Below are 228,574 nucleotides of genomic sequence, written 5' to 3' on the forward strand. Positions count from 1 at the left end.
CTGCGGCGTGTGCCGAGCGCCCCCACTGCTGACGCACCGCGAGGTTTGCGCTGCTGTCGGCATGGCAGTTCGAGCAGTTGGAACGCGAGGTCACGTAGGAGGCCGGGTAGCCGGCGGCCGTCATGTTGTTGAAGTGCGCTGAGGTAGCCCCTGCCGCACTCCCTGCGGTACTGTGCGGGTTATGGCAGGCGATGCAGGGATTGGCGCCTATGGCAAACGGGTGGTTGGCGACGTTGCCGCTGGCATCACGATGGCAGCCGTTGCAGACGTTGTCGATCACATCGGGATTGTGAACTCCCTGGGTATGGCACGAGGAACAGGTCAGGCTGTTGGCACTATGCGGCGAAGCGGCAAAGTCGCTTCCGATGCTAGCGCTGTGGCAGCTCAGGCAGAAATTGCCACCGCCGCGCGTATAGAGAAAGGTCGATTCGTTCACGGTCCCGTTGGTCAGCATGCCGGGATGGCCGCCAGAATCGGCTCCCACATGACACTTGCCGCACATCACCAACTGGGCCCGGTGGGTGGAACTGGACCACTTGGCGAACACGTTGGTGCTGGTGCCGATCCCGATGCCCTGGTGACAGTTCTGGCACTGGTTGCGCGCCGCGGCAGCCGGATCATTGGTGACGATGACGGTGGTGGTGGCAACCGACCCTCCGGTCACGGTCAACCGGAAATTGTAGGTACCGACCAGGGTGGGAGTGAAACTGACGCTGGTGCCGGAGGTGTTGTCCGCCAGCACCTTGGTACCCGGATACCCGGGGCCCGTAGTCTGGGTCCAGGTCCAGGACGTGATCGCACCTGTGCTGGCGGAGCCGTTCAAGGTCACCAGGGTACCGGGAAGCACGGTCTGCGGGGCCCCGGTGACGGCCACAGGGGGGCCGGCAAAGGTCCCGGAAAGAGCCACATTCGAGGTAAAGGCATAGGTGGTCGGGAAGGTCACGGTGACCGCCACGTTTGGCGGTGCCGGCAAAGACGTGCTGACGGTCGTGCCGGCCGGCACACCGCCGATGCTGGCGACGTTCCACCCGGAGATTGGCGTGAAGGTGAACTTGATGGCCGAAGAAGGCTTCTGCCCATAGTAGATATTGCTGAGGCTGGTGGGAGTTACCGATCCTCCGTAACCCGCACTTGCCGTAATGCTCATCAGGTTCGCCACGAAAGTGGCATACACGGTTTGCTGGGCCATCCCTTGTACGTACGCCGTGGCTGGACTGGGAGGGTAACTGGTGCTCACGCCGTTCACCGTGAGGTCTCTGATGCTATACCCGGTGTTGGCGCTCACCGTGACCGGCAACACGGCGTGCGTGGTGTAGGACTTGAAGAGCGACCCGGCCGTTGAGGTCTGGTTCACCATGTTCCGCGAGTTGATGGTTCCGCCGGCGCTCTTGGCCCAGGTGTTCAGGAACCAGGATGCAGCACTTGCCGTCGCAGGAAAGATGATGATCATCAGCAAGACAATAATTTTTTTCGTCATACCAGCTCCTCCGCCCTCGATAACCCAACAGTAGGTAAAGTAATCGTTCTCGACGTAAGTGGCTCTGCCCCGATCTCAAACCTCTTAAGCTACTGGCACCCATCGCACGTCGGCTCGCAGCCCCCCCGCGCACTCAGAGTGCATCAACTGATACTGCTACAAAAAACTATCATTACAAGATTTAACCCAATTTTATACAATTAACCTGAATTTATTTTTTCCATGCAAAGACATTGAGTTACCCGAATAGGCAGATGTGTGACACAACATGACGGGGCACCAAGTCGCCGCTATTCCGCGGACAACAACGCGAATTGGCAGACAGAGTTCTTTCCCAGCGGGGTGATCCAGGAATCAGGATCATACTGATACATTATTATTTTTTTCTAAAGAGGGAGCAGCTGACACTGGAAGAAAAATTCTGTGAACTGTTGGATGTGTGTTTTATAATAAGTTTACTAGAAATATTGGGTGGGTAAAGACTGCGTCAACGACCATCGATTACGCAGTGCGTGCTGAGGGGGAGAGGCAACCAAAATCAGGGAATTGGCAAAGTGGGGCGAGACACCTGGATCGGAAGGCGGACATGCAGTACAGCGCTCAGCAGTTGCAGGCTCAACAACGCAAAAAAGCCCCGGATTACTCCGGGGCTTTTTTAGCGCATCTGCGAAAAATGTCGTTTAGGCAGTTTTTACGTTCGCAGCCTGAAGACCTTTGGGTCCCTTGACAACGTCGAACGTCACTTTATCACCTTCAACGAGAGATTTGAACCCATCACCGAGGATCGCGGAGAAATGGCAGAAAACGTCCTCGCCACTTTCCTGCTCCAAAAAGCCAAATCCCTTGCTGTCGTTAAACCATTTAACCGTACCGTTTACCATGCTTTCTTTCTCCAATGGGTGCTGCTTGATATTATCCGATAATTCAGATTCCCCACCGTAACAGCTTCACTCTGGCAATACAAGCTAATTATTTAAAGCTGGTACTTTATTTTCACCAGGGAGAGTATATTTTTAAGCATTACCCCGTGGCAAACATGGCCTAAAAACTGGATATACCAAGTCTAGTTAGTCACTTATGAGCTCAAAGCAAGTATCGGATGGCATCCTGAATTCAGCAGGCTTGCTTTTAATTACAGGAAGGCGCATTGTGCGGCAAATTATTTTCAGAAGATTTCCTAGGTCCACCAGCTCATGTGCTTAACGGATCAGTAGGCGTACCTCGAGGGGGCGAATCATGGCAAAGGTTAACTATAAATTTCAGAAGCGCCAAAAGGAACTGGATCGCCAGAAAAAGAAAGAGGAGAAGCTCTTGCGGAAACAGGAAGGCAAGGACCAGCCGGAGGCTGAAGCTGCGGAAACTGCCATGGCCGGAGCTGACGGGGAGTAACACTCCAATGATGGCGAGGACGCATCCAGGGAAACTGACACCAATTGGAGCCAGCCCCCCGCACCGCAAAGAAAACGCCCGAAGGGAAGCCAGTTATTTAAACAGGAACCCCCTGAGAAAATCCATGGTGAAGTTCACCCCGGCAAAGGCCCCCAGGGCGCCGAAGAGATTGAGGGCGATGGTGAGGGGAGTCCGGCGTACTTTCCAGGCCAACGGCAGCAGGGTGAACGACATCAACGCGTAGAGAACCAGGGTAAGCGCGATCGCACGCAGGTCCAGGTTACTGGCAACACTCACCTTGTCCACTAGCGTGAGAAAGAGGGCGATACCCAGCGCATGCAGCAACATCCCCTTGAGACCGCTACGGGTGCCGGTAATGAAGGCAACGACCCACACTGCGGCCTTCACGATCATCAGAAAAAATATCATCATGGCTGGACTCCTGCGGCCTTCCCTGCAGGCCGTTGCCGGCTGCTAGGCCTTCTTCACGAATTCCGATTTGAGCTGCATCGCGCCGATGCCGTCGATCTTGCAGTCGATGTTGTGATCGCCGTCGATGAGCCGGATGTTTCTCACCTTGGTCCCCACCTTCACCACCAAAGACGACCCTTTTATCTTCAGATCCTTCACCACGGTTACCGCATCCCCATCGTTTAACAGCACACCATAGGCGTCACGCACGACGAGGCCGGCCTCTTCGGTTTCGGCCACGGCATGGATCGGCCATTCGTGGGCGCACTCGGGGCAAACGTACATGCTGCCGTCTTCATAGGTGTACTCGGAACTACAGGCGGGGCATTTGGGCATGGTACTGTTTCTCCTGGAAATGATATGGCTGGTGCTGAAAAGCAAAAAGCCACTCAGCCTTGAGGCCAAGCGGCGCGGGAACGAAGGACCGTGTACCCGAAATCACTCCCACAGCAAAAGCGTGGTGGTTGGTCTACCACGGTCCTGCATACCGTGTCAACCTTCTCACCGTATAGTCTTGAGTAGGATCCCTCGCGTGGTGGGGGTTACAGGGCTAAGCTAACCAGGTGCTCGTAATCCTGCAGTACGGGGAGCCAGAAAAAAGGCGAGATTGCCGTTATCTTCACAATGTCGACGATTGTCCCCAGAAGTGACCTGATTTTTTCATCACTGCTCTTCTCCTGCTTGATGGCTACCGTCATTTTTCGAAAATGGTTGAATCCCTCGATGCAGTGCCCATGCAGAAGCCCCTTATCCAGATACTCCTTGACCAGTGCCTTAGAAACAAAGGCAACCCCCTGCCCTGCCAGCACCGACTCTATCGTGAACTTCAGATCATCGCAGACAATGGCCCCCTTGAAATCGCTCAACTGCAGGGAGCACTTGCGCAGGTTTTCGGAAAGCATGTCGCGGCAACTGCACCCTTCAACGCGAGTGATGATCCTATTGTCCAATAACCAGGATAGAGGGGAGTTATATTGTGCAAGGTCCGGGTTTGCCTTGCTGATAAAAATCATCTCGTCATCAGGAAGTTCAAAGGTTTTCAAACCGGCAAAGTCAAGATTGCCATTGTGCTCGATCACCGTGATATCGAACAGTCCCCCTTTCAATCCATCAAGCAACGCTTTGGGATGCTGAACCAGGATTTTGAAATTGGCTCCGTCCGAATGGGAAAGCAGAAAGGTATTCATGATTTTCGACATGTGACTCACGGCAAATGCCACTGTCGAGCCAATGGACAGCTTGCGCACCGTTCCCGGATTGGCAACATCCTGGATCAGATCGTCTTCAAGTTGAACGATCCGCTCCGCTTTTTTCAGGAAGCGCAGCCCCATATCGGTTGGAATGAGTTCTGTCCCCGAGCGGTCGATCAGGCGGCAGCCGAAATTGTCTTCCAGGAACTTGACCCGATGAGAAACCGCCGACTGCGTGACGTTAAGGGAGGTTGCTGCTTTCGAAAAGCTCTTCTCCCGCAACACGGCAATGATGGTCCTTAGATACTCGATGTCCATAGTTACACTCTCTCCTACCGTATTTCCTAAGATTCTCCCGCCCTAACTTCTGGAAGCTGAAAAGAAATCCCCAGAACTTCTCGAAGCTATGAACAACTTTAATAGGTCTATGAAGGTATTCGATAAAGAAAATGCCGTTTCAGGCCTTTTCGCGCCAAGGGTTCCGCCAATCCGCGCGCTGCTGAAAACAGTAGTGTTAACAGCCCGGTTCAGACGGGGCAACAAGGACATTGGCACTGGAAGTGTAATGTTAGCATCGACGATCGCGCTTAGAAAGCAATTAATAGTGACATGAGCAAAATTCATACCCCCCGGGTCCGCTTTTCCAGACCGACGGCGCATACCAGATACAAACACGGTTACCAGTGCCCACCGGGCGCTGGATTGCAGGTAAAACCCAAAAAGGAGGAAGGACAGATGAAGAGTTCGCAGAAGACCATGCTGACGGCTCTGTCGGTAGGCGCCTTCGCTCTTGTCGCGGCCGCAGGAGCGGACCTGGCAAAAGCGTCGACCTACCACAAGACCAATTCAGCAGGGGCGGTGACCCTGAAGGACCGGACCGGGAACCCCATTCCCGTCGGCAGCGTCACGCCGTACAGTCCGGAAAAGACCTGTGGCACCTGCCACGACACCAACCTGATCACCCAGGGGTACCATTTCCAGCAGGGGAAAGGTTTATCCAACAGTGACATCAGGGTCTCGGACACCTACAATGCCGCGAAGCCTTGGCTTCTTTCAGACGGCATGTATGGCAAGTGGTGACCGCCGTCTTCGGACTCGAGCCAGTTGGCTCGAAAGAGCAATACCAGCAGCACCCAGATGGACAAGACTTCCTATTTCTTTACCGCCAACTGCGGCGCCTGCCACCCCGGTGGTGCAGCAACGCAATTCGACCGCAACGGCAACCTGTATTTCAATAGAAGCACCAACCTCTTCGGGTATCTCAACGGTGTTGCAGCACTGACTGATCCGGCCGCCAAACTGGACGGCGACTACGGCTTCATCAACCCGACCAGCGGCGTGCCTGGAACAGCAAATTGGAGCAAGACCGGCGTCATGGAGCCGGACTGCCTGCTGTGCCACATGAACAAGTACGACACGACCACCAAGTCCGTCGTCGATGCGGCCAAGAACTATGTCATCTTTAACAACAACGACATGGGTGCGAGCTGGCACAAGCGTGCCGCCACGGCACGGGGAATCGCGGTGGCAGGGGTTGCCAACTTCGAGGTCGCCCCGACTCTCGGCGCGGGGTGGGGACAGGTAACCTACGCCACCAACGTGGCTGACGGCACCCCTCCGCAGGCAACGGCAGTCTCGATCAACTACGGTCTCGGCACCACCGCTGGCACCCTGGTCACTGACAGCAGCAATAACTATGTGATCCCGAACGGTATCATAGGGGCAGCCGGCAACAACAACTGCCGCGGCTGCCACACCTCGCCGGACGGCAAGAAGTCGGGACGCACCACGCTTGCCTCCACCGACGTTCACAATGCCCTGACCTGCACCCGCTGCCACGTCACTCCGAACACCGGAGCGACTGACTCGCTGGGACAGGCGATGGGGAACACCCACCAGATCGGCAAGGGTAACATCACCATCGGTGCGGTCCGCAATGACCTGGATAACACCGTGAAGAGCTGCGAAAACTGCCATATCCAGGGTGGTGACGCAGTAGCACCGAACCCGGCAGCGGCACACCTCAACAAGGTGCCAGGCTCTCACCTGAACTTCATGAACTGCCAGGTCTGCCATATCCGCTTCATCAGCGCCGGAAGCACGACCGCCCCCACTATTCCGGAGCAGGTGATCGAGATGACGTCCAACGGGACCCAGAACATCTCGAAACTGAACGCCTACCTCGGGACCGACCCCCTTGACCCAACTCAGAACCTGCAGGAGCTGGTCGGCCAGCCCTTCCGCTGGTACCCCGGTCTCAGGTGGTGGGATAACAAGGTGACCACGGTGAAGCCGCTCTACACCGCCTGGTTTGGCGAGTGGATCAGTGGCGAGGGTAATGCTGCCGTGATCAAGCCGATCGCCCTTCGTCTGGCTCGCAAGGGGATGACGGATCAGTACGCTCAGAACGTCGCCCGGTTGGCTTCGCTCCCGCTGACCCCCGGCACCAAAGTCACCAGCGGCGCTCCGATCCTCTACAAAAAGGACGAGATCAAGGCCGCCCTGGTGCGCATGAGTACCGTTACCGACTCGGCGAATCCCTCCAATGACAAGATCGCCACACGTCCGGTCCTGGTACGTGCAGACAAGGTCTACTTCCTGAACGCAGCGAACGAGGTGGAGTATTTCGAGAGCACGGTTGCCGAAAGCCACGACTTCGCGGTCAACCACAACGTGGTTGCCAAGCGCGATCCGGTTAATCCGGCAATCAAACCCGGTCCCTACGGTGCCGGTGGCTGCACCGACTGCCACGGAAACAATTCTGCCTTCTTCCATGGCGTCCAACTTTCCGAACCCGCCCAGTATGATTACCTGGACGAGGCAGGGACGGTTCCCAATCCGAACGCTGGCAAACCCGAGTACAAACCGCACTACAAAACCATGGGCTACAGCGAGTTCAGGGCGAAACAGCTCACCGCTGACATCGTCCCGGCAATGGCGCGCACCCTGGGACAAGGGAGCGTCTTGGTCAGCCAGGGTACCAGCAGCTGCAGCACTACAGGCAGCAACGAGTGTGTGGTCGCTGCGGTTCCCGCCTCCGAGGTAACCTTCACCGCAACTCCGGCAACGGGTCAGTCCTTTATCAAATGGACCGGATGCACCCCCTCGGACACCGATCCGCTGTCCTGCGTAGCGAATGTCGGCACCCCGGCATCGGGAGCAGAAAATCCTGGTATCGTGGTCACGGCAGCCTTCACCGAGCCAGCAGCGCCCACTCCGCCGCCGGCTGTCACTACCTACCAGTTGAGTGCCTCGTCGGTCACCGTCGGTGGCACCAATGGTGGCACTCTCGGTGTCACCTCGCTGGAAGTTGCATCGGGAAGCGACTATTTCATCAGTGTGCGTCCTGCCGCCGGTTACACCGTAACGGCTGCTACCGTGGACGGCTCGGATGTCCTGGGCGTGGTCCGGGCAAACGGCGGGTACCCGTTTACCAACATAAGCGCAGCCCACAGCTTTGTGGTGACCTTCACCGCAGACCAGGCGTACACCCTCACCGTGGGGGCTACCACGAACGGTACGGTTACCCCCGGCACGCAGTCGATTGTAAAAGGCAAAAGCACCACCTTCTACTTCACCCCGGCAGCCGGATATGCCATCCAGGATGTCAAAGTCGACGGCAGCTCTGTGGGAACTCCGAGCTTCTTCACCTTCGCTGACGTTGCGACCAACCACAGCCTCGACGTTACCTTCGGCAATGCGGTCACCTTGACCGGCTCCGTTACCAACGGCAGCCTCAAGGTTAATACGGTGCCGGTATCTGGTACGGCCTCGATTGCCGCTGGTACCAAACCCCAGATCGATGTGGTGCCCAACGCCCACTACAAGCTGTACCGTCTGACAGTTGGCGGTATAAACGTTACCGCCAGTGCGATCAAGAACGCCGACGGTTCCTACACCTATACGCCGGCAACTGCCATCAATGCCAATACCACCGTAAGCGCCAACTGCACCATGATGTACTGGGCCCTTACGGGAACTGCAGGAGCCAACGGCAAGGTGGGTGTCAGTTCCACCCAGGTTGCCGACGGCGGGAGCTACTTCGTCAACGTAACTCCGAACAGCGGGTACAAGATTGCTTCGGTGACCGACAACGGGGTCGATGTGACCAGCCTTGTTGCCAATGGCGGGTACAAGGTACTCGACATGACCTCCAACCGTGAAATTGCGGCGACGTTTGTAGCAAAATAGCAACAAAGGCCTCCGGGAAATTCCCCAGGAGGCCTTTGTTCGTCCCGTTGCGTTACATTTCGGTTTGAATCAAGCGCATGGTACTACTTACGGGAAAAGTTCAGCAAGATCTGCAAAACGCAAAAAAGGCACCCGCGAAATCGGGTGCCTTTATATTTGTTTGGTTGCGGGGATAGGATTTGAACCTATGACCTTCGGGTTATGAGCCCGACGAGCTACCAGACTGCTCCACCCCGCGTCATCAAGTGGTCCACAACATATACAGGAAGCATCCCATTACGTCAACTTAAAAGTTGTCGAGGCTATCCTTTTTTTCGAGAGCACCGAAAATTCAGCTGGCCATCAGAAGACCTTACTATTCAAGCGCACAACCTATCCCGGGAGGTGGACTTTCGGCCCAGGTTATTTTCAGGTCCAACCGCATGCCGGAATATCGAACCCGTTTACCTTTTACCTAAACCATACACGGTCTGGCCAAAACTGTCCCTGCTTTCTCCAAACCGCAGGCGGTTTTGCCGCGGCGCACACGGTTCTCGGAAAACCATCACTGCAGTGACAAAAGCAGCAACGGTTTCACATAAACGCAACCGGCTTGCCCCAAAAAAGCGCTGCTTTTCCAAAACTGCATGCGATTTCCCCGCCGCGTATGCGGTTTGGGGAAAACCATCGCTGGAGTTGCAAATGCAGCAGCAGTTTCACCAAAACAACACTCGGTTTGCCCAAAACCGTCGCTGCGTTTCCAAAACCGCATGCCGCATCAGCTAAGTTGCTGCTGGTGCCGGGAATTCGCGTGCGGGTCTGGGTGAGCACTACGGCGTGGAAAGATGGCTTCAAATGAGTCGATGGGGGAGATTGCGGACCTTGAAAAACGGAATGGCTGAGGCTCTTGTAAAACGAAAGCAGGCGGTCGGGTGCTCGCCCTCCGCCTGCAGTGATGCAGTTGATATGGCGGTGCAGGAATCAGAGCAGGATGATATTGACGGGAGTACACCAGCGACCGGCCCGGCCGTCCTCGTGGTACCGTCCCCGTACATAGATCCTCTTGGTCGGTTCCCCTCCCCTGATCTCAGCGCGTGACTTGTTGAAGGTTCCGTCGCCGATACCCTTCCAAGAATCCTCGACGTCGGGGGTTTCCGTACACTGGAGCTCTACCACGGCTCCGTTTTTCGCCTTTTTTACCACGATCGTATAGCCACCGGAGACATTCTCGAGGTGTTTGAGTGACAACTCGGGGACCAGGTCCAAGAGGTTCACCTTCACCTTGATACTGTGCTGGGTTTTGAAGTCGTAGCCGGCGTTGTGAAGGATGCTGGCGTCGTTTCGGTACTCCGAAACCCTGACGACGTGGTCGGCGTTAAAATCGAGTGCCTGCACCACCTGGGGCACCAACCGGTCCAGCTCAGCGTTGTTACCGCTGTTTCGTGCGTTTTCCAGATTTACGGCATACTCCCTGAGCCGCGTCGACGGCGACACGTACTCCGATAACGGACCTTGAAACGCTACATGTCCTTCTGCCTTCTCGGCAAAGTGGTTGACGCTGAAAATGAGATCGTTCACCCCTTGGTCGTGATAGCTACGCTCGAATGGATCTTTGTTATGTGGCATCCTCCCCTCCCTGAACCCTGTCGTTTAATGCATTGGCAAATCTTAACAATACTGCAGCAGCTGTCAAATACACGAAGAGTGAACGGTGCAGGACGTTACGACAGTGGAAGGACGGATGAGAAAGGAGAAGGGGACCGGCGCTCTGCGCGCTGGTCCCCTTCGTTTGGAACGTGAATCTGAGAGCTTCGCTTACCGCTTGGAGCCGTAGAGCCGCTGACGCACAACTTCGAAGAGCAGGATACCGCCGGCGACGGAGGCGTTGAGAGAATTGACGCCTCCCTGCATCGGGATGGAAACAACCTCGTCGCACCCCTTGCGCACCAGGGGCCGGATGCCGCCCCCCTCCCCTCCTATGACAAGGGCAACGGGGCCGGTCAGGTTCTGCTGGTAGAGGTTGTGACGCGCGGAACCGTCGGCTCCGTAGATCCAGAAGCCGGCTCCCTTCAGATCTTCCAGTGCCTTGGCAATGTTGACGACCTGTGCCACGGCAACGGTCTCGGTGGCGCCGGCGGAGGCTTTTTCGGCTGAGGGAGTAACGCCGGCTGCTCGGTCCTTTGGGATCACCACGGCGTGTGCGCCGGCGCAGGCGGCGCTGCGGATCAGGGCACCCAGGTTGTGGGGATCCTGCACGCTGTCGAGGACCAGGATGAGCCCCTCGTTGTTCCCCTTGAGCGAATCCAGCACGTCGTCGAAGTCGGCGTAGGGGAACGGCTCGGCCTTTACGGCGATCCCCTGGTGGTGCTCGGTGCCACAGAGACGGTTCAAGTCGCCCTTCTCCCGCTGGCGCACCGGTACCTGGCGCTCGGCGGCGAGCTTCAGGACCTTCTCGAGACGCTTGTCGGCACTGGAGCCGGCGAGGAAGAGTTCGAAGATCTGCCGTGAGCCGCGCAGGGCCTCCATAACCGGATTGAGACCGTAGATGATTTCTTCTTTATGGTTCATAAAAATCCTAACGTAAAACCGGCACGCGTATCATACGGAAACCATTACAAAACAGCCGAATTGAACGCTCTTATCTGCTGTTTTGCCCTGGTTTCCGTCACATCCGCGTGCCGGTTTTGATTGTGGGTTACCCCGCGACGATCTCGTCGACGATGAGCTTGGCGGCTTCGGCCGGGTTTTCGGCGTCGCCGATGGGGCGGCCGATCACCAGGTAACTGGCTCCTGCCTTGACGGCATCGGCCGGGGTCATGATGCGCTTTTGATCGTTGGCCGCCGCAAAGCTCGGGCGTACACCGGGAGTGACGATGAGGAAGTCGTCACCGCAGGCCTCGCGGATCAGGCCGACTTCCTGCGGCGAGGCAACGACGCCGTCCACGCCGGCCTGCTTGGCGAGTTTTGCCAAACGCACCACCATATCCGGCACGCTGTGGTTAATGCCGATGGCGCGCAGGGTCTCCTCGTTGGAGGAGGTGAGCACGGTGATGGCGAGAACCTTGGGACGCGGGGTGCAGCCGCCGCTGAACTGCTTGTCCAGTGCTTCCATGGTGGTGGACATCATTTCGAGTCCGCCGAGGGCATGCAGGTCGACGAGCTGTACGCCGAGGTTCGCGGCTTCCAGCACCGCCTTCGACACGGTGTTCGGGATGTCGTGGTACTTGAGGTCGAGGAAGACCTCGCCGCCAAACTTCTGGATCATGCGCACCGCAGCAGGGCCGCAGGCGGTGTAGAGCTGCTTGCCGATCTTGAACATCCCGACGTGCTCGGAAAGGGTCTCGGCCCAGAACTGGACGTCGGTGAACTCGCTGACGTCCATGGCGAAAATGATCTTCTTGATAGCTTCTTCTCTGGTCATGGTGAATCCTTTATTTTTGCCACGGAGGTACTGAGATAACGGAGAAAACTAAAGGCTTTTGGAGTTATCCCTCAAGTCTTTTGCCGTCTCGTGTGCTCCAGGTTTCCGTGGCTATTTCAGTTTTATACCGTAAGCGCAGCCTTCACGGTTGCCTTCACCTTTTCGAGGGCCTCGGCGATGGGGATGATCTCCACCTCGCCGGTCTTGCGGTCTTTCAGCTCGACCTTCCCGTCGACCAGGTTCTTGGCACCCACCACGATGCGCAGCGGGATACCGATCAGGTCGGCGTCCTTGAACTTGAAGCCCGGCCGCTCGTCACGGTCGTCGATCAAGACCTCGATGCCGGCCTGGAGCAGGTCCTGGTAGATCTTCTCGGCGGCCTCTTTCACCTCGTCTTCCTTGGCGGAGAGCGCCGAGACGATGACCTGGAACGGCGCAATGGGGATCGGGAAGATGATGCCGTTCTCGTCGTGGTTCTGCTCGATGCAGGCGGCCACGGTGCGGCCGATGCCGATGCCGTAGCACCCCATGAAGATGATCTGCTCCTTGCCGTCAGCATCGAGGAAGCTCGCGTTCAAGGCCTTGGAGTACTTGGTCCCCAGCTTGAAGACGTGGCCGACCTCGATGCCGCGCCAGATCTCCAGCTTGCCCGAGTCGCAGCGCGGGCAGGGATCGCCAGCAATGACGTTGCGGATGTCGACGAAGCCCTCGACCTTCACGTCGCGCTCCAGGTTCACGTTCTTGAGGTGCGCGTCCTTCTCGTTGGCGCCCACCACGAAGTTGTGCATCCCCTTGAGCGAGAGGTCGGCCACCACCTTCACCTTGCCCGGCAGATTCACCGGACCGGCGTAACCGGTGGGGGCGCCGGTCACCTTGAAGACCACCTCGTCGGTGGCCATTTCCAGCTCGGTGCACCCCAGGTGGTTCTTCAGCTTGATCTCGTTCAAGTCGTAGTCGCCACGCAGGAGCGCCACGACCGGCTCGGTGTCGGCCATGAGCACCAGGGTCTTCACCACTTGGGTGGTCGCAACGCTCAGGAAGTTGGCGATCTCCTCCACGCTCTTCTGCCCCGGGGTGACCACCTTCTCCAGGGGACGCGGGTCGGCGTGGTCGGCGCTTGCCGCCAGGCGGGTCTGGGCCTTCTCCATGTTGGCCGCGTACTCGCAGGCCGAGCAGGAAACGATGGCGTCCTCGCCGGAGTCGGCAAGCACCATGAACTCGTGGGAGTAGTTGCCGCCAATGGTGCCGGTATCGGCCTCGACCGCGCGGAACCTAAGGCCGCAACGTTCGAAAATGCGGCGGTAGGCCTGGTACATCTTCTGGTAGGAGACGTCGGCCCCGGCCTCGTTGACATCGAAGGAGTAGGCGTCCTTCATGATGAACTCGCGGCCGCGCATAAGTCCGAAGCGCGGGCGGATCTCGTCGCGGAACTTGCCTTGGATCTGGTACAGGTTGAGCGGCATCTGGCGGTAGCTGCGGATCTCCTTGCGAACCAGGTCGGTGATCACCTCTTCGTGGGTGGGGCCCATGCAGAACTCGGCGTCCTTACGGTCCTTGAACCGGAGAAGTTCCTTGCCATAGAACTCCCAGCGGCCGGACTCCTTCCAGAGTTCTGCCGGCTGTACCGCGGGCATCAGCATCTCGATGGCGCCCGCCCTGTTCATCTCCTCCCGGACGATCTGTTCCACCTTGCGGATGGAACGCAGCCCCAGCGGCAGGTAGTTGTAGATGCCGGCGGCGAGCTTACGGATCATGCCGGCACGCAGCATGAGCTTGTGGGAGATGACCTCGGCGTCGGAGGGTGTCTCCTTGACGGTCGGGATGAAGTACTGGGAGTAGCGCATGGTGATTAAACCTCTCGAAGTTAAAGTCAAAAGCGGGGACGCGGATGACACGGAAACCAGAGCAAAAAAGCAGGTACGTCAACACCAGGAATTCAGCTTTTGGTTTTTCGTATTATCCGTCTGCTTTGCCTTGGTTTCCGTAAAATCCGTGTACCAAGGGTTAGTTTTTTTCGGTAGCAGCCTTTTGCACTTCCTCGACCAGGGCGTCGGCGAGCTCCGCCGCCGGGACCTTGCGCACGATCTCGCCGTGCTTGAAGAGGAGCCCCTCCCCCTTGCCGCCGGCGATGCCGAAGTCGGCTTCGCGGGCCTCGCCCGGACCGTTCACGGCACACCCCATGACGGCAACGGTAAACTTGGCGTCGAGGTCGGCCAGACGCCGTTCGACTTCCTCGGCTACCGGAATGAGATCGATCTGGCAACGGCCACAGGTAGGACAGGAGACGAAGTTGATGCCGCGGCTCCTCAGCCCCAAGGCTTTGAGGATGTCATAGGCGACCCGCACCTCGTCGACCGGATCGCCGGTCAGGGAGACGCGCATGGTATCGCCGATCCCCTGGTGCAGCAGGATGCCCAGGCCGACGGAGGACTTGACGGCCCCGGTGAGGGTGGTGCCTGCTTCGGTCACGCCGATGTGCAGGGGGTAGTCGATGGCTTCGGAAAGCAGGCGGTAGGCTTCGAGGGTGCGCACCACGTCGGACACCTTGATGGATACCTTGATTTCCTGGTAACCCAGGTCCTCGAGGATGCGCACGTGACCGAGCGCCGACTCGACCATGGCTTCCGGCGTCGGGTGGCCGTACTTGACCAGGAGCTCCTTCTCGAGCGAGCCACCGTTCACACCGATGCGGATCGGGATGCTCCGCTCGCTGGCCGCCTTGACAACCTCGGCGACTTTCCAGCGCTCCCCGATGTTGCCGGGGTTGAGCCTGAGACCGTCCACCCCCGACTCGAGAGCCTTAAGAGCGAGCTTGTAGTCGAAGTGGATGTCCGCGATGAGCGGCAGGGCGGTCTGAGCCTTGATGGCAGCCAGTGCCTCGGCGGCCTCGGCATCGGGAACCGCGCAGCGTACGATCTCGCAACCGGCAATGGCCAGACGGCTGATCTGATCGACGGTCGCAGCGACGTCGCGAGTATCGGTGGAACACATGGACTGGACGACGACAGGAGCACCGCCGCCGATCAGCACGTTGCCTACTTTTATCTGCCTGGTTAATTTTCTCATAGCGGGACATAGTAGCTAAATCAGTCCCGAAAAGCAAGAATCATCACCCTTTTGCCCGGGCTGACAGAAACGGTCCAACCGGCAATTCGTCTATTGACAGGAGTCGGGTTTCCATCTAAGTAAGAAGGATGAAAAATAAAAGCATTTCCTCAAAAGTAGATCCTGCACAACGCCCCAGAAAGAGAAAGGACGCCGAGTTCAAACCTTTCTGGCAATCGGACGAGCCTAAACAATCCCCTGTAAAAGCCAAGTCGGAGAAGGCGCGCCCCAGTGCGCCGCAGGCTCCGGCCAAGGGTAAACCTGCCGTGCCCGCTTCGGATGCCGCACCGGCAGCACGTTCGGCAGCGTCTACCGAGAGAGTCCCCAAGCGGGATGCGTCCCAGCGCCCGGCGAAAAACGGGCCGAAGCCCACACGGCCGGAAAGAACGGCACGGCCGGCAGCCCCGGCTGACGCCGGCCGGGAGACAACCTTCAAGAAGGCCGCGACACCACATACAGCGACACCTCAGGGTGAAGCACGGCAGCAAGGTTCGAAAGCACCTGCGAGAAGCTCGGCACCGGAGCAGAAGCAGGGTCGCCCGAAACGCAACGACAGCCCCAGCCACTTCATCGAGCCGGCTCCCCAGCACGGCCTGCACAAGCCTCGCCATCCGCACGGGGCCGAGCAGCTCGGCAAGCTGCACTCCGGGAAGATCATCGAGGTTTCCATCGCCTCGACCAGCAACGACGGCTTCGGCGTGGCGCAGTACGAGGGGAGCCGCGTACTGGTGGCGGGTGGGATCCCGGGAGAGCAGTTGCTGGTGAAGATCACCTATGTCGGGCGCCGGGAATCCTTCGGCAACATCATGAGGTGCGTCAAAAGCTCTCCCGAGCGGGAGACCGCGCCGGCCTGCCAGATGGGGAAGTGCTGCGACAGCTGCGGGCTGATGCAGTTGCGCTACCCGGCACAACTTTCCTGGAAGAAGGACCTGGTGACCCGCGAACTGCGCGCCTACCAGTCGCTTGCCGAGGTGAAGATCCACGACACCATCGGATCGCCCAAAGAACTCAACTATCGCAATTCCGCGAAGCTCGTGGTGGCCGGCAAGCACTCGGATCCGGTGATCGGCATCTACCGGCGCAACACGCACGACGTCCTTGAGATCGCCGACTGCCCGCTGCACCACCCGCTGATCAACAAGGTGGTTAAAGTGGTGAAGGCCGGGATCAAGAAGGGGAAGGTTCCCATCTACAACCCGAAGAGCGAGATGGGGCTCTTGCGCTACCTGGTGGTGCGCGTCGCCGAACCCAGCGACAAGGTGATGGTAGTTTTCGTCACCAGCGAGCAAGGGTACAACGAAATGCACCACCTGGCGAAGCACGTTCAGCAGGCGATCCCCGAGGTCGTGGTGGTGGCGCAAAATATCAACAACTCGACCGGCAACGTGATCTTCGGCCAGAAGGAGCGCTTCATCACCAAGGCACAGACGCTCTACGCCAAGCTGGGAAACAAGACCTTCTCGCTGTCGCCGCACTCCTTCTTCCAGGTGAACAGTGGGGCCGCGCAGATCATCTACGAGAAGGTGCGCGAATTCGCGAAGCTCACCGGCACTGAGCGGGTGCTCGATGTCTACTGCGGTATCGGCGGGATCTCCTTGTTCCTTGCCGACAAGGCCGACGAGGTGGTCGGGATCGAGTTTGTGGATAGTGCCGTCGCGGACGCCATGCAGAATGCAGCCCTCAACGGCATCGATAACTGCGACTTCGAGGCGGGGGATGCGGCGAAGATCATCGAAGAGATCGGCCACGAGGGTGGCGCACACCTCATCGTGCTGAATCCGCCGCGCAAGGGGTGTGAGGAGAAGGTGCTCAAAAGCGTGGCGGGGATCAAGCCGCAGCGCATCATCTACGTCTCCTGCTCTCCGGAAACCCTGGCGCGCGACCTGGACATCCTGTCGCGCCTGGGATACCGGACCCTCGAGGTACAGCCGGTAGACATGTTCCCGCAAACCGTGCATGTGGAGGACGTCGCACTACTGGAAAGGATCTAACCAGGGTTTTGAGGTTGCCATGGACGCCATAATCCACCAGCTCAAAACCCTCTTCCCCCCTCACCTGCACTCCCACCTTTTCCTGGTGGGGGGCATGGTGCGGGACATCCTGCTTGGCATCCCCTGCCAGGACGTGGATCTCACCGCCGCCGTCCCCGCCGAAGAACTTACCGCACTGGGCTTTCGCCTGGTGGAATCGAAAAGCACCCCGAACATCTACTTCCGTTATTTTCACGATCTGGGCAAGGTGGAGATCACCTGGCTCCCTTCTCTTACCGCCCAGGACGATGACTTGGTGAAGCGCGACTTTACGGTAAACGCCCTGGCCATGCCCCTGGACGGTTCTCTGTACGACCCTCTGGGGGGACGTGCCGACCTGGAACACCGGGTGCTGCGCACCTGTTCCCCGACAAGCCTCGCTGACGACCCGCTGCGCATCTTCCGCGCCCTGCGCTTTGAGTGCGAGGGGTGGCGCCTCGACGCAGCGGCGGAAGAGACCATTCGGGGCCGGGACTGGGGGGGCGACCTGGAGTTCATTCCGATCGAACGTTTCAGCCAGGAGATGTTGAAGGCACTGGCGAAGCCGGATCCCAGCCGCTTCTTCCGCAGGATGGTAGAGCTCAAGGTCGGCAGGAACCTGCTTCCCGAGATCTTCGACATGACGAGCGTCCCAGCCGGTCCGCTGGAGCACCATCCGGAGGGGGACCTCTTCACGCACTCCTTGCAGACCCTCGAGCGGATGGCCGCACTGACCGGCGATCCCACGTCGCGCTTCTGTGCCCTCTTTCACGACCTGGGCAAGCTCGCCACGCCGCCTGAGTTTTACCCGAAACACCACGGGCACGACCGCACCGGCGCCGAGCGCGCCCTCCCCTTTTGCCGCAGGCTCAGGCTGCCGGTCGCCCTGCAGCGGGCGTTGCAGTCCGTGTGCAAACTGCACAATACTGCCAACCGCTGGCAGGAACTTCGGGACTCGACCAAGATCCAGCTGGCGCTCGACGCTCTGAAGGGGGGGACTAAGGAGATGCTTCCTCTGGTGGTGCGGGCGGATTTTGCTGAAGAGCTTTCGGGGTGGGATCAGGTGTTACAGGTGGCGGCGATGAATTCGGCGCAGTTGGGGATCGATCCACAGGAGTTCGCGGGTGAGCCGGAGAAGCTGCAACAGGTGATCATGCAGCACAGGGTGGAAAGGCTGCGGAAAGGTTAGTTGTACAGGATCAGTCGGCTATCGCAGATATGGCGCCCCCTCTCCCAGAGGCCAAGAGGTCGAACCCGAAGTACCAGTCCCCCCCAGTCCCTGCCTTCCCGCTAGCCCCTAATTCCTAATTCCTAATTCCTAATTCCAAATCCCTAATCCCTAGTCCCTAGCCCCTTGCCCCTTGCCTCTCCCCCCTTGCCTCTCCCCCCTGCCTCTTCCGCTTCAACCCGATCTTGGGTACCGAGCTGTCGTAGATCATCTCGAACATGTGCTCTATTTTGAAAAAGGTCGCCAGCACCTCGGGATCGAAGTGGGCCTGGGGGTTGATGCGCTCATCCCCTTTCCGGAAAACTTCGAGCGCCTGTTCGTGGGTCATCGGCTTCTTGTAGCTGCGTTTGCTGCGCAGGGCGTCGTAGACGTCCGCTACCTTCACGATCCTTCCTGCAACCGGTATCCGCTGCCCCCTGAGCCTTTTGGGATACCCGGTGCCGTCCCAGTTTTCGTGATGTGACCAGGCTATCTCGCGAGCTACCTTGAGCCGGGGAGAATTCCCCAGGATTTCGGCACCGTAGGCCGGGTGCTGCCGCATGAGCTGCGCCTCGCGGGGCGAAAGGGGCCCCTGCTTGAGGAGGATCGCATTGGGGATCTTGATCTTGCCGACATCGTGCATCTGGGCCGAAAGAGACATGTCCTCGACGAAGGCGGCGTTGAATCCCATGTTGGCGGCGAGCGCACCGGCATACCGGTTTACCCGCACGATATGCCGGCCGGTATCCTCTTCGGCGGCCTCGCAGGCGCGGGCCAGGGCCTCAATCGTGTAGCCGAAGGCAGATTCAGTCTCACGCATCTGGTCGGAGACGGTGACCAGGGAGCCGATGACGACCGAGGCAGAGCGGAGCACGTCGGCGTCGTACTCGGTGGCGTTGCCGGGATAGTTGAAAGCGACGATGATGGCGGGAGCGTCACCGCTGATGCGGCAGGTGACGAAGTTGAGAATGGGGCCCTCCATGGCGTGCACCACCTCGGGGTGGAAAAAGCCCTGGAACTCTTCGATAGATCCGGAGATCTTGCGCCAGTTCACGGCAACTGCCTCGTGGGCCCTTTCGGAGTTGGTGAGCGAGATGGCGTAACTGCTCCCCGGGTCGACCGTGATCTGGTCGGATCCCTCGATGAGCTGTCCGTAGCGCAGGTGGTAGACCCGGCCACGGTAGCAGGCGCAGTCGGCATACTCGGTTGCGAGAAAGATACCGGAAGGCCCCCGCCGCCCGTTCCCGCCCAGGAGTTTCCCGAGTACCTCCTGGTACAGTTCGTCGCTGGTGAAGATGCGCCGGGAAAAGCCGCGCAAGGTCTCATCGGTCAACTGGATCAGGTCGAGGGTCTGGCTGAGGGCCATGTTGCAGCGTTCCAGGAGCATTGGGCAGGTTCCTCAGTGATACGTGGAAGTTAGGCAGGAAGTAGTTACCCCCTTTATAGCCGATCGACGAGAAAAGCACAACACCGCCCTGCCCTTTACACCGCAGTATGCCCTTAGGCCCCAGCACCTGACCCGAATCTGCGTGAGCGCAGTCGAGATTGCAGCAAACCGCAAAAGCCCGGGCGAATGATTATTCGTCCCTACAACTGATGCGGCGGGAAGAGCCGGGTGCCGGACGAGTCAACATGACGAATACCGCGTTGTCCAGGAACGCAAAACGGCCCGACGCAGGGCGCCGGGCCGTTTCTGTTTGTGCTGGTACCGCCAGGCTTACGCCTGTGCTGCAGTGGCCTTGTCGAAGCCCATGTTGAAGGCTTTCTTGTTCAGCTCCAGGAAAGCCTCCGGCACGCGGGCCAGAACTGCCTTCTCGGCGCTCTCCTTGGTAACTACGCCGGTAAGGGCCACCATGGCGCCCAGCGCAACGATGTTTGCCACGATTTCGCGGCCGACTTCGTTTTTGGCAGTGTTGATGATCGGGAACGCGACGGTCTTGAAGTTCCCCGGGGGAACGTTCTTGACGAGGTCGGAGTCGATCAGCAGTACCCCGCCTTCCTTCAGGTCATGGGAGTACTTGTCGGCCGCTTCCTGAGTCAGCGCCAGGAGCGCATCCACTACGGTCGCCTTCGGGTAGTCGATGAAGTCGTCGGAGACGATGACTTCCGACTTGGAAGCGCCACCGCGCGCCTCAGGGCCGTAGCTCTGGGACTGCACGGCCTGCTTGCCGTCGTAGATCGAGGCGGCTTCGGCCATGATGACGCCCGCAAGGATGAGACCCTGCCCGCCAGCCCCGGAAAATCTGATTTCATATCTTTGAGACATATCTGATCTTCTCCTTTATGGTTACTTTTGGGCCCGCTCGATGACTTTGGCGTACTCTGCGGTGTAGTGCGGACGCTCTTCCTTGTACAGAACGCCGGTGATGACCTTGCCTTCGAGCTGCTCGGCGCTCATCTTCTCGGCGGCCTTGATGGGAACGGCGATCTCCTTCAGGCGGTTCATCATCTCGATGACGGACTTGAACTTGTTGCGGCGACCGTAGGTGGTCGGGCAGTCGTCCAGGATCTCGACGACCGAGAAGCCTTTGTGCTGGATGGCTTCCACGATCAGCTTGTCGATCTGGGTCGCGTGGTAGGCGGTGCCGCGGGCCACGAAGGTGGCGCCGGCGCCGATGGCGAGCTTGGCCACGTCGAAAGCCGGATCAGGGTTGCCGTACGGGGTGGTGGAGGCCTTGGCACCGGTCGGGGTGCAGGGGGAGAACTGGCCGCCGGTCATCCCGTAGATGTTGTTGTTCATGATGATGTAGGTCATGTCGATGTTGCGGCGGCAGGCGTGGATGAAGTGGTTGCCGCCGATCGCGGTACCGTCGCCGTCGCCACCCACCAGGATGACGTTCATTTCGGGTTTGGCCATCTTGACGCCGGTCGCGAAGGCGGCCGCGCGGCCGTGGGCCGTGTGCAGGGTGCAGCAGTCCATGTAGCCGGGCAGACGCGAGGCGCAGCCGATGCCGGACACGATGGCGGTCTCTTCTTTCTTGAGACCCAGGGTGTCGATGGCGCGGATCATACCCTTCATGACGATGCCGTGGCCGCAGCCCGGGCACCAGATGTGCGGCAGCTTCCCGGGACGGATGTACTTATCGTAATCAAAAGACATGTTACTTGACCTCCTTGATCTTTTCGAGGATCTGCCCCGGATTGATCGGCTCACCATCGACGCGGAAGATACCGACGACCTCGGTCTTGCCTTCGGCGCAACGCTTCACTTCGCCGGTGCACATGCCAAGGTTCATCTCCGGGGTGATGATGCGCTTCACCTTGCCGGCCAGGGCCGCAATCTGCTTGTCGGGGAAGGGCCAGAAGGTCTTGATGCGGAACAGGCCTGCCTTGATCCCCTGCTTGCGCGCCTCGTTGACGGCAAAGCGGGCGGAACGGGAGGTGGAGCCGAAGGCGACGACGGCTACCTCGGCGTCGGCCAGCTCGTACTCTTCGAACTGGACGATGTCATCCACGTTGGCGTCGACCTTACGGATCTGGCGCTCTTCTTCGGCCTGCACCCAGGCTGCCTTGGTGGTCGGGAAGCCGTCCTGCCCCTTGTTGAGGCCGGTGACGTGGAACTTGTAGCCGGAGCCGAAGGCGGCCAAGGGCGGCACGTCGCCGAAGCTGGTGTCGTACGGCTTGTACTCGGCCGGACCCACGCTCGGTGCGGTGCGGTTCACGACTTCCAGCTCGCCCGGCTCGGGGAACACGATGCGCTCGCGCATGTGGGCCACGATCTCGTCGGGCATCACCATAACCGGCATGCGGTACTTCTCGGCCAGGTTGAAGGCGCGTACGGTCTCTTCGAAGAGTTCCTGCACGGAAGCCGGGGTGAGGCAGATGGCAGCGTGGTCACCGTGGGTGCCCCACTTGGCGCACATCACGTCGGACTGCGACGGGCCGGTCGGCATGCCGGTGGACGGGCCGCCCCTCATCACGTTGACGATGACGCAGGGGGTCTCGGCGATGCAGGCGTAACCGATCAGCTCCTGCTTAAGCGAAAGGCCGGGGCCGGAGGTCGCGGTCAGTACCTTGGCACCGGTCAGCGACGCGCCGATAACGGACGCCATGGCGCCGATCTCGTCTTCCATCTGGATAAATTTTCCGCCTATTTTCGGCAGCTCGTTGGACATCACCTCGGCTACCTCGGTAGACGGGGTGATGGGATAACCGCCGAAGAAGGTGCAGCCGGCGTACAGTGCACCTTGCGCGGCAGCTTCGTTCCCCTGAAGGAATGCAACTTTTTTAGCCACTTTCGTACCTCCTAAAGATGATTAAGCTGAAACTTTGATTGCGAAGTCAGGGCATCTCAGTTCGCACTGCATGCACTTGATGCAAGCTTCCAGGTTCTTGACGCTGGCTACGAAGCCCTTCATCTCCAGAACCTTGGTCGGGCAGAATTCCACACAGATGTGGCACCCTTTGCAGTACTTCTCGATGATCTCGATTGTAGGCAGTTTTTTCTCCATCCACGTAGCTCCTTTGGCGTAAATGCCCTTTCAGGCTGGCAAATGCTGTGTTTGTAGCACATCCTGTATACAAAATGCAAGTAAATGTGCCTTAACATGCGACTTTTGCTGCATTTTGTCGTAAAAAAAGGGGTAAGGAGGGGAGCCTCCTTACCCCGGTAAAGCACGGTCAAACCGTTATTTCATGGAGCCGACCAGTTCCTTTACGGCTGCCACGGACTTGTCCATCATGGCCTGCTCTTCTGCGTCGAGTTTGAACTCGAGGATCTTCTCTACGCCGCCGGCACCCAGAACGCAGGGAACGCCAACGTAGTAGCCGGAAACGCCGAACTCGCCCTGCAGGAAGGCGCAGGTCGGAAGCACGCGCTTGGAGTCCTTCAGGATCGACTCGGCCATCGCGATGGCGGAGGAAGCCGGGGAGTAGAAGGCAGAGCCGGTCTTCAGCAGGGCAACCACTTCGCCGCCTGCACCGCGGGTGCGCTTGACCATGGCAGCCATAACTTCCTGTGCCTTCTCTTTGCTCTTGTACTTGTTCTCGAGGAGTTCCATGACCGGGATGCCGTTAACCGAGGCGTAACGCACCAGCGGCACCATGTCGTCGCCGTGGCCGCCCAGGGTCATGGCGTTGACGTCCTTGACGGAGACGCCCAGTTCCCAGGCGATGAAGGCCTGGAAGCGAGCGGAGTCGAGTACGCCTGCCTGGCCGATGACGCGGTTGTAGGGGAAGCCGGTGACCTTCTGGCACAGGGTGACCATGGCGTCCAGCGGGTTGGAGATGACGATAACGAAGGCGTTGGGGGCGTTGGCCTTGATCCCTTCGGCGACGCTGGTCATGATCTTGGAGTTAACCTCGATCAGGTCGTCGCGGCTCATGCCCGGTTTGCGCGGCAGACCGGCGGTTACGATGACCACGTCGGAGCCGGCGATGTCTTCGTAGCTGTTGGTGCCTTTCAGGCAGACGTCGTAACCGTCGACCGGGGCGGCCTCGGCGATGTCGAGCATCTTCCCCTGCGGCAGGCCTTCCACGATGTCGAACAATACCACGTCACCCAGTTCACGCAGAGCGCAGAGCTGAGCCAAAACGCCGCCAATCTGTCCACCACCGATAAGTGCGATCTTCTTACGTGCCATGTTTTCATCCTCCGTTTAAGAATTGGGTTTTGTCTTCCAGTGCATCAAAAAGCGTGAACTTTCGGGTCTGACCGGGTTATGCAGTAAACCCCGCAGGAACCTTGGCTCCTGCGGGGATCGAGTACTAGTTGATGGAGTTGATGATGGCGTTTAGGGTCGCGCTGGGACGCATGGCCGCTTCGGTCTTGGCATCGTCCGGGTGGTAGTAACCGCCCATGTCGACCGGTTTGCCCTGGGCGCCGATCAGCTCGGCGTTGATCTTCTCCTCGTTTTTCTGCAGCTCGGCAGCGACCTTGGCGAACTTGGCAGCCAGCTCCTTGTCCTTGGTCTGGGCGGCAACCGCCTCGGCCCAGTACATGGCGAGGTAGAAGTGGGAACCGCGGTTGTCGATCTGGCCCACCTTACGTGCCGGGTTCTTGTTCTGGTCCAGGAACTTGGTGTTGGCCTGGTCCAGGGTGTCGGCAAGAAGCTGCGCCTTCTCGTTTTTGAAGGTGGCGGCCAGGTGCTCGAGCGAGACGGCCAGGGCCAGGAACTCGCCCAGGGAGTCCCAGCGCAGGTAGCCTTCCTGCTGGAACTGCTGCACGTGCTTGGGAGCGGAGCCGCCCGCGCCGGTCTCGAAGAGGCCGCCGCCGGCCAAAAGCGGCACGATGGAGAGCATCTTCGCCGAGGTGCCCAGCTCGAGGATGGGGAACAGGTCGGTCAGGTAATCCCTCAGCGCGTTGCCGGTGCAGGTGATGGTGTCCTGGCCGGCCTTGGCGCGCTTGCAGGCGAAGAGCATCGCGTCGACCGGTTTCATAATCTGGATGTCGAGGCCGGTGGTGTCGTGGTTCTTCAGGTACTTCTCGACCTTCTTGATCATCTCGGCGTCGTGGGCGCGGTTCTTGTCCAGCCAGAAGATGGCCGGTGCGCCGGTGGCGCGGGCGCGGCTTACTGCCAGCTTGACCCAGTCCTGGATCGGCAGATCTTTGGCCTGGCAGCCGCGGTAGATGTCGCCTTCTTCAACCTGGTGCTCGAACAGGGTCTTGCCGGAGGCGTCAACCACGCGCACCGTGCCGTCGGCCGGCACCTTGAAGGTCTTGTCGTGGGAGCCGTACTCTTCAGCCTTCTGCGCCATGAGGCCCACGTTGGAGGTAGCACCCATGGTGGTGGGGTCGAACTGGCCGTTTGCCTTGCAGAAGTCGATGGCCACCTGGTACCACTCGGAGTAGCTGGTGTCGGGGATGACGCACTTCACGTCGTGCAGCTTGCCGTCCGGGCCCCACATCCCGCCGGAGTCGCGCACCACGACCGGCATGGAGGCGTCGATGATGATGTCGTTACTGGCGTGCAGGTTGGTGATCCCTTTGTCGGAGTCGACCATGGCCAGCTTCGGGCGCTTGGCGTAGACCGCCTGGATGTCGGCTTCGATCTCGGCCTTCTTCTCAGCAGGGAGCTTGTCCAGCTTCTTGTAGAGATCGCCCAGGCCGAGGTCCGCGTTGACGCCCAGCTCCTTGAAGGTGGCAGCGTGCTTGGTGAAGACGTCCTCGAAGAACACGGTGACGAAGTGGCCGAACATGATGGGGTCGGAGATCTTCATCATGGTCGCCTTGAGGTGCACGGAGAACAGCACGTCCTGCTTCTTGGCGTCCTCGATCTGCTCGGCGATGAATTTACGCAGCGCCTTGGCGCTCATGAACGTGCCGTCGAACACCTCGCCTGCCTGCAGGGCGAGCTTTTCCTTGAGTACCTGCACCTTGCCGTCCTTACCGACGAACTCGATGTTCACGGTGGTGGCGTTCTCGATGGTGGTGGACTTCTCGTGGTGGAAGAAGTCGCCGGCGGTCATGTGCGAGACGTGGGTCTTGCAATCCGATTTCCAGGCGCCCATCTTGTGCGGGTGCTTCTTGGCGTATTCCTTGACCGCCTTGGCGACGCGGCGGTCGGAGTTCCCTTCGCGCAGCACCGGGTTGACGGCGGAACCGAGCACCTTGGCGAAGCGGGCGGCCAGGGCCTTCTCTTCGTCGGTCTTGGGGTCTTCCGGGTACTCGGGGATGTCGTAACCCTGGCTTTTGAGTTCGGCGATGGCGGCTTTGAGCTGCGGGATCGAGGCGGAGACGTTCGGAAGCTTGATGATGTTGGCTTCCAGTTTCTGGGTCAGCTCACCCAGGTAGGAGAGCTCGTCGGCAATCTTCTGCTCCGGAGTCAGTTTCTCGGGGAAGTTTGCGATGATACGACCAGCGAGGGAGATGTCCCTGGTTTCCACTTCGACACCGGCTGCCTTGGTGAAGGCGTTAACGATGGGGAGCAGCGAGTAAGTAGCCAGCGCGGGCGCTTCATCAATCTTGGTCCAGACGATCTTTGACGTAGTCATTCTTCTCTCCTTGGCTTTTTTTGTTCCGAATCCTACGATCCTTCATGAGAGGACATCCGAGCTCAGCTGTCAGCGCCGTCGATGAGGCCTGCGCACCGGGGATCTTCCCTTCACGTAAACACAAAACGTCGCTCCAATTTGGGCCCCCGCGCCTTTCGGCGGGGCCGGAACCGGTGCAACTCATTAACGCAAGGATTATAGCAAGTTAGCAGAAAAATCCGAGCCTGCAAATTTTGTATACAGTATACAAATCAGTTTTCAGTGTCAAGCTAAAATCTTGGCGTTAACTTATGCGGGGAACAAAATGAGGGGGGTGTGATGGGCAGGCCTGGTGAAGCGGGGATAATGACCTGTTTTTGAAAGACTTTGATGAGAGCAAGCGGCGCGTAACGGGTCCCTGGGAGACGGGGCTGCCGCGGAGCCATCGGGACGCCTTTTTCAGCCGGTAGCGCGCCCTCCCCTGCCCCCTCACCCGAGGGGCTGCAGGGCTCTACGAAGCGGCGGGGTGGAAGGGCCGAAACCAGAAAGCCGAGGTGCAGAGTGCGATTTTATCCCGACCTCAACCTCGACCTTTCTTTAGTGCAGCGGCTTTTCCTGGGCAAAGCGACGCGCCTCGTAGATGTCGTCGCGGCTCAAGTTACGCGGGATGCGCAGCACCTGCCCCGGCCAGATGTGTTTCGGGTCGCTGATCTGGTCCCGGTTGGCGCGGTACAGTAGCGGCCAGAGGTTACGGTCGCCGTACACCTCGGCCTGAGCCGCGATAAGCGGCAGCGATTCGCCGCGGCGCACCGTGTAGGTGGAGACCAGAACCCGCTCGCGCTGCGACTTCACCTTGCGGCGCTCCGCCTCGGCGGCTTCCTTTCTGGCCAGCGCCTCGGCCTCCGCCTTGGCCTCGGCCTCGGCACGGGCCTTGGCGAGGCGTTCCTCTTCTTCCCGGGCCCGCCTGGCGAGCTCGGCCTTCTTCTCTTCGTCGATGCGGCGCTGCTCCGCCTCGCGGCGGGCCAGTTCGGCTCCCACCTCGCGCTCCAGGACGATCCCCTTCTGGATGGTCAAGAGGAAGTAGCGGTCCGCCTCCTGGTACTCCTCTTCAAGGATCAGGGCCTCGCCGCGATCGAAAGCCTCGGCGGTGCTCTTCATCTCGGCAGGATAGAGCCCGGCCGCCCCTTCCCGCTTGATGCGGTCCAGGACGACCAGGGCTTCGCTGTGATAGCGCGGCGGCTGGGTGGCGCAGGCACACAGGGATGCCAGCAATACCGGCAGTATGAGGTAGTACCGGGCCCTCACAAGGCGCATCCGCTACTTCTGTGCCAGACGGATGCCGAGCTCGCGCAACTGCAGGGTGTCGACCGACGAGGGGGCCTCGGACATCAGGCAGGCGCCCTTCTGGGTCTTGGGGAAAGCGATGACGTCGCGGATCGAATCGGAACCGGTCAGGAGCATCATGAGGCGGTCCATACCGAAGGCGATGCCGCCGTGCGGCGGGGTGCCGAACTCCAGGGCGTCCAGGAGGAAGCCGAACTTGGAGCGTGCGCTCTCCTCGGAAAGCCCGAGCATCTTGAACATGAGCGACTGCACCTCTTCCTGGTGGATCCTGATGGAACCGCCGCCGATCTCGTTGCCGTTCAGGACCAGGTCGTAGGCCTTGGCGCGGCAGCGGCCCGGATCGCTCTCCACGAACGGGAGGTCCTCATCCATGGGGGCGGTGAAGGGGTGGTGCACGGCGCACCAGCGGTTGCTCTCCTCGTCCCACTCAAGAAGCGGGAAGTCGGTGATCCAGACGAAGCGGTACTCGTCGCGGTTGTAGAGCTCCATCTTGGCGCCCAGGAGGTTTCTCAGCTTGCCGAGCGCATCGTTGACCACCTTCGGCTTGTCGGCCACGAAGAGGAGCAGGTCCCCCTCTTCCGCGCCGAAGGCCTTGTCCATGGTGGCAATCTCTTCCGGGGTGAAGAACTTGGCGATCGGGGACTGCCAGCCGTCCGCGGTGACCTTCACGTAGGCAAGGCCCTTGGCGCCGTAGATCTTGGTGAACTCGGTGAAGTCGTCGATGTCCTTGCGGGAGAAGGAACCGCCGCCTTTCACGTTCATCCCCTTGACGATGCCGCCGGAGGCAGCCACGTCGGCGAAGACCTTGAAGCCGGAGTTTTTCACGATGTCGGTGAGCTTCACCAGCTCGAGACCGAAACGGAGGTCCGGGTTGTCAACGCCGAAGCGGTCCATCGCCTCCTGGTAGGTCATGCGCTGGATCGGGAGCTGCACCTGGGCGCCCTTCGCCTCGGAGAAGATCTTCGCCATGAGCCCTTCCATGACGGTGATGATGTCTTCGCGGTCGATGAAGGACATCTCGCAGTCGATCTGGGTGAACTCGGGCTGGCGGTCGGCGCGCAGGTCCTCGTCGCGGAAGCAGCGCACGATCTGGAAGTAACGATCGAAGCCGGAGACCATGAGAATCTGCTTGAAGATCTGCGGGGACTGCGGCAGCGCGTAAAACTCACCCTTGGAGATGCGCGAGGGGACCAGGAAGTCGCGGGCACCTTCCGGGGTGCTTTTGGTCAGAAAGGGGGTCTCCAGCTCGAGGAAACCGTTATCGGTCAGGTAGGAGCGGGTAAGCTGGGCCACTTTCGAGCGCAGGATCAGGTTGTGCTGCAGGGTACCGGTCCTCAGATCCAGGTAGCGGTACTTGAGGCGGATGTTCTCGTTCACGTCGACGAAGCCGTCCAGGGTGAAGGGGAGAGCCTTGGAGGGGTTCAAAAGTTTGCACTCGCTGACCAGGATTTCCACCTCGCCGGTCTTCATCTTCGGGTTGATGGTCCCCTCGGGGCGGGCGGCCACGGTCCCCTTGATGGCGAGCACGTACTCGCTGCGGGCGCTTTCCGCCTTGGCGTGGGCCTCGGGGGAGCGCTCCGGGTCGAAGACGATCTGGGCGACGCCGTCCCTGTCACGCAGGTCGACGAAGATGAGACCACCGTGGTCGCGCCGTTTGGATACCCAGCCCATGAGGACAACTTCCTGTCCAATCTGACTGCTCCTCAGTTCGCCACAGTAACTGGTGCGCTTCCAATCTCCCAGAAAATCTATCATTACAAAACCCTCCTTGGTTTTATCTGCAGGAAATCGGGTAACTATACCCAAAAAGCCCCCCCGCATCAACCAAAACCTTGCTGACTGGATGGGAGGGTGCTTTGTGTCAATGAGAAAGGCCCGACACGGTAGCGTCGGGCCTTTCTGGGAGTAGGAAAGAAATTACTGAAAGCGTGTAGTGCTGGCGCCAGAGAGAGCCACGGCCGCCATACAGAGTTGCGGGTAACCACGAGGGGCACGGCCCGTGACTACCGGCTGCAGCGCTGCGGGCCAGATTCAGGACTCGTTGCCGCGCATGGAGACGTAGGCACTGCAGCGCTTCTGGGCGAAGGTGAGGTGTTCCATCATCGCGGTGCGGGCACCTTCGGGGTTGCGCACCAGGATCATCTCGTAGATGCGCCGGTGGTGTTCGTAGAGCAGGCGCTGGTCCTCTTCGGTGAGGTAGACCGCACGCCAGACGTCGCGCTGGAATTCCTGCATGGCGTCGAAGATGCTCTGCATCATGTGGGACCAGACCACGTTGTGGGTGGCGCGGGCGACCACCATGTGAAAGTGGGCGTCCAGGTCCTCGGATTGCTTGAGTCCCTCGAGGTTTGCTGCCATCCCTTCCACGATGGCCTTCAGGCGCCGGATATCCTCGGGGAGGGCCCGGGTGGCCGCGTACCAAGCGGTCCAGGATTCCATCCCCTGGCGCACCTCGATGACGTCGAGGGCCCGGTCGCCGTCGATGCGGATCAGCTTGGAAAGCGGTATCCCGGCGGAGGTCTCCACCAGGGAGCGCACCACGGTGCCGCCCCCCTGGTAGCTCTCCACCAACCCCGACGAGGCCAGGGAGTTGATCGCCTCGCGCACCGACGGGCGGGACACCCCGAACATCTCGGCGAGTTCCCGCTCGGGGGGGAGTTTCTCGCCCGGGTTGAACTCGCCGGCCAGGATCGAGGTACGGATCTGCTCGGCGATCTGGGTGGAAACCTTCTTCGGTTTTATCGGTTTGAATATCATAAGCGCCACGGATACTACATTAATGGAAGCAAAGCAACGCTTTTTTGCTCCCCCGTTTACGTTATCCAGAACAGCCTTGGGCGCCGTGACTGAACCGGTTTCACCCTTTAGCGTTCATGCTCATCTGCAGCAGCTCGGTTACGTGGATCACCTTCACCTGCGGCAGTTGCTCGGCCATGGCTTTTTTGAGCTGCAGGAGGCAGCCGGGGTTACCGGTGACCAGGTAATCGGCGCCGGTTTTCTCGACATTGGCGAGCTTGCGCGCCAGGACGCGGTCCGACATCTCGGGCTTCTCGATGTTGTAGGTACCGGCCGAACCGCAGCAGGCATCAGCCTCGGGGAGCTCCCGGAAGTCGATCCCCGGGATCAGGTTGATGAGCGCACGCGGCTGGCTGCGGATCCCCTGGCAGTGCGCGATGTGGCAGGGGTCGTGGTAGGTCACCTTGAGGTTAAGCGGCTTGAGCTTCTCCTTGAGGGCGGCGCTCTCGCTGGCCAGGATCTCGGAGATGTCGCGCACCTTCGAGCTGAAGGCGGTCGCCTTCTCCTCGCCGTCCAGGTGATGGCCGTACTTCTTGAGCTCCGCACCGCAGCCGCCGCAGTCAGTCACGATGAAGTCGTAGGCTGCGCTCTCGAAGAGGTCGGTGTTGAAGCGGGCCGCCTGTTTCACCCCCTCGAAGTCGTGTCCCAGCATGTTGGGGGCGCCGCAGCACTTCTGGTCCTTGGGGGTCACCACCTTGTAGCCCAGGCTGGAGAGGAGCTCTACCGTGGCGAGGCTCGCCTCGGAGAAGATGAGGCTCATGACGCACCCGAGGAAGAAACCCACCGTCCCCTTCTCGGTCCCCTGGGCCGGGGTCACCTCGTCGATGGTCTTGCGCAGCGGCGCATCGGGGAGCGTGGGCAGCAGGCTCTCCATGCGCCCCAGGGCGGCCGGGAACATCTTCATGAGCCCCAGCGAGCGCACCAGCTTCTGCAGGCCGGAGAGCTGGTAGAGACGCAGCGGCGCGGTGGCGGCCTCCAGGCGGTCAGGGTGCGGCACCAGCTGGCGCAGGATGGCGTTTTCGATGATGGAGAGCCCCTGCCCCGACTTCTTCTCACAGCGGAACTCGGCCACCAGCTCGCCGGCGTTCACCCCGCAGGGGCAGGCCGAGGCGCAGGCCTGGCAGTCCAGGCAGAGCGAGACGTACTCGAGGAACTGCTCGGTGTCGACGAGTTCCCCCTCCTGGAACTTGCGCACCAGGGCCACGCGGCCGCGCGGCGAAGCGGTTTCCAGGAAGGTCTCCTTGTAGGTCGGGCAGTGCGGCAGGCACATGCCGCAGCGCATGCAGTTGATCAGTTTTACGTAGTCCATAAAAACCTCGAATTGGCCGCTGAGGCACGGAGATCGCGGAGTACCCCCTAAAGGTCAACCACTAGGCCTTTGCCGTTCCCACAGGTCCCAGCCGTTGCCTTTCTCCGTGTACTCCGTGTCTCGGTGGCAAAAATAGCCTGGTTAGAAGATCTTCCCCGGATTCAGGATGCCCTTGGGGTCGAAGGCCCCCTTGATACCGCGCATGACCTTGATGCCGGACTCGCCTACCAGTTTGGGGAGGTACTTCTTCTTGGCCACCCCGACCCCGTGCTCGCCGGTGATGGTGCCCCCCATGGCGATGGTGGCGTCGAAGATCTCGCCGAAGGCGGCATGGGCGCGCTTGATCTCGTCCTGGTCGCGTTCGTCGGTGAGGCAGGTCGGGTGCAGGTTGCCGTCGCCGGCGTGCCCGAAGGTGCCGATGGTCAGGTTGTACTTCTTGGCGGTCTCCTGGATCAGCTTCACCATGGGGGCAATGCAGCTCCTCGGCACGGTGGCATCCTCGAGGATGGTGGTCGGCTTCACCCGGGCCAGCGCGGAGAGCGCCACGCGGCGCGCGGTGGCGAGCTTCAGGGCCTCGTCGGCGCTCGCGGCGGTCTGGAAGAAGGAGCAGTTGTGCCGCTCGCAGATCTGGCGGATCCCTTCGGCATCCTCCTCGACCTGGGCCGGATGACCGTCCACCTCGATGAGCAAGACGGCGTCCACGTCGAGCGGCAGCCCCACGTGGGCGTAGTCCTCGACGCACTTGATGGTGACCCGGTCCAGGAACTCGAGCGTCGCCGGGATGATGCGCGCCGCGATGATGTGCGACACGGTGAGTGCCGCCATCTCGAGCTGCGGGAAGTGCACCAGCATGGTCTTCTTGGTCTTGGGCTTGGGGATCAGCTTCACGGTGATCTCGCCGAAGATCCCGAGGGTCCCTTCGCTCGAGACCAGGAGCTGGTTCAGGTTGTAGCCGGCCACGTCCTTCACCACCTTGCCGCCGGTCTTCAGGAGCTCGCCGTTGGCAAGGACCGTCTTAAGCCCCATCACGTAGTCGTCGGTCACCCCGTACTTGAGCCCACGCAGACCGCCGGAGTTCTCGGCGACGTTCCCCCCCATGGTGGAGATGTTCATCGAGCCGGGGTCGGGCGGGTAGAAGAGCCCCTTGGCCTCCACCTCGCGGTGCAACGCGCTGGTCACCACCCCGGTCTCCACCGTGGCGGTCAGGTTCTCCTCGTCGATCTCCAGGATCCGGTTCATCCGGCTGGTCTGCAGGATGACCCCGGCGTCGAAGGAGATGGAACCACCGGAAAGGTTGGTCCCCGAACCGCGCGGGGTGACCCGGACGCCGGCGTCGTGGGCGAGCGCCATGATGCGCGAGATCTCTTCCAGGTTTCCCGGGAGCACCACTACCCCGGGTTTGCTCTCCAGCTCGGGAGTCGAATCGTAGCCGTAGCAGGCGAGTGATTCCTTGTCGGTCAAGGTATAGCTTTCGCCAACGATGTCGCTCAGCGCCTTGATGAAGGTCTTTTCCATGGTCGGTATCCTTTTGTCGTGCAGTCGTTAGTAATCACAACAAGAAAGCTTCGTTTTTTTACCTCGGCCAGGCGGTCTGCAGCCAGTGCAGCGGTCACCAGAACCGGGGAAACAGGGGTCACGGGAGCAGCAGCGGCAGATAGTAGGGGGCGATGAGCGCGGTGAAGACGGCCGCGAGTGCCATGGCTACCCCACCCATGGCCCCGGCAGTCTCCCCCTCGATGAGCGCGACCGCTGTCCCCTGCCCGTGCGACACGGTCCCCAGGGCAAGCCCGCGCGCCACCGGGTCCTTGACCCGCACGGCGGTGAGCAGCACGGGGCCCAGGATGGAGCCGATCATCCCGGTGGCCACCACGAAGGCCGCGGTGAGTGCCGGCTCGCCACCGGAGAGCCGCGAGATCTCCACCGCAATGGGGACTGTCACCGATTTGGGGCCCAGCGAAATCAGGATGCTGCGGGCGAAACCGGCCAACCGCCCCGCCCAGAGCACCGCCGCGATGGTGGCGAGCGAACCGCAGAGGACCCCGGCCAAAACGGGAAGTGCCTGGTTCTTCAGCACCCGGCGGTTGTTGTAGAGCGGCAATGCCAGTGCCACGGTCGCCGGTCCCAGGAGGAAGGTCATCGTCTCCTTGGCCGGTTGGTAATCGGCCAGGGTGCCGCCGGTCGCCTGGAGCACCGCGATGATCATGAGGGTGCTCAGGAAAACGGGGTTCAAAAGCGGCTGGCGAAAGCGCAGGAAGAGCGCCCGGGTCGCCAGATAGCACCCGAGGGTGAGGACCAGGCAGGCGGCGAAGACGACGAGTTTCATCGTGGCGACCTCCCGTTCAGCGCCTGCACCGCCAGACCGGTCACCAGGACGCCGACCGCGGCGGCCACCACCAGGATGGTGAGAAGCGCCGCCCCGCTCTGGCGCACCAGGGGGCCAAAGGCCATGAGCCCCACGGAGATCGGGATGAAGAAAAAGGCGAAGTGCTTGAGCAGGAAACCGCCGGCAACCTCGATGTGGGCGGGTTTGACGATGCCGGTTAAAAGCAGCAGGAACATGAGGAGCATCCCCGCGACGTTACCCGGCAAGGCGACGTGCAGCGCCTGGACCAGGAAGGTCCCCAGCCTGAATACCAGCCAAAGCAGTGCGCTTTGCCAGACTATGGCGAACAGGGTCTTGAGCATGTCGGGTCCTGGCGCGGGGCGGGGCGCGGGAAATTACGGAAAAAGCCTCCCCGGCTGGTCACCGGGGAGGCAGCGCGTACTCATACTACGGAGATCAGGGGACCATCCAGGGGAAGACGTAGGCCTGCAGGGCTACGATGATCCCCATGAGGGTGGTCAGGAAGAGCGCGTGCTTCAAGGTGAAACGGAACAGGTTCCCTTCCTCGCCGACCAGGCCGGTGGCGGCGCAGGCGACGGCGATGGACTGCGGCGAGAGCATCTTGCCCATGACACCACCGGAGGTGTTGGCCGCACCGGTCAGAAGCGGGTTCAGGCCCAACTGCTCGGCGGTTACCTTCTGCAGGCCGCCGAAGAGCACGTTCGAGGAGGTGTCGGAGCCGGTCAGGAAGACGCCGAGCATCCCCAGGAAGGGAGAGAGGAACGGGAAAAGCGCGCCGGTCTTGGTGAATGCCATGCCCATCGAGGTGGTCATCCCCGAGGCGTTCATCACGAAGGCGAGGCCGACGACCGATGCCACGGTGATCGCCGGGAAGCGCATGTCGTAGAGGGTTTTGCCGAGTACCTGGAAGAAGGCGCCCACACCGACGCCGCAGATAAGGGCCGAGATGATGGCGGCGATCAGGATGGCAGTACCGGCGGCGGACATGAAGTTAAAGGTGAACTTGGCGGCAACCTTGGCCGGGATCTGCCCGCCGACCGCCTTGTCGAGCGCCTTGAAGCGGGTCTTTTCCACCGCGTTGGAGGCAACCAGTTCCTTCTCCAGCTTCTGCAGTTCCTTGTTCTTCTTGTCGACCGAGTCAAAGGCGGCTATGCGCTCGGGGGTCAAGACCGGTGCGCCTGCCGGCAGGGCCTGCTCGACCGCCAGGAGCTTGTCCTCGAGGACCACCAGGTCGTTGAGTCCCGTGGCAAGCGCTGCCTGCTTGGGATCGGCCGCGGAAAGCTGTCCCGCCTGCTTGAGGATTTCGGCCTTGGCCGCGGCGATCTTCTTGATGCCGTCCTCGGGCTTGGAGACGCTCTTCGCGATGGCGCTATCGAGGCCGGAGACCGGGATCACGATCTTGCTCTTGTCCAACTCGGTTTTAAGCGACGGAATGCCCCAGATGAGCACCATGATGGTGAGCACCAGGTAGGGAGCCCAGGCGCGGAACACCTCGCCACCCGAGTAGTTGTGGGTCTCTTTCCCCTTGGCTTCCGGCTCGTGGTCGAAGGTCCAGATGGTGGGGGGCTGCCAGAACTTGAGCAGGATGACCAGGGCGGCCAGGGTCAAAAGCGATGCGGTGACGTCGGGGAGGTAGGGGCCCAGGTAGCTCGCGGTCCCCCACTGGGCGAAGGCGAAGGTGACGCCGCAGACGATGATGGCCGGCAGCACCTCGAGGGTCTTTTTCAGGCCGACCATGATGAAGATGACGTAGAACGGGATGATGACCGAGACGAAGGGGAGCTGGCGTCCCACCATGGTGGAAAGCTTCATGAGTCCCGCGTCGTCGTACCCCATGACCCCCGCCAGTGCCACGACCGGGATCCCGATGGCGCCAAAGGCGACCGGGGCGGTGTTGGCGATGAGGCAGATGGCCGCGGCGTAGAAGGGACGGAACCCGAGGCCTACCAGGGTGGCACCCGCGATGGCTACCGGGGTACCGAAACCCGCAGCCCCTTCGATGAACGCGCCGAAGCAGAAGGCGATGAGGAGCGCCTGCAGGCGGCGGTCACTGGTAAGACCGGCAAGCGAGGCCCTGATGATCTCGAACTGCCCGCCCTTCACGGTGATGTTGTAGAGGAGGATCGTGGTGACCACGATGTAGAAGACCGGGAAGAGGCCGAAGGCTGCGCCGTGCAGGGTGGCGAGGCCCGCCAGTTTCACCGGCATCTGCCAGACGAACACGGCGATGGCGATGGCGGAGGCAACTGCGAGAGGGCCCGCCTTGTGCGCCTTCATCTTGAAGACGGCAAGACAGACAAAGATGACAACCAGAGGGATGGCGGCGATGAGCGCCGAGATCCCAAGACTTCCCGCTACCGGGGTGTAGCTCTGAATCCATGGCATGACAGTTCTCTCCTTTGTTTGTGCTGCGGTTTATATAATAGCGGTTGAGGCAGTATGCGCGTCGTTGCTATCTACGAGGGAAAACGCCGGGCTTTCTAGGTGTTTCCCGGGTATCATCGATGCCTCCAAACCGCTTGGGCCAGCAGGAGAGCCAGTCAATCAAACCAGGTTATGCGGGACTGGTAAGACCAATTGCCATAATTTTAAAACACTGTCAAGTTTTTTTGTCAACAATCCGAAAACGTCTTTACTTATGGGATATTATCCCTTAGGATGCAGTTGTCATTTGGTCATATCATTTTCGTGCCCCCGTCGGCACCTGCCGTTCCGGAATCCCCGGGAACCCTGCAGCACCGCCAATCTCTAAAACGGTTTTTCCGGCAGACCAAACCAAGAACAGGAGGCGTCAGATCATGTTCGAAGCTTTCAAGACCCGTGCTGAGGGGGTCGGTGCCGAAGTGCACCGGGTGGCGACCCGCGAGGAGGCGCTGCTTTTTATCCGGTGGTTCCTGGAAACGGAGCGGATAAACGAGTCCCCCGGCAGTGGTGCGCTCTGGGCGAAATCGGCGTTGCTCGACGGGGTTCCGGAGTCGGAGATCCCCCGTCACCCGGGCCTCAGTCATGACGTGAGCCGCGATCGTGCCGCCCAGGCGAAGCTGGGGATCAGCGAGGCGCAGTGGGGGGTGGCGGACACCGGTTCCCTGGTGCTCGACCAGGGTGCACCCGAGCAGCGCCTGGTCTCCTCATTGCCCACCATCCACCTCGCCCTGCTCCCCACCGGCAACATCCTGGCCGGCAAGACCCAGGTGTTCGCGAAGATGAACCCCGCCACCAGCAAGTACATCGCCTTCATCACCGGCCCCAGCCGCACCGCCGACATCGAGCGGGTGCTGACCATCGGGGTGCACGGTCCGGAGCGGCTGGTGATCGTCTGCATCGACGACGTGGAGGGGGGAACCCGATGAATAAAGAGTTCAAGGCGAAGATAGACCGGGCCGTCAACAACGCGAACCTTACCGGGGCGCTCGGCAAGTTCTCCGAGGCGTACAAGGTGAACCGGGCCAAGGCTTACGAGGGGATCGACTTCGAGGAACTGCGTGGCCGGGTGGCCTGCATCAAGTCTGAGGCGGCAGCCGACCTCGACGGGCTTGCCGAGGAGTTCCGGAAAAATGCCGAGGCCCTGGGCGCCAAGGTGTTCCGGACCAGCGACCCGCACCAGGTGAAGGAGTACATCCTGAAGGTCGCCCAGGAAGCGGGGGTCAAGACGGTGGTGAAGTCGAAGTCGATGGCCACCGAGGAGATCCACCTGAACCCCTACCTGGTCAAAAACGGCATCTCGGTTGCCGAGACCGACCTCGGGGAGTGGATCATCCAGCTCGCCGGCCAGACCCCGTCGCACATGGTGATGCCGGCCATCCACCTGACCAAGGAGGAGGTCGCCGAACTCTTCTCCAAGGAGGTCGAGGAGCGGCTCGCCGCCGACATCCCGCGCCTGGTCAAGGTGGCGCGCAACGAGCTGCGCCCCAAGTTCCTGGCAGCCGACATGGGGATCTCGGGGGGGAACATCGCCGTCGCCGAGACCGGCAGCATCGTCCTGGTCACCAACGAGGGGAACGCCCGTCTGGTGACCACCCTCCCCCGCATCCACGTCGCGGTGATCGGGGTGGAAAAGCTGATAAAGGAGTTCGCCGGCGTGGCGCCGATCCTGGAAGCACTCCCCCGAAGCGCCACCGCGCAGCTCTTGACCAGCTACGTCTCGATCATCTCCGGCCCGACCCAGAACGACGACGGCTCCCCGAAGGAGCTGCACATCGTCCTCATGGACAACCGGCGCTCCGAGATGGCACGCGACCCCAAGTTCAAGCAGGCCCTGCAGTGCATCCGCTGCGGCTCCTGCCTCAACGTCTGCCCAATCTTCCGGTTGGTGGGGGGCCACGTCTTCGGCGACATCTACACCGGCGGCATCGGCACCATCCTGACCGCCTGGTTCGACGAGCTTAAAAAGTCCGAGGATATCCAGGGGCTCTGCATCCAGTGCGGCAACTGCACCCAGGTCTGCCCGGGGAAGATCGACATCCCGGAGCTTATCCTGGAGATCCGGCGCCGGCTGGTCCTGGAAAAGGGGCAGCCTTTGCTGCAGAAGGCGATCTTCTCGGTGGTGAACAACCGCCGCATGTTCCACGGCATGCTGCGCGCGGCGTCACTCGCCGGGAAGCCCTTCAGCTCGGGGAAGTTCATCAGGCACCTGCCGCTGTTCCTCGCCGAACTCACCGACGGGCGCAGCCTGCCGGCCATCGCCGACAAGCCGTTCAGGGACCAGTTCCGGGATTTGAAACAACCGGTCTGTGCCGAGAAGGCGGTCTTTTACGCCGGCTGCCTCATGGACTTCGCCTATCCGGAGATGGGGGTGGCACTTATCAAGCTGCTCAACAAGGCGGGAATCGAGGTCATCTTCCCCGATGAGCAGACCTGCTGCGGCGCGCCGGCGCTCTACAACGGGGCCTACGAGGTCGCCGCGCAAAACGCCGCGGACAACATCACGGCGCTTCTGGCCGCCGAGGCGAGCTACGTCGTCTCAGCCTGCCCCACCTGCACCGTGGCGCTGGCCCATGATTTCCAGAAGACCCTGGAGAGCGTCGGGCGGACCGAGTGGCTCCCCAAGGCAAAGGAACTGGCGGCGAAGACGGTGGATCTTTCCACCCTGGTGAAGCGGCTGGTGGATGCGGGGCGGCTGAGCTTCAAGGAAGGGGAACAGCTGGGGGCGGTGACCTACCACGACTCCTGCCACCTCAAGCGTACGCTCAAGGTCTTCGACGAGCCGCGCGAGCTGCTCGAGAAGGCGGGGTACCAGGTGACCGAGATGTTCGAGTGCGACATGTGCTGCGGCATGGGGGGATCCTACTCCATCAAGCTGCCGGAGATCTCGGCGCCCATCCTGCAGCGCAAGCTCCAGAACATCAAGGATACTGGGGCGCCGGTGGTGGCCATGGACTGCCCGGGGTGCGTCATGCAGATCAGGGGGGGGATGGACCAGGACGGCGCCCAGGTACGGGTGCAGCACTCGGTCGAGCTGCTGGTGGACCGGATCAAGGGGTAGCCGGGGCAGCGACGCTGGCTCCATTTGGCGTGACAACCAGGACCAGAAACATGAAAAGCCGCTCGAATGAGCGGCTTTTTCATTGCAATCGCGGCGCTTCCGGTTTCCTTTCCGCGACTCCTTGGGCTCCGGTAGGAGGGCACCCGGTTGCCGGTGTGCTCACGGCTGCCTTGCCGCTCCTACCTGGTGGATCCCTACCTGATCCCTAGTTGTGGTGTACCTCTTTCGGTGCGGCGACCAGGGCTTTGAGCGCCCCGACTACCAGCAGAGCTGCCGGAACCATCTGCCCTACCAGGATGACTGCCCCGAATCCGAGGAAAGCCCACATGAGGATTCCGGGTTCGTCTGCTGCGCCGTTGGCCGCGAAGGCCGGGGTCGTTGCCAGTGCTGCGATGATGGTGGTGATAGCTGTTCTCATGACGTCCTCCTCGTTATCCTTCGTTCCCCTTGGTGGCTCTGGGTTCATACTCTGTGGCCAGGATCTTCCGGCCGGTTTGCGCGTCGCTAGTTTTCTTTTACATCCTTGGGTGCGCGTACCACCCCTTTGAACATCCCGATCAGGAGCATTACCGCCGGAACTGCCTGTCCTACCAGGATGACTGCCCCGAATCCGAGGAAGGCCCACATGAGGATTCCGGGTTCGTCTGCTGCGCCGTTGGCCGCGAAGGCCGGGGTCGTTGCCAGTGCTGCGATGATGGTGGTGATAGCTGTTCTCATGACGTCCTCCTCGTTATCCTTCGTTCCCCTTGGTGGCTCAGGGTTCATCCTCTGTGGCCAGGATCTTCCGGCCGGTTGCGGCTGCTAGTTCTCTTTGACTTCCTTGGTTGCGTGTACCAGCCCCTTGACCATCCCGACCAGGAGCATTGCCGCCGGAACTGCCTGTCCTACCAGGATCACTGCCCCGAATCCGAGGAAGGCCCACATGAGGAGTCCGGGTTCTTCTGCTGCGCCGTTAGCTGCGAATGCGGGGGCCGCCGTTGCCAATGTTGCGATGATGGTGTTGATAGCGGTTCTCATGACATCCTCCTTTTTGAGCTTTTTTCTTCCCTCTTGCCCTTCTATTAGCAGCGAACGTGCCAAACCTCAAAAAAAAGTTACAATCTGCACTATCTACCTAAATTAACTGGTTTTTTATTTTTACTACGATTGGCAGGCGAACACCGGTTTTCCCTGCTCCAGTATCGGCGCACCATACACTTCGGGCAGGCAGAAACCCGCGATAGTGTGGGCTTGAGGCATAAGCCACTAATATTATTGAGATATACCCCTCGAAAGCACCTGTATAGCGGTGGTATACGCCCGGGCGCCAGCTGTTTTTTTCAGAAAACAAGTCCTGCGGGAGAGGATCAGACCAGGGTGAGGCCGAAGAGGGCAAGCCCTTCACGGGCCAGCAGGAGCGCGAAGACCAGCAGCAGGAGCGCGAGACCGCGCATGAGGTAGTGGTACACCTGGCCGGCCAGGAACCGGCGCGACTTACCGACCAGGAGCGCCAGGGTCATCTTTGCACCGATCAGGCACCCGAAGAAACCCAGGACAAAGGCGACGGCGGCCCAGGGTCGCCCGGCATTGAACCCCTTGAGGATGGTGGGGGCACCGACACTGAACCAGAAGAGGTAGGGATGGGGACTCAGCACGTTGACCAGCATGCCACGGCCGAGCGACTTGGGCGCCGCCCCTTCCAGGCTGGGCTCTTTGAGGCCGCAGCGAAAGGTCTCCAGCGCCATGAACAGCAGGTAGAGTGCCCCCAGTATCGATACAACACCAAGCAGCTGCTGGTAGCCGGCCAACTGTTGCACGAGCAAGGTGGCGACGACGATGAGCGGCAGATCGGTCAGCAGCGGTGCCAGGGCGACCTTGCACCCTTCCTTGATGCCGTGCTGCAGGGTCTGGGTCAATACCAGGGCGAAGAGCGGGCCGGGTGAAAAGCCTGCAGAGAGGCCAAGCAGGGCGCCTGCGCTGAGAAAGGTGATCACCTTGGATACCATCCGGAAAAGTAGGATTGCCACGCGGGGAGGCGAACGGATACTACGGAGTCCCTGGGGGAATTGCAACAAGAATGCGGGGAAACCGGGGGGCCCACCCTCCCCTGCCCTCTCCCGGTAACCGAGAGAAGGCAGGTCGGAGCCGGCGACCATTGCGTCACTTGGCCTTGATCATCTCCACCTCGATGATGAGGTGCACCTCTTCGCCGACGGCGACACCCCCCGTCTCGAGCGCCTTGTTCCAGGCCAGGCCGAAATCCTTACGGTTGATGCTACCCGTTGCGGAGGCACCGCGGCGGAAGTTGCCCCAAGGGTCCTTGGACTCGGCTGAGGGCCCTTCCACGTCGAGAACTACCGGACGGGTCACGCCGTGCAGGGTGAGGTTTCCGCTCACCTTGAGGCCGCTGCCGCTTTTGGCGACCTTGGTGGAGACGAAGGTCATGGTGGGATATTTGCCGACATCGAAAAAGTCGGGGCTGCGCAGGTGATTGTCACGCTTGGCCACACCGGTGTCGATCGACGAGGTATCGATGCTGACGTTGACCGTCGACTTGCTGAGGTCCTGGTCATCGATAAACACGGTCCCCTGCACCTTGCCGAAGCTCCCCTTGACGTTGGAGACCATCAGGTGACGTACCTTGAAACCGGTATAGGAGTGCTCGGGGTCGATGTTGTAGGTGGCAGCCTGTGCCAGGACCGGCAGGGTAAGCAGAGCGAGCGCGGCCAACGTGCTGATGATTCTGTTCATGACATCCTCCTTGTTTCCCGATCAAAGCCTCGGGGCGCGCCATTGCGCGCGGCTTGGTTGACATATCATTTTCCCATCGCTGTTCCAGTCCCCGGTCCCGGGAAGGCGTACCGGCGGCTTCGGAAAGGAACGGGATTATCTTGGCAAATAATACCATAGCGATCCTGTTTGTCCAATTAAGCAAACCCGCCGCAGGATTCCCTCCCCATTTAAGGGAAGTGGGAACCCCCAAAAAAAGGCGCCCCGAGAGGCGCCTGGTACTGCAGGGAAGTTGTCGCACTCCTAGCCGTTCGGCTTCAGGATGACCTTGGTGTACTCGGCCCCCTCGCCGGTCCCGCGCTGGACGAACTTCTGGTATGCCTCCGGACCGTGCTCAAGTCTCAGGCGGTGGCTGACCAGCTTGCCCGGATGGATCCGATCCTGGATGATCGCGTCACGCAACAGGGCGTTGTAACGCTTCACCGGAGCCTGGCCGGTTTCCACCTTGATCCCCTTGGCCCACAGGGCGCCCAGCGGGATGTTGAAGATCCCCTGCTGTGCTTTTTGATCCGCGCCGCCCGGATCCTCCGAAAAGTAGACGCCGATGATCCCGATCGAGCCGGTGGCATCGACGAGCTGCACCAGGTCCTCGATCACCTGGATCGGTTTCTCGCTGTCCGGGTCGCTGCGGTCCAGGGCCTGGTAGCCGACGGCATCGATCCCGCAGAGGACGCCGGCCATCTTTTCCTCGCCGGGGCGGTAGGACTCCTGGATGGCCCGGTTCTCCTTCCGGGCGTTCAGGATGAACTGGACCGGATCGACCTTGGAGAAGTCGACGGGAATGGCCTCGAGTTCGGCTATCTTGTTGAGGCGCACCTCCGAGCGGTCCACCACGTAGACCTCGGCCGCCCCCAGCAGAAACGCCGAGAGCGTTGCCATGTAGCCGACCGGGCCGGCGCCGAAGATGGCCACCGAGGAGCCGGGACCGACATCGGCCATGATGCAGGAATGGTAGCCGGTGGGGAGCACGTCGGAGAGCATGATGAAATCGTCCTCCCAGCGATCCCCCGGGGTGCCCGGCAACTTCAGGGCGTTGCAGTCGGCGAACGGCACGCGGACCAGTTCCGCCTGCCCCCCGCGGTACGGCCCCAGGTCGGCGTAGCCGTACCCGCCGCCCGGCAGTTTGGGGTTGGTGCTCAGGCAGGCGTTGAAATAGCCGCGGCAGCAGTTGAAACAGGTTCCGCAGGCGATGTTGAAGGGAAGCGATACCCGGTCCCCCTCCTTGAGCAACTGGACACCGCTCCCCACCTTCTCGACCACCCCCATGAACTCGTGCCCGAAAACCATGCCGGGCTGGGCCGAGGTGCGCCCCTGGTACATATGCAAGTCACTGCCGCAGATGGCGGCGGAGCTGACCCTGACGATGATGTCGTTGTCCTGCTCGAGCACCGGGTCGGGCACCTCACGCACCTCCATGCGGCCTACCTCCGCAAAAACGAGAGCTTTCATGCTTCCTCCTCTACACCCTGTACGGGTTCGGCAGCATCCGCGCCGCGAAGGTCAAGTCGCGGCGCAGGCTGCGTTACCACCGGTCGCTGCTCGAGCCGGTGCCGGTCGGCTGGCTTTGGTCCGACCCCGTCGACCCGGTTCTCCCCGAGCCTAACGAGCCACCACTTCCCGAGCCACTTGAGCCACCACTCCCCTGGTACTGGTTGTGGTCACTTTTGTTCTGGTTGTAGTCGCTGCCGCTTTTGTCCTGCGAGCCGCTGCCGCTGCCCCAGTTGCTGTCACGGTTCTGGTCCGTACTGGTCGCCCCGCCGCTGCCGGAGCCTTGGCTGGTGCCGGAATGGGACCCTTTCTTTTTGTTTTTATGCTTGTAGTGGGAGCCGGAATCGCTGGAACCCGAGCTGGAACCTGAAGTGGTGCTCCCCCCCGCGCCGGAGCCGGAGCCGCTGTTTTGAATGGACTCGGAAGAACCTTGATATCCGAAGCCCCCTGCCCCGTTGTCCATTCCTGAGTCGGCCCGCGCCGCGCCGTAGGTTCCCGTCGTCAATGCTGCAAATGCCGCCACTGCCACGGCCTTCAACAAGGTAGTTCTGATGGAGCGCATAGTTTGAATCTCCTTTGGTTGTTTAATTGTGAATTTCACCACAGGACAATTGTAGGGAATCAGGCTCCCCGGCAGCAACAACAATTAACTATTTTTTAGCTCATGATAATGACGGTACCAGGTACATACATTAGGGTTTTCACCAGGTACACCAGTTTTGCGACTACCGGCTGACTAAAAGCGGGGGTGCGGCACGAGATACAGGCAACTCCCAGGAGGGCGGGAATAGCGGGAGGCCGTGCACTACCGGGAAAGGGGAGGACGCTCCCCAGCTGCCAGGGGAGCGGTCAGCCCAGGCTGACCTAGACGGCTGCACCGAAAGCCTGCGCTTCCGGCACGGCCGATGCGGGACGGGTTCCTTGACAAGCAGGGGCACTCTGTTAGACATTGTTAACTTATTTTGGGGACAACTTCAGGTGGCGGGGAGGCAGCGATGACCCAGTACGACGACGCGATCAAGACCGAGCTGCAGGGGAAGGCTTGCTACGAAAACCTGGCATCCCAGACCCGGGTCACCCGACTTAAGGGTCTCTTCCTGGGGCTGGCGGCCGAGGAAGACCGGCATATCGAGGCGTTCAGGGCCCTGAAAGCGCGGAGAGACTACCGGATGCCGGAGTCGCAGCTCTTGGATCAGGCAAAGGCGATCTTTAGGGAGTTGCTGGCGAACCGTGAGGAGTGGGGGGAGCTGCGCGAGGACCTGGAGGGCTACCGGTTTGTCATGAAGATCGAGGCGGAGAGTGTGCGAACCTACGAGGAGCTGGGCAGGCGCGAGGAGCATCCGGGGAGAGCCGAGCTCTACCGGCGCATCATCGAGGAGGAGAAAAACCACTTCAACATCATGGAAAACGTGTTCGAGTTCGTGCTGCGGCCCCGCTCAAACCTTGCCTGGCGCGAGTTGCAGGCGAGGTAGTCCGGACAGGACAAAGCGAGGGCCCCCTGAAACGGGAGCCCTTCGACTGAAAGTATAAGGCGGAGTCAACTCTGGGTTGCCCTGCGTTCCAACCCTTGGTAGGAGGCAGCAGGGCGTGCCTTGCGAATCGGGTCGACGCCGATCTGGACCCACCCCGAGCTGCGCCTGAACTTTGCGATTGCTCCCGAGGCGATCAAGGTCTCCAGCATGAAGTCTTTCACGAAGTCATACCTATCGTCCGTGTAGTTCACCTGTATCAGCATTTGCCCCCCTCCCCTATTACACGCCTCTCACCTTGTAAGCATTTTCAGTACCAGAACTGCAACTAGGTGACATATCGAAGATGAAGACCATTCGGACCGACAAAGGTGCCTAAAAAGTGATAAGAATCCTGACAGTTTAGCGCTCCGAATGTAAAGAACTCCGTCACTCCCCGGAGCTATTTGCCCACCCGTACGAAACCGGTGCGGCCAGCCGCAAAGGGCCGTTCGTTGCGGCCCTTTGCGGTTCTGCTGTCATTTTGAGCGCACTGCCGGAGACTACTCCCCGAAGTAGGTGTAGGACTGCAGGGTGCGGTCCAAGAGCTCCAGGAAGTGGCTGCTCTCCTCGATGGAGACCTTCTGCAGCGAAACGTCGGTCTCCAGGTTGTTGCGCACCCGCTTCAGGATCTCGCTCGCGTCGTACTGCACGTACTTGAGGCTCTCCCAGGTGGCATCGCCGGTGATCACGGTGTCGATCTTGTAGTTGGTCTTCTTGTTGAAGGTGATGTGCACGGCGTTCGTGTCGCCGAACAGGTTGTGCATGTCGCCCAGGATCTCCTGGTAGGCGCCGATCAGGAAGAAGCCGATGTAGTAGTCCTCCCCCACGTCGATCTTGTGCAAGGGCAGCGCCTTGGTCCTGCCGTTCTCCCCCACGAAACTGGTGATCTCGCCATCGGAATCGCAGGTGATGTCGGCGATCGAGGTGAGGACGTCCGGCTTCTCGTCGAGCCGCTGGATGGGGACGATCGGGAAGAGCTGGTCGATCGCCCAGGAGTCGGGAATCGACTGGAACAGCGAGAAGTTGGTGAAGTAGGTCTGCCGAAGCGAGAGCTGGAAGTTCTGCAGCTCGTCCGGAATCGGCTTCAGCTTCTCGACGATCGAGTTGATCTTGCGGATGATCTTCGAGTAGACCCACTCGGCGTGGGCGCGCTCGTTCATGTTCAGGTAGCCCAGGTTGAAGAGGCTCACCGACTCCTGGATCAGCTGGATGGTGTCGTGGTAGTCCTCCCTCAGGCTGTGCCGGTCGATGGACTTGTAGATGTCCACCAGTTTCCGGACCGTCGGCGAGAGCTTCGCGTTGTCGGCCAGGATGTGCTCGAAGTCCGGCATGAGCGTCTGGGTGTTGTTGTTGAGGACGTTGGTCACCAGCACCGAGTAGTGGGCGACGGTGGCGCGGCCGGACTCGGAGATGATGTTCGGGCAGGGGACCCCGGCCTCGTCGCAGATGTTCTTCACCTGGTAGATGACGTCGTTCGCGTACTCCTCGAGTGAGTAGTTGACGCTGGAGAAGTAGCTCGACTTGGAGCCGTCGTAGTCGACCCCCAGCCCGCCGCCGATGTCCAGGTACTCGAGGTTTACACCCAACCGGCGCATCTCGACGTAGATGCGCGCCCCCTCGATGAGGGCGTTTTTGATCTTGTCGATCTTGGTGATCTGGCTCCCGACGTGGAAGTGCAAAAGCTTCACGCAGTCCACCAGGCCGTTTTGCTTGAGCGACTCGATGGCGGCCATGATCTCGGAGATGCGCAGGCCGAACTTGGCGTCCTCGCCCCCCGAGGTGGACCACTTGCCGATCCCCTTGGAGGAGAGTTTCACCCGGATCCCCAGCTTCGGAATGATCCCGGTGCGCTTGGAAACCTCGATGATTCGCTCCAGTTCAAAGAGTTTCTCGACCACGATGGTGATGTCGTACCCCACGCGGGTCGCGTAGAGCACGGTCTCGATGAACTCGGTGTCCTTGTAGCCGTTGCAGATAATGGGGAGCTTGTTCCCCGCGGACATGGAGATGGCCGCTACCAGCTCGGGCTTGGAGCCGACTTCGAGTCCTAGGCCGTGCTTCTTGCCGAAGTTGGCGATCGCCTCGACCACCTGGCGTTGCTGGTTCACCTTGATCGGGTAGAAGGTCTGGTACTTGGCCGGGTAGTTGTTCTCGTGGATGGCGTTTTTGAAGACGCGGCTGATCGACGCGATGCGCCCCTCGAGGATGTTCATGAACCTCAGGAGGATGGGGGGCTTGATCTTTCTCTTGATCAGGTCGTCCACCAGGACCTTGAGGTCGATGGAGTACTTCGAGTTGGGCGTGGGGTGTACGCAGACGTTCCCCTTCTTATTAATGGAGAAGAGGTCAGCGCCCCAGTTGCCGATGTTGTAGACCTTGGCGGAATCGTTAATGGACCATTTGGGCATAGTTCAGTTCACCAGTGTTCAGATGTGAGATAACCGCTCGTTGTTACGGCTAGGAGAGTCGGTTCTTGAAGTCCTCGTAGCCGAAGCTGCGCACGACTTTAAGCTCGCCGGTCTCGGGTTCATAGGTACAGATATGCGGCAACTGGATGCCGTTGAAGGTGGTGGTCTTCACCATGGTGTAGTGCGACATGTCCAGGAAGCAGAGCTTGTCGCCTACCTGAAGCGGCTTCTCGAAGGACCAGTCGCCGATCACGTCGCCGGCCAGACAGGAAGGGCCGCCCAGACGGTAGCTGTGCGGCTGCTCGCCCGCGTCGAAGCCCCCCACGATTTCCGGACGGTAAGGCATCTCCAGGATGTCCGGCATGTGGCAGGTCGCCGAGACGTCCAGGATGGCCAGATCCATCTGGTTGTGGGTGAGATCGAGCACCTCGGAGACCAGCACGCCGGTACCGATGGCGATCGCCTCGCCGGGCTCCAGGTAGACCTCCAGGTCGTACTTCTCCCGGTAGTACTTCACAAGCTCAACCAATGCGTCGATGTCGTACCCCTCGCGGGTGATGTGGTGCCCCCCCCCGAGGTTCAGCCACTTCATCTTGGGCAGGAACTCGCCGAACTTCTCCTCGAAGACGCGCGAGGTGCGCTCCAGCGGATCGAAGAGCTGCTCGCAAAGGGTGTGGAAGTGGAGCCCCTCCACCCCTTCAAGGCTCTTCCCTTCGAACTCGGCACGCCTGATCCCCAGGCGCGACTTGGGGGCCGCAGGATCGTAGATCTCGGTGTGCCCTTCGGAGTGCTCAGGATTCACCCTGAGACCGATGGAGACGCGCCCCGCTTCCTTTTCCCACAGGGGGCGGAAGCGCTCCAGCTGGTTAAAGGAGTTGAAGACCAGGTGGTTCGAGGTCTTGAGGAGCTCGACGATGTCGCCCTCCTTGAAGGCCGCCGAGAAGCTGTGCACCTCGCCGCCGAACTCCTCGCGCCCCAGGCGCGCCTCCCAGGGCGAGCTGGCGCAGATCCCCTTCAGGGTCTGCGCGATGAGCGGGAAGACGCTCCACATGGAAAACGCCTTCAGCGCCAAAAGGATCTTGGCGCCGCTTCTTTGCTGCACCTGGTCCAGGATGGCCAGGTTGTGGCGCAGCCGCCCCAGGTCGACCACGAAGGCCGGCGAGGGAGCGAGCTGCGTCATCTCTTCGACATGCCAGCGGGTCACGTAAGCTCCAGCCAGTCGCCGCCGTCGACGACCTCAAACGGGAGCCCCATGGTGGAGAGGGTCTCCAGGAACGGCTCCGGATCGAACTGCTCCATGTTCCAGACGCCCGGCTTGTGCCACTTTCCGGTCAGCATCATCACCGCACCCACCACGGCGGGCACGCCGGTGGTGTAGCTGATCGCCTGGGATTTCACTTCTTTATAGCAGGCCTCGTGGTCGCAGATGTTGTAGATGTAGACCTGCTTCTTCTTGCCGTCCTTGAGCCCCTTGGCAACCACGCCGATGCAGGTGCGACCCTTGGTCAAGGGCCCGAGGCTCCCGGGATCCGGCAGTACGGCTTTGAGGAACTGCAGCGGCACGATCTTCTGGCCGTTGTACTCCACCTCGTCGATGCGGGTCATGCCGACATTCTGCAGGACCTCGAGGTGTTTCAGGTAGTTGTCCGAGAAGGTCATCCAGAACTGGGCCTTCTTGATGGTCGGGATGTGCTTCACGAGGCTCTCCATCTCCTCGTGGTACATCCGGTAGATGTTCATCGGGCCGATCCCTTCCGGGAAGTCGAAGCTCCTCTTGGTGGCGAGCGCACCGGTCTCCACCCACTGACCGTTCTCCCAGTGACGGCAGGCAGCGGTCACCTCGCGGATGTTGATCTCCGGGTTGAAGTTCGTGGCGAAGGGCTGGCCGTGGTTGCCGGCGTTCGCGTCGATGATGTCGATCTCCTGCACCTCGTCCAGGTACTTCTTGGCGGCAAGTGCAGTGAAGACGTTGGTGACGCCCGGGTCGAAGCCGCTCCCCAGAAGTGCCATGAGACCCGCCTCCTTGAAGCGCTCCTCGTAGGCCCACTGCCAGCTGTACTCGAACTTGGCGGTGTCGAGCGGCTCGTAGTTCGCGGTGTCCAGGTAGTCCACGCCGGTTGCCAGGCAGGCGTCCATGATGGTGAGGTCCTGGTAGGGGAGCGCCACGTTGATGACCAGCTGGGGCTTCTCGGCCTTGATCAGCTCGATCAGCTCGGGGACGTTATCGGCATCGACCTGGGCGGTCTTTACCGGAAAATCGGGGATCTGCTCCGCGATGGCGCGGCACTTTGCTTCAGTGCGCGAGGCAAGCGTAATCTCGGTGATCACACCCTTGGCCATGGCACACTTGTGGGTCACTACTCCGCCGACACCGCCGGCCCCGATGATCAATACTTTGCTCATTCCCTTAACTCTCCTGTTGACTAGTAATAAAACGTGGGCGGCGTCACGACCCAGAGGATCTGCGCCGCACCCTTACCGATGTTCTTCACCGTGTGCGTGCGGTCCGAGGTAAAGTAGAAGCACTCCCCCTTCTCGACCGTGTAGAGCTTGTCGTCCAACTTCAACTGCACCTTTCCCGAGATGACGTAGCCGAACTCCTCACCCTCGTGGATGGGCTGCTCGTCCATCTCCCCGCCGGGCTCCAGGGTCACCAGCACCGGATCCATGTCGCGGTTCTGGGCACCGGGGACCAGGAGCTCGACCTTGACCGAATCGCCGTCGTCGGTTGCCTGCACCCGGGCCTCTTTGCCGTACACGCACTCCTGGTCCGGCTCCTCGCTGAAGAACTCCTGCATGCTGATGCCGAAGACGTCGATGATGTCCTTCAGCGTCGCGATGGAGGGCGACGTGGCGTCGTTTTCCAGCTGGGATATGAACCCCTTGGTCAGGTCGGCGCGACTTGCGAGCTCCTCCTGAGTGAGCGAGTTAGCCATCCTGAGCCGTTTCAGCCTCTCACCGATTTTCAAACAGACCCCCGAGTTTAGTAACAGTAAACAAGTTGTATTTTCGCAATCTAGCATTTCCCCCAATTTTGTCAACGAAAAGTTTAGTAATGGTATACTTTCTGTTTATTGTTAATTGCGGTTCATCTTTTTGCCGGTGACTTCGTATTGCATTTCAGGATGTTAAACAGGTACCATAAAAGGCGATGCAGGAAACGATACTGTAAACAGCATCCACCCTGCGAGCCTCGAAACAGAGTTTCGAGAGGACCCGACAGCACTGTTGCGGCGCGCGCGATTTGGACCTAATTTGCGCGTGATTTGGTACTGAGCTTTTTCACAAAAAGAGGCGGGTCCAACCAGGTTGAAGCCTCGTTGAATCCGCCTTAAATGCCCTACACCATTGATAATGATTATCGTTATACTTTGCCTTTTTCTAGCCCTTTTGAAAGGCGATCCCGCTGAGGCTTTCGACATTGACCATCAGCAAGGTTTTTCGACTCTGAACTGGTACAGCTACGCCATTAGGCCCACGTCTTTATGACCATCTCACGGCTCTTATTGCTTTTCCCTCCTCCGCCCACCGTGTAGCTGATCTCCACCTCCCTCGTATCAAAGCCGGCGAAGACTTCCTTCATGACCGGATGGTTGTTGATGGTGAGGATGGCCTTGCCTTTCATGGTCCGCATCAGCTCGGCCATCCGCTGGTACTGCTCGATGCCGAAGGGGACGCCGTAGCCCTCGACCTTCCAGTAGGGCGGATCGAGAAAGAACAGGGTGCCTGGACGGTCGTACTTACCTATGCATTTTTCCCAGTCAAGGTTCTCGATGTAGCAGCGGGCCAGCCGCATGTGGGCTTGGCTCAGATCTTCCTCGATCCTGGTCAGGTTGAGTCGGGGCGGGCTGGCGGTCGCGGTGCCGAAGGTGCGCCGGGCAACCTTGCCGCCGAAGGCCATCTTCTGCAGGTAGAAGAACCTCGCGGCCCGCTGGATCTCGGTCAAGGTGGTAGGCGGCGTATCGGTCATCCACTCGAACATCTGCCGGGAGACCAGCGCCCACTTGTACTGCCGGATGAACTCCTCCAGGTGGTGCTGCAGCACCCGGTAGAGCGCTACCAACTCACTGCTGAAATCGTTGAGCACCTCGACCTTCGAAGGCTCCTTCAGAAAGAACAGCGCCGCGCCACCGCAAAACGGTTCGCAGTAGCAGGTATGTTTCGGGAACATCGGAAGAATCTCTTTGGCAAGCCTGCGCTTGCCGCCGATCCAGGGTATTACGGGTTGAAACATCGTGAGCCACTCCTTGTATTTTCGGGGTTGGATGTGGTAGGCTCCCCCCGCTCTGATCAGGGTGAGAAGCCTCGGTCTGGCTCACAGGGCACATCTGTGGGTTGGATGGCTGGGCCGTGCTCCAACACGGCCCGGTCGCTTCTCTTAATCAGTACTCTTAGTTGTCGACGAACACTTCAGCGGTCACTGTCATTGCACCATAAGCGCCAAGCGGAGTACCACGCTTGTTGTAGACGGTCACAGTCACGGTATCGTTAGCGGTCACGTTAGCGGATACAAGCACGCCTGCCGGCAGCTGGTAACCAGCGTTAGCTATAGCAACACCTTCCCCAGGAACTGCGCCAGTCACGGTTACGGTCGTCGATGCAAAAGCACCATCGGCGAGCGCGCCCCAGTCCTTCGTAGTAGTACCCACGAGATGCTTTTTTAAGTAAGCCCCTGCCCCGCCAAAACGAACCCCGAATTTGTCGATGGCAAAAATCTCGGAGACAGTACCCGAATAGTTTACGTAGTACTTCACCCCGCCGTTGATGCCATAGGCCTGGGCAAACAGCTTGGTTGTGGCGGCGGAGCCACACGACCACCCGGCAGGATCGAATGCCTTGCCGGACAGGCTGACTATCGTGCTGGAAACCGAGTCGGCGATAACTCCATACGGAGAGGTGTACAGCGGAGACGTGGGGAACGGATTCCTGATGTCGAAATTCCCGTCTCTGAGATAGATATGCTTGTTCCCGGAACCGGCATTGTCGAAATGAGGATTCAGAATTGTCATAGCCTCTATCACTGACGAATCCAAGCTTGTAGCTACCAGCTGGTAATAGCCGGACCCGGATCTGCCATTGTTGTTAGCCTCAAGCCACGGATTGATCATGCTGAAATTAATCAGCTCAGAGCTGAGCGCCTTTTCGACTAAAACCCCCTCCTTGCCGTTCAGCTCGAATATGTCGTTGGTGCTGCTGATACTGTCACCGCCTTTTACGATGAGCCCCTGTTCTACGTTCATGTCGAACCGGTTAGCGTCGAAAGAGGTTGTGGTATTCAGCAGCGGAGTCCTTTCTACGATTGCCCCCACCTGGTTTTGAAAAAACTCGTTTTTGTGGATTTTGCTGCCAGCAGAAAGAACAACCGAAAGTCCCGAAGTCGTGAATTTCTGGATGAAGTTGTTTTCTATCAAAGCATTGCCTGTCTTCAAGGTGCCGGTGGCACTGCCAAGTTTTATACCGACGTGCCCGAGGTTATTCCCGTCCAGGGTGAGGTTCCTAACCACTACGCCTTGGGTAGTGGTCCCCGATCCGTCGTTGATATCGATGGCCGCCCCGCTCCCGGAATAGATTATCCTGCTGCCGCTCGCGTTGTACATCTCATTGGCGCGCCCGTTCCCCTCCAGGATCATGGTGCCAAGCAGGGTGATGCTGCTGGTCCCGATATCGTAGTTGCCAATGGGCACACTGATCTTACCGTAGCCTTGAGCCTTCATCATGTTGACTGCTTTCAGTAAAGCGGCTCCTCGCGCGGCGTCTGACGAGTCCCCCCACCACTGGGGGTACGCAGAAGTCAGGCCGGTGACCGTCCCGGCCCCTCCAAAAATCTGGTAGGACCCGGCGTCCACTGACGAACTGACGAAGGAAAGTTGTTTCCCTGTAGCAACGTCGATGCGCCCGCCGAAGACGACATGAATACGGCGGCCGGAGACGGTTTTGTTATTTATCGGCATGACAGTACTCACCGTCACGGTCTTACCGGAGGTGAGCGGAGAGGCGAGGCAGGTCGACAGGTTCTTGAAGCCGGAAGCGTCAACGCCCCACGGGCCGCTGGTTGAAGTGGGCGCTGCGTGAACAGGTAGCGCGAAAAGCAACAAGAAAAACAGGGCCGATAATGCTTTCATCATAATTTACTCTCCTAAATGGTCTGCCAGTTGGTGCCGTCTTTAACGATCTCGCAGCGGTCTCCGGGCGCGAGGGTCAGGACCAAATCGCCGTCGATGGTTTTAGCATCGCTGGCATCTATCTCAGCTGTGCCTTGTCCGATGTTCTTGACCTTGAACCTCTTCAAAGCACCGACCGTTGCATAGGCGGGGATGTGGTAGCGCACGGTTATCCCTTCCGCCGGATTGGCAAAAAGTATCCCATGCGTCTCATCCAGCGCGGCCTCAACGTCGGAAGTCAGAATGCTCCCACCCCTGCTGATAACCTCCTCCTGTAAGGCGTTGAGCCATACGGCTGTCACCTTGGTCCCTTTTTGCCCCGCAGCCGAATTTCCTTCATGGAAAAGCCCGTCAACTGAATCTATCCTTTCCATCTAGCCCCCTTATGCCTCTATCAGCTCAACAAACGTGTCGGCCGGTTTAAGGTCCTCGAAAATTTGCCGCATGGTGTCGGCAAAGGAATAGCTCAGATACTCACCGGCAGCACCTTCTCCTGCACGAAACACGTTGGCCCCACCCTCAGAGTAGTAGACCCGCCAGCACCAGTCGGACCCGTCATCTCCTACCTCATCACCCGCCCCGCTCCAGCCGACCATGAACGGGTGCAGCTCCTCGATGACGACGTCATATCCCAGAGCGGCCCCAAGCTGGATGAAGTAGTTGCGGTCCAGCCGGCCAAGCTCGCTCATCTTTTGTTTGACACGCGCCTTCCGCATCTGCAGCGAGTCGTCAAAGAAAGGTGCCGTGCCGTAGTTGCGCTCCCACGACTCCAGCAGCTCATAGGCGCCATCGGGAAACTGCTCGGTCAGCAGGATCTCGGCACGGTCGCCTGCTCGGTCCATAAGCGCGCCTTCAGTTGCGATATCCAGCTCATGGGTCGCCCCTAGGTCAACCGGGATCAACAGCTTGAGAGCGTCCTTATGTGACATTGATGGCTCCGGGCCGGATGGTCTGCATGGTCGCCGGGACTACGTTTACTGCCGGACTGGCCACAACGTAGTCCTCTGCTCCGTTGAGAATAGCGATGTTGCCAAGCTGGCTGCGATACAGCGGCTGACCAGGTGCAAATCCGCTGAGGTAGCTCGCGACATCAAGGGCGGCCTGAACCGCGTTATAGTTCGGCCCCGATCCTGTCATGATCACGTCCTGGGGCAGGATCTCCGGCGCCAAAACGCGCAGGTATTTGGCGGTTACCGGCCGCTGGTCCTCGACGTAGGCGCGGACCTCGGCAATGAGATCAGCGCTCGGTACTTCGCTCCCGGTCGAGATATCAGCCACAATCACCAAGTCGACCGAGCCGGGGCCTTGTGCCAGCGGGATGCAGTAGGCCGACTTTACGTTGGTGATCGACAGCGCCCACTTGACGTAGTCGTACTTGTTGCCACCCGCTGGCGGTCTACGGATGTAGTCAAGGAGCCGGGCAAGGAGATCGGCGTCGCTTTCACCGGTCCTACGGTTGATGCCGCGCACCCAGGCGTGATGCTCCAAGGCCTCGACGTCGGCGGTATCCGGGAAGGCCTGACGGGCAATCCACCCCTGGTACTTGTAGAGGCCCCAGAGCGAGGAGGCGAGAGCCGCACTCCTGATGAAAATCAGCGAGCCTTTCGAGGAATCGGCCTCCGGGAACTGGTTTTTGAAGTCCGTTAAAATGGCGTTGAACAGCTCGTCAAATGTCTTCTCGAAAGGGTTCACACCACCTCCATGAATTTTTCAAAGGTGACGGTTCTTCCGTCTGCCTGGGTTGCTAGGACCAGCATCTTCAACCGGTTCAAGTCCTGGCTACGATCCCGCTCGGTCGAGACCTCGATGGTTTTTGCCCGGCCGTTATCAATGATCCACTGCAGCGCCTGCTCGCAGTCGCCCTTGACCAGGCGTGCTGTTGCCTCGGTGTTCTTCAGGCGCCCCCGGTCTTTCAAGCCGAAGGACGGATCCAACCACCAGCTGCCCTGCTTGATCGACAGGCTCAGGTAGATGTTGTTGAAGATGTCCCGGCTCTTGTCGAAGGTCATGTCGGCAGTGCCGCTCTTCATTGCGATGGCGAAATCCATTACATCTCCTGGTTCGGCGGGTCGGTCATACCGCCACCGGTACCGTGCTCTACATGGTCGTGCTCGTTGAAAACGCCGCGCATCTCCTGCATGGTCCCGTTCGGATCGGCGACCGAGGTTGCGGAAGAAAGAGCGCCCGCCACCTGAGCCGCCCCGGCTACAGTAAGATCTCCGGTCAGCTCCAGGAGCGGCGTATCCATGGTCACCTTGGTGCTGGCTACCACGGTCAGCTGCGGGGTGGTAATGGTGGCGCTGGTTGACGCGAAAATCTCGGCCTCCTTGCAGCTCGCGATCAGCTTCTCGGTCGCCACCACCTCGATGATGCCTTCCCGCTTCAAATGAACCTTTTGCCCCTGGTCGTCGTAGATGGCGAGTTCTCCCTCCTCCAGGCCGATCCGGTAGCGGCGGTCGTCGGAGGCGATGGCAATGAAGTGGTTCCCCTGCCGGATGAAGATGACCTCGGAGCCAGCAAGAGGCCGGCTGGTGAACCCGTAGTGCTGAAACAGTTCGCGGTTGTCGATGGCACCGTCACCCCAGACCGACGCGGACACGCGCTGAATCACACCCTGCATCACACTCTTGACTATGCCCCGGATCATACGGCCACCAGGCCCGGCGGGCCGAGCTTCAGCAGAGTCGTGGACCCTTGCTTGCTGCGCTTGAAGGTCCGACCAAACAGCAGGTAAATACCGTCCTTGTCGAGGCGTTCATCTTTTACCCTGACCAGCTCGTTAATCTTGAAGTTCTGGCCGTTCTGGCTGTGGCCCGACGCCGTGTACGAGAGCTGGAAACCTTCGTGCCGCTGCTTCTCCATTAGCAAGCGAGCGTGCAGGTTGGGCGTCTGGCTGTCGTTGTTGATCTTGGTGACAAACGGCTTGTAGAAGGGAAAGTCCGCATCGACGACCGGCTTTGATCTGACGTTCACCTTGCCCGCATCTAGTCCCATGTCGTCATGCCCTTGGACCTGACTCACCACCGTGATCTTCGAGTAGCGCCGAGAAATGTCGTCCACCTCATCACCGGACTCGACGTTGTTCCCCTGGCCGTCGATCCTGTTGGTGATGGTGAAGGCCGGCTCGCCCTTGGCCTTCGGCCTGCCAAATACCAGCGTGCCATCCGGCATGGAAAAGAGCATGAGCCCACGGCTGGCAGCATAGATGGAGAGCACCTCAAAAACGGTCATCCCCGGCTCGATCATGGAGAGCTTCTGCGGCGTATCCAGGAAGGCGGTAAGCGGGTTGTCGGCGGTCTTTTTCTTCCCCTTGAGCTTGCCGACCACGTTCTCCTGGTAGACGATCTGCTTTCGGCTGATGTATGGCACCGTCGCCAGAAGCATCTTGGCGAGCTGCTTGACCGTCTTGCCTTGCACCGTGATGAACTTCTCGGCGTAGCTGTCCACTACCAGCCCCATGAGGTCGCGGCCTTCGACTACCAGGGTGCTCCCGTCTTTGGTCCATCCCTTGCGGGTGACGTCGACGACCCCGGTCAGCTCCAGGACGCCATTCACGTACAGCTCGCAACGGTCGCCGCGTGTAATCCGGGTTTCCGGCTTGGCCAGCTCTAGGGTGAACTTGTCGGCGGCCTGGTAGAGATCCGCCTCGACCTCGTAGGAGAGAAAGTTCTCGATGCGCCGGCCGGCTATCTGCAGGGCGACCTGGTCAGACATAAATCTGGATCTCCCCCGAGGTGAAGCTAGGGTTTTTGATGCCCTCGTTGATGCTCAGCAGCCGGTCGGACATGTTGTAGGGCAACCCGTACTTGAGGCAGACCAGGTGCAGCGGCATGGTATTGTCCAGGACGATGGTGACGATCCGGTCGCGCTCCAGCTTCACGGTGTTGACGTGCTCCAGGAGGCTTCGCGCCATCGTTTTCAGGCTCTGCATACCCCTCGCCTGATCCACCGCTTCCTGGATCAGCTCGCGGGTATCGGCCAGCGACGACTCCAACTCGCGCACGTTAAGCACCGGCTCAGTTGCGGCGGACCCGACATAGCGGCCGTTGGTGTCAAAGCTCGTCACCTTTTCCGAGCGCCGAACCTGCTGGCGCTTGCGCTCATCGGCGTTGTAGACGTAGGCGGCTTCCAGAGACATGCGCTGGGCGCAGGCAATCTGGAGGTGCTTGATGAAGATGGCGCGGGCCTTCTCTCCCTGCTTGGATCTACTGCTGGAGAACAGCTTGAACTTGTTGATCAGGTTCTTGAACGCGAGTTTCAGGCTGTTCATGAACCGGGCGGGAAAGTTCTTGATCGCCTGGTAGGCCTGCGCTACGGCCTCCACCACTCGGGCAATGACACCGACCACCCGGCCGGGGAGGTTGACCGCGTAATTCACCGTCGCTACCACCGAGCTGGCGGTCTGAATCACCTCGCCCGCAATGCCGGTTGCCAAGCCGATGTACCCGTCGATCTCCCTAGCCATCTCGCGGGCCGCCGCTGTAGCGCCCTTCACCTGCTCCAAAATGGTCAGGTTCGGGTCGAGGTCCATGGTGACGTCCAGTTCGCCGGCAAAGTCCTCGGCCGCTTCGTTTTGCTGCTCATCCTGACCGTCGAGGAAAGCCTCCTCGGTGGCAGCTTCCACGTCCTCATACTCGATGTCTTCGATGGTGCCGCGCAGGTTTTCGACAAAGGAGATGTCGACCTCCGCCATCATCTCGCGGTCATCGTGCCGGACCGTCACCCGCTCGGCCATGCCGTTCATGCTGCCGTACACCGGATGCACCAGTTCGGAGAGCACCTGGTTGGCAAGATGGTTGACCAGCTTCACATGGTCGGCATAGGTCTGGTGGTCGCCGTGATCCCAGAAGTAACAGCGGATATTGACAGTCCTGGCTTTCTGGCCCATGTCCTCCAGGAGCGCACCGTCCTTGTTGGGTATCTCGTGCTTGGCGACTGCCTTCTCAAAGGTGTCGTCGAGGGTTTCGATCTCAAGGGCAATGCCGTCAAGTTGTGCCGGATAGAGCTCTTGCATTACATCCCCTCGGTAGTCATCAGGGCATCCCAGAGGCTGCCACGGTTGAGGGCCTTGACGTCGGTCCTGGTGTTCATGCTGTTGACCCTGGTGATGGCGCGGCCCAGCTCGTCGAAATGGACGTCGATCTTGATGTCATTCTTCACGCCGCTCTTACCGCCCCCGATCCCCATCACCTCGTACTCTCTTGAGCCCCGGCCAAAGGTTTGGCTGCCCCAGCCGTTTTCCCTGCTGCTGTCACTGATCAGCTTGGAGATGAAGGGCGCCGCTACCACCGCCGTGGGAACCGAATAAACGGCAAGCGGACCGAGATACTTACCTACACCTGCGCCTACTCCAGGTGCCCCGGCCGGCAACTGCGGAGCGCCGCCGGGTAGTCCTCCCGCAGGCCAGTTGGTGACAAAGACAGGGGCGACTCCGGCGGCGGCTTCAAGAGCCTTTCCTTCAGCGACACCAATGGCAGTACTGCTGCCCTTAGCCAAGAGCCTGCCTGCTACGGCACCGATTGCCTTGCTGCCGTAGCGCGCCGTCAGAAACGTGCCCAGGGCGAGTGCGCCGCCGCCGATTGCCATGTCCTTCCCTGTCAGCTCCAGGCCGCCATTGGCCTTCTTGTCCATGCTGAACTTGATGAAGTCGGCGATGACTTCGTTGATCGGCTGGACGAACCCATCAGACGCCTCCCTGAGGGCCGCCTTGAGACGGCCAGTCTGATCCACTGCGTTGCTGATGGCGGAGGGGAGATCGTTCTGCAGGGTGCCGCCGGCAGCGCCGATCTGCCTGGTGAAGTCGCGGATCTTGGAGAGCGCATCGCCGGAGAGCAGCGTCTTCATCCCCTTGATGGTGTCGAGGTCGGCCTTGCCAAAGGCCTGTTGGATGAAGATCGCACGGGCCTTGTCGGTCTTGAGCTTGTCCCACTTCTTCTTGATGTCCTGCAGCACATCGACCGCATCGCGCCGGGCGCCCTTGGCGTCAAAGAATTTAACGCCGGTGCCCTTCTGAGCCTCGGCCATGTAGCGCAGGTTGGTGAACAGCCGCAAAGTGGAGTCAGCCAGAGTAGCCAGGCGCTCAGGCTGACGCTCCACCATGGAAAGCCCTTCGATAAAGGCGAGGGTCTTGTCATAGCCCATTCCGGCGGAAGCGGCGTTTACGCCCACCCTTGCGAAGATATCGCTCAGGTTTTCCAGCTCGGCGTTGCCAAGCCGGCCGGCGACCGTCATTTTATCCAATTGCGCCAGCGCCTTGCCCGGCTTCTCAAGGTCGATGTTGAAGGCGGTTGCACCAACGGTAAGCCCGCCGGCTAGGGTCCTGCCCTGTGCTCCGGTAACCGCGGACGCTATGTTGATGCCCTTGGTCGACTCCAGCGCGGCCTTCCAGGACTGACCCGACTGAATCAAGGAATCGAAGCCATCCTTGAGCCCTTCGACCTGCTGGCCAGTCTCCTTGCTCATGGCAAAGAACTCCTTGCGAAGTCCCTTGACCATTTGCTGACCTTCCCCTGCCGTCTGCCCAACCTGCGTGAGCCCCTTGTCGAGCCGGGCCGACTGGGAGAGCTGCTGCATGGCGCCAATGGAGAGCCCGATACCCGCGACCTTGCCCTGGACAGAGCCCATGGCGCCACGCAACGAGTCAAACTCGCGCTTGGCCCCGGAGGTGAAGCGGCTCACGGCATTGCCCGAGTCGCTCATCTCGCGCTTCAAGCCGCTGGCGTTGGCCAGTATTTGCAGGAACAGCTTCATGTCAGCCATGCATCACCTATTAAGGACCTTCTGCTTCTTGGGCTTTTTGGGGTTCACGATCTCATCGAACGCGACCAGGAGCGCTTCGCCTTCGCGCTCGGGCATGTCCACGGCGTCCCACCAGGGGACGCCGAGTTTAAGCAGGGCTACCAGGGTCTTTCGATGCGGCTTGTGCCGCGTCTCGAAAGGCCTGCCGCCTCTTCTCCAGGGTGACCTCGGCGAGGATCAGCTCGTCGGAGTCCGGCCCGGAAAGGTCGAGGACCTGTTCCGGCGTGAGCTTGTCAAGCCCCTTGACCTTCAGGCGCTTGGCATAGAGGCATGCGTCGTAGTAGGCGTTGTCATCCATCAGCTTGCGGTCGATGGTCGGATCGTTGCTGACTTCCAGGGTGGTACGGAAGGTTTTCTCCACCAGGGTGAAATCGCAGTGGCAGACACCGTCCACGATGATCCCTTCCGGGAATTTGCCGGCCTGCTCCATTGGCTAGTTCCTCCCCGTTGCCATCAGCTCGATTTCCCTGACAGCTTCGTTGTCGCCGTCGAATTTAGCACCGCCGATCTTAAGCGTGGAGACGCCGGTATAGACGGTCATGCGTCCGCTCGGGTACTCCAGGATAAGGGTGCCGTTTTTGATCCCCCTGAAGTCACGCTCCTCGCCGTCATCCCCGTCCGGGATCACGTAGGTGAGTTTCACCCCGTACTCAGGCGGAACCGCCATTGCCTCACTGCCGTGCATGAGCTTTATGCGTTTCGCCAGCTCCTCGTCGCTCTCCTCGATCGCTTTAAAGCGGGTCTCTTCCTCACCGTCTATGACCAATCTGACTCTGGATACAGCCATTGTTTAAACCTCCGTTAAATGCGTGTTAAAGCAGCAGGTCGATCCTGCCGGCGAAGACGTGCAGCCCGTTGACCACATCGGTCGGGATCTTCGCGTTAACCCGGTTCGGGTCCTGGTCGTCGCGCTCTACGATCAGGCCGGCTGCGTTGTCCGCTACAGCTTCCACGATTTCCAGCTGCTCCAGCTTCTGCAGCACGTCGAGCAGTTCAACACGAACCCTGGGCGGCGTCTTCACGGAGAGCTTGGTGCGCGGGAAGCGCAAGGCAATTCGCTCGATACAGGCCTTCCTGACGTAGTCCAGGGTCCTGATAGTGGTGACATCCAGGAGGCTGATGTCGGAGCTGCCTGCCACGTTGTGCAGATAGGTGGTGATGGCGCGCACGATCTGCACCCGCTCGCCGGGGCCGACTTCCAGGGGGGCCACTCCGTTAGCAAGGCAGCTCTCCTGCTCGGTCCTGGAGAGGCGCTGCTCGACCGGAGGCGCGGCGATCCCGGTCAGCTCCAGGGTGTTGAGCGGACGGGCGGGATCTTCTTCGGAGGCGAGCACTGCCGCATAGGCGGCGGATATCTCGTAGCTCGGGCTCTTGGTGCCGCGAAGGTAGGCCCCGACGATCCGGCCGGAGTCGACGGCGGTGGCCAGCGTGGTCGCGGTGGCAAGAGCGGTGTCGATGGCATAGACGCCAACCCCCGGCCGCTGCTCCATCGGGCCGGAGACCAGGGCGAGGTGGTCGCGTAGGGTGATCAGGTCGGCCTGCGCGTTGTAGGGCGTGGCGATGATGTGGTACTGCTCGGGCACTACCTTTGCGAGAGCGGTGGCGAGCGTCGGGTCGACGGTGCCGCCGGCCATGGCGACGACCGTGGCGGTGGTCCCTTTTGCGGTGACCTCGGCGCTGACGTCGATCTGGTTGGCGATGGTCCCCTTGTTGCGAGCCGTCAGGGTCACCACTGCTCCGACGACTCCGGCGGTCACCGGAAAATCGGGGTACTTGCCGATCTCGGCGTTGAGTGCGGTGGCCACGGTCGCGGCCGCATCCTGGTTGGCGATGGCAATCTCGACGTAGCGGTTCCCGATGTAGAGCTTTAGCGAGCCGGCAGCGGTCGCGGCGTTGGCGATGGTGATCGTGCTGGTGGCAGCAGCACCGGCGCCATCGTCCAGGGCGCACACAGTCAGATCGAGGTAAGGGTTCGCCTTAATGGCTGCCCTTACCATGAGGTGCGCCATGGAACCGGCCCCGAAATAAAGAGCCGCATCGGCGTCCGAGAATACGGTGGTCGGTACAAGCGCAGCCACCGTGCCGGCGGCCAGACGTTGGGCCACGATCAGCATGCGCTGTTTGTTGGCCGGCAGGGTGCGAACCGCGAGAGAGGTGTTGAACTCCATGTAGCGGCCCGGCTTCCTGATGCTGCTGGGGATGCTGTCAAAGAAGATGTTTTTGGATGCCATTACTGGTCACCTCCGGTTTTCTTGGAAAGCTTTGCCGGGACCAGGGAGCCGTCGTCCACCAGCCGATGGTAGTAGGCGGTGTCGGGTACCTCTACCGCCTCGGTTTCGGTGATGTAGGTCTTCGGGTTGTCTTCCCTCGGGCATTGCGTGCCCGGCGCTGATTTGACGATCATGCGTCACACCTCCAGGTGAATTGTGTCGCTGGCGTCGGCGATGCTGTCGCCGGGCTTGAGCAGGTATGAAAGCCCGACGGTGATGAGGTCGGTGACCGCCTCCTCGTCGAGTGCTTTTATGGTGAATGAGGTGCCGAACTCGATCAGGTACTCGATGACCCCGGCTGCGTACTTCTCCTCGGTGGTGACGTCCCGAAACCGCTTGGGTACCAGGGGCTGAATCTTCAAACCGAAGGTCTTCAGGACCAGCAGCTGAATGACTGCCGCGACAATCGGGTTGATCCCCTTGCGCCGCGCCTCCTCGTTGGTCATATTCTTGAACTTCACCAGGACCGAGACCGTTACATCTTGGCGCCATTCGCGCTGGGCGACCTCTTTAAAGGTCCCCTCCAGGACAGCGACTGCCACCGCGTTGGCGGTGAGCAGCTGCTTGGCATCCTTCTGGACGCCACCGGTCTTGAGCGCGGCGATCCGCGTGGTGATCTCGTTGAGGACGGCCTCCTCGAGCGCGGTAATCATCTAGAGCCCCTTCATCTTGTCGCGGCCAAAGAGGCGACCGCTGCTGGTCACCATTGGGCTTTGCTGCTTCTGGACCGGCGCGGAGTCGGCCACCTCGCCAAGCTTGACAGTACCTCTAGAGATGTTCTCCAGGAGCCGGCTGGAGTTCTTCTGGTTGGTGGCCCGGACCTCGGGCATGGTCTCAACCCGGCGGGCGTAGAGGTTGTAGATGGCCAGATCGGCGGAGACCTTCTTGATGACCGCCGGAACCACCGCAAACGGCACGGAGTACTTCACGCTGCAGTAGCCGTCGATCTCGCTGTCTGCCCCGGCAATGGCCTCGCTGATGAAGCCGGCGGCCTCTTCTGCGGCGGCGGTCAAGGCCGGGTCCTGGTCCGGGTCGGGCTGAGCGGTGCCGGCCATGGCCGCGACGATCATCTCCATGGTGATGCCGACCTGGTTGTCATCGGTCAGCTGGAGGATGGCCTCGCCGGGGATCTGCTTTTTGATGTCGTCGAGCGTGCAGTACATGGTGACCTCTCAAATGAGGGCGGCCGCTCGGGCCGCCCCTCTTACCTCTGATCAATGGCTTCTGTTATTCCGGAGCCAGTTCCTTCCGACGTTTTTCTGCTGCGGCTATGACACCAGCGCGTTCGTCGTCCTTAGCCAGCTCGTCGACCTCTTCGATGGACCCTGCTGCCTTGATTTTTTCTGCCGTATCCTTGGCGTTCATCGGGTAGGTTTTGCCTCCTCCGCCCTGGCCGCCGCCCAGCCCGCTCTCACCTTCGATCACCTGGACCATGAGCATCGGCTCGGCCTGCAGGATCTCCAGCTCCTTCCTGGTGAAGCGGTCATCGGGGTAATCGGTGGCACCGGCCGGGTGTGCTACTCCGCACCGGCGGAAGCCGTCCTGTACTGCACTGATCCTGATCATGTTCTACTCCTTGTCCGAGAAGATGAATCCGGGGCACGGATCACGTGCCCCTGGATGTTAGGCGACGCTGCCGTCGCTGCCGTAGGCCAGCTGCCAGAAGCCGTACCCGCCGGCCGCGCGCGCCTCAGCTCCGAACTTGAACTTCTTCTTGGAGAAGACATCGTCGGCCTGCGGATCGATCTGCTGCACGAAGACGGGCTTCTTGCGCTCCTGGTAGATGAACGGCCTGACCGGCTTGCTGGTGTCGAGCAGGAACCAGGCGTTGTCGTCGGTCAGACGCGGCTCGCAGACCACGGTGATGGTACCCTTGTAGGGGTTGGGCTTGCCGTCTTCGAGGCGGTCGTTCATGGCGAGGACGTTAGCGACATCGCTCAGAGCCGGCGGGACCAGCAAAACGGTCGGGATCGTGTTCAGCGGTCGCCCTTCGTCGTCCGTGAATTTCATCATGGCGATGCGGCCGGCGCCGAGGGACGCAATGGCGGCCGCCTGGGTGGCGGCGGAGAGCTTCTTGGTCCCTTTGTTGGAAACGCTCTGCACGATGCCGTTCTTGTCGGTAACCGGGTGGTCAGTGTCGATGAAGTACTGACCGTCGTAGCACTTGTTGGTGAAAGCGCCGTTGATCAGGTCGGCGACGATCTCGTCGGGGAGCTGCTTAGCGGAGAAGCCGGCCCCCTGAGCCTGGGGAGCGTAGATGCCGAGTTCGTCGTCTTCGATGTCGTTGCGGTCGACCTCAACGGTGGCCTCCCAGTCATCGTTGGTCACCGTGTAGTTGAAGGCGGCCAGGGCCTTGGCGGTCTTCTCCCCTACCCACTTCCGCATGCGGGGGAAGTTGGCGAGCCACTTGTAGTCGTTGGTCTTGCTGGTGCTGGGCACCAACATGGCCACCTTTTCCCAGAAGGTAGGCGCGGCCTCGAAGGCCTTGTTGAAGGTGGCCTTCAGGTTGGTGAAGATGTTCTGCAGAGCTGCCGAGTTGACGATCATGCCGGCGACCCCGATGAACGGCAGGCCCTTTCCGGTTTCTGCGGTTGCGGCGTGGACGGCATGTGCCGGGGCCAGCAGCACGGCCAGGGCGAAGAGCCCGACCAGGGTGAAGAAGGTGATAGCTTTCTGCTTCATTGTGCCCTCCTGAAAGGCAGTAGGTTGGGAGTTGCGGTTACTGGACCCAGACACCGTCGTTGTCGATTCCGACTACCTTGCCAGCGGCGGACTGGGTGTTGCCGCCCGCGTTGGATTTGGAGACGGTTTCGTCATCGACGATGTAGCAGGTCTTGCCCATCTCGGCCTGGGTCACGGCGTCGCCCGCGCTGTTCTTCCACTTGAACGCCTTGCCGCGACGTACCGTAATGGTCTTGGCCCCGTCGGCCCCGCCGGTGTTGTCCACGAACTCCTCGGCCCGGCCGAGGTAGGTGAGCGTGGTGGCGGTGGCACCTTTGGTGGCATAGCCGGTCGCGTTAGCCGCCACGATCCCGCCGGCATAGATCTTGGCGTTGGCCGCTACCGGGACGCTGATGATTTCGCCGTCGCGGTGCGGGGTGTTTCTGTCCTGGGTTAATGCCATGTGAAGCCTCCTTGAAACTGGGTTGAAGAGTTAGGCGCCGTACTTCTTGAGGTCCTCGGCGCTGTTGCCGAACATGTCAGCGATCTTCTGCTGCTCGGCGTTGAGGGCGGTCTGCTTGCTGTCGACCTCCTTGCTGTCCAAGTCCGTGGCTCCGGCGATCACGGGGGCGGCTGCGACGAAGGTCTTGAAGCGGTCCAAGCCCCCTTCCTGCTTGCACTGGGCAACGTGGTAGTCCTTAGTGGCCGGGGTGATTTTGCCGGCTGCGAGGGCTGCGTCGATCTCGGTGTTGATCGCCGTTTCCAGCTGGCCGGCTTTGATGGCCTGGAGGTCGGACTCGGCAGTAGTGGCGCGGTTCAGGGCGGTGTCGTAGTCCGCGCGCGGCACGAACTTGTCAAGCGACGGCTGTTCGTGGTTCATGGCACAGCACTTTTTGCAAGCTGCTATGATCTGCGCGGCAGTGGAATCCTCGGGGATGCCACAGATCCTGCAGAGTTCCTTCATCTGTTCAGCGTTCATTGCCACCTCCAGTGTGGGTTCTTCGTTGTTGAGCGCGCTCAAAAACAGGTTGGGTTGATTGGTCAGGCCGCAAGAAGTCAGCCGGAAGATGCGGCGGCTATCGATCTCGAAACGGAACACCGGAGAGATGTAACGGTATTCGCGGGAGGTGATGGATGCGGCACCTTTTACAGTCCACTCCACACGGCCCCAAATAGCTCCGTCACGGATCTCCATTTCTTTTATCCACCCTGCTGCCGGTGCCTCGTCGCCGCAGGGTGCCTTGATCTCGCTGGCGTGCTCCCAATCAATAGGGAGGTCTTTCCCTTCGGTCGCAAAAGATGCCAGGATCATGTCAGGGCGGTCATTGATCCAGGTGCGACCGTCACGCCCGGTGATGATCTGTCCGGCAGGTATCAGCTCGATCCATTCCGGCGCGCCGCCACCGTCCGCCGGCTGAAGCTCAAAGTTGAGCGAGCTGCGTTCGCCGACCTGCTCCCCACAAAGAGCCAGGGCAAGCCGAATACCGAGGCTTTGCTCGTCATCTACCACCAAGATTTTCATGTTTCCTCCGCTGTGCGTATTCGCACAGTAACCCCTACGGCCAATGCTGTCGTTTGCGGCCTCGCCAAAAACATCAGAGCCGTGATTTGCAACCGCGTTAAAACAGCCTTTAAAAACCGCTACAGCGGGTCCAACAACTCCGAGCCGGACCATGGTCCCCCTAGACCGACTACAGGGCAAATTTGGACGCCTCAGCAATAGACCCGTCACTTCTCCAAAAAGTCCCTGGTGATACCCAGGATCTCGACCCGGTCGGCGGCTGAAAATCCGAGGATCTCGCGAGCCGGCAGCTTGGGGTTGCGGTTGTGCGGCTTCACCTCTGACCAGACCGGAAACTTGAGGGGCTTCTTGAAGACCACCTTCACCAGGCGCTTGTGAGCGGGGACCGCGATGTCCTTGTCGATACCGAACTGGTGGGCGGCGCCGTAGATCTTGTTGGTGCCGACCTTCAACCCGTTGTTCTGTACGGCATAGATGAAGCTGTCGCGCAGACCGGAACTCTCGGTCAGGATCTTGGTGTGTTTCTTCTGCTTCTTGGTCGACTCCTTGAGAGCCGCCCACTTCTTGCCGGCCGGGTCCTCCTCCTTGGTGAAGCGGTCCTGGGTGGATTCGACTTCGTATTCACCGATGTTCTTCAGACAGGGGTGCAGATTGTCGGACTTCTTCTTCAGGCGCTGCAGCTCGCGCTGGATGTCGCGGTCGTCGATCCTATCGATGACAGTGAAGGTGCCGGCCATTACAGTCCCGCCTCGGCCCGTACCATTGCCTGCAGCTCCGGCGGCACCCCCGCGATCATCACCTTCATGATCTTCTCGCGGTCCTGCGCGGGGGCGCGGCCGGGGGTGTAGTCCCAGCCGGGATCTATGCCGTTGGGGATGGTCTGCACCTCTCCGGTTTTCTTGTTCACCCACTCGTAGGTGCCGTCATCGGGGGCCTGGCCGACGGTCAAACCCTTGCGGGCCAGGTCGCGGTCACTCAGCGCGACGATGCGGCACTTGCAGCCCCAGCCGTTGGGGGTGAAATGGGTCAGCCACCAAGGATCATCAGCCGGCAGGACCGTGCCACTCCAGGCTAGGTGCGGCGGCCGGGGCCGGATGCTGTCGCCGTGCTGGTAGAGCCAGTTGGGGCGGTAGGCCAGTACGTCGGGATCGGTCATCTGCTGAAACCGGCCGGCCTGGTAGGCGGTCCTGATGTTGGTGGAGTAGATGACCTCGCTTCTCCAGCCGCGCGACCCCTTGTAGCTCCACCCGTACTGGGAGACGATGCGGTCGAAGTCCTTTCTGAACGCCTCCAGGGTGGTGCCCTCGGTGATGGCCCTGTCGATGGCCGCCTGGAAGTCAGTCAGCATCTCGGCCTTGGTGGCGCCTGCGATCATGAAACCGAAGTCGTGATCCTGCTGCAGCAGATCGTTCCAGCGCTCGGTCGGGATCTTCACCTTGGAGCGGAAGAAGGCGATGGCCTCCTCGAAGGGCAGGCTGCCGTATTCGGCGGTGCTAGTTGCCATCGGCCACCTCGGCCCGGCCGGCAAGGTTCGCGGAGGTGAGCGCCTGCATCATGAGGTTACCCAGGGTGGCCGAGTCCATTTTCGGGAACAGGTCGAAGAGCTGGTCGCGCGCTTCCTGGAGAGAGCCGGCGGTCATGATCAGCTCACGCACCTTGTCGATCATGGCATCCATGGCCGCGCCGGCTTCCTGGGACATGCGAGCGGCGAAGACGTCGGCGGCGTCCGGCTGATCGGCTCCGGCCTGGTTGAGGGCGGTGGCGCAGTTGGGGCAGCTGTGGCCCTGGTGGTTCACCCCCGTGGCCGGGGTGGGCTTTTGCATACCCAGAAGATCCTCGGGCTTGGCGTTGGCCGCCGGATCGGGAAGGTTGAGGCGGTCGCGCACTACGCTCTGCTCGACCCGGAGTCCCAGGGGGACCAGCTCTTTCAGTGCGTCGGTCAGTGCCTTGATGTCCTCGGGCTTCTTGATGTAGAGGGTGAGCGTCGGGTAGCTCTGCTGCGGTCCGAAGTTCAGGTCTACAAACGGGCGGACCAGCTGCAGGTTGAGCGTCTCGGCCAGCTGCTCGGCGTCGGACTTGGTGATGTCGGAGCGCACTTCGTCATGGACCTTGGCCTGTGCCTGGGAGCTGCCGTCGTCTGCGGTCATGGTCTGGCCAAGGACCGCCTTGCTGGTCTGACGGTCGATCCACTCGGCGAGGTTCAGGAAGATCTTGTCTCCCCCGGTTACCTGGGCGTTCTTCTCAAACTCGACCTTCAGCGAATCCGGGAGTACTGCGGCTGCGTCGCTCCCCAGGTTGGCAACCGCGGACTTGAGGATGTCGATGTCGGAGTCGCTGGCCGTGGAGTTGTAGCGGCCGATGCGGATCGGGAGACCGCAAATCTCGATGAAGGCCAGCCAGTCCTTGAAGGTGTACATCTTGCCCATGTAGCTCCAGGCCACCAAGCGGGCCAAGCCGCCACGGATCGGGATGCCGCTCTTCAGCCTGGGGTAATGGACGATGAACTTGTAGGGGGGCAGCGCAAGGCCGTCCACCAGGTCTGCTTCGTCCCGGAGACGCAGCTCGGTCTGGCTCACCCGGTCGAACTGGAAGAAGCGGGGGTCGCGCCAGATGTACCCCTTGGGGAACCACTGCCTGGCGCTTTTATCCCAGTCGATCTCGATGGCAGAGTAGCCTTTGCCCAGAGCGTCCAGGGCGTTCTCCAGCATCCCCTTGAAGCCCCCCTTCTTCACCATCTCCCTGACGGCGTCGGCGATCTCCACGTCCTTTGCCGAGTCGCTGGCCGCCTCGATCTGGACCGGGAGCTTCTTGACGGCGCGCTTCCTGGTGCCTATCACCGAAGCGTAATGCGGCTCCTTTTCCTCCATCTCCTCAGCCAGGGTGAGGTAGTCGTGGGCGTCGCCCTCGGCGGCGCGCTGCAGCAGGCTCGCCATGCGCTCGGGGGTGACACCGGAGGCGATGGTGTTGGTGAACAGGGTCCGAATGCCGGTGAGCGCCGGGGCCGCAAATTCGCGGGTGAGATCCTGCTTTTTAATGGGCCTGTTGTAGGCGTCGTAAAGGGTGACATCTGCCATTACCATGCTCCTTTGGTGCGCCCGAACCCGGCGGTCTGCTTGATCAACCGGGGGAGGTCTTTGGTGGTTGCGGGGGTGATGCGGTGGCAGGCGTACTCGCCCGCCTCGATCCGGGTAGCGGAAATGGCCAAGGCAAGCGCAACTGCCGCATCGCCATGCCGCATGTTGCCGTCTTTCCCTTCGGTGCGCCCCTCCGGGACCTTGGCGATACCCTTGGTCATTTTGACCGCACGGTAATCGTCCATGTGGTCCGCGTCCTGGGGTACCTCAATGGTTCCGTCCTCAAAGAAGCTCTTGAAGCGCGGCATTTCGTCTCGGTACCAGCTTTCCGACAGCATGATCGCCTCGACCCTTTCGCCGTATTTCTGGACGGTGACCTCGGCCAGATACTGGCCGTTGCCGCGCGCATCCATCTTGACTCCGGCGAGTCGCGGCAGCCGGTCCAGGATGTAGAAGAGGATCAGCTCCTGCTCCTTGAACGGGACGTTCTTGAGTTCCAGGACGAACGGGGCTCGGTAGCGAAGGCTTTGCAGTTCGGCCAGCGGAAACATGACGGTGAGGTCGCCGCTGCGGGCAAAGTCTTCGCCGAGATAGTGGGCGCGCTTCGAGTCGAGCTTTATGAGGAGCGGCTCCAGGTTCTCCTTGCACCAGTCGCGCGCCTCGGCCTGACGGATGTGATCCGGCAAGGTGGCAAACTTGTTGTCGCAGCCCCAGCGCAGCACCGGGATATCTGTCCGCATGCAGCGTTCTACGATCCCCCTGGGAAGATAGGTCCCGCTCCCCTGGGACGGTATGACGTCGAGTTCTTCGTCTGCCGCCGTGCCGTAGAACTTGTAGACCGACCCGATCCACTTGCTCTCCTCCTCAGCATCCCATGCTCTCCCCAACCGAAGGCAGACGCGCTGGTACAGCCCCTGGTCTACTGCGGAACGGAAGTCGATCCGGTGAACGCTTCCGGCTCGCTTGCCGGCGCGGATCTCCTGGATCAGCTCGTTGAAGTCGTTGCCTTCGCCGTTGTGGGTCGAGATGACCCTGACCATTCCGCCCCAGATGAGAAGCGCAAGGGCAGCCTTGAGCAGCTCGCCGAGCTGCTCGTGGAAGGCGGCTTCGTCGATGACAACGACGCCTTGCTTACCGCGTAGGTTGGCCGGCCTGGAGGAGAGCGCTACGATGCGGTGGCCGGAGTCTGGAAAGCGGATGGTGAATGTCTTGATGTGCTTGTCTTCTTCACCCTCGCCCCAGATCCCCTCTTCCATCTCGCAGGCGGCGTAGTTGAACGCCTTGGCCCACATGGCACAAGCCTCGATGTACTCGATGCCCATGTCCTGGTTGTAGCCGATGTAGTAGACGTTCTGTCCGCCGGCTGCCTTCTCAGCGGCAGCGATCAGGACGTTGTCAGCGGCCTCCGCCCAGGTGAGACCAGTACGGCGGCTCTTCTCCACGATCTTCAGCTGCGACTTGTCGGCGATCCACTCTTGCTGGTAGGGGAGCAGCACCGGCGGTGCAGAATAGTCCGTGGTGGACGGTATGACTGCGGCGATCTGGCTCAAGCGGCCACCCCAAGAATCATGTTGCGAAGTTCGTTGACGCGCTCGACCGACATGCCGCCCTTCTTAGCGATCTTGGCAGCAGCGTCGGCGGCGCGCTCACGCTCCTGCTTTCGGATCTCCTCCTGCAGCTTCAGGTTCAGATTGGCTGCCTGCTCGGTTCGCGTAAGGATCAGGGCGATGTTGCTAATCTGCTTGATCAGCTTGGGCATCTCCTCAGCATCTACGAGGCTGGTTCGGATCTGGTCCATTACGTCGTAGACCATGGACTGGACCGACTCATTGAGGATCTGGCCCATGGCGCTCTGACTGGCGGCGTCTCCGGTCATCTGGCGGGTGATCTCTCTGGCCCGCTGCACCCGGCGCCCCACGTCTTCCATGCTGGCCAGTTGCCCCTTGCGGAAATCGGCCCGCGCTTCGTCCCACTCGCTACCGGCGCGTTTCTTCCATTCGCGCAGGCTGTTTTCGGAGACCTCCAGCACGGGCGAGATCTGCGGGATCTCCATCCCCTCGGCATAGAGGGAGATAGCGCGCGGCTCTAAATCGGACCGCTTACCCATGGAGGTCTCCGGGGGCCGGACGTTTGACTCCGGGGACCGTCAGGATGCCGGTGGCCGCCTCGGCGCCGCGCTGGGTGACGGTGACAATGTAGGTCCCGCTGTCCTGGACTTTGTACTTGACCAGGTCCTGCTCCTCCAGCCACGTCACTGCCGTCTTGACTTGGTCGCGCGAGCTGCGGCAGCCGAACTCGTTGCAGATGGTGGTCAGAATGGAGTCGTTGCAGCTCGGCCCGATCTTCGGGTTCTCCAGGGCGCGCAGGATGATGAGCCGGCGGTGTTCGGTAAGGGTGTCGGAAAAGGGCATCACTTCCTCTCCTTGAGTAGAAATTCGTTGATCATGTCGTTTGACCTGGTGAGACCTTTGACGGCCCCGGTCAGCTCCCGGATATCGCCGTGCAGCTCGTCGAAGCGGGCAAAGAGCTTGACGTCATTCTCTTCCATCCTGCCGTGGTTGCCGCAAACGGGCGCGGTCCCGACCTTGGCCTCAACCTTCACGAGGTCGGTCTCCACTTTAGATATGCGGTCCTCAGTTTCCTTGACGCGGCTACCGGTCACCTTCTCCTTATCCAACCTGGTGACCTGGTCCTCGATCTCCTTAAAGCGCCCGCTGGTCACCTTGTCTTTATCCTTGCGCATCAGGTAGATGGTCAGGCAGACGTTGTAGATGAACTGGAAAATTGAGAATGCGAACATCCAGGGTTGTAGGTTTCCGATCACAAAGCTCTCCAGTTCTCATGTAGTGCCTGGCAGCCGATACAGCGGCGGCAACCGGGGTTGACGGCGCGGCGGGCCTTGGGTATCTCCTCGCCGTAGTCTACGCAGTCGGTGCCGGTGTAGTTGGCCGGCTCCCGACTGCGCTGGTTCAAGTCCAGGGCAAAAGCCTGGAAGTCTTCGTTGAGGGTTTGAACCCGGTCCATTTCATCGCCCACTGCGGCACTCCTCCAGCCCTTTCATCAACAGCTCGTTGTCCTGGTAGAGGCGGTCCAGCTCGGCTTTCGGGATGCTCACTTTCTCTCCGCCGTCAACGACCACGAAGCGCCGCGAGCACCCGGTCGTGCTGATCAGCGTGGCGAGCACTGAGAGCAGCAGAATCTCCCTTGCCAAGCGCCTCGCGGTAGTCCTGGATATTCTTTTCATGGTCGGCTCCCTTCTGCTGCCCCTGCCACCCCTTGACGCCTTCGACAATCAGCGGCAAGAGGTAGGCGAGGAGCGACAGAATCGCAGTGATGGTTGCGGAGGTCACTAGGCGGCCGGTGCAGATTCGGGTTCGGGCACGGCCGGGATCGCCAAGGCGGCCGTGGGCATCGGGTACCGCTCGATGGCCGTGTCACCGCTGGCGCCGAGACCGGGGATCTGTGCCAGCAGAGCGTGGACCATGCTTTCCGCCTGCTCCCTGGTAACCGAGGGCATGACGGAGAGGATGTGGTTGACGGCAACGCTCAGCTTGTCCTGACCGGAGAGAACCGCCCTGGAGCCGGCGTACTTCGCGGCCAACTCCTCGGCCTTGGTGATACCCTGGTAGGCGAGCTGCTCTACGATGTTGTTCTTCTGGGTCAGGGCTTCGACCTTGTACTTCTGACCGAGCCGGTTCAGGAAGATGCTCACTGCTCCCATGAACAGCGCCGTGATGATCGGGAACACCGACTGCTGCAGGAAGGTCGTGAAGACGTTCCCGGACGAAACGGCCGCCGGTGCGTGTGCAGGCAGCAGATCGGCGGCAAAGAGGGGAGTACAGGCAGCGACCACTAAGGCAACCAGGGTGAGACAGGCCAGCATCAGTTTCTTCATTTCAAGCTCCTTGTCTGGGGTTAACGGGCCGGCAGCACGTCAAAATGAGCGTCGATGCTGGCTCCGGTGTAAATGGACGTGTTGCCGTCCTGGTAGTCTGTATGGCCGAGGGTCGCCTTCAGGTTGTATCCGGTGAGGCGACCGCCGCATCCGGCGAGGGAAATGAGGGTTACTGCAAGCAAGAACGGTCTCATTACCCGGCCGCCTCCATGGCCTTTTTGAGCTGGGCCACCTCACCATCGTCCAGGCGACCGTCGCGGGCAGCGGCTCTGACCAGGGCGATGATCTCAGGCGGCTGGCCGTCGCGCTCAAGCCAGGAGCTGAGGAACTGGATCTGGCTGGGGTTCTTGTGCGCCACGTCCAGACGGTAGGCTCCGGCGATGTCCTCAGCCCGGCGGAGCAGCTCGACGGACGGGGTCGCGTTGATGCCAGCGACGGTCTTGGGACCTATGGCGCCGTCGGGTGTGACCTTGGCGGCAAGCTGCATCCACATCACGCCACGCCCGCCACCGTTGACGATGTGGTTATAGAGCCAGGTCGCCACGGCCTGGTCCTTGACCTGGTTCAGCAGGTTGGCGGTCCATAAATTACGGAAGTAGAAATCCCCCACCTGGTCTTGGAGGGAGGCATCACTGGACAGCTTTCTGTTGAGCAGCTTGACCCAGAGTGCATATCCGGCTGAGCCATATACGGGCATGGGGCCAACGGCGGCCTTAGCCTGGTCGACCTGAATCCATCCGAGCCAGTGGCCCCAAAAGTTGCGGGTGATTCCCTTGTAGGTCTCACCGCCAAGATCGGATGGGTTATTGGCGTAGCCACCTTCATCGCTCATGGTTGCCCGATGCGCTGGCAGAAATTCGGCCATGTGTCACCTCGTAGTTAGGGGAGCACCCTGTTGGGATTTCGGATGAGAGGGACCGCCCAGGAAAGGAGAAGAACCTGGGCGGTCGATCAGATTGGCTGCATGACAAGGGGGAATTTACAGGAATTTGGGCGGGTGGTCGTTTGCGGTTCAGCCAAAAGAAAAGCCCCTAAACCGTGAGGAGTAGGGGCTTTTTGGCAATCAACTGTGCCTTGTATCGCATTCAGGCAGCAGGTGTCAAAGGGTTTTTAAAAGCCGGGCAAAACCGGCTGTTCTTGGCGGTCCCTTTTACCCTGGACCCGCTTGACTATGTCGTAGATCTGGCGCTGGGAAAGCCTGAAGGTCGAGATGACACCGTCGATGTCAGCAAGGCCCCCAAAGGCTCGCCAGACGTGCGCGTCTCGGATGGCGCGGTCGACCTCTTTGCCAGAGGGAATGTAGATGGTGGTCCGGGTCCATTCCGCTTCGACAGTGACCGCGATGAGGCTAGCGACCTCGCAGATACCGCGCCGGCCCTGTTCGATCCACATGGCGCGGCTGCCGGAAAGGATGACCCAGGCAGCGGCGCGGAGTTCGCGCCCGCGCAGCGAGCCGACCGGATCTGCCGAGACTTCAACCAGGGTGCCGCTTTGGTCCCCGTCTACCTCACCCCTCAGCATCCCCCACCACTTGCGGGTAAGGGTGCGGGCACCCCAGTTGCGCCTGATCCACTCGGTGACATGCACGGCAATCGCGGCATCGGTGGAGGTGACTTCGTCTCCGCTGATGGCGTCCAGGATCTTGTCATGTATGTCCCGGAGGGTCTCCGGGTAATGGTCGATGATCAGCATGCTTTCCCCCAGTTCTGAACCAGGTCGTTTAACATTGCTTTAACGCGCTCTACACTCTGCTGGTGCTGCTCTGCTGTCGGCTCCGGTGCGGGCAGCTTTGCCCGTTCCGGCCGGGCCGGCATGCGGTCCATTACTTCGACCGGCGCCGGCCACTCCCGAACGCGGGGGAAGGTCTGCGCGAAGCCTTCCTGGATACGCGGAGCGTCAATCGCTTCGATGCTGGACCGGCCGAGTCGGTGCATGAAGGCTCGCACCCAGATATCGGCGGTCAGCTCTATCATGTCCTCGGCGGGGGTGTTCTTGAGCCTCAGCGAGAGGAGCGCCTGCAGGCCATGGGCTATCTCAGCTTTGATCCAATCAGCCACGCTTCCAGTTCTCCAGGCGGCCGATGGCGCTGGCCGTTTTGGACCGGGCCGCCGGGCGCGCGCCGCTATCATCGGAAGTGACCAGGGCGGAGGTAGAAGCCGAGGCGGTCGGCGTGCTGCCCAGCACCTTCTTGAGATAGTTGTGGTTCTTCAGGGCGGTGCCCTGGCCCTGCTCCCGCTTGGTGCGCATGGCTTCGACGGTCTCGGCCATGGCCGCCTCCAGCTGCGCCGGATCGGCGGAGAGCTGGAGGGCTTCCTTGGCCAGCTTCAGGGCGCGCTCGAAGCTCAAGGCACGCTTCTCGGACCGGAACAGGGTCAGGTAGGAAAGCAGGCTGGGCGGCATAGTGCCGCGCATGCCGAGCAGCTCGCGGGCGGCGGCGTCCTGGGTCAGGGCTTCGATGCTGTATTGGGCGTGGCAACAGGGGCAGTGCAGGATCATAGGGTATCCGCCATCTTGAGATACGCGGAGACGATGAACGCGGTGGCATAGCCACCGAAGAACTGATCTTCAACTGACCAATTCCATCCGACTAATGTCTGGCCTAAGACGCAAAGAGCAACCGCCCCTGCGGTTGTCAAAAAGAATTTCATACTTACCTCCCCAGCCATTTCTTCATGGCTTCAATGACCTTTGAAGCCTTTTTTACTTCGAGCCATTCGAGCCGGGCCACTCCCGACATGCGCTTCACGTAGGCGAGCAGCGCCGACTCGGCAGGGTTCTTTACCTTGCCTGTCTCGTGCAGCTGGAACCAGAGGTAGCGGATCAGCTTAGACTGCTCGTCGTCGGCAAGCTTGGTCGCGGTCTTGGCCCGTCGCGCCGGCTTCCTCTTCTCCCAGACGCCCATGGCCACGGCTTTCTCTTCCAGGTCCTTTATCAACTCGTCAGCCTTGGGGGTAGAGAGCTTGGTGGAGCTTTTGACCTTGAAGGGAGGATCGGCCAGAAGCTTCCGGTACTCGGTCTCTTCCATCCCCATGGCGCCCTTGAGCGCGTGGATCTTCTTAATTTGGGCGGGGGTTGCCATAGTAGCTCCTTAGGCTGCTAGCTTCTCTTGCTTGTTAAGCATCAGCTCCTCATAGCGTTCACGTATGCTTTGAGGCGAGGTATAGCTCACGTTGAGCCCTAAAGCCTTTGCTACAGCTACGCGAACCTCTCCAATCATCGAGGCTTCTTCCCACGTCGGAACAGCCGTCGGCCACCCCGCAACATAGAGAAGATGCTTTTCTAACCGTGCCTCTGCCTGAACGCGGATTGCTGCAGCCTCCTTCGCCTTGGCGAGCCGGTCCTTCTGGTCCTGGGTGAGCAGCTGGGGTGCGACGTCCGCAAGCCAGCGGTTTCCCTGGTAGGCAAATGTGCTGGTGATTTCGAGCTCCACCATGCGGCGGTAGGTGTCCTGGTTGTCGCTGCAACTGGCGGCGCCGACCAGGTCCTCCAGACCAGCCATGAAGCAGAAGCTGCAGCTCACTCGGCTGCAGCCGTATTCGGTGTATGCCTCGTGGAGTGGTTCATTCTTCCTGGTGAGGTAGTCGTACACGTCCTCGGTCGGCCACTCAATGATCGGGTTCCAGTTCCAGCCGGCGGTTCCTTTAGTCTTTGCCAGCAGCTTTGGCTGCGCCTGCATGCATGGCATCTTTGCCCGCTGGGCGCTCTCCGCGTGCCGTATCCCGGTGACGCTGAGTATCTCCTGGCCGGGGTAGCGGCGTTTTAGCTCCGCGCAAATGATGTCAGTCTTAAGCTCGCTGGTGCAGAACCTCATGGCCGGCGTGCTCCAGGGGAGGATTACCTTGACGCAAGCCATGGTTTCGTACCGCTTGACGTTGTTCTTCCAGCGGGTCTCCCAGCGGTCCATGAGGTCGCCGGCTGCGCGCCGTACCACCACTAGCTCCCATCCCATCCTAGCGGCAAGCTTCTCGCAGACCGGGAGACTGTCCTGCCACTCGACCACTCCGAGGTCGCTGTGGATCAGCAGTCTCGATCCGGTGTGCCCAATCTCGTTGAGGTACTCGTCGAGCCTGAGGGCAACCGCACTGGAATCCTTCCCGCCAGAAACCCCGATGGCAACCGGGGCGCCTGCGAAAAGTAAGGCCCTTATTTGTGGAGGTGCAGTCACCTGAAATCTCTCCACCTTTATGCTTACCCGCATTCTTTACCCCACATCTTCTTGAGCTGGTAGGCGAGCTTGCCGAGGGCGACCAGCGTCTCAGCGCGAGCTGCTTGCTTGGAGACTCCAAGGCATGCGCCGATCTCCTCATAGGTGCAGTTCGTATCCAGATGCCTCGACAGCTCCTGCCCCATTTTGAGGTAGACCAACCATGTCGGTTTCAGAGCCATGATTACCCCCTGGCCAGCTTGGCGGTGATTGCCTGCATGACCCACCTGTCCTTTTTGACCAGCAGTTCGACGGCCACCTCGCACACGCCGGGGATGCGGCGGGTGCCGCGCTCCCAGTCCTGGTAGGTGCGGTAGGGAGTCCTCAGTTGCTGGGCCATCTCGGCTTGGTTCAGACCCAGCTGGCGGCGGCTGGCTTTAAGCTGTTCTGGTGTCATTTCGTGTACTCTCTTTGCTGTTTTTGTACGCAATGCGTATAAAACGCGGCTTTCAGTTGCGCGGCCTGCGGATGGTGAGGCACCACAGACAAATGATCAGGAACACGAGTAAGTCTTGTCCGTTGCTCATGCTGCGCTCCTTTCCCCGCTGGCTTGCGAGGTACTTACCTGGTGCAGATACACGGCGAATACGGCCACGATCTGGAGCATGACAACGGGCATCGGCCAGCTCGGAGTTTCGTGGGGCATCACCTTTGCCTCCCAGGCGAGCCAGTTGGCGCACTTGCCACCGGCGGCCATGATGGCGAACTGGCGAGCCGGCTTGAGCGGCTCGATGTGCTCCGGGTGGCGGCACCACTCCTCCAGCCCCAGAAAGCCGTGGTACTTGCACTCGCTATGACAGGGCATCGTCGTTCCTCGGCTGCCGCTGGTTGGCCCGGCGCACGTCGATGAGGAGGGCATGGAGGTCGCGGCGCAGCTCGCGGCTTCTTTCCAGATCCCGGTCGATACGCCGGAAGAACGCGCTTTCCTGCGGCTCCAACTGGCTCAGCTTTGCGTCCATATCCATTCTCCTCGTTGGCTGCATCATCAGACCTGGAGCGCCACCTCCAGATGACGATCATCTTGCCGGTGTCGGCAAAATGATCGTTTCGCTAAGGTATCGGAATGAGCTGGAACCCAAACCGCTTGATACTGCTCTCATGAGCCCACCTATTGGGGGGGGGCGATCATGATTATTGGATCGCTCGATCCGTCCTTGAAGGTGTGGGGGATGACCTCCCCCACCGTGATTCCGCATTCCGACAGTGGGCAGCACGGGCGGCCGTGCTTGTCAGTTATCCGTACTTTCATGGCTTTACTCCCCCTTCTCTTAGAGTGATGCGATGTCGAGCGGGATCGGCAGGTAGGCACCGACCTCGTTGCGCTGGTAGAGCCGCACGTACTCCTTGGAACCAACGACCGTGATCGCGTCGCTGATGGCGGTCATGGCACGGCGCCACTGCTCGTTGTCGATGCTGTAGCGGCGCAGGGAGAGGATGCGGCCGACGTTGACCTGTCCCTGGGAGTCGACCGCAAAGGCGGCATTTACAATGGTCTTCAGCTCGGAGCCAGAGTTCTCGGTCCACACCGTGAGGCATTCGCTGATCAAGGCTTTAGCCGCTTGCAGCTCCGGCCCGAAGGTGATGGCGTCGCTGATGGCCACGAGGAGCTTGTACTTACCGTCGAAGGTAAACAGCGTGACGTTGCCCTTCATGCCGTTCTTCTTGCCCTTCTTGACGTGGTACTTCTCCGCGATCAGATCGAGGAGCGCGTTGAAGTCCGCGAAGAGCTGCTCCTTGAACTCCCGCATCTGCTGTTGCAGCGCGAGCCACTCGGCAGCTGCGCCGGAGACAAACTGGTCTATGACCAGGTCCGACTCCCGGATGGTTTTGACGGGCACCAGCGCGCCCTTGGCGTTCTCTCTGAATCCTTCAGGTATCTGCGTTGCTTCGATCATGCTCTTGCTCCTTGTCTCTGTTGGTGATCGCCGAGGCTTGTGGCCCTGACTTCCAGGTGAACTTCAAACCGTCTCTTGCAATCCGGGCAGTCGTAGTAGTCGTGATCGGGCTGCCCGAACTTGCGGCAAGCCCACTGGGGGCCGGTGCCAGCCACTTCTCCGCGCTTGTTGATCCCCTCCATCTAGCCCTCCCCTCTCGCCAGAGGCGAACCGGTCAGGCGTTGCTGTGTCATGCTCCGAGCCATGCGCAGAGCACTTGCCACGGTCCGGTGGTCGCTCAGGCGCTGCTCAACGTTCCCGATCTGCTGCTGCTTCAGCCGCTTGAAAAGCCGTTTAATCGATCTGTAAACGCTCATTGCTTTTCCTCACATGCTCTGCAGGCCGTCCAGAGCGCGACCCTGGCCGGGTTGACGGTGATGAAGGGGAGCCGCCGGTTGGCGGCGCACTTCCCCAGGGTGATCTTGCCGAGGCAGGGACAATCGACGATGGTGCTGCCGAACACTTCCTCCACCCGCGTGAGCAGGTTGAAGAGGTCGCCCTTGTAGGTGCCCTTCAGGGCCTGGTTGATGGCAGAGGGGGAGTACTTCAGCCGGCGCGCCACCTCGGCCTGCCCGAGATCTGCGCAGCGGGAGCGCAGCAGCTCCATGCGGTCAGGCTGCGTCATGGTTCACCTCCAGGCTCACGTTAGGGACGGTGGTTTCGACGGCTGCGGCGGCGGGGGATTTGGGGGTGGTCGTGGGTACCATGGTCAGCTGTCTCTCTCTCTCTTTCTGTCTGTCTCTCTTTGTCTCTTTCTTCGAGCAGGCTTTGCTGCTAAATGGGCGGTTGCAGTGGGCACAAAGGGTGGGGAGGCTGGGGCTGTCTACGGCCTGGAAGTACTCGGGGCGACCCTTTCGCAGGGTGCGGCCCGCGTAACCGTGGGTTTCCAGCTCGCGCAGTAGGGCTCGCGCCTTCCTGGTGGAGAGTTCTCTGACGACTCCGAGCAACTCGGAGACGGTTGCTTTTCTCATTATTAAGAGGCTGCGCCAGACATTTCGGCGCAGCGCGTCATTCACCGTTTGCTCACTCTTTTGAAACATTGGCCCCCCTAACTACTCTGATTGCAGGTGTCTCTGTGTTTCTGTCTCTCTACGCCGGACTAGGCCCGCTTCTTCTTGCTGAAGGTGGGCTGGTCGAAGTAGAGCGGGCGGTCACCCCACTCCGATGCGCTGATGTGGTCGCGGCCGTTGGCCTTGGCGAACTTCTCGATCTTGTCGAGGCCGATCTTGATGCGGCCCACGTTGCCCACGGTCTGGGTGTGCAGGTACTCGATGAGATCCGGGGCGATCTTCACCTCGCAGCACTCGCTGGCGACCAGAGCGGTATCGTCCAGGTCGAGCCCGCGGAACTCGATCCACTGGGTCAGGCGCCGGGCGAAGCGGCCGTTCTCCTGCAGCCGGCGGGCGATGTCCTCCATGCCGACCAGGATGACCGGACAACCGCTGATGTCGTAGATGTCGCGCAGGCTGTCCATGATGTCGAACTGCTTGATGCAGTAGTCCGCCTCGTCGACGATGATCGGGCGGGGCTCGGGGGTCGGCTCGCCGGAGGTCCCCTTGGTGAGCTTGGTGACGATGTACTCGACCATGTCGGTGCGGCGGCACTTGCGCTCCCCGCCCAGGTAACGGCAGAGGTCGCCCAGGATGGAGGTGACCGTGGAGCAGCCGAGCGCCCGGATGTACACGGCGTCGTAGTCGTTGGCCAGCAGCGTCAGGGCGGTGGTTTTACCGACTCCCGGAGGCCCCCAGACTACCCCTTGGCCCTCCACGCCTTTGGAGCGGTTGAGCAAATCGTAGATACCCTGGTCGAACCTGCGGACGTCTTTGGTCTTTACCGTTACGTGTTTCATCTGATATATTTCCTCCCTCATTGAATTCCCCATTAAGGGGTAGTTAAAGCCGCCCGGTGATCGCAACACCGAGCGGCTTTTCTTATTGCTCGGTCTCGGTCTTTACCTGGTCTGCCGGGTCCTTCAGGCAGTATTCGTCGTCCTTGAACAGCCCCAGTTTCTTCTTGGTCTTGTCCCAGTACTCGTAGTCCTCTTTCCACTGCAGCTGGTAAGCGGTGGCATCTCCGGCTTTGATCCGATCCAGGATCATGAAGTAGACGTCGAGCGGGTTGGAAACGTCGCGCAGCTTGCGGGACTCGGCGAGGTCCACCACCTTCTGGCGTCGCATCTCCTCGCCGGCTAGCAGCTCGATGGGCAGCTCGTGGTGCGTCGCCGCGACCTCGATGGTGTCGCGCTGTGCCTCGGCCCTTACCATTTCCAGCTTGCGCTCCAGGTTGCTGCCGCGCCTGTTCTCGCGGTCCATGATGGCCTTCTCGACTACGGACACCGGCTGCGCGTGGCGCTTGTTCCCGTTCCACTTGGCGACACAGATCGGGCGCTCTTCCAGGTCGAGCACCCAGACGTTTTCAGCGTTGTGGATGTCGTAGGCCGCGATCATCTCTTGGCCGTGCCAGCGGCAGAGTTCGTAGGCGTGGTAGGTGTTGCCGTGCAGGGTGAACCGCTCGCGCTTCACGGTGATCCGCTCGTGAGGCATGAAGAGGTGCTCCAGCATGTCGCCCTCGTAGACTGTCGGTTTCCAGCCATCCGATACCGCCTGAGCCCATGCCTCGAACGGGGTCATGTGGCGGCGGACCGGCTTGCCGTCAGGCTCACCCGGAGGGGGCGCGGTGATCTTGGCCAGGGCGCTGTGCGGGGTATTGTTGTAGCGGATGACCCAGTCCTCCAGGTAGGCGAGGAACTCGCGCCAGGAGAGCAGCAGCTCGGAGGTTTTCTCGACCTGGCCGAGTTGGCCGGCGGTGGTCGCCTTTTTCAGATCCTTCTCCAGCTTCAGGTAGACCCGCTTCCTGACGATGCGGTCCATGTCCTTGCCGGTGTAGGTCGGCAGGTCCTTCGCGGCCCTGATCCAGATGGACTGGTTGCTACGCTCGATGCCGCCATGGCCCTGGGGGTTTCCGCCCTTCTCCGGCGGCAGGAAGGTGGTGCCGATGCGGCCGATGATCCCGAAGCACTCGTCGCTGTTCACCTTGGCCATGTTGCCGGCGCCACGGTCCGGCTCCAGGATCGCGAGGACGCCGCCCCAGGGCTTCGACTCGTTGACGGTGCAGGCATGGCGGAATGCGTCTGCGACGGTGCGCCAGCTTTCCGCAAGGCCCGCTGACCAGCCAACCAGCACCTTGGTGGTGAGGCAGATGACGCCGCATACTTCGGGGTGGAAGTGGGCGCCGGTCGTCGGGTGTGCGACGTAGGCCTTGAAGCTGTGGCCGTCGATCTGTCCGATGGTCATGGGCGGATACTCGGAGGAGTCGCGGTCGGCATAGCCCATGAGGCTCTTGTACTCGGCACCGGTCATGCGGCCCTTCTCCAGGTAGATGGCGGGGATCTTCTTCATCAGGCGGGCGATCTGGTCGTAAGACGGGATCTCAAGCCCGGCGGGGGAGCGGCGTTTCATGCTGCGTAGGGCCTCGGCGGCGCTCGGCTTGGACGGCCTGCGGTATTCGTCCAGGAAGTACGGAAGCCAGCCAGGTATGCCAGGGGCGAGGCACACAAAATTGGCGCGCCCGTTGTAGTCACGGACCCAGTCGGCTAAAGTTCTTTGGGGAAGTTTCTCCACTGTTTTAGGTGCCAGGGCGACCGGGTTCTTGCCGGACTCGACCCAGGCGCCCCACCACTTTTTCATGCCACCGAAGGACAGGCTGCGCCCCTCGCTTTTGCGGGCATTGGCACGCTCGGCTTGTTTCAGGGCTGCAGGCGGAAGCGTACCGGCCTTGGCCTCGTCGGCGACGCGCTGGATGGCCTCGTTGACGCCGTAACCGGTGGCAACAGCCCGCTCGATGAGCCGCATGAAAAACACGCGGGCATCCATGGCTTCGCGCTGGAACCGCTTCAGTTCGGTGACCGCTGGTGTCGCGGTTTTTTCAGCCACGACGGGAAGGGTCTGGGCCGTGATGGCCGGGAGCTGGCAGACTGCGTCAACATGCGCTTCGATCATGCCGCCCTGGAGGTGATCGCGGGTTGTCTTCGGCAGGCACGAAAGCGGGTAGACCCGGCCGCCACCCTTACCGGGGCGCTTTTCAGAAGGCCAGCCTTCTTTTCTCGCCCGATAATTGACCGCCTGTTCGGTGCCCGGCAGGCCCGGAAGGCCTGCAAGTTCTTTCGCTGTATAGTGTTGTGGGTGGTCCATCTGTGCCCCCTAAGGGTCCATTAAAAGTGGTGCAATCAAGCGCGATTATTGATACATTACGCCCGGTATCGCTCCGGCCAGATGTCCTCTGGCGGGAGCCCGATCTTCTCGGCAATGGCAAGCTCCATTCGCCTGGAGGGCTTATCAAGAGCCTTACGCACAGCTTGCCGGCTGACCTCGGGTTTTTGCTCCCGCGCTATGGTGGCGAAAGAGCTTCCGACAAGTTCAAGTTGACCTTTGATCCAGACCCGACGTTCCTCGGGTTTTTTTGGCACGCGTTTGGTTGTCATGACAACCCTTATAAACCTCGTTCGAGTGCCTGTCAACACCCAAATGCGTTTTTCGAGTTAGGGCTCGGAACCCATTTGGGGTTTAACTTAAAAAACTCTGTAAATTCAATGAATTGATGTGATCTCGAAAACTGGAGGTTTGTTTTCAACTTGTTTTTCAAGTTTGGAGGGGAAGTTGAAAACACGAATGAGTGCTATGACGATAGGTGAGCGGTTAAAATCTGTGCGGGGGGAAACGTCCCAGGATGAGGCGGCGAAGCTACTGGGAGTCCATAAGAACACCCTGGGTAAGTATGAGCGTGGGGAGCGCGTTCCTGATGCGGAGTTCCTGGTAGTGATGCTTGAGACGTTTCCTGAGATAGATCCGGCCTGGTTGCTGACTGGGGAAGGAGCCAAGTTGCGGGAGAAGACCGGCTACCGGTCGGCTGAAGGCGTTTCTTTGAAAAGCGTAGCGATCCAGAAGGAGGGCTTGGGGCCAGATGAGTATGTGAAGGTTGCCCGTTATGACGTGCATGCTAGCGCGGGTGCCGGCGCCCTGGTGGCCAACGAGCAGATTGTGGACTACATCCAGTTCAAGCCAGATTGGATCAAGACGGCTCTGGGTGCCTCGGCTAAGAACCTTGCTTTAATCAGCGTTAAAGGCGACTCGATGGAGCCGACGCTCTCGGATGGCGACATCGTGATGGTGGACACCTCGGATAAGCAGTTCGAGGCGAACGCCATCTATGTGCTGCAGAACTGGGGATCGCTTCTGGTGAAGAGGATACAGCGGAAAATAGACGGGACCGTGGTGATCAAGTCGGATAACCAGGCCTACGAGCCGGAGACGGTCCGGGGAGACCTGGTGGAGCAGCTGCACGTCGTCGGTCGGGTAGTCTGGTACGGGAGGAGAGGATGAGGACAGCTCTAGTTTTATGCGCGATAATGCTTTGTTCTTCAACTGTTTTAGCAGCTCCAACCAAGAAAGAGGCGGCGGCTTTTGTCCGGGATGTGGAGAATACGGTGAAGGCGAGCAAGAAGATCCTGGCGACCAGGACACCGGAGACGATCCGCGAGCAGAATGAGGCATACAAGCGGCTTGCTGCCAAGGGCGAGGCGCTGTTCACTCAGGCCGGGGCGTGCTCGTTTGCGGCCAACTCTGCAGCGGCGATGTGGTCCAGCATGGAGCAGTACTCCCGGCGACCCGATCCGCTTGGACAGAAGCTGAATCAGCGGCGGCAACAGGACTACAGCGACAACATGGAGCTGTGCAAACAGAGCCTGCAGGCGTTTAAATAGCCAGTCCCAAATCACGCGCAAATAATCGGCGGATGTTCGACCAGGCTAAAAACAGGTGCAAATTTACTTGAATAACTCTTTCCTACCTTTTCCCCAATTTTCGCCCAAGATTTCCACAAGTTCCACAATTCGACCTTCAATCTTTCTAGTACCATAGCTCTAGCTTGGTGACAGCACGCGACAGCTGCTGTTACCAGAGGAACCGGTGATGCGAGAGGTACTCTTTTTAGTAAAACACGCGCCGGGGGGGTTCCAGGCCATCAGCCTGCAGGAATCCATCGTCACCCAGGGCGAAACCCTCGACGAACTGGAAGCGAACATCCGCGATGCGCTGCGGCTCCATTTCAAACCGGGCAAGGCCCCGGAGAGCATCCGGTTTCACTTCGTCGACGATACATTTCTGGCGCTTTGACAAGGTGTCCTAACGACGCCGAACCACGACTCCATGACCGAGGCGTTCCTGCCTGGACCGCCCAGGGTCGCACGACCCGTTGAGTCTGCTGATATCTCGAGGAGGGAAACTGACTGGAGATATCAAGCAGACGGTCGAGGTTGCTTCCCCTTCCCGCTCCACGCTCACCACAGCACGACGTTGCCTGATCAGCTATTCGTTTGAAGGCAAGCGCGCCCGTCGTCCTTACTATCTGGGGGATCAGTGCCTGAAGCGTTGAGCCTGCTGCTCTTTTGTGATACAAAGTGGAGATCGCAACTATAAGGAAGGAACTGGATATGAAACTTCTGGACGGAAAGAAATGCGCGGAGTACCTGGTGGCCGATATCGCCCAGCAGGTGAAGCGCTACATCGATGCGGGGCACCGAAAACCGCACATGACCATCATCCTGGTCGGCGAGCATGCCCCGAGCGAGTCGTACGTTAAATCGAAGATCACCTCCTGCGCGCTCTCCGGTTTTGAAAGCAACCTGATCCGGCTTCCCGCCAGCATCAGTGAAAAGGAGATCCTGGCGCTGATCCAGGAGATCAACGAGGACCGCTCCACCGATGGTCTCATCGTCCAGCTGCCGCTCCCCAAGCACATCAATCCCCAGCTGGTGATCAACGCCATCGACCCGGCCAAGGACATCGACGGTTTCCACCCGACCAACTTCGGCCGGATGGCCCTAGGGCAGAAGGCCTTCCGCCCCGCCACCGCCTACGGCATCTGCAAGCTGTTGCAGTACTACCAGGTGCAGGTGGCCGGCAAGCACTGCGTGGTCATCGGCCGCTCCAACATCGTGGGAAAACCGATCTCCATCATGCTCTCCAACGACTTCGAGATCGGCAACGCGACCGTCACCCTCACCCACATCGAGACCCCGCGCGAGCTTTTGCTCGACGAGACCCGGCGCGCCGACATCGTCATCGTCGCCGTGGGGATCCCCGGCTTCGTCACCCCGGACATGGTGAAGGACGGCGTGACCCTCATCGACGTCGGCATCAACCGGCTGGAGAGCGGCAAGCTCGTGGGCGACGTCGAGTTCGACGCGGTGGCACCCAAGTGCGAGTGGATCACCCCGGTCCCCGGAGGCGTCGGGCGCATGACCGTGGCGGCGCTCATGATCAACACCCTGTACGCCTACCAGAACAACTTCAACCTGGCCTGATCCGGCGCGACTGACGCGCAGGGAGGCTACGGATAACAAAAGAGGAGGCGCCGGCTCGACCGGCACCTCCTCTTTTTCGTTTAACGGCGCACCAGGCGCCTGACCTGGTCCAGCTCGAGCAGGCAGTATTGGCAACAACAAATATATATAACTTAATTCAAAAGATATTGCGTTGCTCATGTGCATTTGCTAGGTTATCGGAACTTAACTAAAAGGTAAGGCTGAAAAGAAATTTCACTCAGCCTAATACCCGGTTTTTCTCGTCTCGGTACTGGTATTTTACTGTAATGGATGGCTACTGGAGGATGAGGTGGCATTGCCGATGCGTACCAGGATGTCCAAGTGTTGTGGAGTGCTGTGGCTGTTCTGCTTCCTGCCGGCTTCGCTCGCCGCGGCACAGGATGTGGTCAAGGTGGGCGGGACCGGCGCAAGCCTGGGCACCATGAAACTCGTAGCGGCCAGCTTCGAGAAGAAGCATCCGGAGATCCGAATCCAGGTATTTCCGAGCCTCGGCAGTAGCGGTGCCCTCCTGGCGCTCTCCCAAGGGGCCCTGGACATCGCGCTCACCGCGCGTCCTCCAAATTCCGGGGAGCGCTCCGACGGCCTGGTCGCCCTTGAGTACGCCCGCACCCCCTTCGTCTTCATCACCCACCGCGGGGTGAGCCTGGAGGGGATCACCCCAGCCGAACTGGAACAGATCTACCTGGGCAAACAGGAGAAATGGCCGGACGGCAAGCCGATCCGCCTGGTGCTCCGGCCGGAGACCGACATCGCCTCCCGGCAGGTGAGCTCGCTTTCCGCCGCAGTCGAGCCGGCCCTGCGCAGTGCGCGCCTGAACCGGGCCTCGACGATCGCGGTCACCGACCAGGACTGCGCCGATGCGGTCGCCACCATCCCGGGGGCACTCGGTACGGCGACCCTCACCCAGATCATCACCGAAAAGCAACCCGTCAAGCTGCTCAAGTACTCCGGAGTTCCCCCTACCCTCGACAACCTGAACGCCGGCCGCTACCCCCTTTTTACCACCTTGTACCTGGCCACTCACCCCACGCCACGCCCACCAGTTCGACTCTTCCAGGAATTCGTTCTCTCCGTTGCCGGGCGCCGCATCCTGGCCACGAGCGGAAACCTGCTCCCCCGTTCCGGCCATGATAAATAAAATCAACCGCAACCTGGAGCGGGCCCGGCACACCTACCTCGGGATCGGCCTCACGGTGTCGATCCTGGTTGCCGTGATTCTCCCCGGCGGGTACTTCGCCATCTCCTACACCCACATGCGCGCGGAACTGGAGACCGAGGCCGAGATCAACGCGACCATCATCTCGGGAGTGGTGAACACGAACCCGGAACTGTGGCGCTTCGAGCAGACCCGTCTGCACGAGCTGCTGTCGCGGCGGCCCCGTTTCGGCCACGCCGAGACCCGGAGGATCCTCGACGGCCGGCACCGGGTGGTCGCCGAGAGCGTGAACCAGCTCGCCCCACCGGTGATGACCCGGTCCTGCGATCTCTACGAGGGGAGGCTGCCGATCGGACGGGTGGAGATCAGCCGGTCGCTGTTTCCCACCCTGGTCGCCACCGCACTGGTGGCCCTGGCGGGGCTCTCGTTCGGCGCGCTCCTCTTCTTCCTGCTCTGGGAGCTCGCCTTCCGGCGCGTGGTGCTGGCCGAGCGCCAGCGTCGGGAGTTTCTCGAGAAGGTGCTGGAGAACGGTCCGCACGCGGTCCTGGTGCTGGAGCCCGACGGCAGCATCGCCGCCGGCAACGCCCACAGTTCGGCCCTGAGCGGCTGGTCCCACGACGAACTCATCGGGCGCCCTTTCATCTGGTTTTTCCAAGGGCGCGATGCACGACGGGTGCGCGCGCAGCTTAAGGAGGTGACCGGCGCGGCGCTGGCGGTGGCCAACTTCGAGACGAAGCTCACCACCCGCGGCGGCAGCGAGCTCTACGTGAACTGCGCCATCACCCCGTTTGTCGTGGAAGGCCAGGTCCTCAACCTCCTGGTCTCCATCGAGGACGTGACCAGCCAGGTGAGCGCCCAGGAGGAGCTGCGCCTGTTCGCCGAAGACCTCACCCAGCAGATCATCGAGCGCAAGGAGATGGAGGAGGCCCTGCGCCAGAGCGAGGCCCGCTTTCGGAACCTTTTGCAGGACGTGGCGAAGGTGGCGGTGCGGGGCTACGCTGCCGACGGCACCACCCAGTACTGGAACCGGGCCGCGGAGGAACTCTACGGGTTCCCAGCAGCGGAGGCGCTCGGCAGGAGCCTCTTCGACCTGGTCCCGGAGGAGTGCACCAGGGAGACCGCGGCGGCACTCTCGAGGATCCGGCAGTCGGGTGAGCCCCTGCCGGCCGGCGAGTTCACCCTGGTGCGCCGCGACGGCACCCCGGTAGCGGTGTTCTCCAGCCAGGTAAGCGTCCGTCTCCCGGGCAGGCCCCTGGAGATCTTCTTCATCGACATCGACCTGACCGAACGCAAGAAAAACGAAGAGGAAAAGGCCAGGCTCGAGGCGCGCCTCAGGCAGGGACAGAAGATGGAGTTCATCGGTCGGCTGGCGGGGGGAGTGGCGCACGACTTCAACAACATGCTCACCGTGATCCAGGGGTTCGCGAACATGGCCCTGGTACGACTGGAACCCGGCGAACCGTTCTACAGCAACTTCCAGGAGATCTTCAACGCCGCCCGGCGCTCGGCCGACCTGACCCGGCAGCTGCTCGCCTTTGCCCGCAAGCAGGCCATCGAGCCGCGGATCCTGGACCTGAACACCACGGTGGCCGGCATGATCAACATGCTCAAGCGGCTGATCGGTGAAGATATCCGGCTCGACTGGCAGCCGGAGGCCGGACTCTGGCCGGTGAAGGTGGACCCCTCACAGGTGGACCAGATCCTCGCGAACCTCTGCGTCAACGCCCGCGACGCCATCGAGTCGACCGGCACCATCACGGTCAAGACCGGTAACCGTTCGCTTGGCACCGACTACTTTTCCGGCCTCGCCTGGTGCACCCCCGGGGAGTACGTCCGCCTGGCGGTCTCCGACGACGGGCACGGCATCGATCCCGAGTTGATCCCCCACATCTTCGAGCCGTTTTTCACCACCAAGGAGGTCGGCAAGGGAACCGGTCTGGGGCTTGCCACGGTCTACGGCATCGTGAAGCAGAACAACGGCTTCATCAACGTCGAGAGCAGTCCGGAGCACGGCACCAGCTTCGAGATCTTTATCCCCCGCTACGCCGGGAACCTCGCCACCACCAGCCAGTCCGAAACGGCCGGCCGGCCGCGCTGCGGCACCGAGACGATCCTGGTAGTGGAGGACGAGCCGACCATCCTGGAGATGACCCGACAGATGCTGGTCAGCCTCGATTACCGGGTACTGCCGGCGGAGTCGCCGCGCCAGGCCCTGGCGCTCGCACGGGAGCACCAGGGCGAGTTCCAGTTGCTGCTCACCGACGTGATCATGCCCGAAATGAACGGCAAGGAACTCGCCCAGCAGTTAAGCGCGCTCGTCCCGGGCCTCAAGCACCTGTTCATGTCGGGGTACGCGACAAGCGTCATCGAGGCACACGGCGTGCTGGAGCCCGGGATCCGCTTCCTGCAGAAACCCTTTTCGCTCGGCGAACTGGCGGGCAAGGTGCGCGAGGTGCTCGATGCAGGTTAAAAGGGGGACGCTTCAGACGTCGAGAAACGAGAGGGTAAGTGCGGCGAGGTCGACTACCAGGAAGCGGTCCAGCAGGCGAGGATTACCGGCGAGGCAGCGAAAGAGCTCCCCCGCCATGAGTCCCGCCAGGACGAAGACGCTCTCCGGCGCGACGGGGATCGCTCCGACCGGTTGGCGGCAACCGGCGCAGATCTCCTCGAAGGGTTGCGAAGAGCCGGTCAGGAGCGTGAGGAGCTGTCCCTGGCCCCCCTCCACGCCGCCGTGCAGGAAGTAGCACCGCGCGGGGAGCGCCCGGTACAGTGCGAAGCGGCTCGCGAAGTTGTCGAGGCAGTCAACGGCGGCGACGATTCCCCCAGGGGCCTGGAAGCCGTCCTCAATCCAGCCCGGATCGATCTCGATCGTTACCGAGGAGTCGATGGCGAGCAGCCTTTCCCGGGCCACCTCGACCTTCACCCGCCCCAGGTCGCACTCCGCGTAGAGACTCTGCCGCTGCAGGTCGCTGAGCGCCACCGTCCCCTGGTCGACCAGGTAAAGCTGCCCCACCCCGGCCCGAACCAGGATCTGGCTCAGGGTCGCCCCCAGCCCCCCCACCCCGGCTACCAGCACGGCGGCCCGGGCCAGCCGTTCCTGCCCTGCCTCACCCCACAACGGGAGCTGCCGTGCGTAGCGTTCGGTATCCAGGTTCTGCACGGTTACCCTCCGGCGCCCGGAGGAAAGAGCGCCACCACGTCCCCCGCCTGGATCGGGGTCTGCAGCCCCTCAAGGTGCAGGACGTTGCGGCGGTTCACCAGGATGATGGTCCCCACCCAAAGTTCCCCCTCCGGCGTCAGGAGTTTGTGCGTTACCGGTTGCGCCAGTGCCGCCTGGAACTTCTCCAGGAGCGAGCCGACCGTCTCGCCGGGGGCGCAGCGGACCTCCAGTGACTCCAGACCGTTCAGCATGAGCCGCAACAGCCCGAAGATCTGGACCCGTACCTGAAACGCTTCAGCCGAGGTACTGCTGGATGGCAGCATGGCGCCCCTCCCCCTCGAGCATGCGCCGGCTGGGAAGCCGCATCCGGCCGAGGATCATCTGGTAGTAGACGCCCGCATCGTTGGTCTCCCCGATGAGGCTCGCCCCGATCAGTCTCCCCTGTTCGTCCAGAAATGCCTTCCGGTAACGCCCGGAGAAACGGCTGCCCCAGGAAACCGTCTGCGCCGCGTCGTCCTGGCAGTAACCGAGGACCGCCACCTCCAGCCCGAAGACCTCGGTGGTGTTGTTCTTGAGGCTCCCCCGGTAGGCACAGGAGAGTCCCAGCATGTTGAGCGCCGCGTGCTCCCCCTGTTCCACCGCGGTGATCCAGTTCCCCTGGACCGTCGGCTCGCCGGTCACCAGGTCCTTGCCTTCGGCCACGTCCCCTGCGGCATAGACGTCGGGATGCGAGGTGCGACAAAAGTCGTCGATGCGTACGCCGTCTACGCAGGAAAGCCCCGCCGCCTGGGCGAGATCCGTGTTCGGGCGCACCCCTTTTCCCACCACCAGAAGGTCGCTTGGGATGGTGATCCCCGAGGCAAGCCGCAGTTCCAGGCGCTCCCCCTCATTGATCTCTACCACGTCGTCGCGCTTGTGTAGCTGCACCCCGGCCCGGGCGAAATGTTCCTCGAGGAGCAGGGCCGACTCGGCATCCATGAGACGACTGAAAACCCGGTCGCTCCCCACCAGCAGGTGACGCTCCACACCCGGGGCCAGGTGCGAGAGCACCGGTACGCTCACCAGCCCCGCGCCCAGGGCCGTGACGCAGCGCGCCGAAGCCGAGAGGGCGCGCATGCGGTCCGCGTCGGCCAGGTGGCGCAAGGTGCAGACGCGTTCGGTGGCGCCTTTCAGGGGGCGCGCCTCGCCGCCGGTGGCGAGCAACAGTTTCCCGAAGCCGATCTCCCGGCCATCGGTCAGGCGGACCTTGTGCCGCTCCGGGTCGAGGGATGCTGCGGTCGCGCCGAGCAGGGGTGTCACCCCCATCTCGCCGTAGAAGCTCTCCTCGACGATGAACAGGTTATCCCTGGAGGTTTTTCCCCCCACGAAGTAGGGGGTCAGTACCCGCGAGTAGGCCGGCCGCGGCTCGCGGTCGATGAGGGCAAGGGAAACCCGGCGGTCCAGACGCCGCAGGGTACGGATCGCCTGCAGGCCTGCCGCCGAGTTACCGATGATGACGATGTCGAAGTGCTGCATGCAGGCTCCTGAGAATGACGGTTCACACCTGAAAAACTGGTTCTTCCTGGCGTTTGTGAATCATCCCCCCTCCCTTGATGGGAGGGGGTTGGGTGGGTGAAGCCGCCATCGGCAACGAGGTTGGCACCTTCCCCCTTACCCTGTCCTTCTGACCCGGTAGGACAGCATCTCGTGATTACCGGAGAACCAAAAAAAGTGCGGGGCTTCGGGAGTCACGGCGCGCAGTGCCGCCCTGGCGAGTCCCGAAGCCCCTCTTGTCCACCGCCGGGGCCCTAGCTGGTAACCCCCAGCGACTTCAGTTTCTGCTCGGTCGGGATCCCCTTCTCGTCCCAGCCGCGCGCGCTGTAGTACTGTGGCAGCAACTCGCCGAGGTGGGCGACCGCCCCCTTCATCGGTCCGTCCGGCAGCGGCTCTTCTAAAAGCCGCTTGGGGAGGGTATCCTGGCTGGGATCGATCCCCGCCTTCAGGTTGTAGACCCGCTCCATGTTCCAGACCCGCTCGCCGACCTCCATCAGCGCCGCTTCATCTGCGGTCTTCCCGGTCGCCGCGCTGAACAGTTTGCCGACCTGCGGGACGCCGATGCCGAAGGTGGTGAAGAGGCAGACCCCCGCGGAATCGACCAGCGCCGTCGCGTCCTGGAACCCCTTGGCCCAGGCCGCCTTACCCTCTATGGCCTGCGGGTCGAGCTTCTCGGGCACCCCCAGGATCTCGGGGGAGACCAGGTAGCCGCGCACGTGGCAGGCGCCGCGGTTCGAGGTGGCGTACTCGAGCCCCATCCCCTGGATGCCGCGACCGTCGTAGGCCGGGAACTCGAGCTTCTTCACGCTCATGGAGAACTCGGGAGCACCGTAGCTTTCGGCGAGCCGGTAGGAGCCCAGGGCGATCTTCTTGCCGAACCCCTCCCCCTTCCCTGCCTGCTCGATGAGGCGCACCATCGCGTCGCCGTCGCCGAACTTGAGGGGCATCCCGGCCTCGGCCTCGCTGATCAGGCCACGCTCGAAGAGTTCCATGGCACAGGCGACCGTGGACCCCGCCGTGATGGTGTCCATGCCGTACTCGTTGCACAGGTAGTTGGCCTGGGTGATGGCCGCGAGATCCGAGACGCCGCAGGCAGCCCCCAGCGCCCAGAGCGACTCGTACTCCGGCCCCTCGCCGCTCCCCGACCAGCGCGGGTCCGAGAGCTGGGTGACCCGCCCGCAGCCGATGATGCACCCCATGCAGCTCTTGTTGCGCTTCAGGTAGGTCTGGGCCAGCCGCTCTCCCGAGATATCCTCGGCATGATCGAAGGTTCCGGACTGCGAGTTGCGGGTCGGGAGCGCACCGCTTTGGTTGATGATGTTCACCAGGACCGCGGTCCCCAGCGCGGGAAGCCCCTGGCTGGTTACCGGATGGGTGCGCAACATCCGGTAGCATTCGCGAGCCGCCTCGCGGAAACCGGCCGGGTCGGCCACCCCGACGCCACCGGTACCCCGCACCGCGACGGCCTTCAGGTTCTTGCTCCCCATGACCATGCCGACACCGCTGCGCCCGGCGGCGCGGTGCTTGTCGTTCACGATGCAGGCGTAGTGCACCTGGTTCTCCCCGGCCGGCCCGATGAGCGCCACCTTGGCGTCGCCGTGGAACTCGTTGCGGATCAGGTCCTCCGCTTCGCTCGTCGATTTACCCCAGAGGTGGTTCGCCCCGGCGAGTTCCACCTTGTCGTTGTAGATCCTCAGGTACATCGGCTTGGGCGCCTTCCCCTCGAAGATGATCAGGTCGAACCCGGCGTACTTGAGCTCGCTCGGGAAATAGCCGCCGGAGTTCGAACAGGCCACGGTGCCGGTGAGCGGCGACTTGGTCACCACCATGTAGCGGCCGTTGGCCGCCCCGTACGTGCCGGTGAGCGGACCGGTGGCGAAGATCAGCTTGTTTTCCGGGCTTAAGGGGTCGACCTGGGGGTCGGTCTCTTCGCACAAGTACTTGGTTGCCAGGCCGCGCCCACCCACGTAATCCCTGGCCCACTCCTCATTGAGCGGTTCGACCTGGCAGCTTTGTGTGGTGAGGTTCACCCGCAGAATCTTTCCGTTCCATCCGTAGCCCATATCACACCTCCCCTTGGCCGGCCTTCATGGTCCGCACGAATTTGAGCACCTTCTCCCTGAGCGGCGTGTCCTCCTCGGAGAACTTGAGGCAGCCGGTGGGGCAGAAGGCGACGCACTCCGGGAAGTCGTCGCCGCACAGGTTGCACTTGTCGGCCTTCCCCTTAAGAGGAGCGTACTTGATCATCCCGAAGGGGCAGGCCGATACACAGGTGCGGCACCCCACGCATTTGAGCTCATCCACGGAAACCGTGCCGGTCTGGGCGTGCTTGGAGATCGCCCCTTTCGGGCACGCCTTCAGGCACCAGGGGTCGTCGCACTGCATACAGGTCACCGTGATGAACTGCGCCTCCTCCAGGAAGACTTCGTTGATGATCCGGGACCTGCTGGGTGCGAACTCTCCGGTGTTCTTGAATGAGCAGGAGAGTTCGCAGGACTTGCAGCCGACACATTTCGACGGCTCGATGCGGATGAGCTTTTGCATGTAGACCTCCTTGGCACGTTGACATGGCACAGAGAACAACTCAGACTGCAAAAAACATTGGCAAAGTATAATCCGCAGTCAGTACCTGGCAAGTTTTGTCATGAAAGAAAATATCTGAGGCGAGTGTGAGAGAATGACAAGAAAGCGATTGACAGCAAGCAAGATGCTTGATCCTGCCCAGTTCCAGAAACGGTGGCGCATCAGGTAATACCGGCTGTTGCTGAGGGTGCCTTTGAAACTCTTTCAGAACAAAGTATATTTTAGGTAGCCCGCCCCCGATAGGCGCGGAAGGGCGGAGAGCGGCTCCTCCAGCTGCCAGCCTCGTCTGGCACCTTTACTGAAAGCAGGTGATTCTTATGCAGCTTGCACTTTATTTAGAACATGGTGAGAAATTTGCCCGGGCAGCGTCGAAGCTTCTGCCCCAGATCCCGATCAACGTGGACTCTCTGCTGCTTGACTGCTACATCGAGGTGTTGCCGGTGGCCGCGATGCACAACGGCGGACCAGATCATCTGCCGGGGATCGAGTTCCCCTATCCCGAGGTACGGGTGGTATTCAAACTGAAGGAACATCCCTTGGTGGTAGCAGTCTACGACATCGATTTCTTCGTGGCCGACGCCATGGTGAGCCTGGTGAGCTGGGCCCAGGGACACACCCACGTCGAGGTGAACCACCGTCCTGCACAACTGGAACGGGCCATTGCCAGCAAGGAGAACGGTCTGCTGGAACTGGTCGGCTGCAGTCACAAGACGCTCATCGAACGGCTTTCCCAGGCTTTTCTCGAGCTAAGAAAGGACTACCTCAAGGCCTTGGAAGAAGAAGGCTGCCTCCCGGTCCCCCGCCATCCCTGATCGTCCCGATCCCCCGGTGCCGGAGTCTCCTTATCCGGCACCGGGATAGCGTCCTCACCCTCCCGTCGTTGCCCATTGCCTCAGACCAAAGATTCACCGCTGCGCCCCGCACCCTGTCTCGGCCCGCCGCCCGGCAGGCCGCCGAGTCGCAGCTGAAAGCCCCGATTTCCCGACCTTTTCCTCCTAGCCAGGTCGAGCGGGCGTGGAGTGCAGCGAAGACGCAGGCCCACCCTTGACAGCACAAAAATGATGATTACATTCCGCTCAGAAGTCAGCTCACGAAAGGAGGTAATCCACATGGCAAGCTGGGGATTTTTCAACGAATTGGACAATCTGAGAAGGGAGATGGACGAGGCTTTTCGAGGCGTCGGGATGGTCAGGCCGTTGGCCACCACCTTTTTGTCGCCCAGTTCCGGGAGGCGTTTCCCGCTGGTCAACCTGAGCGAAGATGAAGGGCAGATCTGCCTCGATGCCTTGCTTCCGGGAGTAGATCCCAGGGAACTGCAGCTCTCCTTGCTGCGCGAGACCATCACCATCGCCGGTGCCCGCAAGTCGCCTGTTGACGTGAAGGGGGTCGTGCACCGCAACGAACTGGGTTCCGGTCGGTTCAGCCGGACCATCGACCTCCCCACCGAAATCGACCCGGACCGTACCACTGCGGAGTACCGCGACGGCGTCCTGCGGATCACCATGCGCAAAGCCGAACACGTGATGCCGCGCCGGATCGACGTGAAGGTGGCCTAAACGGCCGGTAACAGACCACGGAGCACACAGGAGGAACCGAACATGACAACCAACAGCCTTTCCCACGATATCAATCAGCACGGCAGCAAAGAAGAAACCCGGGCACCGGAGCGTTTCCTGCGTCCGGCGGTAAGCATCGTCGAGGACGAGAGCGGGCTCCTGCTGACCGCCGACCTCCCCGGTGCCAACAAGGATGCCCTCGACATCAACGTAGACAAGGGGATCCTCACCATCAAGGCGGAGGTGTCGCGGCAGTTGCCGGGCCGTCCCATCTACAGCGAGTTCGAGTGGGCCCCGTACTTCCGCCAGTTCCAGATGCCTGACGTCATCGACCAGGCCAAGGTGCGGGCGGAACTCAATAACGGCGTACTCACCCTGCACCTCCCCAAGGCCGAGGCGGCCAAACCACGCAAGATCGAAGTGCAGGTGGTCAGCTAAACGCTTCCCGTTCCGACCATTCCCTCGAGCACCCTGCCGGTTTTGGGACCGGCGGGGTGCCAAGGGACGCGCCAGTCGCCCCCCAGTGCGCGGGTATCGCCTCTAGCGGGAGGGCACCACCGCATCGAAACTCTGCATCCTCTCCTCTCCCTTCTCGTCCCCTCCGTCAGATCCACGGTACTTGTAGGTGAAGCGCAGCGTGCTCCCCGGGGCTACCTGTACCGGCAGTTGTACGCTGAAAGAAGCGACCTCCCCCTGTCTCACCTCGTGCGGCAGGTAGCTTACCGAGCGGGCCTCCGCCTTGCCACTCGGCCCCAGCGCCGCCACCCATACCTCTCCGTCATCCAGGTACTGGTAGCGCAGGCTTCTCACCATCCCGTCCACCAGGGTCTGCGACCCGACGTTGCGTACCTGGTAGGCGATGTCGACGTCAAACTGCCGGTAGTGCAGCGGGTACTGCGCCATCTGGTAGCGCCCTCCCGCCTCGCGGTTGCTGACGCACCCGGCCAAAAGTACCACCACGAGCACCACAACCCTGGTTATCCCGCCCATAGTGACCTCCTGTTACTTCCTGTCTTTTAGCTCCCTGCTTCATTGTACGCGCCGGCGTTGCCGCTGACAACTCATCCATCTCGGGCGAAAACAAGGGGCTGAATCATCTAAAGACGGCCGACCTTTTGACTTGTGAGCTTACCTGGGCCGGGCGTACAATCAAATAAGCATGAATCTCACCTAGTTAGTCACCGAGGTTACTTTAAAACGCTGCAATGATCGTGCAGGAGGGTCATCTGGAAGTATCGTAGAAGTATCGGAGTTCTACTAACTAAGACCGGGTCATAAGTTAAAGCTCACGACAATGAGACTAGAGTACGGATTGCACGCGCATATACAGATAACTGACCTCGAAATCCTGCGCCGGAGAGTTTTCTTGCACCTCACCGCCGACGATGATGTGCTCTTGAACCGCTGCAGGGGGTTCATCGAAGCGGAACTGGAGCAGATCATCACGGAGTACCTTGCGGCCCAGGCGCGCTTCGAGGAAATGGCGGATTACCTGAAGGACGACGCGGTGCTCCGACGCCTGCGCAGCGCCGAACGACGCTACGTGCTCGGCCTTTTCTGCGGTCACACCGGCCACAGTTACGTAACCAACCGGCTGCGCATCGGGCTGGTGCACCGGCGGGTCGGGATCGCCCCACAGCTCTACCTTGCGGCGGTGAAGACCCTGAAGGACATCATCTACCGGGTCTTCGAGCGCCACATCGCCGACCACGAGCGGCTCGACCGCACGGCCCGCGCCCTGGAGAAGCTCATCTACTTCGACATCACCTTGGTCTTCGACAGCTACCTGCGCAGCCTGTTGGGGGAAATCGAGCAGGCACGCACGAGCGCCGAGAGCTATGCGCTGAGCCTGGAGCTGCAGGTGGCGGAGCGGACCGAGCAGTTGGAGGAGAAGGTGATCCAGCTGGAGCGCGCGCTGGCCGCGGTGAAACGTCTGGAAGGTGTGATTCCTATCTGCGGAGTCTGCAAGAAGATCAGAAACGATAAGGAGAGCTGGCAGCAACTGGAGCAGTACATCTCCGAGCATTCCCAGGCGCTGTTCAGCCACGGGCTCTGTCCGGAGTGCTATCAGCGGCAGATGCGCGCCCTGGAGGGGCTCAGCGAGGACGACGAGGAGAGTAAAACCTGAGAGATCGACGGGCGCCGTTCAGGACGAACGGCGCTGGTTCCGGCTCTGCACCAGATTCCCTTCGGCGGCGGGGGACCAGGGGAAATCGGAGAGGTGCTCGGCCAGGTCTTCCTTGAGGTACCGGTTCACCCGGTTGACGAGCAGGACCGAGCAGATCGCGATGGGGAGCGTGTAGATGAAGACGCCGGTGAGCCCCATCAGCTTCTCCCCTATGTAGAAGGTGACCGCCAGGTTGAAGGCAATCACGCAGAGGTAGAGAAAGGGGGCGTAGAACGAGCGGTAGGGAGCTTTTGCGACCCCGGCCGGTTTTTCCGGTTCCTTGACGAAACGGTCGATGAGCTGCAGGGCCGCGACCAACAGGGCACTCACCAGCCACCACCCGAGGTAGTTGGAAAGCGGCACGCCGAAGTGGGTGCCGACCTCGCGGTATCCGTAGATCTGCCCCAGGAACCAGCGCCTCCCCTGCAAGGCGACGGGATCGGTGACGATGTCCAGGAACACCTGGAAGAGCGACCCGAGGAGGAGGACCGAGAAGGAGCGGCGCAAGCGGTGGGTTTCCAGGGAGACCAGGTCGCGGCGGATCCGCTTCAGGGGAGAGATGACCAGCAGTGCCGTGCCGTAGCTGCAGTAGGTGAGGAACACGTAGGAGAGCGAGTCAAAAAACGGCACACCGGCGATCCAGAGTTCGTCGTTACGGGTGGTGTCGATGTAGTAGTACCAGCCGTAGGGGAAGCCGTTGTTGATCGAGGAGACTTCCGAAGCGAAGGCGATCAGGTAGCCCGCCACCGTAAACCAGATGGTCTTGCGCCAGCCTAGGTGCAGCACCGCCGCCACCAGGTAGCTGGCGAAGAAGGCGAAGACGTAGGGGCGCATGGTGACGGTGCCGACCAGGATGTGCAGGATGTCGTGCATTGCGAACCTTTAACAGGGATAACGGGATAAACAGGATAAAACCTAAAAGAACAGGGATGAATGGGATAAAAGGGATAAAGACTGGTTTTCCATCCCATTAATCCCATTCATCCCTGTTTGATCGGGGTTATCCTCTTACTCCCTGTCTAGAAGAGCGTACCGATAATGGAGCCCAACACCGAGATCGGGCCGGTGTCGCCCAGGCCCTCCATGGCGCGCTCCGCCTTTTTCAGGGTCGCCGTGGTGTCGCGGTACAGGTTGTCCTCGTTGATCAGCTTGCCGATGGTCCCCTGACCGGAGTTCACCTTGCGCGCGATCTCGCCGATGTCCTTGGAGGCGTCGTTCAGCCGGTTGTACATGGTGTCGTCGTTCACCAGCTTGCCGATGGTCCCCTCGCCGCGGTTGATCTTCGCGGTGATCTCGTTCACGTTCTTCATCCCGGCGTTGAGATCCTTCACCCCGGTCTTGAGGTCGGCCACCACCGCGGTGGCGTCCTTGTAGAAGGCGTCGTCGTTCACCAGCTTGCCGATGGTCCCCTCGCCTCTCTGGATCTTCGCGGTCACCGCGTTCAGGTTCGCCATGGTGGCGCTGGTGTCGCTGTAGAGCTTCTTGTCGTTGAGCAGCAGGGCCAGCGACCCGTCGCCGCGGTCAAGCTTCGCCGTGATGCTGTTCAGGTTGGCCACCGTCCCCTTCAGGTTCCCGCGGTTTTCCTCCAGCATCGCCGAAATCTTCTTGAGCACGTCGTCCTGGTTCTTGTTCAGGCTGGTGATGAACGCCTTGGCGTCCTTGGTCAGGTCGCTTACGTTGTCGACGATGATGTCGATGTTGGCAACGTCCTTGCCGGTCACCGTACTCCCCGGCTGCAAAAGCGGCGCGCTCGGGGTGCCGAAGGAGAGCCCCAGGAACTGGCCGCCCAACAGGTTGGTGAGCCTGAGCCCCGCCACGGTGTCGGTATGGACCTGGGTCCCCGGTTTCACCTCGAAATCGATCTGGATCTTGTCCGAGAGGATCGATATCTTGGTGATGCGACCGACGTCGACACCGGCCAGGCGCACCGGATCACCGACCTTAAGACCGGTGATGCTGGTCAGGAAGGTCTTGTAGGGTACGTTCTTCTCAAAGGGATTCCACTTCTCCCCCACCTCGAGCAGGATGCCGAGTACGATCAGGCCAATCAAAAAAAACATGCCGACTTTTTTCTCTACCGAGAGAGCCATGGGCAGTAACCTCCGGAAATACACGAGACACGCGGGTGCCTCACTACAAGAAGCGGTACGGGCTACATGAGGAGCCTGGTCAGGATGTAGTCAGCGACCAGGATCAACATGAAGGAGAGGACCACGGAACGGGTGGTGGATTCGCCGATCCCCCGGGCACCGCCCGAGGTGCTGAAGCCGACGTAACAGGCAACCAGCGCGACCAGCGAACCGAAAACGACCGCCTTGGTGAGACCGATGCCGATCTCCTTGATTTTAAGGGCGGCGGTCAGGCTGTCGTAATAGGTGGAGTACGAGACGAAGATCTGCGGGTGCAGGTTGCTGATGAGCGCCCCGCCGATGATCCCGATGCAGTCCGAATAGATGACCAGGGCCGGAACACAGATCAGGCAGCCGATGAAACGCGGCATGGCGAGGTAGCGCACCGGGTCGATGTCGAGGGTGCGCAGCGCGTCGATCTCCTCGTACACCGTCATGACCCCGAGCTCCGCGGTCATCGCCGAACCAACGCGGCCGGCAACCAGGAAGCTCGTCATGACCGGCCCCAGTTCGCGCACCATGGAGTGCCCGACGATGGCGCCGATGATGTTCTGGCCGCCGTACTTGTTGAGCTCCACGCCGGTCTGCAGGGCGAGCACCATTCCGACGAAAAAGGACATCACCGAGGCGACGGGAAGGGTGTCGGCACCGATAATGGCCATCTGGGTCAGGATGCTCGGCACGTTGCGATGTGCCTCCCTGAAGTAGTAGAAGATTCTCCCCTGCAGGATGACCATTTCGCCCAGCACCTGGTTGAAATAGAGGATCCTCTTGCCGATGCGTCCTACGAATTCTGTCACGTCCCCCCCCATTTCAGGCCGAAGGGGAGCCAGAAGAGGCTGAGCTCATGCTCGTCGCCCTCGTGCTTCAGGCTCACCAATCCTTTAAGCAGTTTCAGGTCCCGCGCCTTGGTGGTGCGGCGGTAGGAGATCAGCGGGAACAGCTCGTAGGCGAGTTCCGGTCCGCGACGCTCCTCCCAGAACAGGTTCCAGAGGATCGAGGTGGCGGAGTTGCCGCTTTCGTCCCAGTGCCGCTGGTAAAGGCGCCACAGGGGAGCCCAGTTTTCCTCGATCCCCTCCTTGTCCAGGATCGATTCGACCGGTGCCGGGAAGGAGAAGCCCGATACCCCCTCGGGACTCTTGGTGTAGAGAAACAGCGGCCACATGGCGGTACGCCGTCGGGTGCTGCCGTCCTTGGGCCACATTTCACGGTTGTCCCGGAACAGGAAGTAGAGCACCCGGTCCTGGTCCTGGTTGAAGATGTCCGAGTGCATCTGCTCGCGTTTGAACAGAGGCCACAGGTACCAGGTCTTCTCGGCGCCCGGACGCTCGTCGTGCGCGTAGAGCGGCAGGAAGCTGTTGGCGTTTCGCTTTTCGCCGCGCACCGTGGTGATGAAAGGCCAGAAGTAATCGACTTCCTTGTACTGCTTGTCCCGGTCCTCAGTGTACCCGAAGAACGGCCACAGGTAAGTGCGCGAGGTTTTCTTGGGCGAATCGGTCCGGGAGTAGATCGGGAACAGGGTCGCCTTGTCGGTCGGGTTGTCGGTGTTCATCCCGGTCGTCTCGCTGGTGTAGAAGGGCCAGAGCACGAAGCGCTTCCGGTACACCCCCTCCTTGTGCGACTGCCCGTAGAGCGGGAACACCTCGAAGCCGGTCTCGTTCTCGCCGCTCGTGGTGGAGAAGATCGGATAGAGGTAGTGCTTCGTCGTGGTGCCGCGATTCACTGTGGAACCGTAGAGCGGGAACATGACCATGTGGTACTCGTCACGCCAGAACCGGTCGTAGATGTCACCGTAAAACGGGATGAAGGCCCGATACTTGCCGCGTTTGGGAGACTCCCCGGCTACGTAGAACGGCAAAAGCGTCGTGGTGCCGTTTTGCTTGTCCCCCTCCTCCTTGCGGAAGTTGGAGACCTGGAACAGCCGCATCACCTCGTAGGTATCGGAGTCGGGCGTGTTCTCGTGAAAGGCGGCCGGGTACAGGAAATAGGTGGAGTGCGCGGTCCCCTTGCTGCGGTCCTTGCGATAAAAAAGCGGTCGGAATGCGGTATCCCGGTCCTCCCCCTTGTTCTGGAACTTGAAGATCGGGCCGAGCAGCGAGAGGTTACTGTACCCCTCCGCCGGGCTGGTCCGGTAATCCACCAGCGGCCAGAGGGTGAAGATGGTCCCCTGGCCCTGTGGGCTGGCCTGGGCAGTCTGCACCGGTTGAGCCGGTTGAGCCGGTTGAGCCGGTTGAGCCGGTTGAGCCGCGCTGGAGTCCTGAGCTGCCAGCGCCGGTTGAATCAGGGCGCAGAGGGTAATCAGAACAGCTATATGTGTCGTAATACGGGACATGACTCTCTGGGCAACGGTTCGTGGTGCGAAATAACTAGCGATACTAACTGCTGCTATTAGGGGTAGTCAATCAAATAATGCCGCCTGGCGGTATTCGCTAACCCCTTAATGACCGCAGCTCGATTGCCGGCCCAGGTTGCACGGCAGCGCTCCTGGATGGGGAAAAGAAAAGGCAGGGGACCTCTCGGTCCCCTGCCCCGTTACAACGAACAGCGCCAAGGCTCTTCGGCAGTCTGCCCAGAGTCTCGAGCTGCCCAGGCGGTGTGGCATCCTGGAATCAGTACTTGGTATCGGCGTAGTCGACCCAGCCGCCGGCCAGCACCAGCGCCTTGTCGAAGGGGGAGATTTCGAAGGAAACACTCTCCTCACGCCCGCCCCCCTTGATGGTAAGGCGCTGCCCCTCCACATCGATGGCGATGGAGGCATCGGCGACGTCGGCGTAGCCGAACAGCTTGTCGATCTGCCCTGCCGGGAGCTCGATGGCTGCCATGCCGCAGTTGAACATGTTCTGGCGGAAGATCCGGGCGAAGGACTCGGCGATGACGGCGGTGATGCCGTTCACCTCGAATACCCAGGGTGCGTGCTCGCGCGAGGAGCCGCAACCGAAGTTGGCGCGGGCTACCACGACGCCAGCGGAGCGGGTCTTCTCAGCTTTGGGATCGAAGCCCGGAAGTTTGAGGTCCTCCAGCAGGTAGGGCTTCAGGTCTTCCTTGGTGATCTCGGTGAGGTATTTCGCCGGGATGATCTCATCGGTGTTTATGTCGCTGCGGTCCAGAAAAAGTGCCGGGCCACCAAAAGTTTTCATAGTAATCTCCTTTTAGAATCAATGAACGATTGACAATGGACAATTGACAATTGAAGTCAAAGGCCTTGCTTCCATCCGGTATCAATCGTTCTGTCGTTAGGTTCGCACGAAGTCAATCGGCAAAGCAGTTGGAACCGAGGTTTTAATCGTCAATTGTCAACCGTCAATCGTCAATTGCCTTACAGGTACTTCCTCGGGTCTGCGAGCTTTCCTTCGATGGCCGAGGCCGCGGCAGTCGCCGGGGAGAGCAGGTGGACCATGCCCCCCTTGCCCATGCGCCCCATGAAGTTGCGGTTGGTGGTCGAGGCGCAGACTTCGCCTTCGGCCAGGACGCCGTTACTCATGCCGAGGCAGGCACCGCAGGTCGGGTTGGTGACGCAGAAACCTGCGGACATGAAGATCTCGATGAGCCCCTCGGCGTTGGCCTGCTGGTAGATATGCGGAGTGGCCGGCGACAGGATAGCACGCACGGTCGGGGCAATCTTCTTACCCTTCAGCACCTGGGCTGCGATGCGCAGGTCCTCGAGGCGGCCGTTGGTGCAGGAGCCGAGGTAGACCTGGTCGACAGGAGCGCCGGCCATCTCGGAGATCGGCTTCACCTGGTCCGGTTTGTAGCCGAAGGTGCAGAGCGGCTCAAGGTTTGAGAGGTCGAGGTCGATAACTTTGTCATACTCGGCATCCGCATCGGAAGCCCACACGCCGTACTCGGCCAGCGCCGCTTCCTTGGACGCGAAGTTTTCCGAGATAAAGGGCCAGAGGTACTCGACCGTGACCATGTCCGGTGCACAGATCCCGGAGGTGCCGCCCGCCTCGATGGCCATGTTGCACAGGGTCATGCGGGACTCCATGCTCATCTGGCCCACGATCGGGCCGCCGAACTCGATGACGCGGTCGGTGGCGCCGTTCACGCCGAGGTTGCCGATCACGTGCAGGATGGCGTCCTTGGCGAAGACCCCTTTGGGGAGGGTACCGTTCAGGTTCACCCGGATGGTTTTCGGCTCGCGGAAGGCGCAGACGCCCTTCAGGATGCCGACTTCGAGGTCGGTGGTCCCCACGCCAGCAGCGAAGGCCCCAAAGGCGCCGTGGGTGCAGGTGTGGGAGTCGCCCATGATTACGGTGTTGCCCGGACGGATGAAGCCCTTTTCGGGGAAGATCGCATGGCAGACGCCGTTGGCACCGATATCAAAGAAGTCCTTAATGTCGTGGCGGCGGGCCCAGTCGCGCAGCATCTTCGCCTGGGTGGCGGTCTTGGAGTCCTTGCTCGGGGTAACGTGGTCGATAACGGCTTTTATCTTGGTCGGATCGAAGACCCGATCCTTGCCGCGCGCCATCAGGTCGGCGATGGCGATCGGGGTGGTGATTTCGTGGCACATCACCACGTCTATTTTCAGTACCTTGGTCCCGGCAAACGGCTCATCGACCAGATGCGCGGCGAATATCTTCTGAGCAGTTGTCATACCCATAAGTAAAAGCTTCCTTTTATGTAAGTGGGATGGTTTTCTCTAGCGGTCACAATAAACCAAATAAGTGCCACAAATCAAACTAATCTTTGTTCAATTATATTAAACATTTGCCTGTGATAACAACCATGCTATAATCAGCCGACTCGACAACCGAAGGGAGCCCTAAATGCAACTGCGCTTTACCAGAACCAACGGAGAAGTAGACGACCTGATCGATGAGCTCCTTGAGAAAGCAGGTGATATTCACCACCCCCACCTGGTGCGGGAGATGATCCTCTCGGCCCTGAAGGCCGGGCAGGACACCGACTACCTCGCGGACCTGAAGCTGCTGAGCAACACCATGAAGGAGATGCGCTACACCACCTTGGTGTTTGCACCCTACCGCAACAAGAAGAAAGTCACCATCTTCGGCTCCGCGCGCACCATGTCCGACGAGCCGATGTACATCAAGTGCGCGCAGTTCGCCAAGCTCCTGTCCGACCACGGCTACATGATCATTACCGGCGGTGGCGGCGGCATCATGCAGGCCGGCAACGAGGGGGCCGGCAGCGAATCGTCTTTCGCGGCCAACATCCGGCTCCCCTTCGAGCAGAGCGCGAACTCGGTCATGCTGAAGAATCCCCGGCTCATCACCTACAAGTACTTCTTCAACCGCAAGGTGGCCTTCGTGAAGGAGGCCGATGCGATCGCCGTGTTCCCGGGTGGCTTCGGCACCCTCGATGAGGCAATGGAAGTCTTCACCCTGATCCAGACCGGGAAGACCTCTCCCAAGCCGCTGGTACTGGTGGACGACGAGGAGGGATACTGGGAGCATTGGTTCCGGTTTTTGAAGGAGCGTCTCCTGGTAGGCGGGTTCATCTCGCCGGAAGACTTCTCGCTCTTCACCATCACCAAGAGTTACGAGGAGGCGGTGCAGGTCATCGAAGAGTTTTACACCGTGTACCACTCGATCCGGTTCGTGAACGGCGACCTGGTGATCCGGTTGACCAAGGAGCTTGCACCGGAACAGATCGAGATGCTGGAAAACGAATTCCCCGAACTGCGCATGCCGGGAAGTCACATTCAGGCGGTGGCGGCACGTCCGGAGGAGGCCGACGAACCGGACCTGGTCGATCTGCCGAGAATAGCATTCCGTTTCCACCACCAGCATTACGGGCTACTCATCGCCTTTATCCGGCGGCTGAATACCTTCTAAACCCCCGAAGGTAGCGTAAAAACGGAAATGCAAGAAAAAAATTGTTTTTTAAATATTTTCTTGACAAGGTTATTATACCCTGTTAATTTTTACGCCAGCAGCTAGTTTCGGAAGTTTGTAGCGACGAAAAGCCAGAGAGAAGTCCCGCTTCCTTTGAGCCCTTTCATGCCGAAGAACTCTCCGGAAATTGCAGCAGAAACGTAGATCCGGCAGAGTACCGGAGGTCTGAAAAAGGAGGCAGGACAATGGCACAGGGCAAGGTTAAATGGTTCAACGACGCTAAAGGTTTCGGTTTCATCGAGCAGGAGAACGGCGAGGACGTATTCGTGCACTTCTCCGCAATCACCGGGGAAGGCTTCAAGTCCCTGGCCGAAGGCGAGTCGGTCTCCTTCGATGTGACCAACGGCCCGAAAGGTCTGCAGGCTGCTAACGTCAAGAAACTCGGCTAATCGAGCAACGACGCAGACAGCACAACAAAAAGGCCCCGCCGGAATCGGCGGGGCCTTTTTTTATGTGTTTGCTACGACAATTTCGGATCACGCGACAGGTGTTACTTTTAGAGTGAATATCCTTCTGGTTGAAGGATGTCACCTTTTCTGAAAAAGTTTCCACTTCCAGGCAAATGTTGTCACCTTTCTAAGGAAACAGCTCACTTCCCGAAATCTACATTCCCGATAAATGAGACACGATTAGTGTGCTAGCTTTCGGAAGCCTGTCTACGCAGCAATCGTAGTTGCTGTGCCACAAAGGCAGCAAGGCAACCGATCAACAGAGCGAGAGTCAGCATACCGTGTTCGACAGCAAACACGATCGGGGTGAGCAGAAGCCGGGTTATCAAGCGCAGCGTTTCATGACGGGCGATGAAGTTCGCGATCGGCGGGCTCACCTTGTAGTAGCAGGCCACGAAAAGGCGGCCGGGTGCGTTGGTCAACAGGTAGTGATCGCGGAATTCACGCAGCAGAGCCACCTTCGGGTGCAGGTAGCTTCCGTAAGCGGCGGTCGCGATGAAGCAGCCACCTCCTCCGCCGCCGGAAGTTGCAGCGGGGGTAACGGGAATGGGATCCTGAGCCGGAATAGCGAGAGCGTTGGCATCCAGCAAGCTACCATCCAGCGTGGTGGCACCGTCGGCCGGGAAGGTAAGTGCCACAGGTGCCTGCATGTTGCCGTTACCATTGTTGCAAACCAGCAGATAGACGGTCGCATCGGACGTGAACGCAGGGACTACTATGGACTGGGTACCCGCGTTGTACGGAATTTCCTGAGTCCCCAACGTGCTTACCTTGAAGGCCGTAACTGCCAACGACGAGGAGAGACCGGGGAAGGTAAGGGTGAGATCCTGCCCGTCGGCTGAGGATGGCAGGTACTTGTAATAGGCAAAGGTATAGGGCGTAGTCAGCACATTGATGGGGGCAACAATGCTGCCGTGTGCCGTAAAGGTTCGCACCTGGGGAACTGACACCGACGGGATGAGGCTAACTTCCCCTACGTGCGAGGACCAATCTTTCAGGAAAATTTTCTTCGCAAACCCGAAAAAATTGTTGCCGAGATTCTGGTTCAGCACCTGGTCGAGTACCGGCAAGGCTGCAATGTCGCTATGGTTGGATGGTGCCGCTACCGTCCCCAGCTGTTCCCAGAAAGACCGCACCACGGTCCGACTGCCGTGCAATTCGGCAAGATACCGGTTAAATATCCAGCGACCGTACGGGGAAAGATCGTTATTGAGCGGCTGATTGAGCGCAATGGTGTTGGTATCGGGAAGATAACTCACCAGGTAGCTGTAGAGCTGGTTGACCGAATCGTAGACCTCATCTTCCATCCAGGTGGAGGTCATCTCCGCATAATAGGGATCGAAATAGTAGTTGTAGCCGAACTGAATTGCGTGGTGGAATTCATGTGCCGCAGTCACCCTGAGGCTTTGCAGCGGGGTAAAGCTGCCGTATACCGGATCGGTAAAGCCATTGTCGATGGTGATGTAGGTCGGCACCGACTTCACCGGCAGCGGCGGAAATGAGGGGGAATAATAGTCCGAAGTGAACCCGTAGGCACTCTGCGAGGCAAGACTCTGAAGATATACGTGGTAGGTAGTCCCCGGAGGCGGCTGGTAGCCCATCTTGGTCACTTCGACGGAGTAGACGTATTCGAAGACCCCCGCAACCGTTTCCACCCAGTCCGGGACATTGTTGCCGTTGGCGTCGGTGAGGTTGGGTTTATCGGCACCGGTGGTCGCGTAGTGGATGGTAAAGTGTCCGTTCACCGGCACGCAGACCCTCTCGCCGGCGAGGACTGGTGGGGCCGCCATCACTTTTGCCAGGACCTTTTGAGTGGCCGGCTCAAGCTGGGCCCAGTCCCTGACGGCAGCATGCCTGACCATGGTAAGAGATCTATCCGCAAAGGGGACCGCGTTTTTGGCGACCACCCCTGTCGCGGCAGAACCGGCACCAGCGTACCCTGGAGCCAACCGCGCCAAATAGTAATCGTCAAGAGTCCCCGCAGCTGCAAACGCCGGCAGGAGCAGCACCAACAGTGTGAAAATCTGCCCGGTTATCGTTTTCACTCTCACTAATCCACCATCCTTTTGCCAACGCGTAATGAAATCATGGTGGTGACGCCCTCTGCGACGTTCACCTCGACATCTCCCCGACTGCCGGCCACCTGGTAGGTTCCTGCCGGCAGCACCGCCTGGAAAAAACCCTGTTCATCGGTCTGCGTACTCAAGACGAGTCGACTGCCCGAGCGAATCTCGACGGGTAACTGCGGATACAAAAGCGACCTTGGCCGCCCGGTCTTCAACTTCCCTCCCAATACCTCGGTGAAGCAGACCCCTACGATCGCCCCCATGCCATTGGGCAAAGGGACTTCCACCGGATCTCCCTTGGTTTGGACGACCGGGCGCATCCCAGTTTTGAGTGCGACGCTGGGAGATTGATCTCCTGACCTGCCGGGGACGAAATCTTTGCCGTCAAAGTGAAGGAATTTCCACTGCCCGGGCCGTCGTGCGGCTGCGTTCGCCGTCAAACAAATGACGGCCACCAAGGTTATGGTCAAAAATATCCGAAAGACAGAGGGCATGGCCGACTCCCGAGCGATACTTCTGCTACTGCGACGGGAAGCTATCAGCCCGAATCTGCATGACAGGCATCCTGTCACAGCAAGACGGGCAGCTTTAGGCAACTGGATATGAGCAATGAATGTGCCGAGAGTGAGACACAGATGGCAGAGACAGTATGGCGTAGCATCGCACAGGGAGAGGTGCAATAAAAGTAAAAAAATGTAAAAGGGGAGCCGGACGGGCTCCCCTTTTATCAGCTACCGGATATCTCGGCTAGAGCGGCTCGATGTCGCGCTCGGAGGCGAAGAACAGACGGTTCAGGGCATCGATATAAGCCTTTGCGGAGGCCTCGATGATATCGGTGGAGGAACCGCGGCCGATCACCACCCGCTCACCCTGCCCTATACGCACGGTAACCTCGCCCAAGGCATCGGTACCACCGGTCACCGAGCCGACGTTGTACTGTACCAGCCGGGCATCGCTCTTGGAGAGCTTCTTGATCGCCTTCAGGGTCGCGTCGACCGGGCCATCCCCCAGCTCCGCAGTGCGCACCTGCTCGCCGTCGATCTCCATCTGCACCGTCGCCGTTGCAACCGCGAAAGAACCGCAGGTAACGGTAATATGGGAGAGCTTGAACTTCTCGTTGACGCGCATCACCTCGTCGGCAACGATGGCGTCCAGATCCTCGTCGAAGACCTCTTTTTTCAGGTCGGCGAGCGCCTTGAAACGCTCGAACGCCTTGTTCAGGTTGTCGTCGTCCAAGTCGTGCCCCAACTCCTCGAGACGCTTCTTGAAGGCGTGACGGCCAGAGTGCTTGCCGAGAACGAGCGCGCTCGCCTTGAGGCCTACCGACTCGGGAGTCATGATCTCGTAGGTCGACTTGTCCATCAGCATGCCGTGCTGGTGGATCCCCGCCTCGTGGGCGAAGGCGTTGGCGCCGACGATGGCCTTGTTGGGCTGCACCACGATGCCGGTCACGCTGGTCAAAAGACGGCTTGCCGGGGTGAGTTGCTCGGTGATCACGTTTGTCTTGAAGGGGAGGATATCGCCACGGGTCCTGATGGCCATGACGAACTCCTCGAGCGAGCAGTTGCCGGCGCGCTCGCCGATGCCGTTGATGGTGCACTCCACCTGGCCGGCGCCCGCCTGCACGGCGGCGATCGAGTTGGCGACCGAGAGGCCCAGGTCATTGTGGCAGTGCACCGAGAGGATCGCCTTGTCGATGTTGGGGACGTTGTCCTTCAGGTACTTGATGATGTTGAAATACTCGAAGGGAATGGTGTAGCCCACGGTGTCGGGGATGTTCACCACCTTGGCGCCGGCATCGATGACCGCGCCCACCACCTCCGCCAGGAACTTCAGTTCGGTGCGCACGGCGTCCTCACAGGAGAACTCCACGTTCGGGGTGTAGCCGCAGGCCCTCTTCACCCCTTTGACCGCGGCCTCGAGCACCTGGGCCGGGGTCATCTTCAGCTTGTACTTCATGTGGATATCGGAGGTGGCGATGAAGGTGTGGATGCGTCCACGCTCCTCGGCGTACTGCAGCGCCTCCCAACCCCGGTCGATGTCCTTGAATCCCGCACGGCACAGGCCGGCAATTTCCGGCCCCTTGATGGTCTGCGCGATCTTTTTGACCGCCTCGAAATCACCCTCGGAGGCGATCGGAAAACCGGCTTCGATGACGTCCACATTGAGCTTCTGCAGCTGACGGGCGAGGCGAAGTTTCTCCTCGATGTTCATGCTGGCACCGGGGGACTGCTCCCCGTCTCTGAGTGTGGTGTCGAAGATCTTGATCGTTCTCGGTTCCGTTGTTGTCACGTCTCTACCCCCTGTTGATGGTTGACCATCCAGATGTTCATGTGAGTGCGGCATCTGGGAAATTAATTATTACAGAGATCCGGGAAAATACCAGTGATGGAGCCAGTTTACTGCACAATTAGCAGCTGCCCCGCGCACATAAAAAAAGCCTCCGCCCCAGCAAGGGGCGAAGGCTTTGGAAGCTTCCGCGGTACCACCCTTATTCATCCGCCCGACGACGGACCTCGTTGTGCCCTTTACGCGGGCTGACGTCCGCAGCTACCTCCAGCCCTCCCGCATGCCCAAGGACACCGGTGGAACAGTTCTCGCTGCGGCGGCTCAAAGGCGAGTTCACCTTGCTTCCCCACCGGTTTGCACCACCCACCGGCTCTCTGTAGAGGAAGGAGAAGGCTACTACTCCTCGTCACTGCCTTTCAATTTCGGGGAATCATAAGAAAAACCCCCGACGGGTGTCAAGGGGTTTTTCGGTGCGGCTGTTTTATTTTGATGCAGCAAAACTTTGGTGCAGCGAACAAGAACCCCCGTCTTTTACTCCCCCTCTCTTGACGGGAAGGGGGCAGGGGGTGGGTGAAGCTGCCATCTGCGCATCGGTGGCTCTTCCCCCTCACCTGTCCCTCTCCCGCAAGGGGAGAGGGGACGTAGTATCAACGGGTAGGAGGATTGCAGAGGTTACGGCTGTTTGCGCAGGTCCTCGTGCCCCTTGTGCAGCGCCTTCTCCAGCCTGCGGCGGCGCGGCCAGGTCATCAGGAACCCGATCGGGCCGGAGGCGATGTAGCAGATGAAGATGGTGAACAGCATGATCACCGGCTCGGCGGCGATGACGATCAGCAAGAGCACCGCGAGGACCAGGAAGGCAAAGGGCTGCCGCTTGATGAGGCTCGGGTCCTTGAACGAGTTGTAGCGCACGTTGGAAACCATGAGCAGTGCCAGGAAGTAGATCAACACCAGGATGGCGACCCGGTTATAGGAGCTCGGCCACCCCATATGGTAAAAGAGGAGCACGGTCGCCGAGACCATGCTGGCCGAGGCAGGGGTGGGGAGTCCCACGAAGCGCCGGCTCTCCACGGTCTCGACCTGGACGTTGAAGCGCGCGAGCCTGAGTGCCGCGCAGACCAGGAGCAGGAAACCGGCCAGCCACCCTAGCCGCCCGAACGGTTTCAGCGCCCAGCAGTACATGAGCAGTCCCGGAGCGGCACCGAAGGAGACCACGTCGGCCAACGAGTCGAACTCGACGCCAAACTTGCTGGCGGTGCCGGTAAGCCGCGCCACCTTGCCGTCCAGGCCATCGAAGATCGAGGAGGCCAGGATCCAGAGGGCAGCGGTCCGGTAGTCGCCGTTCACCGTAGAGACCATGCAGTAAAAGCCCGCGAACAGGCTTCCCGCGGTAAACAGGTTGGGAAGGATGTAGATCCCCTTGCGCATCCCCTCCCGTTCGATTTTCACTTTGTCTTCGCTCACGGCAGTAGCCCCAGGACGGTCTCTCCGGCAACCGTTTTCTCGCCCATGGCAACCTTGACCTTGGTGCCGAGCGGCAGGTAGACATCGAGTCGGGAACCGAAACGAATGAGACCGTAACGGCGCCCCCGGGTCAGCAGGTCGCCGACCTTGGCATAGCAGACGATGCGGCGCGCGATGAGACCTGCCACCTGGACGACCACCAGTTTCTGGCCGGGGCTCGTCTCAAGCACCAGCCCCTGCTGCTCGTTCTCGAACGTGGCCCGCTCGTCGCGCACATCGTAGAATTTACCCTTGGTATAAAAGCTGTCCAGCACCCGCCCGGTTACCGGCGCGCGGTTCACGTGGACGTTGAACACGGACATGAAGATGCTCACCTTCTCCATTTCGGTCTGGGTGTGCGGCTCGACGACCTTACCGGAGAAGATCACGACCCCGTCCGCCGGTGCGATGACCCCCTGCTCCAGATTCGGGGTAGCACGCTCCGGGTTTCTGAAGAAGAACACGATGAAGGCGGAAAGGAGGCAGAAAAAACCAGCGGCTGCGAAGAAACCGGCGTGCAGCTTAACCCCGAGCAGTGCGAAAAGGACGGTGAGCGCCAGGGCTCCGAAAATGAACGGGTACCCCTCGGCAGCGATCGGGGTATTGGTATTGCGCATCTAGTTACCTCATAAACGGTGATGAGAGCGTGAAGCTCGGGCAGTCGTGCGGCAAAGGGCGCGACTGCTAACAGGGTACTGCACGGGAATGGAAGGCGGCAGGGCTGCCAGGTGCGGGTCTTGCGGCGTAAACAAAAAGGCCGTTGCCGGGCCCCCCGCACTTCAAACGCGGAGTATAGCCCGAAAACGGCCTCTCATGCAATCTTTGATTTGTTTTGCTTCGTTATCCCTTCCAGCCCCGGGCGCCGCGCCCGATCACCACCGGACCGGTGCTCACCAACTCCTTAAGTCCGAGCGGGCGCAGGAGTTCCACCATGGCCGCGACCTTCGCCGGCGCCCCGGTCGCCTCCAGGGTGTAGGACTTCGGCGTAACGTCGATGACCTTGGCCCGGAAGATGTCGGCGATGCGCAGTACCTCGGCGCGGCTTTCGTCCTCGGCGGAGACCTTGACCAGAACCATTTCGCGTTCGATGGCGTTTTCCGGTTCGAAGTCGATGACCTTGATGACGTCGATCAGCTTGTTGAGCTGCTTGGTGATCTGCTCGATAATCTGCTCATCCCCGCGGGTCACCAGCGTGATGCGCGAGAGTGATTCATCGTTGGTGGGAGCAACCGTAAGCGAGTCGATATTGAAGCCGCGCCCGGAAAAAAGGCCCACCACGCGGGACAGCACGCCGAATTCGTTTTCCACGAGGACTGCAATGGTATGTCTCATAAACCCTCCAAATTCAATTGACAATTGACAATGGACAATTGACAACGAGGTTCGATGATCTCAATGGACAATTAACGATAGACAATTGACAAAGAGACTCAAATTTTATCAGTACCGCATGCGAGTTGCGGCAGTGGATGGCCCAAGGCAAGAAACGGTCAATCGACTAAGAGACAAGGTTTTCATCGTCAATCGTCAACGGTCCATTGTCAATTGCTTAGGTAAGTACCATCTCGGTGAGCGACGCCCCTGCCGGAACCATCGGGAGCACCTTCTCTTCCCGGGCCACCTTGAACTCCATGAGTACCGGTCCCTCGATTTCGAAGGCCTTCTTGATGACAGCATCTACCTCGTCGACCTTGCTGGCCTGCAGACCTACCGCACCGAACGCCTCGGCGAGCTTGATGAAGTCGATGGGGAGCTCCATGCAGGTCGACGAGTAGCGCTTGTCGAAGAAGAGCTCCTGCCACTGGCGCACCATCCCCAGGAAATTGTTGTTGAGGATGACAATCTTCACGTTGAGCCGGTTCTGGACCAGGGTGGCCAGCTCCTGCATGTTCATCTGGAAGCCGCCGTCGCCACAGACCGCCAGCACCTGGCGCTCGGGGAAGGCCGCCTGGGCCCCCATGGCCGCGGGAAGGCCGAAGCCCATGGTGCCGAGGCCGCCGGAGGAGAGCAGGGTCCGGGGACGGGTGAACTGGAAGAACTGTGCGACCCACATCTGGTGCTGGCCCACGTCGGTGGCCAGGATGGCGTCGGGGGCGGAGAGCGCACGCAGGCGCTGGATGACGTACTGCGGCTTGATCGTCGAGCCGGTCTGCTTGTAGGTGACCGGATGTTTCGACTTCCACTCGTTGATCTGCTCGATCCAGGGGGCGAGGTTCTGTTTCAGGGTCTCGACCTCTGCCTTGTGCTTGTCCACGGTCTTGAGCATGCGGATCAGCACCTCGCGCACGTCCCCGACGATGGGGAGGTCGACGCGCACGTTCTTCTTGATCGAGGTCGGATCGACGTCGATGTGGATGATCTTCGCATGCGGTGCGAAGGCCGCGATCTTGCCGGTGACCCGGTCGTCGAAGCGGGCCGCCACCGCAATCAGGAGATCGCAGTTGGAGACCGCCATGTTGGCGCAGTAGTGACCGTGCATGCCGAGCATCCCCAGCGACAGGTCGTCGTCCTCGGGGAAGGAGCCCAGGCCGTTCAGGGTCATGGTGACCGGGATGCCGAGCTGGTGCGCGAGCTTGGTCAGCTCATCCGCCGCATTACCGAGGATCACGCCGCCACCTACGTAGATGACCGCCTTCTTGGTCTGCAGCATCACGTCGACCGCCTTCTCGATCTGCTTGGGGTGCCCCTCGACGGTCGGCTTGTAGCCGCGGATCTCCACGCTCTCCGGATACGCGAACTCGGTCTGGGCGATCTGCACGTCCTTGGGGAGATCGACCAGCACCGGGCCGGGACGGCCGGTACGGGCGATGTAGAAGGCCTTCTTCATGATGAGCGCCAGGTCCTTGACGTCCTTCACCAGGAAGTTGTGCTTGGTGCAGGGGCGGGTGATGCCGATGATGTCGGCTTCCTGGAAGGCGTCGTTGCCGATCAGCGCGGTCGGGACCTGCCCGGTGATGATCACCATCGGGATCGAGTCCATGTAGGCCGTGGCGATGGCCGTGATGGTATTGGTAGCCCCCGGTCCCGAGGTGGCGATGGCGACGCCGACCTTGCCGGTGGCTCGCGCGTAGCCGTCGGCGGCATGGACGCCGGCCTGCTCGTGGCGGGGCAGAATATGTTTGATCTCCTTGAAGGAGAAGAGCTCGTCATACAGGTTGATGACGGTACCTCCGGGATACCCGAAGATGGTGTCAACACCCTCCCGTTTCAAACATTCCAGCAAAATTCGTGCGCCGTTCAACTTCATAAACCCTCCTCAAGAAAAACCGTGAATGTCCCCTTCTGTAAAGGGGCACGTTGTCACCCCTTGGTAAAGGGGCATCATGCTCCCCCCTCGGTAAGGGAGGAGTGCCAAGTGTTCCGACCTTCGGTTTAACCTCTACTGCTGCCTTTGCTGCTACTCCGCCGTGGTGATCGCGCCGGTGTGGGCCGAGGTGACGACCTTGGCGTAACGGGCGAGCCACCCCTTCTTGATTTTGGGTTCCGGAGCTACCCAGCGGCTGCGCCGTTCAGCCAGCACCTCGTCGCTCACCATGAGTTTCAGGGAGCGCGCCGGGATATCCAGCACGATCGCGTCGCCGTCCTCGACCAGTGCGATCGGACCACCCACCGCGGCTTCCGGAGAGATGTGCCCGATGCAGGGGCCACGGGTACCGCCGGAGAAACGGCCGTCGGTGATGAGCGCCACCGAGTCACCGAGGCCAAGCCCCATGAGTGCCGCCGTGGGGGCGAGCATCTCGCGCATCCCCGGCCCCCCCTTGGGACCTTCGTAGCGGATCACCACCACGTCGCCGCTCTTCACCACGCCACCCATCATTGCTGCCATGGCCTTCTCTTCCGAGTCGAAGCAGCGGGCGGTACCGGTAAATTTCATCATGGCATCGGAGACGCCGGACTGCTTGACCACGGCACCCTTGGGGGCGATGTTGCCGAAAAGGACGGCGATGCCACCCTCCTTCTTCACCGGTTTGTCGAGCGGGCGGATCACCTCGTCATCCACCCCGGCCAGCGAGGCGGCGAGCTGATGCGTAGTGAGACCGAAGACGGTCGGGCAGTCGTGGATCTTGTCCCCCAGCTGTTTCATGACACCGGCGACACCGCCGGCAGCGTCGAGATCCTCCATGAAGTGCTCGCCCGCCGGGTTCATCGAGGCGATCTGCGGGGTCTGCTTGGAGAGGATGTCGAAGGTTTCCAGCGGCAGCTCCACCTCGGCCTCGCGGGCGATGGCCAGAAGGTGCAGCACGGTATTGGACGAGCCACCCAGGGCGAGGTCGACGCGGATGGCGTTCTCGAAGGCCTCGCGGGTCAGGATGGAGCGCGGGGTGATGTTCTGGTGCACCATGTCGACGATGCGCTCACCGGAGGCGAAGGCGATGCGGCGCTTTAAGGCCGAGACTGCCAGCGCGGTGCCGCAGCGCGGCAGGCTCATCCCCATGGTCTCGGTGAGGATGGCCATGGTGTTGGCAGTGAAGAGCCCCTGGCAGGAACCCATGCCCGGGCAGGCGTTTTCTTCGCAGCGGGCCAACTCCTTGTCGTCGATGACGCCGGCCTTGTAGCGGGCCATCGCCTCGAAGGTGTCGGTGACGAAGGAGTACTTGCGCCCGGCGTCCCCGCGGCCGCTCATCATCGGACCAGCGGTGACCACGATGCAGGGGATGTCGAGGCGTGCCGCCGCCATCAGCATGCCCGGGGTGATCTTGTCGCAGTTGGTCAAGAGTACCAGGCCGTCCAACCGGTGCGCCTCGGCAACCGATTCCACCATGTCCGCGATGAGTTCGCGGGTCGGCAGCGAGTAGTGCATCCCCTTGTGCCCCATGGAGATGCCGTCGCAGACCCCGGGGATTCCGAAGAAGAAGGAGTAACCGCCACCGGTGTGCACCCCTTTCTCGATGAACCGCTCCAGGTCGCGCATGCCGACATGGCCGGGGATGAGGTCGGTGAAGCTGGTGGCGATGCCGATGAACGGCTTGCCCATCTCGCTCTGGGGCAGGCCGGTTCCTTTGAGAAGCGCGCGGTGCGGAGTGCGCTCAAGTCCTTGGGTGATAGTATCGCTGCGCATAAAACCCCTCGTAAGGCCGGCTCACCTTCTGTTTGAAGTGGATAAACCGGCAGTTGGTCTGGTTGAAAAAACGCTGTATTTCAGCGTGGTTAAATTAGTATGAAGGGACAACATAATACATTAAGTGTGAGGTGTCAACAGGCGATAAAACGCCGTTAACACAATAAGGGAGTAAAAAGATAAATTTGGGTGTTTTTAGGCAGGAGGGGACTGGCTCCGTCAGGTTCCTGTCCCCTTTTCTCGTTGAGAGCTTTAGGCTGCTTCCCTGCGGCGCTTGGCGATTTCGGCTTCGGAGGCGCGCAGGTAGCGGGGGTTCAGCAGGGGAAGCGGTATGAAGTTTTCAGCCAGTGCATCATTGAGGGCCAGGGTGGCCCCGGCAGCGGCGCGCGGCAGGTGGCAGTGCCAGGCGGGGAAGATGGCAAGCTCGCCGAGGGTAGCCTCGATCAGTTCACGGTAGCGCAGGGCGCCCTCCCCCAGGAAAACGGTGGGGGCTTCGATGCTGGCGAGAAAATCCTTGGGGGGCAGGACTGCATCGTCCCTCAGCGGCTGGGCGAGGTCGGTCACCCGGTAGAGACCCGCGTAGACCTCCTGTTTCCTCGCATCGAACAGGGGTGCCACCTGGCAGGCGCAGTGCGGCAGGTTCATGGCGAGCATGGCAAGCGACGAGAAGCCGAGCGTCGGTTTGCCAGTAGCGAGCGCAAGTCCCTTGACCATGGCGATGCCGACCCGGACTCCGGTAAAGGAACCGGGACCGAGCGAGGTGGCAAAGGCATCCAGGTCATCGGGGGTAAGCCCGGCGGCGGCCAGGAGTTTGTCGATTGCGTCCGGCAGGCGCCCGGAACTGCTGCGGTCCTCGCCAAGGATGCTCTCGCCGAGCAAGGTCGCACCGTTACTTAAGGCTACCGAGGAACAGTTGCTGGAGGTATCTATGGTGAGGATCTTCAAGGGGAACCTTTGCTCGAGATTGGTGACTCGGTTCAGCTTTTCCGACTGATTCCAACTCCCCCTCGCCCTCCGGGAGAGGGGTTCCACGTCCCGGTTAAGGAGCAGACGGCAATCTCAGGGAGTCAGAGTCCGTACACTTTACGCCTTGCTCATGATCATGCGGGCGATGTCGTTGTAGAAGGCGAGGGTCATCAGGCTGATCAGGAGCACGAGACCCACCTGCTGCGCCACTTCGCGGGCCTTTTTGCTGACCGGGCGGCCGATGATGAGCTCGATGATGAAAAATGCCAGGTGACCGCCGTCCAGAACCGGCACCGGCAAGAGGTTCAAGACACCGAGGTTGATGGACAAAAGTGCCACGAAGGCGAGGAAGTTGATCCCCCCCGCGGCCGCCTGCTGGCCTGCCATCTTCACGATCATGATCGGCCCGCCGATGGTGTCGAGCGGAATGGCACGCTCCACCAGCCTCACCAGCGAGAGCACGGTGAGCTTGATCACGTTCCAGCACTGGGCAGTCCCCTTCTGGATCGCCTCGAGCGGCGGGAAGTGATCGATGACCGTGTCACCGGCCGAAACCACGCCGACGATGGGCTGGGTCACCGTCTCGCCCAAGAGGTTCTTCGCGGTACGGCTCTCCGGCACCATGGTGAACGTCTTGGCCTCCTGGCCGCGCTTCACCTGGAGTTCCAGCGGTGCAAGCTTCCCTTCGGCGATGATCTTGGCGAACTCGTCCCAGCGGTTGACGGCTTTGCCGTTTACCGCGGTGATCAGGTCACCCGCCAGGAGACCTGCTTTGGCCGCCGGTTTTCCCGGCATCACTTCACCGACCTTGGTGGTGACCGCAGGGACTCCCATCAGGTAGATGACGATGAAGATCAAAAGCGCGAAGAGGAGGTTGAACACCGGCCCCGCCGCAACGATGGCGATTCTCTGCAGGGGCGACTTCTCGGCGAAGGACTGCTTGAGTTGCTCCTCGGAGACCTCGGCGTCCTCCCCCTCCCCCACCATTTTTACGTAGCCCCCCAGCGGAAGTGCGGAGAGCAGGTACTCGGTCTCGCCCACCTTCTTGCCGATGATCTTGGGGCCGAAACCAAGGGAAAATTTCTCCACTCCCACGCCGCAGCTCTTGGCGAGCAGAAAGTGCCCCAGTTCGTGAATGAATATCAGCACCCCAAGGGCGATGATCGCAAAGATGATACTCATAAGGTTTCCCTCTCAGATGACGCGATGCCTAGGATGCGCCGGTGTGGGAAAAGCGATATAAAGTTGGCTCTCGTTACCTGCTTACTGTGCACTATCTCCAGGACCAATTCAATCCTTTTAGCTACGGCTGCGGCACGCCCAGAACTTCGCGCGCGGTGCGGCGTCCCCAGAGGTCGGCCTCGAGGACCTCCTCGATGGAGTTGAGCGCGTGCGGGGTGTGCAGGTTCATGACCTTCTCGATCGACTCGGCGATGGCCATGAAACCGATGCGTCCCCCCAGGAAGGCGTCGACGGCGATCTCGTTGGCCGCGTTCATGACGGCCGGCATGCTCTCGCCGGACTCGGACGCCTGGTAGGCGAGCCTCAGTGCCGGGAAGCGGTCCAGGTCGGGGTTGAAGAAGGTAAGCCCGGAAAGCGTGGTGAGGTCGAGCGGCTTCACGCCGGACGGGATGCGCGCCGGGTAGGTGAGCGCGTAGGCGATGGGCCCCTTCATATCGGGAACTCCGAGCTGCGCCATCACGCTGCCGTCCACGTACTCCACCATCGAGTGGATGATGCTCTGCGGATGCACGTTGACGTCGATCCGGGAGACCGGGATGTCGAAGAGCCAGCGGGCCTCGATGACCTCGAGCCCCTTGTTCATCATGGTGGCAGAGTCGACGGTGATCTTGCGTCCCATGCTCCAGTTCGGGTGGTTGAGAGCGTCGGTCACCGTGGCGTTGGCCAGGCGGTCGCGGGACCAGTTCAGAAACGGCCCGCCCGAGGCGGTCAGGATCACGCGGGAGATGTCCTGGTCGCGGTGTCCCACCATGGACTGGAACACGGCACAGTGCTCGCTGTCCACCGGGTAGAGCTTGACACCCTTCTCGCGCACCATGTTCATGACCAGGTGGCCGGCAGTTACCAGGGTTTCCTTGTTGGCGAGCGCCACATCCTTGCCTGCCATGATGGCTGCCGCGGTCGGCACCAGGCCGGCGGCGCCCACGATGGCGGCCACCACCATAGTGGTTTCGGCGGCGGTTGCAGCGGCGATCATGCCAGCGACGCCGTGCAGGATCTCCGGCTTCTTGCCGGTGAGCATCTTCTTGAGGGTGCGCGCCTTGTGCTCGTTGAGCACCGAGACGACCTCGGGGGAGTACTTCTCGATCTGCTCCTTGAGGAGTTCCATGTTGGAGCCGGCGGTCAGCGCGACCACCTTGAACATGTCGGGCTGCGCCGAGACGACGTCGAGCGTGCTGACGCCGATGGAGCCGGTGGAGCCGAGAATGGTGAGTTTTTTCATAGTACCCTCTTGGACGTTCAAACCGGTGCCCCCGCCTGAAGCAGAGTCCGGTCAATCGCAGGTGTGTGTTACAACTTCTACGGCTCTCCCGCCCCCTTGGCGGGGGTGGGGGGGCTTAAGCGACGGCAGCTTCGCCTAGCGCAGCAGGAAATAGGCGTAGTAAAACGCGGCCGGGCCGGCGAAGAGGATGCTGTCCAACCGGTCCAGTATACCGCCGTGCCCCGGGAAGATGACGCCGGAATCCTTCACGCCACAGCTTCTCTTGATGAGCGACTCGAAGAGATCGCCCAACTGTCCCAGCACTCCCAGTACCAGGGCCGTCGCCACGCAGTCGACAGGGGTAAGCTCCGGGAAGAAGATCGCCTTGGCCACGAAGGCACCGGCGACGCTCCCGGCCAACCCGCCCAGGGATCCTTCCACACTTTTTTTGGGGCTGACCGCCGGGTAGAGCTTGGTCTTGCCGAAAGAGCTCCCCACGTAGTACGCGGCGGAATCGCCGGTCATCACGATCACCATGATCAGGAAGAGCCAGGGGATGCCGTGCGGCAGCATGCGGATCAGGATGAGGTGGGAAAGCAAAAGCGGCACGTAGAGGAACCCCATGAGAACCAGGGCACTGTCGGCCGCGGCCTGCGGGATCTCCTTCAGCCTGAACAGGGCGATGAGCGCAAACCCCAGGACAAGGGCGGTGAAGGTCATGAGTGGAACGATGGGGCTGCCGGAGAAGACCGTGAAGACCGAGCAGGCTCCCGCCAGGGCGGCGACGCGCCCCTCCCCCCTGCGGGTCGGAAGCGTCATCCGGTAGAACTCGTCCAGGCCGGCGAGCGCAATCAGAAAGATCAACAGGGAAAACTGGAACGCCGTGGCCTTCAGGGTGAACAGGATGACCAGCGGCAGCAGTATGGCGGCGGTGATTAGTCGTTGGATAGCGCACTCCTTGACGTGCGGGGGATCCCGACGCAAACGGGTTTAGTCGACGTCTTCCTTGCGCAGCTGATCGCTGGTCTTGCCGAAACGGCGCTCGCGGGCCTGGTAGGCACGGAAGGCACGGGCCAGTTCGTCGCGATCGAAGTCGGGCCAGTTCACCTCGGTGAAGTAGAGTTCGGCATAGGCCAGTTGCCAGAGCAGGAAGTTGCTGATGCGCATCTCGCCGCTGCTTCTGATCAAGAGGTCGGGATCCGGGATCCCGGCGGTGAAGAGCCGCCCGGAGAAGATCTGTTCGTCGATTGCTTCGGGGTCCAGGTGGCCGGCCGCCGCGTCGAGAGCCAGGCGCCGGGCGGCGGAGACGATCTCCTGGCGTCCGCCGTAGGAGAGCGCCAGGGTGAGCAGCATCCCGGTGTTCCGGGAGGTCTTCTCGATGGCAGCCTCGATCTCGCGGTTGATGTCCTCGGGTAGGTCGGCGCGGTTGCCGATCACGTTGAAGCGGATGTTGTTCTGCATCATGCGGGCGATCTCGGCGCGGATGTACTGCTTCAAAAGCGCCATGAGCGCCTTCACCTCCGCCTTGGGACGCAGCCAGTTCTCCGCCGAGAACGCGAACAGGGTAAGGTAGCGGATACCCAGCCGGGAGCATTCCTCGACGATCACCCGGACCGTTTCCACCCCCTTCTGGTGTCCGACGATCCGGCGCAGCATGCGGCTTTTGGCCCAGCGCCCGTTGCCGTCCATGATGACGGCCAGGTGCACCGGGAGGTTCTCCGGCTTTAACGTATCCATACCCACCCTAGAAACAAAAAATCCCCAACGCTGGGGGTTTACGCAAAAAGTGGTGCTGCGGCAACCGGTTAAACGGGCGGGGGAACCAGGGGGCACCCCGCCCGTTCTGCGGTTAGATCTCCATGACCTCTTTTTCCTTGTGCTGCTGTACCTCGTCCACCTTGGCCACGTGGGCGTTGGTGGAATCCTGCACGTCTTTCTCGGCGCGCTTCAGCTCGTCCTCGGAAATCGCCTTGTCCTTCTCGAGCTTCTTCAGCTTGTCGATGGCGTCGCGGCGGATGTTCCTGAGGGCCACCTTGGCCTCCTCGGCGTCGCGCTTCATCTGCTTCACGATGTCCTTGCGGCGCTCCTCGGTGAGGGGCGGCAGGGACAGACGGATCACCTTGCCGTCGTTGGCCGGGGTGAGCCCGAGGTTCGAGTTGAGGATGGCCTTCTCGATGACCTGGATCATCTTGGGTTCCCAGGGCTGGATGGTGATGGTGCGCGGCTCCGGGACCGAGAGGGTGGCCACCTGGCTTACCGGCGACGGGGTGCCGTAGAAGTCGACGCGCACGTCGTCCAACAGGCTTGAGTTGGCGCGGCCGGTACGTACCCGCTGGTATTCCTTCCTGAGAGCGTCGATGGTCTTGTCCATGTGGACATTCATGTCGGCGATAACGTCCTTGATCATGCTTATGCTCCTTTTACGAGGGTACCGATCGACTCGCCGCAGACGACGCGGCAGACGTTGCCGTCGGTCGTCACATCGAAGACGATGATCGGAAGACTGTTGTCCATGCAGAGCGAGATGGCAGTGGCGTCCATGACCTGAAGCCCCTTTTTCAGGACGTCGATATAGTCGAGGGTCTGGTACTTGGTGGCGCTGGCATCCTTGGCCGGGTCGGCGGAGTAGACACCGTCCACCTTGGTCCCCTTGAGGATCACGTCGGCACCGATCTCCATGGCCCTGAGGCTCGCGGCGGTGTCGGTGGTGAAGTAGGGGTTGCCGGTGCCGGCACCGAAGATGACCACCCTGCCCTTTTCCAGGTGACGGATGGCGCGGCGGCGGATGTAGGGTTCGGCCACCTCGGCCATCCCCAGGGCCGACTGCACCCGGGTATCCACGCCGACCTTCTCGAGGGCGTCCTGCATGGCGAGCGAGTTGATCATGGTGGCGAGCATCCCCATGTAATCGGCGCTGGCACGGTCCATCCCCTTCGAGGAGGCAGCCAGGCCGCGGAAGATGTTGCCGCCGCCGATCACCAGCGAGAGCTGTACGCCGAGTTCCACGACGCGTTTCACCTCGCGGGCGATGGTCGTGATGGTTTTCGGGTCGATGCCGTAGCCCTGATCGCCCCCCAGCGCCTCGCCGGAGAGTTTCAGGAGCACTCTTTTGTAATAGGGTTCTGCCATCGTGTTCACCTGAGAATGCTGCTGTTGTGAGACGGCTCTATGTCCTACGTTCTACGTTACAACCGCGCGGACGACTGTTTTAACGTAGAACCTAGAACGTAGAACGTAGAACCTGATGTGGGGGGGCAAAAAAAAGAGCCGCCCATTTTCATGGCCGGCTCTGTGGGTTGCGTTACACGCCGGCCGCCGCGGCGACCTCTGCCGCGAAGTCGCTTTCCTTCTTGGCCAAGCCCTCGCCGAGCACGAAGCGTGCGAAACGCCGGATGCTCATGTTCTCGCCGATGTTGGAGATGGTCTCGTTGAGCAGGGTCTGGACAGTCTTGTCCGGGTCCTTCACATAGTTCTGCTCCATGAGGCAGATGTCTGCGTAGAACTTGTTGATCTGCCCCTCGATGATCTTCTCGACGATGGCGTCGGGCTTGCCGCTCTCTTTCGCCTTGGCGCGGTAGATGTCCTTCTCGCGCTCGAGGAGCTCGGCCGGAACTTCTTCACGACGTACGAACTGCGGCGCGGCAGCAGCGATGTGCATGCCGATGTCCTTCACGAAGGCCTGGAAGTTTTCGTTCTTGGCCACGAAGTCGGTTTCGCAGTTCACTTCCACCAGGACGCCGATCTTGCCGCCGGCGTGGATGTAGGAGCCGACCAGACCTTCGGTAGCAGCACGGCCGGCCTTCTTGGAAGCGGCGGCGAGCCCTTTCTTGCGCAGGTAGTCGATCGCCTTCTCGTGGTCGCCAGCGGTCTCGGTGAGGGCCTTTTTGCAGTCCATGAGGCCGGCGCCGGTTACTTTCCTCAGTTCGTTTACCATTGCAGCGGTGATGCTCATCAGTATCCTCCGTCCGAAACTCCCTCCGCCCGGAGACGGGGGAGCTCGAAGTTAGTTATTTAGCTGTTCAAAGGGTTCCGACAGGGACGAGTCCTTAGGCCTCGCCGGCGGTCTCTTCCACGACCTCTTCGGCCACGGCGGTGAACTCTTCCTCGGCACCGGTCTGCAGGCGAGCCTGACGGGCCTGAACGCCTTCCAGAACCGCGTCGGCCATTTTGCCGGTCAAAAGGCGGATGGCGCGGATCGCGTCGTCGTTGCCCGGGATGACGTAGTTGATGTCGTCCGGATCGCAGTTGGTGTCGACGATGGCGACAACCGGGATACCCAGTTTCTTCGCTTCGCTGACGGCGATCTCTTCGTTTTTCGGGTCAACTACGAACAGGACGCCCGGCAGTTTGCCCATCCCCTTGATGCCGCCCAGGGTCTTCTCAAGCTTCTCGCGCTCTTTGCCGAGTTTGAGCTGCTCTTTCTTGGTGTAAGCCTCGATGGTGCCGTCGGCGATCATGGCATCCAGACGCTTGAGGCGATCGATGCTCTGCTTTACGGTGGAGAAGTTGGTCAGCATGCCGCCCAGCCAACGCTCGTTCACGTAGTACTGGTTGCAACGCTGTGCCTCTTCGGCCACGGAATCCTGAGCTTGCTTCTTGGTACCGACGAACAGGACGGTCTCGCCAGCCTGGGCGGAGTCGGCCACGAAGCTGTAAGCGCCTTTGAACAGACGCACGGTCTTCTGCAGGTCGATGATGTAGATACCGTTACGTGCGCCGAAGATGTACGGCTTCATTTTCGGGTTCCATCTCTTGGTCTGGTGACCGAAATGGACACCCGCTTCCAGCAGTTCTTTCATGGTGATGTTCGACATTTCTTTCTCCTTTGGTTTTCCCTCCGCCACCCAGACTGCCGGAACCCGCATTGCGGGCACCACCGGCTAGGAAGAGATGGCGTGCGAATTTTAAACAGCGAACTTATATAGCACAGGATACCGGGGTTGGCAAGGGCATTTTGGACAAGCGGACTTCCTATCTCTGCGTGGAGGGCTCAACAGGAATGCCTGATTCGGGCCCCCTCTCCCCCTGCGGGAGAGCTTTCCATGTGAGCTCTACCCCGGAAGCGCCGGCGTCTTCGAGCGTTCCTCGGCGAGGCGCCAGAAGGCCTGGACGCTTGGGCGCTGCAGGGTGCGCTTGCTGGTGCACAGGCCGACCACGTACGGCTCCAGACGGGGCGCCTGGGAGAGGACCGCCACCTCGTCGCGAAACGGGCTCTTCTCGAGTACCAGTTCCGGCACGATCCCCACACCGCATCCCAAGCGGACCATGGCGATGATCGCCTCGTTGCCGGAGACCTCGGAGGTGATATTGGGGGTGATGCGCTGCTCCTTGAGCCAGATATCCAGGCGCTGCCGGGAGAGCCCCGTTTGGGGGAGCACCAGGGGGGCACGGGCCAGGTTGAGGCGCCCCTCGCACAGCCAGTCCGAGGTTAAAACCTGGCGTTTGAGGGCGATGAAGACCAGCGGGATGGTAACGATGGGGAGAAACTCGATGCGCGAGCGCTGCCGGTCGGGGAGTGCCGCCACCGCGAGATCGATCTCTCCGCTTTGCACCTGGGCCACGGCCTGCTCGGCTGCCCCGGTCCTTAGTTCCAGCTGCACCTCGGGGAACCTGTCCCGGTAGGATTCCAGAAGCTGCGGCAACAGGCTGTACACCGCGGTGATCGAGGCATAGATGGAGAGCGTGCCGGCCACCGACTGCTCGCTCTTGCTGGCGGCACGGAAGGTCTGCCACTCCTGCAGCGCGAGCCGGGCATAGGCCCGGAAGCGTTCGCCGGCAGCCGAAAGGGTGACGGTGCGGTTGTCGCGCAGGAACAACGGCTGTTCCACCTCCTCTTCCAGGCGCTGGATGGTGCGGGTGAGCGCCGAGGGGCTCAGGTTGCAGGCCTGGCTCGCCCGCCCGAAGTGGCGCAGCTCGGCCACGGTGAGAAAGATTTCCATTTCGCGGATGTCCATGGGTGACTCTCCTGAAGCTAGGTAGGGAACTGGCAATTCTTATGCGCTGCCGGCACAACGTGGACAGGAAGGTGTCTTCACCGCAAATGCAGGGGAACAGGCACCTGGCGGAGCCAGTCCCCTCAAGAAGACTCCCCACTCTTGCGTATCACGCAACACAATATGCACAATAATTCAATTTACGCAACGAACAAATTAGTATACATTCGCCTGCACTGAAACTACCAGCAACCATCACCACCTACATAAAGAGGAGATCAGCAATGGGTCAGAACTATTTCAACACGCTGCCGCTGCGCCGCCAGCTGCAGGAGCTGGGTACCTGCCGTTTCATGGATGCCTCCGAGTTCGCCAACGGCTGCGACTACGTGAAGGGCAAGAAGATCGTCATCGTCGGGTGTGGCGCCCAGGGGCTCAACCAGGGGCTCAACATGCGCGACTCCGGCCTGGACATCTCCTACACCCTGCGCGACGAGGCGATTGCCCAGAAACGCCAGTCCTACCAGAACGTCGTGAACAACGGCTTCAAGGTGGGGACCTACGCTGAAATGCTCCCCACTGCCGACATCGTCATGAACCTCACCCCGGACAAGCAGCACAGCGCCGTGGTGGCGAGCGTCATCCCCTTCATGAAAGAAGGCGCCGTGTTCACCTACGCCCACGGCTTCAACATCGTCGAGGAAGGCACCCAGATCCGCAAGGACCTCACCGTCATCATGGTGGCCCCGAAGTGCCCGGGTACCGAGGTGCGCGAGGAGTACAAGCGCGGCTTCGGCGTACCGACCCTGATCGCCGTGCACGGGGAGAACGACCCGAAGTGTGATGGCCTGGAGATCGCCAAGGCTCTCGCCTCCGCCCAGGGTGGCGACCGCGCCGGTGTGCTGGAATCCTCCTTCATCGCCGAGGTGAAATCGGACCTGATGGGCGAGCAGACCATCCTGTGCGGCATGCTGCAGGCCGGCGCACTTCTGTGCTTCGACAAGATGGTGCAAAACGGCATCGGCGCCCCCTACGCCGTCAAGCTCATCCAGTTCGGCTGGGAGACCATCACTGAGGCGCTGAAGCACGGTGGCATCACCAACATGATGGACCGCCTCTCCAACCCGGCTAAGCTGGTCGCCTACAAGCTGGCGGAAGAGCTCAAAGAGATCATGCGCCCCCTGTTCTGGAAACACATGGACGACATCATGAGCGGCGAATTCTCCCGCACCATGATGGAGGACTGGGCGAACAACGACGTGAAACTGCTGACCTGGCGCGAGGAGACCGGCAAGACCGCCTTCGAGCAGACCGAGGCAGCCGGCGAGATCTCCGAGCAGGAGTACTTCGACAAGGCGATCATCATGGTCGCCATGGTGAAGGCCGGCGTGGAGCTCGCCTTCGAGACCATGGTGGAATCCGGCATCGAGCCGGAGAGCGCCTACTACGAGTCGCTGCACGAGACCCCGCTCATCGCCAACACCATCGCACGCAAGAAACTCTACGAGATGAACCGGGTCATCTCCGACACCGCCGAGTACGGCTGCTACCTGTTCGCCCACGCCTGCGTGCCGCTCTTGAAGGACTTCATGGCCAAGGTCGGCACCGACGTGATCGGCAAAGGGCTCGACCTTGCCGACAACAGCGTGGACAACACCCTCCTGGTGGCGGTGAATGCCGACATCCGCAGCCATCTCGTCGAGGAAGTGGGTCAGGAACTGCGCGCCGCCATGAAAGGTATGAAGCGCATCGTCTAGTGACCGGGCAGACTCTGCGGCGGTAACGCCGACTCACGGGGAGTGACGGGAATCTCACTGCAGACTTGAGAGAGCCGCTTTTCCCGGCACTGCCGGCCGTACCGGAAGGACCAGAACGACAGAAGGGCCAAGTCGATTGACTTGGCCCTTTTTTTTACAGGCAGCGTTATTGCCAGTTGTTTTCGAAGTTGTAAAATTCTGTAAATCAGTACCTCGCACTTCACATAGCACCCCAACCTGTGTCAGTACCCCCGTTGGGGCCTGTGAGTGAGGATCGATCGACATAGATTAGGTTTTACACCCAGACACTTATATCCAGTTCAATGATTCAGGAGTAGCAAGCCATGACGGCTCCCTCTCCAGCAAGGAGTGTTTAAAAGGCAACACCACAGCAGAGGCACCTAGGTTTACCTCTACACGCCGTGCTGCCCACCCCTTACGGGCGCACCAGCCGGAACGCCCACAGCCGCCGCCATCGGACACCGGGCGGCGGCACCCGGGCGTGGAAGCTGCTCCTCTCACGAGGAGAACCACGATGAGAACGAGAACGTTTCAGCTGGGACTCATGCTCGCCATGCTGCTGATCGAGGTAACGACAGCCCGGGCGAGTGTCCTGGTCCCGCAAACCGCAGTTCCGGGGGCCTGCATCCCCCAATTCGCCGTCTCGCTGCCGGTCTTCGGCCCAGCGGGGAGCCAGCCCCGGGTCAATACCAGGCAGCATCCCCTGGTCACCATCGAGATGAAGGAAACCAGGCAGCAGATCCTGCCGACCGACGCGTCCGCCTATCCCGCGAGCTATTTCGACAGTATCAACCAGGTACCAGCCCCCTGCCCTGCAGTAAACATCCAGGAAACCCAGATCTGGGCCTACGAGACGACGGACTCGCTCACCGGGAAACTGCTGGGTCCGGCACGCTGGCCCGCGGTCACCCTGGACTCGACCCGCTCGAATCCGACCATGGTCCAGTACGTGAACAACCTTCCTCCCTTCAACTACTCAAACCAGAGCGGCACGAGCTTCGTGGACGGCCTGGTCCAGGGTCTGATCACCATCGACCAGACCAACCTCTGGGCTGACCCGCTCGCCATGGCCTGCCATTCCCGGATTCCGCCGGTCAACTGCGTGCAGAACCCCGACGACGCCTGCTGCCGGCCGTTCGTGGGCCCGGCGCCGACCGTACCGCACCTGCACGGTGCCGAGGTGCCACCCGGCTTTGACGGCGGCCCCACCGCCTGGTTCACCCCCGACGGCCGCAAGGGGCCGGAGTTCAAGACCCTGGGACGCCCCGGGCCCGGCAAGGCGGTCTACCTCTACAACAACAGCCAGGAGCCCGGCACCCTCTGGTTCCACGATCACAACCTGGGCGCCACCCGCGGCGGGGTCTACAGCAGCCTGGCGGGGTTCTACCTGTTGCGCGACTCTGCCAAGGAACCCAAGCGGCTCCCCGGCGACGCCTACGAGATCGAGATGGTCTTCCAGGACCGCCAGTTCGACACCAACAGCCAGGTCTTCTTCCCGGACGGCAGCGGCAGCGACGTCGCCACCAGCAACCTGAACGGCCCCCCCACCAACCCCGACGTCCACCCGTTCTGGATCCCCGAGTTCATCGGAGACGTCTCTATCGTGAACGGCGCCCCCTGGCCGGTCCTCAAGGTGGAACCGCGCCGCTACCGTTTCCGCCTCTTAAACGGCGCCAACGCCCGGGTCTACCGGCTCAGTTTCGGTGCTCCGACCTACCAGATCGTGGCCGACGCCGCCTACCTCGACGCACCGGTTGCCGTAAGCCAGGTCTTCATCGCGCCGGGGGAACGCGCCGACATCATCGTCGATTTCAGCAAGTTCGCCGGCAAGACCATCACCGTCTCCAACGATGCCCCCGTCCCCTTCCCGGACGGTCTCTACCCCGTGCCGCACCCGGGCCTCGACCTGAACGGGAACCCGGTCACCCTGCCGGCGGACCAGCCCCAGATGGCGAGCATCATGCGGTTCGTGGTAGCCAGAAGCTGCGTTGCCAAGGACACCAGCTGCGACCCGGCGCAGGGGCAGTGCCAGCGCCCCACACCGGTCCTCAAGCTGACTGACGGTAACGGCGGCATCGCCCGCGGCGTCAAGGTCGACAAGGTACGTCAGCTCATCCTCAAGGAGCATGGCGGAGCGGGAGGCCCGATCGAGGTGCTGCTCAACAACACCAATTTCGACGGGATGATCCTGAACCAGATGTCGCCGAACCTTCCCGCCGACGGCATCAGCGAGGCGCCGAGGGTAGGCTCCATCGAGATGTGGGAGATCATCAACCTGACCGCCGACGCGCACCCGATCCACACGCACCTGGTGCAGTTCGAGATCATGAACCGTGAATCCTTCGACATGGACGGGACCATGGGATCCGGCATCCCGGGAGGCTACATCGGCTACGACGACGGGGTCTCCCCGCGCATCCCCGGTGCCTGGCCGAAGGCCTACTCGCCGGTGGTCAATTCGCCGCTTTGCTTCAACGTCGATCCCAACCCGGCGGACGACCCCTTCAACCCGTGCCCCGGCTTCGGGCCGCCGCTCCCCTACAACAACAACGGCCGGACCACGACGGTCAACGGGAACAAGGTAGCCGTGGTTGGCGGTAACCCTGACGTCGCGCCCTACCTGTTGCACGACGCGACCCCGCCGCCAGCCGAGGAGGCAGGTCTCAAGGACACCGCGAAGTCGATTCCGGGACAGGTGATGCGTGTCCTGATGCGTTTTGCTCCCACCGGGGTGCCGCTCACACCGAACAAGTCGCTGGCCGGGGTGAACCTGTACCCCTTCGATCCCACCCAGGGGCAGTACGTCTGGCACTGCCACATCCTGGACCATGAAGACAACGACATGATGCGTCCCTACAAGGTCGTCAAGTAGGGGCCCTCCGCAGCAGGAAGTCAGAGTCGGGGAGGCGGCAGGCGCTGCCTCCCCCTTTTTTTGTGCCCCCTCTTCACTTCTTGACGACAGGTCCGCAAAAGAAGTACAAATGACGACGTCTGAGAGCTCAACAAGGGGGAAAGCTTGCGATTCCTCCGCCCCCTATCGGGTATTTTCTCAACCTCAACCTTAACCTCGACCTCTCTTTTTCGGAGCCAGCATGACCTCACCCAGCGAGCAGCAGGGGACCGTCCTCATCGTGGAAGACGACCGCAATACCGCGGCGCTGGTGGCGGCCTACCTGGGGAAGGAGGGGTTTGCGACCGTGCAGGTGCACGACGGCGCCGAGGCGGTCGCCGCCGCCCGGGCCGCAGAGCCGGTCTTCGTGATCCTCGACGTCATGCTCCCCAACCTGGACGGCTGGGAGATCTGCCGTCAGCTGCGCGAGGACTCCGACGTGCCGATCCTCATGCTCACCGCTCGCGAGGAGGAGGGGGACCGGGTGTCGGGGCTTGCCATGGGTGCCGACGACTACGTGGTAAAGCCCTTCAGCCCCCGTGAGCTGGTGGAGCGGGTCAAGGCGATCCTGCGCCGCAGCCAGCGCCCCGCACCGCGTCCCGCGCGGGTTTTGAGCTGGATCGGCCTCGAGCTCGATGCAGAGAAGCGCAAGGTCGCCTGCAACGGCCGCCCCATCACCCTCACCTCTTCCGAGTTCAAGATCCTGCAGGCCCTTTTGACCGCGCCGGGACGCGCCTTCTCCCGCGAGGAACTCCTCCAGCACTGCTACCCCGGCGGCGAGGTGGTCATCGACCGGGTCATCGACGTCCATGTGGGGAAGCTGCGCCAAAAGATCGAGGATGACCCGGCGCACCCGCGCTACATCCAGACCGTACGCGGTCACGGCTACCGGTTACGCGATGAAAACGACCAGTAAGGACGCCATGAAGACTCCCGAAGGGAAGCAGCTGCGCCAGCGCCTGCTCTGGAAGCTGCTCTTCAGCCACATCATACCGCTGGTCGCCATCACCGTGGTGGTGGTCTGGCTGAAGGTCGACCGGCTGGCCACCGACTACTACCGCGAGCTGTTGTCGGTCCACAAGGTCTCCCCCCTCGAGGCCCACCGCGCGTTTCTGGACGGAATCCACCACTACCTGATCTGGGGCACCGTGATCGCCCTCTGCCTCTCGGCACTGCTGAGCTACGCCCTGATCACCTGGACCTTGCGGCCGCTTCTGCAGATGTCGGCGCTCACCCGCCAGGTGGCCGGCGGCAACTACTCGGAGCGCGTCCCGGTGGCCTCGCGCTACGAGGGGGGACAACTCGCCACGGCGTTCAACGAGATGGCCGACAAGCTCGAGGGGATCGAACAGCTCAGAAAGAACATGGTCGCCGACATCTCGCACGAACTGCGCACGCCGCTCACCAACCTGCGCGGCTACCTCGAGGCCCTGAGCGATGCGGTGATCCCGCCCACGCCGGAGACCTTCCGGATGCTGGAGCAGGAGGTGCTGCGCCTGGTGCACCTGGTCGAAGACCTGCAGCAGCTCGCCAAGGCCGAGGCGGCCCGCTCCTTTCTCGACTGCCGGGAGATCTCCCTCAACCAGCTGCTCGGGCAGATCATGGACCTCTACCGCCCCAACTTCCAGGAGAAGGAGCTCGAGGTGCACTGGGATCTCGACCCCGGCAGCGACCGGGTAACGGGGGACCCCGAGAAACTCCTGCAGGCGATCCGCAACCTTGCCGACAACGCCTGGAAGTACACGCCGGCAGGTGGCCGGGTAACCATCAGCACCCGGGTGGCCGAGGGGGAGATCAGGACCGTCTTCAGCAACACCGGCGCCGGCATCGCGGAGCAGGACCTCCCCGTTCTTTTCGAGCGTTTCTTCCGCGCCGACCGCTCCCGCTCCCGCGACGCCGGGGGGGCCGGCATCGGCCTTTCCATCGTCAAGGAACTCATCGAAGCGCACGGCGGCCAGGTGGGAGCCGAAAGCGACGGCAACGAGACCCGCATCTGGTTCAGCCTCCCCCTCTAACTTCTCGCCCTACCACCTTTTCCCCGCAGGTTCTTTACCAAAACTTTACAAGCGCACCTCGAGCTTCTGCGCTATCCTTTCTCCCGCACCCGCTCATTGGAACCAAGCCTTTTGCATTTTCATTGAAAAGGCGGGTTTTGCAGCGGGGCGAGGTGAGTCGTCGACTCACGCCGGCACCGGTTTCGGCAGCTGCCTCACGGTGCGGTACACCACTTCCAGGGGAGAACCACGAATGAGCAAGATACTTTTTGTCACGGCACCCTATCACTGCTGGGGGGTCCAGGTCGTCGGCAACTGGCCGCCGCTGCACATGGCCTACCTCGCCGGCGTGGCCCTGGAGACGGGGCATGAGGCACGGATCTACGATGCCATGAACAAGAACAAGTCGTTCGATGACATCCGGGAAGAGATCGTGCGTTACCAGCCGGACTTCGTGATGACGCTCGACTACCTGCCGGTGACCGGTGCCATCAGCACCGCGACCATCCCCGACTCCCTGAAGATCCTCGACATCGCCAAGGAGATCAACCCCGCCATCACGACCCTTTTGGGCGGGCCGCACCCGACCTTCATGTACCGGGAGATCTTCGAACCGGCCGAGAGCAACGTCGACTACATCCTGGTCGGGGAGATGGAGCGCACCCTCCAGCAACTCCTCACCGCTCTTCCCGAGGGGACGGCCGCCATGAAGCAGACCAAGGGGATCGCCTTCAAGCAGGAGGGCGAGGTCAAGGTGAACCCCAAGCAGCCCCACATCGAGAACCTGGACGAGCTGAAGCCGGCCTGGCACCTTCTGGACTGGAAGGATTACCAGTACCAGGTGGAACCCTGCGGCACCATGGCCTCCATCCTCACCTCGCGCGGCTGCGACATGCAGTGTGCCTTCTGCAGCCAGCGCATGTTCTGGAACGAGGACTGGCGCTGCCGCAAGCCGGAGCCCGTCGTCGAAGAGATGAAGATGCTGATCGATACCTACGGCGTCAAGTTCTTCACCCTGATCGACGCCTACCCGACCAAGCACCGCGCCCGCTGGGAGAAGTTCCTCGACCTGGTGATCGAGGCGAACCTGGGCGTGCACCTCCTGATCGAGACCCGCGTCGAGGACATCATCCGCGACGAGGACATCCTGCACAAGTACCGCGAGGCCGGGATCATCCACATCTACATCGGTGCCGAGAGCGCCGACAAGGACACCCTGAACAGCCTGAACAAGGGGACCAGCTTCGAGCAGAACAAGCAGGCGCTCGATCTCTGCCGCGAGGCAGGCATCATCACCGAGGCCTCCTTCATGATCGGCTTCCCCAACGAGACCTGGGACTCCATCGAGAACACCATCGCCTCCGCCAAGTACCTGAACCCGGACATCGCCGTGTTCCCGGTGGTGACCCCGATGCCCTTCACCCCGATCCACGCCGAGATGAAGGACCGCATCCGGGTCTGGGACTACTCCCAGTACAACCTGGTGACCCCGATCGTCGAGCCTTACGAGATGACCATGGACGAGATCACCCAGGCACTCGGGACCTGCTACATGCGCTTCTACGGCAACAAGATGCAGGAGATCATCGACCTCGATGAAGGGTTCAAGCGCAGGTACATGCTGTCGGCCTTCATGCTGATGATGAAGGACCACGGCAACAAGTTCGACTTCGCCGGTTCCGGGATGCCGACCCATTTCAGCTTCGACGGCTCCGACGACCACCCGATGCTCGCCAAGATGAAGGAGATGGGGAAGATGGCGGGGAAAAAGTGCAGGGAACACTAGAGGCAATGGACAATTGACGATGGACGATTGACCATTTTTTTCGGTCGAGGCTGGTATCTGCCACGACAGGGTTGCCCTGCTGATAACAGACCGTTCTGAAGAAAAAAGCCGGATCAGGAGCGCTCAGCGCAGCTTGATCCGGCTTTTCCTTTTCGTATAAAAAGGCGCCCCGAAAGGCGCCTTTTCCGTGTTCGTTCGAGCTACTCCGGGTTCAGCCGATCCGGCCGGCCAGCTGCTCCTCACCGCCGGCCTGGGACTGGCGTGCCACCTGGGCGACCTGGCACTCCTCGAGGAGCGAGGCGATCAGGTGCGCGGAGGGTTTTATCACCTCCTCGTCGGTCCAGTACGACCCATGGTTTGCCGGGTTCCAGGCGGTGAGCAGGTTTCCGGCACTCACCTCGATGTCCTCGGATACCGTTTCCGAGTAGATCATGCTGAGCGGCTTGAGCGGCCAGGCGAGGACGTCGTCGGCATCGTAGAAGTTGAGCCACTTGGCCCTTTTGCGCAGGTTCTGGGGAAGTCCCGCCGGCGGAAAGTCGATGCAGGCGACAGGGTCGTGGGCCAGGGTGAAGAGCGGGATGCTGCTTCCCAAGGTGACCAGCCCCGCGAGTGTCTCCATCCGCTCGAAGGGGGAGCCGCCGAAACGCTCGGGGTCCTTGCCATGCTGACGGTCCCAGATGTAGTCGGAGATGAACACCGAACCGAGCGAATGGGCCAGTACCACCAGCGGCCTGTCCTCCCCCCCCAGCTTGCTCTTGAGCGCAAGGAGCGCCTGGTGCACCAGGGTGTGGATCCTGGCATACACGTTGTTGCGACTGCACTGTCCCTGCTGGTAGGCGGTCGTGTTCCCGAAGCCGTTGATGAAGAACTTGCGCAGCTTGGTCCAGTTCAGGTCGTTGCGGGCCGACAGGTCGACCCAGAGCTGATTTTCCCGCGGCGAGAGTACCGGTGCCCAGAACACCACCTCCCAGGCGACATCGTCCCGGTCGTAGCCCCGGCCGGAAAGCCGCTCGCGCAGATGGTGGATCGCGTCGTGTGCATAATCGTCCTGGGTGTCTCCCATGCCATGGATGAAAAGTACGCCGAGTTTCTTGTTCATAACATCCCCCTCTGCCCCGATTCCTGCCCGGTGAGACTTAATAGTTTTATGTATTCTAATGTGCCTGTACAATATACCGTGCAGTGCCTGCTCTGCAAGTTACAGCGCTCCCGTTTCCCTGAACCAGGTCAGTCTCCTCCCGAAACAAAAAGAGCGCCGCCTGCCCTTAATGGCAAACGCCGCTCTCTTTGTCGTGTCACTGTTTCAGTGAGGTTTCCGGGACGGCACCGTGGTACACAGCGTCACACCAGACCCCGGCGGACCCTAGCCGCGTACCGCCACCTCGCTCAAGAACCTCAGCATGAGTGGGGTAGGCTCCCCGGTGAGGGTCACGTACTCCTCTATGGCTCGGCCCAGCAGGAAGACCGCCTCGTGCCGGGCGTCCATGTGGATGACCGTCTCAGCTTCGAAGCGGGAAGGCTTCTCCAGTCCGTCCCTCTTTTTGGTGGCAGGGCGCAGGATCTCGAAGAGCGAGGCCACCTTTTCCGCCAGTCCCAGCTGCCCCTTCTTGAGCTCGTTCAGCTGTACCAGGATCTCTTCCGCAGCGCCGGCCAGGGTAATCGCCGAGAACAGGTCGCCTTTGGCGAAAAACAGTTCCAGCGCCGTTTCGATCTGCCCCTGCGCGATCTCCTGCTTGGAATACTTTCTGATGTCCATAGTTCCTCCGCTGCCTGCCCCGAATCGGGATTGCAGTGCGGCAATGGTAACAAAAAAAGGGTCGAATCCCAAAGGAGACGACCCTTTTTAACTGCTCGAAAACCGGCTGTTAGGCCTTGGTCACCACAACCTTCAGGTTGGCGGTGACTTCCGGGTGGAGCTTCACGGCAGCGGTGTACTCGCCCAGCTGCTTGATCGGCTCGGCCAGCACGATGCGCTTACGGTCAATTTCAACGCCCTGGGCCTTGAGCTGCTCGGCCAGTTCCATGTTGGTGACGGCACCGAACAGCTTGTCGTCAGCACCGGACTGGTGGGCAAGGGTCAGGGTGATAGCTTCGATCTTGGTTGCAACAGCCTTGGCTGCCTCGAGAACGCGGTTTTTCTTGTACTCCAGGTGCTTCTTGGCGTGAGCCAGAGCCTTGGCGTTCTTCTCGGTAGCCTCGATGGCGAACCCTTTGGGGAGCAGGTAGTTCCTGGCGTAGCCCGGAGCAACCTTGACGACGTCACCGATGTGGCCCAGATTCTCGACGTTTTCCTGCAGAATAACCTTCATGAAATGCCTCCTAGCCTGATTGATTTACAGGTTTTGCGGGTTTTTTGGGGTCCTGAAATCACCCCAGAGATCGAAAATGCCCAGCACCGCCACCGCCAGCGCCATGAGGGGCTGGAAGATCAGGAGCAGGACGACGAACATACGGATAAAGACCGGAGCCTTGTAGCTGGCGAACAGGTGGCTCAGCACTGCGCACCCCTGCACAAGGTAGAGGGTGCTGAGAACGATCAGCACGTTGAGCGACGCCAGGTGGACCTGGCTCTGCTCGATAAGCATCGCGAAACCGGCCACGATCAAAAGCCAGACAAGCGGCTCCGGATTTTTGTACTTCCTGAAGTTTCCCAGGTAGACCGGCACCCGGTTGCGTGCCGCCACCTTTGAGACCAGCACCAGGTTCGCCATGGCGATCATGCCGAGCGCCACGGTGACCAGCGCAGGATAGATCGTCACGATCAGCGTCCCGGCCTGGTGCATCGATTCGTTGAGCGCCTTGAGTTCCTGCCCCGCCACCCCCGCCTTCTCGTACATCTTGGCGGTCTGGCTGATGCTCGCTTCCACGCCCCGGACCACCTTGGCATGCAGGTCGGCACCGGTGAGGTAGCCGTACAGCCCGGCGGTAATGGCGATGCAGCCCAGGTTGATGGCGACTGCGTAGACGATGGAGCGGGCGCCCCCCTTGATCCGGATCAGGAACTCGGAGAGTGCCACGGCCAGGATGCCGGCCTGCAGCAGGTAGATCACCGTCGAGGCCGGGTCGGCAACCACGGTGAGGAGCAGCGCGCTGGCGATCACGATCGAGAGACCGACCCAGCGCCCCTGCTTCAGCGCATAGTAGATCCCGGGGGCGGCAGCGAAGCAGCCGGGGATCAGGCCGATGACAGGGATCAGCAGAAACGCAAGAAAGAGCGCCGCCGAAGCGACGCTCCCCTTGATGACGTCAAGAATCCGCCCCTGCAACACAGGGTTGCCAGCGAGCGACACAGATTAAGCGGTTGCGTGGCTGCCCGCGATGGGGAGCAGCGCGATGTTCCTGGCGCGCTTGATCGCCTCGGTAATCTCCCTCTGGTGCTTGGAGCAGTTACCCGAGATGCGGCGCGGAATGATCTTGCCGCGCTCGGAAACGAAGTAACGAAGCGTGCGGGGATCTTTGTAATCGATGGACACCTGCTTGTCTGCGCAGAAGCGGCAGACTTTGCGGCGCTGGAACGGACGTTTTTTGCGGGGGCCGCTGGTCGGCCTGCCCTGGGGTGCTCTTTCGTCAGCCATTGCTTATCCCTCCGTAGTAGTTTCGGCCGGAGCCTCGGTCACTTCTGCGGTCGCCTCTACGGCTTCCTCGGTCCCTTCCTCGGCAGCTTTCACCGGAGCGGCGGCCGGAGCCACGACTTCAGTTTCCAGCTTGACGCTCTGGTAACGGATGACCTTGTCGTCCAGACGCAGACGGCGCTCCAGTTCGGCGATCAGTGCGGAGTCGCCGTCGAAGCGGAGGTAGAAGTAACGGCCACGGGGGTTCTTGTTGATCGGGTAAGCCAGTTTCCTGACGCCCCAGTCCTCGAGCCTCTTGAAATCGCCGTTCATGCTGGCGATGATGTCCTGAACCTTGGTGGAGAGCCCTTTCAGCTCTTCGTCACCGAGGTCCGGCTGGACGATGTAGATCGTCTCGTACATCCTCATGGTAATGCCTCCTCACGGTTATTGAGCCCCGGGTCCGGCCCGGAGCAAGGAGATACGGCAGGCTATGCCGTTCTGGTGGAACAACGTTCTTTACTACAGATGATGTCGCTTGACAAGAAAAAACCGAGTCAGCGGCGAAAAAGACCTACAAAAGGGCGTTACAGGCGGTTAGCGGGAGAATTGGCGTTGACAAAGCTGCCGGTCCCCTCACCCCGGCCCTCACCCCGGCCCTCTCCCGGAGGGCGAGGGAGGATCGGAATCCCCAGTCCCCAGTCCCCAGTCCCCAGTCCCCAGTCCCCAGTCCCCAGTCCCTAGCCCCTACCACCTGCCTCTACACATTGAACCTGAAGTGCATCACGTCGCCGTCCTGCACTACGTATTCCTTACCTTCCAGGCGCATCAGCCCCTTTTCCTTGGCACCCGACTCGCCGCCTGCGGCGATGTAGTCCTCGTAGGCGATCACCTCGGCACGGATGAAACCCTTCTCGAAGTCGGAGTGGATCACCCCGGCCGCACCGGGGGCCTTGGTCCCCTTGGTGATGGTCCAGGCACGCACTTCCTTGACCCCCGCGGTGAAGTAGGTGATGAGACCCAAAAGCTCGTAGCCGGAGCGGATCAGGCGATCGAGCCCGGACTCGGCGAGTCCCATCTCCTCAAGGAAGACCTGCTTCTCCTCGCCCTCGAGTTCGGAGATCTCGGCTTCGATGGAGCCGCAGATGAAGACCACGCCGTTACCTTCGCGGGCAGCCAGCTGGCGCACTTCTTCGACGTAGGGGTGCTTGCCGTCCAGGTCGTCTTCGGCCACGTTGGCGACGTAGAGCACCGGCTTTGCCGTCATCAGGTGCATGTCGCGCAGAATCAGCCGCTCGTCCTCGTTCTCGGCCAGGTCGCGGGGCGAGAGCCCCTTCTCCAGGGTCGACTTCACCTTGAGGCAGAACTCAACATCTTCCTTGGCCTTCTTGTCGCCGCTTCTGGCCTGCTTCTCGGTACGCTGCAACCGTTTCTCGACGGTATCGAGGTCGGCCAGAGCCAACTCGGTCTGGATCACCTCGATGTCGCGCACCGGGGAGACGCTGCCGTTTACGTGCACCACGTTCTCGTTCTCGAAGCAGCGCACCACGTGCAGGATGGCGTCCACCGAGCGGATGTGCCCCAGGAACTTGTTGCCCAACCCCTCGCCCTGGCTGGCACCCTTCACCAGCCCCGCGATGTCCAGGAACTCGATGGTGGTGGGGAGGATGCGCTCCGGATGCACGATCTCGGCAAGTTTATCCATGCGCGGGTCCGGCACCGAGACGATCCCCACGTTGGGGTCGATGGTGCAGAACGGGTAGTTGGCCGACTCGGCACCAGCCGAGGTGAGCGCGTTGAAGATGGTGGACTTGCCGACGTTGGGCAGACCGACGATGCCGCAGTTGAAACCCATGTTTGACCTCAATTGACAATTGACAATGGACAATTGGCAATGTGTGAAACTCCAATCGCTAAAGGTAAATGCAACGGAGCTATGTAAAAGGTAGAGTAGCGTCCCCCAAAGATACTGTCGCAATCCTCATAGACAGTACATTTGGCTTTTCATTGTCAATTGTCAATCGTCAATCGTCAATTGAGCTTTTTATTATGATGAATGCTCATCGCCTTGGGCAGCCCCTCCTTGAGGAGCATTTCCATGGAGTCGATCACCCCGTCCAGCACGTTCAAAAGCCCGTCCATCTCCTCCTTGTGGAAGTTGGACAGGACGTAGTTGGAGACGTCGCCGTGCACCGGCCGACCGATCCCCATGCGCACCCGCAGGTACTCCTTGCTCCCCAGCTCCTGGTCGATGGACCTAAGGCCGTTGTGCCCGCCGTGACCGCCGCCCAGCTTGAGCCGCACGCTCCCGTACGGGATATCGAGATCATCGTGAATGACAATGAGATCGGCAGGGGTGAGCTTGTAGAAGCGGAGCGCCTCGGCGACCGAGCGTCCGGAGAGGTTCATGAAGGTCTGCGGCTTGAGGAGGATCACGCGCTCCCCCGCCCAGTTCCCGTCACCAGAAAGCCCGGAAAAGGCTTTCTTGGTGACGGAGATACCGGCCTGGCGGGAAAGACGGTCTAAAACCATGAAACCCGCGTTGTGGCGGGTCCATGAGTACTGTGGCCCGGGGTTCCCGAGCCCTACGATAAGTTTTGCCGCCATGAGCTACCTGACTAGACCGCTGCTTCCTCGCCCTCGCCACCTTTGCGGCCCAGGATGCTGACCACCGGCGCCTTCGGGTCGTTGAGGATGACGGTACCAACCGGAGCAACCACGTCGGATACGTGCAGGGTATGGCCGACGAGCAGCTCGGTCACATCGACCTTGATGGCCTCGGGGATGTGCACCGGCAGGCACTCGACTTCCACTTCGTGCAGGGCGAAATCGAGGAAACCGCCGGCTTTCACGCCTGCGGAGGTACCGGTGAGACGCAGCTGAACGTGAACCTTCACCTTGTCGGCCAGGTTGACCTTGTGCAGGTCGACGTGACGCGGGGTCCCTTTGAGGGAGTCGACCAGCAGGTCGGCGACGATGACGTTGGCGCCGTTCAGCTCGCCTGCGCCATTGACGGTCAGGATGTGGTTGCGGCCGCCAACGCCGGCGATGGCTTCGGAAAGCTCCCTCTGGTTCAGCGAAACTGCAACGGGCTCGATCCCCTTGCCGTAGACAACGGCCGGAACGCGGCCGGCAGCCCTCAGGCGGCGGCTGATCCCTTTGCCGGTTTGCTCTCTCAGTTCAACGTTCAGTACCTGCTTACTCATACATCCTCCGATGTCAACTTTGATAGGTGCGATTCACTATGTCAATGAAGCTTGTCGCTAAATAGATGGGTTATACGAACAGCGAACTGACCGACTCATCCTCGTGGATGCGGCGGATCGCCTCACCCAGAAGCTCGGCCACCGACAGCACCCGGATCTTCTCGGTCGCCGCGGCCTTGTCGCCCAGCGGGATGGTGTCGGTGATGACCACCTTCTCGATGACCGAGTTGTTGATCCTTTCGATGGCCGGACCGGAGAGCACGCCGTGGGTGGCGCAGGCGTACACGTTGGCCGCACCGTGGTCCTTGAGGGCCTGGGCAGCCTGGGTCAGGGTCCCGGCGGTGTCGATCATGTCGTCCAGGATGATCGCGGACTTCCCTTTCACGTCACCGATGAGGTGCATCACCTCGGCCACGTTCGGGCCGGAGCGGCGCTTGTCGATCACGGCCAGGGAGCAGCCGAGACGCTTGGCGAAGGCGCGGGCGCGCTCGGTACCGCCGGCATCCGGGGTGACCATGACCAGGTTCTCGAGGCTGTCGGCGAAGCGGGTTTTCAGGTGGGCCAACAGGACCGGTGCGGCGTAGAGGTTGTCCACCGGGATGTTGAAGAAGCCCTGGATCTGGCCGGCGTGCAGATCGACGGTCACCACGCGGTCGGCGCCGGCGGTGGTGATCAGGTCGGCGACCAGCTTCGAAGTGATCGGGGTACGCGGCGCAGCCTTGCGATCCTGGCGGGCGTAGCCGTAATAGGGGATGACGGCGGTGATGGTGGCTGCCGAAGCGCGCTTCAACGCGTCGATCATGATGAGCAGTTCCATCAGGTGGTTGTTGGTCGGCGCACAGGTTGCCTGCACCACGTAGATGTCGCGGCCACGCACATTCTCGCCGATTTCCACCATGATCTCGCCATCGGAGAAGGTCTTAACCTTTGCCTTACCGAGAGGAACCTGCAGAAAGTCGCAGATCTTTTCTGCCAGAACCGGATTGGAATTGCCACTGAACACTCTGATCTTATTTTCCATTACCTTCCGGCCCTCTTTTCTTCTCGTGTAATTGCATGGGAATGCCTCGCGGCGCCTGTCCTTGAGGCAGACGCCGGACCCTCGAAACGCTACTTAATACAATAGTTGGGGTGTGAAGTCAACCGTAAAAGCAGCTGCCGCGGGCTGAAGCCGACCGGCGGGCGAACCCGAGCACCGGTAAAAGTGCTTCAGTTTCTCCGGCGCGCTGACGATGAGAGACTGTGCGGTCTACTAGCGCACCAATCGGAGGCCAACCATGCAGCACCGAAGATACCAACGGGTGAAATTTGCAGCACCTGGTGAGCTGCAGCACCAGGGGGTCAGGTACCGGATCCGGCTGGAGAATATCTCCATGCGTGGCGCCCTGATCAGTTCAAACGAATGCATCATGATCCCCGAAAATGACTGCGCCACCCTCGCCATCGAACTGGAAAACGAAGATGCCGTCCTGACCGTGGAGGTCCGGGTGGTGCACTCGTTCTTCTCCATGGTCGGTGTCGAATTCGTGCAGGTCGGAGAACTCGCCGAGCAACTGCTGTTCCGACTGCTCACCCGCATCACGAGCGAGCCCGAACGGCTCGAGCAGGAATGGCAGAACCTGCACGAGCAGCCGGTGGGCCACCCGTAGCCAGCTGTCCATCCCCGCCCCCACCGGCCACTTGACCCGTGGCAAATCCACGATACCCTCTAGCAATTCCAGGTCCCACCGCACCACCGATATCCGGGCAGTTGCACCGTTTACCTCAGTAGAAAATCTATTTTCAGAACCAGCGGCTGTTCAGCCAGAAATACTGTATAATCAACTGACACTGCATGTAAGAAGCTCTCGCACTTTTCAGTCTCAGTAGCTACGGTGTACTGGCACAGGCCCCTCATACCGAAGAACCTCCGCCAGATCGACACGTTGCGCATCCACACCGGGAGAATCGGGCTATAACATTAAAATCCTTGAAAACTTTGCAATATGAGATTACATTTAGCCTCCGATAGTGCAGAACCTGAAACACGGGTCACCGCTACTGACACTACCAGCAAGGGGGAGTAGAACTATGAAGAAGAAATATTTTTGCCCGATCTGTGGAAACAGTGAACTGACCAACATGTTCATCACCACCCCCAAGGGAAAAAACATTTCTCTGCACCTCTCTTCGCAAGCCGCCATACGAAAGGCTTCCGGCCAAGTCTGCTGCATTGTCTGCCAGCAGACCTGGAACGTGACCGACTTCCAAAAAGCCCGCCAGGAACAAGCGACCGGCACCTCTCTCTGACCGTTTTGCCGCATCTCCCCCGATGCGCCAGGCGCCCCGGCACACTCCCAGTGCCGCCTGAAACGATAGGCGCCTTGACCAGGAGCAAACATTCAGAAACCTCTATAGATTATTCACGACCGCTTTGCTAGAATGAGAGGGTAGAAATAAGGTTGCCAACGGAGGTACCAGTATGGACACCAATCTCTGCCCGAAGTGCCACGGCAAAGGAAAAATCCTGACCAAATCCCGTCAGACCGGTTACGAGGAAATGGAAGTTCCCTGCAGCATGTGCAAGGGCTCGGGACGCAAATAAGGCCGCACAGGCATGACAACATAGGCTAAACGCGAAAAACAAAACCCCTGTCATCGGACAGGGGTTTTTTGTTGCCTGAGCGCCGGTTCGACGGGAAGTTTTAGAGCGTCAGCACAAAGAGCGCCGTCACCAGGGTCACCAGCAGGCGGTGGCAGAAAAGGCCCCGGCGACTCAACCCTTCCTGCTGCTGCAGGCGTCCCAGCTCGACCCAGGAGATGCGCCAACCGATCAGGATGAGCGGATAGATGAAAAGCCGCAGGGTCCCCAAGTCCGGGGTAAGGCGCGCGGCGTCGAGGACTCCGTCCAGGCCGATTACGGCGAGGGTTAAGGGGACCAGCCGGGCGCCCCCCTCCACCAGCGGGCGGAAGTAGATCAGGAAGAGCCCGATGGCAGCCAGCGGCAGGTAGGTGATCCCGCTGCCGGTGAAGACCTGCTGCCAGCGGTTTTTCCCGGTGCCGGCCGAGGCGACGAGGGCCAGTCCCGCGACGACCGTCAGGGTGGCCAGGGCGTAGAGATACTCACGGACGCCCCACAGGGTGTGCGGAAAGTACTCCGGCTGGCGCCCGGCGAAGATCGGGGTAAGTTTGGCCGCCAGCACCACGCCGACGAGCGTCACCGAGAAGAGCGCCTCGGCGAAGCCGCGCTTGGCCTTGGCGCGGATCCCCCAGGCGGGGTGACGCAGGTCGAGCTGCATGGAGTGGTGCGGGCAGTTGCGCACGCAGTCCAGGCAGAGGATACAGTGGTCTGAGGTGTCCAGGGCCGACGGGTGCAGCCCCATGGGGCACCCCTTCTCCTTGATGCAGTCGTCGACCCGGCAGCGCGAGTGGCAGACGTTGTGGTTACTGTGCATCTCAAGGATCGAGATGCGCGACACCAGTCCCACGATGCGCCCCAAGGGACAGAGGAACTTGCACCAGCCGCGCCGCCCGATGATAAGGTCGGCCAGCACCGTCGCCGCCAGCATGGCGGAAAGCAGCAGCCCGGTGGCGAAGGCTCGGGTGAACATCCCGGTCCCCTGCTCCAGCAGGAGGATGAGCACCAGTCCGGCGAAGCTCAGCGCCGGCCCCCAGCGTTTGAGCCAGCGGCTCGGCTCGTGCACCACCCGGGTCTTCACCCCGAGGTACTCGCCGATTGCCTCCATCGGGCAGTAGCTGCACCAGCCACGCGCCAGCAAGAAGGCGGTGAAAAGGAGCGCCGGCCATCCCAGGGTCCAGGCGGCCAGGTTCGCCGGGTTGTCCAGGGGAGGCCCCAGAAAGAGGTAGACGATGACCAGGAGGAACAAGGGCACCGTGGTCCAGCGCAGCTTGCGCGGGTACTCACCCTTGCGGGCCACCTGCTCGAGGCCGGCCACGGAGAGCAGGTTGAAGCGCCCCCCGCCGAAGAGCTGCCCCTGCAGCGAGATGTGCTCGGGGAGGATCACCTCGTCGTCGCAGACCACCACGGCCCGGCTCACGACCTGGTAGAGTTCGGTGCCGTTCAAGGGCCAGTCGTGGTCCACCAGGAGGTTCATGGCATCCTGGGAGAAGCGGCGCACCTTCTTGTGGTGCTTGGCGTTGAGGGTCTTCAAAAGACCGCGCGCCACCACGGGGATGTCCTTCTTGCGCTCCCGCAAGGGGATCATGTTGAGCGTCTCGCTGCTTAGGCGCTGGTAGAACGGGGCAAGGAACTTACCAACCTCAACCAGCGGCTCCAGGGGCTTGCCGCTGGTGGCGATGATACGGACCTCCGAGCTTCTCAGCCGCGACTCGCCCCGGCGGCTGAACTGGCCGGTTTCCATGTACTCGACCAGCGCCTGTTGCACCTCGGGGGCCAGGCAGTCCACGTTGCGCAGGATGATGTCGCCCCCCGCCGCAAGCTCCAGCATGCCGCGGCGCACCCGGCGGCTGCGTTCGTTCTCCTCCGACACCGTGCCGAACAGCGCGGCATCCTGGGCGAGCGCCAGGTGCCCCGCCTCGGGGACCGGGCTTGCCGATCCGCTCTCCTGCCCCAGGAGCGGCGGCGGAGCGGCGCAGTCTAGAAAGAGCACCGGGCAGGGGATCTCGCTGTGGTAGTGGATGAGGCGCGCGGCCAGGTCTTTCCAGGTTCCCGGCTCCCCCTGGATCAAGACGTGACTGCGGATCGCGCCCAGCCGCTCGAGGCGCTGGTTCAGGGTGCGCACCCAGGGCGAGCTGCCGGGGAAGGTACCGAACTCCGGCAACAGCTGCCAGCCGATGATGTTGGTGATCACCTCGCGGTGCTCGTTCTCCTCGCGCTGGTGGCGGTGCGCCCAGCTCCCCAGCTGGCCGGCGAAGATCCGGCTGATGTTGGCGTAGAGCTTGGGGATCTCGCGCAAGAGCTCCTCGAAATCGGGCCGGGTGAGCCGGGCCGCGCGCACCGCGGAGATGGCCCGCACGTCCGCCGAGCGCCGCTCGTCGGTCAAGATGGCGCGCTCGCCGATCACGCTCCCCGGGCCAAGCTCCGTAAGGTTCAGTACCTGCCCGCCCCCCGGGTTGAGCTCGACCCTTACCCGCCCTTCCAGGATCACGAAGAGTTCCTGGGCCGGCTGGTTGCGGGCGAGCATCACCACACCCGAGCCGAACTCGCAGACCTCCAGGCTCCGGGCTACCCGGGCCAGCTCCTCCGCGTCGAACCCGTTGAAAAGCCTGATTCCCGCTATCTGATCGCAACTAAGCTGCACGTTCACGTAACTCCCTTTATCAGCAACCCTGCCGCCACGGCGGAGTTCCCGGATCCCGGAAACGTCCCTGCAGAAGAAACCCGCCAGGGCAAGCACTTGGATGGTAACGCATATCGTCCGGGAGGTCCAAGGTGTATACCGATGCCGGATCTCGAGCCGTACCGGGCTTGAGCACCAACCGGCTGAGAACCGGGTCCGGTACACATAAAAAAAAGTGCTCCAGTCACAGCGAGAGCTAAACTCCGAAAATCACAGGCAGCGAGATTGGCAAAAACTCATATTTCTCACATTTCCAGACAGCAGGCAAAACTACCTGACACTTTCTTTGTTGAAATTTTTTCATAATATTTTACAATCCTCCCCTACGCAGTGACTGATAGTGAAACAGCGCATCGTCCTGACTGAAAAGCAACCCACCGCCCCAAACGGTGTCAGACCCGATACCTGGGCAGGGCCATCCTCACCCTCAGCACCGACTCACCAAAGGAGACGCAGCATGTTTGGCCAGGACAATGTCGAAAAAAACACCATCGCCATGGTGCTCGCCGGCGGTAAAGGAGAGCAGCTCTGGCCGCTCACCATGAGGCGCGCCCAGCCGAGCGTGACCTTCGCCGGCAAGTACAAGCTGATCGACTTCGTGCTCTCCAACCTGTTCAACTCGGGGATCAGGAAGGTCTACATCCTCACCCAGTACCGTGCCTTCTCGCTCAACAAGCACATCCGCGAGTCCTGGGGCAAGTGGACCGGGCTGGGCGAGTTCTTCGTGGCGATCTCCCCGGAGACCAGCAGCGAGAGCGAGAAGTGGTTCAAGGGGACCGCGGACGCCATCCTGCAGTACCTGCGCTTCGTGGAATCGTCCAACGCGGACTACGTGGCGATCTTCGGGGCCGACCACATCTACCGCATGGACGTGAGCCAGATGATCAACCAGCACCGCCAAAACCGCGCCGACCTCACCATCGCGGCGATCGAGGTGCCGGCCAGCGAGGCGCGCCGTTTCGGGGTACTCGCGATGGACGACGAGGGGCGGGTACGCTCTTTCGAGGAGAAACCGGAGTGCCCCGAGGCGATCTCCGGCTGCGAGACCTGCCTCGTCTCCATGGGGAACTACATCTTCTCCACCCAAAAGCTCATCGAGGTGCTCCAGGAAGGGAAGAAGCGCCACGAGAACCTGGACTTCGGGCGACACGTGATCCCCATGATGCTGGAGTCCCGTGACCGGGTCTTCGCCTACGATTTCAAGAACAACGTGATCCCCGGCTTCAAGAGCGAGGAGCGCGGCTACTGGAAAGACGTGGGGACGCTGGACGCCTACTACCACGCCAACATGGACCTGATCAAATGCACCCCGCAGCTCGACCTGTACAACTACAAGTGGCCGATCCTCACCAACCAGGGGAACCTCCCCCCGGCGAAGACGGTGACCGACGGCGAGGGGAACGCGGGGGTGAACCTGGAGTCGCACGTAAGCGGGGGGTGCGTGACCAACGGCGCCACGGTGTGCCGCTCCATCCTGGGTCCCTCCTGCCGGGTCAGGAGCAACAGCCTCGTGGAAGACTCGATCCTTTTCGAAAATGTCCAGGTGGGGCGCCAGGTGAAGATCAAGAAGGCGATCATCGACCGCGGCGTGGTGATTCCGGACCGCACCGTAATCGGCTACGACCGGGAGGAGGATGAGCGCCGCGGCTACACGGTGACCGATTCCGGCATCGTGGTGGTACCGCGGAAGGACTAGAAAACAGTGGACAGTTCCGGCCCGTCGGGTTTAAGCTCGGCGGGCCTTTTCATTTTTTAATGCTGAGCGGAGGGAACGTGAGGATTCTGGTAAGACTGGCAGCGCTACTGGCAGTATGCGTCGCTTTGGGTGCCTGCGCGACCGAGCAGGGGATGGTACGCAGCCCGGCCGCAGACTACCGGTATATCTATAAGGATTTCGACCTGCGCTACGCCTGGCGCCTGGCCCCGGTTGCCGAGGGGGTCAAGGTGGAAGGGCTCATAAAAAACGTGCGGGGGCAGCGCATGGAGAACCTCGAGGTGCGGGTGGCGCTTTTGGATAAGAACCACAAAGTGCTGGGGGAAGCACTCGCCCACCCCCTGCCCCAGCCCATCGACAGCGACGACTTCCGCAGTTTCGAGCTGCACCTCCCGAAGGCCCAGGAACCGGGCTTGATGCTGCGCTTCATCGTCAACTACGTCGTCTCGTCCAGCCAGGGGAGTTACTCCTGGACCAGCAACTTCACGGTTGACGCCGCCACCGGTCAGCGGCTCGGGGTGCAAAAGAGCAAGGACCTCGACTGGTAACAGGGATGAACGGGATGAACCCCCTAAGCAACAGGGATTAATGGGATTAAGGGGATAAAGGCCCCCCCTGGTTCTGCACCATTCACTGAACCGCCACAGCCGTACAAAAGGGAGCGCTCCTGACCTAAGGACGCTCCCTTTTCTTATTCCTCGCCACAGATCCCCCCCTCTCCTCCCCCGCAGCGGGCATGGTCCCGCCGGCAGCACGTACCTGCAAGCGAAGGTTCTTCAGGTTTTCCAGGGAAAGCCGCCCCATCAGGGCCCCTCTCCCCCTGCGGGAGAGGGACAGGGTAAGGAGACAGGCGCCAGCTCACCGCATTTGGCAGCTTCACCCATCCCCTGCCCCCTCCCGTCAAGGGGGGGACGCGATTCCCCCTAAGTTCCCGGATATACGGAAAAAGGCCGTCCCTCCACACGGAAGGACGGCCATCGCATTAAACGAAGAGGCGTTGCGCCTGAGAATCTACTTGCTGGCCGCCTTGAAGGCCTCCATCACCTTGCGGACCTTCGCGGAGGGCTCGCCCACGGTGATGAAACCAAGCGGACGCTCGAGCTTTTTGGTGCTCAGTACCACGACCTTCCCTGCATCGACGAACCCGGAACCCAGCCCGCCAATGCCGCTCGGGTCGAGGGCCACCTTGTCGTTGACGTCTTTCACGTAATCCACCGCCTTGGCGCCGGCCGCATACTCGGCGTTGGCCAGCACGGTCTGCTTGATCAGGCCACGGGTCGCGCTCGCCTTGGCATCGGTGTACACGGTGATCGGGAGGTCCTTACCCCCCACTTCCTTCCAGTTCACGATCTTGCCGGTGTGGATCTCCTTGATCTGCTCCCAGGTAAGCTTGGTCACCGGGTTCGAGGGGTGCACGATGAACACCACCTCGGACTTCGAGATCACCTGCAGCTTCAGGTCGGGCAGCGGCTTCTTGAGACCGGCGGATTTGGCTGCCGCCACCGTTGCATCCAGCGAGGCCGAGGCCATGGCGGCGTCGCACGTGCCGTCGATCAGGTCGATGAGTCCCTTGCCGGCATTGCTCCTGTCGACGATGAGCTTCAGCCCGGTCGCCTTTTCCACTGCGGCCTTGTGCGGAGCCACCAGGTCGGTGACCACGCTGGCCGCCCCGTTCAACTTCACGTCCTCTGCCAGGGCTCCCTGGGCTTGGCCAAGGAGCAGCGCCGCTCCCAACGCGAGTCCCGAGACCCGGATTGCCTTGTTCATGTGAGTCCTCCTGTTCAGGCTATGAGAGCCTGGGAAATTGGTGCAGTGTACCTAGAGTTTGCGGTGGCACTGGTCGCAGTCGTTGAAGACCTTGACACCGTCGTGGCAGGTAAAGCAGGCCACCTTTTGGCTGTGATTATCCATGGTGATGAGCGCCTCTTTCTTGGTGGCGAAGATGGCGCTGTGGCAATCGTTGCAGACCAGCCCCTTGGAGGCGTGCAACCTGCCGTCGAAGATCACCTTCCCCTGCCCCGCGCCTCCGTAGAGCAGTGCCTTGTCACTGGTCGCTCCGGCCACTCCGGCAAGAAGGGCCAGCCCTGCCAGCACCAGGCTTACGGTCGATAGTTTCATGTTCTCTCCATCCCCAGCAAAGCGGCGGGAGCGCAGCCGGTTAGGCCTGCCCCGCCGCCTCAGGGGTACGTGGTAGTGGTCCCTAGGCGATGATGCTCCGGCTCACCTTCTTGACGTCGGCGGTACCGGTCAGGATCATGGCCACCAGGAGCTCCTCGTGCATCTTCTTGAGGGTCATGGCGACACCCTCGGCTCCCCCCCCCACCGAGCCGCGCAGCAGCGGGCGCCCCACCAGCACGGCGTCGGCACCCAGGGCGAGCATCTTCAGGACGTCGGCACCGTAGCGCACCCCGCCGTCGACGAAGATCACCAGGCGCCCCTTCACCTTGTCGGCAATCTCCGGGAGCACCTGCGCGGTGCCCGGGGTGTGGTCCAACACGCGACCACCGTGGTTGGAGACCACGATGCCGGCAGCACCCACCTCGACGGCCGCCAGGGCCTCCTCGGGGGTCATGATCCCCTTGATGATGAAGGGGAGCTTGGTGGACTTGGCGATCTCGCGGAGCTGCTTCAGGCTCTTGGGCTCCACGGTTTTGCCCGGCAGGGCACGGTTGGCGCGGCCGGCCGAGTCGATGTCGATGGCGAAGAAGGGGGCGCCGGTCCGCTCGATCAGGCGGATGCGCTCGATGATCTCGGCCTGGGTGCGCGGCTTGATCTGCGCCGCCGCCTGCCCGCGGTACTTGGCCACCGTCTTCAGGCGGGTCTCGTACACGGAGAGCGGGTCACCGATGCCGTCGGCCGCGAAGCCGATGGTGCCGACGCTCGCGCAGCCGCCGATGATCCCCTCGGCGTACTCCTCCTCGCTCACCTTCCCCCCCAGCCCCATGTTGTAGGTCACCCCGCCGGTGATCCCGGAGAGGATCGGCATCGAGAGCTTGGCGCCGAACAGGGTCAGGGTGGTGTCGGGCTTTTTCACCTCGTGGAAGGTCTTCATCTTCAGATCGTACTTGGCGAGCGCCTCCAGGTTGTTGCGGAAGGCCTTGCCGGAGTCGAGCCCCCCCATGCCCGGGACCTCGCCGGAACAGGCGACGCCGTTACACTCCGGGCAGACCCGGCAGCGCGGGTACATCTTCTCGCGGCAGCTCTTCAGCACGTCGGAGAGTTTCTTGGTGCTGCCACCCGCCGCGGCAGCCGAGGCGGCCTTGGCCTCCTTCTTCGCCTCCTCGGCTGCCTGCGCCTCGCGGCGCCCCACCGCCTGAACGGCGAGCACGCTGGCGCCTACCACGGCGGCGGTTTTCATGAAATTACGGCGGCTAAACCCGGCCCCTTCCTGCTCGACCGCTTCGATGAATTCTTCAGACATTGGTTTCTCCTCCTGCAGTTTGGTAACCGGGCACGCGTCACGCACCAGGCTCAGCCCTGGGAAGTGCGACACGCCGGTGTCTCTTCGGTAGTTTGGGTATAGCCCGTATCGTGCGGCAGGGGAAGGAACTGGCGGCGAATGGTGTGAATCGGGGGATGAATGGCAGAAATCGGGATTGAATGGCAGGGTGTCGCAATGAGGGAAGCTGGAGTCGCCGGTGGAGGAAACTCAGCGCAAGTCTTACTCGCGCGCTCCAGGCGGGATTGCGGCCGGCGTGGCTTTAGGTCGGTAGCGGCACAAACCGGGAACGCTGGAGCGTCATCTGAGAATTTCTCAACGCGAAAGCGTGGGAATGGGTACGGGGAAAACCGGGGAGAACCGCCGCAGCACTCAGGCGGGCTAGTTACTGAGAATCAGGCGCTGTTTGAGGTCTTTGGCATGGTAGCGGCTCACCAGCACCTCGCTTTTTTGCCGATCGTTCAGGACCAGTTTGCAGCTGCCGTTGAACCAGGGGATGATCTCGATGATCCGGCTCAGGTTCACCAGGGAGTTGCGGTGCACCCGGGCAAAGGAGTAGGGCTCCAGGATCGCCTCCAGCGTGGTGAGGGTGCTCTTCGCAAAGAAGACGCCGTTGGCGGTGTGCACCTCGGCCTCCCCTTCCAGCGCCCTGATGAAAACGATCTGCTCCGGGGCGACCGGGATGAGCTTGTCCCCCTGGTGCACCAGGACCCGCTTCACCTCACCCTTGTCGGCGCCCAATGGGGGCTCGGACGCCTCGGGGACCGGCAGCCCCCCCCTGCGCAACCGCAACAGCTCGGCCGCCTTGCGCACCGCGCGCGCCACCCGATCTTCGGTGAACGGTTTCAGGAGGTAGTCGAGCGCCTCCACGTTGAAGGCCTGCACCGCGAACTCCTCGAAGGCCGTGGCGAACACGATGAGCGGCGGCTCGGGGAGCGCCCGGATGATCTCGGCCAGCTCGATCCCGTTCAAACCCGGCATCTGGATGTCCAGGAAGATGAGCTGGGGGCGGGTCTCCCGGATCCCCTGCAACCCTTGCGAGGGGGTCCCGGCCTCGCCCAGGATGGTCACCTCGCCCAACTCCTCCAGGAGAAAGCGCAGCTCGCGCCGGGTGGGTGCCTCGTCGTCGATCAGGTAGGTCGTGATGCTCATGCCGCCACCGGTACCGAGAAGCTCACCGTGGTACCGCCCCCCGGCGTGCTCTCGATGGTCAGGGCCCGGTCCTTGCCGTAGAGCGTGGTGAGCCGTCCATTTACGTTTTTAAGCGCGAGCCCGAGCCCGGCGGAGGGGATCCGGGCACCGTCGGAAAGCAGGGCCGCCAGGCGCTCCGGCGGGATCCCCACCCCGTCGTCCTCGACGCTGATCAAAAGCTCGTCCGCCTCGCGCCGGGCCGCGATCCGGATCACCCCGCCCCCTTCCCGCGGCAGGATGCCGTGGCGCACCCCGTTTTCCACCAGGGGCTGCAGGATGAGCGAGGGCACCTTGCAGGTGAGCGCCGGCTCGTCGATCTGGTACACGATGGAGAGCCTCTCCTCGAAGCGTGCCTTCTCGATGGCGAGGTAGGCCTCGCAGTGCTCCAGCTCGAGCGACAGGGGGACCTGGGCTGCCGTGGGGCTTATGTTCTTGCGGAAGAACTCGGCGAGCTTCACCAAAAGTCCCGAGGCGGTGCGCGGGTCGGTGCGGGTGTAGCTTATGATGGTCGAGATGGCGTTGAACAGAAAGTGCGGGTTGATCTGGGCCTGCAGCGCCTTGATCTCCGCCTCGGCCACCAGTTTGCGCTGCAGCTCGATCTCGCCCAGTTCCAGCTGGTTTGAAAAAAGGTGAGAGAGCCCATGGGCGAGTTCCAGGTCGAGCCGGCTCATGGCGTGCTCGCGCACCCGGTAGAGCACCATCACCGAGTTCCCTTTCTCTCCCACGATGAGCGGCACGGCGATGGCGCTGCGCAGCCGGCTCTCCCGGGTAGGGTAGCCGACCTCGTCGATGTCGCGGGCCGTCACGACCGCGCCGCTCTCCAGCGCCCGGCGCACCACCAGCGGGGCGCTGACGTCGCCGGAGCGGTGCCGCTCGCCGTCGACCCCCTCGTGGGCCAAGAGCCCCTGGTCACCGAAAAAGGCCACGGCATCGAGCCCGGTCAGCTCCCGGATGATGCACGCCGCGGCGCCGGCGGATTCCGCGGTGAGACCGTGGCGCAGGAAGGGGAGCGTCCGGAAAGCGATGTTGAGCGTGGTCTGGGCCTGCTGCGCCATGGCACGGTCCTGGTCGCGCACCACCGAGGCGATCACCTCCATGAGCACCGCCACACCGAAGGCGTTGGCCAAAATGCTGGGGAGCCCGATGGTCTGCACCACGTACTGTCCCGCCTCGGGAGGGTGCGCCAGAAAGAGGATCAGCACCATCTTGAGCGACTCGGCGAGCATCCCGAGCCCGAAGGCGATGAGCGAATCGAAGCTGCGGCACTTTACGCTGCGGTAGACGAGCCCGGCCAGGAGCCCGCTCAACGGGGTGGCGATGGCACAGGAGAGCGAGGTCACCCCGCCCAGGTCGTAGAAGTAGCGGTGCCACCCGGCGATGAGCCCCGCGGCGAGCCCTACCAGGGGACCGCCCAGGATGCCGCCGATCACCACGGGGACCGTGCGCAGGTTGGCGATGGCACCGTGCATGGGAAAACCGCAGTAGGTGGCGAAGATACCGGCCACACCGAAGAACACCGCGTGCCCCACCTTCTCGCGCAGCGTGGCGCGCCCGGTCAGCAGGCGCCGAAACGGCTCGAAGCGGAGCATGAGGAAAAAGAGCACCGCCAAGAACCCGAGGCGTTCCAGGAGATCGACGGCAAGTCCGATGGTTTCGTTCATGACAGGTACCGTGAGGCGGGTGGGAGATCGGGGAATGCCGGGAAACAGGCCGGACGCTGACGAGGCCCGACTATACACCTAATGAAGAACTACGTCAAACCGCACCCTCGCATTCTTGGGCAACCTGGTACACAACGAGCTCTTCACGCCACTGAAGTAGGCCGCACGACTCTTGGTCTGAATTCCATTTCCCGTCGACAGATATTCTCAGCAGCGCAGCTACCACTGTCACAGGCATGAGGGGTTTTCCCTTACTGCACAATGAACGCGGTTTTCCTTCTCTACCAGCAGGTTATCCGGACCCAAATACTCCTAAAGTTTTTGACAACGTCGTCGATACGACTACAAGTTCCACTGCTTTTGTCGGACCAAACCGGTGCAACTTCCTCGAGGAACTCCGAAAACAGTTGGTTCCATTACACGCAGGTCATGCGTAGCAGCGAGGTAAACATGAAAAATCTCAGCATCGGTACACGTCTTTTCGCAGGGTTCACCTTAATTTCCCTCATCTTGGTGATCGTGATTGCCACCGGCGTCAAGAGCCTCTCCAACAGCTCCGATCAACTTGACAACGTGAACCGGGTCAGCGATCTCAGCTCCGCTGCCGCAAGCGTGATGCTGGGGGTCCGCGAGGTGAACGAGTCACTCAAGTCGCTGTTTCTGGCTGAGACGCAGGCCGACCGGGACCAGCTCGCCAGCCGCGTCGAGAAGAGCCGCGCCCGTTACCGGGAGTCGCTGGCCTTGCTGCAGAAGAAAACCAAGACCCCGGAAGGGAAGCGGCTGCTGGGTGAGCTGCTCGCCTCCCTCAAAACCGCAGTCGAGGTCAACGACCGCATCAAGGCCGCGGCCGACGCCGGCGACCCCATGAAGTACCGAGAAATCATGAAAGCCGAAGGGGAACCTGCCGAGCAGAAATGCAGCGATGCGGCGAACGCGCTCATGCAATATTTCTCCAAGCGCGTGGACCTGAGGGTGAAAGAGGCCAAGGATGCCGGCCAGAGTGCCTCCGTGTTCATGATCGGCTTCGGTTTGGTAGCCCTCATTCTCAGTCTGGTTATCTCGCTCACCATAGTCCGCGGGATTCGGAAACCGCTCAACGAATTGCTCGATTCCATAACGGCTATCGCGGGAGGTGACCTGACCCGCCGGGTCGGCTACCAGAGCAAAGACGAGTTGGGGCAACTAAGCGAGCACTTCAACGCGTTCGCCGCCAAGCTGCAGCAGATCATGGTGCAGTTGGGTGGTGAAGCCTGCCGGGTCGCCTCGGCCTCCACCGAACTCAGGAGCACGGCGCACCAGATGGCGGCAGGAACCGAAGAGGTGGTAGCCCAGGCCGGAACGGTGGCAACCGCCGGCGAGGAAATGGCGGCGACCTCCAGCGACATCGCCCAGAACTGCCACCTGGCTGCCGAAGGGGCCCAGCGTGCCAACCAGGCTGCCGTGGAAGGCTCGGGCGTCGTGCAGGCGACGGTCAGGGTCATGGGGCTCATCGCCGAACGGGTGCAGGGCGCGGCCCAGACCGTGGAATCGCTTGGTTCCCGTTCCGACCAGATCGGCGCCATCGTCGGGACCATCGAGGACATCGCCGACCAGACCAACCTTCTCGCCCTTAACGCGGCCATCGAGGCAGCGCGCGCCGGCGAGCAGGGACGCGGCTTTGCCGTGGTGGCCGACGAGGTGCGGGCCCTGGCCGAGCGCACCACCCGGGCCACCAAGGAGATCTCCGAGATGATCCGCACCATCCAGCTGGAGACCAGGAGCGCGGTCTCCGCGATGGAGGAAGGAAACCGCGAGGTGGAGCGCGGCACCCAGGAAGCCGCCCGTTCCGGCCAGGCCCTGGAGGACATCCTCGAGCAGATCAACGCGGTTACCCTGCAGGCCCAGCAGATAGCGACCGCCGCCGAGCAGCAGACCGCCACCACCAGCGAGATCAGCAGCAACATGATGCAGATCACCGACATCGTGCAGCGTGCGGCGCAGGGAGCGGGAGAAACCGCCCAGGCCGCACAGGGGTTGTCCGTCATGTCCGAGGAGCTCCAGGGGATCGTGAGCCAGTTCAAGGTCGCCTGATCCAGTTTTCCTTCCACGTCAAAAAGCCGCGGCGCCCGAAGTATCCGGTGTCCGCGGCTTTTTGCTGCCCCCATGTTTTTCCCGACAACTGCCCCTACCCTTTTCCCGACGCTCCTGCCATGGTAGGCCGGTAGCGCCAGCCGCCCGGAGAGGATTTCCGGTCCTCAGCAGGTCCCGGAGCAGGCGCTAGAGCGATCATTCTCGGTCGGGATCGCGGGTGATCCGGACCAAGCCCATACCAACAGGAGAAAAGGAGAGATCAATGACGATTCCGGAGACCTTGCAGGAGATCATGAAGCAGGACGGCGTGGTGGCCATCGCCACCTTGGGAAGCGAGGGGCCGCACCTGGTGAACACCTGGAACAGCTACCTGCGGGTGAGCGAGGGGAAACTTCTGATCCCGGCGGGGTACCTGCACAAGACCGAGGCGAACGTGGCCCACAACCCCGAGGTGCTGATCACCCTGGGAAGCAGCAAGGTGAAGGGGTTGCACGGCCCGGGAGCCGGTTTCCTCATCAAGGGTAAGGCCGAGTTCCTTTTCTCGGGTCCCGAGTTCGACCTCCTGAAGGAGAAGTTCTCCTGGCTTAGGGCCGCCCTCGTCGTCACCCCGACCGAGATCACCCAGACCTGGTAGGGCTACTTCTCGTCAAGACGCACCACCGCATCCCCGCGTAGCTCGACGATCACCGGTTCGCCCCGCTGGTCGTCGAGGGGGTGCACCGCGTAGAGCGCCACCGGCTGTTCCTTTCCCTTGACCGCGACCCGCTCCAGCCCCTGAAACGCCACCCCTTTGAAAGCACCATCCGAGACAGCCCGACGCAGTTCCGCGACGGTGTACTCCGTCACCAGGATCGGCTCGCCGTAGCGACGGGTGAGGCTCTCGACCCGCGCCCCCAGGTTCACCTGGTCCCCGATCACCGTGTAATCCATCTTCTTCCCCTCGGCACCGATGTTGCCGACGATGGCCTCGCCGGTATTGATGCCGATGCCGGCCTCGAGCGGCACCCTCCCCGCCTCACGCCACCTGTGCCCCAACTCCTCGAGCCGTGCCTGCATCTCCAGGGCGCAGCGCACCGCGCGCTCGGCGTGGTCCTCCTGGCGGTGGGGCGCCCCCCAAAAGGCCACGATGGCGTCCCCGATGAACTTGTCGAGAATCCCCTCCCAGCGCAGCACGATCTCGGTCATCTCCCCTAAGTACTCGTTGAGGATGGCCACCACCTCTTCCGGCGAGTGCCGCTCCGCATAACTCGTAAATCCCTTCACGTCCGAGAAGAGCACCGTGATCTCGCGCCGCTCCCCACCCAGACGCGCGAGTCCCGGATTGCGGATCATCTCGTCCACCAGGCGCTCGGTGACGTAGCTCGAGAACATGGCACGGATCTGCCGGGCCTGCCGTTCCTCGAAGAAGAGCCGGGACACTCCGGCCGCGGTGACGATGACTGCCAGGTTCCCGACTGGTGCCACCAGGTTGATCCAGGTGTTGCGCTCGATGAGGAGGTACTGGGCAAAGAGAAAGTACCCCGCGGTAAAAAGCACCCCGAGCGCCACCCCCGGTTGGGCCTTCAGCCTGGGGAGGGCCAGCATGAGCGCCAGCCCGCTCACCAGGATCATGGCAAGCTCCACGACCCCCGGGCTTTTGGCCAGGAAGTCGTTCTCCAGGAGGTTTTGCACCACCGTGGCGTTTTTCTCCACACCGGTGCAGTTGGCGGAGAGCGGGGTCACCTTCTGGTCGAAGGTGGCAAGCGCCGAGGTCCCTACCAGCACGATGCGGTCTTTCACGGTTTCCGGAGCCTGCCGCCCACTGATGAGGTCGGCGGCGCTTATAACCGGGAAGCTGGCTTCGGGGCCACGGTAGTTGATGAGCACCCGGCCGCTCAGGTCCGTTTTCAGGAAGCGCTCCCCGAGCTTTATGCCGGAGCCGCCGTAGAGTACCGCCTGGTTCGCAGGTATCCCGGCAGCTATCCTGGCGAGCTGCAGGGCAAACGATGGGTAGCAGTCGTCACCAAAGCGCAGGTAGAGGAGATCCCAGCGCAGGACGCCATCCAGGTCGGGGATACTCACCACGTGCCCAAGCGTGGCCGTACGGGGAATCTCGCCGACCGGCAGGCTCACCTGATCCGCGGCAACAGCCCAGCGTTTCCAGGCAATCCCGGGGACACTCTTCACCTCGGCAAAGGCGGCGTCCCACAGGGCGTCGGGCGGGGTTGGGGCGGCGTCGGCCGTGCCGCTGTCGCTCCCCCCTGCTGCGGCGGGTACCCGGAAAGCCGTCCCCTGCACCACGTTCCCCGCACGCTTTAAGGCTCCGGCAAGTGCCGCGTCGCTTTGCGGGTTCTCCGGCTCCGAGTAGAGCAGGTCGATCCCGATCGCCTTCGGTTTTCCGGCCGCGATCCGGTCGATGAGCCGCGCCTGCAGCTGGCGCGACCAGGGCCAGCGCCCCAGTTCAGCGATACTGCGGTCGTCGATGGTTACGATGACGATCCTGGGGGAGACCGGAGGAGGCCTGAAGAGCTGCCGCAGGTGCAGGCGCAGGTCGTAGGTCTTCGCCTCCAGGTGGTCGCGGATAATGGGCGGGTCGTAGACCTGCACGAGCAGCGAGGCTGCCAGCGACAGGGAAGCGATCAGGTAAAACGGGAGATGTTTCTTCATGGAGGCATTCCGCCCGGGAAGAGCGGCTACCTGCCGCTGCTACCGGTTACCAGGTACTGGTTGTTGCCGATATAGGTGAGATCAACCGTGGACCACTGCTCGCCGGTCAGGGCAGCGGAGGGGAGCGGAGTATTCACCAGCGATGCCGTCGAGGTGTAGAGATAGCCGCCTGTTTGCCCCGCCACGATCGTCAAGCCGTCGGCACTGGAGGCGAGCGTGTTCCACATGGTTGTGCTGTAGGCCCGGGCAGTCCAGGTGACACCGCCATCGTCCGAGAAGTAGATATTGCTGCCGTTAGCTGCCGCCAGCTTCATCCCGTCACTCGACGAGATCAACGAGGTCCAGTTGCGCACCAGGCCGTGGCTGACCCAGGTGACGCCGGAATCGGACGAGGTGTACACGTCACCGGCATTCACGACGGCAACAAGCCGGGTCCCATCTGCCGAGGAGGCAACCTTCATCCAGTAACGGGCAGACTCTCGCGGCGTCCAGGTCGCACCGGAATCGGTCGAGGTGTAGATATTTCCCCCGAACACGACCGCCGCGAGTTTGACGCCGTCGGCCGAGGACGCCACCCCTCTCCAGTTCCGGATGATGTCGCGCTGGGTCCAGGTGGCACCGTAATCGCTCGAGGTGGTCAGGGTGCCATCGATGGCAGAAGCAACCAGCTTGCTCCCATCCGACGAGGCGGCAAGGTTATTGATCGAAGTGGCTCCAATGGACGTCCAGGTGGCGCCGAAATCCCCGGAGATAAATACCCATCCTCCTGCCGCGACGATTCTGCTGCCGTCGCTTGAACATGCCACCGTCACCGCTTGTGCCGAGCGTTGCAGCCAGGAAGCTCCGCCGTCGCTCGAGGTATAAATGGTTCCGCTTGCGGAGACCACCAACTTCCTGCCGTCACTGGAAGAGGCGACGGAAGACCAGTTGCTGCTCGTCAGGTGGTTTACCCAAGCCAGTCCGCGCTGCAGCGTTCCGGCGCCGAGCGTCACGATGCTCTGGCCGCTTCCGGCGTTGACCTGCCATCCCCCGGTACCGTTGCCGACCACGCTGAAACGGTCGCCGAGGGAGGGAGAGGCTGGCAGGGTGATCACGGTCCGGTTGGTGGCGTCGGTGGCGACTAAGCCTACGTTTGGTTGTGCCAGTTGGACGACCCCCGAGACGCTCGCCCAGGCGAGCCCGGGCCCCGGCGGCCCGGCAGGCCCTTGAGGCCCAGTCACCCCTTGAGGGCCCGCCACACCTTGCTGTCCCTGAACCCCTTGGGCACCCTGCGGGCCTGCAGGGCCCTGGGCTCCGGCGGGACCGGTCGGGCCGACCAGCGCGACTCCGGTACCCCAGGCGCTGTTGGTCTTGGGACCGAACAGGGTGTAGTTCGTCAGGTTGAGGTAGAAATCCCCGTCACTACCGATGGCCGGCAGGGGAGCGCCACTGCCGTTGAGAATCGACTTACCGTCGGCTCCGGCAGCGCCGGTCGTAGCCGAGGCGAGGGGGGCGCAGTTCCAGGTCGAGGTGGATGCTTGATATTTGAGGATCTCCCCGTCGGCACAAGCCTGTCCCAGTTGATCAGCAACCCTTGCCCGGAACGCAGTGGGCACCGAGGCAAGCGGCAGGCGCGGGGTCATCTCCGGGTCGCTCCCCACCGCGACACCCAGGTAGTAACCGGTATCAAAGGGAAGCGTCAGGGGGGTGACGGCACCAAGTTGCACGCTGTAGACCCCGTTTTGCACCGACTCCTGGCTGTGGAACTCGCTCCAAAGCGGGGTACCGCCGGTTGGCGATCCGTAGAGAGCGAAGGTCATCGGGACCGTGGCATGTACCGGGTCACCCGCAGAGGTGGTCAGGTAGCCCTGGTAGGCAAGAGTACCCGGAAAGGCCGCCCAGGCCGATAACGTAAGGATGCAACTGAGAAACAGCGCGACAGCACCGACGATGAACTTCATGCATGTCCTCCTGGTCCCACCCGGGGGCGAAACCGGCTAGTGAGGGATACCTATGGTGATGTTGACCCGGGTCGGCTGCTTTATCGGCAGGGTCTGTACCGGCGGCGCAAAACCGGTTCCCGCACTGCTCGTGCCGCTTACGGCGGGGAGCGCTGGAGTCCCCGTGCTCCCCGTGTTTCCCGTATTTTCTTGAGTCTCGGCACTCGCACTTTTGGCCGAGCCGCCGTCGCTGCTCGAGCTGGAAGCGGAACCGGAACCGCTGGATTCGCCGCTGGCAGCGGACGACGAAGTGGCGCGCCTGGCTTTCTCAAGCTCCGCAGGGGGAGCCGGGACTGCGGGAGGCGGCACCTGCCCAGCCTTTACCACCACCATGGTCCCCGGGGTAAGGAGCGTGGTCCCGCGCACCGAGCTCACGACGTTGTTCACCTCCACCTTCCCTTCCAGGCAGATGATGCGCGAGTAGCTCTCGTTTTTAACCTTCCCGACGTCGAAGAAGATCACCGTGCCGCGTGCCGCCGCCACCGCGGTCGGGGTGCGCACCTCGAACTTGGTCTTTCCCACCACCGAGCGAAGCTTGCCGTCTAAAAGGTTGTAGATGGAGCGCCCCTGTTTCCCCTGGCCGTCGATGAATTCCTGCACCACCAGTGTCGAGTTCTCGCTCAAGGTCAAGACGCTGTCATCGATGAAGAGGAGTTTGGCGCGGCTGCCGGCCGCAGTTTTTACCGTGTCGCTGGCAAAGAGTTCCCCCTTCACCTTGGCCGGCACCTGCCCTCCTGCGCGACCGATACTGGCAGCCCCCTTGATGGCGACCACCTTCCCCACCGACGGTTGACCGGCGAGCGTGAGGGGAACTCCCCAAAAAAGCAATAGCGCACTCAGCACCACGATCCGGATCTTCTTTGCCACCATCTAGAACCTCGCGCTGGCCAGCACGCTGGTGATGCCGCGCGTGTAGGCAAAATCGGTGATGTTGGAGTGGTTCCAGCTCAGCACCTGGGACAGGGAAAGGCTGTAGCGCTCCCAGAGGCTGCGCGAGACGGAGAGCGACACCGTGTACTGGGTGTCGTCACGCCTCACGCCGTAGGAGGGGTCGCTTTCCCAGTAGCCGCGCCAGTAGACCTCGCCGGAGAGATCGCCGGAGATCCCCCAGGGGAGCTGGCGCCGGCACCCCGCCAGGAACCGGTTTCCGGAGTAGCCCAGGGCAGCGTTTTGGGTCAGGTCCAGGTCGTGGCTGTAGAGAAGCCACAGCGTGGTGGTGTCCCCCAACGGCAGCACCTGGGAGAGCCCGAAGAGGTGGTTGTCGCCGTTACGCTCCACGTTGTTCGTGAAGGCTGCGCTGTTCCAGTAGCTCTTGGTGCTGTAGTGGTAATCGAGCGTGGTCACGCCGAAGTTCTCGCTCTGGTAGCTGAGCGAGGGGCTCGCGCTCTGGGTGTAGTTGTAGGCCGAACCACCCAAAAGGAGATATTCCAGCCCGTAGTTCCCCTTGACCCTGAGCCTGGGTGCCAGGAACCGGCTCACCGAGAGTTCCAGGAGATTTTGGGTGACGTCGAAGTTTCCCAGGGTGGCGTGCAGGTTCTGGTACAGCGAGTAGTCGGCGTTTACCTCCCAGCTCGCGTCTTTAAGCGGGGTGAAGCTCCCCTTCAGGCTCACCAGGGCGCTGAAGTCGCCGCGGTGCGAGTAGCCCGCGGGCAGCGGCTGCGAGCCGTTGCTGAGGATCACGTTGCTGTCGTACTGGAAGCCCGTCAGCACGGAAAGGTCCCACGGTTTCCCCTTGCCGCGCTCTTCGATCCGCTTCAGGTAGTCCCGGGCCTGGGCCCCCAGACTGCTGGTCGGCGAGAGCTCGATCACCTGCTCGAAGTAGTCCCCGGCTTCCGCCAGTACCTCTTTCTGGTAGTAGTGCAGCCCCAGCTCGAAGTTGACACCGGGATGATCCGGATACTCCCTGAGGGCGACCTTCAAAAGCCGCTCGGCCTCCTTGCCGCCACTGGTCCGGTTCAATGCCACGCCGAGGTAGTAGGCAGCCCGCGCGTCAGCCGGGTCCTCTTCCACTGCGCCGCGCAGGATCGTGGTCGCCAACGCATAGTTCTGGCGCTCCACCAGGGCAATCCCCGTCTGCAGCTCCGGTGAGGCCGAAGCGTGGGCCGGAAGGCTCTGCCAGAGCAGGCAGATTAGCGCAAGCGCCGCAAGGCGGAGCAGTCCGGGGACCAGGTGAGTGGTGAGGTAGTTGGCCGTCATGCCCTGCCGTCCTTCTCTGGGATCATTTGATCTCCACGCTCAGCGTCGGGTTGCTGATGGTGGTCTCCTGGTAGTTGCTGATGCCGGCCACGGCGAAGTCGCTCACCGTAAAGTCGCCGGCAGCCGGGAAGTAGCCGGGGGTGATGTCGAGCTGCACCGCGAGGTACTCCAGTGCGCCGAACCCCTGGGCGTTCACCACCACGAAGCTCAGGCTGCCGCGCGCCGTGGGAGTAGGAGCCAGGTAGTGCACCTGCTGGAATACCAGCGTCGGGTCCGCGGCCCCGACCAGTTGCACCACGTTGGCCGCCGGCAGCCCGGTCGCCGGGTCAAGGGCCACGGTCACGCCATAGGGGAGCCCCAGGGTGATCCTGATGGCGCCCAGCACCTCGCCGCCGGGAAGCAGTCCCGCAGTCTGCACCTTGGTGACCGCCTTCGCGGTCGCAGCGTTGGATCCCGCGGAGCCGCCACCGCCGCACCCCGGCAGGATCAGGCAGCAGAGCAGCGCGGCGCATAAGGCAAGGTTTCGGTACATCGAAGCTCCTCCCATGGCCTTACCAGGAGACCAGGTGCACGACCCGGCGCAGGATGAGCAGCACGTCCCCGAGATCGACCTTGCCGTCGGGATCGGGCCGGCCGTTTCTCAAGGGGGCCACGTCGGCGTGGAACCGCTGGCTTGGTGTGAGTACCAGATCACCGACCGCGGCCTTCAGCACGATGAGGACATCGCCCAGTTGGGGGACGCCGCTCGTGTTGGAAGGATCGATGACCCCGTTTCGCCCGTCCAGCGCGGCCTGAGCTGGTGAGGCCTGAGATGAGGTGAAACTTGGGCTCGACAGTGCAGTCACGGGGGTGGGCAACGCAACGAGCGCCCCTTGGCCTGTGTACCCCGGAGAGGTGCCAGGAGAGAGGCCGCCACCGGTTACTCCGTCCCGCTGGATCAGATAACTGGAACTGGTCATCGTGGCGCCAACCTGCGGGGAGGCCAAACCTATCAAAGCCATAACCAATGCAGTCACTATTATCTTGATCATGTCGCCCCCCTTCGGCCCCAGCGCGGCATACCGGCTCACCCGTTTTGCTGCAGGATGCGGCGCCACTTGAGGTGCAGGTGGCGTCCCAGGGTGTTGCTGGTCTGGCGCAGCCGGGCGCACATCTGACGGGCAAGCTGCAAGAGGAGATTCCCCCATAAAACCGGGTAGTCCTGCTGCAGTGAGTGGAAGTTGCTGCGCGTCATCACGAATAGCGTCGTATCCTCCGCGGCATAGGCATAGGCGGAGCGGGGCGCCCCGTCGATGAGCGCCATCTCGCCGATGCTGCTTCCCTTGCCAAGCGTGGAGATCGGTTCCCCCGCCATTTCACGCTCGGCGGTGAAGATCTGCACCACCCCCTCGTGGATCAGGCACATGAAAGACTCGTCATCGTCCTTGCGGAAGATGATGGTCCCTTTGACGCCCTGGTAGGGGGTAAGGTAGTCGGCAAGTATGGCGAGGTCGTCCGGTACCACCCCAAGCACCTCGGACCAGTTGTTCTCTTTGAGAGACGCAATTTTCTGTTCCTTATTCAGACGGAGCCGCTCAAAGCGCTCAGTGAAAGGCTGCGGTTTCTGGGTCATCGCTCAAGCCTCCTGCTCTTAGAACTTTCATCGTACTGCACTACCTGTCCCTATCGGTAAGCTGGCAGAACCACTTGAATAAAGTTTTCTAAGTTTTATCTCGTTATGAGGTAGATCACGACCCCAGAGAGTGTAGGAAAGCATGAGATTACGCGGGGAACGCCAGAGCGCGGGGGGGGAAATGACAACCGGCTTTTATGATCAAGTTTTAGGAGAGTGTTCCGAAGAGAGAGGGGCGGGGTTAAATGAGGCCGGTGCAGGTTGCCCGGTCAGATGGAGTTACCATGAAACTGCAGGTCCTCGGCTGTTCCGGTGCCGAGCAACCGGGTCATCACCTGACCTCCTTTCTGCTCGACAACACCCTGCTGCTCGATGCCGGGACGGTGAGTGCCGTTCTGGGCGAGGGGGAGCAGCGCGCGGTTCGCGAAATCCTGGTGACCCACACCCACCTCGATCACATCTGCGGTATCCCGCTCCTGGCCGACAACCTCATCGGCTCGGGTGGGCAGGTGGTGGTAACCAGTACCCGGGAAATCCTGGCTTCCATCTCCGCCCATCTGCTCAATGGGATGATCTGGCCCGATTTCACCCGGATCCCCAGCGCCGAGGCGGCAGTGTTGCGCTATCGCGAGATCGAGCCCGGGATCCCCTTCGAGTCCGGCCCCTTCTCGATCGTCGCCTGCCCGGTAAACCACAGTGTACCGGCCGTTGCCTACCGGGTCTCCCGCGGCGGCGCCACCCTGCTCTACACCGGGGACACCGGCCCGACCGAAGCGGTCTGGAAACTGGCGGGTGAGCTCTCGGCACTCATCGTGGAGGTCTCCTTCCCCTCGGACCAGGAGGAACTCGCGCTTCTTACCGGCCATCTCACCCCGCGTCTGCTCGCGGGCGAACTTGCCAAGCTGGATCGGTTGCCGCCGCGCATCCTCATAACCCACCTGAAGCCTTCCCACCACGACCAGATCAAGGCAGAACTCGACGCCCTGGGTATTCCCGGCCTCCAGCTCCTGAAAGACGGAGATCAATTGACAATTGACGATTAGTAAAAGACAACGCGGCGAGGAAAAATAGTGAAGGATCCTCCCCCGTCGCCCGATTTTTCAGTGGCGCTCAGTGAGGCAAAGGAGCTTAACCGGGGATCAGCTGGGAGGCTGCTCGGCCTGCTCCTTGATGATCCCCATGTTCACGTAGATGGGGCGCACCACGGCGCGCAGGGCGGGGAGCCGGTGCGCGAAGAGGAGACCTGCGGCGAGGCAGCAGGCGGCCCCGACGAGCAGGGTCTTGCTGGGGCCGACGATCCCGGCCATGGTACCCGCTCCGAAGCTGCCGAAGGGGGCCATCCCGAGAAAGGCCATGGTGAAGAAACTCATCACCCTCCCCCGCTTGTCCTCCTCGATGATGGTCTGCAGGATGGTGTTGCTCCCCGCCACCACGCGCACCGCGCCGAAGCCGGTAGCGACCAGTGCGGCGAGCGAGACGGTGAGGTTCGTGGAGAGGGCGAAGCCGGCAATCCCCAGCGCCATGGTGACGGTGGCCAGCGCGATGGAGCGCCCCAGCCCGAGGACGCTCTTTCTCGAGGCGAGGGTCATGGTACCGATGAGCGCCCCCAGCCCTGCTGCCGTCATCAGGAACCCGAAGGTGTGGGCGCCCCCCTTCAGGACCTCCTTGGCGAAGACCGGCACCAGCACCGTGTAGGGCATCCCGGTCAGGCTTATCAGCGACACCAGGAGGAGGATCGAGCGGATCGGGGTGAAGTCGAAGGCGTAGCGCAGCCCCTCCTTCAGTTCCTGCACCACCCGACGCCGCTCCTTCCCCAGGTGCGGGCTCGGTCCCAGTTTCATGGCGGCAAGTGCCAGGAGGACGGCGAGGTAGCTGACCGCGTTCAGTACGAAGCAGACCCCCTCTCCCGCCGAGGCGACCAAAAGCCCCGCAACCGACGGCCCGATGAGCCGCGCCCCCTGTACCATCGAGGAGTTGAGGGCGATGGCGTTGCCGAGGTCCTCCCTATCCTCGATGATCTCCACCACGAAGGACTGCCGGATCGGCACGTCGAAGGCGTTCACCACCCCGAGTACCAGGCTCAGGGCCACGAGGTGCCAGACCTGGATGGTCCCGGAGAAGACCGCAGCGGCGAGCGCCACCGCCTGCAGCATGGCGAGCGCCTGGGTCATGATCAGGAGCGTGCGCCGGTTCCAGCGGTCGGCGAGCACACCGGCGACCGGCGAGAAGACGAAGGTCGGGATCTGGCTGGCGAAGCCGACCACCCCCAGGAGGAAGGCGGAGCCGGTCAGCCGGTACACGAGCCAGCTCATGGCGACCTGCTGCATCCAGGTCCCCACCAGCGACACGCTCTGCCCCGCCATGAAGAGCCGGTAGTTGCGCAAACGCAGCGCCCGCAAGAGGATGGACCGCGAGCTCTTTTCCGCATGAGGCTCAGCCATGGCGATCACCGGAACTTGTTTTTTGCATTACCACTCCCCCACCTTCAAATGCGCCACCCATAGCATTGCACATCATACCCATGATACCCCGACCGGGGAACAATCATTCCTAAAAATTCTCCCTCTATCCGTCTCTTCGGTCACCCACGTGCACGGCCCGGGAACAGGCCCGGTTGCGGCCGCACTGTTTTCCAGTACCATGCGGGGCTGATCTGTGCTACCAATGAGAAGCTAACCCTGGCTTCCACAGCCCCACGGAAGCCCCCCAACCACCTGGTCCCGTTAAGAAGTGAGTTCCATGTCCAACCACATCCCGCGCCTGCTCAAACTGGCAGGCCCCATGATCCTTTCCACCTCGGCCATAAGCCTCATGCAGATCATCGACGCCATCGTCCTGGCGCGCTACTCGCGCGAGGCGGTGGCCGCCATCGGCCCTTCCGGCCTGGCCGTCATCCTCTTCCAGGGCTTTCTCTTTGGCACCGCGGGCTACGCCGGCACGTTCGTCGCCCACAGCCACGGCCGCGGCGACGCGGCTGGTGTGCGCAGCTCCGCCTGGCTCGGCATCCACACCGCGCTCATCTCCGGAGTGCTCGCCCTCCTGGTCGCCTGGCCCCTCGCCCAGCTCTTTTTCCTGGCCGGGCACGAGCCCCAGGTGGCCCGCGACGAGTGCAGCTACTTCCTGATCTGCCTTGCCGGCTCCCTCTTCCCGGTGCTCGGGTCGGCGCTCGCCGGCTGGCTTTCCGGTATCGGGCGACCGGTCCTGGTCACCGCGGTCACCTTCTTCTCGTTTATCATCAATGCCGTGCTTGCCTGGGGGCTGGTGCTGGGCGTCTGGGGACTGCCCCGCCTGGGGATCGCCGGCGCCGCGCTGGCCACGGTAATCGCCCAGGGGGTCGCGGCCATTCTCTATGTCCTGTTGTTTTCCCGGTCCGGCGGCCTCGGCGACCAGGTTGCCGCCCGTTTCCGCTGGGCCGAGCTGAAGAACTTCCTGAAGCTCGCCATGCCGATGGGGTTGCGCATCAGCGGCGAGCTTGCCGCCTGGACCCTGTTCCTCGTGGTGATCGGGAGGCTGGGGACCGTCCCCCTGGCCGCCTCGAGCCTCGCCTTCAGGATCAACGGCATGGCCTTCTTCCCGGCGCTCGGTCTCGGCCAGGCCGCCGGGATCCTGGTGGGGCATGCCCGGGGCGCCGGGAACGACCACGAGGTGCCCGGCATCACCTGGCAGTCCCTTGCGGTCTGCGAACTCTGGATGCTCGTCATGTCGCTCCTCTTCGTCCTCTGTCCCGGCCCCCTCATGTCGTTCTTCGTGGGGCACGGCCCGGAGAGCGCCGAGGTCGTGGCAACCGGGATCATGCTCCTCAAGTTCGTGGCCTTTTACTGTCTCTTCGACGCCGCCAACGTCACCATCGGCTGCGTGCTCGCCTCGGCGGGGGACACCCACTGGATCGCCCGGAGCTTCTTCGTCTGCGGTCTCGGTTTCCTGGTCCTTTTGGGGCTCATCGACCGCTTCAGCCCGAGCCTCGTCGCCGAGTGGACCTTGGGCACCAGCTTCGTCTTCCTGACTGCGCTCTTGTGGTTTCTGCGTTTCAAGGGCGAGCGCTGGAAAGAGATCAAGGTGCTGCACGAGGCAGGCGAAGCGCTGTAGCCAGGAGCGCGCCTCTAGGTCCCCCTTCGGAAAGGTTCTCCTGGGGATTTCCGGGAAAACTCAGGGCGCACAAGGCGGGCAGCAGCAGGCACTCCTCTCCGGCCAAAGGCGGTCGAATGAGGTCCCCTCTCCCCTTGCGGGAGAGGGACAGGGTGAGGGGGAAGGTCACGGGAGGGGGGGATGCAGTCTTCCGCGAAATTCCCAGATGAACCTCTGAAAATGGTGGGACAAGAGGGATTCGCCTTTGTTGTCCTTCCGAGTCCCAGCAAACCCACAAAAAAGCACCGGTCGCTGACGGGCCACATGCTTCGCCCGATAGCGCCGGTGCCTTTGTTGGCCCGTCCTTTTACGGCTTACCCCTGCAGTTTCTCGAACTCCTTGTACAGCGAGTTCTCCTCGTTTCTCTGCCTCTTGGTGATCGTCGAGTAGAGCTTGCCGAAGGCCTTGGCGAACTCGATGTCGATCGGGGCGTCGTGCGCCGCGTACCTGTTGAAGAAGGAGATCACGTCCTTCGTGATGAGGTCCATGTCCTTGGCATAGAAGTCCACCGTCCGTTTCAGGGTCGGGTCCTTTTCCGCTGCGCGGTTCAGCGCCGGATAGAGTTGGTTGTCTTCCTTCTTCAGGTGCGCCAGCAGGCTCGCCTGCGCCGCCAGGAGGATCTGGTGCGTCTCCTTATGCGAAATGCCCGGGTCTTTCGCCCTGGTCAGCATCTTTTCCATCTCAACGTGGTCCCGTTTCAGTTCATCGATCAGTCGTGCCATCGTCCTGCCCTCCCGAAGCTTTCATGTTCAACCGTCGTGGTTGTCCTGCCTGATTAAGACTATAGGACGGATCGCGGGAGCCCCCCTTGATGCAGGTCAAGAAAGCCGTTCTTCTTAGGCAGTCAACGGCAGGTCTGCCGGGTCGACGGTGCCCGGCAAGTCGATACAACGAGACCCCGGTAGCCGTTACGCTGCCGGGGTCTCCTGAGCCGTTCCCCCAAGATTGGGCGGAGGGCCTCTTTTTAAGTTCCAGTAATTCCAGGGAAGCTGCCCAGCCAGGTCCCCTCTCCCCTTGCGGGAGAGGGACAGGGTGAGGGGGAAGGCGCCACCTCACGACCGATGGCAGCTCCACCTGCCTGGGAGTACTCCCCCGAATTCCTTGATGAACCTCAGCAGAGGGGGCTTCGCCTCACCTGGGACGTGATCACTTGGCGATGATGAAATCGTAGATCCCCACCCCCTGGGTCAGCAGGTACTCTGCCGGCTCCTGGTGCAGGTTCAGGACCCGGTGCACCACCGGCGACTTCACCTGGGCGGTCTCCCCCGGCTCCAGGACCACGACGTGGTACGGGTCGCGCGTCTCGACCTGCAGCGCCCCCTTCAGGCAGACGAAGAAGTCGTTCACCTCGCTGTGGTGGTGCCATTCCGTGGATGCTCCGGCCTCGAGTTCCATTACCCTGACACAGACGTCCTTCGACTTGATGATCTCCCGCTTTGCCACAAAACACCTCCATTGCACACATGCTCGTTAACGACGTACTCATGGTATCGCCACCTTCTCTGAGAACTTGAGTACCCGTAGGACAACTTCCTGCTAAACCTCAGTGTTAGGCAGAACCGTCCCGCCGGTTCAGGTTTCCTCTGTGTTCCTCTGTGCGCCTTTGTGGTCAAGGCTTCTAAGGGGCAAAAGGACCTGCCCAAAGAGGCAGGTCCTTTCTCTTACGGCAGCAACTCAGCTACCTGCCGCGGTAATAGCGCCGTCCCCCCTGATCGGTGAGGATGAAGCCGGTCAAGGCGCCGGCGGCACCGCCGACTACCGCGCCGACGGCAGGGCTGCCGCCGGACACCGCTCCCAGGAACGCCCCGCCGGCGGCACCGATGGCGCCTCCGCTCAAGGTTCCCTGTTGTTGTCGATTCATCCCGACGCACCCCAAGGTGAGCAAAAGCGTCAGGACGATTGCGAAATATCTCAGCACGTTCATAGTGGCCTCCTTACCCGGCCCGAGCCAGAAACGCTAGGGACCGGTCGAGCTGGCAAAGGGGCGATCCGCAATGCCGGCTTTCAGGTTCGGCCGCACCAGTTGGGCCCAGATGACGCCCAGCACCGGGAGATCGCCGTCCTCGGGGTGGTCGCGGTAGAAGCCGTCCACCCTCTGGATGATGGTGTCCATGGACACCCCCTTCAGGCCTTCGGCAAGTTTAGCCGTGAATCCCACCCTCTTGAGTTCGGGATGTTTCTGAATCACGTTTTCCTCGATTGTCACGACGTGGCCGATGCCCCAGATGAACGCTACCTTGGCATCGGGCTGCAACACCTGCCATTGGGCTCCAGTCAGAACCGGCATTTCTTGAAGTGTCTTGCCCGTATCATTCTGGATCGGCAGATCGGCAGCAAAGACAGAACCCGCGCCCACCAAGCTCACCACAAGCGCCAGTGCGAAGCAGTGACGGACGACATTTTTGATACCTGTCTTCATGCCCTCACCTCCTTCATAGAGTGTTGGGTCCTCAGTCTGTCATTATAACAAAGTGAGCCAGCAAAGAGGAAAACTTCGGCCGCAGAGTCAGTCGGAAACTGACCTGATCCAGGGAAAGGGCGGAAAAAGGATGGAGTTTTCTTACCAGCCGAGGGCGAGCTTGAGGCCCAGCACCCCGCCCAGGAGGATGAACATCGGCCGCACGATGCGGTGCCCCTGTTTCCGGCCGATGCGCGAGCCGAGGTAGGCCCCCAGCACCGAGCCCAGCGTGGAGGGGATCATGAGCGAAGCGTTGCCAAGGCCCGCCGCGGAGTAGATGCAGACGGCGAAGCTGTTCCAGAAGAAGGCGAGGACGTAGTAGCACCCCAGGGCGTTCATGAGGGGAAGGCCGCGGGTCTTGGTGAGCACCAGCGAGGTGAAAAGGCCGTTGCCCGAGCCGAAGAACGCCTCGTAGACCCCAAGCGGCAGGGCAAGGAGCGCCGTTAAGCCGCGGGAAAGCGACGGGGGGGTCTCTTTTTGCCCGAGCGCGGGGTTCACCGCCACGAGGACCGCGAGACCCAGGATGATGAGACCGATCACCCGCTTGAGGCCCGAGGGGTCGGCGCCGCGCACGAGGAGCGTGCCGCCGTAGGCGCCGGCCAGACCGCACAGGACCATGAGGCCGACGAGTTTCCAGTCGACGCTGCGCCCCTTGAGGTAGTTGCGGGCGGCGAGGAGCGTCCAGGCGGCGCCATTTAACTGGTTCGAGGCGATGGCGACCGGCAGCGGGAAACCGAAGGAGAGCCAGACCGGCGTGGTGAGCATGGACGCTCCCGCCCCGCTCATCGCGCTTAACAGCGAGGCGAGAAAGGAGACGGCAAAGATGAGGGAGAAGTGGTTAAGAGAGTCGATAGGGAGGCCTTCTTTGAAAACGGAACATCTAATTCACCGCAAAGACGCAAAGGGCGCGAAGAAACCTTCTGCCACAAAAAGGCACAAAAGTCACAAAAGAAAAAATACCTTTCAAACCGGTTCGGCCCTGACCGTTGACGCAGCAGGCCGGACAGGGTACTAGCCGTCAGGTTTCTTAGCGTCTTTGCGTCTTTGCGGTAAAAAGGATTTTGACTCTTTTGTGTCTTTTGTGCCTCGTTATGGCTATTTGGCCTTTGCCTCGAGCAGTTCGGCGATCATGCTGCGGCACTGGAAGAAGTTGATCGGCTTGGGGAGGTAGCGGTCCATCCCCGCCTCCAGGCAGCGCTGCTCGTCCTCCTTAAGGGTGTGTGCCGTCATCGCGATGATCGGGATGTGCCCCCCCTGCTCGGCCTCCTCCCGCCGGATCGCCGCGGTCGCCTCGAAGCCGTCCATCCCCGGCATCTGCACGTCCATGAGGATCACATCGAAGCCCCCCTTCCGCCACAGCCCGAGCGCCTGTATCCCGTTGCCGGCAAGCTCCGACTGGTAGCCCGACATGCGCAGGAGCTTCTGCAGCATCGCGCAGATGATCGGGTCGTCCTCGACCACCAAGATCCGCGCCTTAACTGTCTGGCCGCCCGGCAGCGCGTCGAGGGGACCCGGCTCTCCGGCAGGCTCCCCGTCGGCCGCCGCAGCCGCCGCAGCCGCAATCTCGAAGGGTATGCTGCAGAAGAAGGTACTCCCCTCTCCTACCCGGCTCTCGCAGCCGATCTTCCCCCCCATGCGGCCCACGATCTCCTTGCTGATGGCAAGCCCGAGCCCCATGCCACCGTAGCGGCGGGTATGCGAGTCGTCCAGCTGGCTGAACTCCATGAAGAGCAGGTCCCGCTTCCCCTCCGGAATGCCGATACCGGTGTCCGTTACCCTGAAAAGAATCTCCTGGCGGCCGTCGGGAAGCCGCGCGCCGCAGCTTGCCGCGAGGACCACGCTCCCCTTTTCGGTGAACTTGAGAGCATTGCCGGCCAGGTTGGTGAGCACCTGGCTCAGGCGCACCTGGTCCCCGAGCAGCGTCTCCGGCAGTGTGTCCGCGAGTTCCAGGCGCAGTTCGAGCCCCTTGCTGCGCGCCACCGGCAACAGCAGGTGGAGGGTGTGCTCCAGGCAACCGCGCACCGAGAAGGGGTACCGGTCGATGGAGAGCTTGCCGGACTCGATCTTGGTGAGATCCAGGATGTCGTTCAGGATGCGCAGCAGGGACTTGGCCGAATTCTGGGCCATCGCCAGCTGCTCGCGCTGCTCGTCTTCCAGCTTCCCCAAAAGGACCAGGTCGAGCATCCCCAAAACCCCGGTCATCGGCGTCCTCAGCTCGTGGCTCATATTGGCCAGGAACCGGCTCTTGGCCCGGGTGGCAGCTTCGGCGGCCAGCTTCGCCTCGTGCAGCTGCGCCTCCCGGTCGCGTTGTTCGGTGATGTCCGTGTTGCTGCCGAACCAGCGGGTCACCTTCCCCTGCGCGTCGCGCACCGGCAGGATGCGGGTCAGGAAGGGGCGGAAGACACCGTCGGCGCCGCGCAGCGGGAAGACCATGTCGAAGGTCTCCCCGCTGGCGATGGACTCCTGCCAGCGCGTCATGACCTCGGGGAGGGCCTGCGGATCGTGCACCGACTGCCACCCCCACCCCGCCATCTGCTCGGGGGTGGTGCCGGTGTATTCGTACCAGCGCTTGTTGTACCAGAAGATCCAGCCGTCGCCGTTGGCCATCCAGCAAAGCTGCGGGATCGCGTCGGCCAAGGTGCGGAACAGCTCCTCGCTCTCTTTGAGCGCCGCTTCCCCTTTCTTGCGCTCGGTTATGTCGTGCATCATGACCATAATGGCCGGCTCGCCGTGGTCCTCGATGCGCAGGGCCGCCACCTCCACCTCGCGCACCTCCCCGCTGAGCCGCCGGATCCGGTTCTCGTTGGGCTCGATGCTCCCCTCGCGCAAGAGACGCTCGATCCGCTCCTGCATCACCGCGTGACCGTCGGGGTGCACGAAGTCGAAGGGAGAGCGCCCCAGCACCTGGTCCGCATCCACGGCGCCAAAGAGGGTGAGCGCTGCCGGGTTTGCGTACGCGATGTTCCCTTGGTGGTTGATGAAAATGGCGACCTGCACGGAATCCACGACGGTGCGGAAACGCGCCTCGCTCTCCTCCAGGTTCTTCTGGCTCTGTACCTGGCGTGCCTGGGCAGTCGCGGCGGTTGGGGAGGGTTTGGAAGCAGGTGACATGAACGGGCAACCTCGTGATCGGGATCTCGGAGCAGCTACGCCGGATGGAGCCTGAGCGCCCCCGTGCGGCAGGGCGGGTTCGGAACTGGGCAAAGCTTTAGCACATTACCGAAAAATGACCAACGGGAAACGAACCGGTTCTCCAAGAAGACCGGAAATACTGGATCTATTGAAGGAATTTACCTACACCACCCTGACCTTAGCCCGTGATCCAACCGGGAGACACTGTCCGTAGCCCCTCCCCCTTATGAAGAGCCGGCTACCTTGGCACAAAGCTTTGCAGGAGGTGAATCACTAGCACACCCTTCGCGATTTTTAATTTACACTCTGTAAATATTAACATATAGTCACACGCAAAAACGCCGATACGGTTATGAACGTCTCAGGCAGGGAGTGCTGTAGGCGGAAAATGGTAGGACAGGGTTTCCTCCGCAGTTCAACCAGGTCTTGGCAAAGAACGGGAAAACAGGAATGATAAAGGTTTACTCTCCCAAGGATGAGCTGGAACTTTCATTGATCCGGGGCCTTTTGGACTCCGAAGGGATCCAGTACTGCGTCTTCAACGATCATTTCGGATCGATGCGCGTGGGTCCCCAGATAGACTTACTCAATAAGAAAACCATCATGGTGGCACTCGAGGACCTCGAGAAAACCAGGCAGGTCATTGCCGATGTCGTGGAGCGTGCCGCCGCAACCGAGGAAACGGCTCGACAGTACTCGGGGATCCAGAAAATCCGGATGGTTATTGAGGCGCTGTTCTTCGGCTGGTTCATGCCGGAAAGGAAACAGCGCAAATAGCTTCACCATCCCGAAGACCTGCACCCAGGGTGGCGCAAGGAACGGTGACATAAGGGAGTGACCTGACGTGCCGACACGGCCCGAGAACCCGATCGACACCTACTTACGCGGGATGCCGCCGGAAAAGCGAGCGGTACTCGAAGCCCTTCGGGAGCGGATCCGCACCCTCGTCCCGGGTGCCGAAGAGACCATAAGCTACGGCATACCCGCCTTCCGCGTCGAGGGGAAGGTCGTTATCGGGTTCAGGGCGAACCGGAACGACTATGCGATCTACCCCTTCAGCGGCGGCGCGGCAGAACGCTTCCCCGAGGAATTGAGGGGACGCACCGTCACGTCGGGCTCCATCCACTTCACTCCCGACATGCCGATCCCGGATGACCTGCTGCGGCGCCTCGTCGCATGGCGGCTGCAGGCGAACCGCGAGGCCGCCGGCCGCTGAACCGTACAGGAGAACAGATGCCCCATTTCACCCTGGTCTGCCCCGTCTGTAACTTCTCCAAAGAGCTCGACGTCACCACCCTGCCGCCCGAGGGGACCAAGGTCACCTGCCCGGCCTGCCGCTCGGTCTTCCCCTTGCAGCGGGAAGAACCACCCGCCGACCCGGCAACTATCGCAGCTATCCCCCCCGCTACGGATGACGCAGCAGCTGCACCGGCCGCGCCGCGGACGCCGGTTCCCGAGAAACGGCGCACCCTCACCTTCAGCTTCACCGGCAACGCGCGGGAATACTTCGGCATCTGGATCGTCAACACACTGCTGCGCATCGTCACGCTGGGGCTCTACTCCCCGTGGGCCAAGGTCCGCAAGCGCCGCTACTTCTACGGCAACTCGCTCCTCGATGGGGCCCCCTTCGACTTCCTTGCCGACCCGTGGGCCATCCTCAAGGGGTGGTTGATCGCCGGCCTGTTTTTCGGCGCCTACTCCCTGGCCTCCCGGGCCAACGTCATCGCCGCCCTGGCCTTCATGCTCCTCTTCTTCGCCATCTTTCCCTGGGTCGTGGTCCGCTCCCGCATCTTCAACCTGAGGAATACCACCCACCGCAACATCCACTTCGGGTTCAATCCGGACTACCGGGAGGCCTACCGGGTCTTTCTCTGGTGGCAGCTCCTGGTGCCGTTCACCGGGGGGGTGCTCATGCCCTACGTCATCTTCCGCCAAAAGCGCTTCCTGGTGGAAAACAGCCGCTACGGCACCACCCCCTTCCGCTTTCACGCCACGGCCGGAGAGTTCTTCCGCATCTTCCTCCCCCTGCTCATCCTGATTCCGCTCAGCATCGGCGCCGGCGTCGCGGTCGCGGTCTTCTTCAAGGGGGACAAGCTTGCCGGCGCGCTCCCCGTGCTGATCTTCGCGCTCATCTACCCGATCACCGCGCTCTACGTGCAGACCGCCTTCACCAACCTCACCTGGAACTCGACCAGTCTCGGCAAGCACCGCTTCAGCTGCAGCCTCCGGGTGCGTGACCTCGCCTGGATCTACCTCTCCAATGCGGGCGCGGTCCTGTGCAGCCTGGGTCTCCTGGCTCCCTGGGCCGCCGTCCGTACCCTCCGCTACCGCCTCAGGCACCTCACGGCATCCGGCGTGGGCGGGTTCGACGCCATCATCGCGGCGTCGGAACCGCAGGTTGGTGCCGCGGCGGAGGAGCTGGGCGACCTGCTCGGCTTCGACCTCGGCATATGAGCGATTCCTGCACCGCAACCTGGTACGACGGCCGCACCTCCCGGGGACGCGAGGTGACGGTGCGCCTGGCCGGCGCGACCCTCGTCGTTACCGGAGAGCAGCTGAGCGCGAGCTATCCCCTGGCCGAGGTCCGTATCGCCCCGCCCCTGGGGAGGACGCTGCGCGCCCTGCACTTTCCCGACGGTGCCTCTGCCGAGACCGGCGCTGCCCCCTTTCTCGATGAACTGCTGCGCAGACAGGGGAAAACCCCGCTGCTGCGACAGCTGCACCGCTGGGAGATGAGCCCGCGCCGGGCCCTCATCGCCCTGGCTGCCACCATACTCATCATCTTCTGTTTCGTGCGCTTTGCGGTTCCGCTTCTGGCGCAAAAGGTCGCCTTCGCCCTTCCCGCCACAACCGAGGCGCTCATCGGGCGGCAGACCCTGGAGATCCTGGACAGATCGGTCATGCAGCCGAGCAAACTTCCCCGGCAACGCAAGCAGGAACTGACCGCCATCTTCCGCACCGTGATCGCGAGTAACCCGGAGCGGCAGGGGTGGCGCCTCGAATTCAGGGACTCCAAGGGGCTCGGCGCCAACGCCTTCGCCCTCCCCTCCGGGATCGTCATCGTCACCGACGCCATGGCAGAGCTTGCCGAAAACGACGAGGAGATTGCCGGCGTACTGGCTCACGAGGCCGGACACCTGGCCCGCCGGCACGCGCTGCGCCACGTGCTGCAGAACTCAGCCACCGTCCTCATCGTGGCCGGCCTCACCGGGGATATCGCCTCGGCGAGTTCGCTTGCCGCGACGCTACCGACCGCGCTCATCGACGCCAAGTACTCGCGAGACTTCGAGCGCGAAGCCGATGCCGCAGCCATCGGTTACCTGAAGCAAAAACGGATTCCGGTGCGGCGCTATGCCGAGATCCTCGCGCGCCTCGATGCGGAGCACCACAACGAGCGGGATGCCGCCCCGCGCCTGGGGGAGATGTTCGACAACCACCCGATGATGCTGGAAAGGGTGAAAGACGTGCTGGCCGCCGAATAGGCGCATGGCGCGGTACAGGGAGGGATGGGCATGAAGGCTTTGTTGCGCACGGGGGTGCTGCTTCTTGCGGTCTGGCTGGAGCTGTCGGGGGTGTCCTTTGCCAAGGAGGTATTCCTGCGCGACGGCAGCGTCCTTGAGTGCGAGTCGTTCTGGCGGCGCCAGGGACAGATCGTCGTGAAGGTGAACCGGGACGTGATGCTGGAGTTCGCCCCGGGAGAGGTCGATCTCCGCAAGACCTTTCCGGCCCGGGCAAAGGCCAAGGGGGTGAAACACAAGCGCCCCGCCGTGAAGCAGACCGTCTCTGCAGCGGCTGCGACTTCCGCACCCGGAAGCGTCCCGCCGGCCGCGCCGGCCGCCTCTAAGCCCCCCGTGGCAGCTCCACCAGCCGCGCAGCCGGCCGCGCCCGCGGTTGCCCCAGCCGTTCCGGCAGTGCATAAGGAGGTTCAGCCCGAGCCAGCCGCGGCTGCACCGGAGCAGGGTCCGCTCCAAAAGGCCGAGTTCGAGCGACGCGCCAAGGAAAACACCGAGCGGATGGCGGAGGCGATCAAGAAAAAGGATCCGGAGCTGATCAAGAAGGCCATGGCGGCCCAACAGGAGCTGGTGCACCAGCAAAGAGCGGTGAAAACTGCGGGGCTCAAGATGGTGCAGGGGGACGCGGCTCCCCAACCGCCACGGTACCAGTACCTGGTTCTGCTGGCCGTATGTTGCCTGGTGACCCTAGTCTCCGTGTGGGTCGTCTTCGGCAAGGCCGGCGAGGCCGGCTGGAAATGCCTGGTGCCCTTTTACAACTTCTACATCATGATGCGGATATCGGGCAAACCCGGCTGGTGGTTCATCCTGCTCCTGATCCCCGTGATCGGCCTGGCTATCAATCTTTTGGCGATGCTGGCGCTGGCGGAGAAGTTCGACAGGAGTCCCGCCTTCGGAGTGGGACTCCTGCTGCTCCCCATGATCTTTTTCCCCCTGCTGGCCTTTGGCGGTTCCCAGTACCGGGACGCCGTCCCGCCACCGGACATGAACTTTACCTTTGCGGAAGAGCCGTAAGGCGGCTCCCCCCTGGCCGGGTCCTCCACGGTCAAGGTTCATCCGGGAATGCCGGGAAGCGCGGACCTGGTTACTATCAACCACCGGGGGGGATTTGCCTTGTGGGTAGTGCTTCGGAGGAGGTAGTCGATGTGCAGGAACATAAAGACCCTTTTCAACTTCGACCCGCCCGCTACGGAGGAGGAGATCCGTGCGGCGGCGCTGCAGTATGTGCGGAAGATCAGCGGGTTCAGCGCACCTTCAGCCGCCAACCAGGCCGAGTTCGAGCGTGCGATCGAAGAGGTTCACCAGGCATCCTCGCGACTGCTCCGCTCCCTGGTGACAAGCGCCCCGCCCAAGGACCGTGCCACCGAGGCCGCCAAGGCGCATGCCCGGGCAGAGCGCCGCTTCCCCGCCACTTGATCTGGAGCAGCAACCTGAAATTGCCATGACCTCAGCAGCTTCGCAGGTCTTCCCCGCCAGGGACGGCCGTAACCGGTGCCACCGACAAGGGCGTAAACGTGAAGTTGTGGATTTGCAAAAGTCAGTTACTGGGGAGGATTACATGAGATATCTGCCGATCATGACTCTGTTCACTTTTTTGCTCGCCCTAGCTGGTTGTGGAAGTGGGGATAGAAGCGGACAACCCGGTTATGCCGCCAAAATAGTAGACATGAGTCTAACTCCTGATGTACTGCCAGCTTCGAGTCCGGCCAAGATTGCCCCCCGCCTGGCATTTTTGAACGCGACGTCTTCGACGTCTCAAGATTTCTCCAGTGGAAATATCAAATATACCGTGGGAAGGCTTGGGTTACATGTCCAGGTACGCAACGATTCACCAAAGCCCGCCAGCTTTGTCTATATGGGATTTTGGGATCCGGCCGGTTATCCCTACCCTGCCGACTCTACAACCGATCAACATGGACTGATCAAATTTAGCGGGACCCTCGAAGCTGCCCAACCAGGAGAGACCATCACCATAGATCCGGAATTTGCTTTGGGCAGCGGGCACCTGCAGTACCCTCAATTGCTAGGCAACCATGCCGTGTCGCTGTGGGTTTTCGCAGCACCTCCCAACTGGGAACAGGATTATGGGCCGTATTTTTGGCTGGGGACCATTCAGAGGATGCAGGATTTCATCGCAGCGCACACTCCTTTGGCGCGTGGCACGACCCACTTTACCCTGGTTCAACCCAACTATACTGACCTCGGAGACGGCACCACTAAGGATGAAGTAACCGGACTCATCTGGCAGAACCGGGATGATGGTATCAAGAGAACCTGGCAAGAAGCCGTTTCCTACTGTTCGTCCTTGTCCCAGGCTGGGGCTGTTTGGCGGTTACCAACAGTGACGGAACTGTTGACGCTCGTTGATACCTCTTTTTTCAATTATCCTCATCCATCGATAGACACCTACTATTTTCCCGACACGCAGCCTTCCCAGTACTGGTCATTGAGCATGCTTCCGGGCACACCTTGGGCTGCTTTCACCGGTCATTTTGACTTTGACACACTCTATGGTGAAGGAGCAGGTTTCGATTTAACTTCTCGTTTGTTCTATGTGCGCTGCGTGCAGTAAGCCAATTCAATTGCATTCACGAAACCGGCCGAACCAGTACCTAAAAATGACGAATCCAGTGAAAGGCGTCAACGATGAAGAGAAAAAGTGAAAATGCCACATTACTAAAGGAGTGGAGCATGAGAGTTTTACCTCAGTTTATTGCATTGTTGTTTTTGGCAGTTTTAGTGCAATTGACTGGATGTGCAGGACGCCCATTGCATATCAGTTCGACAACCAGCATTTTAACGAGTGGACAGAACCTAACAAAAGGGCTAAAAGTTCAGACAAATAAATTCGGACTACAAGATGATATTGTGTTTTTTGTCTATGTAAAATGGGATGAACCTACACAAAAATTTGGTGCGCACAATGTTACGTTCAGTTGGTACAAAGATGACATGTTGGTTTCTACAACTACAAAACCTATAATCTTCAACACCACTCCGACTGAGATTTGGTCCAAGCGTGCTGCATCAGCCCTGGGTGCAGGGCACTATAAGGTAGCAATTGCAGTTGAGGGAAATGTTGTCGGATCTACCGAGCTTGACATCAAATGATTCCAAGGGATGCCTCTTCGCGGGACCTAATGAGCAGTCTATTGTTCACCTAATGCCATATAAAGTAGGAATCAAATGGGGCTACCGAGGAATACCGATGACGAGATGCGTGATCATGTTATTAGTAACAGCGTCACTGCTGGGATGCGCACAAGAAGTGCCACTGAACAAGAGGAACCAAGAATTTGCAATTAGAGACATTGAGCTTGATCGGCAAAAATACACTACTTTTGCCGGAACTAAAGAACGTGAAGCAGTTGATCAGCAGATTAAAGACCACAACATAGACCACAGCAAATTTCACCTTATAGATGAAATCAACCTGGGGCCGACACCAGCAGCTCCGGCAGTGCAAAACGATGGGGCTGCCCGAATCAAGAAAATTAACGACTTGATCGACCAACAACTACACAGAACCCAATAATAGAAGATGGCTCGCTTACCGCAAAATCACGAATCGAACCAGAGAGATCCCCTTCGGACAGGTAAAATACCTGGTTCCGCCCACCCTGCCCTTCCAGTTCCACGTGACAGCCAACGGCTACGTCCCTATAATGACGTCCACGGCAACCTACTATACCCGCCCACCGGAGGCACTTCATGAAGCACGGGCTTACCGAAGCGGAAGCCAGGGAGCGGCGCCGGCTGGCGCGACAGGTCTCCTCGGCGCTGCTTGGCCCTATTGCCGGCAAGATGCCCTACTCGAGCATCGAATCGCTGGAAAAACTCTCCTACCGCCCCGAATTGGCGAAACACATCCTCGACATCCTCCCGATGTTGCCGGCGGAACTGGTACGCCACCTGGTGCCTGCCGGCTATCCCCCCTTCATCCGCAGCGAGGCTGTCTTCGAGCGCCGCAACCTGTACCTGCTCAAGGACGTGGTGGTGTCGCCACAGTCGGGCATGGTCTGGCTGGAGAACAAGATTGCCGAGGAGAGCGTCGGCTCGCTGCGCCGCATCATGGACTGGGGGGAACTACTCCACGAACCGCTGCTGCCGGTGACGGAGCTGCCGCTTGAGGACCCGGTGCTGGTCTGCCATCCGGCAAGCTACTTCCACTGGCTCATGGAGGTGCTCCCCGGCGTACTGCTGGCCCTGGCGAGCTTTCCGGGGCTGAAAATCCTCACTCCCGAGCAGTGCCCGAACTACCTCACGCAGGGTCTCATTGCCACCCTGGGTCCCCAGATCGAGGAACGGGTCATTACCTGCCCCGGCCCGGTTCGCGTCGAGCAACTCGTGCTGCCGCAGTACCCGTTAAAATCAGAGTTCGTCCACCCGAAGGTGCTGGAGATGCTGCGTAGCGAAGTAAGGGATAAACTTACCGGTGCAGGTACACCTCAAGCGGGAGGCAAGACCGGGGAGGTCTTCTACATCTCGAGGCGCAAGGGGAAAAAGCGCAGGTTGGCGGGAGAAGATCGCCTGGAGGAGCGGCTCAACGCGCGGGGTGTCACCGTGCTGCACTGCGAGGAAATGACCTTACCGGAACAGGTGCGCACCTTCCAGCGGGCCAGGATGGTAATCGGCACCCACGGGGCAGGCCTGAGCAACCTCGTTTGGTGCGAGTCCCCCTGCAGGGTCGTGGAGATCTTTCCCCATAACTACATCCTCGACTGCTTCGCCTGGCTCAGCTTCAGCCTCGGCTTCGACTACCACCACGTCATCTGCCAAAACGGCCACGAGCTGGATGAAGCCGCAGTCGCGGCGACCTTGAAGCTTTTGGAACGCCCCTAGCCCGCCGGCACCAGGAGAGCCGTCCGGGTCTCCATCCCCCCCACCCGGTAAGTCCACCGGTGATCCTTCATTTCCCCTCTCAAACGCTCCTCGAACCATTTCGTTTCTTCTGCAGGCTTTGGGTGCCGTACCTGTTGCAGCGCCAGCGGCAAACCCGAGGTTCCACAGACAATTGATTAAGATCAACGCGGTAACCGCAGGCTCACCACAGAGGAAACGATTGATCTGACTTCGGTTCGTACTGTTGTCTCGAATCAGCGGTAATATGAGGAACACACAACTTCTCTTTGTGGTGCGATTTCTCTGTTGCTATGGGCCACTAATTAAGTTAAAGCTAACACACCTGTTTTGCGGTAGTCGCGAGGCACGTGGCGAAACTCATCAAGCTGTCATAACAGAGTGAAGATGCTGCCTGTATCAGGCTTCAGGGAAACACTCAACCCGTAGGGGGCGACATATGACACAGTTTCAAAACACAAATGTGGTACCGACCGGTATTCCGGGTCTTGACGAGACCCTTCGGGGAGGGTTGAGGGCGGGCAAGATGTACCTCGTCTCCGGCGCTCCCGGTACGGGAAAAACGACCTTTTCCTTGCAGTTCATGGCCGGAGGCATCGGCAAGGGTGAGCGGTGCCTCTACATTTCCGTTACCGGCGGAGACAGCGATGTCGCCGATATGGCGGAAGCCTCCGGCATCTTCCTCGACCCCGCGCTTTTCACCGCGTATGCCGTCGAGATCTCGGACGAAGTGATGGAGGGGCCCGAGCAGAGGGTCTTCCACTCTGCCGAGATGGAGCCCTCGGGAGCGATGAAAGACCTGCTCGCTGAGGTTCAGCGGGTGAAACCCCAGCGTCTCGTCATCGATTCCCTCTCGGACCTGCGGCTGCTCTCCGAGGACCTGGTAAGTTTTCGTCGTTTTATCCTCGCCATCCGCCGGGAGTTCCGCAATGACGAATGCACGGTGCTGCTCACCAACAACATAGGGCAGAGCGAACTCGACACTCACATGGAGACCATCTGCCATGGGGTCATACGTCTGGAGCAGGCGGCCGTTGGCTACGGCCCGGTACGCCGCAGACTGCTGGTTCTGAAGATGAGGGGGAAGAACTATCGGAGCGGTTGGCACGACTTCACCATCGGCAGCGAGGGAATCAGGATATTCCCCACCCTGACCGTCGACCCGCTGCGCTCGCAGAAGTCCCAAAGAGAGGTGCTCCCCACGGGAAATGCACAACTGGACCTTCTTTTCGGAGGAGGAATCGACCGCGGCACTACGACTGCGATCGTAGGTGCTTCCGGTACCGGCAAGACGACCATGGCGAACCTGTGCCTCAATACCGGGGCCCAAAGGGGCGAGTCTGCGGTGGTGTATCTCTTCGAGGAGACCGAGGATTCCTTCAAGGAACGGGCCTCGGGACTGGGGATGCCGATTGACGACTTCGTCGAGCAGGGCCTCATCACGCTGCACCAGATCGATGTGGCGGAGTTCTCCTCGGGAGAATTCTGCGGCATGCTGCTCAAGGAGGTGGAGGAGCTTGGTGCCACCACCATCGTCATAGACACGCTGAGCGGCTACGTCCAGGCCATGGCCGACGAGCGATCGGTCTACACCCAGCTGCACCAGCTTTTGATGTACCTGGCACACAAAAAGGTCACCACGTTCCTCATCATGGAACAGCACGGCGTGTTCGGCAGCGAAAGGGGTGAGATCGGCAACATGAGTTACCTTGCCGACTCCATTTTGCTCTTACGTTACTTCGAGCACAAGGGAGAGATCAGGAGGGCCATTTCCGTGCTGAAACGGCGCAGGGGACCGCACGAGCTCACCATCAGGGAATTCTCCCTGTCCGACAAGGGGATCGACATTGGCAAGCCTCTGACAAAGATGCAAGGGGTCCTGACGGGAGTACCGACGCTTGAAAACTAGCAGCGGAGAGCTCTGCGCCGACGAGAGGGTGATCGTACTCCTTAAGCAGAGACGGGATGCCGCCTCCATTCCCAAGGTCCTGGGGGAAGTAGGCGTACACGCGCTTTTGTGCGCCACTCTGGAAGAAGTTTGCGCCGAGGTGGCAAAGGGAATAGGAGCGCTGATCATCGGAGATGACCTCATCTCCCACTCCTCGATTGGCTGTCTGCGCGATACCCTGGCCCGCCAGCCCGCCTGGTCGGAGCTCCCCATCATGGTGCTTTTGCGCCCCGGCCCGGAGAGCAGCAGATTGCAGAACACCCTGCTGCTGCCCGGGGATGTGACCCTGATCGAGCGTCCTGTGCGGGTGAACACCCTTGTGGCGCATGTTCAGGCCGCGTTGCGCGGCAGACGTCGACAGTATCTGGTGCGAGACCAGATGCTGGAACTCGAGCGCTCCGAGAGACGCTACCGCACCCTCTTCAATTCCATCGACGAGGCTTTTTGCATCATCGAGGTGATTTCCGACAAGGACGGCAAGGCGCTCGACTACCGGTTCCTCGAGACGAACCCGGCTTTCGTTAAGCACACGGGACTGTCGCAGGCCCAAGGAAAGGCCATGCGCCAACTCGTCCCGGAGCACGAGGAGTTCTGGTTCGAGACCTACGGCGCGATTGTCCGGACCGGCGAGCCGGTCCGTTTCTACAACCGGGCGCGACAACTGGACCGCTGGCTCGACGTCTATGCCTTTCGTTATGGAGAACCGCAGGAATGCCAGGTGGCAGTTCTCTTCAGGGACATCACCGAACGAAGAGAGGCCGAAGAGGCACTGCGCCGATCGGAAAAAAAGTTCGCGACCATCTTCCATTGCGCCCCCGCGCTGGTCGCCATAACGACGCTGAAAGAGGGACGCATCGCCGATATCAACGACACCGCGCTCGGATTCTTGGGGTATCGGCGCGAAGAGGTGGTAGGCCGGACGACGCTCCAGATAGGTCTGTGGGAAAGTACCCAGGAGCGGGAGCGGATGGTACAGGCCATCGAGGACCGGGGACGGATCCACGATCTGGAGGTGAGCTTCAGGGGAAAGACGGGGGAAAGCTACACCGGTCTATTTTCCGGCGAGTTCATCGACATCGACCAAGACAGGTACCTGCTGTCAATGGTCAAGGACATAACCGAGCGCAAGCGTTCTGAACTGGAGATCGAGCGGCTCAACACCGACCTGGCGGCGCAGGTCGAGGAGCTGAAGGAGGCGAACCTGGAGTTGGAGGCCTTCAACCGGATGGTTTCCCATGACCTGAGGCAGCCGTTGAATTCCATAGGGCTTTCCATCCAGACTGTGGAGATTATCTGCAGCGACAAGCTCGACGAGGAATGCCAGAGGTACCTCCAGTCCATCTTCAAGAAGATCCTGGTGATGAACCAGCTCATCGACACGCTGCTTAGGTTCTCCGGGTCGACACGGGTCGAACTGCGGCGAGGACCGGTCGACGTCAGCGAACTGGCACGGGGCGTCGCGGCGGAGGTAAGAGAAAACGAAACCGAGGCACGCCGCGCCCGGTTCGACATCGCGGAGGGGCTGACGGCAAACGCGGATAAAAGCCTTTTGAAGACCGTTTTGCAGAACCTCATTGGCAATGCCTGGAAATACACGAGCATGCGCGACGAGGCGATCATTGAGGTCGGCGCAAGGGAGTTGGAGGGACAACCGGCATTCTACGTCCGGGACAATGGAAAGGGTTTCGACATGGAGGATGCCGAGGAGATCTTTGCTCCATTCAAACGGCTCCCCGGGGCTGACGGCTTCAAGGGGTTCGGGGTCGGCCTGGCCACGGTAGAACGGATCATCCGGCGCCATGGGGGGCGGGTATGGGCAGAAGCCCAAACGGACCGGGGGGCAACCTTCTATTTCACCCTGCCGGTGCAGGGTGGTGGCGAGGTGCGTTGAGGGCGGGATCAGCTGGGGGGCAGGCAGCGTAACGAGGTAAGAGCCATGAGCACAGCCGCATCACCTGACACCAAGACCACCGACGGCGCGACGGTGGTTATCACTCACCGGTTACGCGCGAACAAACAAGGTGAATATGAGCGCTGGCTCGAGGAGATCGCTCCACTCTGCCAAGCCTCGACGGGGCACCTGGACTGGAACATCGTGCGCCCCATCTCCGGTCTTACCGACACCTATACGGTCATCATCCGGTTCGACACCGAAGCGAACTTGCGGAACTGGATGGAATCTCCGACCCGTGCCCGCCTGATTGAACAGGTCCGCCCCCTGTTCGTGACCGACGACGATTTTTTTATCAGCAGCGGTTTGGATTTCTGGTTTACGCCCGCGGGGGCGAAGGCCAAGATTCCCGTGCGGTGGAAACAGTACCTGGTCACCTGGTCGGCGATCTACCCGCTTGCGCTCTTGATACCCATGGTGGTCAACCCACTGCTGCATCGCCTCGGGATCGGAGACAACCGTTTTCTGGCGACCTTCGTAGTAACCGGCGTCGTTGTCTTCCTGATGGTGTACCTGGTCATGCCTCGCTACACGAGGCTGGTCCAGCGCTGGCTCTTTTCGAGGCCGGGTGAATGACAGGCGTAGCTGAAGGGGGCCGGAAGTCCGATAGAGGCGAGAGCAGACGCGCGCCTTCCGCTGCTGAGGCGAACGTCGTCTGATATGGAGAGAAAAAACAGTTGGTGCTGACGTACCAAGGGCCCACAGCAGGATGCTGTGAGCCCTTTTTTCATTGGGTATCGGTCGGGCGTGCTACAAGCTCGCAGTACGGCATCAGTTAACCATCCTGATTTTCAGCCTGAGCAGCAGTAGCGTTGTGTGCTTCAATTTCCGCTTTATTCCTGGGGTGGGTCCTTCCTTCCTTGGCGGTGTCGAACCCCGAGACCAGCAGGATGTCAGGATTGGTAACCGCAACCATCTCCAGGAGGGACGCTATCTGTTCCAGGTAAATGACCAGTTGCGCCTGAAGCATCTCGCGCTCCGCAATGACGATCCTGCTGCCGTGCATCGATTCGTGAAAAACGTAATCGTGCTTGTCGGCCGCCGCAAAAAACGCGATTAGGAGTGCCAGATTCCCACCCCAGACCGAGTCGGGGATCCTGGCCTTGTCAGCCAAGGCTGTCCTCACCCTGCTGATAAACTGGTGGAACTTGGTCGGCGCCAAGTGTCGATAGTTTCGCATTATCCGATAGACTTGATTCGCCACGGTACCTCCTTCTTCGCTTAGGGATGGTGGTCAAGGACCAGTTTTAAATTTGCTTTTTCTAATTATTTACAAGAATACCGATTTATGCAGGCAGCGCAAGCGCCTGCTTTATTTTTTAAAGGCATGACCTCTCCTCTGGAAAGCGCCTCGATGCTCCCCCAAGATAACTCCCCTCCCCGCCGTCCCTCCCACCCCGCACTGCGGTCAATGCCGTGTGAACCGCGATATACGTCGTGTGAACCGCGATATACGTCGTGTGAATCGCGATATACGTCGTATGAATCGCGATATACGTCGTGTGAACCGAGATATACGCCGTGTGAACTGCGATCTACACCATGTGAACCGCGATATACTCCGTGTGAATCGCGATATACACCATGTGAACCGCGATATACGCCGTGTGAATCGCGATATACGTCGTATGAACCGCGATGTACGTCGTATGAACCGCTATATACGTCGTGTGAACCACGACCAACAAGTCGTTAGTCTCGCAACAGGCTGATTTCCCTAAGACCGCACCACACACTCGCCACAGCAGCCCCCCGCCCTACCCCGCGGGTTGCCGCCAGGAAAGCAAAGTACTACCATGGTAGTTGCGGAGGTGGTTATATGGACAATACGACACTTATTATCATTGCAGTTCTCATCGTGGCCGTTCTGGTAGGAGTCGGAGTGTACTTCGCGCTCCGGCAGCGTCGCAGCGAAGGGCTGCGCAGGCGCTTCGGCCCTGAGTACGATCGGGCAGTGGATGAAACCGGCAACCGCGAAAAAGCCGAAACGGTATTGGAACAGCGCAGAAGACGCATCGAACGCCTGAACATCCGTCCGCTTACCCGCAGGGACTCGGCACGGTACAGCGACGAGTGGCACGCTATCCAGACACGCTTCGTCGATGATCCGGCAGGCGCGATTACCGAGGCTGACCGGTTGGTGGGTGAGGTAATGTCTGCGCGTGGTTACCCGGTGACCGATTTCAACCAACGAACGGCGGATATCTCGGTGGACCACCCCCGGGTGGTGGAGAACTACCGGGCGGCCCACGCAATCGCACAGCGTCATGCCCAGGGGCAGGCCAACACTGAGGACCTGCGCCAGGCGATGATCCATTACCGTGCCCTGTTCATGGACCTGATCGGTGATTCACCCACGACCCACATGCCGCACGCTGCCTGAATTCGACAGCGTGGCGGATTGGCGCTGGTCTAAGACCAAGGAGAATCCATCTATGATCGACTTTGACGAAAGAGAGAGAAGTGAAACCGGAGGACTGAGCACGGCGGACCTGGCCACTGCGGGTAAACGTCCTAAAGAAGAGATACAGAATGTCCCGGTCGTGGCGGCGAATGCAGGGAGCGAGGATCGCGACGAGAACGAGCCCCTCTTGTCCCTGGACGAGGCGGCGAGCCTGAGGCGCAAGTGGGACGAGGTCCAGGGAGGGTTTGTCGACGAGCCGCGGCGCTCCGTGCAGCAGGCCGATGCGCTGGTGGCGGCGGAGATGAAGCGGTTGGCCGAGATGTTCGCCGACGAGCGGGCCAAGCTCGAGGCCCAGTGGGACCGGGGCGACAGCGTCTCGACCGAAGACCTGAGGGTGGCGCTGCGGCGCTACCGCACCTTCTTCAACCGGCTCTTGTCCATCTGATGCGCAAACAATACTGGCGTACCACTATGAAAAGCCTCCACCCCGGAGGCTTTTTTTGTACTGGACAGGACGTTCTTCCTGCCCCGCCTCCTGATCTGTTGGGAGGCGGTTACTGCAGATCGTCCCCCCGATGTCGCCGGGTGTTTTAGAATCCTGGATGGATCTGAACATCAGTGTGCAGGTTCCGAACATTCCTGACAAAACCGCAGAGGCTAACATACCGTAGGCATTGAACTTACGTGTGGCACGGTTTTGGCTGACACGATGGCATCGGTACTAAACTCAAAGGAGGGATATTATGATCATCGGAACCTTACTCTTTGTCTTGGTGGTAATGTCTGCCGTAGCTATCACTTGCCAGGCCCTTGCCTTCAGCAAAACGGAAAACAAACGCTAGACCATCGCTCCCTTGCCTGATTACTCCTGCCCCCTTGGACCTAAGGGGGCAGAGTCATCAGGGCCAATCCGCCATCCCAAGGGCCACCTCCCCTCTCCCAGACATCCAGCTATTCCTGGATTCTCGGGGCGCCCTCCCGCGTTTTTTTTCAACCGGCTTCTTGCCCATCTGAGCAAAACAGCGCTCAAGTACTCAATAAGGAAAAGCCTCCGTTACGGAGGCTTTATTTTTTTAATAGATGCCTGGAGGAGGCCCTCCCCTCTTTAACACTCGCCAGCACCGGAGGGCTTTTCGGTAAACGAGGCCGTTTCGAATACCGCGGCAAAGCCCCTGGTCGCCTGCCCCCATTGGGCGAAGGCGGCCTCGGCGGGGAAATTTATTGTATTTTTATATTGAATATGCTTTAACAGTTCCGCCTTTCAAATGGAGCGGTGGCAGTACCGGTTTGGCAAGGTGCACGATGATCCTGTGGGGTTCCCGGCTGGCGGCCCCCATTATTCTCACGACGCAGGCCCCCATGACGACACCCAATACGACCAATCCCCAACTACTCCTCGAAATAGCACAGCTCAAAGAACGACTGCACCACCTGGAGGCGCAGGTTCACTGCGGCGACACCTCGAACAGGGACCCTTTCCGCGACCTGGCACAGGCGGCAGCGCAGGTTATCTGGGAAACCGACGCATCGGGCGTTGCACTGGATGATGCGGCGAGTTGGCGAGCCTATACAGGACAGACACTGGAGGAGCTCCTCGATAATGGCTGGGTCCAGGCCGTTCACCCCGAGGATCGGACAGAACTGCAGTTGCGCTGGCAAGAGGCCCTGGCCACGGGGAACACCTTCAACGCCGAGTACCGCCTGGCTAACGCACAAGGGGTCTGGCGCTGGACCAATGTCATCGCGGTACCCCTTCTCGACGCCAGCGGTTGTGCCGTGAAATGGACCGGCATAAACCTCGACATTCACGAGCGCAAGCAGGCAGAATTGGCGGTGCGTGCCAACGAGGAAGGGTTGCGCCTGGCACTATCGGGCGGCGGGCTGTGGATGTGGGACTGGCACTTCTCCGATGACAACGTAATCTGGAGCGACGAACTCTACCGCATGCTGGGGTATGCCGAGGGAGAGGTCGAGGCGGGAATTGCAGCCTGGGAGGAGCGGGTGCACCCCGAAGACCGGGAGCAGGCAGCCTCGGCCCTGCGCCTCGCCATGGACGAGTCGAATGAGTACGAGATTGCCTTCCGGGTGCTTTGGCCCGACGGCACGGTGCGTTGGCTGGAGGGGAAGGGACGCATCGATCGAGACGAGCAGGGCGTTGCGCTGCGCTGTTACGGCATCATGCACGACCTTACCTCTCAGCACCGGGAAGAGGAGCTGCAGCAGAGCGACGAGCGGCTGCGTGCGCTCTTGGACTTCGTCCCCTCCCTGGTGTTTCTCAAGGATCCGGAAGGCCGCTACGTCTACCTCAACGAGACCTATCAGAAACATTTTCTCAAGGGACGCCCCTGGATCGGCCAGACCGACTTCGACTTCTGGGACCGGCAGACTGCCGAGATCTTCCGGGCTAACGACGCGGAGGTACTGCGCACCAACCGGGCCAACCAGTTCATGGAGGACTCCCGGGACCAGGACGGAACCAGGCGATGTTGGCTCTGCTACAAGTTCCCCCTGACCGACTCGAAGGGGAACCTTTTCCTGGGCGGCGTCGGCATCGACGTTACCGAACGGGCCCTGGCCCAGGAGGCGGTGCAACGCAGCGAAGACCGCTTCCAGTTGGCGTCCCGCGCCGGCCGCATCATGGTCTACGACCTTGACGTCGGCTCGGGAAGGGTCGCTGCAAGGCATGGCCTGAACGAACTGCTCGGGTTCGAACCGTCCGAGGCAGAAGCGACCCTCTCGTGGTGGGACGGGCGCATCCACCCCGACGACCTGCCGGCATGCCACGCGGCCTTCGGAAGGCTTAAGACCGGTTCGCACGACCACGTGCTGTGCTACCGCGTCAGGCACAAGGACGGCAGGACACTCTGGGTCGAGGACCATGCGACCGCATTTTACACCGACGCGGGAGGGCTCCGGAGGGTCATCGGTAGCGTGCGGGATATCACCGACCACAAGCATACCGAAGAGGCCTTGCGCGAGAGCAATGCACAGCTCAAGCATAGCGAGGAGCGCTTCCGGGCACTGGCTCTGGCCACTTCCGACTCGATTTTCCGGATGAGCCCCGACTGGAAGGAGATGTTCTACCTCCAGGGACACAAGTTCCTGGCCGACACGGAGGTTGCGACCAGCGATTGGCTCGAAAGGTACATCTTTGCCGCAGACCGGCCCTTGGTCACCGCAGCCATCGAGGAGGCCATCCGCACCAAGGGGATGTTCGAGCAGGAGCACCGGGTCCGCCGGGCCGATGGCGGCACGGGGTGGACCCTCTCACGGGCCATTCCCATGCTGGATTCCCAAGGCGAAATTGTCGAGTGGTTCGGAGCGGCCAAGAACATCACCGATCGCAAGCTGGCCGAGGAGCGCGAACAGAGGTCGTATGAGCGGCTGGTTACCCTCATGAATGCGCTACCCGTCGGGGTGAGTTTCTCAGACGACGAAACCTGCCGGAACATCACCGGTAACCCCACGTTCCTGCAGCAGTTCGGCATCGGCGCCCAGGATAACATCTCCGCGTCGGCAGCCAACGAGGATGCGCCGGGTCGGCAGATGAGCTACCTGCTCGACGGGCGTCCGCTCACCCCCGCAGAACTCCCCCTGCAGCGCGCGGTGGCCGAAAACCGCAACATTCCCCCGATGGAATTCGAGGTGGTCCCCGCGGGAGGGAAGCCGTGGGTCGCCTCGGCCTCGGCCGCACCGGTGCGCGACCAGGACGGCAAGGTCGTCTGCGGCGTCGCCGTGACCGTGGACATCACCGACCGGGTGAACGCGGAAAGGGCCCTGATTACCCTCAATGCGGATCTGGAACGGCGGGTCCAGGAGCGCACCAGCCAGTTGGCGGCGACCAACAAGGAGCTGGAATCGTTCTCCTATTCGGTAACCCACGAACTGGGAGCCCCGCTGCGCAGCATGAACTGCTTCAGCTCCATCCTTCTGGAAGATTATCGCGACAGACTCGATGACGAAGGGAGAGGCTACCTCGGGAGGATAGCCGCAGCGGCCAACCGGATGGGAGCCCTCATCGAGGACCTCCTGACCCTTTCCCGCGTGACGCGCCGCCCCTTGAGCCGGCAGACCGTGAACCTGAGCATCCTGGCGCAGGAAATACTGCTGGGACTGGTTGCCCAGGATCCCGAACGGCAGGTCGAGTTGGACGTTGTTCCGGGGGTCGAGGGGGAGTGGGATCCTGCCATGGTCAAGCTCATCCTGCAGAACCTGTTGAGCAATGCCTGGAAGTACACCGGCGGCACAACCGGTGCGAAGATCCAGTTCGGCGGCTACCGCAAAGGGGCAGGCAGGGTATTCTACGTACGGGACAACGGCATAGGGTTCGACATGACCTACGCGTCGAAGATATTTCTTCCCTTCGAGCGGCTGCACCGCGGAGAGTTCGAGGGGACCGGGATAGGGCTTGCCACCGTGCAGCGCGTGATCGACCTGCACGGCGGCCGGATCTGGACCGAGGCCCGGCTGGGCGAGGGAGCCACCTTCTTCTTCACCGACCAGGGGAGCGCGGAGGAGGTCCCGGGAGTCGGCGCGTAGTTCGGCATCCCCTATTCGGTCGTTACCGTGCGAAGGGGGTAAGCGGCACCTAATGCACGACCTTCCTTAAGACTCAAGAATCCAAGGCATTAAAGAAAACGCGCGTAGGATACCACAATCATTGCAATTTTCCCTAAAGAGAGTTGGGAGGGTTTCCGATAGGGGATGGAGAACGCTTGCTTTGAGAAGCACAGTGAAGCCTTTCGAGCAGTCAATCCCATACCACGGAGGAACGAGCATGAAAAGAGCGATGACGGTAGTATTGGCACTCACGATGTTTGCGGCGATGCCGGCTTTTGCAGCGATGGACCATGAAGGGAGCCATCACGACCCGCAGAACATTCAGTGCCAGAAGGAATGCGACCTGCTTTTGAAAGACTGCACCAAAGAGGCCGATTCCCTCCAGAAAGAGATCAAGAAGCTGAAGGCATCCATCAAGAAAGACGGTGCCGACCAGGCCAAGCTGGACCAGGTCAAAGCTTTAAAAGCTAAACTCGACGAGGCAAAAGCTCTTCTTAAGGAACTGCAGAAGCCGGGTAAATAGACCAGCTCCCACCTTACCTGGTGGAGAACTCTCAAAAACAGAAAGGCCCAGGCTATCTTGCCCGGGCCTTTTTGTTTCTTAAAAATTCGCAGGTCTTGAAAAATCACTTTTCAAGACCAGACACCTCAGAGAGGCACCAGGTTAGGTTTGTGAGACGGATTCCTGATTCAAGGCTGGTTCCTCAAAGCTGATCCGACCGATCTTGCCAGCCCGCAACTCACGCAGGAACGCTTCGGAAGCCCGATTCAGATCTATCTCTCCGCCTGCGATCAGGCAGCCCAGGCTGCTACCAATTTCCTCGATCAAGGCCGACGGCGATTCCGGCAGTTCTACCAGTTTGTAACGGCTCTTGGTCAGTTCGGGATAGCGCCGCATCAGGTACTCGGCGGCGAATAAGGCAACCATGTGGTAATCCAGGGCATTGGCACCGATGGCCCCGCTGGCGGCAAGCCGATAGGCTCCTTCTTGGTCGTCCATGTCGGGCCACAGCACGCCCGGGGTGTCGGACAGAACGATGCCGTCGAGTTCGATCCGCTGGTTCACGGTGGTAATGGCCGGCTTGTCCCCGACCTTTGCCAGGCTCTTGCCGGCCAGGGTGTTGATCAAGGTGGATTTCCCCACGTTGGGAATGCCGACCACCATGACACGTACCGGAAAGCCGGGCCTGCCGCTTTTCGGCGACAGCTGTTTGCAGAGTTTGATCAGCTTTTTGGCCTCGAGCTGTTTTTTGGCCGAGATCGCCAGGGCGCTCACGCCGGACTCGCCTTTAAACTGCTTGAGCCAAGCAGCGGTGACGGCCGGATCGGCCAAGTCAGGTTTATTGAGGACCTTGACCCACGGCTTGGTGCGACGCAGTGCCTGTAGCTGGTGATTGGAACTTGACAAGGGGAGGCGTGCGTCGAGGACCTCGATGACGACGTCAACCTTTTTGATCAGGTCCGCAATCGATTCCAGCGCCTTGCTCATATGTCCGGGATACCATCGGATCGTCATACGTATTAGCTATCCTTTCGGTGCGTTTATGAAACGCGTTTTTTCGAGTGGAGTTCTTTATAGCACACTTATCCCCTCAAGGGGACTCTTGTGTGCAATAGCCCAACTCCCAACAGCCTACGGCGGAGAATTCTCAAAACAACAATAAGGCCCAGGCGTTCTCGCCCGGGCCTTATTTGTTCTTGAAGTCACCCTCACTAATGGCAGTGCTAGTGGGCCGCTCATAAGCTCATAAGATTCTCTAGACAAACCATTTCACTAGTGAACGCGCCCCCATTCCCCCCTCTTATTCTTCTGTGGTCGAAGACTCAGCGAAGCTGCGCGAAATGGTCTGGGTCGTCCATCATGTTCGCAATATAGATGTTCGCAGCATCATACCCCACGGGACCGTGCTCAACCCATCCAGATTTTTTCTCCCAATTTTTCGTCGCAAATGCGAGTTGCTCTTTTGTCTGTGCGTCATACAGATAGCTGGTTATGAACTCCCCATCAGAGGCGGGGTCCTGTACGGTCAACTCGGCATAGCAGCGATTGGTCCTCGAATCATAGTGAGTAACCACATCCTGGGAGAGATCTGCCCCGATTTTGTTATCCCTCATGATGAGCTCGCCCAACTTGGCACACTCGGATCGTAAGCGAAACACCTCAGATGCTGACGGCGGCTGATGATCTGCTCTATTGGCAGGAGGCTCGTCTTTTTTGGGTGCGCAGCTCATCAGCATGAGCATTGCTATTACAGCAATGAGGCGGGTCATTCTAAAACCTCCGAGAACAGTCCTTCAACGGTTCACTCTTCTGCGTCTTCCACAACTCGAAACTCGCGCCCCAAAGCTGATACATGTGGCGGCAACCGGGCGCGCTCATTTTACCTCCTTGGGATTATCATATTAATGGAAGGAAATCATTCAGGATTAACATGAAGGGAAACGCTAACTATCCCGGTGTTTTTACCTGCACATTACCTACCACCCAATGGGACGTTGCACATAATCGCCTCCATTCCCTTTGTTTTCCGTTATTCACAGCGGGAATCGGTCTGGATTGCAGGGGCGCGGGTTGGCCGTGAGCTAACAAAGGGAGGCAACGGGTACCGAAAACTGAACACTATGTCGCTGTATTTTTTGGGGTTGATTATTTTTCCGGTGGTAGGCAGACTGGTCTGCCCGTTTCGAGGCGGGATGCCTGATGGCACAGGCGATTTTCAACGAGGTATGGCAGGTATGTTCAGCGCTATCATGTGCATGATGTTATCGATGGTCTCAATAACCACCGGGGCCTCGCTGGCAAAGAGTATTTTCCCCATCATCGGCTCCCAGTTGACGACTGCCCTGCGGCTGGGCCTGGCAGCAGTGGTGCTTTCCATTCTCTTTCGTTCCTGGCAGCACCACCCCTCCCGGGAGGAACTGAAGCGCATCCTTCCGTATGGTGCTGCGCTCGCCGGCATGAACCTGCTCTTTTATCTTTCCATCGCCCGGATTCCCCTGGGCATCGCCTTGGCCTTGGAATTCACGGGACCCCTGGCCGTTGCCCTGTACGGGACGCGCCAGCGTCAGGACTTGCTGTGGGTGCTCTTCGCGGTTACGGGCGTCGCCTTGCTGCTCCCCATAACGGACCTGTCCGCCCCTCTGGATCCGCTGGGGCTTATCTTGGCCCTCGCTGCGGGAGTGTTCTGGGGAATCTACATTCTGGCGGGGCGGCGCCTGGCACTTATCGGGCAGGAAACCGGTATGCGGGGCGGAATCATGGTGGCGTGGGGGATGCTCACCGCGGCGCTGGTCGTAGCCCCCGTGGGCTTGATCACCAGCACCGCGGTGCACATGAATGCCCGTCTCTGGATGCAGGCCTTCGGTGTTGGCGTGCTCTCCAGTGCAGTTCCCTACTCGCTGGAAATGGTCGCCCTGAAGCAGCTCCCCACCAGGATATTCGGGATTCTTACCAGTCTCGAGCCGGTCGTCGGTGCCCTTTCCGGCTTTATCTTCCTCTCGGAACGTCTCTCCTGGATGCAGGCTCTCGCCATCGCCCTAATCGTGATAGCCTCGGCAGGAAGCACCTATGTCGAAAGCCGCCGCAAGCATGTCGAGGCGATGGCGTTGCCGTGAGGGCTCCCTGGAAGCAAATCCCCTCCGTCCCCCCTTCGCAAAGGGGGGAACGCTGCGAGTGGTATTGAGGCACCGTTAGGCCAGTACCTTATCAAGGATCTCTGCCGCACTTTTAACGTAACCAGGGCACCGGGAAGTGAAATATCCCTTTCCAGCTGCCTTTCTGACACCTTCAGGGGTACCCATATCGGCCTCGAGCAACTCCGAGCATCCGATATGCTTGTGACGGGCCTTGAACTCTTTGACCAACTCGGCTACTCGCTTGAAAGTCTCCGCATCGGCCGCCGAATCACTATCCACCGTCTTGCCATACTTCATACCTATGACCATCAAGGCACCAGTCACCGCACCGCATTCTGATCCCATCCCCATACCACCAGCAAAAGCTGCAGCAACCTTGCGTGCCTGAGTAACACTCATCCCCAGAGACGGAGCATAGGTCTCCAAGATAGCCTGAGAACAGTTCATCGACTTAAGGAACTGATTCTTGGCGTGCTCAGGTTTGTTGGCTGGATTGCTATCACTTGCCTCTACTATCTTGGTTATGCCGCCAGTAGCCAGAGTGACACCGGCTGCCATGGAGAGCTTCAACAAATCACGTCTGCCCAGACCATCCATCATACCAATACCTCCTATTGGAAATTTCGCTAACCCTACCCTTTGTCAGCCACCTTGTCTACTGGTGTTCTAGCTCGCGTCAACAATTACCAGGCTCGTTGGCGAAATGCCCCTCTTTCCCCCTCGCTACGCTCAATAGCTTCCGACGGTGATCGGCGCCTCGTTGTCGATGGACCGCAGCCGTGCCCGGTACGCCTCCAGCAGGTCCTCACGTTCTTGGTCGCTGACGTGCGCGACGGCGTAGGCCACCTGGGGAGCCAACACGGAGAAGCCGACGAACTCAAACATGCCGCGCTGAATCGGCCGCAGCACACCGTTCATGTCGCCGTTGAAGCCGCCGGGCTGGTACGCCTCGACAGGGCCACCCGTGGTGAGGGTCAACATGGCGCGTTTCCCCCGCATCATCCCGGTCTCGTAGAAGCGCCCGTTGCCATAGAAGCGCCCCATGGCGAAAACCCTGTCATACCATCCCTTGAGGATCGCCGGCACGCTGAACCACCAGAGCGGAAAGTGCCAGATCATCAGGTCGCACTGCTCGACCTTGGCCATCTCGGCCGCCAGGTCGGGGGCAAAGGTCCCGTGTTCGACAGCATGAATCTCCTCGGCCTGGGGCTTGAAGTAGTCCGGGTCCTTGACGGAGGAAAAGTTGTGGCGATCGGAAACCGGTTGAAAGCTCAAACTGTAGAGATCCGAGGTTGTCACGGTATGACCGCTCTCGGTAAGAGTTGCGATAGCAGACTGGTAGAGGGAGGAGCAAAAGCTCTTTGTTTCGGGATGTGCATTGACGACCAGGATGTTCATGGTGCCTCCGACGCAGCTGATAATAACCAACAAGAAGCCGCATTCTACGTGTTGGTCCTACAAAGTAAAGTACGCACAAAAAAGTACCGTAGTTCCGTTTTGGGTACTTAGGGGTCGGTAGCGGCACGCAGAGCCGGGTCGGGCCTGGACAGCTAAAAGGATTTCCGGTTGTGTTCCTCTCTTACTCTGTGTCCTCTGTGGTCAATGCTTTTTGGGTTTAAAGCGTGGAGTCACACTCAAGCCTTCAGGCTTCTTGGCGTCCTGCGCGCCTTTGCAGTCAGCAGCCTTTTCGTTATTGTCAAACTCTTCGCCTATGTTACAGTGGCACCGACGAAACCTTCTCACCGACCAACCAAGGGAGCGCCTGCCATGCAGATCTACACCGCATCCTATCTGCTGCCGATTGCCTCGCCCCCCATTGCCGGCGGCGGCATCGCCGTGGAAAACGGCCGCATCGTCGCGGTCGGCCCGGCAGCCGAACTCCCGGTACCCAGCGGCGCCAAGGTGGTCGACCTTCCCGGCTGCGCCATCCTCCCCGGACTGGTGAACGCGCACACCCACCTGGAGCTCACCCACTTCCCGGCCTGGAAGGTGCGCAAGAACCTCGACTACCTCCCCAAGACCTACGTCGAGTGGATCAGCCAGGTGGTCAAGATCCGGCGCGTGCTTACTCCGGAGGAAGTGGAGCAGTCGGTACGCGAGGGGTTGCGCCTGTGCATCGAGTCCGGCACCACCGCCGTCGGCGAGATACTCAGCGACTTTTCACTCGCCCACCTCTACGAGGCCTCGCCGCTCACCGGCAGGCTCTTTTTAGAGGGGCTCGGGCAGGACCCGGTGCAGGGCGAGGCACTTCTGAAGCGGCTCATGGCCTCCCTGCAGGCTCTCAAGGGGAACTTCCTCCCGGGGATCTCCCCGCACACGCCGCACACCGTCTCGCAGGCACTCATGCTGGAGTTGAACCGGCTGTCACAGTGGCTCGACATCCCCAAGGCGATTCACCTCTCCGAGTCGAGGGAAGAGGTCTCCTTCATGTTCGACAGCACCGGCCCCATCGCCGAGGTTATGTACCAGATGGCGCACTGGGACGAGTACCTCCCGGCCCCGCGCAAGGCTACCTCGACGAGCTACCTGGAGGAACTCGGGGTGCTCGATCGCAAGACACTGGCGATTCATGCCGTGCACGTGACCCCTGCCGATGTGGCGGTTCTCAAGGAGCGCGGCGTGACGGTGGTGCTCTGTCCGCGCAGTAACGACCGCCTCAACGTGGGTAAGGCCCCCTACCGCCTCTTGAAGAGTTCCGGTCTGCCGCTCGCCCTGGGCACCGACTCCCTGGCAAGCAACGACTCGCTCTCCTTGTGGGACGAGATCCACTTCCTGAGGGAGAGCGACCCCGACACCTTCAGCCCCGCAGAACTCATCGCCATGGCGACCCAGGGGAGCGCCCGCGCCCTCGGGCTCGAGGGGCAACTGGGCACCCTGGAGGCCGGCAAGCGCGGCGACTTCCTGGTATTCTCCGGTCTCGAGGGGGCAGGAGCCGATGCCGCGGCCGCGGTCCTCGAGCGGGGGCGTCTCGAGCAGGTCTACCTGGCCGGGCGTTCCACGCCGCGTCCGCTTACCCCACCTTTTTAGTCCTGTTAATTTGAGGTCTGATCTGGTAGTATCAATTGACTATGGGTGAGAAGCTGATTTGCAATAACAAGAAGGCCTTCCACGACTACTTCATCGAAGAGCGTTACGAGGCCGGTATGGTGCTGCAGGGGACCGAGGTAAAGTCCCTGCGTGGCGGCAAGGCGAATCTCAACGATTCCTTTGCCATCGTCAAGAACGGCGAGGCCTACCTGCACAACCTGCACATCAGCCCCTACGACTTCGGCAACCGTCAGAACCACGATCCTGACCGGATGCGCAAGTTGTTGCTGCACAAGAAAGAGATCCTGAAACTCTTCTCCAAGATACGGGAGCAAGGGTACACGCTGATACCGCTCAGGATCTACTTCAAGGACGGCAAGGTAAAGGCAGAGCTCGGGTTGGCCAAGGGGAAGAAGAACTACGACAAGCGCGAGACCCTGAAGCAGAACGACATGAAGCGCGATGTCCAGGTGGCTCTCAAAGAGCGTGGGCGTCAGAACAGGGATAGAGAGTAACAGTTTATTGGGGGTGTAAAGGTTTCGACGGGGGTAAGAAGCAAAGGTTGCATGCCGAGGTCCGGTTGGCTCGTTAAACAAACCGGGGCGATTTAGACGCCGATAACTACGAATACGCCTTAGCAGCTTAATAACCTGCTAACGTTCTACCTCGCTTCTCCCACGAGTGGGGATAGAACGTCATTCAGTGGGATAGTTCTTGAGAGTGTCCGCGGCTCAAGGGCGAAATCTAGCGGGACCGCCTCTCTTGAATCCCGGCCTGTGGAGTCCTGAGAAGTTAAATTAAATACAGGTATAAGCATGTAGACGCCTTTCGTGTACGACTTTCGGACGTGGGTTCGACTCCCACCACCTCCACCAATTTTCATGTAACATGCTGAAAGCAAGGCAATAAAAGCCTCTGTGTTGACGGTGATCCGCTAGGGTGATCCGCTCCGCAGGGGCTTTTATGATTCATACCGACTCCTACCTCTATCTCTCCCGTCACAATATCTACTATTTTCGTGCTATAGTGCCGGAGGTCGTTGGCCAGGGTCTCCAAAAGCGGGAGTATCGCCGCTCCATGCAGACAAGGGACCTCCGCTTTGCGAGAACGATAGCGAGGGCATTACGCGTGTGCTTCGAGAGAAATCTTGAAGCGGTGAGAGCATCTATGATCACTTGGGAAGAGCTAAGGAAGGTGCTGGATACCCAGCTAGATCAACTCTTGAGGCAGGAGCGGGAAAAACTGAGGGCGAAAGGGCCTTATCCCATGGCTGCCGATGACGTCTGGAAACGTAATGTGATCCCAAACTACCGAAAGGCTATCCACGACATTTCTTTCTGCGGCGATAGCGCTTATTCTGGAAAGATACCTGAGTTTGCGAGGAATTTAGCGGAGGGCATCCTGCAGGGTACCGGCATCGAATTAGACAGGTCCAGCGAGATGTTCGTGCGTTTCTGTGAAGGAACGGTCCGCATGTACCTGGAGTTCACGAAGCAGCGGCAGGTTCTCAATGATGAGGCGCGGTCGTTCCGTTCTGGCATTCAATCGGTGGCAACGTACCTTCCCCCTGTTGCCGTTGATGGTAGCAGAGGTTTGCTTCTTTCTGAGGTGGTGGAGAAGTACTGCAACGAGATGGTCGCGGGAAATAATTGGCAACCCAAGACAGAGTCAGAAATGAGGGCCATCTACAGGGTTCTGCTCGGCATCATCCACAATATGCCTATCGCCCAGGTTGACCATGCAGCATCGTCACTCTTCAAAGAAACCTTGCTGAAATTGCCGTCCAACATGACTAAGAAGCCGCTTTACAGGGACAAGCCGATTCAGGGCGTCGTGAAAATGCAGATACCAAAGGAGGACCGACTCTCTATTGCTAAGGTAAATGCTTACCTTAGCCGAGTTTCCTCCCTGTTCCATTGGGCCATTAAAAATGGTCATACGACGACTAACCCTTTTCATGGGTTGAAGATTAAAGAGAAGGTTGCCGATTACGAAAAGCGCGATCCATTTGCACTCGCTGACCTCCAGGCGCTTTTTTCCACTCCTGAATATCAAACTCAAAAGCCAAAGCACCCCTATCAGTACTGGTTGCCGCTGATGGGTTTGTTCACGGGCGCGCGGATTGAAGAGCTATGCCAACTCCATCTGGACGATATCCGTCATGAGGGGGAGTTATGGGTCATCGACATAAATGCCAAAGGTGATAAGAAGTTAAAGACTCTGTCGAGCTGCCGCGTTATCCCCATGCACCCCCGTCTTGTAGATTTCGGCCTTTTGGAGTACGCGAAATCGCTCAGGAAGAAAGGGCACATTCGGTTGTTCCCCGAGCTAAAGAAGCGGCGGGACGGTTATTCTCAAGACGCTAGTAGGTGGTTCACCCGCTATCGTATGCGCTGTGGGGTTACAGGCGAGCGCAAGACCTTCCACAGCTTTCGCCACACTGTCATCAATCACCTCAAACAGCGTGGAGAGGTTAAGGAAAAGATTGCTGCTATTTGCGGGCACAAAGACGAATCAATAACGACAGGACTGTATGGGAAACCTTATGAACCAGCTGCACTAGTCTCTGTGATTGAGGCTCTGGATTTTAAAGTTGCTGTCACAACGTGGAAGGTGTAAGGTAGGTTTGCGTACATTCTTATTGATTGTTGCTTACTTCCCCCAGCCTAAAAGAGATTATTCCTTCATAACGTCTCAACCCTCCTACTAATAGCAGGTTGTTAAACCTAAAGAGACTAAAAGAGTACACACGGATGGTAGTATATCTAAAGAAAGATGATAAAATTCATTACCTCTCAGGGCATGTAGTCCCACAGGTCGGAAATCTGTTCGTGGACATGCTTACCATGACCCTGGATATTCCTGAGGAAGACCATGCAAAGACCATGGCGGGATTTCAAAAGACTAAAGAATCAGGGGATGGCAAGCCATTTTCAAAAACAGCCTACAGTCACAACCTGAAGCTTTCCTCCGAAAATGAGGCTGATATCCTCATCCATTGCAAGCCGACGATTGCAAAACAGACCGGGAACAAATACCGGTTTTTCCGAATCGAATTCAATCCCTCCAAGGCAAACCTCGACAATCTGAAGAAAAACATCGACCTCATCCTCCCTGGTGGCTATGCAAAACTTATGAAGGACGGGATTGTCACCCGCATCGACCTTGCTGTTGATGCTCTGTACCTAGACGCCACCGACATAGTCGCAAGTCACCCTAAGATCAAGGTCGAAAAGCATTACGCGCATAACGGAGTCATTGAGACAAAGTACCTTGGGGCGCCCAGCAGCAGCAAGCAAATTGTCCTATATGACAAGCTAGCCGAGATCAAGCACCGTAACAGCAAAAAAGGTAAAGCCTTTAAAATACCTGTCCCAGGGGAAAAGATTTTTCGGATTGAGCACCGATTCTTCAAGTTGGGCTGCACTTTAAAGGATGTTGCCTCCCTGCCAAATCCCTTCACCGACCTGACGTTGATAGCCTATCCAGGGTCAAAATCTACTAAAAGTCAAGACCCCTTATGGACCCTGTTTTTGAGCGCCTGCCGATTTGAGGGGGTGCCGACTGCCCTGAACCATCTCAATGCGGAACGCCAGGAGGAGTTTAAAAAACGATTGGACACGGAAGGGCGATCCGATTGGTGGAAGCCGGAGGCAGTTTGGCAAGGCCTCCCGTTAGCGATTAACAAAATTATCAGCGTCAAAGGATACCTTCCATCGCTTCCCTCGCTAAAATCATGACCACATTCGATTGCAATTAATTGCAATCCCCTCGCGGCCTCCCTGGGCCGGCCAGCTCCTTCTTGTCCTCCGTTCGCCGCCCGCAGCATCGAGACCCTATCATCGACCTTGCAAAGTCTCGCTGGATATCCTAGGAATTAGGGAGATGAACGAGCGGAATCTGAGGGAGGTGTGGTAGTGAAACAGGCGCTGACGATAGAGAAAGTCTTTAAGCTTGCGGAAGAGCAAGGGCTTAAACCCAGGAAATGGGGTGGGAGACAATTGCTGCCTTATGGCCGTTTTCGTCATGAGGACAGAGTGAGGAAGCTGCAAGCATGCCAGCTGGCTGTCATTATGCAGCTCATTCCACCACCGTCACAGCTTTCATGCGATATTTGCGGGAGAACAGCAGAAGAGGCCACGGTAAGTTATCACTCTGAAGATTACAGTAGCATGACTCAGTACCCTTTGTGTAAGAGCTGTCATACAATTCTGCACATGCGTTTTCGTAGTCTTAAGGCGTGGTCGGCCCTATTGTTAAAACATGAATGTAGCGGGAAATGGTTTGCCCCACTTCGAACAAAGTAACTTTAAGTGAGGCTTGGATGCGCGTATATATGAAATATATTTACTTCAAACAAGTTTTACGCTTTTAAAAATGTGCAGCAACAATACATGTAACTTGCTGAACTTAAGGGCTAATTTCCCCTGTTGCATGTTTTATATAAAAAATTTTCGGCAACGGATAAAAATGTGTCAATATTTCATGCCATCACACAGCCTTGCTTGACATAAGATGCAGATTTATCTGATGTATATTCCGACGATTTTGATCAGGGTATTGCTTGATTAAGGCTGAATGAGGTAGAGTCATTTCAAAAATTCCTGGACTCGATCCTAATTTTAGTGAGGTGTCTGCTGGCACAAGAAGGGAAGCGAATATTCTTCATTTGGCAAAACCTTAAAGGGCAAAATGAAGACTAGTGAAATGGCAGCTGTTGCCTCTACAAATCTTTCCACTGAGCCTTCCAAATTTTGCCTGTGGGGCTCTCTCTGCCTTCATCCTATACCTTATCAAAAAAGATCATAATGGCACGAACTATGTTCCCCTCCGAATTTATTTGACAAAACTTAGGCTTCGGATAGTATAGGCGTGCTTTCATGTTGACTTTGGAGGCAATGTCCCATTGATAAAATGGAATTTCTCTCACAAGCGAGCACTGATGGTTGTTTCTGGGGGATGACCTTATGTATACTATTTGCAATCACTGCCAAAAGCCCATTGAATCCAACGCGAAGTTTTGCCAGCATTGTGGGAAGGCAAATTCGAGAAATTCAACGCTTAAAGAATGCGGAGGGTGTAAGGGGCTGGTCTCGTCTGAGGCCATCTTTTGCCATAACTGCGGGAAAGATCTAGCCGAGCTTAAAGATGAACAAGCGCATCCATTCATTTGTAAAAAATGCGGTAGTGAAAATGTAACAAGGCTATCGATTGCTCACGCACAAGGCCTCCAAAATCTGACACTATCAACGACAGGTGGGGGAATTGGAATCGGGAGCAACGGTGTTGGAATAGGAATAGGAAGTGCGGAAACTAGAGGAAGCGCACAGACCTTGCTGTCTGAAAAAGTGTCCCCCCCTATAAAGAGCGATTTACCGTATAAGCTATTCGGCACTACCGCAATCCTTATTGTAATGGCATGTTTTGGCTATAGTTCTGGAGATGGTGACCACACGGTAGCGCACCTGATGGTGATGAATGCCATCTTTCTCTTTATTTGTGGCTTAGTCATTAATCATCAAAATAAAAAGCTTGAACCAGAGATCTTTAAATGGGGATTCAAATTCATTTGCCTGAAGTGTGGTGAAATATCGTTGTTAGAACATGAGTATCAAAAGGCAGTCAACAGTAGTGAGTGTAATCCTCTTATAAAAGATCATCGGCAACGCTTCTAGCTTGTAGGACTGCCTCGCAAGGTTCACTCGTGAACCAGAAGATTTTATGCAGTATCAAGATTAGACTTCGCTCCTGCTAGCTCTCTCCGCTACTCTCCTGAAGCGTGACCAACAACAATTCGAACACGCCCCAGCCTTCTCCATTGCAATTAACTGCAAAAGTAAAAGTACTTGTTTTAACAGTGAAATAATATATAAATACAGGTAACGACCATTCACTGTTTTTATACACGGAGGTAATCCACCATGGCCTATGGGAGATTCATCGGGTATGTCAGAGTTTCAACCGACAGGCAAGGGAAAAGCGGCCTTGGAATTGAAGCGCAACGTAATGCCATTTCTGATTACCTCAGCGGTGGGAAGTGGGAGCTTATTTCAGAGTACACCGAAATAGAGAGCGGGAAACGCAGTGACAGACAGGAACTTCAAAAAGCTTTCAAACACTGTCAGATGACAGGGGCAACCCTTATCATTGCCAAACTAGATCGCCTTTCCCGCGACGCTCACTTCATAGGATCTGTCATGAAATCTGGAATAGAGTTCGTCGCCTGTGACATACCTGAGGCTAATAAATTCACCATCCATATTTTCGCAGCCATGGCTGAGCATGAGCGAGAGATGATTAGCCAGCGCACCAAAGCAGCCTTGCAAGCCGCCAAAGCCCGTGGGACGGCGCTTGGGAATCCTGACAACTTAAATGGAGAAGCAGCGGTAAAAGGCAGAGCCCTTGGAGTCCAAGCGCGGCAAACCAAAGCGAATGCCTTCTCAAAAGCGGTAGCCCCTTTAATTGAGGAACTTGCTCAGCAAGGTATGAGTCTGAATGGGATAGCGAGGGAATTCAATGCCAGGAATATTCTGACGGCAAGAGGAAAGGTGGGGGCCTGGACACCAACAGCCGTACGAAATGCCTTAGGGAGGGTTGCATCACTAGGACCCAGCCGTAGGAGTTGAATTGTTGCACCATTTGTGTTTAACATGTCGTGATCTGTGGCGAAAAAACCTGCCATATCTAAATGTTCCTAAAGGCATTATAACTCTATGCAGATCTCTATAGCTTGGTGGAATACTAGTTTATCGCCATTAGGTGAGCAGAGGGCTACCGATGAGCAAAAAAAGATTGCCCTAGATGTGGTTCGCTATCTGACATGCGACTTAAACGTTGATTGTCTTGCTCTGGGGGAAGTCACTCTGCAGGATTTGAACTTTTTCTTAAACACACTAAACCTCACAAATTATGCAGCATATGATGGAACGGTTAAAGAGGGCCGACTTCAATTTGATACTGGCGCTCTCTACCGAACGGATAGTCTTCATCTCGTGAACAACAAAACCCTTATTCCTTCAAAAAACGGGCATTCTTTCAAACTGGCCAACAGGCTAGACTTTATCGTGACAGACCTGAACATTTACCTGCACCTATTTATCTCTCATTGGCCAAGCCGTCTAGCCTGTGATAAAAACAATCCTGACCGTCATTTCCTGGGGATGAAACTTCGTGAGGCAGTCCAAGCTGTCAATGAGGAATCTGGGCTGACTGCTTACACGGTTCTTCTAGGCGATTATAATGATGAGCCCTTTGATTCGTCTCTTGCTGAACATCTACTGGCTGTAAGAGATAGGCGCCTCGTCAGAAAAAGACCAGAACTTTTGTACAATCCTTTCTGGAGGCACCTCGGGGAACCACAACCGTATGTGAAGGATTGTGATACCCAAAGCTGTGGTGGCAGTTGCTTCCACAAAGGTGGAACTGAAACACAATGGAGAACCTTTGACCAGATCATCTTCTCTTCACCTTTTTTAGGAGGGTATGGGATTCATCTAAATGAAAAATTTTCCCATATACTTCGATTAGAGTCTTTCCTTCCCCATGTTTTAAAAACAACTGAAATTTTTGATCATTTTCCAGTAATAAGCGTTATAGAAACGGAGGGTTAAAATGGCTGATTACATTTCTGCTTTACACAATGGGCTTTACGCTGCTGAAGCTGCTGAAATTGCTAATAAGGAAATTGATTCAATTTTTGAAGACTGCAATCAACAGTTAAGTAAAGCTAGCCATGGTAAAATTTTTATAGAACGACGTAAGTTTGTCGAGACAGATAATAATACTCCGCTCGATTTTTTAATACCGGCCAATCCATTTAAGATACCCCAAAAAACATTAACTTATTGGGCAATTTCAGCTCAAAACCCATTGGTTCCTGATTGTAAACCAAAACAATTGTGTAAATGGTCCCAACATCCTGCTGGTTACCCCGCGGTTATTTCTTACGGCAAAGTTGAGCATTCATGTGCTGACAAAGAATCTCTTGAAGCAGCTTTGGTGACATTACTTCAGAATGTGGATGTCGGTAAGATATTTTTGACCTTAATGGCTATGGAGCTCCCCCCTGAAGAGGGAGACTGAGCGACAGGGACAAAACCTGCCTGCATTAAAGAGTAACTGAACATCTGGCGTTCTTATAGTCTCGCTTCCACCAAGGACTTCACTGATTATATCAGGCGCACAGAAGAACTGATCCCGATGTGCCATTTGGGTGATCCGTTCGGCACCGGTACACTTTTATTTCTTACGTTATTTCAGCATGTTGCTAGTGGTGGGCGAGGGGGTACGTTTCCCACCACCTCCACCAACCAGCAAAGGCTCCGGTTGGCGCATCGCGCCGGCCGGAGCCTTTGTCGTTTCGGTCATGAATGTCCATTTGTCGAACCTGACCCCACCGGTTTCTCCAGGTGGGGCCGACCAAGGACAGGAAGACGAGCGAAATTGTGGTGGATAATTCGTTGCCGTTTTGAGGAGAGAGGGCACCCGAAGACCTCCTCAACTGGTCCTCAGGTGCCTGAGTGCATCCATTCCCCAAGTATCTACTTTCGAATGCTTCCGAGGTAACCAATGTATTCTTTGGACTTTTCTGCACAGTCTAGTACATAACGATTATTCCTAATGGTAGACCCCGCAGCTGAACAACGCTTTTGTATTTCGAAGAAAATCCCATAATATAATTTTGATTCGTCGGGAGTCCATTCTCCTTTCCATTTATCAAAGACGTTAAAGAGACCGAGTGCTGCACGATAAGGATAATACCGCTCCTCACTCTTCATTTGCGCAAGAATAATTGTCCGTGCCTTCAGCACCAGTTGCATTGCGTTACTTTTTGATGTTTCTAAAAGTGCTTTTTCGAAAAGAAATCTTGCATAATGGTTATCTATCTGAAAGCAATCGTAGCCTTCAATCGCATTCGCTAGGCTGTATGCATCAGCAAAGTAGCGCTCAGCTCTATCCAGTTGCGAAAGCGTTAGGGAGGCAATACCATATTGAAGCCAAAATTGAGGATCTCTTCTTGTTGTAGTAAGATTTTTAATGCTTTCATAGAAAAGCACAGTAGATTGCAGCCTTTGCCGTTTTGGGAGGATCATGGCGATATGTTTAAAGCGCATCAAGTCTTTTAGTATTACTCTAAATTCCTTAGTGGCTCGCCTATCATCTGCTTCCTTGGCCATTTGCACTACTGTCTGAACAAGGAACTTTGGCTCAAAGAGCGTGTGTAACAAATGAAGACCCAAAACCGGAGAACGTGCCTGGACGAGATCCATGTTAAAATCAACTACTGATTTGAGTCCGGTGTTTGCCTTTATGTAAGACCATTTGATATTCTTCCCCCCGAGCAACTCCTGAATTAGATATGGGGAAGCATTGTAATTCATAACTTCAAGAACAAACAGGGCTATAAGTATCCTTTGTATTTCATCTGAATGAGAGTTAGAGGTGATTATTTCACGGTATTTTTCAGTTATATTCTTAGATTCGAATGCATCAACTAATAATGACGGCAATTCACCAGCACATTTGGTCTTTATGTATCTGTATTTCTGACGATAAGGCCACGATAACTTCTGCCCCCAAAGGCCGTACTTGTCAAATAAGGCAGAAATAGCCTCAATCTCCTTATCATCCAACTTTGTGCAATCCACCTCGGTGTAGGCATGTTTCAGTTGTGCAGAAACGTCAACGGCAAAAATCTCATGAACGTCAGTTCGGCTGGTAAGCAGTAAGGTAACATTGTCAAGATTGGCCTCTGATATCCATCTGACCAGTTTCATATGGCGGAAGTATGACTCTATGACAAGAAGTATATTTCCTCCACCCCTTATTACTTCTTCGACCTCTGCAAGTGATTCGGACGACTCTGAACGCAAAACAAATACTTTCCATCCCGCGCCAAAAGCTTGTGCTGCTGCCACTTCTGAGATGAAAGATTTTCCACAGCCTAAAGGGCTATGGAGTATGACGTGCTTTTTTTGGTTTAAGATGCTTTCGGTGACACTCTCTAAGGGGGTTCTACTCAAAACGTAGTTAGAAGACTGTGAACTGGTAAGTTGTCCCCGAATACTGCTGGACAGAATGCCTTCCGTTACGAAGGCAATAACTTCATCATCATTAGGTAGGGCACCAGCACTTATTGGTTCCACTTCGTCCCAACAACTCAAAAGCAGCGGTGCCTCCATTGGGACGTACGTGGCAGACACCTCCTGTACAAGGCGTGCAAACTCATCAACTCCTATGCGGTGGACATCGCCGAAATCGGCTAATTCGTCAGCTTCGAGGTCGTTATCTTCGGTAGGAGGAGCTACAACAAAGACCGCCTTGGACGTAACGTTTTCCGCTAGCAGCACCCTTGCTATATCAAGATCATAAAGAGAGTAACCAATAAATAGCACTACTGCTGCATTCCGCACATCACTTCTAAAATGAAAAGCCCATCCAGACTCTTCGAATGAATCAGCTGCATAACTCGCCGATGTGAGCTTAAAGCTGTTAAATAGTTCATCCTTAGTTAAGGTATTTATAGCTCCATTGATGTGTACAATGAGGTCACGGGATGCAACTAGTCCATCAGGCTGATCCTTTGCTGTAACAGCCTTAATCGGCTTACCAATTGCTGCTCGGGCCTGCTCAAAGACAGAGTCATAATTAGTTGTATAAATACGACGCCAATTTATGCCAGCCAAGACTTTGTGAGTCTCTGTGATTTTCGTTACTGTATAGGTATTCTTTAGTAATTTCACCAACTCATCGGGTGTACGCTTCCGTATAAATACTGTTGCTGCTCGGTCTAAATCAGCCTGCCCACGCATACCAGCAGCTGCTATCAACTCTTTTGCTAGATCATTGCCTGCAGGTATCCGTGAATGAAGAAGGTTTGCTGCACCATAAGAAAAACCTGCACCAGTGAACAATACCCCCCGTCCATCGAGCATGTATCTGATGGCATCCTCAATTTGCATAAAGTCCTCATTTATTTAAAGATGGAAGTTATTCTCAGCGAAAGCTGGCTACATTAGAGTCTATGGGAAGGAATAAGTCACAGCAAATCACCTTGTACGTGACTAAGGAAAACCATCCGAGAGACATTGATCCTCAACGCCAACTGCATTCTCCCAATAATTCTCCCTTTAACATACTCAAAGGAGATTTAAACATACCATCTAATTAGTTTATTGTAAAGTCACACATATCCCACTGAGGCATTTGTATACCGGATTCCCTGTATGTTGAACGTAAAGCGACTAAGTTCTTTTACTCCTGGGCATGGCAGCTTGATTGTTCCTTGGGCCTTGAGCCCGTCACAGAGCTTAAAGCATCATGCCCTTCCTTCGCAGCCCGAACGGTTGCCTGGGCTTAAAGCCCGCATCTTCGCAAGAATGGGACGGAGAGAAGATGGGATTAAATGAGCAAGTTGTTGCTGGTGTTGACGTAAGTAAAGAGAGCCTTGATGTTTGTGTGCTCCCTCTGGGGCATGTTCGGCGATTCCCCAACAATGAAGCTGGTTGTACCGAGCTTGCCGAGGTCCTTTCGAAGCAGACCCCATCGCGGGTCGTTTTCGAATCAACAGGCGGTCTCGAAATGCTCGCCGTCGGAATTCTCTCCGACGCAGCTCTGCCGGTAGTCATCGTGAACCCTAGGCAGATAAGAGACTTCGCCAAAGCATGTGGCCTTCTGGCGAAAACGGATACCCTTGATGCTAAGATCATCGCGTTATTCGGCCAGAAGATAGAGCCGGAGATCCGTCCACTTAAAGACGAGTTTGCTCAAGAGCTCTCTGCATTTGTGGCTCGACGACGACAACTGGTCGAAATGCTGACGGCTGAGAAGAACCGCCTCACAGCGGCTCCCAAAGCTGTTCGCTCTGGGATCGCCGTTCATATCGAATGGCTGGAACGCCAGATATCCGATGTTGATAACGATATCTCCGGTTTTATCCAGTCATCGCCGACCTAGGAAGGCAAAGCAGCAAATCCTGACCAGCATGAAAGGGATCGGTTCGGTCACCGTTGCGACTCTTCTCGCGGCGCTACCTGAGCTTGGTACTGTCTCACGCCATGAAGTCGCAGCATTCGCCGGTTTGTGCCCCTATAACAGAGATAGTGGGAGGCACAAAGGCCAACGAAGGATCTGGGGAGGCCGTGCTGCTCACTCTACATGGCAACGCTTGCCGCCACACGATTCAACCCAGCGATCAAATCCGGATGGGTTCGATTGTTCGACTCCCACACCTCCACCAAACCCCAAAACAGCAAAGCCCGGGTCAATGCCCGGGCTTTGCTGTGTCTGTAGGTGTCCTCTAGGAGCCAAACAAAGGTCTGCAGGTGAGTGGGTGAAGCTGCCATCTGCGATGAGGAGGCACCTTCCCCCTCACCCTATCCCTCTCCCGCAAGGGGAGAGGGGACTAATGCCAGGCTTTCTCAGAAACCTTGGAGGAACCTTCTTTTTACAGGTTCTCGTTAGTTCTTCCAGTGCACGCTCTTCAGTTTCCCCTGGCCGGGCTCTTCCTTCCTGGTCGGCAGCATGCGGTTCTTCTCGTCGACGAAGACGAGCTTGGGCTCGTGGGCCTGGGCCTCTGCCTCGGACATGTTCACGAAGCTCGCGATGATGACCAGGTCCTGGGGTGCCACCAGGCGCGCCGCGGCGCCGTTCAGGCAAATGACCCCCGAACCACGCTCACCCTCGATGGCGTAGGTCTCGAGCCGGCTGCCGTTGTTCACGTCCCAGACGCAGACCGCCTCGTAGGGTATGATGTTGGCCGCCTCCATCAGGTCGAGGTCGATGGTGATGCTCCCCTCGTAGTGCAGGTCGGCCCCGGTGATTGTCGCGCGGTGAATCTTGCTCTTCAGCATCTTTCTTTCCATCTTCTATTCCTCCCCAAGAATGCAGTTGTCGATGAGTCGTACCGTGCCGACCCGCACCGCCAGTGCGAGTAACGTCCTGTGGTCGGCGGTTTGTAAGGGAGCCAGGGTATCCGGATCCCGAAATTCCAGGTAATCAAGCGTTGCCGCCCTCTCCTTTTCGATGACCTCGAGCGCGACCCGCCTTAGTTGGGCGACGGAGGTCTCCCCCTTGGCGAAGGCGGCACGGGCGGCCTTGATGGAACGGGACAGGCAGAGCGCACTCTCGCGCTCAGGTTCGCTCAGCCGCGCGTTGCGGGAGCTCAATGCCAGGCCGTCGGCCTCGCGCACGATGGGCATCCCGACGATCTCCAGGTCCATGTTGAAGTCCTGCACCATGCGCCGGATCACGGCGAGCTGCTGGAAATCCTTCTTCCCGAAGATGGCGACGGTGGGTGCCACGATGTTGAAGAGTTTGGCGACCACGGTGGTGACGCCGCGGAAATGCCCGGGGCGGCTCGCGCCGCAGAGTTCCAGGGTGATCTCCTCGACGTTCAGGTAGCTCTGGTAGCCTGCCGGGTACATGTCGGCCGCAGTCGGGGCGAAGATCACATCCACCCCTGCGGCCTCGGCCACCCGCTTGTCGCGCTCGAGATCACGGGGGTAGCTGTCCAGGTCCTCGTTGACGCCGAACTGGGTCGGGTTCACGAAGATGCTTACCACGACGATCGCTGCGCGCTTCCTGGCCTCGCGCATCAGCGAGGCGTGCCCCTCGTGCAGGTACCCCATGGTGGGGACCAGGGCGATCTCGCCGCGGTGCTGCCGGGCGAACTCTTGCATCTTTGCTACGGTATCTATGAGAATCATGAGAACGAGTGTTTCTCCTCGGGAAAAGTACCTGCTTTGACCTCGGCGATGTAGCTCGCCACGGCCCCGGAGATCACCGGGCCCAGGTCGGCGTAACGCTTGACGAACTTGGGCGAGTACTTGCTGCACAAGCCCAGGATGTCGTGCAGGACAAGCACCTGGCCGTCGCAGTGCGGCCCGGCCCCGATGCCGATGGTCGGGATGCTGAGCTCGGCGCTGATGCGCTGGGCGAGCTTCATCGGTATCCCCTCGAGCACCACCGAGAAGGCGCCGGCCTTCTCCACGGCGAGGGCGTCCTGAAAGATCCGGTCGGCCTGCTCCTCACCCTTCCCCTGCACCTTGAAGCCCCCCATGCGGTGCAAGGACTGCGGGGTGAGCCCGATGTGGGCCATGACCGGGATGTCCATGTCGCAGATGGCGGAGATGGTGTCGGCCACGTGGGCGCCCCCCTCCAGCTTCACCGCGGCGGCACCGCCGTCCTTCACGAGCCGGCCGGCGTTCAGCCGCGCGCTCGCCAGGTCGATCTGGTAGGAGAGGTAGGGGAGATCGGCCACCACGAACGCCTTGGGGCGCGCCCGCATCACCGCGCGGGTATGGTAGATCATCTCCTCCATGGTGACCGGCAGGGTGTTGTCGTAGCCGGCGACCACGACGCCGACCGAGTCCCCCACGAGGATCATGTCGATGCCGCAGCCGTCCATGATAAGGGCGGTCGGGTAGTCGTAACAGGTAAGGACGCTGATCCGTTCCCCGGCGGCCTTCATCTTCTGGAAGTCGAGAACGGTCTTCTGCTTCTGCATGGTTGGCTGCTCCAGCTTTCGTGATGTAGGGGGGAGCGCCTGGGGGCCTCCCAACCCGCCTCCTAAGCCCGCGCATGCCTCACTGCGCCGGCCGGAGTGCCCGCTACGGGGCTTTCGGTATACAACAAAAAAAAACGCCTTCACGAGGAAGACGTCATTGACTGAGGGCGAGCGCGCACCTGCGGTGCACACACACGATTCATCAGCTATCGCTTCCCGTACCGGTTCATTATGAATCCAGGCGGTATGTCGTGATTTTCTCGTGTTTCTTTTTGCGGCTCCACTTAAGGTATAGCGGGCCAAAACACGGTTAGAAACCTACCACAAAGTTTGGGGACAAGTCCACTATTTTTTAAAACACGAATGCTCAACTGGTAGAAGCAAATCCCCCCTGTCCCCCCTTTTTCAAAGTGGGGAACCCGAGGGCAGCGGCAGCGCTTCGTGGAAAGCATCGCGGCAATGGGACAGAGGGGCTGTGAATGGTCCTCGGAAATATCACCTCGGACCAAGGTACTTACCCCTAAAATTCAAGCGGCGCAGCTGGCGTCACGTTCTCCTCTTTGCGAAGGGGAGGCAGAAGGGAATTGACCCAGGTGCGGAGGGGGACGGGCACCTGCGGAACCAGTCTTCTAAGCCACTCATTGCCCCAAAGAAAGACCCCCTTCCGCTTGCTGCGAAAGGGGGACGTTTGCTGCCGATATCCATTGCGGCGCTATTCGGCGCTCGCCCTGATGCACTCCAGTTCCTGTACCACGAGACCGCTCTCCTCCTGGCGCTTCTCCATGCCGTCGAAGATGGCATCGGCCATCTTGGTGACCGACTCGACGGCTGCCCGGATGTCGGCGCCATCCACGGTCTGCCGCCCTGCGGCGTCTGCCATGTCGTGACTCATCGCCTTCACATCCTCGAGGGAGCGCGCCACGCTCTTGGTCGCCGTCGCCTGCTCCTTGGACGACTTGAAGATCTGCATGGTCATGGAGCTCACGGTCTCGATGGACTGGCTCACCGACTGCACGGCCCGCGACTGTTCCTCGGAGGCGAGCTTGATCTGCCGGGTCATCTCCAGCGCTTCCCGGGCACTCTCGAGGATGCTCTCCAGGGACGCGCTGGTCAGCGTGCCGAGCTTCACCCCTTTACGCACCAGCTCTTTGGTGGCCATGATGTTGTCGGCGGCGATGCGCGACTCGGTCATGATCTCGTCGATGATGCCGGTGATCTCGCCGGTGGAGAGCCCGGTCTGCAGCGAGAGGTTGCGGATCTCGTCGGCCACCACGCCGAAGCTCTTGCCGTACTCCCCGGCCTGCGCCGCGATGATGGAGGCGTTCAGCGCCAACAGGTTGGTGCGCTTGGTGATGTCGTTGATGACCGAGACGAACCCCTCGATGCGGCCGCTGTTGGCACCCAGGCGCTTGATCCCCTCGAAGGAGAGCTCGACAGAGCGCTGGATGTCGTCCAGGGACTGCTCGGTCTCGCGCACCACCTCGCGGCTCTGCTCGGCGTGTTCTTTCACCCGGGAGGAGAGACCGTGGGAGAGCGAGGTGTTGCGCTCCACCTGCCTCAGCGTGGAGGCGATCTCCTCCATGGCGGAGACCGACTTGTACACCGAGTCGGAAAGGGCATCCATGTTGCCGGTGATCTGGTCGGTGGCGATGGAGATCTGGCCGGCGGCGACCGAGGCGCAATCGACCGATTCCATCACGCCGTGGGCGGTGGAGTCGATCTTCTGCGAGCCGTTGGCCAGCGAGTCGGCGGAGCTCTTCAGCCGGTAGAGGTTGCGGGAGTAGGCGTCGCGGTTTTTCAGAAGCTCGGTGAAGGTCTTGCCCAGCTCCAGGGTCAGCTGATCGATGGAGGCCAAAAGACTGATGCGCAGGAAGGCGGCGGCCGCCTGATCCGCGAAGAGCCGGATGGTGTCGACGTCGGTGTCGTTGAGGGCGCGGTGGCTCTTCTTGTTGTCCAGTCCGAAGACCCCGATGGTCTCGCCCTTGAGGACGATGGGGCAGAGGATGAAGCAGGAGGAGCGCAACGGCTCGATCATGTCGAAGGGGGCCTGCAACAGGTAATCGGCGGGGTAGTCGCCGATGTTCTCGATGAAGTGGACCTGCTGGTCACGGAAGCACTTGTAGACTACGCCGGAACGGGCGTCCAGCGGGATGGTGGTCTCGTGACTCACCACGGTGTCGTTGCCGGCCGAGGCCGCGAAGTACAGCTCGGTTTTCTCCGGGTTGGCCATGAGAACGTTGACCCGCTCGTAGGCCAGGACCTCGTGCAGCCCCTCGACGCACAGGGCGAGGACGTCGTCCTTGCGGATGCTCTTCTGGATTTTCGAGCCGATCTTGTGGAAGTTCTTGATGTTGTTGTCGAGCACCTTGTAGCGGTTCTCGAAGAGTTTCTTCTGGGCGTTCACCTCGTGCACCAGGGCGTCGAGCTCTTGCCCCCTCTTGTGCAATTCGTCGGCGGCGCCGCCGATGAAGTAGCCCAGGATGGCAAGTACGCACGCGGTGCCGAAGCCCATGTAGGCGTAGAGCGCAAGCCCCTGGGCGCTCTGGGTCATCTCGGTGAAGATCTGGGAAAGAAGTGGGAGCGAAGGGTCGGCGAAGAGGGCCAGGCGCAGCACGTTCCAGCCGACGGGAGCCAGGATGCCGAGGAAGAAACCGATCAGCGCGTAAAGCTGACTCCGGTTGGCCCCGACCATTGGTTTTCTCATAACAGTGCCACCTCGTTCACCTTGTAGACGCGGCCGACGGCCGACAGGGGAATTTTTTGCAGTCTAAGGCAGCGGCTGGGCGAAGTCAACTGTATCTTTAACGTCCCAGCATTATGCCGAGTTCCTCGGCGTGGCGCACCAGGGCACCATCCGGATCGATGAGTTTCAGGTGTCGTACCGCGTCCTCGATGGGGGCGGCGCCGATCTGGCGCCCCTTGAGACAGACCATCTGTCCGAAGCTTCCCGCCTCGATGAGTTCCACGGCCTGGACCCCGAAGCGCGAGGAGAGGCAGCGGTCGAAGGTGGAGGGGGAACCGCCGCGCTGCAGGTGTCCGAGCACCGTGACCCGGACATCCATCTCGAGCACCCCGCCCAGTTCGTGGGAGATCTTCTCCCCTACCCCGCCGAGCCGCTCCACTACCGATTTGCCGCCGGCGGCCTCCTTGACCACCCGGCTCCCCCCCTTGGGATAGGCCCCTTCGGCGGCCACGATGACGCTGAAGCGCCCGCCGCGCCTGCCGCGCTCCACGATGGCCTGGGCCACCCGCTCGATGTCGTAGGGGATCTCGGGGATGAGGATCACGTCGGCACCGCCGGCGATGCCGGCCTCGAGTGCGATCCACCCCGCGTAGCGTCCCATCACCTCGAGCACCATGACCCGGTGGTGGCTCTCGGCGGTGGAGTGCAGCTTGTCGAGCGCGTCGGTGGCGGTTTCCAGCGCCGTATTGAAGCCGAAGGTGACGTCGGTCTCCAACAGGTCGTTGTCGATGGTCTTCGGGACGCCGACGATGGGGACGCCGCGCTTCATGAGTTCGAGGGCGATCTTCAGGGTGCCGTCGCCCCCCACCACGACCAGGGCCGAGATCCCCAGGAGTTCGATGCGCGAGACCACCTCGTCCGAGACGTCCACCAGTTCGATCTTCCCCTCGCGCATGATGGGAAAGGAGAAGGGGTTGCCGCGGTTGGTGGTGCCGAGGATGGTGCCGCCGCGCGGCAGAATGCCTCGGACGTCTTCCAGCGAGAGCAGGCGGCACTTCTCCTGGTGCAGGAAGCCGTCGAAGCCGTCCTCGATGCCGACCACGTCCCAGTCGCGCCGCACCGCGGCACGCACCACGCCGCGGATCACGCCGTTTAATCCGGGGCAGTCGCCGCCACCGGTGAGGATGCCGATTCTCTTCTTGTTCATAGATCTCCTTAAGGCAGGGACTAGGGATTGGGGGCTAGGGACTAGAAACTAATCGTTTTTTCGGAGAGCCTGGACCAGCTCCCCGGTTCCTGATCCCTGATCCCCGATCCCCGATCCCCGATCCCCGATCCCCAGTCCCCGATCCCCAGTCCCTGCCTCTACCCCCTGCCTCTACCCATGCTCCGCGACTACCTCGAGGGCCTCGATGATGGTGGAGGGCTCCAGGCGGTTTCTTGGATCGCTGTCGGCATAGGAGAGCAGGATGCGCCGGTCGGCACCGATCAGGAAGGTCCCCGGTATGGGAAGCTCCCAGGAAGCGTCACCGTTGTAGGCGGGGAGGTCGGTCCCCAGCGAGGTGTAGATGGGACGGATGGCCTCGGGGACCTGGTAGACCAGGCCGAACTGCCGGGCCACCTGGTTGCCGGCGTCGCTTAACACCTCGTACATCAGGAAGTTCTTCAGGAGGGTGGCCTGCGACTTGTCGGGGCTCTGCGGCGAGATGGCCAGCAGGGTTGCACCCAGCCTCATGATCTCGGGGAGGATCTTCTGGTAGGCACGCAGCTGCAGACTGCAGTAGGGGCACCAGATGCCGCGGTAGAAGGTAACCAGCACCGGACCGCCCCTGAGGGCCTGCTCCAGGTTGATCGGCCTGCCCACCGCGTTGGGGAGGGTGAAATCGGGAGCCTGGACACCGGCCTTGAGGACCCGCTCGGCGATGCCGGAAAGGGCAAGTTCCCGGGCCGCGTCTTCCAGCTGTTGGGACTGTTCGGGGGGCAGAGGCGGCAGGGACCGCTCCAGTTCCTCGATCTGCGTTCTGAGTTCCGGTTCCATTACAGCCCCTCCCTGGCAGAACTTTTTTCGCCACCAGTTTACGCAATTCATCGAAAACGTCAATCAGTCTATACATTTTAAGGTTTTTCGAGAAATTGGACAATGAGCGATCTTTTGATCCAGATCATAACGAATCGCGGCCAGGCGCAGTAAGCTCACCACATCGAAGGAAGCGCACACGGCCCTTCCGGAGACGAAAAAGAGACAACAGCGAAGAAACAAGGATTTTTGACCCAGGTCATAAACAAATAGCGACGGACTCGGTATCTTGGGATCATCGAAGGACGACGGAGGAGACAGAGATGGAATTCAAAAACGGCTTAGGCGAAACGGCAATACAGGACGTGATGGCGAAGTACCCGCAGATCGGAGAGATCCTGAACCGCTACGAGATCGGCTGCGTTACCTGCAAGGTCGGCATCTGCCTCTTAAAGGACGTCGTCTCGATCCACGGTCTCTCCCCCGAGCAGGAAAAAGCAGTCGAACAGGAAATCAACCAGTACCTGGACAGCAACAACTAATCGATCCGGTTTCTCACCACTTTCAAACACCAACATACTAGACTAAACAAGGAGATTCATCATGGCACATTCGGCATGCGGTTGCCCCGGTAGCGCAGCAAGGATCATCGAGAGAAACGAAACGGTAGAGACCTCCTCCACCGAGAAGGCAGCAAGCGAGCTGCGTCAGTGGCCGGTACAGCTGCACCTGGTCCCCCCCACCGCCCCCTGGTTCCAGGACAGCGACATCCTGATCGCCGCCGATTGCGTGGCCTTCGCGCTGGGGAGCTTCCACAGCGACCTCTTGAAAGGGAAGGCTGTGGCCATCGCCTGCCCGAAACTGGACGACACCGCACCGTACGTCGAGAAGCTCGCCACCATCTTCCGGGTCAACAACGTGAAGAGCGTCACCGTGGCGATCATGGAAGTCCCCTGCTGCCGCGGTCTGGACATGATGGTGCGGCAGGCTCTGCAGCTCTCCGGCAAGGAGATCGCACTGGAGACCGCCGTCATCGGCATCAACGGGGAAAGAAGGAGCTAGGGATATGAAGCGGGACATCACCCAGAGGCTGAAAGACGAGCACCAGTTGATCCTCAGGATGCTGGCGCTCTTGGAAAAGAATGCGCGGCTCACCGAGGCAGGTACCTTCACGGATTACCAGTTCTACCTGGACGGGGTTGATTTCATCAGGAACTACGCGGACCGTTTCCACCATGCCAAGGAGGAGGATGTCCTGTTCGAGGCGCTGGTAGCCAACGGCATGCCGCGGGCCAACAGCCCGGTGGCCGCCATGTTGATGGAGCACGACCTGGGTCGCTCCTATGTGAAAGCCATGGAAGAGGCGGCCGGCAAGGCGCTCAAGGGGGAGACCGACCAAAACGACGCCATCGTCGCCAACGCCCGGGGCTACCTGGAGCTTCTGAGGGAGCACATCTCCAAGGAAGACGAGATCCTCTACCCCCTGGCGGAGCGGGTCTTGCCGGAATCGGTACGCGACGGCATCGCAGAAGCGTATCAGCGCGCCGAAGCCGCCGCGCAGGAGGGGCTCGAGGAGCACTACCGCACCGTGGTGGAGAAGTACGAGAAGGGGTAACGGGCTAAAACCAGGTCAAAACCTTTAGACGCGGATTGAGCGGAAGGTGCGGCGGATGTCACGGATGAAGAAAAAGGCCTAAACCTGAGAGGTACTTCAAAAACGAAAGCCGACCCGCTACGCGGCCGGATGACAGAGAAAACAAAAAAGACCTTGGGTCCATTCCCAAGGTCTTTTTTTTGTTCATCAGTCACATCCGCTAGTTTCCGCGCAATCCGTGTGCTGACTTTTCGGTTTTAGGTCAGGTTGTCCTCGATCCTGATGAAGGTGCTCTTCTCGCGGATCACGTCGAAGCCGTCGATCTCGGCCAGAGCCTTGCGGATGTCGGCCTCGCGGGCCTCGTGGGTCATGATGACGATGGGGACGATGTCGCTGCTGCGCGCGCTCTGCACCATGGATGCGATGCTGATGCCGCTCGCCCCCAGGGCCCCCGCGATGCGGGCCAGCACTCCCGGACGGTCCACGGCCTGGAAGCGGATGTAGTACTTGGTGACGACGTCGCCAATGGGCTTGATGGGGTACTCGGTCACCATCTGGTCCAGGAAGCCAAGGGGCGCACAGCGGCGCGAGATGCCGGCCTCCATGTTGCGCCCCAGGTCCATCACGTCGCCAATGACGGCGCTCGCCGTGGCATCGCGACCGGCGCCGCGGCCGTAGAACATGACCGGCCCCACGAAGTCGCCGGTGAGCCGGATGGCGTTGAAGACGCCGTGCACGTCGGCCAGCGGGTAGTCGATGGGGATCATGGTCGGATGCACGCGCGCCTCGATCTGCTCGCCGTCGCGCTTGCCGATGGCCAGAAGCTTGATCCGGTAGCCGAAGCTCTTGGCGAAGTTGACGTCCTCGGCGGAGATGGAGGTGATCCCCTCGGAGTAGATGTCCTTGAGGTTCACCCGGGTCCCGAAGCAGAGCGACAGGAGCAGGCAGAGCTTGTGCGCGGTGTCTACCCCTTCGATGTCGAAGGTGGGATCGGCCTCGGCATACCCCATCTGCTGCGCGCTCTTCAGCACCTCGGCAAAATCGGCCCCTTCCTGGGTCATCCGGGTCAGGATGTAGTTGCAGGTGCCGTTCACGATGCCGAGCACGGTCGAGAAGCGGTTCGCCGCCAGGTTCCCCTTGATGGCGGAGAGCACCGGGATGCCGCCGCCCACCGCGGCCTCGAAAAGGATCTCGACCCCCTGGGCACGTGCCGCGGCGTAGATCTCGTCGCCGTGCACGGCGAGCAGGGCCTTGTTGGCGGTGACCACGTGCTTGCCGTGCGCGATCGCCTTCAGGACGAAGCTGCGCGCCGGCTCGTAGCCGCCGATCAGCTCGACGACCACGGCGATCTCGGGATCGGCCAGGATCTCGTCCGCGTTCTTGGTGAGATGGATCCCGGTCACGTCGACACCGCGGTCGGTGCTGATGTCGAGGTCGGCCAGCGCCTTCAGGGTGATGCGGGCACCGGTCTTCTCCTCGATGAGGGAGGCGTTCTCCTTCAAAAGCTTCACGACACCGGCACCGATGGTGCCAAATCCCAACAGGCCTACCTTGATCTCTTTCATATTCCCTCGCAATCTGATGTCAGAGGTGCTGCACGGAACCGCCGGCCGCGTCACCGGAAAATGGCGGACTTGCGACGGTCACCGCTAGGAAGCTCGCGTCGGCTACTCCTTGCCGGTCACCCCGGCGGCGATTTCGTCCAGGATGCCGTTCACGAAAGCCGCGGAGTCCTCGGCGCCGAACTTCTTGGCCACCTCGATCGCCTCGTTCATGGTGACGTTTTTCGGGATATCAGGGCGGAACAACAGTTCGAACACCGCAAGGCGCAGGATGTTCAGGTCGACGCGTGCCATGCGCGACATGCTCCAGTGCTTGGACTTGGCGGCGATCTGCTCGTCGATGGCGTCGATGTTCTCGACCACGCCGCTCACCAGTTCGGAGGCGAAGGCAAACGCCTTGGAGTGGACCTCCAGGGTCGGCTCGTCGCCTTCCGCGAAGCTCTCGATGATCCTCTTCAGGGTGGCAGTGGCATCCTGGGGGACCAGGTCTTTCGAGTAAAGCGCCTGCAGCGCCAGTTCCCGACCTTCTCTACGTGCACTCAACTTAGTCAATCTCCTTAAACAGGTTAACCGTCTCGATGATGGTCATTGCCGCATCGAAACCTTTGTTGCCGGCCTTGGTGCCGGCGCGCTCGATCGCCTGCTCGATGGTGTCGGTGGTGAGCACCCCGAAGGCGACCGGGATGCCGGTGGCCAGCGATACGTGGGCGATCCCCTTGGAAACCTCGGAGGCGACGTAATCGAAATGGGGGGTGGAGCCGCGGATCACGGCGCCCAGGCAGATGAGGGCGTCGTACTTGCCGCTTTGTGCCATCTTCTGTGCGGCGAGCGGGATCTCGAAGGCACCCGGCACGCGGGCCACGGTGATCTGGCTGTCGTCCGCGCCGTGGCGGACCAGGGCGTCGAGGGCCCCTTCCAGGAGGCGCTCGCCGATGAAGCTGTTGAAGCGGCCCACGATGATGCCGACCTTGATCCCTTCGGCCGTCAGTTTTCCCTCGATGAATTTAGGCATGTCTCACTCCAGTAGTAAGAATAAAAAAACGGGTTAGCCACGGAGCCACCAAGGTCACGGAGGAAAAACAGGGACCGCACAGGGTACGGCATCTACCTGAAAGGGTACGGCACGAAACCTTTGATACCCTTTGCAGTTCTCGGTGTGCTTGGTGGCTCCGTGGCAAAAACGGTGCTTAGATGTTTTCCAAAAGGTGGCCGAGCTTGTCGCGCTTGGTCTTCAGGTACTTGGCGTTACTCTTGGACGGCGCGATCTCGATGGGCACCCGCTCGACGATGTTGATGCCGTATCCCTGCAGGCCGACCAGTTTCTTCGGGTTGTTGGTCATCAGGCGGATCTTCTTGACCCCCAGGTTCACCAGGATCTGTGCGCCGATGCCGTAATCGCGCAGGTCGGCCTTGAAGCCCAGGGCCAGGTTCGCCTCGACGGTGTCCTTACCCTGGTCCTGCAGCGCGTAGGCCTTGAGCTTGTTGGTAAGGCCGATGCCGCGCCCTTCCTGACGCATGTAGAGGATGATGCCGGCACCTGCCTTCTCGATCTGCTCCATGGCGGCGTGCAGCTGGTCGGCGCAGTCGCAGCGCACGCTGCCGAAGACGTCGCCGGTCAGGCACTCGGAGTGCACCCGGACCAGCACCGGTTCGTCGCCGCGGATGTCGCCCTTCACCAGGGCCAGGTGCTCCAGCTTGTCGATGTCGTTCTCGAAGGCGACGGCGCGGAAATCGCCGTAGGCGCTGGGGAGTGCGACCTCGACGGAGCGGCGCACCAGGGACTCGTGCTTCAGGCGGTAGGCCACCAGGTCGGCGATGGTGCAGACCTTGAGGCCGTGCTCCTTGGCGAACTTCTTCAGTTCCGGCATGCGGGCCATGGTGCCGTCTTCGTTCATGATCTCGCAGATCACGCCGGAGGGCTCGAGCCCTGCAAGGCGCGCCAGGTCGACGGACCCTTCCGTCTGGCCGGAACGCACCAGCACCCCGCCGTTTTTGGCGCGCAGCGGGAAGATGTGCCCGGGGCGGGCCAGGTCGGACGCGGTGGCGTTGGGGGCCACGGCGGTGAGTATGGTATGGGCGCGGTCTGCCGCGGAGATACCGGTGGTGACGCCGCGCTTGGCCTCGATGGAGACGGTGAAGGCGGTGCCGAAGGACGAGGTGTTGCTCTGCACCATGGGGGGGAGGTCGAGGCGGTCGCAGCGCTCGGCGGTCATGGTCAGGCAGATCAGGCCGCGGCCGAAGCGGGCCATGAAGTTGATGGCTTCCGGCGTCACGCACTGCGCCGCCATGGTGAGGTCGCCCTCGTTTTCGCGGTCCTCGTCGTCCACCAGGATGACCATCCTGCCGGCCCTGATCTCCTCGATGGCTTCTTCAATACTTGCTACTGACATGTAAATCCCTCGCAATCGGTGACGCTAAATGGCCACAATCTCACAGAAATCCGTTTTTGGCAAGCAGTTCGAATGAAATGCCGCCCTGCTTCTGATCCCGACCCGCCAAGAGCCTTTCCAGGTAGCGGCAGATCAGATCGGTCTCGATGTTCACCTGGTCGCCGACCCTTTTCTGGAGCAGCGTGGTCTGGGCCGCGGTGTGGGGGATGATGTTCACGCTGAAGCTGTCGGCTCCGGCCTGGTTCACGGTGAGGCTGATCCCGTCGATGGCCACCGAGCCCTTGGGAGCTATGTACTTGGCGAACTCCACCGGCACCCGGAAGGTGAAGACGAGGTTGCCGGAGTGCTCGCGCCTGTCGACGATGCTCGCCACGCAGTCCACGTGGCCGGAGACCAGGTGGCCGTCGAGGCGGTCCGAGAGCCGCATGGCCCGCTCCAGGTTGAGCGGCGCGCCCGGTTTCAGGTTCTTGAAGCCGGTGCATTCGATGGTCTCCGGGGAGATGTCGAAGGTGAGCGTGCCCCCCCCCTTGCGCACCACGGTGAGGCAGGCGCCGTTCACCGCGACCGAGGCCCCGATGGGAATCTCGTCGGCGGGGAGCACGGTTTTCACCGTCAGGCTTCCGGAGGCGCCGCGTTTCTCGATGCCGACCA

225 protein-coding genes, 1 tRNA gene, 2 other RNA genes, 2 pseudogenes and 1 other annotated feature (1 of these 231 cut by a window edge) are annotated in these 228,574 nt (G+C 60.4%); of the genes and pseudogenes, 66 read left to right on the forward strand and 164 right to left on the reverse strand.

The genetic code is table 11. The features are described from left to right. Together H7688_RS07025 and H7688_RS07030 are read right to left on the reverse strand one after the other, a co-directional pair. A partial coding sequence (locus tag H7688_RS07025; RefSeq protein WP_443093451.1) for a PKD domain-containing protein occupies positions 1-1,477 on the reverse strand: 1,477 nt, incomplete at its 3' end. Between the two features lie 680 nt (positions 1,478-2,157). Beyond that, complete coding sequence (locus H7688_RS07030; RefSeq protein ID WP_183360370.1) at positions 2,158-2,358, reverse strand: cold-shock protein; 201 nt, start codon at positions 2,356-2,358, stop codon at positions 2,158-2,160. A gap of 355 nt (positions 2,359-2,713) precedes the next feature. Here H7688_RS07030 and H7688_RS07035 point away from each other — a divergent pair, with 355 nt between their 5' ends. After that, entirely contained in the window at positions 2,714-2,866 is a 153-nt protein-coding gene (locus H7688_RS07035) for a hypothetical protein (RefSeq protein WP_183360371.1), read from the forward strand. 93 nt (positions 2,867-2,959) lie between these two features. Here H7688_RS07035 and H7688_RS07040 read toward each other — a convergent pair whose 3' ends face one another. The 3 genes from H7688_RS07040 to H7688_RS07050 all read right to left on the reverse strand — a co-directional run bounded on the left by H7688_RS07040 (position 2,960) and on the right by H7688_RS07050 (position 4,845). After that, positions 2,960-3,298 carry a hypothetical protein gene (locus H7688_RS07040; protein WP_183360372.1) on the reverse strand — a complete coding sequence of 113 codons (339 nt, stop codon included), beginning with the start codon at positions 3,296-3,298 and terminating at the stop codon, positions 2,960-2,962. A gap of 42 nt (positions 3,299-3,340) precedes the next feature. Further along, positions 3,341-3,673, reverse strand: coding sequence for a zinc ribbon domain-containing protein YjdM (locus H7688_RS07045; protein WP_183360373.1), 333 nt, complete (start codon positions 3,671-3,673; stop codon positions 3,341-3,343). Between the two features lie 206 nt (positions 3,674-3,879). Continuing rightward, positions 3,880-4,845, reverse strand: a complete 966-nt coding sequence (locus H7688_RS07050; protein WP_183360374.1) for a LysR family transcriptional regulator — start codon at positions 4,843-4,845, stop codon at positions 3,880-3,882. Between the two features lie 417 nt (positions 4,846-5,262). Here H7688_RS07050 and H7688_RS07055 point away from each other — a divergent pair, with 417 nt between their 5' ends. Together H7688_RS07055 and H7688_RS07060 are read left to right on the forward strand one after the other, a co-directional pair. Continuing rightward, on the forward strand, positions 5,263-5,607 hold the full coding sequence (locus H7688_RS07055; RefSeq protein ID WP_183360375.1) for a hypothetical protein: 345 nt from the start codon (positions 5,263-5,265) through the stop codon (positions 5,605-5,607). 57 nt (positions 5,608-5,664) lie between these two features. Further along, on the forward strand, positions 5,665-8,718 hold the full coding sequence (locus H7688_RS07060) for an InlB B-repeat-containing protein (protein ID WP_183360376.1): 3,054 nt from the start codon (positions 5,665-5,667) through the stop codon (positions 8,716-8,718). 161 nt (positions 8,719-8,879) lie between these two features. Here H7688_RS07060 and H7688_RS07065 read toward each other — a convergent pair. From H7688_RS07065 to ispG, 7 genes are all read right to left on the reverse strand, one after another. Continuing rightward, a tRNA-Met gene (locus H7688_RS07065) sits at positions 8,880-8,956 on the reverse strand. Positions 8,957-9,291: 335 nt separating this feature from the next. Beyond that, positions 9,292-9,528 carry a hypothetical protein gene (locus tag H7688_RS07070; protein ID WP_183360377.1) on the reverse strand — a complete coding sequence of 79 codons (237 nt, stop codon included), beginning with the start codon at positions 9,526-9,528 and terminating at the stop codon, positions 9,292-9,294. 150 nt (positions 9,529-9,678) lie between these two features. Continuing rightward, the gene (locus H7688_RS07075) at positions 9,679-10,323 is read right to left on the reverse strand and encodes a hypothetical protein (protein WP_183360378.1); all 645 of its coding nucleotides are present in this window, start codon (positions 10,321-10,323) and stop codon (positions 9,679-9,681) included. Positions 10,324-10,512: 189 nt separating this feature from the next. After that, entirely contained in the window at positions 10,513-11,265 is a 753-nt protein-coding gene (gene rlmB, locus H7688_RS07080; RefSeq protein WP_183360379.1) for a 23S rRNA (guanosine(2251)-2'-O)-methyltransferase RlmB, read from the reverse strand. A 127-nt stretch (positions 11,266-11,392) separates the two neighbouring features. Further along, positions 11,393-12,118 carry an orotidine-5'-phosphate decarboxylase gene (gene pyrF, locus H7688_RS07085; protein ID WP_183360380.1) on the reverse strand — a complete coding sequence of 242 codons (726 nt, stop codon included), beginning with the start codon at positions 12,116-12,118 and terminating at the stop codon, positions 11,393-11,395. Between the two features lie 122 nt (positions 12,119-12,240). Further along, positions 12,241-13,962 (reverse strand): proline--tRNA ligase, encoded by a 1,722-nt coding sequence (locus H7688_RS07090; RefSeq protein ID WP_183360381.1) that lies wholly within the window; start codon positions 13,960-13,962, stop codon positions 12,241-12,243. 160 nt (positions 13,963-14,122) lie between these two features. Continuing rightward, a complete protein-coding gene (gene ispG, locus H7688_RS07095) occupies positions 14,123-15,184 on the reverse strand; it encodes a flavodoxin-dependent (E)-4-hydroxy-3-methylbut-2-enyl-diphosphate synthase (protein WP_183360382.1) in 1,062 nt (353 codons plus the stop codon). A 305-nt stretch (positions 15,185-15,489) separates the two neighbouring features. Between ispG and rlmD the strand changes: the two genes are divergently transcribed. Both rlmD and H7688_RS07105 read left to right on the forward strand, forming a co-directional pair. Next, entirely contained in the window at positions 15,490-17,214 is a 1,725-nt protein-coding gene (gene rlmD, locus H7688_RS07100) for a 23S rRNA (uracil(1939)-C(5))-methyltransferase RlmD (protein ID WP_246329739.1), read from the forward strand. A gap of 19 nt (positions 17,215-17,233) precedes the next feature. After that, on the forward strand, positions 17,234-18,421 hold the full coding sequence (locus tag H7688_RS07105) for an HD domain-containing protein (RefSeq protein ID WP_183360384.1): 1,188 nt from the start codon (positions 17,234-17,236) through the stop codon (positions 18,419-18,421). 157 nt (positions 18,422-18,578) lie between these two features. Here the strand turns inward: H7688_RS07105 and H7688_RS07110 are convergent, their stop codons facing one another. From H7688_RS07110 to H7688_RS07180, 15 genes are all read right to left on the reverse strand, one after another. Beyond that, a complete protein-coding gene (locus H7688_RS07110; RefSeq protein ID WP_183360385.1) occupies positions 18,579-19,826 on the reverse strand; it encodes an HD-GYP domain-containing protein in 1,248 nt (415 codons plus the stop codon). 330 nt (positions 19,827-20,156) lie between these two features. Then, on the reverse strand, positions 20,157-20,705 hold the full coding sequence (locus H7688_RS07115; protein WP_183360386.1) for a 2-oxoacid:acceptor oxidoreductase family protein: 549 nt from the start codon (positions 20,703-20,705) through the stop codon (positions 20,157-20,159). Between the two features lie 21 nt (positions 20,706-20,726). Continuing rightward, positions 20,727-21,539, reverse strand: a complete 813-nt coding sequence (locus H7688_RS07120; RefSeq protein ID WP_183360387.1) for a 2-oxoacid:ferredoxin oxidoreductase subunit beta — start codon at positions 21,537-21,539, stop codon at positions 20,727-20,729. Between the two features lies 1 nt (position 21,540). Beyond that, the gene (locus H7688_RS07125; RefSeq protein ID WP_183360388.1) at positions 21,541-22,674 is read right to left on the reverse strand and encodes a 2-oxoacid:acceptor oxidoreductase subunit alpha; all 1,134 of its coding nucleotides are present in this window, start codon (positions 22,672-22,674) and stop codon (positions 21,541-21,543) included. Positions 22,675-22,695: 21 nt separating this feature from the next. Continuing rightward, positions 22,696-22,890, reverse strand: a complete 195-nt coding sequence (locus H7688_RS07130) for a 4Fe-4S binding protein (protein WP_015836638.1) — start codon at positions 22,888-22,890, stop codon at positions 22,696-22,698. A 177-nt stretch (positions 22,891-23,067) separates the two neighbouring features. Next, positions 23,068-24,021, reverse strand: a complete 954-nt coding sequence (gene mdh, locus H7688_RS07135; protein WP_183360389.1) for a malate dehydrogenase — start codon at positions 24,019-24,021, stop codon at positions 23,068-23,070. A gap of 124 nt (positions 24,022-24,145) precedes the next feature. Then, on the reverse strand, positions 24,146-26,371 hold the full coding sequence (locus H7688_RS07140) for an NADP-dependent isocitrate dehydrogenase (protein WP_183360390.1): 2,226 nt from the start codon (positions 26,369-26,371) through the stop codon (positions 24,146-24,148). A gap of 576 nt (positions 26,372-26,947) precedes the next feature. Then, positions 26,948-27,664: a LysM peptidoglycan-binding domain-containing protein gene (locus H7688_RS07145; protein WP_183360391.1), complete on the reverse strand. Its 717-nt coding sequence runs from the start codon at positions 27,662-27,664 to the stop codon at positions 26,948-26,950. A 3-nt stretch (positions 27,665-27,667) separates the two neighbouring features. Then, entirely contained in the window at positions 27,668-29,449 is a 1,782-nt protein-coding gene (gene aspS / locus H7688_RS07150; protein ID WP_183360392.1) for an aspartate--tRNA ligase, read from the reverse strand. Between the two features lie 276 nt (positions 29,450-29,725). Then, positions 29,726-30,451 carry a FadR/GntR family transcriptional regulator gene (locus H7688_RS07155; protein WP_183360393.1) on the reverse strand — a complete coding sequence of 242 codons (726 nt, stop codon included), beginning with the start codon at positions 30,449-30,451 and terminating at the stop codon, positions 29,726-29,728. Positions 30,452-30,551: 100 nt separating this feature from the next. After that, positions 30,552-31,799: a (Fe-S)-binding protein gene (locus H7688_RS07160; RefSeq protein ID WP_183360394.1), complete on the reverse strand. Its 1,248-nt coding sequence runs from the start codon at positions 31,797-31,799 to the stop codon at positions 30,552-30,554. 141 nt (positions 31,800-31,940) lie between these two features. Beyond that, on the reverse strand, positions 31,941-33,314 hold the full coding sequence (locus H7688_RS07165) for an FAD-binding oxidoreductase (protein ID WP_183360395.1): 1,374 nt from the start codon (positions 33,312-33,314) through the stop codon (positions 31,941-31,943). 118 nt (positions 33,315-33,432) lie between these two features. Beyond that, on the reverse strand, positions 33,433-34,122 hold the full coding sequence (locus tag H7688_RS07170) for an LrgB family protein (RefSeq protein WP_183360396.1): 690 nt from the start codon (positions 34,120-34,122) through the stop codon (positions 33,433-33,435). Beyond that, on the reverse strand, positions 34,119-34,484 hold the full coding sequence (locus H7688_RS07175) for a CidA/LrgA family protein (protein ID WP_183360397.1): 366 nt from the start codon (positions 34,482-34,484) through the stop codon (positions 34,119-34,121). The genes H7688_RS07170 and H7688_RS07175 overlap by 4 nt, the downstream gene beginning before the upstream one ends. Before the next feature lie 94 nt (positions 34,485-34,578). Then, positions 34,579-36,528, reverse strand: coding sequence for an L-lactate permease (locus H7688_RS07180; protein WP_183360398.1), 1,950 nt, complete (start codon positions 36,526-36,528; stop codon positions 34,579-34,581). 413 nt (positions 36,529-36,941) lie between these two features. Between H7688_RS07180 and H7688_RS07185 the strand changes: the two genes are divergently transcribed. Next, positions 36,942-37,493 (forward strand): LutC/YkgG family protein, encoded by a 552-nt coding sequence (locus tag H7688_RS07185; protein ID WP_183360399.1) that lies wholly within the window; start codon positions 36,942-36,944, stop codon positions 37,491-37,493. Continuing rightward, complete coding sequence (gene ldhH / locus H7688_RS07190; RefSeq protein WP_183360400.1) at positions 37,490-39,625, forward strand: L-lactate dehydrogenase (quinone) large subunit LdhH; 2,136 nt, start codon at positions 37,490-37,492, stop codon at positions 39,623-39,625. Before H7688_RS07185 ends, ldhH begins: the two co-directional genes overlap by 4 nt. Positions 39,626-39,830: 205 nt before the next feature. Here ldhH and H7688_RS07195 read toward each other — a convergent pair whose 3' ends face one another. The 7 genes from H7688_RS07195 to H7688_RS07225 all read right to left on the reverse strand — a co-directional run bounded on the left by H7688_RS07195 (position 39,831) and on the right by H7688_RS07225 (position 44,444). Continuing rightward, entirely contained in the window at positions 39,831-40,043 is a 213-nt protein-coding gene (locus H7688_RS07195; RefSeq protein ID WP_183360401.1) for a hypothetical protein, read from the reverse strand. An 86-nt stretch (positions 40,044-40,129) separates the two neighbouring features. Then, positions 40,130-40,342 (reverse strand): hypothetical protein, encoded by a 213-nt coding sequence (locus H7688_RS07200; RefSeq protein WP_183360402.1) that lies wholly within the window; start codon positions 40,340-40,342, stop codon positions 40,130-40,132. A gap of 84 nt (positions 40,343-40,426) precedes the next feature. Further along, on the reverse strand, positions 40,427-40,642 hold the full coding sequence (locus tag H7688_RS07205) for a hypothetical protein (RefSeq protein ID WP_183360403.1): 216 nt from the start codon (positions 40,640-40,642) through the stop codon (positions 40,427-40,429). Between the two features lie 329 nt (positions 40,643-40,971). Then, on the reverse strand, positions 40,972-41,631 hold the full coding sequence (locus H7688_RS07210; RefSeq protein WP_246329740.1) for a LysE family translocator: 660 nt from the start codon (positions 41,629-41,631) through the stop codon (positions 40,972-40,974). Between the two features lie 133 nt (positions 41,632-41,764). Then, entirely contained in the window at positions 41,765-42,355 is a 591-nt protein-coding gene (locus tag H7688_RS07215) for a YceI family protein (RefSeq protein ID WP_183360404.1), read from the reverse strand. 282 nt (positions 42,356-42,637) lie between these two features. Then, positions 42,638-43,843, reverse strand: a complete 1,206-nt coding sequence (locus tag H7688_RS07220; RefSeq protein WP_183360405.1) for a glutathione-independent formaldehyde dehydrogenase — start codon at positions 43,841-43,843, stop codon at positions 42,638-42,640. Between the two features lie 73 nt (positions 43,844-43,916). Next, the gene (locus H7688_RS07225; protein WP_183360406.1) at positions 43,917-44,444 is read right to left on the reverse strand and encodes a hypothetical protein; all 528 of its coding nucleotides are present in this window, start codon (positions 44,442-44,444) and stop codon (positions 43,917-43,919) included. A gap of 433 nt (positions 44,445-44,877) precedes the next feature. Here H7688_RS07225 and H7688_RS07230 point away from each other — a divergent pair, with 433 nt between their 5' ends. After that, positions 44,878-45,354 carry a ferritin-like domain-containing protein gene (locus H7688_RS07230; RefSeq protein WP_183360407.1) on the forward strand — a complete coding sequence of 159 codons (477 nt, stop codon included), beginning with the start codon at positions 44,878-44,880 and terminating at the stop codon, positions 45,352-45,354. Positions 45,355-45,419: 65 nt separating this feature from the next. Here H7688_RS07230 and H7688_RS07235 read toward each other — a convergent pair whose 3' ends face one another. The 53 genes from H7688_RS07235 to H7688_RS07495 all read right to left on the reverse strand — a co-directional run bounded on the left by H7688_RS07235 (position 45,420) and on the right by H7688_RS07495 (position 84,800). Further along, positions 45,420-45,617 (reverse strand): GSU3473 family protein, encoded by a 198-nt coding sequence (locus tag H7688_RS07235; RefSeq protein ID WP_183360408.1) that lies wholly within the window; start codon positions 45,615-45,617, stop codon positions 45,420-45,422. A 276-nt stretch (positions 45,618-45,893) separates the two neighbouring features. Further along, positions 45,894-47,801, reverse strand: a complete 1,908-nt coding sequence (gene speA, locus H7688_RS07240; RefSeq protein ID WP_183360409.1) for an arginine decarboxylase — start codon at positions 47,799-47,801, stop codon at positions 45,894-45,896. Between the two features lie 49 nt (positions 47,802-47,850). Then, the gene (gene nspC / locus H7688_RS07245; protein WP_371873170.1) at positions 47,851-48,981 is read right to left on the reverse strand and encodes a carboxynorspermidine decarboxylase; all 1,131 of its coding nucleotides are present in this window, start codon (positions 48,979-48,981) and stop codon (positions 47,851-47,853) included. A 20-nt stretch (positions 48,982-49,001) separates the two neighbouring features. Beyond that, positions 49,002-50,204: a saccharopine dehydrogenase family protein gene (locus H7688_RS07250; RefSeq protein WP_183360411.1), complete on the reverse strand. Its 1,203-nt coding sequence runs from the start codon at positions 50,202-50,204 to the stop codon at positions 49,002-49,004. Between the two features lie 20 nt (positions 50,205-50,224). After that, complete coding sequence (locus H7688_RS07255) at positions 50,225-50,770, reverse strand: helix-turn-helix domain-containing protein (protein WP_183360412.1); 546 nt, start codon at positions 50,768-50,770, stop codon at positions 50,225-50,227. 500 nt (positions 50,771-51,270) lie between these two features. After that, a complete protein-coding gene (locus tag H7688_RS07260) occupies positions 51,271-52,035 on the reverse strand; it encodes a DNA adenine methylase (protein WP_183360413.1) in 765 nt (254 codons plus the stop codon). A gap of 157 nt (positions 52,036-52,192) precedes the next feature. Then, positions 52,193-53,926, reverse strand: coding sequence for a right-handed parallel beta-helix repeat-containing protein (locus H7688_RS07265; RefSeq protein ID WP_183360414.1), 1,734 nt, complete (start codon positions 53,924-53,926; stop codon positions 52,193-52,195). Between the two features lie 11 nt (positions 53,927-53,937). Next, positions 53,938-54,336 (reverse strand): hypothetical protein, encoded by a 399-nt coding sequence (locus H7688_RS07270; RefSeq protein WP_183360415.1) that lies wholly within the window; start codon positions 54,334-54,336, stop codon positions 53,938-53,940. Positions 54,337-54,345: 9 nt separating this feature from the next. Further along, positions 54,346-54,891, reverse strand: coding sequence for a putative phage tail protein (locus H7688_RS07275; protein ID WP_183360416.1), 546 nt, complete (start codon positions 54,889-54,891; stop codon positions 54,346-54,348). Beyond that, the gene (locus H7688_RS07280) at positions 54,881-55,654 is read right to left on the reverse strand and encodes a baseplate J/gp47 family protein (RefSeq protein WP_183360417.1); all 774 of its coding nucleotides are present in this window, start codon (positions 55,652-55,654) and stop codon (positions 54,881-54,883) included. Before H7688_RS07280 ends, H7688_RS07275 begins: the two co-directional genes overlap by 11 nt. After that, the gene (locus tag H7688_RS07285) at positions 55,651-56,010 is read right to left on the reverse strand and encodes a phage GP46 family protein (protein ID WP_183360418.1); all 360 of its coding nucleotides are present in this window, start codon (positions 56,008-56,010) and stop codon (positions 55,651-55,653) included. Before H7688_RS07285 ends, H7688_RS07280 begins: the two co-directional genes overlap by 4 nt. Beyond that, positions 56,010-56,609, reverse strand: coding sequence for a phage baseplate assembly protein domain-containing protein (locus H7688_RS07290; RefSeq protein WP_281379421.1), 600 nt, complete (start codon positions 56,607-56,609; stop codon positions 56,010-56,012). Before H7688_RS07290 ends, H7688_RS07285 begins: the two co-directional genes overlap by 1 nt. Further along, positions 56,606-57,676: a phage baseplate assembly protein gene (locus H7688_RS07295; protein ID WP_183360420.1), complete on the reverse strand. Its 1,071-nt coding sequence runs from the start codon at positions 57,674-57,676 to the stop codon at positions 56,606-56,608. The genes H7688_RS07290 and H7688_RS07295 overlap by 4 nt, the downstream gene beginning before the upstream one ends. Then, positions 57,669-58,976: a DNA circularization protein gene (locus H7688_RS07300; protein WP_183360421.1), complete on the reverse strand. Its 1,308-nt coding sequence runs from the start codon at positions 58,974-58,976 to the stop codon at positions 57,669-57,671. The genes H7688_RS07295 and H7688_RS07300 overlap by 8 nt, the downstream gene beginning before the upstream one ends. Then, positions 58,976-60,721: a phage tail tape measure protein gene (locus H7688_RS07305; protein ID WP_183360422.1), complete on the reverse strand. Its 1,746-nt coding sequence runs from the start codon at positions 60,719-60,721 to the stop codon at positions 58,976-58,978. Before H7688_RS07305 ends, H7688_RS07300 begins: the two co-directional genes overlap by 1 nt. Before the next feature lie 127 nt (positions 60,722-60,848). Beyond that, entirely contained in the window at positions 60,849-61,190 is a 342-nt protein-coding gene (locus H7688_RS07310; protein ID WP_183360423.1) for a hypothetical protein, read from the reverse strand. 3 nt (positions 61,191-61,193) lie between these two features. Beyond that, positions 61,194-61,547 carry a hypothetical protein gene (locus H7688_RS07315; RefSeq protein WP_183360424.1) on the reverse strand — a complete coding sequence of 118 codons (354 nt, stop codon included), beginning with the start codon at positions 61,545-61,547 and terminating at the stop codon, positions 61,194-61,196. 25 nt (positions 61,548-61,572) lie between these two features. Continuing rightward, positions 61,573-62,991, reverse strand: coding sequence for a phage tail sheath subtilisin-like domain-containing protein (locus H7688_RS07320; protein ID WP_183360425.1), 1,419 nt, complete (start codon positions 62,989-62,991; stop codon positions 61,573-61,575). Continuing rightward, complete coding sequence (locus H7688_RS07325) at positions 62,991-63,164, reverse strand: hypothetical protein (RefSeq protein ID WP_183360426.1); 174 nt, start codon at positions 63,162-63,164, stop codon at positions 62,991-62,993. Before H7688_RS07325 ends, H7688_RS07320 begins: the two co-directional genes overlap by 1 nt. A gap of 3 nt (positions 63,165-63,167) precedes the next feature. Continuing rightward, a complete protein-coding gene (locus H7688_RS07330; protein WP_183360427.1) occupies positions 63,168-63,683 on the reverse strand; it encodes a phage protein Gp37 in 516 nt (171 codons plus the stop codon). Continuing rightward, entirely contained in the window at positions 63,684-64,193 is a 510-nt protein-coding gene (locus tag H7688_RS07335) for a gp436 family protein (protein WP_183360428.1), read from the reverse strand. It lies immediately after the preceding gene. A 64-nt stretch (positions 64,194-64,257) separates the two neighbouring features. Continuing rightward, the gene (locus H7688_RS07340; RefSeq protein ID WP_183360429.1) at positions 64,258-64,596 is read right to left on the reverse strand and encodes an HI1506-related protein; all 339 of its coding nucleotides are present in this window, start codon (positions 64,594-64,596) and stop codon (positions 64,258-64,260) included. 57 nt (positions 64,597-64,653) lie between these two features. After that, entirely contained in the window at positions 64,654-65,712 is a 1,059-nt protein-coding gene (locus H7688_RS07345; protein WP_198424464.1) for a Mu-like prophage major head subunit gpT family protein, read from the reverse strand. A 37-nt stretch (positions 65,713-65,749) separates the two neighbouring features. Then, positions 65,750-66,154 (reverse strand): hypothetical protein, encoded by a 405-nt coding sequence (locus tag H7688_RS07350; RefSeq protein ID WP_183360430.1) that lies wholly within the window; start codon positions 66,152-66,154, stop codon positions 65,750-65,752. 30 nt (positions 66,155-66,184) lie between these two features. After that, the gene (locus tag H7688_RS07355; RefSeq protein ID WP_183360431.1) at positions 66,185-67,213 is read right to left on the reverse strand and encodes a phage protease; all 1,029 of its coding nucleotides are present in this window, start codon (positions 67,211-67,213) and stop codon (positions 66,185-66,187) included. Between the two features lie 206 nt (positions 67,214-67,419). Continuing rightward, positions 67,420-67,950, reverse strand: a complete 531-nt coding sequence (locus H7688_RS07360; RefSeq protein ID WP_183360432.1) for a phage virion morphogenesis protein — start codon at positions 67,948-67,950, stop codon at positions 67,420-67,422. Next, positions 67,950-68,717 carry a phage head morphogenesis protein gene (locus tag H7688_RS07365; RefSeq protein WP_183360433.1) on the reverse strand — a complete coding sequence of 256 codons (768 nt, stop codon included), beginning with the start codon at positions 68,715-68,717 and terminating at the stop codon, positions 67,950-67,952. Before H7688_RS07365 ends, H7688_RS07360 begins: the two co-directional genes overlap by 1 nt. After that, a complete protein-coding gene (locus H7688_RS07370; RefSeq protein WP_183360434.1) occupies positions 68,707-70,287 on the reverse strand; it encodes a DUF935 domain-containing protein in 1,581 nt (526 codons plus the stop codon). Before H7688_RS07370 ends, H7688_RS07365 begins: the two co-directional genes overlap by 11 nt. Beyond that, a complete protein-coding gene (locus H7688_RS07375; RefSeq protein WP_198424465.1) occupies positions 70,287-71,837 on the reverse strand; it encodes a hypothetical protein in 1,551 nt (516 codons plus the stop codon). Before H7688_RS07375 ends, H7688_RS07370 begins: the two co-directional genes overlap by 1 nt. Then, positions 71,834-72,394 carry a phage protein Gp27 family protein gene (locus H7688_RS07380; RefSeq protein WP_183360435.1) on the reverse strand — a complete coding sequence of 187 codons (561 nt, stop codon included), beginning with the start codon at positions 72,392-72,394 and terminating at the stop codon, positions 71,834-71,836. The genes H7688_RS07375 and H7688_RS07380 overlap by 4 nt, the downstream gene beginning before the upstream one ends. Continuing rightward, entirely contained in the window at positions 72,387-72,698 is a 312-nt protein-coding gene (locus tag H7688_RS07385; protein WP_183360436.1) for a VpaChn25_0724 family phage protein, read from the reverse strand. Before H7688_RS07385 ends, H7688_RS07380 begins: the two co-directional genes overlap by 8 nt. Further along, positions 72,698-73,111 (reverse strand): hypothetical protein, encoded by a 414-nt coding sequence (locus H7688_RS07390; RefSeq protein WP_183360437.1) that lies wholly within the window; start codon positions 73,109-73,111, stop codon positions 72,698-72,700. Before H7688_RS07390 ends, H7688_RS07385 begins: the two co-directional genes overlap by 1 nt. Next, positions 73,108-73,323, reverse strand: a complete 216-nt coding sequence (locus H7688_RS07395; RefSeq protein WP_198424466.1) for a TraR/DksA C4-type zinc finger protein — start codon at positions 73,321-73,323, stop codon at positions 73,108-73,110. The genes H7688_RS07390 and H7688_RS07395 overlap by 4 nt, the downstream gene beginning before the upstream one ends. Next, positions 73,313-73,498, reverse strand: coding sequence for a hypothetical protein (locus H7688_RS07400; protein WP_183360438.1), 186 nt, complete (start codon positions 73,496-73,498; stop codon positions 73,313-73,315). Before H7688_RS07400 ends, H7688_RS07395 begins: the two co-directional genes overlap by 11 nt. Positions 73,499-73,636: 138 nt before the next feature. Continuing rightward, positions 73,637-74,182 (reverse strand): hypothetical protein, encoded by a 546-nt coding sequence (locus H7688_RS07405; RefSeq protein WP_183360439.1) that lies wholly within the window; start codon positions 74,180-74,182, stop codon positions 73,637-73,639. A gap of 20 nt (positions 74,183-74,202) precedes the next feature. After that, entirely contained in the window at positions 74,203-74,376 is a 174-nt protein-coding gene (locus H7688_RS07410) for a hypothetical protein (RefSeq protein WP_183360440.1), read from the reverse strand. Beyond that, entirely contained in the window at positions 74,376-75,047 is a 672-nt protein-coding gene (locus tag H7688_RS07415) for a glycosyl hydrolase 108 family protein (RefSeq protein ID WP_183360441.1), read from the reverse strand. Before H7688_RS07415 ends, H7688_RS07410 begins: the two co-directional genes overlap by 1 nt. A gap of 245 nt (positions 75,048-75,292) precedes the next feature. Next, positions 75,293-75,874, reverse strand: coding sequence for a Mor transcription activator family protein (locus tag H7688_RS07420; protein ID WP_183360442.1), 582 nt, complete (start codon positions 75,872-75,874; stop codon positions 75,293-75,295). Next, positions 75,868-76,239 (reverse strand): hypothetical protein, encoded by a 372-nt coding sequence (locus H7688_RS07425; RefSeq protein ID WP_183360443.1) that lies wholly within the window; start codon positions 76,237-76,239, stop codon positions 75,868-75,870. Before H7688_RS07425 ends, H7688_RS07420 begins: the two co-directional genes overlap by 7 nt. Next, complete coding sequence (locus H7688_RS07430) at positions 76,232-76,678, reverse strand: HI_1489 N-terminal domain-containing protein (protein ID WP_503826605.1); 447 nt, start codon at positions 76,676-76,678, stop codon at positions 76,232-76,234. The genes H7688_RS07425 and H7688_RS07430 overlap by 8 nt, the downstream gene beginning before the upstream one ends. After that, on the reverse strand, positions 76,675-76,830 hold the full coding sequence (locus H7688_RS07435) for a hypothetical protein (protein WP_183360445.1): 156 nt from the start codon (positions 76,828-76,830) through the stop codon (positions 76,675-76,677). The genes H7688_RS07430 and H7688_RS07435 overlap by 4 nt, the downstream gene beginning before the upstream one ends. A 2-nt stretch (positions 76,831-76,832) precedes the next feature. Next, positions 76,833-77,261 carry a regulatory protein GemA gene (locus tag H7688_RS07440; protein ID WP_183360446.1) on the reverse strand — a complete coding sequence of 143 codons (429 nt, stop codon included), beginning with the start codon at positions 77,259-77,261 and terminating at the stop codon, positions 76,833-76,835. 9 nt (positions 77,262-77,270) lie between these two features. Next, complete coding sequence (locus H7688_RS07445; protein ID WP_183360447.1) at positions 77,271-78,380, reverse strand: phosphoadenosine phosphosulfate reductase domain-containing protein; 1,110 nt, start codon at positions 78,378-78,380, stop codon at positions 77,271-77,273. Next, entirely contained in the window at positions 78,371-78,568 is a 198-nt protein-coding gene (locus H7688_RS07450) for a hypothetical protein (RefSeq protein ID WP_183360448.1), read from the reverse strand. The genes H7688_RS07445 and H7688_RS07450 overlap by 10 nt, the downstream gene beginning before the upstream one ends. A gap of 2 nt (positions 78,569-78,570) precedes the next feature. Further along, positions 78,571-78,783, reverse strand: a complete 213-nt coding sequence (locus H7688_RS07455; protein ID WP_183360449.1) for a helix-turn-helix domain-containing protein — start codon at positions 78,781-78,783, stop codon at positions 78,571-78,573. Between the two features lie 126 nt (positions 78,784-78,909). After that, positions 78,910-79,191, reverse strand: a complete 282-nt coding sequence (locus H7688_RS07460; RefSeq protein WP_183360450.1) for a hypothetical protein — start codon at positions 79,189-79,191, stop codon at positions 78,910-78,912. Continuing rightward, entirely contained in the window at positions 79,178-79,345 is a 168-nt protein-coding gene (locus H7688_RS07465; protein ID WP_183360451.1) for a hypothetical protein, read from the reverse strand. The genes H7688_RS07460 and H7688_RS07465 overlap by 14 nt, the downstream gene beginning before the upstream one ends. Before the next feature lie 12 nt (positions 79,346-79,357). Continuing rightward, positions 79,358-79,439, reverse strand: an RNA gene (locus tag H7688_RS07470) — hammerhead ribozyme type II. A 215-nt stretch (positions 79,440-79,654) separates the two neighbouring features. Next, positions 79,655-80,281, reverse strand: a complete 627-nt coding sequence (locus tag H7688_RS07475) for a DUF3164 family protein (protein ID WP_183360452.1) — start codon at positions 80,279-80,281, stop codon at positions 79,655-79,657. Positions 80,282-80,633: 352 nt separating this feature from the next. Further along, positions 80,634-80,945, reverse strand: a complete 312-nt coding sequence (locus H7688_RS07480; RefSeq protein ID WP_183360453.1) for a helix-turn-helix domain-containing protein — start codon at positions 80,943-80,945, stop codon at positions 80,634-80,636. A 474-nt stretch (positions 80,946-81,419) separates the two neighbouring features. Then, on the reverse strand, positions 81,420-82,169 hold the full coding sequence (locus H7688_RS07485; RefSeq protein ID WP_183360454.1) for an AAA family ATPase: 750 nt from the start codon (positions 82,167-82,169) through the stop codon (positions 81,420-81,422). Positions 82,170-82,251: 82 nt separating this feature from the next. Further along, entirely contained in the window at positions 82,252-84,510 is a 2,259-nt protein-coding gene (locus H7688_RS07490) for a Mu transposase C-terminal domain-containing protein (protein WP_183360455.1), read from the reverse strand. Between the two features lie 56 nt (positions 84,511-84,566). After that, complete coding sequence (locus tag H7688_RS07495) at positions 84,567-84,800, reverse strand: helix-turn-helix domain-containing protein (protein WP_183360456.1); 234 nt, start codon at positions 84,798-84,800, stop codon at positions 84,567-84,569. Positions 84,801-84,975: 175 nt separating this feature from the next. Between H7688_RS07495 and H7688_RS07500 the strand changes: the two genes are divergently transcribed. The 6 genes from H7688_RS07500 to H7688_RS07525 all read left to right on the forward strand — a co-directional run bounded on the left by H7688_RS07500 (position 84,976) and on the right by H7688_RS07525 (position 91,327). Continuing rightward, positions 84,976-85,698, forward strand: a complete 723-nt coding sequence (locus H7688_RS07500) for an XRE family transcriptional regulator (RefSeq protein WP_183360457.1) — start codon at positions 84,976-84,978, stop codon at positions 85,696-85,698. A 26-nt stretch (positions 85,699-85,724) separates the two neighbouring features. Further along, positions 85,725-86,078 (forward strand): hypothetical protein, encoded by a 354-nt coding sequence (locus H7688_RS07505; protein ID WP_183360458.1) that lies wholly within the window; start codon positions 85,725-85,727, stop codon positions 86,076-86,078. 208 nt (positions 86,079-86,286) lie between these two features. Beyond that, the gene (locus tag H7688_RS07510) at positions 86,287-86,490 is read left to right on the forward strand and encodes a type II toxin-antitoxin system HicB family antitoxin (protein WP_198424467.1); all 204 of its coding nucleotides are present in this window, start codon (positions 86,287-86,289) and stop codon (positions 86,488-86,490) included. Between the two features lie 317 nt (positions 86,491-86,807). Beyond that, positions 86,808-87,680, forward strand: coding sequence for a bifunctional 5,10-methylenetetrahydrofolate dehydrogenase/5,10-methenyltetrahydrofolate cyclohydrolase (locus H7688_RS07515; protein WP_183360460.1), 873 nt, complete (start codon positions 86,808-86,810; stop codon positions 87,678-87,680). Positions 87,681-87,990: 310 nt separating this feature from the next. Beyond that, complete coding sequence (locus tag H7688_RS07520; RefSeq protein ID WP_183360461.1) at positions 87,991-88,839, forward strand: substrate-binding domain-containing protein; 849 nt, start codon at positions 87,991-87,993, stop codon at positions 88,837-88,839. Continuing rightward, entirely contained in the window at positions 88,829-91,327 is a 2,499-nt protein-coding gene (locus H7688_RS07525; protein ID WP_183360462.1) for a hybrid sensor histidine kinase/response regulator, read from the forward strand. The genes H7688_RS07520 and H7688_RS07525 overlap by 11 nt, the downstream gene beginning before the upstream one ends. A gap of 12 nt (positions 91,328-91,339) precedes the next feature. Here the strand turns inward: H7688_RS07525 and H7688_RS07530 are convergent, their stop codons facing one another. From H7688_RS07530 to H7688_RS07550, 5 genes are all read right to left on the reverse strand, one after another. Then, positions 91,340-92,017, reverse strand: coding sequence for a HesA/MoeB/ThiF family protein (locus H7688_RS07530; protein WP_246329742.1), 678 nt, complete (start codon positions 92,015-92,017; stop codon positions 91,340-91,342). A 2-nt stretch (positions 92,018-92,019) separates the two neighbouring features. Beyond that, on the reverse strand, positions 92,020-92,340 hold the full coding sequence (locus H7688_RS07535) for a MoaD family protein (RefSeq protein ID WP_183360463.1): 321 nt from the start codon (positions 92,338-92,340) through the stop codon (positions 92,020-92,022). Then, positions 92,312-93,532 carry an NAD(P)/FAD-dependent oxidoreductase gene (locus tag H7688_RS07540; protein WP_183360464.1) on the reverse strand — a complete coding sequence of 407 codons (1,221 nt, stop codon included), beginning with the start codon at positions 93,530-93,532 and terminating at the stop codon, positions 92,312-92,314. Before H7688_RS07540 ends, H7688_RS07535 begins: the two co-directional genes overlap by 29 nt. 272 nt (positions 93,533-93,804) lie before the next feature. After that, entirely contained in the window at positions 93,805-95,613 is a 1,809-nt protein-coding gene (locus H7688_RS07545; protein ID WP_183360465.1) for an aldehyde ferredoxin oxidoreductase family protein, read from the reverse strand. A 1-nt stretch (position 95,614) separates the two neighbouring features. Next, positions 95,615-96,094 (reverse strand): 4Fe-4S dicluster domain-containing protein, encoded by a 480-nt coding sequence (locus H7688_RS07550; RefSeq protein WP_183360466.1) that lies wholly within the window; start codon positions 96,092-96,094, stop codon positions 95,615-95,617. A 356-nt stretch (positions 96,095-96,450) separates the two neighbouring features. On the opposite strand from H7688_RS07550, the gene H7688_RS07555 reads away from it, so the two are divergent. From H7688_RS07555 to H7688_RS07565, 3 genes are all read left to right on the forward strand, one after another. After that, positions 96,451-96,945, forward strand: a complete 495-nt coding sequence (locus tag H7688_RS07555) for a hypothetical protein (protein ID WP_183360467.1) — start codon at positions 96,451-96,453, stop codon at positions 96,943-96,945. A gap of 297 nt (positions 96,946-97,242) precedes the next feature. Then, positions 97,243-97,689, forward strand: coding sequence for an Hsp20/alpha crystallin family protein (locus H7688_RS07560; RefSeq protein WP_183360468.1), 447 nt, complete (start codon positions 97,243-97,245; stop codon positions 97,687-97,689). 42 nt (positions 97,690-97,731) lie between these two features. Beyond that, positions 97,732-98,127, forward strand: coding sequence for an Hsp20/alpha crystallin family protein (locus H7688_RS07565; protein WP_183360469.1), 396 nt, complete (start codon positions 97,732-97,734; stop codon positions 98,125-98,127). Positions 98,128-98,229: 102 nt separating this feature from the next. Here H7688_RS07565 and H7688_RS07570 read toward each other — a convergent pair whose 3' ends face one another. After that, positions 98,230-98,679, reverse strand: coding sequence for a hypothetical protein (locus tag H7688_RS07570; protein WP_183360470.1), 450 nt, complete (start codon positions 98,677-98,679; stop codon positions 98,230-98,232). A 304-nt stretch (positions 98,680-98,983) separates the two neighbouring features. Between H7688_RS07570 and H7688_RS07575 the strand changes: the two genes are divergently transcribed. Continuing rightward, positions 98,984-99,817 (forward strand): protoglobin domain-containing protein, encoded by an 834-nt coding sequence (locus H7688_RS07575; RefSeq protein WP_281379423.1) that lies wholly within the window; start codon positions 98,984-98,986, stop codon positions 99,815-99,817. A gap of 18 nt (positions 99,818-99,835) precedes the next feature. On the opposite strand, the gene H7688_RS07580 is transcribed toward H7688_RS07575, so the two are convergent. From H7688_RS07580 to H7688_RS07605, 6 genes are all read right to left on the reverse strand, one after another. Beyond that, positions 99,836-100,729, reverse strand: coding sequence for a carotenoid biosynthesis protein (locus H7688_RS07580; RefSeq protein WP_183360472.1), 894 nt, complete (start codon positions 100,727-100,729; stop codon positions 99,836-99,838). 146 nt (positions 100,730-100,875) lie between these two features. After that, the gene (locus H7688_RS07585) at positions 100,876-101,946 is read right to left on the reverse strand and encodes an MlaD family protein (protein ID WP_183360473.1); all 1,071 of its coding nucleotides are present in this window, start codon (positions 101,944-101,946) and stop codon (positions 100,876-100,878) included. A 62-nt stretch (positions 101,947-102,008) separates the two neighbouring features. Beyond that, the gene (locus H7688_RS07590; RefSeq protein ID WP_371873137.1) at positions 102,009-102,722 is read right to left on the reverse strand and encodes an MlaE family ABC transporter permease; all 714 of its coding nucleotides are present in this window, start codon (positions 102,720-102,722) and stop codon (positions 102,009-102,011) included. A 59-nt stretch (positions 102,723-102,781) separates the two neighbouring features. After that, a complete protein-coding gene (locus H7688_RS07595; RefSeq protein WP_183360475.1) occupies positions 102,782-104,317 on the reverse strand; it encodes a hypothetical protein in 1,536 nt (511 codons plus the stop codon). Between the two features lie 277 nt (positions 104,318-104,594). Further along, on the reverse strand, positions 104,595-105,122 hold the full coding sequence (locus H7688_RS07600; protein WP_183360476.1) for a 3-isopropylmalate dehydratase small subunit: 528 nt from the start codon (positions 105,120-105,122) through the stop codon (positions 104,595-104,597). A 179-nt stretch (positions 105,123-105,301) separates the two neighbouring features. Continuing rightward, a complete protein-coding gene (locus tag H7688_RS07605) occupies positions 105,302-106,585 on the reverse strand; it encodes a 3-isopropylmalate dehydratase large subunit (RefSeq protein ID WP_183360477.1) in 1,284 nt (427 codons plus the stop codon). Between the two features lie 166 nt (positions 106,586-106,751). Here H7688_RS07605 and H7688_RS07610 point away from each other — a divergent pair, with 166 nt between their 5' ends. Both H7688_RS07610 and H7688_RS07615 read left to right on the forward strand, forming a co-directional pair. Then, positions 106,752-107,780: an LOG family protein gene (locus H7688_RS07610; RefSeq protein WP_183360478.1), complete on the forward strand. Its 1,029-nt coding sequence runs from the start codon at positions 106,752-106,754 to the stop codon at positions 107,778-107,780. 245 nt (positions 107,781-108,025) lie between these two features. After that, complete coding sequence (locus H7688_RS07615; protein WP_183350568.1) at positions 108,026-108,229, forward strand: cold-shock protein; 204 nt, start codon at positions 108,026-108,028, stop codon at positions 108,227-108,229. Between the two features lie 248 nt (positions 108,230-108,477). On the opposite strand, the gene H7688_RS07620 is transcribed toward H7688_RS07615, so the two are convergent. The 18 genes from H7688_RS07620 to ilvY all read right to left on the reverse strand — a co-directional run bounded on the left by H7688_RS07620 (position 108,478) and on the right by ilvY (position 128,566). Continuing rightward, complete coding sequence (locus H7688_RS07620; protein WP_183360479.1) at positions 108,478-110,334, reverse strand: MXAN_6640 family putative metalloprotease; 1,857 nt, start codon at positions 110,332-110,334, stop codon at positions 108,478-108,480. Positions 110,335-110,339: 5 nt separating this feature from the next. Then, the gene (locus H7688_RS07625; protein WP_183360480.1) at positions 110,340-110,849 is read right to left on the reverse strand and encodes a hypothetical protein; all 510 of its coding nucleotides are present in this window, start codon (positions 110,847-110,849) and stop codon (positions 110,340-110,342) included. 253 nt (positions 110,850-111,102) lie between these two features. Further along, a complete protein-coding gene (locus tag H7688_RS07630) occupies positions 111,103-112,647 on the reverse strand; it encodes a 2-isopropylmalate synthase (protein WP_246329744.1) in 1,545 nt (514 codons plus the stop codon). Positions 112,648-112,806: 159 nt separating this feature from the next. After that, positions 112,807-113,063, reverse strand: a binding site (T-box leader). A 253-nt stretch (positions 113,064-113,316) separates the two neighbouring features. Then, positions 113,317-114,069 (reverse strand): CDP-diacylglycerol--serine O-phosphatidyltransferase, encoded by a 753-nt coding sequence (pssA, locus tag H7688_RS07635; RefSeq protein WP_183361014.1) that lies wholly within the window; start codon positions 114,067-114,069, stop codon positions 113,317-113,319. A gap of 32 nt (positions 114,070-114,101) precedes the next feature. Further along, positions 114,102-114,761 carry a phosphatidylserine decarboxylase family protein gene (locus tag H7688_RS07640; RefSeq protein WP_183360482.1) on the reverse strand — a complete coding sequence of 220 codons (660 nt, stop codon included), beginning with the start codon at positions 114,759-114,761 and terminating at the stop codon, positions 114,102-114,104. 223 nt (positions 114,762-114,984) lie between these two features. Continuing rightward, positions 114,985-115,476, reverse strand: a complete 492-nt coding sequence (ilvN, locus tag H7688_RS07645) for an acetolactate synthase small subunit (RefSeq protein WP_183360483.1) — start codon at positions 115,474-115,476, stop codon at positions 114,985-114,987. A gap of 217 nt (positions 115,477-115,693) precedes the next feature. After that, positions 115,694-117,391: a biosynthetic-type acetolactate synthase large subunit gene (ilvB, locus tag H7688_RS07650; protein ID WP_183360484.1), complete on the reverse strand. Its 1,698-nt coding sequence runs from the start codon at positions 117,389-117,391 to the stop codon at positions 115,694-115,696. A gap of 150 nt (positions 117,392-117,541) precedes the next feature. Next, the gene (ilvD, locus tag H7688_RS07655) at positions 117,542-119,203 is read right to left on the reverse strand and encodes a dihydroxy-acid dehydratase (protein ID WP_183360485.1); all 1,662 of its coding nucleotides are present in this window, start codon (positions 119,201-119,203) and stop codon (positions 117,542-117,544) included. A 252-nt stretch (positions 119,204-119,455) separates the two neighbouring features. Beyond that, positions 119,456-120,148 (reverse strand): tRNA (adenosine(37)-N6)-threonylcarbamoyltransferase complex dimerization subunit type 1 TsaB, encoded by a 693-nt coding sequence (gene tsaB / locus H7688_RS07660; protein ID WP_183360486.1) that lies wholly within the window; start codon positions 120,146-120,148, stop codon positions 119,456-119,458. A gap of 138 nt (positions 120,149-120,286) precedes the next feature. Further along, positions 120,287-121,351 carry an RIP metalloprotease RseP gene (gene rseP, locus H7688_RS07665; RefSeq protein ID WP_183360487.1) on the reverse strand — a complete coding sequence of 355 codons (1,065 nt, stop codon included), beginning with the start codon at positions 121,349-121,351 and terminating at the stop codon, positions 120,287-120,289. A gap of 121 nt (positions 121,352-121,472) precedes the next feature. After that, entirely contained in the window at positions 121,473-122,633 is a 1,161-nt protein-coding gene (locus tag H7688_RS07670) for a 1-deoxy-D-xylulose-5-phosphate reductoisomerase (RefSeq protein ID WP_183360488.1), read from the reverse strand. A gap of 135 nt (positions 122,634-122,768) precedes the next feature. After that, positions 122,769-123,560, reverse strand: coding sequence for a phosphatidate cytidylyltransferase (locus H7688_RS07675; protein ID WP_183361015.1), 792 nt, complete (start codon positions 123,558-123,560; stop codon positions 122,769-122,771). Between the two features lie 42 nt (positions 123,561-123,602). Further along, the gene (gene uppS, locus H7688_RS07680) at positions 123,603-124,349 is read right to left on the reverse strand and encodes an undecaprenyl pyrophosphate synthase (protein ID WP_183360489.1); all 747 of its coding nucleotides are present in this window, start codon (positions 124,347-124,349) and stop codon (positions 123,603-123,605) included. Positions 124,350-124,461: 112 nt separating this feature from the next. Beyond that, a complete protein-coding gene (gene frr / locus H7688_RS07685) occupies positions 124,462-125,019 on the reverse strand; it encodes a ribosome recycling factor (protein ID WP_183360490.1) in 558 nt (185 codons plus the stop codon). A gap of 2 nt (positions 125,020-125,021) precedes the next feature. Beyond that, on the reverse strand, positions 125,022-125,741 hold the full coding sequence (gene pyrH / locus H7688_RS07690; RefSeq protein ID WP_183360491.1) for a UMP kinase: 720 nt from the start codon (positions 125,739-125,741) through the stop codon (positions 125,022-125,024). A 172-nt stretch (positions 125,742-125,913) separates the two neighbouring features. Then, positions 125,914-126,564, reverse strand: a complete 651-nt coding sequence (tsf, locus tag H7688_RS07695; RefSeq protein WP_183355922.1) for a translation elongation factor Ts — start codon at positions 126,562-126,564, stop codon at positions 125,914-125,916. A 94-nt stretch (positions 126,565-126,658) separates the two neighbouring features. Continuing rightward, positions 126,659-127,426: a 30S ribosomal protein S2 gene (rpsB, locus tag H7688_RS07700; RefSeq protein ID WP_183360492.1), complete on the reverse strand. Its 768-nt coding sequence runs from the start codon at positions 127,424-127,426 to the stop codon at positions 126,659-126,661. 237 nt (positions 127,427-127,663) lie between these two features. Further along, positions 127,664-128,566, reverse strand: coding sequence for an HTH-type transcriptional activator IlvY (gene ilvY / locus H7688_RS07705; RefSeq protein ID WP_183360493.1), 903 nt, complete (start codon positions 128,564-128,566; stop codon positions 127,664-127,666). Between the two features lie 263 nt (positions 128,567-128,829). Between ilvY and ilvC the strand changes: the two genes are divergently transcribed. The 5 genes from ilvC to H7688_RS07730 all read left to right on the forward strand — a co-directional run bounded on the left by ilvC (position 128,830) and on the right by H7688_RS07730 (position 136,993). Then, positions 128,830-130,302, forward strand: coding sequence for a ketol-acid reductoisomerase (gene ilvC / locus H7688_RS07710; protein WP_183360494.1), 1,473 nt, complete (start codon positions 128,830-128,832; stop codon positions 130,300-130,302). A 535-nt stretch (positions 130,303-130,837) separates the two neighbouring features. Continuing rightward, complete coding sequence (locus tag H7688_RS22790; protein WP_183360495.1) at positions 130,838-133,195, forward strand: multicopper oxidase domain-containing protein; 2,358 nt, start codon at positions 130,838-130,840, stop codon at positions 133,193-133,195. A gap of 220 nt (positions 133,196-133,415) precedes the next feature. After that, positions 133,416-134,129 (forward strand): response regulator transcription factor, encoded by a 714-nt coding sequence (locus H7688_RS07720; RefSeq protein ID WP_183360496.1) that lies wholly within the window; start codon positions 133,416-133,418, stop codon positions 134,127-134,129. After that, positions 134,113-135,228, forward strand: coding sequence for a sensor histidine kinase (locus H7688_RS07725; RefSeq protein ID WP_183360497.1), 1,116 nt, complete (start codon positions 134,113-134,115; stop codon positions 135,226-135,228). Before H7688_RS07720 ends, H7688_RS07725 begins: the two co-directional genes overlap by 17 nt. A gap of 232 nt (positions 135,229-135,460) precedes the next feature. After that, positions 135,461-136,993, forward strand: a complete 1,533-nt coding sequence (locus tag H7688_RS07730) for a B12-binding domain-containing radical SAM protein (protein WP_183360498.1) — start codon at positions 135,461-135,463, stop codon at positions 136,991-136,993. Positions 136,994-137,204: 211 nt separating this feature from the next. On the opposite strand, the gene H7688_RS07735 is transcribed toward H7688_RS07730, so the two are convergent. The 10 genes from H7688_RS07735 to H7688_RS07780 form a co-directional block, all read right to left on the reverse strand. Continuing rightward, positions 137,205-138,092 (reverse strand): hypothetical protein, encoded by an 888-nt coding sequence (locus tag H7688_RS07735; protein ID WP_183360499.1) that lies wholly within the window; start codon positions 138,090-138,092, stop codon positions 137,205-137,207. Between the two features lie 264 nt (positions 138,093-138,356). After that, entirely contained in the window at positions 138,357-138,749 is a 393-nt protein-coding gene (locus H7688_RS07740; protein ID WP_183360500.1) for a hypothetical protein, read from the reverse strand. 109 nt (positions 138,750-138,858) lie between these two features. Continuing rightward, complete coding sequence (gene rplI, locus H7688_RS07745) at positions 138,859-139,302, reverse strand: 50S ribosomal protein L9 (protein WP_183360501.1); 444 nt, start codon at positions 139,300-139,302, stop codon at positions 138,859-138,861. A 24-nt stretch (positions 139,303-139,326) separates the two neighbouring features. After that, on the reverse strand, positions 139,327-140,283 hold the full coding sequence (locus H7688_RS07750; RefSeq protein ID WP_183360502.1) for a YybS family protein: 957 nt from the start codon (positions 140,281-140,283) through the stop codon (positions 139,327-139,329). A gap of 3 nt (positions 140,284-140,286) precedes the next feature. Next, positions 140,287-140,568, reverse strand: a complete 282-nt coding sequence (gene rpsR, locus H7688_RS07755) for a 30S ribosomal protein S18 (protein ID WP_183360503.1) — start codon at positions 140,566-140,568, stop codon at positions 140,287-140,289. Between the two features lie 3 nt (positions 140,569-140,571). After that, the gene (gene rpsF, locus H7688_RS07760) at positions 140,572-140,973 is read right to left on the reverse strand and encodes a 30S ribosomal protein S6 (protein ID WP_183360504.1); all 402 of its coding nucleotides are present in this window, start codon (positions 140,971-140,973) and stop codon (positions 140,572-140,574) included. Positions 140,974-141,304: 331 nt separating this feature from the next. Continuing rightward, positions 141,305-142,399, reverse strand: a complete 1,095-nt coding sequence (gene ychF / locus H7688_RS07765; protein ID WP_183360505.1) for a redox-regulated ATPase YchF — start codon at positions 142,397-142,399, stop codon at positions 141,305-141,307. 176 nt (positions 142,400-142,575) lie between these two features. After that, entirely contained in the window at positions 142,576-143,151 is a 576-nt protein-coding gene (gene pth, locus H7688_RS07770) for an aminoacyl-tRNA hydrolase (RefSeq protein WP_183360506.1), read from the reverse strand. 11 nt (positions 143,152-143,162) lie between these two features. Then, positions 143,163-143,750 (reverse strand): 50S ribosomal protein L25, encoded by a 588-nt coding sequence (locus tag H7688_RS07775; protein WP_183360507.1) that lies wholly within the window; start codon positions 143,748-143,750, stop codon positions 143,163-143,165. Between the two features lie 70 nt (positions 143,751-143,820). Continuing rightward, on the reverse strand, positions 143,821-144,771 hold the full coding sequence (locus H7688_RS07780) for a ribose-phosphate pyrophosphokinase (RefSeq protein ID WP_183360508.1): 951 nt from the start codon (positions 144,769-144,771) through the stop codon (positions 143,821-143,823). Positions 144,772-145,027: 256 nt separating this feature from the next. Here H7688_RS07780 and H7688_RS07785 point away from each other — a divergent pair, with 256 nt between their 5' ends. From H7688_RS07785 to H7688_RS22795, 3 genes are all read left to right on the forward strand, one after another. After that, positions 145,028-145,399 (forward strand): PilZ domain-containing protein, encoded by a 372-nt coding sequence (locus H7688_RS07785; RefSeq protein WP_183360509.1) that lies wholly within the window; start codon positions 145,028-145,030, stop codon positions 145,397-145,399. Positions 145,400-145,820: 421 nt separating this feature from the next. Further along, complete coding sequence (locus H7688_RS07790) at positions 145,821-146,039, forward strand: hypothetical protein (protein WP_183360510.1); 219 nt, start codon at positions 145,821-145,823, stop codon at positions 146,037-146,039. A 172-nt stretch (positions 146,040-146,211) separates the two neighbouring features. Continuing rightward, positions 146,212-146,334: a hypothetical protein gene (locus H7688_RS22795; RefSeq protein WP_281379424.1), complete on the forward strand. Its 123-nt coding sequence runs from the start codon at positions 146,212-146,214 to the stop codon at positions 146,332-146,334. Between the two features lie 100 nt (positions 146,335-146,434). Here H7688_RS22795 and H7688_RS07795 read toward each other — a convergent pair whose 3' ends face one another. Continuing rightward, entirely contained in the window at positions 146,435-149,017 is a 2,583-nt protein-coding gene (locus H7688_RS07795) for a sigma 54-interacting transcriptional regulator (protein ID WP_246329745.1), read from the reverse strand. Between the two features lie 490 nt (positions 149,018-149,507). Here H7688_RS07795 and glgC point away from each other — a divergent pair, with 490 nt between their 5' ends. Beyond that, positions 149,508-150,746: a glucose-1-phosphate adenylyltransferase gene (gene glgC / locus H7688_RS07800; RefSeq protein WP_183360511.1), complete on the forward strand. Its 1,239-nt coding sequence runs from the start codon at positions 149,508-149,510 to the stop codon at positions 150,744-150,746. A gap of 77 nt (positions 150,747-150,823) precedes the next feature. Next, the gene (locus H7688_RS07805; RefSeq protein ID WP_183360512.1) at positions 150,824-151,312 is read left to right on the forward strand and encodes an FxLYD domain-containing protein; all 489 of its coding nucleotides are present in this window, start codon (positions 150,824-150,826) and stop codon (positions 151,310-151,312) included. Positions 151,313-151,775: 463 nt separating this feature from the next. On the opposite strand, the gene H7688_RS07810 is transcribed toward H7688_RS07805, so the two are convergent. From H7688_RS07810 to H7688_RS07830, 5 genes are all read right to left on the reverse strand, one after another. Further along, the gene (locus tag H7688_RS07810) at positions 151,776-152,531 is read right to left on the reverse strand and encodes a substrate-binding domain-containing protein (RefSeq protein WP_183360513.1); all 756 of its coding nucleotides are present in this window, start codon (positions 152,529-152,531) and stop codon (positions 151,776-151,778) included. A gap of 51 nt (positions 152,532-152,582) precedes the next feature. Next, positions 152,583-152,882, reverse strand: coding sequence for a c(7)-type cytochrome triheme domain-containing protein (locus tag H7688_RS07815; protein WP_183360514.1), 300 nt, complete (start codon positions 152,880-152,882; stop codon positions 152,583-152,585). An 82-nt stretch (positions 152,883-152,964) separates the two neighbouring features. Next, positions 152,965-154,185: an alpha-hydroxy-acid oxidizing protein gene (locus tag H7688_RS07820; protein ID WP_198424468.1), complete on the reverse strand. Its 1,221-nt coding sequence runs from the start codon at positions 154,183-154,185 to the stop codon at positions 152,965-152,967. A gap of 399 nt (positions 154,186-154,584) precedes the next feature. Further along, positions 154,585-155,355, reverse strand: coding sequence for a LytR/AlgR family response regulator transcription factor (locus H7688_RS07825; protein ID WP_183360515.1), 771 nt, complete (start codon positions 155,353-155,355; stop codon positions 154,585-154,587). Further along, positions 155,352-157,055 (reverse strand): LytS/YhcK type 5TM receptor domain-containing protein, encoded by a 1,704-nt coding sequence (locus H7688_RS07830; RefSeq protein ID WP_183360516.1) that lies wholly within the window; start codon positions 157,053-157,055, stop codon positions 155,352-155,354. The genes H7688_RS07825 and H7688_RS07830 overlap by 4 nt, the downstream gene beginning before the upstream one ends. 450 nt (positions 157,056-157,505) lie before the next feature. On the opposite strand from H7688_RS07830, the gene H7688_RS07835 reads away from it, so the two are divergent. Next, a complete protein-coding gene (locus H7688_RS07835) occupies positions 157,506-159,125 on the forward strand; it encodes a methyl-accepting chemotaxis protein (protein WP_246329746.1) in 1,620 nt (539 codons plus the stop codon). 262 nt (positions 159,126-159,387) lie between these two features. Next, positions 159,388-159,759, forward strand: a complete 372-nt coding sequence (locus H7688_RS07840; protein ID WP_183360517.1) for a pyridoxamine 5'-phosphate oxidase family protein — start codon at positions 159,388-159,390, stop codon at positions 159,757-159,759. 2 nt (positions 159,760-159,761) lie between these two features. Here H7688_RS07840 and H7688_RS07845 read toward each other — a convergent pair whose 3' ends face one another. The 7 genes from H7688_RS07845 to H7688_RS07875 all read right to left on the reverse strand — a co-directional run bounded on the left by H7688_RS07845 (position 159,762) and on the right by H7688_RS07875 (position 167,558). Next, positions 159,762-161,771, reverse strand: coding sequence for a CHASE2 domain-containing protein (locus H7688_RS07845; protein WP_183360518.1), 2,010 nt, complete (start codon positions 161,769-161,771; stop codon positions 159,762-159,764). A 26-nt stretch (positions 161,772-161,797) separates the two neighbouring features. Next, positions 161,798-163,711 (reverse strand): DUF8740 domain-containing protein, encoded by a 1,914-nt coding sequence (locus H7688_RS07850; RefSeq protein WP_183360519.1) that lies wholly within the window; start codon positions 163,709-163,711, stop codon positions 161,798-161,800. A gap of 36 nt (positions 163,712-163,747) precedes the next feature. Continuing rightward, positions 163,748-164,620: a FecR family protein gene (locus tag H7688_RS07855; RefSeq protein ID WP_183360520.1), complete on the reverse strand. Its 873-nt coding sequence runs from the start codon at positions 164,618-164,620 to the stop codon at positions 163,748-163,750. Beyond that, entirely contained in the window at positions 164,621-165,946 is a 1,326-nt protein-coding gene (locus H7688_RS07860) for a tetratricopeptide repeat protein (protein ID WP_183360521.1), read from the reverse strand. A gap of 22 nt (positions 165,947-165,968) precedes the next feature. Next, positions 165,969-166,478: a hypothetical protein gene (locus tag H7688_RS07865; protein ID WP_183360522.1), complete on the reverse strand. Its 510-nt coding sequence runs from the start codon at positions 166,476-166,478 to the stop codon at positions 165,969-165,971. A gap of 19 nt (positions 166,479-166,497) precedes the next feature. After that, complete coding sequence (locus H7688_RS07870; protein ID WP_183360523.1) at positions 166,498-166,791, reverse strand: hypothetical protein; 294 nt, start codon at positions 166,789-166,791, stop codon at positions 166,498-166,500. Between the two features lie 221 nt (positions 166,792-167,012). After that, positions 167,013-167,558 (reverse strand): Crp/Fnr family transcriptional regulator, encoded by a 546-nt coding sequence (locus H7688_RS07875; protein ID WP_183360524.1) that lies wholly within the window; start codon positions 167,556-167,558, stop codon positions 167,013-167,015. A gap of 284 nt (positions 167,559-167,842) precedes the next feature. On the opposite strand from H7688_RS07875, the gene H7688_RS07880 reads away from it, so the two are divergent. After that, on the forward strand, positions 167,843-168,601 hold the full coding sequence (locus H7688_RS07880; protein ID WP_183360525.1) for a 3',5'-cyclic-nucleotide phosphodiesterase: 759 nt from the start codon (positions 167,843-167,845) through the stop codon (positions 168,599-168,601). Positions 168,602-168,697: 96 nt separating this feature from the next. On the opposite strand, the gene H7688_RS07885 is transcribed toward H7688_RS07880, so the two are convergent. Continuing rightward, positions 168,698-169,999, reverse strand: a complete 1,302-nt coding sequence (locus tag H7688_RS07885) for an MFS transporter (RefSeq protein ID WP_183360526.1) — start codon at positions 169,997-169,999, stop codon at positions 168,698-168,700. Between the two features lie 298 nt (positions 170,000-170,297). Between H7688_RS07885 and H7688_RS07890 the strand changes: the two genes are divergently transcribed. Next, positions 170,298-171,644 carry an MATE family efflux transporter gene (locus H7688_RS07890; protein ID WP_183360527.1) on the forward strand — a complete coding sequence of 449 codons (1,347 nt, stop codon included), beginning with the start codon at positions 170,298-170,300 and terminating at the stop codon, positions 171,642-171,644. A gap of 353 nt (positions 171,645-171,997) precedes the next feature. On the opposite strand, the gene H7688_RS07895 is transcribed toward H7688_RS07890, so the two are convergent. The 6 genes from H7688_RS07895 to H7688_RS07920 all read right to left on the reverse strand — a co-directional run bounded on the left by H7688_RS07895 (position 171,998) and on the right by H7688_RS07920 (position 177,252). After that, the gene (locus tag H7688_RS07895) at positions 171,998-172,405 is read right to left on the reverse strand and encodes a hemerythrin domain-containing protein (RefSeq protein WP_183360528.1); all 408 of its coding nucleotides are present in this window, start codon (positions 172,403-172,405) and stop codon (positions 171,998-172,000) included. Positions 172,406-172,829: 424 nt separating this feature from the next. Next, on the reverse strand, positions 172,830-173,126 hold the full coding sequence (locus H7688_RS07900; RefSeq protein WP_183360529.1) for a cupin domain-containing protein: 297 nt from the start codon (positions 173,124-173,126) through the stop codon (positions 172,830-172,832). Positions 173,127-173,361: 235 nt separating this feature from the next. Then, positions 173,362-173,607, reverse strand: a complete 246-nt coding sequence (locus H7688_RS07905; RefSeq protein ID WP_183360530.1) for a YMGG-like glycine zipper-containing protein — start codon at positions 173,605-173,607, stop codon at positions 173,362-173,364. Positions 173,608-173,640: 33 nt separating this feature from the next. Further along, on the reverse strand, positions 173,641-174,102 hold the full coding sequence (locus tag H7688_RS07910; RefSeq protein ID WP_183360531.1) for a hypothetical protein: 462 nt from the start codon (positions 174,100-174,102) through the stop codon (positions 173,641-173,643). A 141-nt stretch (positions 174,103-174,243) separates the two neighbouring features. Continuing rightward, positions 174,244-175,026, reverse strand: coding sequence for a sulfite exporter TauE/SafE family protein (locus tag H7688_RS07915; protein ID WP_308470304.1), 783 nt, complete (start codon positions 175,024-175,026; stop codon positions 174,244-174,246). 210 nt (positions 175,027-175,236) lie between these two features. Beyond that, positions 175,237-177,252, reverse strand: a complete 2,016-nt coding sequence (locus tag H7688_RS07920) for a PAS domain-containing hybrid sensor histidine kinase/response regulator (RefSeq protein WP_183360533.1) — start codon at positions 177,250-177,252, stop codon at positions 175,237-175,239. 471 nt (positions 177,253-177,723) lie between these two features. Between H7688_RS07920 and H7688_RS07925 the strand changes: the two genes are divergently transcribed. From H7688_RS07925 to H7688_RS07985, 13 genes are all read left to right on the forward strand, one after another. After that, positions 177,724-178,050, forward strand: a complete 327-nt coding sequence (locus H7688_RS07925; protein WP_183360534.1) for a putative signal transducing protein — start codon at positions 177,724-177,726, stop codon at positions 178,048-178,050. 67 nt (positions 178,051-178,117) lie between these two features. Further along, positions 178,118-178,489, forward strand: a complete 372-nt coding sequence (locus tag H7688_RS07930; protein WP_183360535.1) for an iron chaperone — start codon at positions 178,118-178,120, stop codon at positions 178,487-178,489. 17 nt (positions 178,490-178,506) lie between these two features. Next, positions 178,507-179,727 carry a DUF898 family protein gene (locus H7688_RS07935; RefSeq protein WP_183360536.1) on the forward strand — a complete coding sequence of 407 codons (1,221 nt, stop codon included), beginning with the start codon at positions 178,507-178,509 and terminating at the stop codon, positions 179,725-179,727. Continuing rightward, a complete protein-coding gene (locus tag H7688_RS07940; RefSeq protein WP_183360537.1) occupies positions 179,724-180,755 on the forward strand; it encodes a M48 family metallopeptidase in 1,032 nt (343 codons plus the stop codon). The genes H7688_RS07935 and H7688_RS07940 overlap by 4 nt, the downstream gene beginning before the upstream one ends. A 30-nt stretch (positions 180,756-180,785) precedes the next feature. Then, positions 180,786-181,799, forward strand: coding sequence for a DUF5684 domain-containing protein (locus tag H7688_RS07945; protein WP_183360538.1), 1,014 nt, complete (start codon positions 180,786-180,788; stop codon positions 181,797-181,799). Between the two features lie 129 nt (positions 181,800-181,928). Beyond that, entirely contained in the window at positions 181,929-182,201 is a 273-nt protein-coding gene (locus H7688_RS07950) for a DUF2277 domain-containing protein (RefSeq protein WP_183360539.1), read from the forward strand. A 142-nt stretch (positions 182,202-182,343) separates the two neighbouring features. After that, complete coding sequence (locus tag H7688_RS07955; RefSeq protein WP_183360540.1) at positions 182,344-183,357, forward strand: Lcl C-terminal domain-containing protein; 1,014 nt, start codon at positions 182,344-182,346, stop codon at positions 183,355-183,357. 74 nt (positions 183,358-183,431) lie between these two features. Beyond that, positions 183,432-183,896 carry a hypothetical protein gene (locus H7688_RS07960; RefSeq protein ID WP_183360541.1) on the forward strand — a complete coding sequence of 155 codons (465 nt, stop codon included), beginning with the start codon at positions 183,432-183,434 and terminating at the stop codon, positions 183,894-183,896. A 115-nt stretch (positions 183,897-184,011) separates the two neighbouring features. Then, a complete protein-coding gene (locus tag H7688_RS07965) occupies positions 184,012-184,320 on the forward strand; it encodes a hypothetical protein (RefSeq protein ID WP_183360542.1) in 309 nt (102 codons plus the stop codon). Positions 184,321-184,496: 176 nt separating this feature from the next. Continuing rightward, positions 184,497-185,627, forward strand: coding sequence for a glycosyltransferase family 61 protein (locus H7688_RS07970; protein WP_183360543.1), 1,131 nt, complete (start codon positions 184,497-184,499; stop codon positions 185,625-185,627). 457 nt (positions 185,628-186,084) lie between these two features. Then, positions 186,085-187,554 (forward strand): DUF7125 family protein, encoded by a 1,470-nt coding sequence (locus tag H7688_RS07975; protein WP_183360544.1) that lies wholly within the window; start codon positions 186,085-186,087, stop codon positions 187,552-187,554. Next, positions 187,544-189,484, forward strand: a complete 1,941-nt coding sequence (locus H7688_RS07980) for a sensor histidine kinase (protein ID WP_183360545.1) — start codon at positions 187,544-187,546, stop codon at positions 189,482-189,484. Before H7688_RS07975 ends, H7688_RS07980 begins: the two co-directional genes overlap by 11 nt. Positions 189,485-189,529: 45 nt before the next feature. Next, on the forward strand, positions 189,530-190,120 hold the full coding sequence (locus tag H7688_RS07985) for a putative antibiotic biosynthesis monooxygenase (protein ID WP_183360546.1): 591 nt from the start codon (positions 189,530-189,532) through the stop codon (positions 190,118-190,120). A 199-nt stretch (positions 190,121-190,319) separates the two neighbouring features. Here the strand turns inward: H7688_RS07985 and H7688_RS07990 are convergent, their stop codons facing one another. Then, positions 190,320-190,748, reverse strand: coding sequence for a hypothetical protein (locus H7688_RS07990; RefSeq protein WP_183360547.1), 429 nt, complete (start codon positions 190,746-190,748; stop codon positions 190,320-190,322). 654 nt (positions 190,749-191,402) lie between these two features. On the opposite strand from H7688_RS07990, the gene H7688_RS07995 reads away from it, so the two are divergent. From H7688_RS07995 to H7688_RS08010, 4 genes are all read left to right on the forward strand, one after another. Then, positions 191,403-191,927, forward strand: coding sequence for a hypothetical protein (locus tag H7688_RS07995; protein WP_246329748.1), 525 nt, complete (start codon positions 191,403-191,405; stop codon positions 191,925-191,927). A gap of 160 nt (positions 191,928-192,087) precedes the next feature. After that, on the forward strand, positions 192,088-192,393 hold the full coding sequence (locus H7688_RS08000; protein WP_246329749.1) for a hypothetical protein: 306 nt from the start codon (positions 192,088-192,090) through the stop codon (positions 192,391-192,393). Between the two features lie 914 nt (positions 192,394-193,307). After that, positions 193,308-196,487, forward strand: coding sequence for a PAS domain-containing sensor histidine kinase (locus H7688_RS08005; RefSeq protein WP_183360550.1), 3,180 nt, complete (start codon positions 193,308-193,310; stop codon positions 196,485-196,487). A 238-nt stretch (positions 196,488-196,725) separates the two neighbouring features. Further along, positions 196,726-197,031 carry a hypothetical protein gene (locus H7688_RS08010; RefSeq protein WP_183360551.1) on the forward strand — a complete coding sequence of 102 codons (306 nt, stop codon included), beginning with the start codon at positions 196,726-196,728 and terminating at the stop codon, positions 197,029-197,031. Positions 197,032-197,172: 141 nt separating this feature from the next. On the opposite strand, the gene ylqF is transcribed toward H7688_RS08010, so the two are convergent. Both ylqF and H7688_RS08020 read right to left on the reverse strand, forming a co-directional pair. Beyond that, positions 197,173-198,024, reverse strand: a complete 852-nt coding sequence (gene ylqF / locus H7688_RS08015) for a ribosome biogenesis GTPase YlqF (RefSeq protein ID WP_183360552.1) — start codon at positions 198,022-198,024, stop codon at positions 197,173-197,175. 308 nt (positions 198,025-198,332) lie between these two features. After that, positions 198,333-198,779 (reverse strand): hypothetical protein, encoded by a 447-nt coding sequence (locus H7688_RS08020; protein WP_183360553.1) that lies wholly within the window; start codon positions 198,777-198,779, stop codon positions 198,333-198,335. A 498-nt stretch (positions 198,780-199,277) separates the two neighbouring features. Here H7688_RS08020 and H7688_RS08025 point away from each other — a divergent pair, with 498 nt between their 5' ends. Then, positions 199,278-200,123, forward strand: coding sequence for an EamA family transporter (locus H7688_RS08025; RefSeq protein WP_198424469.1), 846 nt, complete (start codon positions 199,278-199,280; stop codon positions 200,121-200,123). Between the two features lie 75 nt (positions 200,124-200,198). Here the strand turns inward: H7688_RS08025 and H7688_RS08030 are convergent, their stop codons facing one another. Both H7688_RS08030 and H7688_RS08035 read right to left on the reverse strand, forming a co-directional pair. After that, a complete protein-coding gene (locus H7688_RS08030) occupies positions 200,199-200,744 on the reverse strand; it encodes a C-GCAxxG-C-C family protein (protein WP_183360555.1) in 546 nt (181 codons plus the stop codon). A gap of 129 nt (positions 200,745-200,873) precedes the next feature. Continuing rightward, a complete protein-coding gene (locus H7688_RS08035) occupies positions 200,874-201,575 on the reverse strand; it encodes an NAD(P)H-dependent oxidoreductase (protein WP_198424470.1) in 702 nt (233 codons plus the stop codon). A gap of 336 nt (positions 201,576-201,911) precedes the next feature. Here H7688_RS08035 and H7688_RS08040 point away from each other — a divergent pair, with 336 nt between their 5' ends. The 10 genes and pseudogenes from H7688_RS08040 to H7688_RS08080 all read left to right on the forward strand — a co-directional run bounded on the left by H7688_RS08040 (position 201,912) and on the right by H7688_RS08080 (position 211,253). Next, complete coding sequence (locus H7688_RS08040; RefSeq protein WP_183360557.1) at positions 201,912-203,171, forward strand: amidohydrolase family protein; 1,260 nt, start codon at positions 201,912-201,914, stop codon at positions 203,169-203,171. Between the two features lie 41 nt (positions 203,172-203,212). Next, positions 203,213-203,686, forward strand: a complete 474-nt coding sequence (smpB, locus tag H7688_RS08045; RefSeq protein WP_183360559.1) for an SsrA-binding protein SmpB — start codon at positions 203,213-203,215, stop codon at positions 203,684-203,686. A gap of 9 nt (positions 203,687-203,695) precedes the next feature. Then, positions 203,696-204,046: a transfer-messenger RNA gene (gene ssrA, locus H7688_RS08050) on the forward strand. 88 nt (positions 204,047-204,134) lie between these two features. Next, a pseudogene (locus H7688_RS22910) lies at positions 204,135-204,320 on the forward strand (DUF6538 domain-containing protein); the annotation flags it as partial. Between the two features lie 18 nt (positions 204,321-204,338). Next, on the forward strand, positions 204,339-205,790 hold the full coding sequence (locus H7688_RS08055) for a site-specific integrase (RefSeq protein WP_183360561.1): 1,452 nt from the start codon (positions 204,339-204,341) through the stop codon (positions 205,788-205,790). A 212-nt stretch (positions 205,791-206,002) separates the two neighbouring features. Beyond that, complete coding sequence (locus H7688_RS08060; RefSeq protein ID WP_183360563.1) at positions 206,003-206,911, forward strand: hypothetical protein; 909 nt, start codon at positions 206,003-206,005, stop codon at positions 206,909-206,911. Positions 206,912-208,138: 1,227 nt separating this feature from the next. Then, the gene (locus tag H7688_RS08065) at positions 208,139-208,846 is read left to right on the forward strand and encodes a zinc ribbon domain-containing protein (RefSeq protein WP_183360565.1); all 708 of its coding nucleotides are present in this window, start codon (positions 208,139-208,141) and stop codon (positions 208,844-208,846) included. Between the two features lie 246 nt (positions 208,847-209,092). Continuing rightward, positions 209,093-209,797 carry a recombinase family protein gene (locus tag H7688_RS08070; RefSeq protein ID WP_183360567.1) on the forward strand — a complete coding sequence of 235 codons (705 nt, stop codon included), beginning with the start codon at positions 209,093-209,095 and terminating at the stop codon, positions 209,795-209,797. Between the two features lie 87 nt (positions 209,798-209,884). Further along, positions 209,885-210,781: an endonuclease/exonuclease/phosphatase family protein gene (locus H7688_RS08075; protein ID WP_183360568.1), complete on the forward strand. Its 897-nt coding sequence runs from the start codon at positions 209,885-209,887 to the stop codon at positions 210,779-210,781. 1 nt (position 210,782) lies between these two features. Further along, complete coding sequence (locus H7688_RS08080; protein ID WP_183360569.1) at positions 210,783-211,253, forward strand: hypothetical protein; 471 nt, start codon at positions 210,783-210,785, stop codon at positions 211,251-211,253. Between the two features lie 458 nt (positions 211,254-211,711). Here the strand turns inward: H7688_RS08080 and H7688_RS08085 are convergent, their stop codons facing one another. Beyond that, complete coding sequence (locus H7688_RS08085; protein WP_183360570.1) at positions 211,712-214,132, reverse strand: SIR2 family protein; 2,421 nt, start codon at positions 214,130-214,132, stop codon at positions 211,712-211,714. Between the two features lie 433 nt (positions 214,133-214,565). On the opposite strand from H7688_RS08085, the pseudogene H7688_RS08090 reads away from it, so the two are divergent. Beyond that, positions 214,566-215,462: pseudogene (locus H7688_RS08090) on the forward strand (IS110 family RNA-guided transposase). A 167-nt stretch (positions 215,463-215,629) separates the two neighbouring features. Here H7688_RS08090 and panD read toward each other — a convergent pair. From panD to H7688_RS08120, 6 genes are all read right to left on the reverse strand, one after another. After that, positions 215,630-216,034: an aspartate 1-decarboxylase gene (panD, locus tag H7688_RS08095; protein ID WP_183360572.1), complete on the reverse strand. Its 405-nt coding sequence runs from the start codon at positions 216,032-216,034 to the stop codon at positions 215,630-215,632. A gap of 3 nt (positions 216,035-216,037) precedes the next feature. Next, positions 216,038-216,877: a pantoate--beta-alanine ligase gene (panC, locus tag H7688_RS08100; protein WP_183360573.1), complete on the reverse strand. Its 840-nt coding sequence runs from the start codon at positions 216,875-216,877 to the stop codon at positions 216,038-216,040. Then, complete coding sequence (gene panB, locus H7688_RS08105) at positions 216,874-217,677, reverse strand: 3-methyl-2-oxobutanoate hydroxymethyltransferase (RefSeq protein ID WP_183360574.1); 804 nt, start codon at positions 217,675-217,677, stop codon at positions 216,874-216,876. Before panB ends, panC begins: the two co-directional genes overlap by 4 nt. Positions 217,678-218,389: 712 nt before the next feature. Next, entirely contained in the window at positions 218,390-220,381 is a 1,992-nt protein-coding gene (locus H7688_RS08110) for a methyl-accepting chemotaxis protein (RefSeq protein ID WP_183360575.1), read from the reverse strand. Between the two features lie 97 nt (positions 220,382-220,478). Then, a complete protein-coding gene (locus tag H7688_RS08115; protein ID WP_183360576.1) occupies positions 220,479-221,567 on the reverse strand; it encodes a 6-phosphofructokinase in 1,089 nt (362 codons plus the stop codon). Positions 221,568-221,738: 171 nt separating this feature from the next. After that, entirely contained in the window at positions 221,739-222,398 is a 660-nt protein-coding gene (locus tag H7688_RS08120) for a peroxiredoxin-like family protein (protein ID WP_183360577.1), read from the reverse strand. Between the two features lie 302 nt (positions 222,399-222,700). Here H7688_RS08120 and H7688_RS08125 point away from each other — a divergent pair, with 302 nt between their 5' ends. From H7688_RS08125 to H7688_RS08135, 3 genes are all read left to right on the forward strand, one after another. Beyond that, positions 222,701-222,919 (forward strand): hypothetical protein, encoded by a 219-nt coding sequence (locus tag H7688_RS08125; protein ID WP_183360578.1) that lies wholly within the window; start codon positions 222,701-222,703, stop codon positions 222,917-222,919. Between the two features lie 61 nt (positions 222,920-222,980). Beyond that, the gene (locus H7688_RS08130; protein ID WP_183360579.1) at positions 222,981-223,439 is read left to right on the forward strand and encodes an iron-sulfur cluster-binding oxidoreductase; all 459 of its coding nucleotides are present in this window, start codon (positions 222,981-222,983) and stop codon (positions 223,437-223,439) included. A 4-nt stretch (positions 223,440-223,443) separates the two neighbouring features. Next, complete coding sequence (locus tag H7688_RS08135) at positions 223,444-223,992, forward strand: hemerythrin domain-containing protein (protein ID WP_183360580.1); 549 nt, start codon at positions 223,444-223,446, stop codon at positions 223,990-223,992. Positions 223,993-224,228: 236 nt separating this feature from the next. Here H7688_RS08135 and H7688_RS08140 read toward each other — a convergent pair whose 3' ends face one another. From H7688_RS08140 to H7688_RS08160, 5 genes are all read right to left on the reverse strand, one after another. Beyond that, positions 224,229-225,536, reverse strand: a complete 1,308-nt coding sequence (locus tag H7688_RS08140) for a homoserine dehydrogenase (protein WP_183360581.1) — start codon at positions 225,534-225,536, stop codon at positions 224,229-224,231. Positions 225,537-225,638: 102 nt separating this feature from the next. After that, a complete protein-coding gene (gene nusB, locus H7688_RS08145; protein WP_183360582.1) occupies positions 225,639-226,076 on the reverse strand; it encodes a transcription antitermination factor NusB in 438 nt (145 codons plus the stop codon). A gap of 1 nt (position 226,077) precedes the next feature. Beyond that, on the reverse strand, positions 226,078-226,545 hold the full coding sequence (gene ribH, locus H7688_RS08150; RefSeq protein ID WP_183360583.1) for a 6,7-dimethyl-8-ribityllumazine synthase: 468 nt from the start codon (positions 226,543-226,545) through the stop codon (positions 226,078-226,080). A 175-nt stretch (positions 226,546-226,720) separates the two neighbouring features. Beyond that, the gene (locus H7688_RS08155) at positions 226,721-227,923 is read right to left on the reverse strand and encodes a bifunctional 3,4-dihydroxy-2-butanone-4-phosphate synthase/GTP cyclohydrolase II (RefSeq protein WP_183360584.1); all 1,203 of its coding nucleotides are present in this window, start codon (positions 227,921-227,923) and stop codon (positions 226,721-226,723) included. Positions 227,924-227,963: 40 nt separating this feature from the next. Further along, on the reverse strand, positions 227,964-228,574 hold the 3' portion of the coding sequence (locus tag H7688_RS08160) for a riboflavin synthase (RefSeq protein WP_183360585.1). It continues 34 nt past the right edge of the window; 611 of the gene's 645 nt are visible here — the last part of the coding sequence; the start codon falls outside the window, past its right edge; it ends in the stop codon at positions 227,964-227,966.

Origin of the sequence: Geomonas limicola (assembly GCF_014193675.1) — a bacterium.
GTDB lineage: Bacteria > Desulfobacterota > Desulfuromonadia > Geobacterales > Geobacteraceae > Geomonas > Geomonas limicola.

Coding starts and splice junctions, on each gene's coding strand:
- H7688_RS07030 (WP_183360370.1), bottom strand. CDS start 2,358: ATGGTAAACGGTACGGTTAAATGGTTTAACGACAGCAAGGGATTTGGC.
- H7688_RS07035 (WP_183360371.1), top strand. CDS start 2,714: ATGGCAAAGGTTAACTATAAATTTCAGAAGCGCCAAAAGGAACTGGAT.
- H7688_RS07040 (WP_183360372.1), bottom strand. CDS start 3,298: ATGATGATATTTTTTCTGATGATCGTGAAGGCCGCAGTGTGGGTCGTT.
- H7688_RS07045 (WP_183360373.1), bottom strand. CDS start 3,673: ATGCCCAAATGCCCCGCCTGTAGTTCCGAGTACACCTATGAAGACGGC.
- H7688_RS07050 (WP_183360374.1), bottom strand. CDS start 4,845: ATGGACATCGAGTATCTAAGGACCATCATTGCCGTGTTGCGGGAGAAG.
- H7688_RS07055 (WP_183360375.1), top strand. CDS start 5,263: ATGAAGAGTTCGCAGAAGACCATGCTGACGGCTCTGTCGGTAGGCGCC.
- H7688_RS07060 (WP_183360376.1), top strand. CDS start 5,665: ATGGACAAGACTTCCTATTTCTTTACCGCCAACTGCGGCGCCTGCCAC.
- H7688_RS07075 (WP_183360378.1), bottom strand. CDS start 10,323: ATGCCACATAACAAAGATCCATTCGAGCGTAGCTATCACGACCAAGGG.
- rlmB (WP_183360379.1), bottom strand. CDS start 11,265: ATGAACCATAAAGAAGAAATCATCTACGGTCTCAATCCGGTTATGGAG.
- pyrF (WP_183360380.1), bottom strand. CDS start 12,118: ATGACCAGAGAAGAAGCTATCAAGAAGATCATTTTCGCCATGGACGTC.
- H7688_RS07090 (WP_183360381.1), bottom strand. CDS start 13,962: ATGCGCTACTCCCAGTACTTCATCCCGACCGTCAAGGAGACACCCTCC.
- ispG (WP_183360382.1), bottom strand. CDS start 15,184: ATGAGAAAATTAACCAGGCAGATAAAAGTAGGCAACGTGCTGATCGGC.
- H7688_RS07105 (WP_183360384.1), top strand. CDS start 17,234: ATGGACGCCATAATCCACCAGCTCAAAACCCTCTTCCCCCCTCACCTG.
- H7688_RS07110 (WP_183360385.1), bottom strand. CDS start 19,826: ATGCTCCTGGAACGCTGCAACATGGCCCTCAGCCAGACCCTCGACCTG.
- H7688_RS07115 (WP_183360386.1), bottom strand. CDS start 20,705: ATGTCTCAAAGATATGAAATCAGATTTTCCGGGGCTGGCGGGCAGGGT.
- H7688_RS07120 (WP_183360387.1), bottom strand. CDS start 21,539: ATGTCTTTTGATTACGATAAGTACATCCGTCCCGGGAAGCTGCCGCAC.
- H7688_RS07130 (WP_015836638.1), bottom strand. CDS start 22,890: ATGGAGAAAAAACTGCCTACAATCGAGATCATCGAGAAGTACTGCAAA.
- mdh (WP_183360389.1), bottom strand. CDS start 24,021: ATGGCACGTAAGAAGATCGCACTTATCGGTGGTGGACAGATTGGCGGC.
- H7688_RS07140 (WP_183360390.1), bottom strand. CDS start 26,371: ATGACTACGTCAAAGATCGTCTGGACCAAGATTGATGAAGCGCCCGCG.
- H7688_RS07145 (WP_183360391.1), bottom strand. CDS start 27,664: ATGCGCCTTGTGAGGGCCCGGTACTACCTCATACTGCCGGTATTGCTG.
- aspS (WP_183360392.1), bottom strand. CDS start 29,449: ATGATAGATTTTCTGGGAGATTGGAAGCGCACCAGTTACTGTGGCGAA.
- H7688_RS07155 (WP_183360393.1), bottom strand. CDS start 30,451: ATGATATTCAAACCGATAAAACCGAAGAAGGTTTCCACCCAGATCGCC.
- H7688_RS07160 (WP_183360394.1), bottom strand. CDS start 31,799: ATGGACTACGTAAAACTGATCAACTGCATGCGCTGCGGCATGTGCCTG.
- H7688_RS07165 (WP_183360395.1), bottom strand. CDS start 33,314: ATGGAAAAGACCTTCATCAAGGCGCTGAGCGACATCGTTGGCGAAAGC.
- H7688_RS07170 (WP_183360396.1), bottom strand. CDS start 34,122: ATGAAACTCGTCGTCTTCGCCGCCTGCCTGGTCCTCACCCTCGGGTGC.
- H7688_RS07175 (WP_183360397.1), bottom strand. CDS start 34,484: ATGCTCAAGACCCTGTTCGCCATAGTCTGGCAAAGCGCACTGCTTTGG.
- H7688_RS07180 (WP_183360398.1), bottom strand. CDS start 36,528: ATGCCATGGATTCAGAGCTACACCCCGGTAGCGGGAAGTCTTGGGATC.
- H7688_RS07185 (WP_183360399.1), top strand. CDS start 36,942: ATGTTCGAAGCTTTCAAGACCCGTGCTGAGGGGGTCGGTGCCGAAGTG.
- ldhH (WP_183360400.1), top strand. CDS start 37,490: ATGAATAAAGAGTTCAAGGCGAAGATAGACCGGGCCGTCAACAACGCG.
- H7688_RS07195 (WP_183360401.1), bottom strand. CDS start 40,043: ATGAGAACAGCTATCACCACCATCATCGCAGCACTGGCAACGACCCCG.
- H7688_RS07200 (WP_183360402.1), bottom strand. CDS start 40,342: ATGAGAACAGCTATCACCACCATCATCGCAGCACTGGCAACGACCCCG.
- H7688_RS07205 (WP_183360403.1), bottom strand. CDS start 40,642: ATGAGAACCGCTATCAACACCATCATCGCAACATTGGCAACGGCGGCC.
- H7688_RS07215 (WP_183360404.1), bottom strand. CDS start 42,355: ATGAACAGAATCATCAGCACGTTGGCCGCGCTCGCTCTGCTTACCCTG.
- H7688_RS07220 (WP_183360405.1), bottom strand. CDS start 43,843: ATGAAAGCTCTCGTTTTTGCGGAGGTAGGCCGCATGGAGGTGCGTGAG.
- H7688_RS07225 (WP_183360406.1), bottom strand. CDS start 44,444: ATGCGCTCCATCAGAACTACCTTGTTGAAGGCCGTGGCAGTGGCGGCA.
- H7688_RS07230 (WP_183360407.1), top strand. CDS start 44,878: ATGACCCAGTACGACGACGCGATCAAGACCGAGCTGCAGGGGAAGGCT.
- H7688_RS07235 (WP_183360408.1), bottom strand. CDS start 45,617: ATGCTGATACAGGTGAACTACACGGACGATAGGTATGACTTCGTGAAA.
- speA (WP_183360409.1), bottom strand. CDS start 47,801: ATGCCCAAATGGTCCATTAACGATTCCGCCAAGGTCTACAACATCGGC.
- nspC (WP_371873170.1), bottom strand. CDS start 48,981: ATGACGCAGCTCGCTCCCTCGCCGGCCTTCGTGGTCGACCTGGGGCGG.
- H7688_RS07250 (WP_183360411.1), bottom strand. CDS start 50,204: ATGAGCAAAGTATTGATCATCGGGGCCGGCGGTGTCGGCGGAGTAGTG.
- H7688_RS07260 (WP_183360413.1), bottom strand. CDS start 52,035: ATGTTTCAACCCGTAATACCCTGGATCGGCGGCAAGCGCAGGCTTGCC.
- H7688_RS07265 (WP_183360414.1), bottom strand. CDS start 53,926: ATGATGAAAGCATTATCGGCCCTGTTTTTCTTGTTGCTTTTCGCGCTA.
- H7688_RS07270 (WP_183360415.1), bottom strand. CDS start 54,336: ATGGAAAGGATAGATTCAGTTGACGGGCTTTTCCATGAAGGAAATTCG.
- H7688_RS07275 (WP_183360416.1), bottom strand. CDS start 54,891: ATGTCACATAAGGACGCTCTCAAGCTGTTGATCCCGGTTGACCTAGGG.
- H7688_RS07285 (WP_183360418.1), bottom strand. CDS start 56,010: ATGGATTTCGCCATCGCAATGAAGAGCGGCACTGCCGACATGACCTTC.
- H7688_RS07290 (WP_281379421.1), bottom strand. CDS start 56,609: ATGATCCGGGGCATAGTCAAGAGTGTGATGCAGGGTGTGATTCAGCGC.
- H7688_RS07295 (WP_183360420.1), bottom strand. CDS start 57,676: ATGTCTGACCAGGTCGCCCTGCAGATAGCCGGCCGGCGCATCGAGAAC.
- H7688_RS07300 (WP_183360421.1), bottom strand. CDS start 58,976: ATGCAAGAGCTCTATCCGGCACAACTTGACGGCATTGCCCTTGAGATC.
- H7688_RS07305 (WP_183360422.1), bottom strand. CDS start 60,721: ATGGCTGACATGAAGCTGTTCCTGCAAATACTGGCCAACGCCAGCGGC.
- H7688_RS07310 (WP_183360423.1), bottom strand. CDS start 61,190: ATGGAGCAGGCCGGCAAATTCCCGGAAGGGATCATCGTGGACGGTGTC.
- H7688_RS07315 (WP_183360424.1), bottom strand. CDS start 61,547: ATGGCTGTATCCAGAGTCAGATTGGTCATAGACGGTGAGGAAGAGACC.
- H7688_RS07320 (WP_183360425.1), bottom strand. CDS start 62,991: ATGGCATCCAAAAACATCTTCTTTGACAGCATCCCCAGCAGCATCAGG.
- H7688_RS07325 (WP_183360426.1), bottom strand. CDS start 63,164: ATGATCGTCAAATCAGCGCCGGGCACGCAATGCCCGAGGGAAGACAAC.
- H7688_RS07330 (WP_183360427.1), bottom strand. CDS start 63,683: ATGATTACCGCGCTCGAGGAGGCCGTCCTCAACGAGATCACCACGCGG.
- H7688_RS07335 (WP_183360428.1), bottom strand. CDS start 64,193: ATGTACTGCACGCTCGACGACATCAAAAAGCAGATCCCCGGCGAGGCC.
- H7688_RS07340 (WP_183360429.1), bottom strand. CDS start 64,596: ATGATCAGGATCAGTGCAGTACAGGACGGCTTCCGCCGGTGCGGAGTA.
- H7688_RS07345 (WP_198424464.1), bottom strand. CDS start 65,712: ATGAAGCAGAAAGCTATCACCTTCTTCACCCTGGTCGGGCTCTTCGCC.
- H7688_RS07350 (WP_183360430.1), bottom strand. CDS start 66,154: ATGGCATTAACCCAGGACAGAAACACCCCGCACCGCGACGGCGAAATC.
- H7688_RS07355 (WP_183360431.1), bottom strand. CDS start 67,213: ATGAAAATCTTGGTGGTAGATGACGAGCAAAGCCTCGGTATTCGGCTT.
- H7688_RS07360 (WP_183360432.1), bottom strand. CDS start 67,950: ATGGCCGGCACCTTCACTGTCATCGATAGGATCGACGACCGCGACATC.
- H7688_RS07365 (WP_183360433.1), bottom strand. CDS start 68,717: ATGGCAACTAGCACCGCCGAATACGGCAGCCTGCCCTTCGAGGAGGCC.
- H7688_RS07370 (WP_183360434.1), bottom strand. CDS start 70,287: ATGGCAGATGTCACCCTTTACGACGCCTACAACAGGCCCATTAAAAAG.
- H7688_RS07380 (WP_183360435.1), bottom strand. CDS start 72,394: ATGGGTAAGCGGTCCGATTTAGAGCCGCGCGCTATCTCCCTCTATGCC.
- H7688_RS07385 (WP_183360436.1), bottom strand. CDS start 72,698: ATGCCCTTTTCCGACACCCTTACCGAACACCGCCGGCTCATCATCCTG.
- H7688_RS07405 (WP_183360439.1), bottom strand. CDS start 74,182: ATGAAGAAACTGATGCTGGCCTGTCTCACCCTGGTTGCCTTAGTGGTC.
- H7688_RS07410 (WP_183360440.1), bottom strand. CDS start 74,376: ATGAGACCGTTCTTGCTTGCAGTAACCCTCATTTCCCTCGCCGGATGC.
- H7688_RS07415 (WP_183360441.1), bottom strand. CDS start 75,047: ATGGCCGAATTTCTGCCAGCGCATCGGGCAACCATGAGCGATGAAGGT.
- H7688_RS07420 (WP_183360442.1), bottom strand. CDS start 75,874: ATGCTGATCATCGACCATTACCCGGAGACCCTCCGGGACATACATGAC.
- H7688_RS07430 (WP_503826605.1), bottom strand. CDS start 76,678: ATGATCCTGCACTGCCCCTGTTGCCACGCCCAATACAGCATCGAAGCC.
- H7688_RS07435 (WP_183360445.1), bottom strand. CDS start 76,830: ATGAAATTCTTTTTGACAACCGCAGGGGCGGTTGCTCTTTGCGTCTTA.
- H7688_RS07440 (WP_183360446.1), bottom strand. CDS start 77,261: ATGGCAACCCCCGCCCAAATTAAGAAGATCCACGCGCTCAAGGGCGCC.
- H7688_RS07445 (WP_183360447.1), bottom strand. CDS start 78,380: ATGCGGGTAAGCATAAAGGTGGAGAGATTTCAGGTGACTGCACCTCCA.
- H7688_RS07450 (WP_183360448.1), bottom strand. CDS start 78,568: ATGGCTCTGAAACCGACATGGTTGGTCTACCTCAAAATGGGGCAGGAG.
- H7688_RS07455 (WP_183360449.1), bottom strand. CDS start 78,783: ATGACACCAGAACAGCTTAAAGCCAGCCGCCGCCAGCTGGGTCTGAAC.
- H7688_RS07460 (WP_183360450.1), bottom strand. CDS start 79,191: ATGCCCTGTCATAGCGAGTGCAAGTACCACGGCTTTCTGGGGCTGGAG.
- H7688_RS07465 (WP_183360451.1), bottom strand. CDS start 79,345: ATGGACGCAAAGCTGAGCCAGTTGGAGCCGCAGGAAAGCGCGTTCTTC.
- H7688_RS07475 (WP_183360452.1), bottom strand. CDS start 80,281: ATGATCGAAGCAACGCAGATACCTGAAGGATTCAGAGAGAACGCCAAG.
- H7688_RS07480 (WP_183360453.1), bottom strand. CDS start 80,945: ATGACGCAGCCTGACCGCATGGAGCTGCTGCGCTCCCGCTGCGCAGAT.
- H7688_RS07485 (WP_183360454.1), bottom strand. CDS start 82,169: ATGAAACACGTAACGGTAAAGACCAAAGACGTCCGCAGGTTCGACCAG.
- H7688_RS07490 (WP_183360455.1), bottom strand. CDS start 84,510: ATGGACCACCCACAACACTATACAGCGAAAGAACTTGCAGGCCTTCCG.
- H7688_RS07495 (WP_183360456.1), bottom strand. CDS start 84,800: ATGACAACCAAACGCGTGCCAAAAAAACCCGAGGAACGTCGGGTCTGG.
- H7688_RS07505 (WP_183360458.1), top strand. CDS start 85,725: ATGCTTTGTTCTTCAACTGTTTTAGCAGCTCCAACCAAGAAAGAGGCG.
- H7688_RS07510 (WP_198424467.1), top strand. CDS start 86,287: ATGCGAGAGGTACTCTTTTTAGTAAAACACGCGCCGGGGGGGTTCCAG.
- H7688_RS07515 (WP_183360460.1), top strand. CDS start 86,808: ATGAAACTTCTGGACGGAAAGAAATGCGCGGAGTACCTGGTGGCCGAT.
- H7688_RS07525 (WP_183360462.1), top strand. CDS start 88,829: ATGATAAATAAAATCAACCGCAACCTGGAGCGGGCCCGGCACACCTAC.
- H7688_RS07535 (WP_183360463.1), bottom strand. CDS start 92,340: ATGCTGCCATCCAGCAGTACCTCGGCTGAAGCGTTTCAGGTACGGGTC.
- H7688_RS07540 (WP_183360464.1), bottom strand. CDS start 93,532: ATGCAGCACTTCGACATCGTCATCATCGGTAACTCGGCGGCAGGCCTG.
- H7688_RS07545 (WP_183360465.1), bottom strand. CDS start 95,613: ATGGGCTACGGATGGAACGGAAAGATTCTGCGGGTGAACCTCACCACA.
- H7688_RS07550 (WP_183360466.1), bottom strand. CDS start 96,094: ATGCAAAAGCTCATCCGCATCGAGCCGTCGAAATGTGTCGGCTGCAAG.
- H7688_RS07555 (WP_183360467.1), top strand. CDS start 96,451: ATGCAGCTTGCACTTTATTTAGAACATGGTGAGAAATTTGCCCGGGCA.
- H7688_RS07560 (WP_183360468.1), top strand. CDS start 97,243: ATGGCAAGCTGGGGATTTTTCAACGAATTGGACAATCTGAGAAGGGAG.
- H7688_RS07565 (WP_183360469.1), top strand. CDS start 97,732: ATGACAACCAACAGCCTTTCCCACGATATCAATCAGCACGGCAGCAAA.
- H7688_RS07570 (WP_183360470.1), bottom strand. CDS start 98,679: ATGGGCGGGATAACCAGGGTTGTGGTGCTCGTGGTGGTACTTTTGGCC.
- H7688_RS07575 (WP_281379423.1), top strand. CDS start 98,984: ATGAGACTAGAGTACGGATTGCACGCGCATATACAGATAACTGACCTC.
- H7688_RS07580 (WP_183360472.1), bottom strand. CDS start 100,729: ATGCACGACATCCTGCACATCCTGGTCGGCACCGTCACCATGCGCCCC.
- H7688_RS07585 (WP_183360473.1), bottom strand. CDS start 101,946: ATGGCTCTCTCGGTAGAGAAAAAAGTCGGCATGTTTTTTTTGATTGGC.
- H7688_RS07590 (WP_371873137.1), bottom strand. CDS start 102,722: ATGGTCATCCTGCAGGGGAGAATCTTCTACTACTTCAGGGAGGCACAT.
- H7688_RS07595 (WP_183360475.1), bottom strand. CDS start 104,317: ATGTCCCGTATTACGACACATATAGCTGTTCTGATTACCCTCTGCGCC.
- H7688_RS07600 (WP_183360476.1), bottom strand. CDS start 105,122: ATGAAAACTTTTGGTGGCCCGGCACTTTTTCTGGACCGCAGCGACATA.
- H7688_RS07605 (WP_183360477.1), bottom strand. CDS start 106,585: ATGGGTATGACAACTGCTCAGAAGATATTCGCCGCGCATCTGGTCGAT.
- H7688_RS07610 (WP_183360478.1), top strand. CDS start 106,752: ATGCAACTGCGCTTTACCAGAACCAACGGAGAAGTAGACGACCTGATC.
- H7688_RS07615 (WP_183350568.1), top strand. CDS start 108,026: ATGGCACAGGGCAAGGTTAAATGGTTCAACGACGCTAAAGGTTTCGGT.
- H7688_RS07625 (WP_183360480.1), bottom strand. CDS start 110,849: ATGCCCTCTGTCTTTCGGATATTTTTGACCATAACCTTGGTGGCCGTC.
- pssA (WP_183361014.1), bottom strand. CDS start 114,069: ATGCGCAAGGGGATCTACATCCTTCCCAACCTGTTTACCGCGGGAAGC.
- H7688_RS07640 (WP_183360482.1), bottom strand. CDS start 114,761: ATGCGCAATACCAATACCCCGATCGCTGCCGAGGGGTACCCGTTCATT.
- ilvN (WP_183360483.1), bottom strand. CDS start 115,476: ATGAGACATACCATTGCAGTCCTCGTGGAAAACGAATTCGGCGTGCTG.
- ilvB (WP_183360484.1), bottom strand. CDS start 117,391: ATGAAGTTGAACGGCGCACGAATTTTGCTGGAATGTTTGAAACGGGAG.
- ilvD (WP_183360485.1), bottom strand. CDS start 119,203: ATGCGCAGCGATACTATCACCCAAGGACTTGAGCGCACTCCGCACCGC.
- rseP (WP_183360487.1), bottom strand. CDS start 121,351: ATGAGTATCATCTTTGCGATCATCGCCCTTGGGGTGCTGATATTCATT.
- H7688_RS07670 (WP_183360488.1), bottom strand. CDS start 122,633: ATGAAAAAACTCACCATTCTCGGCTCCACCGGCTCCATCGGCGTCAGC.
- uppS (WP_183360489.1), bottom strand. CDS start 124,349: ATGGATACGTTAAAGCCGGAGAACCTCCCGGTGCACCTGGCCGTCATC.
- frr (WP_183360490.1), bottom strand. CDS start 125,019: ATGATCAAGGACGTTATCGCCGACATGAATGTCCACATGGACAAGACC.
- pyrH (WP_183360491.1), bottom strand. CDS start 125,741: ATGGCAGAACCCTATTACAAAAGAGTGCTCCTGAAACTCTCCGGCGAG.
- tsf (WP_183355922.1), bottom strand. CDS start 126,564: ATGAGCATCACCGCTGCAATGGTAAACGAACTGAGGAAAGTAACCGGC.
- rpsB (WP_183360492.1), bottom strand. CDS start 127,426: ATGTCGAACATCACCATGAAAGAACTGCTGGAAGCGGGTGTCCATTTC.
- ilvY (WP_183360493.1), bottom strand. CDS start 128,566: ATGGACATCCGCGAAATGGAAATCTTTCTCACCGTGGCCGAGCTGCGC.
- ilvC (WP_183360494.1), top strand. CDS start 128,830: ATGGGTCAGAACTATTTCAACACGCTGCCGCTGCGCCGCCAGCTGCAG.
- H7688_RS22790 (WP_183360495.1), top strand. CDS start 130,838: ATGAGAACGAGAACGTTTCAGCTGGGACTCATGCTCGCCATGCTGCTG.
- H7688_RS07720 (WP_183360496.1), top strand. CDS start 133,416: ATGACCTCACCCAGCGAGCAGCAGGGGACCGTCCTCATCGTGGAAGAC.
- H7688_RS07725 (WP_183360497.1), top strand. CDS start 134,113: ATGAAAACGACCAGTAAGGACGCCATGAAGACTCCCGAAGGGAAGCAG.
- H7688_RS07730 (WP_183360498.1), top strand. CDS start 135,461: ATGAGCAAGATACTTTTTGTCACGGCACCCTATCACTGCTGGGGGGTC.
- H7688_RS07735 (WP_183360499.1), bottom strand. CDS start 138,092: ATGAACAAGAAACTCGGCGTACTTTTCATCCATGGCATGGGAGACACC.
- H7688_RS07740 (WP_183360500.1), bottom strand. CDS start 138,749: ATGGACATCAGAAAGTATTCCAAGCAGGAGATCGCGCAGGGGCAGATC.
- rplI (WP_183360501.1), bottom strand. CDS start 139,302: ATGAAGGTTATTCTGCAGGAAAACGTCGAGAATCTGGGCCACATCGGT.
- rpsR (WP_183360503.1), bottom strand. CDS start 140,568: ATGGCTGACGAAAGAGCACCCCAGGGCAGGCCGACCAGCGGCCCCCGC.
- rpsF (WP_183360504.1), bottom strand. CDS start 140,973: ATGAGGATGTACGAGACGATCTACATCGTCCAGCCGGACCTCGGTGAC.
- ychF (WP_183360505.1), bottom strand. CDS start 142,399: ATGGGTTTCAACTGCGGCATCGTCGGTCTGCCCAACGTCGGCAAGTCC.
- pth (WP_183360506.1), bottom strand. CDS start 143,151: ATGGCGGCAAAACTTATCGTAGGGCTCGGGAACCCCGGGCCACAGTAC.
- H7688_RS07775 (WP_183360507.1), bottom strand. CDS start 143,750: ATGAGTAAGCAGGTACTGAACGTTGAACTGAGAGAGCAAACCGGCAAA.
- H7688_RS07780 (WP_183360508.1), bottom strand. CDS start 144,771: ATGGAAAATAAGATCAGAGTGTTCAGTGGCAATTCCAATCCGGTTCTG.
- H7688_RS07785 (WP_183360509.1), top strand. CDS start 145,028: ATGCAGCACCGAAGATACCAACGGGTGAAATTTGCAGCACCTGGTGAG.
- H7688_RS07790 (WP_183360510.1), top strand. CDS start 145,821: ATGAAGAAGAAATATTTTTGCCCGATCTGTGGAAACAGTGAACTGACC.
- H7688_RS22795 (WP_281379424.1), top strand. CDS start 146,212: ATGGACACCAATCTCTGCCCGAAGTGCCACGGCAAAGGAAAAATCCTG.
- glgC (WP_183360511.1), top strand. CDS start 149,508: ATGTTTGGCCAGGACAATGTCGAAAAAAACACCATCGCCATGGTGCTC.
- H7688_RS07810 (WP_183360513.1), bottom strand. CDS start 152,531: ATGAACAAGGCAATCCGGGTCTCGGGACTCGCGTTGGGAGCGGCGCTG.
- H7688_RS07815 (WP_183360514.1), bottom strand. CDS start 152,882: ATGAAACTATCGACCGTAAGCCTGGTGCTGGCAGGGCTGGCCCTTCTT.
- H7688_RS07820 (WP_198424468.1), bottom strand. CDS start 154,185: ATGTCTGAAGAATTCATCGAAGCGGTCGAGCAGGAAGGGGCCGGGTTT.
- H7688_RS07825 (WP_183360515.1), bottom strand. CDS start 155,355: ATGAGCATCACGACCTACCTGATCGACGACGAGGCACCCACCCGGCGC.
- H7688_RS07830 (WP_183360516.1), bottom strand. CDS start 157,055: ATGAACGAAACCATCGGACTTGCCGTCGATCTCCTGGAACGCCTCGGG.
- H7688_RS07835 (WP_246329746.1), top strand. CDS start 157,506: ATGAAAAATCTCAGCATCGGTACACGTCTTTTCGCAGGGTTCACCTTA.
- H7688_RS07840 (WP_183360517.1), top strand. CDS start 159,388: ATGACGATTCCGGAGACCTTGCAGGAGATCATGAAGCAGGACGGCGTG.
- H7688_RS07845 (WP_183360518.1), bottom strand. CDS start 161,771: ATGAAGAAACATCTCCCGTTTTACCTGATCGCTTCCCTGTCGCTGGCA.
- H7688_RS07850 (WP_183360519.1), bottom strand. CDS start 163,711: ATGAAGTTCATCGTCGGTGCTGTCGCGCTGTTTCTCAGTTGCATCCTT.
- H7688_RS07855 (WP_183360520.1), bottom strand. CDS start 164,620: ATGGTGGCAAAGAAGATCCGGATCGTGGTGCTGAGTGCGCTATTGCTT.
- H7688_RS07860 (WP_183360521.1), bottom strand. CDS start 165,946: ATGACGGCCAACTACCTCACCACTCACCTGGTCCCCGGACTGCTCCGC.
- H7688_RS07865 (WP_183360522.1), bottom strand. CDS start 166,478: ATGTACCGAAACCTTGCCTTATGCGCCGCGCTGCTCTGCTGCCTGATC.
- H7688_RS07875 (WP_183360524.1), bottom strand. CDS start 167,558: ATGACCCAGAAACCGCAGCCTTTCACTGAGCGCTTTGAGCGGCTCCGT.
- H7688_RS07880 (WP_183360525.1), top strand. CDS start 167,843: ATGAAACTGCAGGTCCTCGGCTGTTCCGGTGCCGAGCAACCGGGTCAT.
- H7688_RS07885 (WP_183360526.1), bottom strand. CDS start 169,999: ATGGCTGAGCCTCATGCGGAAAAGAGCTCGCGGTCCATCCTCTTGCGG.
- H7688_RS07890 (WP_183360527.1), top strand. CDS start 170,298: ATGTCCAACCACATCCCGCGCCTGCTCAAACTGGCAGGCCCCATGATC.
- H7688_RS07895 (WP_183360528.1), bottom strand. CDS start 172,405: ATGGCACGACTGATCGATGAACTGAAACGGGACCACGTTGAGATGGAA.
- H7688_RS07905 (WP_183360530.1), bottom strand. CDS start 173,607: ATGAACGTGCTGAGATATTTCGCAATCGTCCTGACGCTTTTGCTCACC.
- H7688_RS07910 (WP_183360531.1), bottom strand. CDS start 174,102: ATGAAGACAGGTATCAAAAATGTCGTCCGTCACTGCTTCGCACTGGCG.
- H7688_RS07920 (WP_183360533.1), bottom strand. CDS start 177,252: ATGTCACCTGCTTCCAAACCCTCCCCAACCGCCGCGACTGCCCAGGCA.
- H7688_RS07925 (WP_183360534.1), top strand. CDS start 177,724: ATGATAAAGGTTTACTCTCCCAAGGATGAGCTGGAACTTTCATTGATC.
- H7688_RS07935 (WP_183360536.1), top strand. CDS start 178,507: ATGCCCCATTTCACCCTGGTCTGCCCCGTCTGTAACTTCTCCAAAGAG.
- H7688_RS07940 (WP_183360537.1), top strand. CDS start 179,724: ATGAGCGATTCCTGCACCGCAACCTGGTACGACGGCCGCACCTCCCGG.
- H7688_RS07945 (WP_183360538.1), top strand. CDS start 180,786: ATGAAGGCTTTGTTGCGCACGGGGGTGCTGCTTCTTGCGGTCTGGCTG.
- H7688_RS07950 (WP_183360539.1), top strand. CDS start 181,929: ATGTGCAGGAACATAAAGACCCTTTTCAACTTCGACCCGCCCGCTACG.
- H7688_RS07955 (WP_183360540.1), top strand. CDS start 182,344: ATGAGATATCTGCCGATCATGACTCTGTTCACTTTTTTGCTCGCCCTA.
- H7688_RS07960 (WP_183360541.1), top strand. CDS start 183,432: ATGAAGAGAAAAAGTGAAAATGCCACATTACTAAAGGAGTGGAGCATG.
- H7688_RS07965 (WP_183360542.1), top strand. CDS start 184,012: ATGTTATTAGTAACAGCGTCACTGCTGGGATGCGCACAAGAAGTGCCA.
- H7688_RS07970 (WP_183360543.1), top strand. CDS start 184,497: ATGAAGCACGGGCTTACCGAAGCGGAAGCCAGGGAGCGGCGCCGGCTG.
- H7688_RS07975 (WP_183360544.1), top strand. CDS start 186,085: ATGACACAGTTTCAAAACACAAATGTGGTACCGACCGGTATTCCGGGT.
- H7688_RS07985 (WP_183360546.1), top strand. CDS start 189,530: ATGAGCACAGCCGCATCACCTGACACCAAGACCACCGACGGCGCGACG.
- H7688_RS08005 (WP_183360550.1), top strand. CDS start 193,308: ATGACGACACCCAATACGACCAATCCCCAACTACTCCTCGAAATAGCA.
- H7688_RS08010 (WP_183360551.1), top strand. CDS start 196,726: ATGAAAAGAGCGATGACGGTAGTATTGGCACTCACGATGTTTGCGGCG.
- ylqF (WP_183360552.1), bottom strand. CDS start 198,024: ATGACGATCCGATGGTATCCCGGACATATGAGCAAGGCGCTGGAATCG.
- H7688_RS08020 (WP_183360553.1), bottom strand. CDS start 198,779: ATGACCCGCCTCATTGCTGTAATAGCAATGCTCATGCTGATGAGCTGC.
- H7688_RS08025 (WP_198424469.1), top strand. CDS start 199,278: ATGGTCTCAATAACCACCGGGGCCTCGCTGGCAAAGAGTATTTTCCCC.
- H7688_RS08030 (WP_183360555.1), bottom strand. CDS start 200,744: ATGATGGATGGTCTGGGCAGACGTGATTTGTTGAAGCTCTCCATGGCA.
- H7688_RS08040 (WP_183360557.1), top strand. CDS start 201,912: ATGCAGATCTACACCGCATCCTATCTGCTGCCGATTGCCTCGCCCCCC.
- smpB (WP_183360559.1), top strand. CDS start 203,213: ATGGGTGAGAAGCTGATTTGCAATAACAAGAAGGCCTTCCACGACTAC.
- H7688_RS08055 (WP_183360561.1), top strand. CDS start 204,339: ATGATCACTTGGGAAGAGCTAAGGAAGGTGCTGGATACCCAGCTAGAT.
- H7688_RS08065 (WP_183360565.1), top strand. CDS start 208,139: ATGTATACTATTTGCAATCACTGCCAAAAGCCCATTGAATCCAACGCG.
- H7688_RS08070 (WP_183360567.1), top strand. CDS start 209,093: ATGGCCTATGGGAGATTCATCGGGTATGTCAGAGTTTCAACCGACAGG.
- H7688_RS08075 (WP_183360568.1), top strand. CDS start 209,885: ATGCAGATCTCTATAGCTTGGTGGAATACTAGTTTATCGCCATTAGGT.
- H7688_RS08080 (WP_183360569.1), top strand. CDS start 210,783: ATGGCTGATTACATTTCTGCTTTACACAATGGGCTTTACGCTGCTGAA.
- H7688_RS08085 (WP_183360570.1), bottom strand. CDS start 214,132: ATGCAAATTGAGGATGCCATCAGATACATGCTCGATGGACGGGGGGTA.
- panD (WP_183360572.1), bottom strand. CDS start 216,034: ATGGAAAGAAAGATGCTGAAGAGCAAGATTCACCGCGCGACAATCACC.
- panC (WP_183360573.1), bottom strand. CDS start 216,877: ATGATTCTCATAGATACCGTAGCAAAGATGCAAGAGTTCGCCCGGCAG.
- panB (WP_183360574.1), bottom strand. CDS start 217,677: ATGCAGAAGCAGAAGACCGTTCTCGACTTCCAGAAGATGAAGGCCGCC.
- H7688_RS08110 (WP_183360575.1), bottom strand. CDS start 220,381: ATGAGAAAACCAATGGTCGGGGCCAACCGGAGTCAGCTTTACGCGCTG.
- H7688_RS08115 (WP_183360576.1), bottom strand. CDS start 221,567: ATGAACAAGAAGAGAATCGGCATCCTCACCGGTGGCGGCGACTGCCCC.
- H7688_RS08120 (WP_183360577.1), bottom strand. CDS start 222,398: ATGGAACCGGAACTCAGAACGCAGATCGAGGAACTGGAGCGGTCCCTG.
- H7688_RS08125 (WP_183360578.1), top strand. CDS start 222,701: ATGGAATTCAAAAACGGCTTAGGCGAAACGGCAATACAGGACGTGATG.
- H7688_RS08130 (WP_183360579.1), top strand. CDS start 222,981: ATGGCACATTCGGCATGCGGTTGCCCCGGTAGCGCAGCAAGGATCATC.
- H7688_RS08135 (WP_183360580.1), top strand. CDS start 223,444: ATGAAGCGGGACATCACCCAGAGGCTGAAAGACGAGCACCAGTTGATC.
- H7688_RS08140 (WP_183360581.1), bottom strand. CDS start 225,536: ATGAAAGAGATCAAGGTAGGCCTGTTGGGATTTGGCACCATCGGTGCC.
- ribH (WP_183360583.1), bottom strand. CDS start 226,545: ATGCCTAAATTCATCGAGGGAAAACTGACGGCCGAAGGGATCAAGGTC.
- H7688_RS08155 (WP_183360584.1), bottom strand. CDS start 227,923: ATGTCAGTAGCAAGTATTGAAGAAGCCATCGAGGAGATCAGGGCCGGC.